This window comes from Companilactobacillus formosensis (assembly GCF_005405305.1).
Classification (GTDB): Bacteria; Bacillota; Bacilli; order Lactobacillales; family Lactobacillaceae; genus Companilactobacillus; species Companilactobacillus formosensis.
In genome coordinates this window covers 57,672-288,357 of record NZ_BJDU01000002.1, presented here as the reverse complement: position 1 = coordinate 288,357, position 230,686 = coordinate 57,672, and the positions used below count along the sequence as shown (strand labels likewise).

The window sequence follows — 230,686 nt, the reverse complement described above, 5'->3', positions numbered from 1 at the left end:
GGTTATTCAATTTCCCCAATTCTTTGGGCAAAAGTTAAAAAAGGTCTTAGTGCCGGACGTGTACAGTCAATCGCTTTGAAATTAGTGATTGAGCGTGAGAATGAAATTAAGAAATTCGTTCCTCAAGAATACTGGACGATCGAATCGATTTTTAAGCATGATAAAGATAAATTCAAAGCTAACTTTTATGGGCTTGACGGTAAAAAGGCTGAGTTAAAGAACAATGATGAAGTTAAAAATGTGCTTGGTCGTGTTGATAAGAAAAAGGATTTCTCAATCGACAAAGTTACTAAAAAAGAGCGCAAACGTATGCCTGCTGCACCATTTACAACTAGTTCTTTGCAACAAGAAGCTAATAAGCGTTTGAATTTCAAGACAAGAAAAACCATGATGATTGCTCAACAATTGTATGAAGGAATCAATTTGGGACGTAAGGAAGGTACAGTTGGTTTAATTACTTACATGCGTACTGATTCCAAACGTATCTCTAAAGTCGCTGAAGCAGAAGCTTCAAAATTCATTCATGAAGAATATGGCGAACCCTTTGCAATCATTAAAGAACGTAAAGATAAAAATCAAGAAGGTGCTCAAGATGCCCACGAAGCTATTCGTCCATCATCAGTCTTTAGAACACCTGCTTCCCTAAAAGATATTTTGAGTCGTGACCAATTCCGCTTATACAGTTTGATCTGGTCAAGATTTGTTGCTAGTCAAATGACACCAGCTGTTTTTGATACGATGACAGTTGATTTATCACAAAATGGCGTTATGTTTAGGGCTAATGGTTCAAAGATCAAGTTTGAAGGTTACCGCAAGGTTTACCAAAGTGCTGCTGACAAGGCTCGTAAGGACAATATCTTACCTGATCTAAAAGAAGGCGACACTGCTAAACTTCAATCAAATGACCCTGCTCAACACTTTACACAACCACCTGCAAGATTTACTGAAGCTTCCTTAGTTAAAGCTCTAGAAGAAAATGGTGTTGGTCGTCCATCAACGTATGCACCAACAATCGATACGATTCAACGTCGTTATTACGTTAAATTGAATGGAAAGAGTTTTGAACCAACTGAATTAGGCGAGATCGTCGATAACTTGATTCAAGCTTACTTCCCCGATATCGTTAATATCGACTTCACAGCTAACTTAGAAGACGAACTGGATCATATTGAAGAAGGCAAGGAAGATTGGGTCAAAGTTGTTGACCGCTATTACAAGCCTTTTGCTAAAGAATTAGAGTCGGCTGAAGATAAGATTGAAAAAGTACAAATCAAAGATGAGCCAGCGGGTATGGATTGTGATATCTGTGGTGCACCAATGGTTATCAAGATGGGACGTTATGGTAAGTTTTATGCTTGTTCTCGTTTCCCAGCTTGTCGTAATACAAAACCAATCGTTAAAGAGATCGGCGTGATTTGTCCTAAGTGTAAGAAGGGACAAGTTATTGAACGTAAATCTAAGAAGAATCGTATTTTCTACGGTTGTTCAAGATACCCTGACTGTGACTTCGTTTCATGGGACAAGCCAATTAATCGTGATTGTCCAAAAGATGGTCATTATTTAGTTGAAAAGAAAGTTAAGGGTGGTCGTCAAGTAATCTGTCCAAATGGAGATTATGAAGAGGATATTCAAAAATAAATGATAGAAAAAGAGTTAATCGATAAATTTGTTGATAATTTAATGGTTAACCATCACTACTCGGAAGAAACAAAAAAATCTTATTTAGAAGATATAGATAATTTTGTTTCTTTTTTAGACCAAAATGGTGGTTTTAAAGGATTCACCAAGGTTAATCGAATTGATGTGGAAACATTTTTGACGTATATGGATGAGAAAAATTATGCTGACGAGACAGTAGCACGAAGAATTTCAGCTTTACGTTCGTTTTATAATTTTTTGGTTCGCAATGAATTCGTCCAGACTAATCCATTTGATTTAGTTCAACTACGTCATAAGGGAAGAAAGCTGCCCCGATTTTTTTATGAAAAAGAAATGCAACAATTATTCGATGCAGTCCGCGGGGATGACCCACTTTCGCAAAGAAATTCAGCCTTACTAGAATTGCTCTATGCCACTGGCATGCGGGTTAGTGAGTGTGCTAATCTATTACTAGACCAACTGGACTTCTCGAATGGAATCGTTTTGATCCATGGAAAAGGTGACAAGGATCGTTACGTACCTTTTGGAAGTTTTGCTCAGAAGGCATTGGAGAAGTACTTTAAGTCTGGTCGTAAAATCTTGATGGAAAAAGGTCATCAGGATCATCAATTTGTCTTTGTGAATAGTCGTGGTGGCAATTTGACGAGTCGCGGGATCTCGTATATTTTGGATCAAATTATTAAGAAAACTAGTTTGACTTCCGATATTCATCCCCATATGATTCGTCATACTTTTGCAACGCATATGTTAGAGCATGGTGCGGATTTAAGAACTGTGCAAGAGTTGCTGGGACATTCTAGTCTATCAACGACTCAAATTTATACGCATGTGACTATGGAGCATTTACAAAAAGATTATAAAAAATATTTCCCAAGATAGAGAGGGTTTCAAATGACTACAATCGTTGCTGTTAAACACAATGACCGCACAGCTATTGCTGGTGATGGTCAAGTTACAATGGGTGAAAAGTATATTATGAAGGGAACTGCTCACAAGGTAAGACGTATTTATGATGATAAAGTTATCATTGGTTTTGCTGGTGGAGTGGCTGATGCTATTACATTACAAGATTGGCTTGAAAAGAAGTTAAAAGCTTACTCAGGCAATTTAAAACGTGCTGCTGTGGAATTGGCACAGGATTGGCGTAAAGACCCTACATTGCAAAAATTAGAGGCTTTGTTGATTGCTATGGATAAAGATAACTTGCTATTGATCTCTGGTAGTGGAGAAGTTATCGAACCTGATGAAGATGTTGTTGCAATCGGTTCTGGTGGTAATTTTGCTCAAGCAGCCGCAATTGCTATGCAACGTCATGCTAAAGACATGGATGCACAACAAATTGCCGTTGAAGCTATTAAGATCGCATCAAGCATCGATATTTTTACTAACGAAAATATTATTTCAGATAAATTTTAAATTGAGGAGTTAGTCAATGGACACATTAACACCAAAACAAATTGTCGCTAAATTGGACAATTATATTATTGGACAAACAGATGCTAAAAAGGCAGTGGCGATTGCACTTTATAACCGTTATCGCCGTATGCAAGTACCAAAGAAATTGCAACAAGAAATCACACCTAAGAACTTAATGATGATTGGACCTACTGGTGTTGGTAAGACTGAAATTGCCCGCCGTTTAGCCAAAATCGTCAATGCACCATTCGTTAAAGTCGAAGCTACTAAGTTTACTGAAGTAGGTTACGTTGGTCGTGATGTTGAATCAATGGTTCGTGACTTAGTTAGCATGGCAGTTTCAATGGTCGAAAAAGAAAAATTTGATGAAATTAGACCAGAAGTTCGTCGTGATGTCGATAAGAAATTGGTTAAATTATTAGCTCCTGGTGTTAAAAAAGAACAAAAGCAAAATCCCAATGATTTCATGAGTATGCTCAATAGCATGCAAAATGGTAGTCAAAGTCTAGGCAATATTTTTGGCAACAATGAAGATACTATCGATGAAGATCCAGATAAAAACGCTGAAGTAACTGATGATATTAGAAATCAACGTCTATCTGTTAAAGAACAACTTGATAAGGGACTTTTAGAAGATGAAGAAGTAACTATCAAAGTTGAAGAGTCTAAAAAAGTTGGTCCAATGGACGATCAAATGGGTCAAATGGGTATCGATATGTCCGGAATGATGGATTCTTTGGTGCCTAAGAAGACTATTACTCGTACACTTCCAGTTAAAGAAGCTCGTGAATTGTTGATTCAACAAGAATCACAAAAACGTGTTGATCATGATGAAATTTATCAAAAAGCTATCGAAAGAACTCAAAATAAGGGAATCATCTTCATTGATGAATTCGATAAGATTGCTGCTGGAGACAAGAAGACTTCTGGTGAAGTTTCTCGTGAAGGTGTGCAACGTGATATTTTGCCTATCGTTGAAGGTTCAAGAATCAATACTAAGTATGGTCCAGTCGATACAGACCACATTTTGTTCATTGCTTCCGGTGCTTTTGCCGAAAGTAAGCCTAGTGATTTGATTGCCGAACTTCAAGGTCGTTTTCCAATTCGTGTTGAATTGAACGACTTAACTGAAGACGATTTCATTCAAATTTTGACAAAACCAGATAATGCTTTGACAAAACAATATGTAGCGCTTACAAGAGCTGATGGAATTCATTTAACTTTTACTAAAGAATCTGTCGAAGAGATTGCAAAAATTGCTTTTGAATTGAATAATAGTAATCAGAACATCGGTGCAAGACGTCTTTCTACTGTCTTGGAAAAGATCTTGGCTGATATTCTATATGAAGGTCCTGATATGCAAATGGGTGATATTACTATTACACGTGAATACGTTCGTGAACAAGTCGGTAAGATTGCCGAAAATCAAGACCTTTCACGTTATATTCTTTAGGGGGAAATTATGACAGTTTATCAATTGAAGAACGATTACTTAACATTAAAGGTTAATTCATTAGGTGCTGAAATGAACAGCATCACTAATAACGAAGATTCAGAGTTTATCTGGCAAGCAGACAAGAACGTTTGGGGCCGTCACGCTCCAGTATTGTTCCCAATCGTTGGTCGTTTAAAGGATGATCACTATTTCGTTGATGGTAAAGAATTCAATATGACTCAACACGGATTTGCACGTGATCAAGAATTCAGTCTTGATTCACAAACAGATTCAAAATTAGTTTTGAGCTTGACTACTAGTGAAGCTAGTCTTGAAAAGTATCCATATCACTTCAAGTTGAGAATCATTTATCAACTAGTTAAAGATACTGTCCAAATTTCATATTTAGTTGATTCCTTGGAAGAAACTGATGACATGTACTTCTCAATCGGAGCACACCCAGGCTTTTGCGTTCCATTTGACAAGGGCTTGAAGTTTGAAGATTACAAAGTTTCAATCGATCCAGCAGAAACTAGAACTCACATTCCAATCGACAATCACTTGATCGACTTAAATGGCGAGAAGAAAGTTGAAAACCAAAACTTTGATATGACACGTGATTACTTCGTTGATGACGCTGTTGTTTATCGTTTAAATGATCCAGCAGAAGTTACTATTTATAGTGACAAGTCAGATCACAAGTTGACACTTGATACAGGTAACGCCAAATTCTTCGGTATGTGGTCAACATATCCTGATGATAATGGTAAATTCATGTGTATCGAACCATGGTGGGGACTTGCTGACAAGACTGACAGCGATAATAACTTTAAGAATAAGTATGCTATTAACAAATTAGCTCCTAAGGAACAATTTGAAGCATATTTCTCAATTAGCGTAAAATAATAATTGATTAAAAATAAACAGAGTTTCATGATTTTTTAAATTCATGGGACTCTGTTTTTGTATCCAAAGATATTCGTTCAGGAGTTTAAAAAAGGCGATCAAAGACATTTTTAGTAAGCGATTACATATAAGGGTATACTGAGAATAAAGACGAGGGGGGAGCTTAAAAGATGAAATTTAAATCATTATTTGAAGTAATTCCAGAAACTTGGGAGATCGAGTTTAAGGATCGTAATACAGCACACAAAATTTATGATGAAGTGAGAAGCAAATACAATGACGATTTGGGACCGATTACTGTTAACAATGATACTTGGTATATTGGGACTAAATTATCAGATGAGGAATTCAAAAAAGATATCGTTGAATTTTTAAATCAATTTGAGATAGTTGAATCCCAATATTCTGTCGATAAAACTGAAGTTGGCAAATTTTGGAGTCCACTTTAAAGACAAACAAAAACCTCATTGGGCAAGATATGCCTAGTGAGGTTTTTAATATGAGATTATTCCATCCCTGATTGGCTCTTACCACTCACTGAACCATCCGTGAAGGTAACAACAAAATTTGCTCCCGTATCACCAGAAACATTAGATGAATAAGTATAATTGATGACTGATTTGCCATTAGCAAGCGATTCACTATAACTATTAGGTTTTCCTAAATTAGTATGAATAGCATCAATGGACTGCCCATTTTGGACTGAACTGTAAGCGTCTAAGCCCAACTTTTCTGAGCGTTTAACTTTTAAACCATTCAAAGCCTTATTGATAGCATGTCCGTTAGCAAAACTAACCTTGAGGGTGGAACCTAATTGACCATTTTGAACGTCATTCCAAGTATCTAATTCAGTTTTTACGCCCTGATTTTCAGTGATAGAAGTCGAAGAAGGTTTGCCTAAAATATTGTGAACGGTTTCAATTGGCGTTCCACTAGTTTCGTTTAAGTAAATCCCATTGTATTGATAAAAGGTTACGCCAGTTTGTTTTTTAACTTTCTTTTTGGTAGTGTGCTTTTTTTCGACTTTAGTGGTGGTTTCTTTGAAAGGACCAGTAGCAGTAATCTTCATTCCGACAGTGGCACCACTGGCTACAACGATGATAATAATAATTAACCAGAACCACCAACGGCTGTAGAAATGCTTGTGGCGTTTTTGTGAGCGATATTGAGCTCTAGTTGGTAAATTGTTTGAATCCATCTATCTAATCCCTCCCCGAAATGATAACGCTTTAAATTCATTTTATCAGTAACAATCGATAAAAGTGATTTTATTTAGGAAAAATTTTATATTTTAAAAATATTTTTTATATTTGTAATGTATCTTTCTTGATAAAAATATTATTTCAGTGTACTATTTCTACTAACGTTTTCATTCAGTTTAGGTTTCATCGGAGGGTCCAAAAAATTGTACCAGACAAGATGCTAAGTAGTTTTTCTACTGAGTGTCTTTTTTTTTACTGGATGAATGAAAGAGGGAGGTTATTTATGAAGGTATTGATTCCATATGTTAAGCGCTATCGAAAAGACGCTTATATTGCGGTCATTTCAGTTATTGCTTTAGTTTTTGCGACACTTTGGCAGCCAAGATTGTTACAAGTCGTTATGAATGCAATTTTAAAAGGTGACAAAGCAACTATTTTTCAACAAGGAATCCTTTTGATAGGTCTAGCAATTATCGGTATTATTGCTGGGGTTATCAATACGATTTATTCAGCACACGTTGCTTTGGGCGTAGCCACTGATTTGCGTGCTGATTTATACAACAAAGTGCAGTCTTTTGCATATGCGGATGTTGAAAAGTTTTCAGCATCCAATTTAGTCGTGCGTATGACTAATGATATTAATCAAGTCCAACAGATCGTCATGGCTGGGTTCCAACAGATCAGTCGAATTCCATTGCTATTTCTTGGAGCATTTATTTTAGCGATGGTAACAATGCCACAGCAGTGGTGGGTTTTGATTGGTATGATGATTATCGTTTTAGGTGTCAGCTTTTACTCATACAAGAAGATGAGCGATTACTTTGGTCAAACTCAACAAAATATCGAAGATGTCAATACTGTAGCTCGTGAGAATTTAATGGGAATTCGAGTTGTTAAATCTTTCGTCCAAGAGCCTAATGAAATTGCAAAATTTTCAAAGGTATCAGATAAATTAACGAAAGTTACAGCTAAGATTGGTTATAATTTTGCTATTTTAATGCCAGCGTTCTTTTTAACTGCAAATATTGCTGTTGCTATAGCAATTTACATTGTTGGACAAAATGTGACGACACATCCAACGTATTTAGCAGCTATTACTAGTTTTATTTCTTATTTGATGCAGATTTTATTTGCGGTCATCAACGGTGGTTTCTTAATGATTGCAGCTTCTAGAGCTAATATCTCACTAGGACGAATTGGAGAGGTTATGGCTACTGATCCAAGTATGAATTATGTTCAAGGTGATGATAAACCAGTCGCTGGTGACATCGAATTTGACCATGTTAGTTTCACTTATCCAGGCGATGATGAACCAACTTTAAAAGATGTTTCTTTCACGATTAAAGCTGGTGAAATGATAGGTATCGTTGGTGCTACTGGATCAGGTAAAACGACTTTGGCACAATTGATTGCGCGGTTGTATGACCCAGATTCTGGAGTTATTAAAATTGGCGGAGTTGATATCAAACAATTGCCAGAAAAATCTCTTCGTGAGACGGTTGCCTATGTTTTGCAGCGTTCAACGATGTTTTCCGGAACGATTTCAGCTAACTTGCGTCAAGTAAAAGAAGATGCAACCGTTACACAAATGCAATGGGCTGCTAATATCGCTCAAGCATCTGAATTTATTGAACGTTTACCACAAACTTATGATGCGCCCGTTGAAGAGCGTTCATCTAACTTCTCTGGTGGTCAAAAACAACGTCTTTCTATCACTCGAGGGGTTATCGCTAATCCAAAGATTTTGATCCTTGACGATGCGACCTCAGCTCTTGATGCTAAATCAGAAAAATTAGTTCAAGAAGCATTGGATAAAGATTTGCAACACACTACAACAGTCGTAATAGCTGAAAAGATTTCTTCAATTATTCGTGCCGATAAAATTTTAGTCATGGATGATGGACAAATAGTTGGTAACGGCAATCATCATCAGTTAGTGGCTGATAATGCTGTTTATCAAGAAATTTACAAGACACAAAAGGCTAGAGAGGGGGCAAAATAATGAGTGATTTGAAAAATGCTGGGAAATACTATTGGCATTATTTGAAAAAATACTGGTTTGGGTTCTTAATGACATCTATCTTGATTGGTATTTCAACTGCCTGTATCGTTATTGCCCCAACTTATTTAGGAAAAGCAGTTTCAGAGTTAACGACTTACTTACAACAGTGGACTGATGCAGCCACTCGTGAAAATGCCAGTTTAGGAAATTTCCATAAAACATTGTGGATCTATTTGAGTTTGTATATTGGGGATGCATCAACGCTTTTGATTGCCAGTTGGATCTTGGCTAGAATTACAGCCTTCTCTACCGGTACTATGCGTGTGGGAATGTTTAGAAAAATGCAACGGATGCAAGTTAAATACTTTGATTCTCACAGTGATGGCGATATTTTAGCTCGTTATACGTCTGATTTAGATAATATCTTCAATGCGATGAATCAAGCTCTGATTGAAATTTTCTTGTCAGTGGCACAGTTTATCGGTTTGTTGATTGTTATGTTCAACCAAAACGTCACTATGGCTTGGGTAACGATGGCTTCAACGCCAGTAGCCTTGATCGTAGCGGGATTTGTGATGAAAAAAGCTGGTGTAGCAGTTAATCGTCAACAAGATGATATCGGTAAATTGAACGGTTATATCAATGAACAAGTCACTGCCCAAAAAGTCATTATTACTAACGGCTTACAAAAGGACTCGATTAAAGGTTTCTTGAAACACAACCAAACAGTTCGTAAATCGGCTATGTCTGGTCAAATTTGGTCTGGGGTTTTGAATCCTTTGATGCAAGGGATGTCACTGTTGAACACAGCAATCGTTATTTTCTTTGGTTCATGGTTTGCTTTAAACGGTACGATGTCGACTGGAGCAGCTTTGGCCTTAGTCGTAGTCTTCGTAAACTACGCACAGCAATACTATCAACCAATCATGTCTTTAACTAGTTTGTACGGGATGATTCAACTAGCTATCACTGGAGCTCGTCGGGTTGATGAAGTGAGAAGCCAACCTGATGAAATTGCACCAAAAGATGGCAAGTCGCTGGACGGCATCAAAAAAGAACTACAAATTGATAATGTGCATTTCAGCTACTTACCGGGCAAAGAAATCTTGCATGGCGTATCTATTTCAGTCCACAAGGGCGAAATGGTTGCATTAGTGGGTCCAACTGGTTCAGGTAAGACTACGGTCATGAATTTGTTGAATCGCTTCTATGACGTCGACAGTGGTGCTATTACCATCGATGGTGTGGACATTCGTCAATTTGACTTACAGAAGTTGCGTAAGAACGTAGGGATCGTTTTGCAAGATCCTCAATTGTTCTCAGGGACGATTGCTGATAACATTCGTTACGGTGATCCCAGTGCTTCAATGGATCGAGTGATTGATGCCGCTAAGCAAGCCAATATTCATGAATTTATTATGAGTTTGCCTGATGGCTATGATACAAAAGTTTCAGATGAACAGAGTATTTTCTCTGCCGGTCAAAAGCAACTGATGTCGATTGCAAGAACGATTTTGACTAATCCACAGTTGTTGATTCTGGATGAGGCAACTTCTAACGTTGATACAGTTACTGAAGCAAATATTCAAGCAGCGATGGATCGGGTGATTCAAGGACGGACGAGTTTTGTTATTGCTCACCGTTTGAAGACGATTTTAAACGCTGACAAAATCGTAGTCTTAAAAGACGGAAATATTATTGAACAAGGTAATCATCAAACCCTTTTGGCAGAAGATGGTTTTTATGCCGGTCTTTATAAAGATCAAATGGTCACAAATTAGTCAAAAAAAGCAGGTTGAGAAGTTAATTTCTCGACCTGCTTTTTTGTAGAATTATTTTTGATTTTTCTTAGCTTGTTGCTTTTTGTACTGTAGACCGATTGGAACGAGGTTTTCTTTGCCTTTGAGTAATCGCTTGATATTAGGAATGTGACGAACATAAATAATAACGGTAACAATAGCAGCGACGGTAGTTAAGATCCAGTCGTGCAAAAATAACGAAGCGACAGTAAAGAAGAGTACGGTTGTTAAACTAGCCACGCTGACCATACTAGTAACATAAACGATTGTTGCTAAGACGATAAAACAAATCGTAAATAGTAAAGGATTGTAAGCTAGTAAAATACCGGCACTAGTAGCGACAGCCTTGCCACCTCTGAATTTCAAGAAGATAGAGAAGCAGTGGCCAATAACAGCACAGATTCCGACGAAAAGAACCCAATGATGATCGAGTCCAAAGAAGACCGGCATCAACGCTCCTAAGGTTCCTTTTAAGATATCAATTATCAAAACAACAGTTCCGGCGTATTTACCGAAGACCCGGTAAGCATTTGTGGTTCCAACGTTACCACTACCGTAATCGAAAATATTTTTGTGGAAAAAAATCTTTCCGACTAGATAAGCAGTTGGAAATGAGCCGATTAAATAGGCTAAAATGGCACAAATGAGAAGTTTCATTAAAAAATCACTCTCTCAGCTTTATTTTTTGGTATATTGTAATTCTATGGTGTTTTACAAGAATTATAAATACCAACCTAGACATTATCCACTATTTTAGCTAAAAATAAAAGATTTCTCTTGAATACGAACGTATATTCGTATAGTGTGGATAGTGTTATAATACTAAAATAACTGCAGTAGTAAATGAAAAAGGAATGATATAAATGCCAAAATCATCTTATGATGATTCGTCAATTCAAATCCTTGAAGGATTAGAAGCTGTACGAAAAAGACCTGGTATGTACATTGGTTCCACAGATTCACGTGGATTACATCACTTGGTCTATGAAATTGTCGATAACGCAGTCGATGAAGCTCTATCAGGATTTGGTAAGGAGATCAATGTCACTATCAACAAAGATAGTAGCATTACTGTCGTTGATCACGGTCGAGGAATGCCAACGGGAATGCATTCATCTGGTCGTCCAACGATTGAAGTTATCTTAACGGTTCTACATGCCGGAGGTAAATTCTCCGAAAATAGTTACAAAACGTCTGGTGGTCTACACGGTGTAGGTTCATCAGTTGTAAATGCCTTGTCCGAATGGATGACAGTTCGAGTCGTTCGTGATCACAAAGTTTACGAAGAACGTTTTGAAAATGGTGGTCATCCCGTTGGAACCTTGAAGAAGACGGGTTCAACTAAAGAAGGCAGTGGAACAACAATCAGTTTCAAACCTGACAAGACGATCTTTCAAACAACCAAATTTAATTTCGATACTTTAGCTGAAAGACTTCGTGAGTCAGCTTTCTTGCTCAAAGGTGTTAAATTTACCATCACCGACAAACGTGGCGAAGAAGACAAAGAAGAAGTATTCCACTATGAAGACGGTATTCAATCATTTGTTAAATACCTCAACGAAGGAAAAGATGCTTTAGGTGGAATTTTCTACGTAGAAGGTACTAATTCAGATATTGAGATCGAATTTTCTGGTCAATACAATGACGGTTATTCTGAAAATATTATCTCGTTTGTTAATAATGTTCGGACTGCTGATGGTGGGACGCACGAAGCCGGAATGAAGTCTGGTTTAACTAAAGCGTTCAATGACTATGCTAGAAAGGTCGGACTATTAAAAGAAAATAGCAAGAACCTTGAAGGTAGTGATGTTCGTGAAGGTTTATCAGCAATTATTTCCGTTCGTATCCCCGAAGAAATTTTGCAATTTGAAGGTCAAACTAAAGGAAAACTTGGTACTCCTCAAGCAAGATCAGCTGTTGATCAACTAGTTTATGAACAAATGAGTTTCTACTTGATGGAAAATGGTGAGCAGGCACAAATGCTCGTCAAAAAAGCTCTCAAAGCCCGTGAAGCTAGGGATGCTGCCAGAAAAGCTCGTGAAAGTACTCGTAGCGGTAAGAAAAACAAGAAAACTGACGGGTTGTTGTCTGGTAAATTGACACCTGCTCAATCAAAGAATCCTGATAAGAATGAGCTATTCTTAGTCGAGGGTGATTCTGCCGGTGGCTCTGCTAAACAAGGTCGAGACAGAAAATTCCAAGCCATCTTGCCATTGCGTGGTAAGGTTTTGAATACTCAAAAGGCTAAACTAGAAGACATCTACAAAAACGAAGAAATCAATACGATGATCTATACTATCGGTGCTGGTGTCGGAGCTGACTTCAAACTTGAAGACAGAAATTATGACAAGATCATTATTATGACCGATGCCGATGATGATGGTTCTCACATTCAAATTTTGTTATTGACGTTCTTCTATCGCTACATGCGCCCATTAGTTGAATCAGGCCACGTATACATTGCCTTGTCACCACTTTATCGTTTGCAAAAAGGTAAAGGTGCTAAGACAAAGACTAAATACGCTTGGACGCCAGATGAATTGAAAGCTGGTATCAAAGAAATGGGTAAAGGGTACGACTTGCAACGATTCAAAGGTTTAGGTGAAATGAATGCCGATCAACTTTGGAAGACGACTATGGATCCTGCCAATCGAATTTTGATTCGTGTCAATATCGATGATGCTGCATTAGCAGAACGTCGTGTAACTACCCTGATGGGTGACAAAGTTAAACCACGTCGTGATTGGATCGAAGAAAATGTTCGTTTCAACGGAACTGAAGAAGGGGACAATATCCTTGAAAAAGTTGATGCAACTGATCCAATCGACAGTAAAATCGTTGACGATTTATTGAATAAGGAATAGGTGATAAAAAGTGACTGAAAATTCTCCTAAAATTCAAGATATCTCGCTCGAAAAAATCATGGGAGATCGATTTGCGAGATATTCAAAATCAATTATTCAAGAAAGAGCTTTACCTGACATTCGAGACGGTTTGAAACCAGTTCAACGTAGAATTTTGTACTCAATGTTTTTGGATGGCAATACGTATGACAAAGGATTCCGTAAGTCAGCCAAGGGTGTTGGTAACGTCATGGGTAATTTTCACCCTCACGGAGATTCTTCAATTTATGAAGCTATGGTACGACTTTCCCAAGATTGGAAATTACGTGAACCTCTAATTGAAATGCACGGTAATAACGGTTCAATGGATGGTGATCCACCAGCCGCTATGCGTTATACTGAAGCTCGCTTGAGCAAGATATCGACAGAAATGTTACGTGATATCAATAAAGGTACCGTCGATGAAGAGTGGAATTTCGATGATACCGAAAAAGAACCAAAAGTTTTGCCAGCTAGATTTCCTAATCTTTTAGTTAATGGTGCAACTGGTATTTCTGCTGGTTATGCAACAGAGATTCCGCCACACAACTTAGGTGAAGTTATCGATGCTACAGTTAAAATGATCGACAATCCAGACATTACTTTGGATGAGTTGATGAAGATCGTTAAAGGACCAGATTTTCCAACTGGCGGTATTTTACAAGGAAAAGATGGCATCAAGGAAGCTTATCAAACTGGACGTGGCAAAGTCTTTCTTCGTTCTAAGACGACTATCCAAGAGATTCGTGGTCATAAATCACAAATCGTGATTACAGAGATTCCTTACGAAGTTAATAAAGCTCAATTAGTTAAAAAGATGGATGAAATCAGAGTTCTCAAAAAGGTCGAAGGTATCGCTGAAGTCCGTGATGAATCTGACCGTCAAGGTCTTTCAATCGTTGTTGAATTAAAGCGGGATGTCGATGCTAATGGAATTTTGAATTATTTGTTTAAAAACACTGATTTACAAGTTTCTTATAACTTCAATATGGTGGCTATCGCTGATATGTCGCCACAACAGGTCGGTTTGATTCAGATTCTGAAGGAATATATCAAACATCAAGAAGATGTTGTTTTACGTCGTAGTCAATTTGACCTAGCAAAAGCTAAGAAACGTTTGCATATTGTCGAAGGTTTGATCAAGGCCTTGTCGATTCTTGACAAAGTAATTAAAACTATTCGTGGCAGTAAGAATAAATCCGATGCCAAGAATAATTTGATCAAGTCATATAAATTTACTGATGAACAAGCGGAAGCTATCGTTTCCTTGCAACTTTATCGTCTGACGAACACTGATGTAACTGAGCTTGAAAAAGAAGATCAAGAATTGAATGACCAAATTGCATCTTTGAACAAGATCATTGACGATCACCAAACTCTGATGAACGTAATCAAAAAAGAATTATTAACGGTTCGTGATACATACGCTGACAAACGTCGGACTAAGATTGAAGCTAAAGTTGAAGAAATCGAAGTTGATACTTCAGTTATGGTTGCTAGTGAAGACGTTCGTCTATTAGTTAGTCATGATGGCTACGTTAAACGTAGTAGTTTACGTTCTTATCAAGCATCTAGTCCAGAAGACAATGGTCTAAAGGATGAAGATTATCCAATCATCGATCAAAACGTCAATACGCTTGATCACGTCTTTATTTTCACTGATAAGGGTAATTTGATCTATCGTCAGATTTTTGAAATTGAAGATAGTCGTTGGAAAGATACCGGTTCTCACTTGTCTCAGCAAGTCGGGTTGGACACTGATGAATCAATTCTCAAAGCTTTCGTCTTCAAGGACTTGAAGGGAACAGGCAATTTCTTGATTGCTACGAATGAGAATTACATCAAACAAGTTGCGTTCAGTGACTTGTTGCCGGGACGTACTTATAAGTCTCGTGCTTCGAAATATTGCAAGATCAAGTCAGCTGATGCTAGAGTTATGAACGTTTACTACTTAGCTAGCGATTCTTCTGATTTAGTTTATGTCTTTACAAAACATTCTTATGCTTCAGCCTTTCCAGTCTCTGAAGTGCCAGTAGTTAGTGGTAAAGCTATTGGTGTTAAATTTGTCAGTCTAAAGGCTGACGACCAATTGGCTGGATATTTCTTATCAACTGATGAAAATGAAAAAATTGCTTTATTGACGCAACGTGGTTCATACAAACAAATGAAATTATCAGAGATTCCCGTAACTAGCCGTGCTCGTCGAGGTGTCTTAACGTTGCGTGAATTGAAACGTAATCCACATCGAGTGCAATTAGTAACTAATATTTCAAATGATGAGTCGATTGCAATTATCACTGACACTAATAAAGAAATTGAAATCGATCGTGCTGGTCATCAAAGTACCGACCGCTATTCTAATGGTTCGTTTATCATGGATCCGGAAACTGATGGGATTCCAGTTAGATTTGTCAAAAAAATTGAAGAAAAATAGGATATAAAGAGCATAGTTTTACGTTATATAGTATTATTATCTTATTGAATATATTAATTTTTACTATGACAAATAATTAGGAGGATTCTTTATTGCTGGACGAAAAATCAAGAAGAGTCTTTAGTTCCAAAGCTTTGAATTACTTTGACGAGTTGACTAAAAACATGAGTTATACTAAAACTGCTCAAATGTTAGGTATTACGCAGCCAGCTTTGACTCAGCAGATCAAAAAAATTGAACGCGTGGTGGGAGCTCCATTGTTTTATAGTGTTGGTAAGAAGATTTACTTAACTGACGCGGGAACATCCCTCCTAAAGGCTACACATCAAATGTTTGACTTGATCAACAATGTGACTGATCAAATTCAACAAGCATCATCAGAAAAAAGCGGTACGATCAGCATTGGTCTATTATCAACAGCTGAATCAGTTGTGATCGAAGACTTTATTGTCGAATACAATCGCATCAATCCAAACGTTGTGATTGATTTGAATTTGTTAACTCGAAAAGAACTTTGGGATAGTATTCAAAATAACCGCATCGATTTGGCAATCATGTATTTACCAGATAGAAATATTAAGAGTTGGAAGATTTACAAGTCTAAAAAGATTATTAGTGATAATATAATGTTGATTCACAATAATGAGAAATTTAGCAAGAAAAAATCAGTCTGTTACAAGGATGCAACACAAAAACCTTGGGCAACTTATTTGAAGAGTTATTATTTCTCAGAGTTATTGCAAGAACGTTATCGGGATGCTTTAGTAGACTTGCCAAAAGTAATTGCGAGATTTTCATCTCCTTATCAACTTTTGAAGTTTACACAAGAATCCGACGACGTTTATACGGTTTTACCATTGAGTTTTTGTATTGCACACGAATCAATGTTTAAACTTTATCAAACACCACTTGAACCAGCTATATCAAGTGATTTATCATTTGTATATCGAGAAGATAAAGAAAAGATTCCACGGATTCAAGAATTCTTGAATGAATGGGATAATTTCTTAGATAAAATGAGTTATATAGATCGTTTGAAATCTTCAAGATAAATTATTTTATAAAAGGGGTATAAAACAACATGCCAGAAAAAGAATTAGTATTTGGACACAAGAATCCTGATACAGATGCTGTCTCAGCAGCAATTGCTTATTCATACTTACAAAACAAATTGGGTTACAATACTGAAGCTGTAGCTTTGGGCGAACCTAACCTAGAAACAAAATTTGTTTATGATCACTTCGATGTGAAATTCCCACGTGTAATTTCTGCTATTGATGGGGAAGTTAAGAAAGTTATGCTTGTGGATCACAACGAAAGACAACAAAGTGTCAGTGACATCGATACTGTTGAAGTTACTCACGTAGTTGATCACCACCGTATCGCTAACTTTGAAACTGATTTGCCATTGTACTACCGTGCAGAACCACTAGGTTGTGTAAGTACAATCGTTTGGAAGATGTACAACGAATCAGAAGTAGAAATTCCTGAAAAGATTGCTGCTATCATGGCTTCATCAATTATTTCTGATACATTGCTATTGAAGTCACCTACAACAACTGACGAAGACCGCGATGCTCTTAAAGATTTGAGCAAGATTGCTGGAATCGACTACGAAACTTATGGTCTTGAAATGTTGAAGGCTGGTACAAACTTAGACAGCAAGTCAACTCAAGAATTGATCGACATGGATGCTAAGAGTTTTGACATGAATGGTACAAGTGTACGTGTAGCTCAAGTTAATACTGTTGATGTTGATAATACTTTGAAGCGTGAAGCTGATTTTGTTAAAGATATCAAGGCAGAAAATGCTGATCAAGGATATAACTTGTTTGTCCTATTGATTACTAATATCTTGACTAGTGATACTACTGGTGTTGTTATCGGTGACGATGATGCTATCAGCAAGTTTGAAACAGCTTTGAATACTAAAGTTGAAGATAACAAGGCTGCTTTACCTGGCGTTGTTTCACGTAAGAAGCAAGTTGTTCCTCCATTGAATGAACAATTTTAATTAGATGAATAAATTTAGCCCTTTCAGGATGGTATTTTTATAGCCTGAGAGGGCTTTTTTTGTAGGCGAGATCATTCTTAGTTAATTAAGTTAAATATGTTCGAACGTAAAATATTATTTATGATAACGATTTACGAAAAGAGTTATTTAGTTTTCAGAATAAAAATAATTTAAACATAATTAAATAATTGTAAACGGTTCCCATACTATTGCGATGCAAAGTTATCAAAAAAATAAAATATTTATCATGATATTTTTAATGAAAACGAACTTTTTTCTTGAAAACGCATTCTCGTTTTTGATATAATATCCACATTGCTGAAAAATTGCTTTGTTATTTTGAACTAAAGGGAGTTTGTAAAAAATGAGTATGGTAAATATTTTAATTGGACTAATGCCGATGATCGGTTGGGGCTTGTACCCAATCTTAACTGGTAAATTTGGAGGAAAGCCAGTTAACCAAATTATTGGTTCAACATACGGTACATTTTTGTCCGCTATTGTAGTAGCACTTGTTACTCAAACACCACTTCTAAGTGGTAAGGCATTGCTATTCACTTTCTTGTCCGGTGTTTGTTGGTCAGCTGCTCAATCATTAGTTTTCTACGCCTTTGCTGAGATGGGTGTTTCGAAAACTATGCCAGTATCAACTGGTTTCCAATTGATCGGTACATCGCTTTGGGGTGTGATCGTTTTAGGTGAATGGCCTGGTATTACGGCTAAACTATTTGGTGGTTTTGCTATTCTTTTGATCATTATTGGGGTCTACTTGACTACTTACAGTGAAAAGAAAGTTTCTGAGAGTGAATCAGGCGTTGTTAAAGGTATTACATTAGTATTGATTGCTACAATTGGTTATGTTGGTTATTCAGCCTTTCCACAAGCAGTAACAATCAATGGATTTGAAGCCTTCTTGCCACAAGCCTTTGGTATGGCAGTTGCCGCAACTGTTTTTGGTTTTCTTACTAAGAGCAATCGTGAAGCTAAGCCTTACAAGTCAAAGAGTACTTATCTAAACATCATCAGTGGTATCTTCTTCGCTTTTGCTGCTGCAACATACTTGATTTCATCTCGTAAAGATGTTAATGGATTAGCTACTGGATTTACACTTTCACAGATGAACGTTATCATTGCTACATTAGGTAGTATTTACTTCCTTCATGAAAGTAAGACACGTAAAGAAATGGTCATGGTTATTTCTGGATTAGTACTAGTAGTTATTGCTGGTGTTATCACAGCTTTCTTATAAGATACAAATAAAAAACACGCTGGAAAATTAATTCCAACGTGTTTTTGTTATATATCAGAGAGTTTATAAGTTTATTGGTCTATATCTTTTTCAATTTATACAAAATTGGGAGGATATTTATTTGTATATAGTATTAATGAGAAAACCATATTTTGTAATGTATATCTAAGGAGTATATTCGTCAGATATCATTTCCTATCTGACAACTAAAATATAACTCCTTTTTGTTTAGTAGTTAAATAAAACGCTCATCTTAATTTTTATATTTACGTAATGCTGGTGGGTTATATGAGTCTATAAAATCTTTTATCTCAGTTAGTGAATCACTGAAGAGTAAAGTCTTTCGTGTAGCGGGTTCCATGAAACCTTGTTGTGCCATCGAATCGAAGAATTTTTCCAGTGGATCGTAGTAGTGATTGATATTGTAAAAGATACAAGGATTCTTGCTGTCGCCTAAAATTGTCCATGAGAAGGCTTCGGTGATTTCTTCAAGAGTCCCAGGTCCACCTGGTAAGGCAATGTTAGCAACGGAATCACTGAGCATGGTTTGTTTTCTAACTGAGATATCAGAGACGATGTCCAATTTGGAAATCTCTTCAAATGCTAATTTGCGGTCGAAAAGTTCTTGAGTAATGATTCCGTGAACGAAACCGCCGTTTTCTAAGACGCTGTTAGCAATGACACCCATTAAACCAAATTTACCACCGCCATAAGTTAGACCGTAATTATTTTCAACGATCCACTGACCGAGCTTTTTAGCTCCTAATTTGTAAACTTCATCATTTCCTGTAGCAGCGCCACAGTATACAGCAATATTTTTCATTTTTCACACTTTCTAAATATCAAAATTTGTCTCGCGCTTTAAACGACGATAATACATGAAAGAAGGAGTATCCAAAGCGTCCAAAGCTCGTTGCTGGTCAGCACTCAGTTCTTTTGTGCTTAAAGCCAGTAGGATAAAAGTCGTATAGAGTTTTTTAGGCGAGAGGTCTAATTTAGTAGCCTCACTGTCACGTTTTAGATCACGATGAATTGCTGGAACAGTCAAGAGGGGACTGTTAGCACCACGGTTGCGACTCAAGAAGAGATTGTCGTTGTTCCAGTAGGTCTTGTAAGGTTCAATGTAATTGCGATATACAGTTAAGAATCTAGTCTCATCTTCATCAAAATCTAGTTGATTGAATTTTTGATAAAAGCCTGCTTGCATAGCTTCCTTATAGTTAAAACCTTTTGCCACGATCAGAATTAAAAGTCTCGTATAAACACTTAAGTCAGCTTGCAAGTAATATGGAAGCTTTAAGAAGACTTCTACGGGAAAATCACTCTGCTTGGGTACAGTGACACTATTTATGTTTAAAGTTGGAATCTCGGGCGTTTTTTTAGCACTGAAGAGGTATTTAAAGTAGACATTCAGATTACTAATAACTTTATTGATCGTACTAGCACTGAGCTGCAATTCTTCCAACATAAAGTTCTTAAACAGTCTGACATCCATTTCATGGACATCTTTGATATCTTCAGTGATTTTATAGTCAGGATTGTGTTGAATTGTATAATTAAAAAAATCAGTCAGCGAATTCATATATTCGGTATGAGCTTTATCAGAAATTTTTCTGGTTTTTAGATAAGCTTCAAAACCAGTCAAATAAGGAATTTTAACCATTAGAAAACCTCCTTTTTTATATTATACAGTTAAGTTAATCTTTGGAACAAAAAAGCCAGGCTTTTAACCTGACTTTTGTATTTAATTGACGGTAATTTCTAACGCTTTATCACCAGCAGAAACTGATTTATCTTCAAAATCCCCCATATCTTTAACAGCATCTGAATTAGTGATGATAGTCATGATCGGTGTATCTTTACCACTGTCTTGAACTTTTTGTAAGTCCATAGTAGCCAGCTTTTGACCGGCCTTAACAGTGTCGTTTTCTTGAACGAACATTTCAAAAGGTTGTCCATTCAACTCAACTGTATCGATGCCTAAGTGTAGCATAATTTCTAGCCCATTTTTAGAAGTGATCATTAAGGCGTGTTTAGTAGGGAATACTGTTCCGATAACACCGCCAATGGGAGCGACGATTTCGTTATCGCTTGGTTTAACCGCAAAGCCATCGCCCATTAATTTTTGTGAAAAGACTGGATCGTTGACTTTATCCAAGTGGATCAATTCACCATTAGCTGGCGAAACGAATTCATCGATCTTTTTTCTAGAAAATAACCCCATGTTTAATCTTCCTCCTTGAAATTCTTAGCAATAAATTTTTGTGAAGAGATGATTTCTTTGACGTGTTTAGAAAAGTCTAACTTGAAGTAACTGTAATACAACAAATCAATTGCATAGAATTGGGCAATCAAAGAGGTGGTTGCGGCACTTCGCAAAGAACTGTTTTCGGTACTGTCATCGTGAATCAAAACTACATCTGACATTTTTGCTAAAACGCTTTCATTTTTATGCGTTAATACAATTATAGGGATTTTATTTTGTTTTGCAAGACGTGCTAAATTGATTGCTTCCTTAGTTTCACCAGAGTTAGAGACGATCAAAACAGCTGCTTGTTCTTTTTTGGCCAGTAAAATCGTTGCTATAACATGAATATCGTTATTAGTAATGACTGTTTTACCGATCCGGAAAAATTTTTGTTGGAAATCTTCAGCTACCAAGTGGGAGGCACCGATTCCAAAACTCACGATAGTCTCTTTTTGGCTTAGGATTTTTATCGCTTGAGCTAGAGAAGCATCGTCCAAAATGCTATTAGTTCTGATTAAAGTTTGATTGATTCGAAAAGATAACTTGTCTTTTAAATCATCGATAGAGTCCTTAGGGTCTAGTTCATCGTAGATTTTTTGGTTCAATTCACTTTCAGCTGACAATTTCAGTTTGAAATCAGCAAAACCATTGGGACAAAATATTTTAGCAAATCTAACAATTGAAGCGGAACTCGTTGGTATGGCACTGACTAGTTCTTGAACACTCATCGAAATTACTTTCGCCGGGTTATCAATCACGTAGTGAGCAATTTTTTGTTCCGTCTTCGTTAATTCGGGTAATTTTTGTTTGATTGAAAAGATTAGACTTTCCATAGATTAGTCCAATTCAGTAGCCTTTTTAGCATCTTTAGGAACACCGAAGAAGTAAGTAGCAATGAAGCCTCCAACGTAGGCAGCTAGTAATCCTAAGATGTAGCCTAAGACGTGTCCGTTAGTAATCAATGGGATCAAAGCAACACCAGAAGGTCCAATAGCGATAGCACCGACGTTACCGAAAGCACCAACAACGGCACCACCAATACCACCACCGATACAAGCAGTAATAAATGGACGACCAAGTGGCAAAGTAACACCGTAGATCAATGGTTCACCGATTCCTAAGAAACCAACTGGTAGAGCACCTTTGATCATATTAGTTAATTTCTTGTTTTTCTTGCAACGAATCCAAAGAGCTAAAGCAGCACCAACTTGTCCAGCACCAGCCATGGCAAGGATAGGTAATAGCAAAGTAGAACCAGTTTTGTCGATCATTTCAATGTGGATAGGAGTTAAGATTTGGTGTAATCCAAGCATAACCATAGGTAGGAAGAATAGTCCTAAGATAAATCCAGAGAAAGCACCACCGACTTTTAGAACCCACATTATGGAACCAACTAATGAGTCAGAGATAACACCAGCAATAGGCATGACGATAAAGATCGTGAAGACACCGACAGCAAGAAGTGTCAATGTAGGTGTGACGATGATATCGATCGAATCAGGGATGATTTTGTGCAATTGTTTTTCGATGATTGAAAGAATCCAAACAGCAAAAATAACTCCGATGATACCACCTTGTCCAGCTGAAAGAGCTGAACCATTAAAAATGTTTTGGAGTGGAACCTTAGGATCAACTCCAGAAAGTAAGGTTACGGCACCAATGACACCACCAAGACCGGGAGTTGCTCCGAATTCTTGAGCGGAGTTGATACCAACATAAATAGCTAAATAAGCAAAAACACCATTTTTAATAACGTTTAAAACAGTAATAAATTCAGTCCAACTCTTACTGATATCGCCAGCGACTAACATGTTGGAAAGAACGGCGGCGATACCACCAATTAAACCAGCACCGACGAAAACCGGAATCAAAGGTACGAAAATATTAGAGATGGATTTCAAGACGGCTTTAGTTTTAGAAGGTTTGATCTTCTTCTTTTGTTCAGCCTTAAATTCAGCCGCTCTTTGAGTAACTTCGGCTTTAGCTTTTTGGTGTTCAGATAATTGTGGTTGATCATCATCTGCTAAATCTTTAGGGAAGGGTTCACCTAATTTGACGCCAACTTGGTCGATCATTACTTTGGCTACTTTATTTACTAGGCCAGGTCCAACGACAACTTGTAAGGTGTCTTCTTGAACGACACCTAAAACACCATCGATTGCCTTTAGTTTTTCCATATCGACCTTATCGTAATCACGGATCGTCATTCTGACCCGAGTCATACAATGAATCAATTTTTCCACATTGCTAGGTCCCCCGACAGCACTGTATATTTCACGAGCTAAGCGTTCTTCTTTTTTCTCAGCCATGGTTTTTAATCCTCCTTCATAGCTTTTCTGACAAAACCATCGTTTTGCTTGAGATTTTTGACGGCTTCGTCTTTATCGCTACCAGTTAAAATCATAATAATTGCGACTTTGACATCTTGATTGGCGGATATTAATGTATCTGCTGCTGTTTGATAATCGCAGTCGGTTGCTTGCATGATAATTCTCTTGGCACGTTCAACTAATTTATCGTTAGTAGGCTTAACGTCGATCATTAAGTTTTGATAAGCTTTGCCAAGTTTGATCATTGAAGTAGTGGAGATCATATTTAAGACTAGTTTTTGAGCTGTGCCGGCTTTGAGACGAGTTGATCCGGTCAAAACTTCTGGACCAGTGACTACTTCGATTGGATATTTAGCAAATTTTGAAATTTCAGCATTTTCGTTACAAGCGATACTGATCGTTGCTGCTTGAACTGTTTGAGCGTACTTTAAGGCCCCGATAACGTAAGGCGTGCGACCACTAGCGGCTAAGCCAACGACGGCATCATCTTCATTTAAATCGAGTTTTTTCAAATCTTCTTGTGCTAAACTAAGTGAATCTTCGGCACCTTCAACGGCAACTGTCATAGCGCTTTGACCACCAGCAATCAGTCCTTGAACTAGCGTTGGGTCGGTTCCAAAAGTAGGCACACATTCAGCAGCATCTAAAACTCCTAAACGACCACTGGTACCAGCACCTAAATAAATCAAACGGCCACCTTTTTTGAATTGTTGGATAATAGTTTCTACGGCATTTTCTATTTGGGGCAATTGTTTTTGAATAGCGAGTGGAACGGTTTGATCTTCTGAATTCATTAGTTGCAAGATCTCAGAAACTGACATGGTGTCTAATTCCATACTCTTTGGATTGCGTGTTTCAGTACTTAATTTTGTTAAATCCATAATTTCACTCCTTGTAATTTATCCTAAAGGCGGTATTGGCACTAAAGTAAGGTAGTAGTTGAATCGAAGCTTGGTCTAAATGTCCGCAGACGTTGACTTTTTCATCCATTGGTAAATCAGTTTTGATGATTTGAACTTCACCCATGTAGCGCCCATATTTTTTATTGTCGATCGTAATTGAACCAGTATTTCGAGGGATGGTATCGAGTGGCTCAACTATTTTTTTATTTAAAACGTTTATCCCACGGCTCTCGACGACTCTGACTACTTGAGCAGCCGGATCAGGTCGGTTGTGTAGGACTTTGTTGACTAAATATGGTGGAAAGTGTGGACTAGCTTTTAAACATAGATCTAAAACACCATCATTAAAGTAGTCTTTAAATTTAGTTTGATAAGTCAAATCCAATCGAGGATCACCGATAAAAATTTTGTCGACACCGTATTTTTCTAGTTCTAATGCTGATGCTAATAAATCTTGTTGGCGCTGGTGTTCTAGAGTTGGTAATCCAGAATAAATTGGTCCACGCAAAGTCTCATTACCAGGAATAAATGCCTGTGTAGTTAAACCTAAGCTCTTTAACCAGCGATTCTTTTGAATGAACCAGTCTTTATCTAAACCAGTTTCAGGACGAGGATAAAAATTGTGCCAAGCTTCTAGATTTTTGAAATTAGCCTTGAAGTCCCTTAATTCGGTAATATCTTGTTTACTTAAAGTACTAGCGTTTAAAGCCACCGGACCATCAAGGGATAACTGAGCAATCTCTTGATTAGTGAAGCCGTCATCGAGTCGCAATGAAAAGCCTGTTAAATTGTGGGGCAGATTTTTAAGTGAATGCTTGTCGATATCTACAAATACGTGTAGTGATAAGTCATTGGTAAATTCAAGTAGTTCTTGAAGACGAGTGGCATACTGCGATGGTTCATCTTCAGGGATGTGAAGCGAAGTAAATATTTCATTAAAATGATGTTGCTGCATACTTTGAAAATATTTTCTATCATACTCATTCAAAGCATGATCGAGGTAATACGAAAACCCGAGCAATTGTTGACCCTCCTTTTAATTTGTAAGCGCTTTACAAGAAATATCATATAACCTATGTAACAAAATTACAATATAAATCTTAAAATATCTTATAAAATGTAATAAAAATACAAAATACGTAATGATTGTTACTTATCTTTTTCGTAGTAAAATATTAATAAAGGAAGGTGTTGCACATGAAAACTCTTTATTATCACCAATTTATGATCTTAGGACATACGTACTTGTTAGCCACCACTGCAAAAGGGTTAGCATTTGTCGGTTCAGCAGATGGCGACTTAGAAGAACTGTCAGATTTTTATCCAAATGTTCAATTAATCGATGATGAATCGAAGTTATCAAAAGCTGCTACTGAATTAGAAGCATACTTATCTGGCGAAACTAAGACATTTGACTTAAAGTTGGATATTTCAGGAACTGCCTTTCAAGAAAGTGTCTGGAAAGCTTTGAAACAAATCCCATATGGACAGACTAAGAGTTACACGCAAATTGCTGAAGAGATCAATAATCCTAAAGCCGTTCGAGCAGTGGGTAGTGCCGTAGGCAAAAATCCTGTCTTAATGGTTATTCCGTGTCATCGAGTAGTGACTAAAACAGGAACCGTCAGCCAGTATCGTGGTGGAGTAACGATGAAAGAGAATTTATTAAGTTTAGAAGGTCATCTCAAATAGGGATGGCTTTTTATTTTGGCTAGTACTATACTGTGGGGAAAAGCATAGTGAGTAATCACTCACTCACTAAATATTTACTAGTTTAGGGGGACATAATATGTTCAATAGCGTTGTTTCAATGCGAGGAATCGTCAAAAAATTTGGTCAGCAAACGGTTTTAAATCAAGTTGATTTTCAAATACCAAGAGGACGCATTATTGGATTGATTGGGCCATCTGGGGCTGGGAAGTCGACGATCATTAAGATAATCCTAGGTATGGAAGTGCCAGATAAAGGGTCAACAACAGTTTTTAATCAGAAAATGCCTAATCGCAAGTTATTGGGAAAAATTGGTTACATGGCACAATCCGATGCTTTATACGAGCAATTGACTGGTCAAGAGAACTTGCAATTTTATGCGGATATGAAAGCTTTGAATAATTCAAAGCAATTTATTGAACACGTTTCTTCAGTCGTTGAACTGACAAAAGATTTGGACAAACGAGTCAGTGGCTATTCTGGAGGGATGAAGCGCCGGCTTTCATTAGCGATTGCAATGTTAGGAAATAATGATATTTTGATTTTAGATGAGCCAACGGTTGGAGTCGATCCAGCTTTGAGAAAGAAAATCTGGTGGGAGTTACAAAATTTGCGTAATCAAGGTAAAACTATTTTAGTAACGACTCACGTAATGGATGAAGCCCAACTGTGCGATGATGTAGCGTTGTTACTCGACGGACGAATCATTGCTTATAATGACCCATTGAGTTTGGAACAAATTTATCAAGTTAATTCGATCGAAGAAGTATTTTTGAAGGCGGAGGGTTTGAATAATGAGAACAATAGCTATCGCTAGACGAGTTACGAAAGAATTGTTACGGGATAAAAGAACTTTGATGTTGATGTTTTTAGCACCGATCTTTATTTTATTTTTGATGAAACTAGTCTTTTCGGTTAACTCTACGACGGATGTAAAAATTGCTACAGTAAATGTCAATGAGAGCTTAGTTACACAATTAGATAAGGCTAGTCATCTAAGTACGGTAAAATATGACAGTAAAAAAGATGCTCAAAAGGCGTTGTCAGATCAAAAGATCGATGCCATCGTCCAAGCCAAGAATAGTGATTTTCAAATAACTTATGCCAATATCGATGCTAGTAAAACTAAAGCTATTAAGTCTGCTTTTAGAATGTCTCTGTTAGCTAATTCTATGCAGGAGATGAAGAGAATTTTAAAACCTCTAGGAGAAAAAGCTTCACAGCCTAAAATTCAGCAAAAATACGAGTACGGTAATGCTGATACTAACTTCTTTGACAAAATAGTACCGATTTTAATGGGATTTTTCGTCTTCTTCTTTGTTTTCTTGATCTCAGGGATGGCTTTGTTGAATGAACGGACTTCCGGCACCTTGAACCGACTCTTGGCAACACCGGTAAAACGCTCAGAGATAGTTTTTGGTTATATGCTCAGTTACGGGGCCTTAGCAATTTTACAGACGCTATTGGTCGTTTTATTTACTGTTTGGATGTTAAAAGTTGAAGTAGTTGGCAGTATTTTTTACGTAATTTTAATTAACTTTGTTTTAGCATTAGTCGCCTTAGCGTTTGGAATTTTAATGTCGACCTTTGCTAAGTCAGAATTTCAAATGATGCAATTTATTCCTTTGATCATCGTGCCACAAATATTCTTTTCTGGGATTATTCCTTTAGATACGATGGCTAAAGGCGTGCAAGCAATTTCTTACATCTTGCCTTTAAAATATGCAGGAGATGCGTTGAGTGGCGTAGTCATGTCAGGAGACAGCTTTGTCAAAATATTGCCTGAGATTGGAATTTTATTGTTATTCTTAGTAGTATTGACGATTTTAAACATTCAAGGATTGAAAAAATATAGAAAGGTGTAACAAGATGGAACAAGCATTTGAAGATTTAAACGATTGGTTAATGACTAGCGATATGCCATTTGGCAAAAAGCAAGTTTTAAAAGCTGCCCTTAATTTGTTTTCTAAACAAGGTTACGATGGAACGTCTACTGCACAGATTGCTGAGGCTTCAGGGATGAGTCAAGCAACTATTTTTAAGTACTACAAGTCTAAAGAAGATCTCTTGCTAATTATTTTGGAACCATTGATCGATCACTTGTTGCCTACATATGGGAAGAAATTCGCACAGGAATTATCAAAGCAAGAACGGAATTTAGCTAGTATGATTCATTTCATCGTTCAAGATCGATATTATTTTTTGGTTCAGAATAAAGATGCAGCGATGATCTTGATTTCACAATTGTTGATCAACCAACAAATCAAGGCGAAAGTTTTACAAAAAATTGCTGAAGTAAAAGATATTTTTGAACAAAATATTTGGGTGCCGCTTCAAGCAACTAATGAGTTGAGGGATGATCTGGATGAATTAGGCTTTTTGAGACTAGTTGTCAGTCAAATTATCTTCTATTTCATTCAAACTCAACGCATTTCTACTGCAGACGAGACGACAATACAAACAGGTTTGCAACAAATCGAAGCTAGCGTTTTAAGAGCAATTGAAAAATAATTTAACATCTATGCTATGCTTTAACTGTATATTTTTTGATAAGTAGGAGTTTTTTACCTTGAAATTAGAAGCTATCTTAAAGGAAGAATTTGGTTACGATACGTTTCGCCCGGGTCAAAAAGAATTGATTCAAATGGTCTTAGACGGCAAAAAAGCTATGGGTATCATGCCGACCGGTGGCGGTAAGTCAATTTGTTATCAATTGCCAGCAACAATTATGTCGGGACTGACTTTAGTCGTTTCACCACTGATTTCGTTGATGAAAGACCAAGTGGATAGTTTGAATGAAGATGGTATTCCAGCGACTTTCTTGAACAGTACCGTTGAGTGGCACGACCGTGAAGAAAGAATGCGTTACATCGAAAGTGGTGCAGTCAAACTGCTATTCGTTGCTCCAGAAAAAATTGTCGATGAAGAATTTTACAGTTGGTTGTCAAGTTTAGATATCTCATTGATTGCAATTGATGAAGCTCACGTTTTGTCGTCTTGGGGTCATGATTTTCGTAGTAGTTACTTAGAGATGATCCAACCACTAAAAAATTTATCGACCGATTGTGCTTGGTTAGCTTTGACAGCCACAGCCACAGAAGAAGTTCAAGCCGATTTAGCTAGAATTTTGGATGTTCCTGATGAAAACATCATCAAAACCGGTTTTAATCGTGACAATTTAGCTTTAAAAATCGAACGTGGCGTTGATAAAACCGATTACGTTTTAAATTACGTGAAGTCGCATCCGGATGAATCCGGTATTATTTATGCTGGTCGTCGTGAAGATGTTGACAGGATTTATAATTTTTTGAAAGAGAACGATGTTTCAGTTGGACGTTATCATGCCGGTTTAAGCGATTCTGAACGTCATAATCAGCAAGAAGATTTCCTTTTTGATCGGATTAATGTGATCGTAGCAACGAATGCTTTTGGAATGGGTATCAACAAGACTAACGTGCGCTATGTGCTGCATTTTACCGTACCTGGGACAATTGAAAACTATTATCAAGAAGTTGGTCGTGCAGGACGTGACGGATTGCCTGCTGAAGCAATTTTACTGTATACGCCAGCCGATTTACGCTTGCATCAATTTTTCATCAACAAATCTTTGGGCGACGACCAATATAAGTTGAGTTTACGTAAGAAACTGTTTGAAATGAGTCGTTATGCTGAAACGCAGACCTGTCTGATGAAATTCATCTTGGACTACTTTGGAGAAACCAATACACAAGTTTGTGGTCGCTGTTCTAATTGTTTGGATGACCGTGAAGTAGTAGATGTAACCGCTGATGCTCAAAAGGCCTTGAGTTGTGTTGTCAGAATGGGGCAAAATTTTGGTAAGAAGATGATTACTAGAGTTTTAGTTGGCAAAGATGACGTGGCAAACGATTGGCACCATTTTGAAGAACTCTCAACTTTTGGTATCTTTGAAGATAGGACTTTAAAAGAAACGAGCCGTTTTATTGAATTTTTAGCGGCTAATGGCTATTTGACCGGTTCAGGTGGTAAATATCCAACTTTGAAATTATCAAAAAAGGGTGCGGACGTCTTAAAAGGAAAGATTAATGTTGCCAAACGTCAAGATCTTTCGAAATACAAGCCAGAAAACGTTACTAAGAGTAGAACCATTGTTGCTGACGGCAGTTTTGATATGGATCTATTTGAGAAATTGCGTGCTTTGAGGACGAAATGGGCGAGAAAACAAGCTTTGCCACCATTTATGATTTTCTCAGATAAGACTTTGAAAGATATGTGCGTGAAAAATCCTGTTACTGAAGCCGATTTTCTCAACGTCAGTGGAGTAGGTAAAGTAAAACTAGAGCAGTATGGTGAAAGCTTCTTAAACGAAATTAAAGAGTATCAAGCTGAAGCATAGTTAATAGGTCATTTAAAAATGATCTATTTTTTTGTTAATTTAAGGTAGATAATAATAAATGTTTTACGAAAACTTATAAAAAAGAAGCTTAAAAATAAAAATAGGGGTAAAGCCCGGTATAATAGGAAATATAAGAAGAGAGAGCACTAACAAAACTGAAAACTAGGCAAAAATTGGGTTATATGAGGATCAAATAAGGTCTGAGAGACGCATTCTATGAGCTTTTAATGATGAACTGTTCATCTAAAATAGTGAAAGACTCAATAAATCAATCAAAATATAACATCTATTTGAAGTTAAATTATCGTTTAAATAATATGTTTTACGAAAACATAAATTCAAAAATAAAAAAACAAAATATTATGACACAAAATGCGTTAAAATCAAGGAATAGGGACGAAAGAAGGGGGCAAACAATGAAAAAAGTAGCAATCATTTCGGACATTCATGGCAATCTTACCGCCTTTCAGCAAGTCATTAAAGATGCCGAAAAACAAAGGGTAGATGAATATTGGTTTTTAGGCGACCTACTCATGCCTGGACCTGGTGCAGAATCTATTTTAGAACTACTCAATCAAATTAATACTACCCAGTTTATTCGTGGCAATTGGGACGACTTCCTATTTGAGAATATTTTGAGCATCAGCAAAGAATACATCAATGAGCCCCAAACTACCTATATGGTTGAATTGATCAAGTACGTAAAAAGTCACCTTGAATCCAAATATATCCAACAAATTCAGCAATGGCCTATTTCAAAAAATATTCACTTCGAAGGCTTAAATATCCTTTTAACGCACAATCATCCTAAGAAGAATTATGGACATGAATTACTGCCATATGAGAATCAAGCTAACTTTGACAAATTATTGTTTGATAAGCCTTATGACTTAGCAATTTATGCTCACATACATCATCAACTACTAAGAACCAGCAGCAAGGATCAATTAGCCATCAATCCCGGTTCAATTGGTCAACCGTATACAGCTTGGAAAAAATTCCGTGCTGACAGACGCGCTCAGTATGCAGTTTTAAGTTTTGATCAAGGACTTGTCGATGTAAACTTCAGAAAAGTCGCATACTCAATTGACGATGAATTAAAAATTGCTGAAGCAAATGATTTACCATTTCGTGAGTTGTACCAACGACTATTTGCTGAAGGCATAACTTTTACGCACGACGATGACGCTTTGAATGAACAAATTGAGAAACATAATTATAAAGCCGATGCACTCGAATACTTGAAGAAATTGGAATCTTCTAAAGATCTCTAATTAAAGGGTTCTTTTTCTTTAAATATATAACTTCGTATAATATATATTATGTAACCTTAAATACCAAAATCTGATTTAGCTATTGGATTTTGGTATTTTTTGTCTGCTCTACTTTTTTATCCTATATCGTTACTTGGTATATTCAAAATTCAATGTTTGTGGTTCTATTTTAAATAAATTAATTACTGATTCGTATATCTTCAGCAAAACAAAAAGCAAAACCTGTAATGGATCTACAGACTTTGCTACGGTTAAATATCTGACTGTTTATTTAGATTAGATCCACTTAAAGACCAATTATTGAATTGCTACTAAATCTACATAGCTGAACAAGATTTATTCTAAATTAGTTGAATTTTTACTTCTAACCCGAAATTTTTTAAAATATATGTGCACATTCACATATATATATATTAAAATTAAAAATCAGGCTTCTTTTTAAAATATTTAACATAATTAACTAATAAAAATAAAGCTAATATTGGTAAAATTATCAATTGGATAGTAAACAAACTAATTAAAAACTTACGATACGAATCGGCAGTCTTAAAATAGGGTTTAACAAATTCTGTATACAATGGATAATCTTGAAAAGAATTTGCTATAGAAGTATAAAGAAATGCTGTAAAACTACCCTTTTCGACGCTGAAATTTAGGTCATTAACTGCTTTGTGATTATCATAATTTTTTACAAGATGCTCAACTGATATTATTTTTTCCAAATTAACCTCTTCCTTATCTTTTTTAGGATAATGGAGATTGATGGTTATGTTCAATAAGCAATTTTCTTTAAAGTGTTGATATTTGATTCATAAATTATAATTTATGTTAGATAAAACAGTTCGTAAATCAGCTAGCTGTTGTTTAACTTTATTCGGCGTTAAGGGTATTTCATTTGAATTATACTCATCCAATAATTCCAGTAATGTTGCAGATAGTATTTTGGCTGTTGTCTTAGTCATGGTTAATCTTTCTTGAGATAAAATGGTTTTTCTTAAAAAATTAGCCAGCCAAGATTTGATTAAATTATCGACGTTCAATTCGGCTTGGTTAATTCCACGAAAAGGCTTAAGTTCATTGATTAATTGTTGTACTTGTTGAAGATTTTCAACTTTAATTGTTATTTGAGAACTAATATCAAGTTGACTATAATAATCGGCCAATTTACTCGTGACCAGCTCATTTACTAATGCATACTTATCTGGATAATGACGATAAAATGTTGCTTTGCCTATGTCAGCTTGATCAGCAATATCTTTAATAGTAATGGATGCAAAATTTTTATGTTCTAATAAATCTGTAATTGCAGCTTTAATTGCAGTTTCTGTTTTACGAACACGCCGATCATTTGTTTCCATGGTTCCCTCCTGCTAGATACGTTTTAATAATTATAAAGTTAATTTTACACTTCTTGCATAATTGTTTACTAAGATTTAAGGACACAAAAATACGACGTGAATTATTTCATGCCGTATTTTTAATCTCCAAATTTTATTTATTTACATGCAATTGATTTAATGCCATTGCCATATTGTTACCAAATTCTACTGTAAAGTGTTCCCTGTGTCCAATGACTACTTCATCTGGAGTTGCTGAAGGAAAATATGAACCTAACTCAACCCGCATTCCATTTGGTGTAGCGTAAAATTGGTGCATAGCAAACATTGGCATTCTAAAACCATCATCTAATACAAATTGAGCCTTAGGTGCTGCTATACAAGCTGGATCTTTTTGTGGTCCTAAATCATCTGGAGCCATTTCTAATCTAAACCAAGTTGGTTCTTTATAATGTCCAATGGTTTCCATAACTTCTTGGGTATTATTGATTAGTCCAAAAACAAAGTGATCAGGAGATAATCGATAAGCTATTTCAAGGTTTAAATCATTCGCACTAGAGCTACTAATCTTCTTGGCGATTATTTTAGGATCAATGTGATCAACTTCAACAGTAACATGACTTTCTTTGAAAGTTTTGCCATCTGATTCTTCAGCAATTTGATGCCACATTTGACGACTTTGAGAAATCTTATCTGAATATAAATCTAAAATTCCTTGTCTCCCTAATTTTTTCTTACTTTCTATACAAGCTTGTAATATATCTGTATTGGATAATGTGTAAATCTGATTACTGTCAAGTTCTGTATCGTTCAAATATAATGTAGCACCTAATTCGGACATTTCTTGTAGTATGTGAGCCGCTCTTTTTGCAGCAATGTGTTGAACTTCGGTATAAGAAATTTCTTCACCATTATTTATAATTCGTAAATCTTTATATTCTGTCATAATGTTTCCTCGCTTTTGATTTATTGTGATTTTAATATAGCATCAAAAAAGAGAAAGTTGCGGTCCACTATTGGTACCATGGTAACTTATGAAACCAATTGAAATAAATGACTCAAAAGAATTATTCGATATTTGAATTGTGGTCGTATCATTATAAGTATTTTACATAGTTTTGAATTTTATTATTATAAGAATAAAAGGAGAAATTTTAATGGCTAAAAATATTTTATTGTTAGGTGCATCAGGGACAGCTGGCTCCGGTGTTCGAAAAGCACTTTTATCACGGACGGATGCACATTTAACATTAGTTTCACGACATGCTAACCAACTTACACCAAATCCCAAACGGGAAAAACTAGCTCAATTTGACGTACACGATCATGATGCATTGATCAAAGCAATGAAAGGACAAGATATCGTGTTTTCTGCCCTTTCATCTGAGGGTGATCCTGATGAACTTGCTAGATTAGCCCAAGATATTATTAACGCTATGCAGGAATTACATCTTAAACGATTGATTTTTATGGTCGCTATGGGAATTTACAACGAAATTCCTAAATCAGTTGGTGCACAGGATAATGTTGATAACAACCCTGCTCAAATTCATAATCTTCGTGCAGCTAAAGTAATTGAGGAATCTTCATTGGATTATACCCTCCTCCGACCTGGTTTTTTGGTCCCTGGACCTGATTCAGTTGTAATTACACATCGTGGCGAGAATGTTTCGGGAAATACGACAACCATCTCTTCAGTCGGTTCAGTTGCAGTGCGACTTATTACTGGTGATTTACAGGCTTCTCGTGGTAGTCTTGGACTTAATCAACCAACAAAAAGATAAAATCAAAAAACTTCATTAACAAATTCAATTCTTAAAACATTGAAGGTGTTAATGAAGTTTTTCTATCTAAAATTTACAAAATCATTAATTTTATTTTGTCGTTAAAGCAGGTAATTTCTTGATGATTTTAGCGGGAACCCCACCGACAACACAATTATCTGGAACATCTTTAACAACAACCGCTCCAGCTCCGATAATAACATTATTACCAATGTGGACACCGCCAATTATGGTGCAGTTGCCACCTATCCATACATCATTACCAACAGAAATTGATTGAGTATAAGTAATTAAATATTTACTACCGTCATCTCTAGTTCCAAAACGTTTAGTAGCATCTAATGAATGTTCTCCACAATAGAATTTAGTATCGGGCGCTATGATTACACGATCACCAAAAGTTATTTTATTGGAATCTTGGAAGTAACAATTGCCATTGACGAAATCGTCATTACCAAAAGAAATATGTTTTCCATAAATTGCTCCAATGTCACCATTGATTGTTAGATTTGTACCAATGTGTGCAAAGAGTTCATTTGCAATTGCTTGTTTTTTATTTTTCTCTGCCTCGTTATTCAATTTGGAAATTAATTGCCTGGCATCTTGAATCATCCCTTGTAACTCAGGGTCACGATAATCATAATCTTGTCCTGCTAATAATTTTTCGTGTTCTGTCATCAAAATAAATCTCTCCTTTAGTATCTTAAATCACGTAATTTTTTAGCTGGCGAACCCACATAAATACTATTTGGTTCAACGTCCTTAGTCACTAAAGCATTGGCCCCGACGATTGAATTTTCACCAATAGTTACTCCGGGCAAAACAGTCACATTAGCCCCTAACCAAGCATTTCTTTTAATATGGATTGAACCCGTAATTAGGTCATTACGATGATTAGGATCTTCAGCGTGATTGACCGTTATTAGACTAACCCGAGGACCAATTTTGACTTGTTCATCAATCCAAATTCCACCAAGATCCATGAAGAAACAATCTTTATTAATAAAAACGTTGCCTTTGACAAATGTTTGACATCCCACATCAGCGTTATAAGGTGCTTTGATATCAGTCGTTTCGGGAATTTGATATCCATACAACTGACTAAATAGTTCTCGACGTTGTTTTGTATTATGCGAATGCTGATTGATTTGGTCAATTATCAGCGAATTTTTTTCAACGATTTCATCTACTAATCCGAGTTCTTCTTTAGTGAATTTTAAGTTGCCACCTTCGCGTGCCTTCTTCAAAACTTCTTCTTTGTTGATTTTGAACACATTCTTTCCTTGCATTTTACTTTTAGCGTAAAGGATAATTTGAGTTTCGTCTAATACTTATCTTGTATTCAAAGAAATACGCTTATTGCATAACAAATAAATTCCCCCTTTGTGTTACATTTGAAGTATCAAGAGTTAAGGAGTGAATCAATTGACAATTCAAAATGAATTAATGCAAGCTTTGAACGATTGCAAAACAGAAATTATCCAAATTCGACGTTTCTTGCACCAACATCCTGAAACATCTTTCCACGAAAAAAATACTTCAAAATATATCAAGGACTTCTATCATAATTTAGGTATTGAAACTAAAGATTACGGCGACGGCTACGGTTTTGCAGTCGATATTGATTCAGGTCGACCTGGAAAATCAATTGCTTTACGAGCCGACTTTGATGCTTTAGCTATTCAAGAGGAAAATGACCTCTCCTTTAAGTCAGAAAATTCAGGTGTCATGCATGCTTGCGGCCACGACGGACATACAGCTTACATGATGGTTTTAGCTAAGAATTTATATCAAATGAAGAATAAATTAAGCGGCAAAATCAGAATAATTCATCAACCCGCTGAAGAAATCACTCCAGGTGGCGCTAAAAGTATGATCAAAGATGGAGTCCTCGATGGTATTGACGAAGTTGTTGGTGCGCACGTTATGACTTCGATGCCAACTGGCTCTATTGGTTATCACTGGGGTGAAACGCAAACTGGTCGAGCAGATTTTTCAATCAAATTTATCGGTAAAGGCGGACATGCTTCAATGCCCCACTTATCAAAAGACAGTATCGTTGCCGGTAGTTATTTCGTTACGGCCTTACAGACAGTCGTTTCACGTAATATCGACCCCTTTGATACAGCCAGCGTTACGATTGGTTCATTTGACGGCGTAGGTTCAAATAACGCTATTAAAGCTTCCGTTGAATTAAAAGGTGACGTTCGAATCATGAAAGAATCAACTAGATCAACGATTCATCAACGTATTGAAACTATCGCTAAGAGTGTTGCTGCAATGTTCGATATGAAAGTTGAAATTGACTATAATGACAATTATCCTGTTTTAGTCAACGATGAAGATTTAACTAAACAAGTGGTAAGTTCAATTAAAGATGCTGAAATTCCCGAAGTTAAAAAAGTCTTTGATTGCGGTCCCCAAGATCCTTCTGAAGATTTTGCATACTTTGCACAAGAACGTCCTAGTTGTTTCTTCTACGTTGGCTGTGATCCTGATGATGGTATGAATCATCCCCACCACAGTCCAGAGTTTTTAATGGATGAAAAATGTCTACTTGTTGCAGCAAAAGGTATGGGTACGGTTGTTTTGAACTTGTTAAATAATTAAGAATAAACAAAAAGAGTTTCGATGATACTAACCTTAACAGTATCATTGAAACTCTTTTTGTATTAATCGTATTCGACTTCGTTCAATTCCGTATTAACGGTTTTATTTCTGATTAAAATTATGATGAATGTGAAGATTAAAATACTAATTCCACCGATTGGCAACATCATCAAACCATTTGCTAACAACAAACCTCCGATACTAGTTCCTATAGCTGTACCGATATTCCCCATTGAAATGAAGAGACCATTTGCTAAGCTCAAAGCTTCAGGAATAGCAGCAGAAATCAAGTATTGTTGAATATTATTACCTATTCCGTAAATCATCCCCCAAAGAATAACTACTGGGAACATTAATGATGTAGAGTGACCAAACAAAATAATCAAAGCATAGACTGCAATTAATAAGAATGGGTAAATCGTTACTAATTTACGAGGTGCTTTTGACAAAACGTTTCCGGCAATCAAATTACCTAAAATACTCATTAACCCGAAAATGAAAAGTCCGATACTCAATTGATTAGCTGAGAAATGACTAACTTGAGACAATAAATCTGAAACATAACCATAAACGACGAATAATACACTACCTATTAAAATTGTTCCTAATCCGGAAATCCAAAGTGATTTCTTTACTAAAACCTTGTTCAATCCAGAAACTTCTTCTGTACTCTCATTATTAGTATTGGTACTTTCCTTTGGTAGTATAAAGAAATTTAATATTAAAGCGGCCAAACTAACTAATGCAAAGAAGAACATTGCGGCTGAGTAAGAGATATTATTGGCAGTCAAGGTAGTTAACGGCGTACCCAAAACTGTCCCAGCACTAACGCCAATCATAACTCGTGATACTGATTTTGAAGATTGTCCTTTGTCAGCAATTTCTGCAGCAATCGTAAATGCTAAAGAACAGTAAACCGGATGTAAAACTGCTGGCAACAATCTAAAGATCAGCGCAGGTACAAAGCTAGTTACCAAGCCTCCTAATACGTTGGAAACAACGAATAAGGATAATGTCAACAACATGATTTTTCTACGGTCAACGTGTTTTAAGATAATTGGCATTATTGAACCAAAAATAGCAATTATTATTGCAAACAAACTGACGAATAATCCTGACGTAGCTGTTGAGACATTAAAACGGTTAGCAATTATAGGTAAAATTCCCAATATTCCAACTTCTGTGTTTAGAATACTGAAAGTACCCGCTGCTAATGTGAAGATCAATAATTTTTTATTTTTCATTTGAAACCTCAATTCTATTTTTTATATAAATAACTTCTTGCCTTATCAACATCAATTATTGTATAGGGATATTAGTCACTTGAAAATTCAGTCTTTTGAATCCTAGTATAAATTGAATTAATACTTAGCCATAAAAAAACAGAGATCTTAGTTGATTTACTAGTATCTCTGCTTTTTATAATGTTAATCTTTCATCATTTAATCTATTTCTACTTACACCAATGGAATTCAAGTTATCTTCAATTTCAATTATCGCAGTCGCTGGTCCTACAATATAAAATTGTCCTTTTAAAATTTCGCTCTCTGAAAGAAGATTTTTTAATTGTTGTTTCTTAATTCGATGAATTTGCTCATAATACTTGAAATTCGGATATTTAGATTCAAAATTTCTAAATTTATCGGAATAATATAATTTGTCTTGTGATTGAACCGTCCACAATACATGGATAGGTCGCTTTCCTGCATATTCGGCAGCAATACTTAACAAAGGAGCAATCCCCGTCCCTAAGCCATAAAGAATAATTGGTGTCTCAACATTTTCCAGCCTAATTGATTTATCAAACAATCCAAAGGGTCCTTCTAGTTTTACCTTAGTACCTGTAGGAACCTTGGAGATCTCATTAGTAAAGTCTCCAACATTTTGAATAGTAAAAGTAACAGATCGTGGACTATTTGTAGGAGCTGAAGTGACAGAAAATGGATGTGATTCAATACCGAGCTTTTTGAGACCTTTGAAGGATACAAAGTAAAAGTCACCTGGATGATATTTTTTCTGGCTTTTTATCTGAATAACCAGTTCTTGAGTATCCGAATTCAAGGATTCGTTAGAAATTACTGTTCCATTATTCATAGTTAATAATCTTATTTTATTAAAAAAATACAATCCCAGTATCACAGCTGTATAGGTATCAAAAATAACCATGAATTCGGTGATAGATCTAATTCTAACGATTAATTGGACATGGAAGAAAATCAAGGCGATTACCACTAAATTTAAGCGATGGACCCAGATAGAAACTTGATGTTTAAAAATATGATTGAACTTCTTCTTGAGCGTGTCGGCAATTTTAAAGTAATTGATCAACCAGCCTGACATGAAGAAAACGGCGTAGAAAAATCCAAATAAAGCTAAATACCAAGCAATATTACCAGTGTTTTTAACATTTTTATCAAAACTAAAACTTAAAAATTTATGAATAGTAGCAGCAATCAAAGCAATCGTTCCTAAAAGTCCATGAACTAGATACATTGAAGGTAAACCAATTAAACGGTCCAACCAACTTGGTCTTGTTGACAAATAAGTAATTACTAACCACCAAATATAAGCAACAATACCAAAGTCATACACGCTTAAGTCCCTGACTGAAGCCACCAATTGCGTATTTAAAATAACAATTAAAGGCATTGGAATTAAGAAAAGTATAATTAGCCAAAGAATATTTAATACAACCCTTTTTCTTCTCATTTTCCCACCTTATTAATATCCTAATTTTGTTAGCCATTGATTGACATCACCCTTAGCATCTTGAACGTCAGATCCTTGGACTTGGAAACCTTTTAAGATTGTAGCTTTAGGATATTGATCTTGTAGTATTTCTTGAGTACTACTGAATCCAGAACCTCCATCAGTCACAAAGGGAATTATAGTTTTATTATTGAGATCAATTTTGTCAAACAGAGTTCTCATTATCATTGGATACTCACTATACCAAATTGGTGAACCAATAAAAATATTTTTATAATTATCGACGTTTGGTAATGTTCCCTTGATACTAGGTCTAGCGTTATTATCTTTTTCTTCTGTCGCAATGTCTTCGAGTTTTGAGAGACTCTTGTCAGGATAAGCCTTTGCGGGAATTACTCGATAAATATCGGCATTAGTTTTTGACTTGATGTAATTGGCAATTACTTGTGTATTCCCTACTTTTCGATAGCCTTCATAATTAGCACCCGAATGTGAAAAATAAATAATGAGAGTTTTTCCGTTCGACTTTTTAGTGGAGCCTTGGGAAGTCTCTTTGATTGCTTGATTTGAAGTAGATTTGTTGCTTTGTAGATTAGATTTTGAATAGATGATTCCTAAAACGACCCCCAATACAACTAAGACCGTAGTTAGAATACCAATCAATTTGACCCTTTTTGTATGTTTCATAATTGTCCTCACTTTTAATTTTATAAAAAAAGCCAATGAACTTATGGAACCTTTTCATTGACTTTAAAGATATGTATTTATTTCTATCTTGGAATAACTTCAACAGTTGAACTGCGAGGTCCTTTTGCGATCATTGGTGGCAAATATGTGCTGCCCTGATACTTTTCTTCATAACCTCGATCGATTAAATCATTAATTTTGTCATCGTTGAGTTTCTTAAAGACAACTTCATGGTTTGATCCATCGAGAAAGATCCTGCCGGCTTTTTGTTTGATTGCAGAATTATACCAGCGCGAATTTTGTCCATTCCAAGCGCGAATAAATAATCTTCCATCAGCAACTACCGACCAAATCCAAGTAGGTGTTCCGTAAGTTTTCCCATCATCATAAAATGGTGACACTTGAAAATCGTCCGTTTTTGCAAAATTTTTGAGTTGTTCAGTGGTCCATGTTTTTTCAGTCATATTGTTCCTTCCTATTACCAAGGTTGATTTGTTGGTCCAACAGTAAATTCACTAACATTAGTATCTTCTGGTTGATCGATTGCAAATGCTACCACGTTAGCGACTCGTGAAGGACTGATTTGATATTTATCGTAATTTGCTTGCATAGCTTTAGCAGCTTCTGGATCTGTAATTGTATCCAATAATTCGGTATGAATTGCGGCTGGATAAATGGTAGCTGTACGAATATTGCTGTTAGCTTGTGCAGATTCCATTCTCAAAACTTCCATTAAGTCACGAACTGCATGTTTAGTTGCTCCGTAAACACCGACACCAGGATATGGTTTCAAACCGGCGACTGAAGAAGTTGTAATGATATGTCCACCGTTTTGTTCTTTGAAGGTAGGCATAATCGCAGCGATACCGTTTAATACACCTTTAATATTTACATCGACTGTACGGTTCCATTCATCAGTCTTCAACTTATCAATTTCTGAACTAGGCATTAAACCAGCATTTAAGAAAATTACATCAACTTTGCCGAATTCTTGTTTGGCTGCTTCAACTAAGGCCTTATTGTCATCGGGATTTACAACATCAGTAGTTTTGTAAATTGCTTCGCCACCGTTTTCCTTAATTTTATTAACGATTTGTTGGAGTTTATCTTCACGACGAGCACCCAAAACTAATTTGGCTCCTTTACTTGCCAATAACATGGCTGTTGATGCTCCAATACCACTTGATGCCCCAGTAATAATTACTACTTTGTCTTTAATCATATTTTGTTATCTCCTATGTATTATTATTTTGGACCTTGACTAACTGTGTCATGTCCTAATCAATGACATAAGTATAGGGCGCAAATTGGGACTTGAAAATTTACTATTGTGAATGCTAGTATAAACACAATTAATACTGGAGGTGTAGTGATGATTGATTTTTACTTATTGGAGGCTTTAGTAGCATTTGATGAATATGGAACTCTTTCTAAAGCTGCTAATCATTTAGGCGTAACTCAGCCGGCTTTGACCCATTCATTAAAGAATCTTGAAGAAAATTTAGATGTTAAATTGTTTGACCGCAGACCCAATCGGCTCTATTTAACTGATACTGGCAAATATGCCGTTAAGCAAGCAAAAAAAGTCCTTGAAGACAACTACAAATTTACGGACAAAGTTAAACTCTTTGAACAAAATCAATCAATCATTACTATTGGCGCTAATGCCCCAGGACCTTTGATAGTTATTCGCTCCTTACACTTAGATAACCTCGTTGTACAAGATGAACACGTTCAACAGGATTTTGAAACGATACTAAACGAAGAGCAATTGACTTGCCTACTGACTAATGAAGATATAGAAACTGATCATATAACTTCAGCATTTCTTGGCAGTGAAAGTATGGCCATCAACATCCCTTCTGAAAGTCCTTTGTCGAAGGTAGATTCTTTGAAATTTGCTGATTTAGCGGGTAATACATTCCTATGTCCTCAAGAAATAGGATTTTGGCAAGATATTTATGAATCACAAATTCCTAATGGTAAATTTATTTATCAAAATCAATCAACTGAGTATAAAGAATTGCTTAGTTTCTCTAGTCTGCCCTTCTTTACTACTAATTTGACTAAACTAGATCCAAACTGGGGAAAGAATCTTCCTAAGAATCGTGTATTAAAGCCATTAACGGACAAATTGGCAACACAAAATTTTTATATTAGTTTTTTAAAACGCAATCAAAATCGATTGAAATCTTTGATTCAAAAGACACAAGATCAATGGTCAACAGTTGATTTTTAAATTTAAAAAGTAAGATAATATAATTACTGAACATTTAAGGATATGGGGGATCTTGCATGACGATACTTTTAGGTATAGGACTAATAATTTTGGCAATTTTTGCTATCGTTGGGAATATTAGCAATTCAAAACAGTTCGGTAGGAAGATTATGTCGGATAGATTATATTTTTATATTTTTCTACTAGTTGGTGGCTTAGCTTTGATTTTCTTCTAATTTCAAGAAAAGATAATAAAAAGGAGTCTTGATTATGACAACAACTGCAACTACTCTCTCTGAAGCAAGAAAAAATCTAAAAAAAATAACTGATGATGTAGCAGATTTTGATGATCATGTAATTATTACAAAGCCTAAGAATCGTAATGTGGTTATTATCTCAGAAAAAGAATTCCAATCTTGGCAAGAAACCATGTACTTACTTGGTACAGAAGCTAACCGTAAAAATTTAGATGAATCTTTAAATCAATTAAAAAGCCAGTCAACTCACAATATAAAATGAGTTAACTGGCTTTATTTTTATTATTCGTTTCTAATAGATACGACGATACTTACTAAAATCAATCCTAAGCCGACAAAAAATCCAACTTTGATTGATTCATTTAAAAATATCCATCCTAACAATGTCCCAACGATTGGTTGAAACAAAAAGAACAATCCTGATGTTGGACTGTGAAATAAGATTAATCCTTTATTCCAAAGGAAAAATGCAATTGCAGTAGAAACGATTCCTAAGTATAAAAGACTTAACCAAATGTGCACGCTACCCCAGGAGATATTTAATAAGGTTCTCTTTTGTATGAAAATAACAGGTGTTAAACAAACAATAGCAACCAAAGTACCTAAAAAAGTAACTTGGATGATGCTGTATTTCTTATCAACTAATTCAATCAAGACTGACATCAAGGCCCAAGTAAGACCAGCAATCAACAAGAAGATTACTCCTAGTAATAGATTCTTTCCGTTAAAATGGAAACCGACAATTGAGACAACACCTAATATTGCTAGAAATAAACTGATCCACTTACCCTTGGTTGGTCTGATTTTTAATAATGGCCAACTGAAGATGATCATGAATGCTGGTGTTGCTGTTGTCACAACTGAGCCTAATTGAGCTGAAGAAAACATCGTGCCTGTTTCTTGAGCAACAATAGAAATCGTATCACCAATTAATCCGATTAAGAAAATCAATAATAAATTTCTTTTATCCCAGTGCCACTGAATTTTTGCGACTAAGGCGATTACTAATAAGGCAACTGCACCAATCAGATACCGTAACCAAACCAATTGAATTGGGGGAACTTCACTGACGACTGATTTGACGACGACAAACATCCCACCCCAAATACATGCTGCTAATGTTAAATATATGCTACCTATTATTTTGTGCTTGTTCAAAATATGAAACCTCCGCTTTATTTACTTAATTAGTTAAGAAATCAGCGGATTCACACCACTGATTAGTGGTATGAAGGTACATCACATTCAAATAATGGTGAATATAACAAAATGAAAGCCTCCTTTTGAAGGAAATATAACTTTTATTATATGTTTATATTGGGGTAATTACAAATAACCATCTTCCCACAAGTTATCACATTTTGTGATATAACGACTTTGCAAGAAGAGAATTGAACATATTAATACACTTCAAATCCGCACCGGATTGGTTTAAGGCAACTTCTAATATTTTACTATTTTTAACAATGTTTTTGTTGGTTGGATTAAACTATTGGAAAATAAATAAGTGATTAATTATTGACATTTCGATAAATCGCGATATGATGTATTCATGAATGTTAATGCAAAATTATTTATGGCTCTATCCAACCAAACAAGATTAGATATTTTACAATGGTTAAAAGATCCAGAAAAAGAAATCACTTCAGTATCCTGTGAAACAGTTCGCTACATGATGAATGAAAAAGGAGGTATTTGTGTAGCTGATATTGTTAAACGTGCCGGCTTAGCACAGTCAACTGTTTCTAAATATTTGAGTGATCTTCAAAATTGTGGCCTTTTAATCTCTGAACGTCATGGTAAATGGACCTACTATCGTCGGAACGAAGAAAATATTCAAGAACTATCAAAATATATTGCTAATAAACTTTAAGAAGAGGCTCTAATTAGAATTTCTTTTATTTAAGCATTCATATCGACAAAACTAGATTTATAAGATTAAGGAGAGCTTTATGTCTAATAAATTAAGAATAGTTTTACCACAATGGCAAGGTGGAATGAATCCTAACTATCGCTTAGGAGCCAAACTATTAAATGCACTAGTTCCAGAAAGTAATCAAACAGAAACATTGGAAATCCCTATTTCTAAAGAAGAACATCAAACTAACGGAGTTGTAGATGAAGAAAAAATTTTGTTAAATCAAATGAAAACAACTTTTGATACACTCACTATAAAAAATCCAGATAAAGTAATCACTCTTGGCGGAGATTGTTCAATTTCTGAAGCTCCTTTTGATTACCTACATGGTAAGTACCCAGATGATTTTGGAATGATCTGGTTAGATGCTCATCCAGATATTTCTAACCCTACTACTTCCAGTCACATTCACGAAATGGTGGTCGCAAACTTGATTCATAAAGGCGCAAAGAATTTTAATGAACAAGTTAAAAATCCGATTGATCCTAAAAAAGTTTTATTCGCTGGATTAAAATATAATGATTTACGTCCAATGGATAATTTAGTCAAAGATTTAAACATGTCTTATATCACTCCAGAAGAACTTAAAAAAGACAGCTCACCTGTTTTAGATTGGATAAAGAACAATAATATCAAACACATTGCTATCCATCTTGATCTTGACGTTTTAGATCCAGACGATTTTAGAGCGATTCTTCCTGCCAAGATTGGTCTTGATCGTAGTAAATTTGGTGCTGCCATCGGAGAAATGAAACTTGCTGAAATGGTTCGTCTATTAGAAGATGTTGAAAATAATACCGATTTAGTTGGTCTTTCGATAGCCGAACACATGCCTTGGGATGATATTAATTTACACAATGGATTATCAAAATTAGCCATTTTTGATTAATTAGATGCCTCAGGCATTTATTTTTTGACATATATATTCACAATTACCGATATATAAATATAAGGAGATTATTATGAACAACGTTACAAAAACTTTAAGTATCAAATACCCTATTATTCAGGCACCGATGTCATGGATGACTAATGCCAGATTGGTTGCTTCCGTTAGTAATGCTGGTGGTTTAGGAATATTGGGACCTAATGCGGGACAGACTGAGGTCACCTCTGATCCTAAAGAAACTGCTAGCAGAATGAGAGATGAAATACATAAGACTAAGGCATTAACTAATAAACCTTTTGGACTTAATATTTTGACACCTAGACCTAATGAAAGTTTATCCGAATCTACTTTTACTAATGAACTACTCCAAATGGCTTTTGATGAAGGAATACAATACTTTGCAGTAGTCGGAACAGCTCATAAAGAGGTATTTGAACAAATAAAACAACACAATGGTAAAATAATTTTCCGACCATTAACTCCTACCGTAGAACAGATGAAATTGGGTGAATCATATGGCGCGGATATAGCTGTGGCTACTGGTTCTGATGAAGGCGGAATTTTACCAAATCAAGAATTTGGTACTTTTACAATTGTTCCTTCAATGGTTGATGCAGTGAACATCCCTGTTTTGGCAGCTGGAGGAATTAATGACAATCGTAGTGTGAAAGCTGCATTTTCTTTAGGAGCACAAGGAGTATATGTTGGTAGTCGTTTTCTAATGACTGAAGAGTCCCCATTAAATAGTAAAGCTAAAGATTTAATATTAAAGTCTGATTCTCATGATGTAATCCGTGTATCCCCTACACAACGAGCAATTGAACTTGGAAAGGCTTTGGAATATTCATCAGAATTGGCTAAAGATCCTTTCAATAACGAATTGGACAGAGAAATTAGTAAAAATGGTGGTTTAAGACCTGGAATGTTAATGGGCGATTTTAAAAATGGAATCGTCAGTGTTAATACCGGTATCGGATCTATCACTACAATACCTTCAGTTACTAATCTAATTGAGCAATTAATGGCTTAATTACAATAAGAGTAAAAAAATAGATTTCTTCAATGTTGAGGAAATCTATTTTTTTATTTCCTGTTGATCAATAATCTTATTTTTTAGTGAATCTCTAAATTGGTTGTAGAAGAATCCACTTTCCAATTCTGTCAATTGATTTAATGCATAAACAGTAAGTGTATATGCATGTGGCTTATCTGGTGGAACTGGTCCAGCATAATGATTTATCACGTAATCGTCATTTAACGTATAAAACCGAGAATACCAAGTATTCTTCCCCTGTGGACCAGAAAAATTACGACTAAAATCTTCTGGTATATTGTTTTGAACAGGAATATCTGAAACCAACCAATGAATGGAGCTCCTGTCCTTGTAACTGCATCATAATCAATTAAAGTCACAGCCAGACACTTTGCATTATCAGGTATATTTCTCAAATGAATTGAAAAAGAAACAACAGATAAATGGAATCAAAAAATCCTTACAATTTTTCTGCAAGGATTTTTTGATGATTAGAGATCGTGTTCAATCTCTCTAATATGATGAAGCTTATTGTCTGTATCAGGCTTACTGATTCCAAAGCTTTCACGTTGATACTTATTAGGGTCATTGATGATCTTAATAACAAAGTCAGCGATACTACTTCTAGAAATCATAGTTCCTTTAAAGGTTTCACCTTTTTTGGTTAGTTCGTAATCAATTTCGGCATCATCGGTCATATAGGCAGCCCGGATAATGGTATATGATAATTGACTACTTTCAATAATTCTAGCGGCGCGTCTAGTATCTTTTTTTGAAGCATGCCCAACATAATTCTCAACCCATGAGCCAAAGGGATCAGGCACTTCATGATAAAGTCCCGAACCAGTTATCCAGATCAACTGTGCTACTGAATTTTGTTGCATCGAAAAGACTATGTTTTGTGCCCAGCGTTCCATTTGTCCATTGAGATTAGCGTAAACTACATCTTGATTAGCAATTACCTTTGTCAAAAATTCTTTGTCGCTGACATCCCCTTCGATTACAGTCACATTATTGTGATTTTTTTTTTTAAGGAATCTAATCGACTAGCATGTCTTAAAACCAGAGTTAATTGATAATCGGAGTTATCCAGAAGTCTTTTCTCAACGATACGAGCAATCTTTCCGTAGGCTCCTAAGATCAATACTTTTTTCATATGATGTTCTCTCCTATTCTATAGAGAATTCTATATTGGTGTCCCCTAATTGATTAAAAAAGGAGATATCATCTTTAATATGGCCAATCTTCTGTAGATCACCAATTACTTCATCGGTTTGTTTGTAAAAGATAACAAAACTATGACGTGGTGCCCAATAGGCAATATCGCCTACTTCATAACCGCTAGTTTTAGCCTTCTTGGCGGGCAAAGCTTCTTTAAAACGATAAGTCATTTCACGTGAGTAGAGATTCATCATTGATACTTTTAATGGAAATTGAGCCATGATTGCTCTCGATGTATCATTATCGTCAAAGTCTGCAGTTAATTCCTGATCATTAATAGTTAATTTTACTTTTGTCATTTATTTTCTCCTGTATTATTAGCCTTGTTTTGTAGGATAAACAGTAAATTCATTAACGTTAACATCTTCTGGTTGATCGATAGCAAAGTTAACGACACGGGCAATAGCATCTGGTGTGATACCAACTGACTTATACAATTTATCCATTCCTTCTTTAGAGTTTTCGTCGGTGATGTGTTGTAACAATTCAGTATTGATAGCCGCAGGATAGATAGTAGCCGTTCTGATGTTAGTTTGTTCTTTAGCACTTTCCATACGAATGACTTCCATCAAGTTTCTAACTGCAAACTTAGTTGCTCCATAAACACCTGAACCAATAAAACTCTTTAATCCTGCAACTGAAGAAGTTGTAATGATTTGACCATGTTTTTGAGTAGTGAAATCTGGCATAACTGCAGCTACACCGTTCAAAACTCCTTTCAAATTAACATCGATCATCATGTTCCATTCGTCGGTCTTTAAAGCACTAATTGGTGAGGTTGGCATGATTCCGGCATTGTTGTAGATAACGTCGATAGCGCCGAATTCTTTTTTAGCTAAAGTAACTAAAGCCTTTAAATCATCAGGATTAGTAACATCAGTAACTCTATATGCGGCTTGACCACCTGCATCTTTGATATCTTGACTGATTTCTTGTAAACGATTCTCACGTCTAGCTCCTAAAACGACTTTAGCACCATTTTTTGCTAACGACTTAGCTGTTGCTTCTCCAATACCTGATGATGCTCCTGTAATTACAACTACTTTATTTTCAACTGACATATTTAATACTCTCCTATTATTTTATTTAATTAGTAAAACGATGGTTTATCCCATTCTGTATTTGGTTCAACTACACCGATACTTTGTGACTTATATAAATCTGGTTTGGCAACAATATTACTGATCAATTTAGCAACTGCTTGCCGAGTGACCTGAGTTCCCTTCATAGGTTGACCTTGAGGAACGGTGTCATAATTATAATTGCCGTCTTGATTGTATAACCAACTCATTCTTAGGAAGGTATAATCTAGACCACTATTATCAATGACTGCGGCTGCTTTTTTGATATTAGTATAATCACCCATCATTCTGGCGTTCCACTTACCAAATTTACCAGCAACTTCGTCATAGATTCCTAGTCCACCAGCAACGATTAAACGTTTAACGTTTTCTTCTTTCATAACTTTAACAACATTTTGATTAGCTTCAATAAAATGACCCGTTGCCATATAGACGATATCTTGATTACTAATAGCACTTTCTAAATCTGAGACATTATTCCAATCTCCATCGACTAAAGTAATTCTCGAATTTTCTTTATATTCAGATAACCTTTGATTAGCACGTCTAGCAAACAACGTGATTTCGTTATCAGATTTTTTTAGTAACATTGGAATTAAATATTTCGAAATATTACTTGTAGCACCTAATAAAACGATTTTTTTCATGTAATTCTCCTATCTTTTTTTATTCAAAATGTGATGATAATTGACCACATTGATTTTTTTAATATTGTGTTTGTTAAAAACAATTTTTTCTCCATATGGTGAGAGACTGATAGTTCTCTTACCAACGATCTTCCACGTCCCAGAATAAATATTTTTAACACCGTGTTGGTTCTCATTCCATTTATGATTCTTATGGAAAGTTATCTTTTGATGAAGGTTTTTGTTATGATGATTGATCCAAACGCCAACTACATCTTTGTCCCTAATTTGTTTAACCGTTGAAACATGGTTTGTGTTCTTAGCAGCTAAAGAGTCATCACTAGGTCCAAAGCGGAAACTAATAAACATTAAGATTCCAACAAAGATGATTGTTGATAAAATTCCTTTAAACTCTTTGTTCATGTCACACTCCTTTTTCTTAACTCGCTCTTGATTACAAATACTAGTATAATAGCTTTAAAGAATATTTGAAGAATCCAATGATTTAATCAGTATAAACTAAAAGTTAATACTATAAAGGAGGATGAATCATGGATATAACACAGTTGCAAACCTTTGTCCGTGTTAGTCAATACGGTAGCTTCACTAAAGCTGGCGAGCAGAGTTTCATTTCGGGAACGGCAGTTATGAAACAAATCAACAGATTAGAAAGTGAATTAAACCTTAAACTTTTTGTTAGAACAGCTACCGGGACTAAATTAACGGCTGAAGGTGAAAAGTTTCTCCCCTATGTAAATCAAATCTTGAGTTTATTAGATACTGCAATCGAAGAGACTAGAAAAGCTGGTCTTTCAGGAAAAAATATCATTAATATTGGAACTTCTATTTTGCATCCGGCCGATCCGTTCATGGAAATCTGGAAAAAAATAACCACACAAATGCCGGATTATCAGATCCGTATTGTGCAGTTACAAGAAGATTTACGTTCAAAAAATCGTGAATATGCAATGTTAGGAAAAAGTTGTGACATAATAGTAGGAACTTTTGATAATACGACTTTAAAACAATCATTTGATGCAATTACTTTAGGTCAGTACGACTTTGGCGTTGCCGTTAGAAGTGACAATCCCTTGGCCAAACTTAGTCAAATTAGTTTTGAAGATTTAGATAACCAAGAATTATTGAGCGTTCCTATGGAAATCAGTGAGAAAAACGATCAATTAAGAAAAATTATTCATGATAAATACCCCACTATTAAAATAGTAGAAACTACTGGACGTTATGATATGAATACTTTTAATCAAGCAGTTGAAGAGAACATCCCTTTGATTACTTTGACCCCTTGGAAGAGGATTCATCCTAATTTGGTCTCTATACCATTGAAAACTGATATTCATGTATCCTACGGGATTTTGACGACTAAATTTCCCGGTAGTAAGGTTGATAATTTCTTATTAGAGCTATCAAAGGTACTCAAATCATAATATTTCGAGAATCGAGTAGGAGGTGACAATTAGTCACCGACCTCTCACACCACCGTACGTACGGTTCCGTATACGGCGGTTCATTAATTTAAGCATTTTGAATAGACTCGAGTTTCTTGGACATATTTAATAGCCCAAGGGACTCGAGTTTTCTATTCGTTAAAGTGTATAACAAGGTCTTACTATGCGCAGTTCGCCAATACCCCTTGCGGGTGTTAGCGAAGGTGCGAGCCTGATTCTTTGTCATACCAAGTTTTACTAGGTTTCTAATTCTGGTTTTGACTTTCTTCCATGATTTCCAGATATATTGTCTGATTCTTGAACGAAGCCATTCATCTAAATCTTTAATGAATGTTTTCATACTTCCAATTCCATAATAGTTGAGCCAACCTATCATCTTTTGATGTATCTCTTTAAAGAGAACATCGAGGCTCCTGCCTCGATTCCTCTTTGTCATTAACTTGAGTGATTTTTTGACTCTCTTTTTAGCTTGTCCGCTGGGTCTTATATAAACACCCTTGGCAGACATACCGAGAGAAAATCCTAGAAATTTCAATCTTAACGGAGAACCAACTTTGGTTTTCTTTCGATTGATGGTTAATTTCAAGTCTTTCTCAAGAAATTTTGAAATACTTTCAAGAACCCGATATCCAGCTCGTTTACTTTTGACATAAATATTACAGTCATCGGCATAGCGAACAAATTTATGTCCACGGGACACGAGTAATTTATCGAGTTCATTTAAATAGATATTAGCCAATAATGGCGAAAGGTTACCACCTTGTGGCGTTCCTTTTTCGGACTTTTGGAATAATTGTCCATCCATTACACCACTAGTCAAAAATTTACGAATCATTCTCAATAACCATTCATCGTCAATATACTGCTTGATGAATTTCATTAGTAAGTCATGATTGACTGTATCGAAGTACGATTTTAGGTCAAGGTCTATCACAAAGTGATAGCCTTGATTATAAAATTCTGTGACACGTTTTATGGCATCATGGGCACTTCGATTTGGTCTAAATCCAAAACTATTATCAGAAAACACATTCTCAAACACAGGCGTCATTGCTTGTGCAATGGCCTGTTGTACTAAGCGGTCAACGACCGTTGGTACACCTAACTTACGTTTCGACCCATCGGGCTTAGGTATCTCTACTCTTCTGACAGGTTTAGGCTTATAGGTAAGGTTGCTTAGTGATTCTATCAATTGGGTTTTATTCTCTTTGATATAGTCAAACAGCTCATAGACAGTCATTCCATCTATTCCTTGTGCACCTTTATTTCTATACACTCGTTGGTAAGCCAAGTTAAGATTGGTTCTGTTTAAAACTATTTCTTTAAATGAAATGCCATTCTTGTTCGTATTCTCACCAGAGGCGGTACTACGCGCCTCTGATTGCTTTTGATTTTCCAAATCTATCATCCTCAGATGGTCAGCTTTTTGTTCTGTTTTCTGCGATTGTCGCACCGCTTCCACCTCCAATATCGAAAAGAATTATTAATGTTCGGTCCTTCGTCACTAGTGACTACTATGACCTCGGCTGACTTCTGTATCATTCAGCCAAACATCACTGGTTGGTTTGTTTGTAGAATACATTTCGTTTTCTTGCCAAACATATGGTACAGACCTCCCCGGGTAAGAACGCTAACTTTCGTACCATGTAGCTGCCGACTTTACTAGGAATACTTTCGAGTAGTATAGGACTTTTTCTTGGGTCGCAGGTTTATCCAGTATTTCTAGCCTTATAGTCGATTTTTGTTCATCAGCTCAGTATTTTGCTTTAGGCTTCCTTCAGATTTCACCTCACGGTGGACACCCTTGCCCTCGGCTAGTGATTCCGACTACTACGGCTCACAGTGGACTTTCGCCACCAAGTTAGCGCCCATGCCGGGCGCACTACAAAAAGGACTTTTCCAATGTTAGGAAAGGTCCTTTGTTTTGTCATAAATTTTTTAGCTATTCCAAGAATTTTTTAGATCCTCATTAACCAATAGATCAATAAATCTTTGAATAATGTCTGAAACTTTACGCTGTTTACTCCAAATCACTTGTTGTTCAATTAAACTTACATCTTTCAACGGTAAAAATTTCAGATCATTAGTATCGCCAATAAAAGCACCTTTAGCACATAAAGGATAAGCAGTCTGATTCTTGGCTAAATACAAAGAATTGGAAACAAGATTTTGTTTACCGATGATATGCAATTCTGATAACGGAATTCCCAACAAAGTAGTCATTTCAGCCTGAATTAAATTGTTACGAGTTATAAAGATAGGAACATTTCGTAATTCGGCTTTTGAAATATCTTCTTTTTTTAAGAATGCTGATTTTGAAACCACCAATCCCCAAGAATCTTTTAGTTGTAAATCATTCACATAATATTTAGCAGTTTCACTCGGCTTTAATACAATTCCTAAATCCAACAAGCCTTGATCCAAACGTTCTTGAATATCGGTACTATCTAAGTCGTACAATTCGATTTTTACACCAGGAAATTGTTTATGGTAGCGCTTAATAGTTTGTGCCAGTAGATTGGCAGCGTTAGATTCAATACACCCAATGGCAATTGTTCCTACTATTTTATTATCAGTTTCTTGTACACGCGTTTTGGCTTGAGTAAGCATCGATAAAATTTGTTTAGCATCCGTTTGTAATTGAACTCCAGCATTGGTCAAAACCATCTGGCGTTGTTTTCGGATAAACAGTTCCGTTCCCAATTCATCTTCGAGTGTCTTTAACTGTCTACTCAAGGTTGGTTGCGTAACGTGTAGTTCTCGTGAAGCCTGAGAAATAGTACCTGTTTGGGCAATTGTTAAAAAGTATTTTAATAATCTAGTTTCCATATTTCCCCCTATTCAATAAATGGATAGTTTATCTTTTAATATAGGTATTTTACATACTTACAATACTCTCTTATGATGAATTTAGCTAATAAATGAGGAGTGAAAATATGCGAAACGTAATTTTAAATAACAAATTATCTATGCCACAATTGGGTTTAGGTACAATGAATGTCAAAAATTTACCCCAAGTATTACCACAAGCTATCGACTTGGGATATCGATTAATTGATACAGCAGCGAACTACGACAACGAAATTGAAGTTGGTCAAGGAATCAAAAATAGTAATATTGATCGAAAAGATTTATTCGTAACTTCTAAATTAAAAATCCAGTCAGATGGCTACAATGGAACAATTAAAGCATTCAATGAATCCTTAGAAAAACTAGGTCTAGATTATTTAGATCTTTACTTGATTCATCAACCTTACGGAGATATTCTCGGTGAATGGCGTGCAATGGAGAAACTTTATCAAGACGGTAAAATCAAAGCCATCGGTGTATCTAATTTTGCTCCATTCCAATTAATCGATTTGACAATGCACAGTGATATCAAACCAATGGTCAATCAAATTGAAATGCATCCTTTCTTCCAGGAAACTTCAGAAGCCAACTATGCTTTGCAAAATGATATTCAACCAGAATCTTGGGCACCATTCGGCGAAACTATCAAAGTTTTAAGTAAGCTACCTACTTTGAAAGCAATTGCCGATAATCATCATAAAACAGTTGCTCAAGTTATTTTACGTTGGTTGATGCAAAGAAATGTCGTTGCAATTCCTAGTTCCAGCAGCATCGATCATTTAAAGGAAAATATTGATATTTTTGATTTCGATTTAACTAGTCAAGAAATGGATAATATCAAACAACTTGATACAAAAGAATCAACTTTTATCGATCATTTGACCGCTGAAGGTGCTGAATTTCTTTCAAAGGTTAACTAATATGAAAATTTATGATATGAATTCTCAAGAATATCTTGAAGGCGTGAAAGAAAGTCAACGCAGTAAATCACTTTGTTTCAAAATTAATAATATCGATCCCAATGATCCCGAACTTAGAAAGTATTTAGATCAATTATTTGAAAACCGATTGCCTGAAAATAGCACTATTTGGACGCCTACACAAATTGATCGTGCTAATAAAATTAAAATTGGTAACAATGTCTTTATCAATCATAGTTTAACTACGGTAGCATTAGGTGGTATTACAATTGAAGATAATGTTCAGATTGCTCCAGGAGTAACGATGCTGACGGCTAATCATGATATCGAGCACATGAATATCTTAAAAACAGCGCCAATCCATATTAAAGAAGGTGCTTGGATTGGCGCTCGGGCAGTTCTTTTACCAGGTGTAACAATTGGTGAACACGCTATCGTTGGCGCTGGTGCTGTCGTGACGAAGGATGTTGAACCATATACTGTCGTTGGTGGTAATCCAGCTAAATTGATTAAAAATCTTAAATAAAAAGCCAAGTCTTCAAAATGGACTTGACTTTTTTTGCAAGCTTACAGAACCTATTTACGTCAAATAGTCTGATACGAAACAAATTGATTCAATCGGTCCCATATCTTACAAACAGTATTTTTTTGATTCTAGGAATTAGTCTATTTTCCCCGTATGATAAAACCATCAATTAAGAAGTCGAGGCAAACAAATGACTAATCAAAAAATCAAAATTCACATTCTACACACTGGCTTGGTAAAAGTAGATAGAGCACTACCCTTCCATGGCGAATATCGTAATCCCTTAGCATTTACTGATCTATTTCGTTCAGAAAAAAATCAAGTGATTTTACCTGTTTCCAGTTATTTAATTGAACATCCCCATGGGTTAATTTTAATCGATACTAGCTGGAATAAATTAGTAAGACAAAGCAATTGGAAAGAACTCGGTCCACAAATTCAAATCAATACTGGATATTTACCAATGGGTTGGTCAGTTGATGAAAGATTAGCTACTTTAGGTTACAAACCTTCAGATATCGATTACTTATTATTGAGTCATTTACACTGCGATCACGTCAGCGGTTTAAAACAAGTTAAAGATGCCAAAAATATTCTCGTATCCGAACCAGAATTACGTCAAACAACAAACGCTTTTACCATAATTTCTTTTTGAGTTACAATTTTTATATCAACAATTAATGAAAGGAAATTAACCTTGGCATTCAAAACACCTTTAGCTGACCAAATGCGTCCTACTAAGTTGGAACAAATGGTCGGTCAACAAGATCTCTTAAAAACTGGTCAACCACTTCGCCAGATAATCGATAAAACTGTTAACATCCCTTTGATCCTCTGGGGACCTCCTGGGACAGGGAAAACTAGTTTGGCAAGAATTATCGCCAAAAAATACAAATATCCCTTCGTTTCATTCAACGCCTCAACTGACAATAAAGCCCAACTAACGCAATCAATCGACACCTACCCTTATCAGTCTTTTGTTCTATTGATTGATGAAATTCATCGCATGAACAAAACACTGCAAGATTTTCTGTTGCCATATTTAGAAAATGGTCACATCATGTTGATTGGCTCAACGACTGAGAACCCTATCATGTCAATCGTTCCCGCCATTCGTTCAAGATGTCAGATTTTTGAATTTAAACCGCTAGATACTGAAGATATTACCAAAACTTTGAAGCGAGCTACTGATGAAATTTTTGAATTAAAAGAAGATCAAATTGAAGCTGATTCTTTAAAGTTAATTGCTATTTCTTCTGGTGGAGATTTAAGAATTGCCTTGAACATTTTAGAAACGATTCACGCCATCAATCCTGACCAAATAACTGTCAAAGATGTCAAACGTTTTGCCAAACAGCAACACTTTAGCTATGACAAAAAAGCTACTAAACATTATGATTATTTGTCAGCTTATTCTGACTCGATGGCCGGTTCCGAGACTGACGCTGCTTTGTACTATTTGACTGTCCTTCTCAAAAACAACGATTTACCTTCTGTCGTTAGAAGATTACGGGAAATTCCTTATACTTACATCGGTTTGGCTAACCCACAACAAGCTACCCAAATAGTGATTGCAGCCAATCAAGCTGAAAAAATTGGCATGCCTAAGGCTAAGTACCCTCTGATGTTTGCGACGATGTTGATGTGTTTATCACCAAAGTCCGGTTCTTTTGATGAAACTTGGGAATTATTAGACAAAGACACTGAACATCCTAACTTACATCCAATGCCAAAAGGTTTGCGGGATGCTCACTACAAGCATTCAGAAGAGGTCACTGGTGGAGGTCTGTTCAAAAGTCCCTTCGCTCAGCCGTTTCAAATTGCTTCTCAAAACTACATGCCAGAAGGTTTTACTGGTAAGCGTTATTATTATCCTAAAAATAATGAGAGTGAGAAAAAGTTTGGCGAGCAATACTTAAAACTACATAAATTCATTTACCATGAAGATTATAAAAAATAAAACAACTTGCAAATATTTGTACGCCAAGCGTAGTAAATTATTGCGAGTTGTTTTTTAATCTTTAACGTATAATAAATGAACTCCGCCATCACCTAATGGTTTAGTCGTTTTAATCGTAAACTTATCATCTACAAATGTTCCTAAAGTGTCAAAAGCCGATTTTATATTTTGATCACCACTGACATATGGAGATACGACCAATGATATTTCATCAACTAAATGGGCTTTTAAGAAGGCTCCATTGATTATCGCGCCACCGGCTAAAGAAATAGCTGTAATACCAAAGTGTTTCTTCAATTTTGTTAGAGCTTGATTCAAGTCTAAATCTTCAGTACCACAAATGATATATGGTATTTCCATTGATTGCAAGAAAGCCAAATAAGATTTTGAAGCTTGTTCCGTCAAAACTTCGATTGCCCGATTCTTATGGCCACCATATTCAAAATAGTTGGTTTCCCATCCCATTCTTCCTTTACGATCAAAACTAATATCCCATGTTTCTGATTGAATATCTGGAATCCAATCTTGATAATCAATACCCGTTGTTTTGAACTTTGATAAATCAGGATTACCTTTGGCAGCATACATGGCAACTGTAGTTGAACCATTAGCATTGGCATTACTTAGTCTAAATAATTCTTCCGAATAAAAAGCTCCTGAAATTTTGTCTCCTGCTTGTTTACCATAAGCACCATCAATTTTACTATCAATCGATGTATGCATATGAACGATAACTTTTGCCCTATCCATAATTACATTCCTTTATTTTAACTCTTTTAAAGCTTCATTTATTGATATAGTTCCATCACCAATATCGAAAGCTTGTTTAATTGTTTGATTATTTTCCAGTGAAGCAACTACTACATTTGCTACATCAGCACGTGTGATATTATTATGTGGCAAGTTATGACCAATACTGATTTGCCCCTTAGCTGGTTCATTTGTTAATTGTTCCGGATGGATGATTGTATAATCCAAATTAGAATTCAAAACAAACATATCTCCATAATACATGGCTGCACTGTATTCTTCGTATTGATTCATCCATTCTAGTCGATTTTCATCATGAAAATGTTCGATGCCACCTGCGCTGACTAAAACGAATCGCTTAACACCTGCTTTTTCTGCTGCTTGAGCAGCCTTAACTTTGCCGTCCAGATCAATCATCATTCCACCACCAGCTGTAAAGACAATTGCATCTATTTCCTTTAGTTGAGTGGCAATATCACTGACTCTTTTTCTAACATCAACTAGCCGTGCCTCTACGCCATGTCTTTGAAATTCTTCAATTTGTTCAGCGCGCCTAACCCCAGCTACTGGAATCATCTCTGATTGTTCTAAACTCTTAATCACTTGTTGACCAGTTTGTCCATGAGCACCAATTACTAAGATTTTTTTCATTTATTTAACCTCAATTTGCTATTTGTTTTGATGTCCTTATTAATTAGTACCTAAACGTTCACCATTAACGATCTTTTCAATGCTCACTGGATCACGACGGTCGAAGAATTGACTTTCATTTTTATCTAATTGAGTGATTGTTTTCATATCATCAGTTGATAATTCAAAATCAAAAACATCAAAATTTTCTTTCATACGTTCTAAATGAGAACTCTTAGGAATGACTGTAATACCCCTTTGAATTAACCATCTTAAAATTATTTGGCCATTAGATTTATTGTATTTTGAACCAATATCTTTAATGATTTGATTAGTAAAAATATGATGCTTTCCTTCAGCAAATGGAGCCCAAGCTTCAACGTGGATATCTTCATTTTGATTGAAATCTACTTCAGAAAGCTGTTGATTCCAAGGATTGACTTCTAATTGATTTACAGCAGGTTTAACCTTATTGAATAATTCTAAATTCTTCACCTGATCACTATAAAAATTAGAAACTCCAATGGCCTTTATTTTTCCAGCTTGATAAGCTTCTTCCATTGCTTTCCAAGCACCAAAGAGATCACCATATGGTTGATGAATTAAGTACAAGTCTAAATAGTCCATATCTAATTTTTGTAAAGAAACATCAATAGCTTTCTTTGCGGCTTCATAACTAGCATCTTTTATCCAAAGTTTTGACGTTACAAAAAATTGATCACGGTCGATGCCACTTTTCTTAATTGCACGACCCACAGCTTCTTCATTACCGTAAATAGCTGCTGTATCAAATAATCGATAACCTACACTAATTGCATCACTAACAATTCGTTCACATTCAGTTGAATCATCAATTTGGAAAACGCCGAATCCTAATTTTGGCATTTGAAGGCTGTTATTTAATTGAGAATATTCCATATAATAAAACTCCTTATAGATTTTTTTTATAGATTTTCTTTAAAGAAACTGTCGAACTTATCAAATGGAATCAAATCGATTTGGTCATATAAATCAGTATGAGTAGCTCCAGGAACGATAACTAATTCCTTAGGATCATTCAAGCGTTCGTATGATTCTTCAGCCATATAACGTGAATGAGCTTTTTCACCAGTAACAATTAGAGTTGGGCGTGGTGAAATAGTTTCGATATGTGATTGAAGATGGAAATTGTAGTAACTCCATGGAGTTGTTGCAGTCCAGGCACTAGCAGAGTTTACTGAACGAGGATGGAAAGCGCGACCACGATAGTAATTGAAGAATTCTTTTGTGACTGAATCAGCATCTTCGGGTAGATCTTCTGGGAATAGTACGCTTGATTGCATAGGCTTATCATTTTCATCAAATGGTAATTCATGTAATCCTCTAGCAGGAGTACCATTTTCAGCATCTTCCCAACGTTGTTGTGCCAAAGTTTGTTTTTCGATTTCACGTTGCTTCTCAGTCTTAGAATTATTCATGCCCATCCACATTGAATCGGACATATCATACATAACTGATGTAGCAACTGCTTTAATACGTACATCGATTGAAGCGGCAGTTAAAACGTGACTACCCAAACCACAAATACCGATAGCACCAATTCTTTCACGGTCAACGAATTTTTGTAAACCGATGAAGTCAACGGCGGCTGAGAAATCTTCAACAAAAATATCTGGTGAAGCGACATCTCTAACACTACCAGAACTTTCGCCAGTTGTTGATTGATCAAAAGCGACTGTCACAAAGCCATTTTCTGCCATAGTTTGTGCATATAGACCACTAGATTGTTCCTTTACGGCACCGAATGGTCCAGAAATTACAATGGCTGGATATTTCTTAGAACTATCGAAGTTCAAAGGTAAATACATGTGGCCGGCTAAAATAAAGCCAAAACGGTTTTTGAAACGGACATTTTGAACGTCGATTTCAGGATTGATTTTAAATACTCTTGTATCATTTGCTAATTTACTCATAAATATTTTCCTCTTTTTTCTTTATTAAACGTCTTGTTTGATTGGACGAATGATCATTTCATTCAAGTCCATATTTTCTGGTGCATTGATAGCGAAAACTACTGATTTAGCAATGTTTTCGGCAGATAGACCAATTTGCTTTTCAACTTCGATTTCAGCTTTTTGATTATCAGCATTGCCAATTGATTTATACAATTCGGTTGCTACTGAACCTGGTGAAACGATAGTTGTTCTAATATTGTTGTTGTGTTGTTCTTGGCGAAGTCCTTCCATGATGGCACGAACAGCAAATTTAGAACCATTGTAAACTGCCAAATTTGGGACAACTACGTGACCGGCAACTGAATCGGTGGCAATAATGTGACCAGATTTTTGCTCAATCATCGTTGGCAACACTGCAGCGATACCGTTCAAAACTCCCATGACGTTAACATCTAAAATTCTTTGCCATTCATCACGAGCACGATTTGCCAAAGCATTAACTGGCATGACACCGGCGTTATTGTATAGAACATCTACTCGACCGAATTCTTTTTTAGCAGTGTCGATCAAGGCTTGTACTTCATCAAAATTAGTTACATCGACTTTTTGAGCAATGATATCCTCATCTGGAAATTCTGCTTTTAGTTCATTTAGACGATCTAATCTTCTGGCACCAATGACCAATTTTGCATGTTGTCTGGCTAATTCTCTAGTAGTAGCAGCTCCAATTCCGCTGGAAGCACCAGTAATGACGACGACTTTTTCTTTATTCATTAAAAAACCTCTCCTTTTTTGATTTCTTGGGCCGGATTCCCCATGACGACTGTGTTTGCTAAAACATTCTTCGTTACTACAGAACCTGCCAAAACAACTGCTCCTTTGCCAACTGTGACGCCTGGCATGATCGTAACGTTTGCTCCCACATTAGCTTTTTGCTTGATAGTGATTGGAGCCTTATTTTTAGTTTGATAATTAGTCGTTAAAAGCGTTGTGTTCGGTCCAATAATTACGTTATCTTCAATTACTATCTTGCCTATATCGACCATCGTGACATTACAATTAATAAAAATGTTTTTACCAAATTTGATGTTACGACCATAGTCGGTATGAAACGGTAATCTAATCTCGTCAGTTGAATCCAATTGATAACCAAGTATTTCACTCAATAGTTGATTGCTTTCTTGGGAACAAACTCGACTAGTATTTAAATGTTGTAGCAAGCGTTGATTCTGTTCAACTAAACGTTCGTCAACATTAAACAGTTCTGATTGACAAGTCATTTGATTGCTCCTTTCAACTGAATGACCATAGTATAAAATCATTTGCCAAATATGTGAAATACTTCTAAAATATGCATAAGCATAATTATAAGTTATGGAAGGAATCGATTATGGAATTACGAGTTTTGCGTTATTTTCTAGCTGTCGTTCAAGAAAAAAATATCACGAAAGCCTCCGAAAAACTGTTGATCTCACAGCCTGCTCTATCTAAACAATTGTCAGATTTAGAAGACGAGCTAGGGACAAAATTGTTTATTCGTGGACATCGGCAAATAACTTTAACTTCTGAGGGCCAATACCTCAATGCCAAGGCTAAAGAAATGGTTGAACTGGCTGATAAGATCAGTGCTAATATCCAAAGCAATCAAATTATCAGTGGTGACTTAACGATTGGTGCCGGTGAAAGTATCGGAATGAAACGCATTCTTGATGTCTTGGGTAATATTAGTCAAGACTATTCTGATGTCAAAACTCACTTGATCAGTGGGGATGCCAATGAGATGGAACGAAGTCTTAATAACGGGATTTTGGATTTTGCTGTCTTTATGGGTGAAAGAAATTTGAATGACTTTAATTATTTACAGATGCCTGAAACTGACCATTGGGGTGTCATCATGCGAGAAGATGCATTGTTAGCTGACAAAGAATTCATCGAACCTAAAGATCTCCTAAATCTACCATTATTAATATCATCCCAAGGACTAGCCAGTCATCATTTTGACAATTGGTGGGGCAATCTTGGTCCAGAGATGAACATTACTGGGACTTTCACCCTCTCTTATAATGCCGAATTGCTAGTACAGAGTAGTCATTCTTATATGCTGACGTTCGATCATTTGTTGAATCAAAATAATATTCAACATTTAGTCTTTCGTCCTTTATCTCCACAAATAATCGAACCAATTACTGTAGTTTGGAAAAAGAATACTGTTCTATCTAAAGTTTCACAATTATTTATCAAACGTTTAAAAGCTTCATTACAAGAATAGTCAAAAAAAATACCCCCAAATCATGGAGGTATCTTTTTTGACTATTTATTTTATTCCCAATCGTAGTCGGTTGGATCATTTAATCCACGTCCTGTTGCCTTGTCAAGCATAATTCTTTGTTCAAAGTGAGCAACATTACGTTTTGTAGCTTTGACCATGTCAGGGTTAACTGATACATAATCAATACCACATTGAATCAAGAAGTTAGTAAAGTCTGGGTATTCTGATGGAGCTTGTCCACAGATTGAAACTGTCTTGCCATCTTTATGAGCTGTCTTGATTAGGTGATTAATAGCACGTTTTACAGCTAAGTTACGTTCGTCAAACAATCTTGAAACAGTATCGTTGTTTCTATCGCAGCCTAGAATCAACATTGCTAAGTCATTTGATCCGATTGAGTAACCATCAACGTACTTATTAAATTGATCGGCCAAAATGATATTTGAAGGAATTTCAGCCATCATGTAGATCTTGAAGTCATCGCCACGAACTAAGCCTTCATCTCTGATAATATCGGTAACTTTTCTAGCTTCGTCAACAGTTCTGACAAATGGAATCATGATATTCAAGTTCTTCAAACCGAATTCGTTACGAACTTTCTTAACAGCACCAAGTTCTAGTTTGAAGGCTTCAATGTACTTAGGATCGTAGTAACGAGAAGCACCACGCCAACCTAACAAATCAGCTGGTTCATGTGGCTCATACTTGTCTCCACCCTTGAGGTTACGATATTCACTAGACTTGAAGTCTGATAGACGTAAGACAACTGGTCTTGGAGCCATAGCACGGGCAACTTTAGAAATACCATCAGCCAACATGTTGATGACTTTTTCTGGATGACCTTGTTCGATCAAATATAGTGGGTGCTCATGAATAAATGTAGTCCATAAGAACTCTTCTCTCATTAGACCAATACCATCAGCGGGTAATGTTGAGTACTTTTCAGCTAAATCTGGATCACCCAAATTCATCATGACACCAGTTGCTGTTGGAGCAAATGTTTCAGCAGCTACTACTTGGCCAGCAGGTGCATTGCTTTCAGCTTTCTTAGCGATTCCTTCCACTTTACCGGCATAAACAATACCGTTTGTAGCATCAACTGTGATAACATCGCCAGTCTTAAATGATTCTGTAGCGGCTTGACCTTTACTCTTAGTACCAACGATACAAGGAATTTGCATTTCTCTAGAAACGATAGCAGCGTGACAAGTCATACCACCATTATTAGTTACGATAGCAGCAGCTTTCTTCATAGCTGGAACCCAATCAGGAGATGTCATCAAAGTAACTAAGACTTCACCCTTCTTGAATTTATCAATGTCGTCAGGAGAATCAATTACGTGAACGACACCACTAGCAACACCAGGACTAGCAGGCAAACCACGAACTACTACTTTAGCGTCTGATTCAGATACAGCATTTTCATCATCAGTCTTAGCTTTCTTCTTCTTTTGTGACCAAACTGTTTCTGGACGAGCTTGAACGATCCAAAGACGATTTGTGTTCTTATCCAAAGCAAATTCCATATCCATGTAACAGCCATAGTGACGTTCAATTTCCTTAGCATATCCAGCTAATTCAATAACTTGTTCGTCAGTAAGAACTTGTTTTTCTTGTAGCTCTTCAGGAACTGCTTTTTCAACAGTACCTTCATCAGGATTTCTTTCCAATTGGATTGTTTGTTTAACAACGTTCTTCTCATCGATTTTCATTGATTGTTTATCGACAACGAAGTGGTTTGGTGTAACTTTACCTAAAACAATATATTCACCTAAACCATAAATTGAATCGATAACGATCTTAGATGCATCCCCGTTAGCAACGTTAACTGAGAACATAATACCTGAAGCCTTTGAGAAGACCATCATTTGAACTGCAGCTGACAAAGCAACTTTTTCATGTGGGAAGTGTTGCTTGTGTCTGTAATATGTTGCACGATCTGTAAATAGTGAAGAATAACATTGTTGTACACGGTTAACTACATCGGCAGCTCCCTTAATATTCAAATAAGATTCTTGTTGACCAGCAAATGATGCATTTGGCAAATCCTCAGCTGTAGCAGAAGATCTGATAGCAACAAATGGATTGTCCTGTCCAACTTTTTCAGATAAATCAGCATATGCTTTTTCGATATCATTAGCTAAATCATCAGGCATCTTTGCACCAACGATCAAATTTCTGATCTTTTCACATGTTGCATGTAGCTCATCTGAATTTTCGTAGTCCTTGATACCCTCTAGCAATGCGTTAACCTTATCGTTTAAACCTGTTTGAGCCATAAAGTGTTGATATGCACGTGCGGTTGTCGCAAAGCCATAAGGCACAGGTACATCCATCGAAGAAGTCATTTCTCCCAGTGAAGAAGACTTTCCTCCTACTAAATTAACATCCTCACGATGTAACTCATCAAACCATAAAACATTAGCAGTATCACGACTACTCATAAATATTACCTCCTTTTGATTTTTACCTTGAATCTTTCCGAGAGTTGAAATGTAACCGCTTTCAACCACAAGTTCATTATAGTTCACTTTGTAACAAAATGTTACCCTATTTTATGTTTTTTCATCAAAATTTTTTTGACTCTTTTTGAACGTTGTAATTGGTATAACCATCTTGAAACCACTATATTTAAGTAATTTATCGATGATTGAAAATGATTGGTATTGATTGAGACAAAAAATATATTTTGTTTCTTGCAAATTAATTGTTTCACAATATGGAGCTTTTTAAACTCATTTTTATCAATTTTTTCTTTTAAAAGGCGAAATATTAACAGTGGATCTAATAATGAACGCACAGAAAAAATCATCTTCATTAATATTGTACAAATTGCTGTTCCCTAATATAAAAGCAACAATTTGTGAACAATTTTTCTCAAATCTTATGTTCCAAAAGAGAAAAATCCCCTATGTCTGAGAGACGAATTCTATGAACCATATGTGTACGAGTGGTGGTCTAAAAAGCGAACTGAGCCGTAGAATCAACATTCTTAAAAATAGCCTTTTTTTGTCAAAAACGGGGGTTATTTGTAAATAATAGCCCCTGTAAAATGTTGACGTATCAGCACTTAAAAACTACAATAAAATGATAGGGGTTATTTATTAATATAACTAAATAATAGTCCCCACAATGGAGGAGCTATGAAACAGCTAGTTTTACCTATAAAAGATACAAATATCCTAAATGAAGTTAAAAATACACTTTTAAGGAATTTCAAATATGGTCGTCGTAACTACACAATTTTTCAAACTGGCAAAGCGACCCTACTTCGAGTTTCCGATGTCATGTCTTTAAAATACAGTGACGTTTTTGACGAGTATGATGAACTACGAAAGAACGCTTATATTCACGATAAAAAAACTGGTAAACCGAATACTTTGTATTTGCGACCAATTAAACGTGACTTATTGATTTATCAAAAATGGCTTTTGGAAAATCACATTAATTCCGAATGGCTTTTCCCTTCAATGCAACGTCCTAATCGACATATTTCGGAAAAGCAATTTTATAAGATTATGGCAAAGACTGGAGATTTATTGGGAATCAATTATTTGGGTACGCATACGATGAGAAAAACTGGAGCTTATCGTGTCTATATCCAATCTAATTACAATATCGCTTTAGTCATGAGACTTCTCAATCACAGTAGTCAACAGATGACTTTGGCTTATTTAGGACTAGATCAAGAATCCCGTGAACAAATGCTTGATCAAGTTGACTTCGGTTAATTAAACGCAAAAAGACAGACCCAACAGTAATTTGTTAGGTCTGTCTTTTTAACTAACTATATATTATATTTGCTACTCTAAACCGAATTTTTGAAAATGTTCTTTTAAATAATCTAGGGTTAAACTTGATGCATGCTTGACCAATTCACTTGGATCACCGGCTGCCATTAATTTACCACCAGCAGCACCACCCTTTGGACCTAAATCAATTAAGTAATCAGCGTTAGTCATCAAATCCAAATCGTGAGTAATAATAATAATCGTTGCTCCTTTTGATTTTAATTTATTCATAACACCGAGCAGGGTTTGAACATCGATTGGATGCAACCCGACAGATGGTTCATCGAAAACAAACATCGTTTTATCTTGTTTGCCTGTCAAATGATTAACTAGTTTCAAACGTTGAGCTTCCCCGCCTGACAACTCTGGTGTACTTTCGCCGAGATGAAGATAGTTTAAGCCAATTTCGTCCAATAGTTTTAATTGCTTTTCAATTTTGGGAACTGATTCAAAAACCTTCAACGCATCTTTAACTGATAAATTAAGCAAATCAACGATCGAATAACCATGCCAACGGATTTGTTGAATTTCATCCTTGAAACGATTCCCATGACAGTATGGACAAACTTCTACCATATCCGGAAGATATTGAATATCTAAGGAAATTTTCCCGATACCACCACAGTGTTCACAAGCACCTTGCTTATTATTGTAGGAAAAATTCGAAATAGTATATTTTCTAGCTTTAGATTCGGGTAAATCAGCAAACATATGCCTCAAATTATCCATGATCGTCGTATAAGTTGCTAAACTCGATCGCGTATTTTTACCAACTGGTTTAGCATCGATGCTGACAACATTAGTTAATTTGGTATCTAGTTTTGTGACTTGTTTTGGCAATGCTTGCTTGTTCTTTTTACTCTCGATAGCTGGTACTAGACTGTCTAAAATCAAACTAGTCTTGCCGGCTCCTGAAAAACCAGTAATAGCAGTTATTTTATTTCCGGGTATCGAAGCTGATATATCATGTAAATTGAAATAATCTTTAACTTCGAAATTTGTTGATAAATCTGTGGCATTTTTCTTAGATGGTACCTTTTCATGCATAATATTGGCTTTTCCAGAAATAAACGGACCGATTAATGAATTCTTATCATGAACTAATTCTTGTGGCGTACCTTGAGCGATAACATTGCCTCCAGCATCACCAGAACCAGGACCAATTTCAATTACCCAGTCAGCAGCACTGATAATATCAACTTCGTGATCAACAACTACTAGAGAATTTCCTTGATCAATCAATTTATGAAAAATATTGATCAAGCCTTTAACATTATCAGGATGAAGACCAATTGAAGGTTCATCCAAAACGTAAAGTACGCCAGTTGTTTCAGTTCTTAAGGTCTTTGCCAATTGGATTCGTTGTAGTTCTCCAGTCGACAAAGTATTGCCATTTCTAGATAAGGTCAAATAATCTAACCCTAAATCAAGCAGTGGCTGTAAAGTATCATGTAAATTCTTGAAAAGTACTCTAGCCATGGCCTGTAATTCTTGTGGAAGTTCTTCTTTAGTTATCTTTTCCCAATCAGCAAGTTTACCCAAAGTTAGGTCGGAAACCTCAGCGATATTCTTTTGACCCACGATTTGTGTTAATAATTCAGGATTCAAGCGTGTGCCATGACAAGTTGGACATACTGAAAAATGAAAGAATTGATTGATCTTATTGATGGAGCGTTCACTTTTGACAGTCTTTAAAGAATCATAAACCGCTTCATAAGCATTCTCATACAATGTTTTATCAGTGTGAAAAACACGACCAGTTGAGGTTCTGAAATCGACTGAATATTGTTTCTTTTCACCATGTAAAACGATATTCTTTTCTTTGTCAGTCAAATCTTTATAAGGAACATCAGTCCGAACTCCTAGAGTTGCTGCAACTGTTGGCATGAAATTTCTTCCAGGAAGATGCCATGAAGCGACCACTCCTTGATCAAGGGTTAATGACTCATCGCCAATTAATTTACTTTCATCTAATTCACGGATTTTACCTGTACCATGACATTGAACACAGGCACCACCAGAATTAAAGGCGAAATCTTCGGCTGACTTGGCCATGAATTGAACACCACAGACGGGACAAGTAATTACTCCCATACGATCTCCTGGTAAATCCATCGCTTGGGCTATTTTAAGACTAGGCTCTATTCGGTGACCATTTGGACAGACGGTTGAGCCTAAGCGAGAAAAAATCAATCGAACGACATTAAAAATTTCACTCATTGAGCCAACGGTCGATCTTTCTGAAGGAACTCCAGGACGCTGACGAAGAGCAATTGCTGAAGGAATATGTTTAACTTCTTGGACGTCTGAACGCTTACTTTGACTAATTCGTCTTCTCGTGTATGTCGATAAAGCTTCTAGGTATCTTCTTGAACCCTCAGCATACAAGATACCCATAGCTAACGAACTTTTCCCAGATCCGGATGGTCCAGAGATAGCCACAAATTTATTCAAAGGGATATCAACATCGATATTCTTTAAGTTGTTGACTTTCCCTCCTCGGACCTCAATTTTTTTATCCATATAACCACAGTACTTCCTTTTTATGAATATTAATTTAGCAATAATTATAATAACATTGTAAACTGTATAGTTACAGTTATGTTACCGCCAAAATGATTCTCAAATTAGTCAAAAAAATAAGGAAACCGATTAAGGCTTCCTTATTTTTTATAATTGTTGTAATTGATTTTGTTGAATCCAAGCATTAGTACCAATACGATACATCTTAACATTAGTCAATGGGTTAACTGCACGACGATCAACAATCCATTCCGTACCATTGCCCACGGTATTACCAGTATAATTACCGGCATTATCATAAACTTTGGCATTGGCAGTTGTTCTAACAGTTGAACCAGCTAAGAATGTAGCCCATGGCAAAGCATCATCAGCTGCCACAAAGCCATTAGTAGAAACATGGTAATAGAAGTTTCCATCAATAATTGCAATCATATCAGAAATCCATTCACTGTTTGGAGCAAGAGCTAAATCAGTTCTTTGATTTCCATAACGGTCATATAGATGTGTTACTTGATTCTTAGTTGTTACACCACCACGCAAATCAGCAGTTTTATAATTATCTCTGTTTTGATAGTCAGCATTAGTCTTTTTAGCATCAGCAATGTCGTACTGAGAAACATTAGCGTAGTCGTTATCGTTAGTTAAATAATAAGCATATACATCACTAGCGTCATATTTGCTGTAAGTTTCTTGATTATTTCCCATTTCTTGTGAGAAGTAAATCATTCCGTTATTAGCAACACTTACCCCAATACCAACAAAGTTCACGTAAGGATTTAGCATATTCTTTCTGTGACCATAATTTGGTTCGGGATCATACATTTCACTATAAAATTCATTGGTGATTTTTTGAGCAATAACAGTTGGATCAGTAGTGCCCAGCATTGAATATGGCATTTGAGCAATATTCTCTTCAGCCGTTAAATTGTATGGATACATATTAGCTGAATTCCAGCCCGCATGATTATCAACGCCACCAGAACCAAGGAAACTGTCAGTTCTACTTTGAGCGTAACTGTTTAAAGTATTTACTGAAGTTAATGGTTGTAGATTGTTTTGAGCACGTAAACGATTCAATTCTGAAAGCATGGCTACTCGAACGGCAGCTGTATCGATCTTTTGATATCCTGCTTGAGTAGTGGCAGTATTATTACTTGTAGTGTCAGAACTATCTGTTGAAGTCGTTTGATTATCTTTAGCAGTACTATTTTGGACAACGTTCTCTTGGTCATTGTCGTTTGTGGCAGTGGCTACACTGGAATTATCGCTATTCTTGGTAGTATTTGATACTGTGGGATTTGTCGTAGCGGTGGTATCTGCATAAGCAAGATTCCCTCCTAAACTTGTTGCAAGAAGTGCGCTGGCGGCTAGTAGAATAGCCGTTTTCTTTGTTTTCGAAAACATGATACTCCCCTTTTCACTGTGTAGATAATGGTTACATTCATTTTAACTCATTAAAGTTATTAATAAAGCATTACTTATAATAAATATTTTATATTATTTCGACAAAATAAAAAAGCCTTTCGGCCTCAAATTATGATTTATCGAAATCCTTAATCCAAGCTATTGCAAGCGCTCCCTTACCGAGATGTGCTCCGATAACAGGTCCAAAGTATGACCGTTCCAAAGTATTATCAGGATATTTCTCCCTTAACTCTTTTGCCCAACGGTCACCAGCTTCTTTATCATCAGCATCGATAACTAATAATCTCAACGGATAATCAGCTTCTTGCATAGCATTAGCCAGTTTTTCTTCAGCTTTTAATTTAGCTTTTTTCATGGATCGAACCTTATCATAAGCCACAATTGCATGAGTTTGGTTGTCAAATTCCAATAAAGGTTTAATATTTAAGACAGTACCAATTACCGCAGAAGCATTGGAAAGTCTGCCACCTTTAACTAAGTTTTTTAAATCATCTACAACAAATGACTCGCCAATTGATGCTCTCAATGAGTCTAAACGAGCAATGATCTCATCCAATGGTTTGTCTTCTTGAGCCATTCTGGCAGCTTCTTGGGCCAAATAACCCATTAAACGAACGGTGATATGTGAATCGTAAACTACGACATTAATGTTGTCGATAGTTTGAGCAGCACTTTTTAGATTATTAACAAATCCGGAAATAGTACTTGCTAAATGAATCGAAATTACGGTATCATAGCCTTCTTTAGCCAATTTATCGTATACGTTCATCATTTCACCAAGAGAAGGTTGAGCCGTTGAAGGTAATTCTGGTGATTCTTGTAATAAATCATAAAATTCAGATGTAGTAATATCGATGTCTTCTCGATACGTTTTAGTATTAAATACTACCTCAATCGGTACAACTGTTATATGATATTTATCGACTATTTCTTGTGGTAAATAAGATGTACTATCAGTTACAATGGCTATTTTCATAAATTTATCAATTCCTTGTTTGGTTACGTATAATGATTGTATAACCATTAGATTATATCATACTCATTCACTTTTATATTTGTTACAACATAAAAGTTTCAGAAATTCTCAAGTATTTTTAGAAAGGAAATTATATATATGTCTTTTGACGGAATGTTTACCCATGCGATGGTAAACGAATTAAATCAGAATCTTCGCGGTGGTCGTATCAGTAAAATCCAACAACCATTCGCTAACGAATTGATTCTAACAGTACGTAGCAATCGGAAAAATCGTCAGCTTTTGTTATCAGCACACCCTAGTTATGCTCGAGTTCAAATTACTGATCAACCTTTTGCTAATCCAGCTAAACCCTCCACTTTTGTAATGTCTTTACGTAAGTATATTACGAGTGCAATTGTACAAGATTTTCATCAATTAAATAATGACCGTGTAGTCATGATCGATCTATCAGCCAAAAATGAACTAGGCGATATCCATGATTATACTTTGATCACTGAAATTATGGCTCGTCACAGTAATATCTTCTTGGTCAGCAAAGAAACTGGTAAAATCGTTGATTTGATCAAACGTGTTTCACCTGAAAACAACAGCTATCGAGGTCTATTGCCAGGAGACGATTATAAATTACCACCCGCTCAAAATAAGGTCAATCCATTTGCTACTAGTGAAACTGGTACTGGATTATCTGCCAGTGATTTACGAGCAAAATTTGAAGGGATTGGTTTGGATACTTCAAAAGAATTAGCTGAATTTCTTGCAGCAGGTCATAATTTAGCTGATTTTACAGACCTTTATCAAAATCAAATCCACCCAAATACCGCAAAGTCTAACGATAAAAATAAGTTAGGTTTCTTCCCTATTAGTTTTACAAATACTACTACTGAGGTGACGACATACTCTAGCCTAAGTGAATTACTAGATAATTTTTACTTGGACAAGGCTCGATTGGATCGAATCGAACAGCAAACTAAGAGTATCACTCATCGTTTAGATATTATTTTGAAAAAGGATAAATCCAAGATCAAAAAGCTCAATCAACAATTGAAAAAAACCGATGTTATGAGCAAATACAATCTTTACGGTGAATTGTTAACGACTTATATGTCAAAAATCAAGCACGGTAGTAGTTCAATAACTTTAACTAATTATTACAATAACGAGGATGTCACGATTAAGCTTAATCCTGAGTATTCTCCTTCAATGAATGCTCAAAGTTATTATAAGAAATATCGTAAGCTACAAAATTCTATTCCTCATATCAATGAACAATTAGAAATTACTACTAATGAAGTTAATTACCTAGAATCTGTGTTGGCTTCCCTCGAATACGTTGATATTGAGGATGTTGACGGCATTGTTGAAGAATTGATTTCTTCTGGTTATATTAAGAAAAAGCGCAAGAACGCTCGAAAAAAACGTAAGAAAAAGATTGGTGAAAATTTCCAAACTACTAACGGCATTGAAATTACTGTCGGTAAAAACAATTTGGAAAATGACCAATTAACGATGAAACTGGCACAAAAGAATCATTATTGGTTCCACGTTAAGAACATCCCTGGTTCTCACGTTATTTTAAAGACCAGCACCCCTGATGAAGATTCTATTACTCAGGCTGCCGTTATCGCCGCATACTATTCAAAGGCTCGTGAATCTAGCAAAGTTCCAGTAGACTATGTTCAAATTAAACATATCAGAAAGCCTAATGGCGCTAAACCTGGATTTGTAATTTTTGAAGGTCAAAAAACTATTTTAGTAGACCCTGATCGTAAGTTAGTTGAATCATTAAAAGAAAACTAAAAAAGACAATGATTTCATTTTAAAAATAGAAATCATTGTCTTTTTATTTTTCATTTTTTCTTAATTTAGATAATTCAGCTTTTGTTTCTTCTTCATCTAATAATTGATAACGCTTTGAATCAATCGTCAACAAATATTTATCGTCGAAATTGTCAAAAATCTCCTCTAAGGTCAAATCATTGCCAATTTTATTTCCTAGCAACAACTTAACTAAAGTATCAATCACATGGACAGAACTAGCCAATTCGTGGCGAATAATATCGTTAGTCATACCACGATATTTTTTCGTCATCAACCAGTGATCGTTGCTCTTTACTAATTCAAAGTTATAAATATCAACTTTCTGATCATCTTCTAATTCATGCTTGATGAGTCGTGAAATATTAGCTCTATCTTCAATCGTCATGAAATTATTGACGGAACTTATCTCATACAAATGGCCATCACGTTTTGCCTGATAAATCACTGATGGAGCCAAATAATTTTCACCATCGCTGACTACCATTACACGAACCGAAGTATTTGCTTTTAATTTCCAATTCTTTAATTCCTGAGCACTGAATTGAAAGACTCTTTTATCATCTGTCTCAATTAAATTTTTTGAAAGGTCAATAATATTTAACACGCTGTCATTTGAAATCAAGCCAAGATTCTTCATTTCCATATGTGGATCATCGATCTCTACTACTTTTCGCCGCATCGATAATGGAGCATTCCAGGGTTCACGACCAATAATAATTGGCTCTAATCCATTTTGATCGATTGACTTAGCTAATTGGAATAAAACAAACTGGCGAATCATAATATCAGTTTTTGAAGTAATAATAGGCGTTCTAACAATTATCTTCATTCGATCACTCAATTGTAATTCATTACTGATACCACTCGTCACAAAGTAATTATGATTGATAAAATCATTATTGGCTACAGAAACTGCTTGCTTATTTTTGACTACAGTTTTTGTAACAATATCTGAACTATCAAGCAATAACTTCGAATGGCCCACACCTTTAACACCCATATTGACCATATGCTCGACATTCTTGCCATCGATTTCACCTTCACGGATGATCAAACTGTTATCAATGATATTTTGTAAAGCAGTCAAATAAGGCATATTGATACCGGTAATCTCTGACAAGACAGGCTTTTCAAATTTTCTTCTCAAAGCTTCTGATAGGACGTCTAGCATCCAATTAGTAGGGTGAATGATCTTTTCAAATAACTCATCATCGTCCAATTTTCGTAATTCATTGTAACGATTGAAATTATTATTTAATTTATCATTCAATGCACCTTTGTTCAAAACTTCTTCTAAGCTAAATCCATTAACGACTATACTTGAATTAGAAGTTTTGCTAGGTCCCAAATATCGTTGGTCATTAGTCGACCATTGTGGAAAGCGTGATGTAATGTGATCCACAAAGGGTTCAGTAGCGCCGTTAAAGTAGTTTCCAGCATCCAATTGCAATTTATCAAGATGATATCCTAAACACAATTGAGCCACCGCCGTAGCCACTGGATAACTTGTCGCATATTCCAAAAACTTAGTTTCCTCACTTAAACGAGGGATAAATTCTGTAATATAAGATTCGTTAGTCGCATGATTATAAGCAAAGTGAACCGTACAAACACCAATGACATTAAAGGTTCTTGCTAATTTAATTGAAAAGTTTCTTAAACGTTGCAATTTAGAATCATTTAAAGAAATTGCTGGTGAAATCAAGTTAGAATCCAAATGATGAATACCGATCGGTTCAATATCTTCAATCGTTCCAACTAGTGAAGAATTGTCATAACGATCACGCAAAATCGTAAAAGAATATTCACTGAATCCACGAATACTACGTTCAATTTCAATTTTGGTGTCTGAAATATCTTCCATTGCCATAAAATTATCTAATTCAAACAAATTGTTAATATTAGTCCAGCCACTTGAATGCCGGTTAGAATAACGTCTTCTAGCAATGATAGGAAAACCGATTGAACGGATAAAACTGTATATCTCTTTTTCATCATCAGAAGATACAAATTTAATGACTGGTAAATTCGCATGCGTTAATTTTTTAATAAATAATTCTCGTTTAAATGTAGCCAAAGAAGCCGCAAAACTTGGGCCTAAAATTTTCGTCTCACCAATCTTGCCGTTCAAACTAGATACAATTCCTAAAGCATTTCTATCTCCGACAATTGGCAAAATTGAATCAGGATGATATTTTTGAACGTACTTTAAAACATTATCGCCAGTAACCTTTTCCACTACAGTCTTATCGTAAAAAACACCGGACGATAACAACGATGTTGGATTTTCAACAATAATAGAAAGTTTGTAACCGAGTTGATGCAAGATGTCAACGGTATCATAAAGAGCAGTCGACAAATCAACGTTTTTATCACTGCTCGTAGGTCCGATAATTAAGATTGTATGTACATCGTCTAATTCCATTGACTTCTAATTCCCTCCTGTTGCTTGACTGATTCGATCAAATCGATAAATTCATCAAATACGTAATAGCCATCAGTTGGTCCGGGAGCAGCCTCTGGTTCAAATAAAACTCCCATGATTGGCAAATACTCATGACGAATTCCTTCGATAGTACCGTCCGCAACACAAATATTAGTCACAATAAAATCAGAACTACCAATATACTTCTGATCTAACGTATAAGAATGATTATGATTAACAAAATCAATTTTGCCACTGGCCACTTCTTTCACTGCCAATGAAGATTCATGATGTGGCTGTGGTAAATGAGTTATTTGACAATCGTTAGCTAAGGCTATCAATAAACTACCTAAACCGATTCCTAAAATTGGATAATCCTTTTGCAGAATTTGAATCCGTTCGATTGTTTTGGGCAAATCTTTGGGGTCCCCAGGACCGTTGGAAAAAATAATTCCGTCTGGGTGTAGATTTTCGATTTCTTCAATCGTTGCATTATAATTTACAATAATCGAATTACAATCTCGATAAGATAACTGTCTCAAAATTGAATATTTTAAACCAAGATCGATAATAACGATTTTTAGCCCCATATTGGGATTAGGATATGATTGCCGAGTTGAGACTCTTTTGACCAAATCTGGTGGTAACACTAAGGCTTTGATTTGATCGATTGCGTGTTCATCATGCGTATCCATGATACTGGCTTTCATTTCGCCATGTTCAGCAATATGCTTTGACAAAGCTCGCACGTCAACGTTCTTAATACCAGGTATTTTCAAACTAGTAATCCACTCTTCAAATGAAATAGAGTTATTGACCGTCGACAAACTAGAGGAGCCAATTACGACTCCCTTACATTGTGAATTGATTGATTCATAAAAATCACGATTAATTCCTGAGTTACCCACAGAAGGAATTGTAAAAGCAATGATTTGACCCTCGGTATTAGGATCAGTTACGGACTGCTCAATTCCTGTACGATTATTTGATATCACTAATTGACCAGTAGTAATAATAGAAGAACCGAAACCATCTCCAGGAAAAACTGTTCCATCTTCTAAAATTAAATAACGTTTCATTCAAAGCAACTCCTCAAATGTTTATTCGATTTCGATCTTATCTTCTCCATCGATTTCCTTCATTGAAACTTTGATTTTTTCTTTTTGAGATGTTGGTATGTTCTTACCTACAAAATCAGCGCGGATTGGTAATTCGCGGTGTCCACGATCAACCAAAACGGCTAAGGAAATTTTCTTTGGACGTCCAGCACTCATCAATGCGTCCATTGCTGCACGGATAGTTCTTCCAGTGTATAGAACATCATCAGTTAAGATCACGTGCTTGTTGTTAATATCAATCCCTAAAGGTTTCGCATCTACTTTAGAAATATCCTTTTCTTCGTGAGTTTGGTCGTCACGATAAGGCGTAATATCCAGTTCAGCGACTGGAATTGAAATATTCTCTAGTTGCTTTAATCTAGATTCAATTCTATGAGCTACAAAAATTCCACGTGTTTTAATACCTACAAGAACTAAATCTTCTATTCCTTTATTTCTTTCAATAATTTCATAAGTAATACGTGTCAATGCACGGGTCATTGTTTGACCATCAATAATTTCTTTTGCCATTAATTTTCCCTACTTTCAAAAAAAAGCACCCACAAAGTGAGTGCTTTAATTTATTTATAATCGCACACAATTCTATTTTTACATTATAGCACGACGCTTTCACTGTCAATGACGTAATTGCATTAAAGTGTCCAAGAAAATCTTTGGGGGCTCAACTGAAAATTCCATCCATTTTTTAGTTCTTGGATGAACGAAGCCTAAAGTCTTGGCATGTAAAAATTGACCATTACCTTTTAGAGTATTTTTTGGACCATACAAAGGATCTCCAGCAACGGGATGGCCGATGTATTGCATATGTACTCTGATCTGGTGCGTACGACCAGTTTCTAATTTTAATTTGAGAAGCGAATAATTTTCAAATTGTTCCAAAACAGTAAAATGAGTTACAGCATTTCGACCATTTTCGACTACCGCCTGCTTCTTGCGATCAGTCTTTGAACGGCCTAATGGAGCATTGATCTTACCTGTTTTTTCTTTAAAATTACCATGAACGATAGCTACATATTCACGAAGATTACTCTTTTCCTTGAGCTGTTTCATCAATGATTGCTTAGCTAAATTATTTTTCGCTATCATCAATAAACCTGAAGTATCTTTATCGATTCGATGAACGATACCTGGTCTGATCATATCATCATCGTTGATTTGACAATGATACAAAATTGCATTGACCAAAGTTTTATCGGGATGTCCAGCAGCGGGATGTACGACCATTCCTTGGGGTTTATTGACTACTAAAACATCATCATCCTCGTAAACGACATCGATAGGAATATTTTCTGGAATCGCTTCGATTGGTTCTTCTTCTGGAACATTGACCAAAATTTTATCACCATTTGTCAATTTAAAGCCGTTTTTTGATACTGCTTGTCCATTGACGGTAATATTTTGGTCTTTGATAAATTTTTGAATTTGCGAGCGCGTTAATTCAGAAATTTCATCATTAATAAAGGCATCTAAACGGCCCTTTTTTGTTTCATTGTATTCTAAGTTAAAAGACTTACTTATTATTTTTCTCACCTGCTAGTTGAATAATCAAGGAACCAATAATTAAAATCACTCCAATAGTGATATAAGTATCGGCTAGATTAAAGATTGGAAAGTTGATAAAGTCCAAGTTAAACATATCGACAACAAAGTGTCTGGTAAAACGATCAATAGCATTACCAACTGTGCCCGCTAATAAGAATATCAGAGAAAAGCGATAAAGATAATCTTTTTTATCAGCTTTAATAAATAAATATGCTAAAACGACTACAGCAATGATAGTTACCAAGTAAAAGAACATCATTTTACCTTCTAACATACTCCACGCAGCCCCAGTGTTAGTAATATGAGTAATTGATAGTAACCCGGGAATGAAGTCATGTACACTCATAGGAGCAATGTTTAGCGTTACATAGGATTTAAGAGCTTGATCACCAACCACTAATACTGCAAACAGTAGCCAATAAACTAACTGCACTAGAACAAGCCCCCGATGGTACCTTCATTATCAACATCCATGTTCAAAGCCGCTGGTTTCTTAGGAAGTCCTGGCATGGTCATTACGTTACCAGTCAAAACAACCACGAATCCGGCACCTAATTTTGGAATAATGTCAGTTACATGAAGCGTAAAGTCTCTTGGTGAGCCGAGTCTCTTAGGATCATCACTGAGTGAATATTGAGTTTTAGCGATACATACTGGAAGATCATCCCAAGCATTATCTTTTAGTACTTGTAGTTGGTTACGAGCTTTTTTGGTGTATTCAACATTGTTAGCACCGTAAACTTCTGAAGCAATCGTTGCAATTTTAGCTTCTGTTGTTTCTTCATCTTCATACAAACGAGTATAATTGGCAGCTTTTTCAGTAGCTTTAACGACTGCTTTTGCTAAGGCTTGACCACCTTTACTACCGTTATGATGAATTTCAGCCAATTGCACGTCGACGCCTACTTCGTCACACAAACTAGTCAAAAGCTTGATCTCGTTGTCAGTGTCAGTCGCAAACTTATTGATAGCAACAACCACTGGAATATGATAATAACGCATATTATGAATATGACGTTTCAAGTTCTTGAAGCCAAGATTTAAAGCATTCAAGTCTTCGTTTTGAATATCAGCTAATTTTTGACCACCGTTGTACTTCAAAGCACGAACTGTAGCCACGATGACGATAGCATTTGGTGCGTGATTCAATCTTGGTGTTACAATATCCAAGAATTTCTCACCACCAAGATCAGCTCCAAATCCAGCTTCGGTAACAGCGTAGTCACCGAGTTTCATAGCTAATTTTGTAGCAAGGATACTATTGCATCCGTGAGCAATATTAGCAAAAGGTCCACCATGAATAATAGCTGGTGTATTTTCCAATGTTTGAACTAGATTTGGTTTCAAAGCATCTTTTAGAAGAACTGTGATTGCTCCTTCAACGTGCAAATCTCGGACGAAAACTGGTTTCTTATCGTAAGTATAAGCGATTAAAATACTCGAAATACGTTCTTTTAAATCATCGATATCTTGTGCCAAACACAATACTGCCATTAGTTCACTGGCAACGGTGATTTCAAAATGTTCCTCACGTGGAACTGAATTGAATGGACCACCAAGACCAACAACGATATTTCTAAGCGCACGATCATTGATGTCTAAAGCTCGCTTCCAGACGATTCTTCTAGGATCAATATTCAAGGTGTTACCTTGGTGAATATGATTATCAATCAAAGCAGCTAAAGTATTGACCGCACTAGTTAAGGCATGCATGTCGCCTGTAAAATGAAGATTAATATCTTCCATTGGCACTACTTGAGCATATCCACCACCAGTAGCTCCACCTTTCATTCCCATAACAGGACCCAAAGATGGTTCACGAAGTGCTAAAACAGTTTTCTTGCCTAGTGATTGTAAAGAATCAGCCAAACCAATAGCTACGGTCGACTTACCTTCTCCAGCTGGAGTAGGATTAATGGAAGTTACTAAAATCAGCTTGCCATCATCTTTTCCTTCCATAGTTTTTTTAATACTACGACCAGAAAATTTAGCCTTATAGTGACCGTATGGTTCAATATCATCTGGTGTTAAACCGACTTTTTTAGCAATTTCGTTAATATTTTTCATATTGTCATGCTCATTAATTTGAGCAATTTCGATATCACTTGGAAATGACATTGCTTTCACCTGCTTCTTTTTTGATTATATTTAAAATTCCCTTTGTAGAAATAATCTTGAATGGAAAGAAATCCCGATTACTAAAATGGAATTCCATTGTCCAATTATTGTCCGCCCTTATGTTAACATCTTCATGCTTAAATACACGTGCCTTATAGTATGGTTCTTTAATAATGACCTCGTTTTTCGAGATTCTTATCCAAGAATTGGCAATAATATAAAAAATATAAATACCATCTATGATCCAAACTATAAATGGAATAAAACTAAACGCCATGATCTCTAGTTGTAAAATAATACCTAAACAAGCTAGACTTAATGCAATGGACCACATAATCACGCCCCATGCGCCAGTTGGTTGAACAAAATGTTTCTTTGACATAATTTCTCCTGAAAGGTTCTAAATAATATGATTAAATTGTACACCGATGCCGGATTAAATACTAATTTAAATCTTGGTGTCGTTGCGTATGTAATAAAGCAAAATAACAAATTTTATAGTGAGGCGTTTGAACAAGATTTTAACGACAATCATTATCTGGAATTTTTAGCATTAAAAGTTGCTTTGAAAAAAATTATAGAAAATAATTGGAATACTGATCCTATTCAAATTCACTCAGACAGTCAAATTGTGATTGATAGTCTGAACAAAAAATACTCAAAACACTATCAACCGATATTAAATGAAATCTTAATCGAGCTGGAATCGTTTCCATTTTACTTTGCTAAACACGTCTCAGATAAGGAAAACAGTGCTGCTCACGCACAAGTTCATCAAAAAATGTTAAACATTCGTAAACATAGGTCCAAATAGTTTTTAGAAAATGGAAACTATGCTACGATTAAACCGTTTTCAATTAATATTGAGGGGGATTTCCTTATGTACTACGTTGTTATGAAAGATCGTGACATCCGCGATAATCTTGCTACTGAGCAATATTTAATGAATAACGTAAAATTTGATGAACCATTAGTCCTATTTTACATTGAAAAACCTTGTATCATTGTTGGTCGTAATCAAAACACGCTTGAAGAGATCAACAGCGATTACATCAAAGACAATAACATCACGGTTACTCGTCGTATTTCTGGTGGTGGTGCTGTCTACCAAGATTTAGGCAACCTATGCTTTAGTTTCGTTGTAGATTCCAATGACAAGAATTTTGGTGATTTCAAGTCGTTCACCCAACCAATCATTGACGCTTTACATCAAATGGGCGCTACTACCGCTGAGGTTTCTGGTCGCAACGATTTGTTAGTCGATGGCAAAAAATTCTCTGGAAATGCCATGTATTCTAGAAACGGCAAAACTTTTTCACACGGTACTTTGTCTTTGGACGTTGATTTAGATGTTTTGACTAAAGCTTTGCATGTTCAAAAAGATAAAATCGCTTCTAAAGGAATTAAATCGATCAGAAGTCGAGTAACTAACCTTCGTCCTTATTTAGCTCCTGAGTATCAAAATTTAACTACGGAACAATTCCGTGATCGCTTGCTATTAGAATTATTCCACGCTAATAGTCTTGATGAGATTAAAGATCGAGAATATATCGTAACTCCTGAAGATCAACAAGCTATTGATAAAATCAAAGAACAATACTACTACAACTGGGATTGGGTTTACGGAAAATCCCCTGCTTTCAGCGTTAAACAAAGAAAACATTTCGATATGGGAACAGTTGATATTCGCTATAATGTCGAAAACGGTGTCGTTGAAAACGTGGAAATCTACGGTGATTTCTTTGGTATGAAAGATGTTAATGATATTAAACAAAAATTATTAAATGTTAAATTTGATCGTGATGAAATTTTAAAAGTTCTCAATCAATTTAATTTGGATGATTATTTTAAGGGAATTCCTGAACAAGAATTAGGAAAGCTCTTTACTCCATAACAAAAATTGGCCTTCTCTATAACCCAAAACGAGTCGGGAAAAATAATTCTCGACTCGTTTTTTATTTTTGTTATGATTATCTTTAATAAGGGGTTAAAAGATGATTAATGAAATTGTTTTAAATGATTCAGTAAAGTTAATTGACGTTCATTCTACAAATAATTTAAACGATACCGACCGTATGAAATTGATTGAAGAATATCGACTGACTAATGAAGTTTTAGATTATGCAGATGACGAAAATGAGCGTGCCCGTTTTGAATATGACGAATTGAGTGAGACTTACTTAATTGTTTACAATATTCAAAATGAAAACGATCAAACCGATGATTTATCGCAGCGTGTCTTACCATTTTCGTTTGCTATCAAAAATCAACAACTATTTCTTTTTACGAATGATGCTACCCACTACATCAAGGACTATATAATCAATGTTAAAAACCATTTAAATCAAAAGTATCAAAAACAAATTTGGGAATTCATTTTTAATACTTTTGATCAAATTTCTAGTGATTATAGTGATCAAATTAGTGAAATAGACTTACAAAGAAATAAAATCCAATCTTTAATTCGTCGCCATCATTCATCAGAAAACCAAATTCTTGAATTATCTGATTTAGAGGATTTAACGACTTATTTAAATACAGCCATCAATGACAACTATTCTGTCGTAAAACAGCTCCAGATGGTTTCTAGTGGCAATTCGCAAGTGATTCATCTAAATAAGGTCAGCAAAGAACATTTACACGACTCTTTAGTTGAAATTGAACAAATCAAAAATCAGGTTGACCTAAGTTCTGACATCATCGATCGAATTTCTAACACTTATAATAATATTCTCAATAATAGAACAAATACGACCATGAAGATACTAACGGTTTACACCATTATTCTCAGTATCCCCACGATCGTATCGGGTTTTTACGGTATGAATATGAAATTACCTATTGCTGACCAAAAATGGTCTTGGGTATTTTCATTGATCATTACCGTAGCTATTATTCTAATTATTCTTTGGGATTTACATCGCAGAAATAGTCTTTAATGTTTAGCCCAGTATTGATAAAAATCAGTTCTAATTGAACCATTATACAATTTACGTTTTTTGGTTGCTTGTTGACCGTAATATTTTTCAAATTCAGTATCACTAGTTAAAATATATTTATTCCAAGTGGGGGCGGTCGCAAAGACTTCTCCCATTTCTTTATATAGTTTACGGACGTTTTCCATATCACTCATACGTTGACCATAAGGAGGATTAGTGATGATCGTACCGTATTCCCCTTCAATCTTTAAATCTTTAACAGCGATTTGCTTGAATTGAATATCATGCAAAACACCAGCATCATGAGCATTTAATTTTGCAATATCAATCATTGAACCATCTATATCACTAGCGAAGATATTTAAATCAACCTTTTTTTCGCCAGCTTTAGCCTCTTCTTTCAAATTGGCCAAAATTTTGGGATCAAACCAATCGAAATCTTCAAATAAGAAATGACGTTGAATACCAGGAGCAATGTTTCTTGCTAAACGAGCTGCTTCAATTGCAATAGTACCAGAACCAGTTGTTGGATCGATAAAAGGATCTTCTTCGGGATGCCAAACTGTTAGAAGAATCATCGCTGCAGCAAAGTTTTCCTTCAACGGAGCAGCACCATGTTCAACACGATAACCACGTTTATACAATGAGTCACCAGTCGTATCAAGCGTTACTTCAACCATATCTTTGTGGATCCGAGTTTCGATTTGAAATTTTGCACCAGTCTCTGGCAATCTACCACGACGCATGAAAACATCAGCCATTTTATTAACGATGGCTTTTTTAGTAATCGCTTGAATATCTCTTTCAGAATGCAATTGAGATTTAACAGTTCTCGCTTTGATTGGGAATGCTGCATTCAAAGGTAACCAGTTATCCCAGTCAATTGCGTAAACCTTGTCAAATAGCTCTTCAAATGTTACTGCTTTAAAACTATCGATCAAGATCTTGATTCTATCGGCACTGCGTAACCAAAGATTAGCTCTGGCGATATCCTCATATTCACCATCAAAATAGACTTTACCATTCTCAGTCTTTGTATCGTATCCCAAATTTTGTAATTCCTTTGCGGTTACAGATTCAAAGCCGCTTGACATAGTCGCAATTAATTTCATATTGCCCCTCTTGTTTTTTATTATTTAATTTTTTGTATAAAAAAAGGACGAACAAGTCGTCCCTCTGCCTCGATAAACTCCTATAGGCCACGTTCTGTTCATGTATTAGGTTGGCAAACCTAATACAGTTAGTAATCATCTATCTACAATTAAGCCTTCACAGTAGATTCATTTCTCGTTATGAAGCGCCCCTACCAAAGTTTGGGTTGCCCGCTTGCGGGGTTTACCTCGTTCCACCACTGCAATTTCTCACAGTAATACGTCTCTGTGGCACTTTCAAGCTATTAACACATAGTCTCACTGACCTTAGTGCTTTCGCTGCCGTTACCCGAAGGTACCTTGGCTTATTGGGCCAAGCACAAACACTGCAAACATCTCAGTTCGCGCGGGCGTGGACCTTCCTCAGCCTAGATAACTAGACCGCGATTACTCGTAATTTACCGACTTGAACAGTATACACTAAATTCAATTAAATTCAAACCCGATATTACTGATTAGTCATAAAATAATTTATCAATGCTTAAAATTGATTGAAGTTATTGTTATTATTCATATTTCCATTAAAATTGTTTTGTCCAGGATTTGGATTGTTCATTGGACGATTAGCTTGGAAATTGTTATTAGCATTAGGGTTAGGATTGTTAAAGTTATTATTCATGGGACGGTTCATTCTAGGGTTAATTTCCTGATGACCGCTCTCAACGCCGTTGTGACTCATATTATTAGGAACAACAGCCGATGCAAATTGTTTTGTATCGTTATTTTCATCTGGTAAACCATTGCTGAAGTCATGGCCGAAGACACGCTTTTCAAGATTAGAGAGACGTCTCAAAATATCATAGTTAGTTGAAGCTTCAGCAGTAGAACTCTTTGGTTGAGGTCTCATTCGATTATTTTGTGGACGTTGTTGAAAATTTGGATTAGGATTATTATTTCCAGAACCAGCATTACGTGCTTGCATTAAACGGTCGTTTTCACTCTTAAGTTGATCGATCTCATTAGCAAATGTCTCGTAATCTTTAATGATGCCATCCAAAAATTGATCAACCTCGGTTGGATCATAACCACGCATTTTAGTTTTGAATTCTTTTTGAAGAATGTCATTTGGTTGATAATTTAATGAAAGATCATTGTTGTTTGTTTGTGGATTCATTCCATTCATATTATTCATTATAAAACACCCCAGTGTTAATTATTGTCAATTTATCTTGTACTTTTAACTATCATATAACATATTAGCAAAGTCCTGCATAGAATCAAAATCAATTAATTCCAACTGATAGTCGATTCCTCGATCCTGATAAGCTTTGATGGCTTCATAATCATATTTAGGTTTGCCACCACTATCTGGATCATAAAAAATCAAAGCACCATCAGTATGCTTGAGCATGAACTCTTGCCATACTCTCAATTGTCTAGGATTATGATAACTCATATCGGAAACTTTGTTGACATAGTCAGCATTTCTTAAAAAAACATTTAACAATAGCTGATTTTTTTCATTCCATTGATTGCCAAATTCTGAAAACGGTAGCATTACTGCATGTCTAATATTATAGCCCTTTTTCTTCACTTCTTGAACGGCTTTTCCAACTATTTGTTCCGTACCTAACTGAGCTCCGGTAATGACCCATTCCATCCCATCTTCAGCATAATCGGTAATTCTTTGACTAAAAAAGTCTTGAATTACTTTGGCTTTTGGGTCATCATCTTTAAAAATACCTAACTCGTAAGAACGATAACCGGTGATCCATAAATTTTTAATCATAAAGAATCCCTCCAATAATTATTATTTTTACCATCATGGTATAATTTGCAGAGTAGGAGTTGATATTTTGAAAATAAACTACCCCGATGGGCGTGTTTTCCATAATAATCGTCCATCAAAACCTTCTTTAAATACTAGCGCCAAGAAGAAACTTATTTTTGGTGATCGTGGTATGACACTTGAAGAAGAAATTAATGAAAGCAACAAGTATTATCGTAGTCACGATATTGCTGTGATTTACAAAAAACCTACGCCAATACAAATTGTCAAGGTCGACTACCCTAAAAGAAGTAAGGCTGTCATTAGAGAAGCTTATTTCCGTCAGGCATCTACGACTGATTACAATGGCGTATACAATGGCTACTATGTTGATTTCGAAGCTAAGGAAACTAAAAATAAAAACACTTTTCCTTTAAAGAACTTTCATCAACATCAAATTGATCATCTTAGGATGTGTCAAAAACAAGGAGGTATCTGTTTTGTTATTATAAAATACGTAACTTTAAAACGCTATTTTATAATGCCAGCAGATGATCTCTTCGTTCATTGGGATGCCCAAAAGCATGATGGTGCAAAATCCATACAGCTTAAGGATATCGTTGATTGTTCAATTGAGATCAAAGCTAATTATGATCCTACTTTACCTTATATTGATGCTATACAACAATTGATAGAAAGTGGGAAGGAGAAAGAATGAAAAAGAATACCAGTATATTGACCTTCAAAAATATTCTTAAATGGTTTTTAGCCATCGTAGCCGTTTTGGCCGGAATATTTTTGTTCATCTTTGTTTACTACGCTTTTAGTGCACCGTCTATTAGTCAGGAAAATCTACAAAGTGGTGGATCTTCAACGATTGTTGATTCAACCGGTAAACAAATTGCTTCACTTGGGGATAATAAAAGAAATTATGTAACCATCGATAAAGTACCGCAGCAAATGGAAGATGCCGTAATTTCAATTGAGGATAAGAATTTTTATAACGAACCACTCGGAATTGATCCCGTAAGAATCGCTAAATCAGCTTTTAACAATGTTACTAAAGGGACACTTCAAGGTGGAAGTACGTTAACGCAACAATTAGTTAAATTGACGGTCTTCTCTACCGATACTAAAGATCAAACTTTTAAACGTAAGATGCAGGAAGCTTGGTTGGCAATGCGAGTCAGTCAAAAGTTCTCGAAACAACAAATTTTGGAATTTTACGTTAATAAAGTTTACTTGAATAATGGTATCTACGGAATTGAGACCGGGGCAAAATATTACTACGGCAAGTCATTGAAGAAACTAAGCTTGGCTCAAATGGCCATGTTGGCTGGTTTACCTAATGCTCCAAGTAATTATGATCCATATACCCACCCTACTCAGTCTAAACAACGTCGTGATTTAGTCATCCGTGCTATGTACGATAATAACAAGATCACTAAGGCACAGGCGCAAGAAGCTATCAATACACCAATTAGTGATGGTCTCTTACCTTACAAGAAAGTTTCAAATAGTAGTAATACTAAGCGAATAATTGCTGATCCATACATTAAGGAAGCAATTACAGAAGTTAAGAAAAAAGGCTTTGATCCATACCGTGATAATCTAAAAATCACTGTCAATATGGATTATGGTGCTCAAAAACGTCTTTACAATATCGTTAACTCATCTAGTTATGTTCAATTCCCTGACTCTAAGATGCAAGTCGGAGCTTCGATTGTTAACCCTAATAATGGTAAAGTCGTAGCGATGATAGGTGGTAGAAATCTAGGTAACGTTCAATTTGGACTTAATCGAGCCGTACAAACATCTCGTAGTAATGGGTCAACGATGAAACCAATCTTAGATTATGCGCCAGCTATCGAAAATCTCAATTGGTCAACTTATCATCAATTGGAAGATACTGAATATACTTACCCAGGAACTAATATTCAACTAAAAGACTGGGACGAAGAATATCAAGGCCAGATGAGTTTGAGAAAAGCTTTGGTCAATTCTAGAAACGTCCCTGCCATTAGAACTCTTTCTGCTGTAGGACTATCTAATGCAATTGATTTCGCCAAAGGTTTAGGAATCAATTCGATTAAAGAAAGCGACGGTTTGTCCGTTGGTATTGGTGGTTCAGTATCGTCACTTCAAGGAGCTTCTGCTTATGCAGCTTTCTCAAATGGTGGAACTTATTACAAACCTTACTATGTTTCAAAGATTGAAACTGCCGATGGTATGGTCCACAACTACAGCAAGTCTGGTAAACGTGCAATGAAGGCATCTACAGCATATATGATCACTGATGTTCTAAAAGGTGTTCCTTCAAGCTATGCTACTTATGCTAATATTTCCGGATTGCATCAAGCTGGTAAGACGGGTACTACTAACTACTCTTCCGATGCTATTGCCGCAAACTCATTGTTAAATGGAAAAGCCAAAGATTCCTGGTACAACGGCTATACTAAGAATTACTCAATGAGTGTTTGGACAGGTTATGATTCTGAAAATCAAAACGGGATTTCTTCAACTTATCAAAGCGTTGCAGGTAAGATTTACAAGGCCGAAATGAGTTATTTAGCTAAACAAGCTGATAGTAATCCAAACTGGAAGAAACCTAGTTCTGTTGTTTCTATGATGATTAAGAATAACGGTTCTACTACACCAACAGTTGCTTCACCTAGTTCAAGTTCATCTACTTATACTAAAGAATTATTCGTTAAAGGACATGCACCTTCTAATCCTTATAAAGATTCCGATTACACTTCAAGCAGTGCCTCAAGCTCAAGTAGTAATCAGGTAACTTCGAATAATCATTCAAGTAGTTCTTCTGAGTCTGGCGATGAAGAAAATGATACAGATACTGATGGTCGAGTAGAAATTACTGGTTCAGATGCGGATAGTAATAACAGCAGTGAATCAAACAGCAATTCAAACACAACTGATAGCACAAACAATAATACCAATAGCAATGGCAACACTACTGAAAATAATAATTCTTCAAATACTGGTAACTCCAACAATTCTAATGGTGGAACTACCGGTGGTACAACTGGTAATACTGGTGGATCTACTGATTCCAATGGTGGAACTACTGGCGGTTCAACTGGTAATACCGGTGGTACAACTAATAGTGGTGCTACGACTAACAATGGTGCAACAACTAATAGTTCTGCAGATAATAATGCACAATAAAAAAAATGGTTCAAGACAGATAACTTCTGTTTTGAACCATTTTTTATTTTTGAGGTAATCCTTCGTTTTCCTCATTTAATTTATCACAAGCAATAATTAATTGATTAGTTTCTTTATCAGGATCTAGTTTCATCGAATATTTGCGTCCATATTCAATCATTGTATGGTGTGCACGGTGAAGTTCTTCAGGTTTCAAGACGCTGACAATTTTCTTTTCAACTTGCAAAGGATTAGCTTTTTGATCCACAAAATGCAGTCGTTTAGAAATAGCTGACACATGCGTATCAACTGCGAAGGTTGGTTGATTGAAAACATCACTCAAAACTACGTTGGCTGTTTTCCTACCAGCACCAGGAAGTGCCATAATTCCCTTTCTAGTTTTAGGAACAATATCATTTAGTTCTTCATGGACGATACGAGCCGTTTTAATGATGTTTTTAGCTTTATTGTGAAATAGTCCCACACTCTTAATAATTTGCTCTACATCTTCAATATTTGCGTTCATGAGGTCTTTAGGTTCTGGATACTTGGCAAACAATATTGGTGTAACTTTATTGACTGAAACGTCAGTTGCCTGTGCGCTCAAAATAACCGACACTAAATATTGAAATGGTGTTCTTGAATCTAATGAAGGACCAACTGGCCCAATATTTTCTTCCATCTGGTGAATAGCCCAGACAATTTGTTTATCTTTTAACATTAATATCCCAGCTTCTTTCGGCGATCTTGGAGTTGTTCCGCTGTCTTAATATTACTCTTTTCCCAACTAATTAAAATCCGATCCATATATTTTAATGAATAAGCTTGATTCAAAACAGCTTCTCTCAATGCCAAATCGATCAATTCGATACTATAATGATCATCATCGATCCATTGGTGAATTTGTTCTTGTTCAATTGGTGATATAGGTCGACCAAATTCTACTTCAATTTTTTTGAATAATTCTTCAGTATCTGACATTAATTTATCTTGTTTGTTAGCCATTTTTTCTTGTTGTAAGAGATTCTTCAGCCGATGAAAAATTGGTGTCAAAGAGTAGATATCACGTTGTTGATGATGGTCAACTACTGTTTTTAATTCAATAATACCTAATTTTATCAATCCTTGAATAATCGTATAAATTGAAGCTTCATCCATTCCAGTATCGTTGGCTAAATCTTGTGCCATTGGGAAAGTATTTCCCTTTTGGGCATACATTGATAGCGCTAAATAAACGACTAGATCACGCTCAGTCATACCTAATTTATGAAAATTTTTAATAATTAAATTATTAATAGTTGTACTGCCGCTATCGACAAATGAATTGAATAAATCATCGTTCATATAAATTACTCCAATACATAAAAAAAGCCCGAGAAGACAATCTCGACTTTTTTGTTTTTTAAATATTATTAATTATCTGGATACTTTTACCAGTTTTAAAATCAACTAAATTATAGCCAATTTTACCATTACTCTTTTGGAAAGTTACTTCCCAAGTAGGTTTCTTCTTATAAATTCCTAAATTTATATGCAAAATCTTCTTAGCACCATATCGTTGAGCCACTCCATCAATAATAGTTTGACGAACCGGCGCATTATTTTTATTAAAAGTATCGGTCTTACCACTCTTAGCATCAATAATGATATAACGATATTTGTCACCTTTAGTTAAACCACCAACCGCATAATATTGCTTCTTGCGGGTATAGTTACCAAAATAATCAGGTTGAACGATACCAGCTTTTTCCTTAGCGATTTCATTAGCTTGTGATTTAGCACTTGAATTTGGTGCCGTTGAAAGATTTAAATACGTCAATGCAGAAACTATTGCTAAAGCAATTAAAGAAATGGTCAATAAGATTTTTGTACTTTTATTCATAATTCTTCCTTTTTTTAACTAACAAAAATAGTATAGCAATAATTTACTTAATTCAAAAAGTCATTTATATCTTTTTTAATAGAATCCATATCTTCGTTGATTACTGGCAAACCCTTAGGCAATGAGTCCAAAATAGTTTTACCATAATTTTTCGTTAAAATACGATTGTCTAATAGCAAAATTACGCCTCGATCATTAGGAGTTCTAATCAATCGGCCTAAGCCTTGTCGTAATTGTAAGATAGCATTCGGCAAAGAATCAACTTTAAAGACATTTAAATCTTGTTGCTTCAAAATATCTTGTTTGATTTTAACATCCGGTTGTTCAGGAGATTCAAATGGAATTCGAGTTACAATCAAAATTTCTAGAACCTTTTTAGGAAAGTCAACTCCTTCCCAAAATGAGTTAGCTCCTAATAAGACGGAACGACGCCCAATAGCAAAGCGCTTTTTAATCTTTTCATTGGAACCTGTTACACCTTGAGCTAAAATCTCCCACTTCTCTTTGACATCGGTTTCCATCAAGCGTTCATAAACTTTAGCTAAAGTATTTAACGAATTGAATAAGATCATTGTTTGATGATCGAGATTATCTAGGACATCAACAATATAACCTGTGACCATGTCAAAATATTCTTCACTATTGAGTGACTGAATATCCGGTAAATTAGCCGGCAAATAAATTTTACTGTTCTTAGAAATACTATTCATATCCGGTAAGATAACCATTTGATTGATCTGATTTTGGTTTAGTTGCGTGTCCAAAATGAAGTGTGAAAAATCTTTTTGAATCGTGATTGCAGCTCCAATGGCAAAAATCTGACTAAATCTATCAGTTGTATCAGCAATCAAGTCACGAATATCATATTGACGCCAGCTGATTTTCAGGGTCTTAGGATCATAGTAATCACGCATCTCTAGCTGCAAGCCAAATTTGTTATCTGGACTTTGCAAGGCTTGTAATAGTTCATCGAGATTTTTCAAAACAGTTCGCAATTTAGCATTTTCAATCGTTAAATTGGAGATTACCTTTGACAATTCAACTGAAATAAAGTTCTTTTGGAAATTGTACTGATCAAATAAGGTCTCAACTCGATTAGAAATCAATGACAATTCAACAATTAAATCCGACAATAGTTCGCTCAATTGGTCATTGTCTTTACCAAATTCATTGCTGCTATCTAAGATAGAAACAAATTCTTGGCGATCTTTGAAACGAACTTTGTTACGAATATAGTTACCAAAAATATTGTATTCGATTCGTTCCATCAGTTCATCAACAGCCTGGAAGTGGGTTTCCATCGTCTGTAAATCTTGATAATTCCATAATTGCGTTGTTACTTCGGTAAAAGCATAACGTAGTGTCACCCGGTTTTGATAAAGGATATCGCTGATTTTTTTGACATACTCATTCAACTTCAAAAAGTCAATCGTAGGTGAACTAGCATCCCGCAAACTGCCAGCAAAATGATTTGCTTCATCAATTACTAAATAGGAATTGCCACCCCAAAACTGGCTATCTAGATGTCTTGCTAAAAATGACTGATTAGTAACTAAAATTTTAGATTCCAAATAACGATTTTGTTGGTATAGCCAAAAGTCGTCGTTGCTATAAATTGAATTTTCTTTTGGTTCACCACGATGTCTGATAATACTGAACAGAGGGCTACTGTAATTTGTCAGATGCAATTCGCTCAAGTCACCAGTTGTGGTCATCGTCAACCAAACAATGATCTTCATCTTTAAAATAGCCGTGTGACTGTGCAAACGATAATTATCTAAAGCTTCTGAAAAGCGGTCTAAGTCGATAAAATTATAACTACTTTTGACAATTTCAGCATGATAATTATTACCCGTTACTTGGTTCAATAACGGAATCGACTGTTCAACGATTTGTTGTTGCAAAACTTTGGTTGTCGTTGCTATGACCAATTTTTGATTACTATTGATCAGGTAAGATAATGGCAACAAATAGCCTAGAGTCTTACCTGCTCCAGTCGGTGCTTCTATTAAATTCCATTTTTTATATTTATCACGGTGTTGACTAGCCTTGTAAATATTATCCATCAAATTAGATTGGTTCACTCGATAATCAAGGATTCCATCAAGCAATGCCTTCTTAGCTTCCTTAGACCGTGGATATTTAGTCGAATGATCAATTTGTTCACTAACATGGAAGTCCTTTTTTCGTAAAATAAGACCGCCACGTTCATACAAATAAGCTGGTAAAACTTCCGTTCGAGCATTCTTTTCCCGCTCTTCTAAAACAGTTTTAAAAACTAAATCTGTTTCCCTCAAAGTATTTTTACCAAATTTAGCCAATAATCTCAAAGTATCTAATGGCAATTGTTGAACTCGTTTCAAAATAACTAAAAAGAGTTCCGCAGTAACGTGTGCATCGCTATTAGCACTATGTGGATTCTTATGGACAATGCTCAAATAACGTGTTAAATCTTGTAATTTATAACTACTGATAGTTGGAAAGAGAATTTGCGATAATTCAACAGTATCGATTGCTTTGACATTTAGTTGATTCATTCCGATACGTTTAAATTCACGATTTAAAAAGGTCAAATCAAAATTCACATTATGTGCAATAAAAACTCGATTTTTTAAAAGTTTAAAGATATCAGGTGCAACTTCTTCAAATGTAGGTGAATCTTTGACATCTTCATCACTCAAACCAGTTAAGGCCGTAATCCGATTAGGAATTGGTACCTTAGGATTGATTTTTTGATCATAAATATGTGTAATTTCACCATTTTCGATAAGGGCACAGCCGAATTGAATTATACGCCCGTTGTCATGCCAATTAGAATTGGTTGTTTCCAAATCAACAACAGCGTAAGTGTTTTTCAAATCATTCACCTCTCATCTTTTTTCTTAAAGTCTAACCGCTCGGTCTTTCTTTAAGAAATAAAGATATTTGCCCAAGACGGGCTTTTTCTTGATTGCTTCAATCGCTTTTGCGTATAAATTAACTTGTCCTGAATATTTCTTAACAAGTTCATCCTCATTTTGACTAGTAACATGATCAGTTTTGTAGTCAAAAATAATTACGCCTTCATTTAATTCAATCACTCCATCAATAATACCATGAACTAAGATTTTATCGTTAATAGAATAGTCTTTTGCAGTATCTTTAAACAATCTTTGAGCTGGCATCAGAATTGAACAAGGAAATTCTCGACTGACATTTTGATGATTATCAACAATTTTTTTGCCCAAATCACTTTGATAAAACTTAGCCAAGCTGGAACAATCGATTTTTTCAGCTAATTCTGGCGTCAACAACTTTTCATTCGTCATTTGCGTTACTAATTCTTTAAAATCATCGACTCCCGGTGTTTTTTCAATATTGATTTTTTGAAGAACTAAATGAGTAGCACTTCCGACTTCAGCATTCGTGACCTTTTTTGTCTTAGTCAAGAAATCAGGCTGTGCAAAAGAGCCCAAATTATAGCGGGACTTTTCTGGTAACATGTCAGTCATGTTTTCATCATCAGGATCTTCAAACAAACCTTTGATTTCAGAGACTGATTGATAAGCTGTTGTCTCTACCGATTCTTGATATTGGTAATCTAAATCTAAAATATCTGCCACAGCATCCTTAAATAATTGACTAGGTTCTTTAGGTAAAAGTTTAATTTTTTGATTTTTGGTAGTTTGTACATCTTCAGCTTTAGCTTCTATCAACTTAAATTGTAAATGACTATCTTCATCATAGTAGTCCGGTGCTTTAGCATCTTGCAAAGTACTGATACCAACCAAATTCTGGAAATTATTAGCTTTCATTCTAGTTGATTCGTTAACTAAATTATTAGTCATTGCAACATTGTTCCAAGTTTTTAATAATTTATCTGAATCTTTAGTAAAGCCTAACATAATTAACTTTTGCTTAGCTCTAGTCAAAGCTACATACAATAATCGCATCTCTTCAGAAACAGTCGCAATTTTCTTTTGATAGCTGATAATTCCTCGTGGAATAGTCCGATACTTGATTCTTGTTTCATTGTCAGCGACTGTTATCCCGATACCCTTTTGTGCATCAAAGACTGTGTCAGAATTGACATCCATCATATTGAATTTCTTATCCATATCCAAATAAATCACGATTGGGAATTCCAATCCTTTAGAACCATGAACAGTCATAACTTTGACAGTATCATCGTTGGCTTCAATACTATTTGGTTGTGAAAGATCTTTATCCAACTTCTGCATTCTTTGAATAAAATTAATAAATTGATGTAAACCTTTATAATTGTTTTCTTCATATGCATTAGCACGTTGATAAAGAGCATGAAGATTGGCAGCACGTTGCTTACCACCGGGCATCCCTGAAACGTACTCCAAAATACCTGTTTCTTGATAAATCTTCCAAATCAAGCGAGCAATGCTATTTTTATTAGCAAAATCACGATAATTATCTAATTGGACTAGAAATGAACTGAGTTTATTTTTAAGACGTTCTTCACTGTCTTCAGAGGTTGCATATTCAGTTACAGCAGTGAAATAGCTATTACGTTTGTCAATTAGACGAATCTTAGCTAATTCCTCCTCATTCAAACCAACGATTGGTGAACGTAATACTGCCACTAGAGGGATATCTTCGTAAGGATTATCAACTAGTTTCAACATCGACATCATAATTTGTAATTCTGTCGTCTGAAAATAGTTCTGAGCATCCTTGACCATAACTGGAATGTTTACTTTGGAAAAATAAGAAATGATATCCGTATTGTTATCGCGAACTCGTGACAAAATAGCGATATCTGAATATCTTAATGGACGGATCTTCTCAGCTTCGGTATCGGCCTTCATTTTGCTGTCATATATTTCAAAGCCTTGATCCATCAAAGCCTGAATCTTCTTAGCAGCAGCACTAATCAAGGTTTGACGTTTAGTAACTTCTTCGTCTTCATCGCCGACATAAACATCAAATTCATTAGTTGTATCAACCGAGTCAGGAAAATTAGTTCCAGTGATCAATTTTGATTTTTCATCATAATCGATGTCACCAATTTTTTTGTCAAAGATTTTTGTGAAGATGTTATTGACGAAGTCGTCGACCGCTTTTGAAGAACGGAAATTCATTGATAATTGAATCAATTCATCATCATTATCATCTTTTTGGAAAGCTTCATATTTTTCGGTAAATAATCTGGGAGCTGCCTGTCTGAAACCATAAATTGACTGCTTGATATCCCCAACCATGAAACGATGATTGTTCTCGCATGACAACAAATCGATAATTTTATCCTGCATGGCGTTAACGTCTTGATACTCATCAATCATCAACTCATGGAACTTGTTTTGATAATACTCTTGAGCAATCTTGCGACCGTCAACTTCGCCCTCCAAAATATCGACTGCTCGATGTTCTAGATCATTGAAATCTAAAACGTGACTGTTTGTCTTAAGCTTTTGAAATTCATTAATGAAACTATATTCAACTTCAACCAATTTTTGAACTAAACTTTGAGCAACTTTTAAAGCCTCGTTGACGCCAATTTCTGACTTTAAGAAATAATCAGTGACAAGATTCTTCAATTGGTCATCAAAAGTTTTCTTAACCTCTCCAGCCTCATTCATGAGCGAGAGATCTTTTCCTTCTTTGTCGGCCTTGGTAACTCGTTGCTTTTTATTCTTAAATTTAAAGTTATAAAAGAAATCACGCAATTGGTCGTAATTAAATTGCGATAATTCTGAATAGACTTTTTGTAATCTTTCCTCAGCTTCTTTGAACACATCTAAATACGTTCCCGCTAACTCATCTACAGCGGCTAAATCCAAACCTTGTTTAACAGTCAACAGAATTTCATCCAGACGTAATTTTATTTGAGGCAAAAATTCTTTTTGATAAAATTCGCTCTGGCTGAACGAATCAACAAATTGATACGTCTTACTCAAATCATCTAAATAAGCTTTAGTATCACTAGTTGTGATTGCAAAATCATATAATTTAAAAACAATATCTTTCAAACCATCATCGGTTTTGTCGTTAGTAAAATTATTCGTTAGCTTAATGAAATCCGGATCATCCTTGCCATAATATTTATTACGTACATTATCGTAAGCCTGTTCTTGGATAATTGATTTTTCAGTATCATCACTTAATAAACGAAAATTAGGATCTAAATCGATCACATAATAGAACTTTTTGATTACACTCAAACAAAAAGCGTGCAAGGTACTGATATTGGCCATCGGAATACGAAAAATTTGTTTTTGGAGACGTCTTTTTTCATCGGCATTATCAGTTTGATTGACAGCCTCTTTTAATGCCTTTAATAGTCGATCTTTCATCTCTTGTGCTGCTGCTTCAGTAAAAGTAGCTACTAACAAATTATCAACATCTTCATCGCTTTTCAATTCACGCAAGATTCGTTCGATTAAAATAGTCGTCTTCCCCGAACCAGCCGCAGCTGAAACCAAGATATCATGTCCACGATGTTCAATTGCTTTTTCTTGATCTTTTGTCCACTTAGGCATTGTCTTCCTCCAAAATTTCTCCGATTTTTTCTAGAACGTCTTTTTTATTGTAATTGATAATATCGTGATACTCATTTTCCGGTAGCATAGCATCAAATTCAAAAATTGGACGAAAATCACTGTATTGTAAATCGGTAATCTTTTTATAGCGGTAAGGATTTAGATTCAATTTTCCTGAATAAATCTTCTCACCAGCATTTTTGATTAAACGACGGTTGTAATTAAGAATCTTAAAAAGATCATCATCAGAGATCACGTTATCTTTGCCAAAACTGACTACTGGAGACCTAGATGATCTTATGTTTTTGGAAGTTCTAGCTTCAGTATCAAAATTATCTAGCAGATCCTCATCATTTAGTAAAATCCCCTGCAATTTGAATTGAGCTAATATTTGTTCAGCGAGCGGCACTTGTTTCTTACTCAATGGAATAAAGGGATTGCTGATGTGCTCATATAAGGCTCCACCAACTTTTACATCAGAATCGTCTATCTTAAATAGTTCCAAATTGTTATTCAAACTTTGAATGTAAGTTGGCATTTGCATAGTGATTCCATTTAAAAATTGTGGGAAATTAAAGTCTTTGCCACTTGACTTGTAATCAATAATCGTCAAATAAGCTAACGCCTGTTCTGGCAAAAGCATTTCATCAATTCGATCGATTTTTCCACGAACATTGATTTTATGATTACCAGACAGTTCATAGGATAAACCTGGTAGGTCTTGTTGATTGTTGATTCGTCCAAAAGTAACTTCTGAACGTTTGGGATTAAAACCATTGCGTTGATACTGTTGGCGCATGTTTTTAACTAATTGAACTAGTGTGCTTTGCAATTTGTCAGAAATATAAAGCATTCGAGCGGATGATTTGAAGATTTTATTTTCCGGCGAACTAGCTTGTTCTTCAAATAAATCAGAAATTAACTCAGTTATTTCTTGATCATTAAAATCTACCAATCTTTGATTATGCTGGTTGAGATATTTGACTAAACTATCTAACACTGCGTGAAATACTGAACCTGTTTGAGCCGGTGTTATTTCAAATAATTGTCGAGGATATAGACGCAAACCATATCTCAAGAAGTACTCGTATTCATTTTTGTAGAAAGTCTCTAATTGAGAAATTGAAACATTGATATTTTTACCATACAAAGCATTGACCGTCTCAGGAGATAGATCAACCGGCTTATTTTGATAATTCAAAGAGCTCAAAGCAAATTCAGAGTTTTCTTTATCACGACCTAGCAATTGCTGACGAACGTATTGCCAAGCATCTGGTAAACTAGCATTTTTATCCAAAGCACTGCGCGAAATTCTGATCAAATAATTCAAAGTTGAAGCCTTCGAACCAATGTATTGCAAAATATGATTATCTTCTAAATCATCGGTTGCCGGGTTAAGCAATTTGTCTTCAATTTCCAAATTAAAATGATCTTTAATTCGTTTGACATAGCTCGATAATTCTTGTTTCTTATTGTCTTCAGTCAAATTAGGATAAGTAAAAATCAAACGTTGAGAACTAGCTGTAAATGAAATGTCATGCAAATATGGTTCCGCATTGTTGACCACTTCATCTGATTCTTTCAAATACTTACCATCTGACAAATTATTATTCAAAAAGCCACGTTCATCATCAGTTACCAGATTATTAGAAACTGTTGCTCCCGGCATATTGGCAGTGGTTGAACCCAAAATAAACGTTATTTTACGATTATTGGGTTGAATCATTCCTATTTCAGAAATACTTACAGCATCAAGGGTTGAAGGAATTTGTGAATAAGTGGCATTTTCAAAGGCAGCATCCAAAATACTGATAAAATCGTCTGATTCAAATTCTTTTTCACCAAAAACAGTCACGTATTCATCTAAGATTTGGTTAAATAAATTAACAATTTGTTCTGGTTGATTAGCTAACGTTAGATTTTGTTCTTCAGTCGCCTGCTTCTGCCATGTCAACAAGACATCAAAAACGTGATTCCGAGTTAAGAAAGCGTACAAAGCTGTAGCACTTTCAAGCGAGGACAATTTTTGATCCAAAAACTTGTCTAATTGCTGGTAAATTGATTTTATAAAACTTTTAATGACATTTATTAATTGATACTCATGGATTTTTTCAGCATCGACTTTTTCATCTAATTGAACATCGGGCTTAAAAGCAGCGCCCAACCAATTTTTCTTAGTTATACCATTAGCTAAAGCATAGTTTTCTGTCAAATCTAGAGCTTGTCTAAAAGCCGATAAATCATCGTTAAATTCATCAGGAATCAATAGCTCCGTTCTTAACAAACTAATAACATCGTCTTCTTGCATCCCCTTATTGTGAACAGCAAATAACAGATCAATCAAGCGTTTAAAAGGATGATTAGCCATTTTCTTTTGTAAATCAATAAAGTAAGGTACTTCGTTATTTTCCATGAACGATTCAATAAAGGAACTATATTCTGATAAATTACGTGCTAAAATCAAAAAGTCATTGTAACGATAACCTTGACGAGCCACCATTTGTCGGATGTATGAACTAACTGCAGAAATTTCAGTTTGTTTATCGGTACATCTCCACACTTGAACTGAGCGTTTGTCATCAAAAATCGAAGTTTTGATATTTCCTACGCCACTAGATTGAATCCAGTAGTCTTCCAATTTGGCTAAATCAGGACTAATCCTTAGTTCTTGGGCAAAGTACTCTTTAATAGCGACTTGCTGCTGTTTGGCAAAGTCAGTCAATTGTTGGTAAGTCGACTCAGCACGGTAATAAAAATCGGTTGGATCATTCGTGTTTGATTTTTCTAAAACTAATGAAACATCAAGATTGCCACTATTGATCATCAATGATTTTACTAAGTTTAATTCTGTCGCCGTGAATGATGAAAATCCTTCGATATAAAAGTGGTAATGATTAGTCTTAATCTTGGTATTCAAGAAATCAGCCAAAGCATTCAATTGAAAATCGTTAGTATTATAATTTTGAATTTGTTCCAAGTAGGCCGTATAAATCAAATTTAATTCTTGAATTTTATCGGCAAAAACATCTTGTCCGTTATCATTCAAGACTAATTCAATATCTTCTGGTTGAACCTGTCCGTTCATAAACTCATTGAATTGTGAAATCATTTGCTCTAGAAAGCCCGGTTTATCAATCATTCCTGAAAAAATTTTCAAATCTTTCTTGTGTGTTTGAACGATTTCTTTTAACAACATTGCTGCTTTAGTTTGCGTTAAGCTTTCTAAGTTATACTCACCACTGTCACGCAAAAAATACCAAGCTAAACGTGAGAACGAAAAAGTTTGGACATTATTTGTAGCAATCAATTCATCGTCATCATTACCAAATGATTTGAGAATGTTGACTTCAGATTCGAATTTTATGTGATTGGGAACTAGAAAAAAGAATTGTCCCTCTGGATCTTTTTGAAAATCTTCATTAAATAATTCCATCATTTTTTGATGATGGTCAAATTGGTTCTTACCTAATACAAAATTTAATGTCATATTTATTCACCCGCAAAAATTTTATCATAGTTAACTGCCATAAAGTGGAAATCATCACAATAGATGTATAAAATAAATACTTAGAGAAACTGAGGTGAGCATGTGCTTAAAGGAATAGGAAAAAGTCACGGAAAAACAATAATTATGGGAGAACATGCGGTAGTTTATGGTTACCCCGCATTTGCCATTCCATTATTGAGTACACCGGTGATTGTAAAAATAAAACAAAGTGAGAACAATTCTTTGATCTCCAAGTACTATGCTGGAAAAATCGACCAAATTCCAGACTCTTTAGCTGGAGTTAAATTTTTAATTGGTCTATTAGATGACAAAATGAACACTGATCACATTAATTACACGATCAGTATCGACAGTGGATTGCCCATTGAACGTGGAATGGGTTCATCGGCTGCCATTGCTTGTGCTATTACGAGAGCCTTTTTTGACTTTTTTGATCAAGAACTTGATCACCAGACATTATTAAACTACGTTAACAAGTCAGAAACTGTCACTCATGGTAAAGCTAGCGGTTTAGATGCTTTAACGGTTAGTTCAGAATATCCAATTAAGTTCAGTAAAGACGAAGCTCCAAAGGCTTTTACATTTAATTCAGAAGGTTTCATCGTGATTGCCGATTCAGGTGTCAAAGGCAAAACCAAAGAAACTGTCGCTGACGTCAAAAAAATGTACGATGAAAATACTAAAGTCGTTGGTGCATACTTAAAGCAATTGGGTGACTATGCAGCCGATGCAAATCGATATTTAAATCAAGGCAATTTGAAGCAATTAGGTTTGGTATTTTCTTTAGCCAATGAAATATTAACTAAATTGGATTTGGCAATTCCCAAAACTGACAAATTAATCGATGCAGCAAATCATGCTGGTTCATTAGGCAGTAAAATCACTGGTGGTGGTCGTGGTGGCTGCATTATATGCTTAGCCCGTAATTTAACTAATGCCCAAATGATTCAAAAAGCTCTCGTTAAAAATGGAGCGGAACAAACTTGGATTCAACCACTATCAATTTATGCGGAGGATTCAGAAATTGACTAGAACGGCGCGTGCTTATACAAACATTGCTTTAATTAAATATTGGGGTAAAAAAAACAAACAGCTCAAACTTCCCTGCACAAATAGTTTGTCATTAACTTTAGATAAATTTTATACCGATACGCTTGCTACAACTATCGATAATGATAAAGACATTATTACCTTAAATGACCAATTATTAAATGATTCCGAAAGTAAAAGAATTCGTAATTATTTGGATAATGTCAGACAAATGTACTCGTTTGATGATCATTTTCAAATCAATACCACCAATCATGTGCCGACTTCCGCTGGTTTCGCTTCATCTGCCTCTGGATTTGCTGCTTTAGCCGGTGCTATCAATGAAACTAAACAATTAAATCTTGATAAAAAACAACTTTCAATTTTAGCTAGAAATGGCTCAGGTTCTGCCAGTCGGTCAATTTACGGTGGTTTTGTTGAATGGATCGCTGGTTTTGATAATGAGTCTTCTTTTGCTGTGCCCATTGACGAAACCCCAGACATTGACTTAACCTTACTATCGGTTGTAATTAATCAACACAGTAAAAAAGTTTCTTCGACTGTCGGCATGGAAAATAGTGTAAAAACCTCCCCTTTTTACTCAAATTGGGTTACACTTGTGTCTTCAGAGATAAAAGAAATTAAGCAAGCAATTGCTCAAAAAGATTTACAAAAAATCGGAGAGATTTCCGAACACAATGCAATGAGTATGCATGCTTTGACCTTGTCTGCTAATCCTTCGTTCACTTATTTTGCACCAGACACAATTCGGATATTTCAATTAATTAAGGAAATTCGTCAAAAAGGGATTTTCGCGTATGCTACAATTGATGCTGGTCCAAATGTTAAAATAATATGTACGAAAGAATCAATTCAAAGGGTTCAAACATACATCGAACAACAACTATCAAATGTAACGACTGTCGTTGCCAACATTGGTCACGGAATTGAATACATCTGATATAAATTGAAAGGTATGATATTTTTGTCTACAGGAAAAGCACCTGGAAAACTATATTTAGCTGGGGAGTATGCGGTCGTTGAAACAGGATTTCCCGCAGTTTTGACTTCTGTCAATAAATATGTGACTGTCACCATTAATAAAGCTAAAAATGGTGGAACAATCCAATCAAAAAATCTCAATAAAGAATTGATTCACTGGAATCGTCAAGGAACGGAATTGGTTTTCGATGACTCTGAAAGCCAATTGCAATATATCTTGGCTGCAATCAAATTCGTTGAAAGATATGCTTTAGAGTGCGGAACTAAGTTGAGTTATTATGACTTATTAGTAACTAGTGAGTTAGATTCCGCTGATGGTAAGAAATTCGGCTTAGGATCGTCTGCCGCAGTTACCGTTGCTGTTGTGAAGACTTTAGGTGATTTTTATCACTTGGGCTTATCAGCAATGGATATTTACAAAATCTCTGCTATCTCTCACCTATCGGTTCAGGGAAATGGTAGCTTAGGTGATATTGCTGCTAGTGCTTTTGGTGGCATTGTGGCTTACTATTCACCTGATCGTAACTGGATTTTTAATATGGTAAGAAATCACAGTATCACTGAAATCTTGTCGCTAGATTGGCCCGAATTAAAAATTCAAAGCTTAAATCTTCCAGACAATCTGGAACTAACAGTTGGCTGGACAGGTTCACCTGCTTCAACATCTATTCTAGTTGATCGAATTGCTTTGACTAAAGCTCAAAAAGTTGAGAAATATCAAAATTTCCTTCATGCTAGTCGTCAAAACGTTGAAAAATTGATTGACGGATTTAAGACTAATAATTCTAGTCTTATCAAGGAAACTTTTAGCAAGTATCGCAATTTATTAGCTGATTTAGCTGAATTCAGCGATGTTCACATTGAAACAGAACTCTTAACTAAACTTTGTGATATTGCCGAAAAATTAGGAGGTTCTGCCAAAACTTCCGGTGCCGGTGGTGGCGATTGCGGAATCGTTTTAAGCGACATGAATCTTGATGTAAATGAATTAAAGAAAGAATGGCAACAAGTTGGGATTACCCCACTGACTTTAAAAATTGGAGACACAATTGCTCATGCCTAAACAAGATGCACAAATGCAACGTAAAGTTGAACATCTTTTCTTAGCTGAAAAATTTTTTACAGACGAATCCTTCGCCGACTTCGACAGGGTTCGCCTTCTTCATAATGCCCTACCGGAATTAAAGGTAAACAACATCGACCTAACGACTGACTTCTTAGGTAGGAAAATGTCCTTACCAATTTACTTTAATGCTATCACTGGTGGCTCTAGACCATCCCATAAATTCAATACTGAATTGTCACAATTAGCAGCCAAATTAAACATTCCTGTTTCTAGTGGCTCAATGGGTGTCTACTTGCGTTTGCCAGAAGAAACTAAGGCATCATTTACTACCTTGCGAGAACACAATCCAAATGGCTTTGTGATTGCTAACGTTTCAGCCAAAGTCAATGCCCAACAGGCACAAACTGCAATCGACCTTCTAAAAGCCGATGCATTACAAATTCATCTTAACGCTTTACAAGAGTTAGCCATGCCAGAAGGAGACCAAGAATTTTTCTGGATGGATCACATTAAAGAAATCGTCGATAGCGTAACTGTTCCTGTTATTGTTAAGGAAGTTGGTTTTGGAATATCTCAAGAGAATCTTTCGCAATTATTCAATATCGGCGTTAAAAATGTTGATATTTCAGGTTTTGGTGGCACTGATTTTGCTCAAATTGAAAGTGAACGAAATCATGAATTAGATTTAACTTATTTAGATCGATTCTCGCTTTCAACAGTTGAGTCACTTTTAGAATCAAGAAGCTATCAAAATAATCTGACCATTTTTGCTTCTGGTGGTATCAGAACACCGATGGATGTTATCAAAGCTATCCGTATGGGCGCTAGTAGCGTTGGTATGTCAGGTTTAGTTTTGCATCATCTACAGAAGTATTCTTTGGGCGAAACAGAAATTTTCTTCACTGAATTTGTCAAACAACTCAAATTGATAATGGCCGCTATCGGTGCTAAATCAATTGAGGATATCAAAAAAGCCCCCATCATTTTTGACGGGAACTTAATTAATTATATGAAACAACGTCATATTAACTTTTAACGTCTTAATCCTTTTGGATAGACGTTTTTTATTTGCTGATTACTATAACGTCCCCAACTAAATAGTTTACCTTCGAAAGAAAGACCAATCCATTTGTTGTCAAATTCTGGACGTTGACTCAAAATCACCGATTCACCATGCAAATATTTCTCATATTGTTCTTGATTCAATTCAAAAACCGTTTTTAATTCACTAGGTTTGAGTGCTAACATCCAAGCGATGTCGGGCTCAAATCTATTTTTTTTGAATTCACCAAGTTTTAAACCATTACGTAAAATATGCAATCCTTTGAAACGGTTATCTAGACTAGCTGCTTGATACAAGAAATCATTGATTTTTAACCAGTTATTTTCAGATAAAGTAGTCAAATTAGTTTCAGCAAATTTATTTACGAATTTAAGATCATCTTTTTTCAAACCCGTGTTGATTTGACGTTCTTTTGGCTCTGACTTTTCGCCGTCTTTAACCATCTTGCACATGAAATGACCTTCACCGTTGAATTGGTCAGGAAACATTCGTAAGGCCTTTGTTAATTCAGGATTATTATTACCCCACTCTGGGCGACCATCTTCCATGCCAGTATATTTTTTAACTTCAACTAAATGCATATCAGGATACTTCTTCAAGAACCAATCGATGTTTTGTTCATTTTCTTCTGGAGAAAAAGTACAAGTCGAGTAAACCAATGTACCACCATTGTCCAACAATTTATACGTCGAATCTAAAATATGCTGCTGACGATTGGCACATTGTTCAACATAGTCTAGTGACCAGTATTGAGTAGATTCAGGATCTTTTCTAAACATCCCTTCGCCAGAACATGGAGCATCGACCAAAATTTTATCAAAGAAGTTATTGAATTTCTTTTCAAAATCTTTAGGAGAATTATTAGTTACAACGGTATTAGTAATTCCCATTCTTTCAATGTTAGAGGATAATACCTTAGCTCGCTTAGAATTAATCTCATTGCTGACCAAAAGTCCCTGAGAGGCCATTTTTGAGGCTATATAGGTTGTTTTACTACCAGGAGCCGCACATAAATCTAAAACCTTATCGTCTTTAGTAGGATCAAGAATTTCTGTTACATACATGGCACTAGGTTCTTGACTGTAAACATATCCCGATATATGGTCGATCGAATTACCATTGATATCGCCATAATAACCAATTGAACTGTATTCAATCGGTTTATCCAAGGAGTAGACAACATTTCGATAATTAGCTTTCAATGGATTCAAACGAAAGGCATCTTGACTGTCCTCTTGAATAGCAGAAAATAATTTTTCGGCTCTATCCCCCATTAAATTACGATATTTTTCTTTAAAGTCATTACTTAAATCGACTTTCATTATTACTGATCACTCCGTTTAGTAAAGAATATTTGTGACAAACCTATCAAAATTGTAATCAAGACTGAAACTGTCATGAACAAATTGAATGTATTGTGACTGATGATAACGATTTTCCAATGAACTGCTGTAAATCCAAGAGCATATGGAATCAATGTATAAATCAAATATCTAATCATCAAACCATTTCGATAATTATTTTTTAAATCACCTGTCAAATGAGATCTAGATAGATCAAATTTCAATGGCACTAAAATGTAAAAATCAACTGCCACGATCAAAAAGAATAGTAAGACGATTCCAACCATGTATAATTCACCATTATTTGTAGCATCCACATTAGTAAAATCATCAGTTTGTGGAACATATTTGTGAGTCGATTTAACGTGTAGGGTCTTTTTGATTTTTGCCAAACTCTCCTTGTTGGATAAAGCATTACCGTCAATAACTGTGGTAACTTGATTCAAATGATACTTAGATTTGGGTTGATTAGGAGATAACGAAATCAACGTTTGGGAATTTAGAATATTTGCCCCATCGAAACCAGTATTACCAATTACTGAGATATAGTGATTATCAACTTTGATGTAGGCTTGACTTTGCGGCTTATAAGTCTCAATTTCTGAAGTTTTACCTTGAACTGCAAAGGGAATTTGAGAAGTAAAATCTTCTTTCGAAAAATAACGACCGCTTGTTAAAGGAAGCTTATTAAATTTATTATGACCATAAATATAACCAACATCACTATTGCTTTTTTCAAAGAAAATCATTTGATAACTCGAAGTCTTTTTCTTAGATAACTCAGAAACCGCGGTTATTAAGTTTTTCTTTGATTTAGTTTTCAAGACTAAGGCATCATCGCTCATCCCTAGTCGGTTCATCGTATTGTTGTATTTTATAGAATCGCTCTTAGAAATGGCAACTCCAGTTAAAAGTATTATCAAAAAGATAACAATACTAGAAATTATTTTTTTCATTTGAAACCACCTAAATAATTAATCTTACTGGTATCTTATTTTACACTAAAGAACCAAACAAGGCTGGAACAATTTTGCTCCAACCTTTTATAAGGATTATTTAACTAAATAAACTTGATCATGTACTAAATCATATCTGGAATAGTATTTGTTCAATTCATCAATTCGTGGATCTTCAACCAACTCAGCATTGTCCCAAAACTCTTTACTATTAGTAGCTCCATATTTTTCACCAATGACAAGGAAATTAACATTTAATTCCCGAACCTTTTGTAAAACACGATAATCAATATCTTCTCGATCAGGGCTCCAGGCAAGAAGAACTGTATCAATATTCGTACCATATTTTTCTAAAGCCGCTAAGGCATCCAATGATTCGACTTCAGTGACTTTTTGATTGCCAGTCTGATCATGTTTTGTCCAACTCAAATCATCGGTACAATAAGATTTCATTCCTAGATCACGCAATCCCTTAGAAAGATAACCATTACCAGCCATTAGTTCTAAAAAGACTTGATTAGGAAATAATTCAGGAAATTGTTCTACAAAGTCCTGAGTAATAGTGGCCCAATAGCCAAAACGTGTCTGTAAGTAAGTCCTAAACTCTCCTAAATCGTGGTCGAATTCTTCTAAATGTGCTGACATAGCTTGGTACTCAATTTCGTCTAATTGAATATTATTTTCCATATAAGCCTTGATCTCATCTTCAGATAACTGCAACTGCGGAAAATGATAGCGTGGCAATTTCTTATTTAACAACGCTTGACAGATACGTTCCATAAATTTGATGCGAGCATTAAAAACCATGCCATTTGGTAATTGAGCAGTATCTTGTCTTAGTCCATCTATGTAATTCATATTTTGCCCCCAGAATAATTTGCTACTTAATTGTGACTATATTACTAAAAAATGCGGTAAACTTAAAGTAATTGAGCTGTACTGCCCTTACACTTTATTGCAGATTAAATTAAATTTTATTGACAAAAGCAAGACAATTATTTCCAATAATTTGGAAAAAGTGTAATATCTTAAGTAGTACATGTACGAGGTGAAATATGGCAGAAAATAATAAAAGACGGCAGCCCAAAAAAGATGAAGAGAGCGGTTGGAAATTTTGGTTGCAAACCATCGCATTGACGATTGCTATCTATGCTGTCTTCTTCTTAGGTTTTAAGTTTATCCTCTCAAATGATAGGGTTTCCGGTCCTTCCATGCAGCCGACTTTTGAAAATGGAGATAAAGTAATTGCTACTAGACATTCAAAACTTTCACGTGGAGATGTGATTGTTCTGAAGGCTCCTGATGAAGCTAATACTTTTTATATTAAGAGAATCATTGGTTTACCTGGAGATACAGTCGTTTCTAAGAATAATAAAATTTATATTAATGGTAAACTATATAAAGAGGACTTCCTCGATGCTGGTAAGAAGGTCAAAGAACCAGATACTAGTCTTTATGCAGGCAAGCCTTATAGTTATACCTATAATTTCACATTAAGTTCCTTAGCTAAGAACTCCCCTGAATGGCAACAACGATACAGTAGTTCTTATCTAAATAAAATTAAGAAGACTAATAAAGTTCCAGCGGGCACCTATTTTGTAATGGGAGATCATCGAACTGTTTCTAAGGATAGTCGTATTATCGGATTCATCAATAAAAAGAGCGTTATTGGTGAAGTCAAATGGCGTTATTGGCCCTTAACTAGATGGACAGTCTTTTAAATCAAAATTATATATTATTGGAGGTATTTTTATGGATAAACCAAACATTTCTGAAATGATTATTCAGTACGAAAAAGATAAAGATATGACTGATACACAATTTGCTTTTGAAAGTCATCTATCAGTTGAACGTGTTCACAACTTAAAATCTGGTGAGTATGAGCCTACTACAGACGAACTAAAAACTGTTAAGGAATATATTAAATTACACCAATAAACAATGTTAATATTTATTAATTTGAGCGATTGTCGTATGATGGTCGCTTTTTTGTTTTGTTTTTTTGATGTATGTTTTCGTAAAACATTTATTATTACTGATGAATTATAAAAAAAGCCAATAATTTACTATTGGTTTTTTAAAGTTTCAAAAATTTCAGAATCGTGAAAATAAACAAAACAGCCTTTTATGCCCCGTTTTAACAAAATATTGATAGAATTAAGTATCAATTCACGTTTAATTTGATCAATATTTTTTAAATCACTATCATGTCGATTTTTAAATGCTTCACGATCCTCGTATTTTTTCGCATCTACCTTAATTTTTTTATTGCCAGCATAAGTTACCGTTGGTCCTATAATAACGGCCACATACTGCAAGTCAAAGCCTTGTACGGTATACATTGAACCGATCTCATTGATTGTTTCTGGCTTTTGAGCCCAAGTCGTTTGATCGTAGTTATATTGATCCCAGGGCAAGTGGAACTTCCCTTCGTTGACAAAATGCTTTTTACCATCCAAAGTCGATGGATAGTCAGCCGTAGCAACGATCCGGCACTCTCCTAACTCATTATTTTTCTTCTTTAGTTCTTGATACATTTTTTGAGCATCATCATAAACACGAAAATCATACTCAGTATTCATAGTCAAATAATCATCGTGATTTTTCAGAGGTAATAATTTATTATTGATTGTTAAATTATCGATCCAATTGACTACCCTTTCCGGTGCTTGCATTCGCATTTGTGTTTTCAAAGTAGCGCTCGCAAATTGTACTTTTTGTTCAGATACAATGCGATCTAATAATGACTGCGACCAATAACTCTTTAATTTCAAAACTTGCCGTTGGTCGTAAACTAAGATTACGATCTTACTTAATTTGATGATTTCTTCCAATTGATTTTTTTGGTGGAAATTATTGTAGTTATCACTTTCACTCAATAACAAATGTGCTTCGTCAATTATGACTATATCAGCTGTTTGCTGCTTTTTATGCATCGTATTGATAAAACTGGTTGGTCGCAAAAAACGATTCTTTCGCAATTCTTTAAACTGCCCAGCGTTTGCCTGATAGACCTTTAATAATTCAGGATGATTTACCAAAAAGTAATTATTAGTTTGATGTCTTTTTTCCATCTCTAAAAATAATTTCGTTAAAATAACACTCTTGCCAGTACCAGCATCTCCATTTAACTGAAATACACCCTTTTTACCGCTTTGTAAGTTATTTTGACTGAATTCCATAATTTGATTGAAAACAGCCTGTTGTTCTTGAGTTAATTCTTTGTTGGGAAAAACAGATTCTAACATGATTCACCTTCCATTAATGACTCATTCATTGTCAACTAGTCAAAAAAGCGTGTCAAGGTTACATAAGATAAATTAAAATAAGTTGTGTGCAATACGTTATTAACTAAAAAATAACATCTATTCAGATTGCGATAATCTAAATAGATGCTATTAGTTTGTTGATATTAAAAATAGAATCACTATCTAGTCCGGAATAGCGAAGAAAATTGGCTTAGCTGTAAAATTTCTCTTAGCAATAAATTGAGAGTATCAAGCTTATTTTTCGTCGCTCTTCAAAACACCACCAACTGCGTAATGTTCTTTTTCCATTTCATTCAAGACAACATGAACGTGTTCAGCTGGAGCACCTGTGTTCTTAACAATAGCAGCTGTAACATCTTTAACCATTCCTCTTAATTGTTCTTCTGAACGGCCTGCAATCAAATCAATATGTACTAATGGCATAGTTATTTTCTCCCTTATTAAAAAGTAGTTAAATTATCTCACAATCAAAAACATTTGAAAATACTGATTATTAGATTAATCAAATTGACTATTATACATTTGCGCATAAAATCCTTGTTTGGCTAATAATTCTTGATGCGTACCTCTTTCAATTATTTGACCATGATCAATTACCAAAATTTTATCTGCATTTTTAATCGTTGACAGACGATGGGCAATCACAAAACTAGTTTTATCTTTCATCAAAGTAGTCATAGCATTTTGAACATCTACTTCGGTTTGACTATCAATCGAGGCCGTTGCTTCATCCAAAACTAAGACCGGAGACTTGGCAATAAAGGCTCTAGCAATACTCAGAAGTTGACGCTGGCCTTGTGATAATTGACTAGCATTTTCACTCAAAATTGTTTCATATCCATTAGGCAGTTGTTCAATAAATTTGTCAGCGTTAGCAGCCTTTGCCGCACTTATGACCTCTTCATCACTAGCATTTGGTCTACCTAAACGGATGTTTTCACGAATGCTTAAATTGAATAGAAATGATTCTTGTTGAACGACTGTTACTAAATGACGCAGATCATGTCGTCTAATCTTGGTCACATCATGCCCATCCAAAAGAATTCGTCCTTTTTGTAAAGGGTACAGATTGGTCAATAAGTTCATTATAGTCGTTTTCCCGGCTCCCGTTGGTCCAACTAAAGCAATCACTTTTCCAGGATCGGCAACTATATTAATATCTTTCAAAATCAATTTTTTATCATAGGCAAAATAAACGTCCTCAAATTCTACATGTCCTATAGCGCTAGGCAAACCGATAGAATCTTGACTATCTTTTTCTGGCTCTTCATCAATCAACTGAAAAACACGTTGCGCACTTGCTAAAGAAAGCTGTAATGTATTGATCAAATTTAAAACATTATTTATAGGACCAGTAAAGTTACGTAAATAAATTAGGAAGGTAAAGATAATTCCTACGGTAATATTACCAAAACCACCAATAATTGAAATTGCACCAACGGCTGTAATCAATAGATAGGCAATGTTATTAGTCATGTTATTAAATGGACCAATAATTGAAGATAATGCTTGAGCCTTAAATGCTGCTCTAGTATATTGAGAATTTACTTGATCAAACTCATTCAAAGTAATGCTTGTATGATTAAACAGCTGAACTAATTGCTTACCGGAAACAGTTTCTTCAATTTGAGTATTTAACTTTCCCAATGACTCTTGCTGAGTTAAAAAAGCTTTCTGAGTTAGTTTCGCAATACCTTTAGAAAACAAATACGTCGCAACTGTACTAAGAATAGCAATCAACGTAAGTATCGGTGACAAAATCAACATTGCTAATCCCATGCCGATTACACTGATTATCCCCGTAAATAATTGGACAAAGCTTTGCATCAAAGCAGTATTGATATTATCTACATCATTAGTCAAGCGACTCATAATATCTCCATTATCGTGAGTATCAAAATATTTCATAGGCAGCCGTTGTAAATTGCCAAAAACATCTTGTCTTATTTGATTACTCGTTGCTTGAGCCACTTTTATAATGATTGAATTTTGAAAATACGTAAAAATACTAGAAACAAAGTAAATAATCGCTAGGAAAATACATACTGTAATCAGTGCTCGTAAACGATTTTTATCAATATATTGGTCAACGATAATCCCATTCATTCGATTACCAACAATCGTAACTGATGTTGTTATTATTGTTAATCCAAATACTAGTAATAGCTTCCAACGATAATTCGACAAGTAATTCCACATTCTTTTAATAGTTGCTTGCCAATTGTCTAAGTTAACCTTTTGTGGATGAATATTTCTCGGAGCCCTTTTATGCATGTCCAAAATCAACATCTCCCATCTGTGTTTGAACTAATTGACGATAAAATTGGGATTGCTGCAGCAACTGTTGATGCGTTCCCAGAGCTGTTATTTGTCCATCTTGTAAAACTAAGATTTTATCACAATCCATAATATTAGTTACTCGTTGAGAAACTATTAATGTAGTTTTATTTTGGCGTAATTTCTCTAATCTTTGCTTGATTAAAGCATTCGTTGTTTGATCGACTGCACTAGTAGCATCATCCAATACTAAAATGTCAGATTGCATTACCAAAGCACGAGCGATGTTCAATCTTTGGCGTTGACCACCCGAGAAATTTTTTCCAGCTTGTTCAACTGAAGCTTGATATTTGTCGGGTAATTGTTCAATAAACTCACTACTCATTGATGTTTGGCTAGCTTGTTTTAAGGCAGCTTTAGAAGCATCGGACTTTCCATAAGTTAAATTACCTAAAATATTTCCCGAAAAAAGCAAGGAATCTTGAAGAGCTACGGCAATTTTTCGATGCAAATCATTTAGTGACAATTTTTTAATATCTACTCCACCAACCTTAATTTGACCTCGATAATCATCGTATTTTCGAGTCAAAAGATTAATTAGTGAACTCTTTCCAGAACCAGTTTCTCCAATAATCCCTAACCATTGTCCATCTCCGATTTTAAAATTAATTTCATTCAAAATTGGTTTACTATTATTAAAACCAAAACTCACATTCTTAAATTCAATATCACTATTCGAAGGCATTTTTTCTGCATGCATAACTACTCGTTCATTAGTTTCAAGATTCAAAATATCTTGAACTCTACTCGAACTAGTGATTGCTCGTGAAAAGGCTGTAATAATATTAACTGTTTGAATCATAGCTGTTGTGATTTGAATCATGTAGTTTACAAAAGCAATAATCTGACCGTCACTGATCGTATTACTGATTGCTAAACTACCACCGTAGCCAATAGCGACAATAACACCAATATTTAGCATCAATTGAATGACCGGCGATAATATAACAGTGGCTAATGAAGCTAATTGACTATTTTGCTGCAATTTTTTATTCTGTTCAGTAAATTGTTGTAACTGATGATTTTCTAAAACATAGGCTTTGATTGTCTTAGCACCTTGAAGATTTTCTCGCATCACTCGATTGACAGCATCAACTGATTGCTGCATCCGGGTATATTTGGGAATACTTCTACGAACAACAATTATTAAAAAAATAATCAAAAAAGGCATTATTATTCCCAGTATTGGAGCCAAATCAGGACAAATGATGATTGACATAACAATTCCGCCAAACAGTAACATAGGAGAACGTACCAACCCTCTTGTTACCATCATGACTAAATTTTGCATTTGCGTAACATCATTAGTAATTCTAGTTATCAAAGTAGCTGGTGATAAACTCTTTGGTTGAAGGTCGTTTAACGCTACGTCTAAAAGATGGCTTCTTAACGACTCTCCCATCTTTAAAGAAGCAAAACTTCCTAAAGCACCACAACTGCCACCAAAAATTAATCCTAGGACTGCAAACATAGTCATTAATAATGCATTATGGATTACATATCCCAAATCACCTTTAGCTAAACCTTGGTCAATAATTTTAGACATCAAGGTCGGCTGCTGTAAATCACAAAAAACCTCTCCTAACATGATCAAGGGAGCAAAAAAGAAACTTAACCTTGCCTTACCTTGAATATGTTGCATTACAATTCGAAACAAATTTTCACTTCCCATAAAAAAAGCGTCACGAACTCCTATGACCTAGTGAGGACTAAGGAATCCGTGACGCTATAAAAATGTCTGCTTTAATCTTATTACAGTCTGCTTTTGTAATCAAGAATTGAGATTATGTTTTCGTAAAACATTTATTATCATTGATTTTGAATGTACAAAAATAGCATCTATTCAGAGTCTCCGTTTCGGAAAACTTCTATATAGATGCTATTATTTACTTTTTTATAAAATTATTTAGTTTGTTCATTATTTAATTTGATAATTTCGAGAATTACATCGCAAGCTTTTTCCATGGACTCTTCAGCCACATATTCAAAACGTCCGTGCATATTCTCTCCACCAGCAAAGAGATTAGGAGTTGGCAATCCCATAAATGAAATGGTTGAACCATCTGTACCACCACGTACTGGAGCTTCATCAGGTTCGATACCAAGATTCTTCATAGCTTGCTCAGCAATGTGAACAACCTCCATATGATCCTTCATAACTTCATACATGTTGTAGTATTGATCGACCATATCGATTTTTACCGTATCAGCACCGTATTTATCATTTAATTCTTTAACGATTTCGGTAACTTTGTTCTTACGGCTCTCCAAACCATCACGTTCAAAGTCACGAATGATATAAGACATATCGGTGTGATCAATCGTCCCTTGTTCATCACAGAGCAAGTAGAATCCTTCACGACCTTCTGTCTTTTCTGGAACTTCATCAGCTGGCAACATGCTTTGGAATTCACTAGCAATCAACATTGAGTTGACCATGATTCCCTTGGCACCAGATGGGTGAACATCTTTACCAGTGATGTGAACTTTTAGACTAGCAGCTGAGAATGTTTCAAATTCAAGTTGTCCAACTGGACCACCATCAACTGTGTAAGCAAAGTCAGCTCCAAAATCTTTGACATCGAACTTCTTAGCACCAGTACCGATTTCTTCATCAGGTCCTAGTCCAATCTTGATCTTACCATGCTTAATTTCTGGATGATTAATCAAATATTCCATTGTTGTGATGATTTCAGCAACACCAGATTTATCATCTGAACCCAATAAAGTGTCACCACTAGTAGTAATCAATGTTTGACCATTGTATTTCTTCAATGATGGAAAAACTGCAGGATCAAGCGTGTATTTGCCAGCCTCATCTAGCTTAATAACACTTCCATCATAATTTTCGACGATTTTTGGTTTGATATTTTCTGAATTAAAGTCAGCAGTATCAACGTGAGAAATCAATCCCAAAACTGGAACATCTTTATCAAGATTTGAAGGCAATTCCGCTGTCAAATATGAGTCAACTTTTCGAATTTTAACATCCTTCATTCCGATTTCCATTAATTCTTCAGCTAATTTCTTCAAGAATTCTGTTTGTCTTTCAGTTGAAGGAACAGTGTCTGAATATTCGTCAGAACGAGTATTTTGCTTTACATATTCCAAAAAACGAGGAATCAATTTTTCATACTTTATTGCCATTTTTATACGCTCCCTATAAAAAATTATATGGTTCTGTATCTACATTTGATTGTACTATATCCAAATCAATTTTATTAGACCTTTTCCAATCATTTAAAATATTAGCCATTTTTTTTATAAAGATTGCTTCAATATGATGTCCTGGATCAATTACATTCAAGCCATTAGCCATCATATCGTGGGCTGTATGATAATAAACATCCCCAGTAATAAAGGTATCAGCACCGGCTTTTAAAACCTCTGGATAGAATTTTCCAGCATCGCCACCGATAACAGCAACTTTTTGAACCGGTTGTCCTAAATCTGATTTCACATAACGTAAATTTGAAACATTGAAATCATCACGAACTTTCTTAGCAAAATCAATTAAAGCCATAGGCTCTTTTAATTCTCCCATACGACCGATCGAATAATCATCATCTTCATCTAGAAAACGAACATTTTCTAAGCCTAACTCTTCCATTAGCCAATCATTCATACCATTATGTGCTTTATCCAAGTTAGTATGACTAGCATAGACCGAAATGTTATTAGCTAATAAATCACGATACATTTTATTTTGTGGTGAAGCCAAGTCTAAATTATGAGCAGCGTGGAACATTACCGGGTGGTGAGCCACAATCAAATCAATCTTTTTATCGATTGCTTCTTGAACTACATTAGGGCGAACATCCAAAGTTGTCATAACTCGGTGAATCTCTTGATTCCTGTCACCTAGTTGAAAACCAGTAGGATCACCCTCCATCTTAATTGATAATGGAGCAATTTCTTCAATTTTTTCGATAACATCTTGAACTTTAACCATTATAGTATCTCCTCAATATATTTAATATCTTGGTTCATTGCCGCAATCTTTTCTTGATCGATGACTTTGGCATTGTGCATATTGGCTACTGCTTTTTTAAAATTGTTCAATTTATGTTCCCATTTAGCAATAAACGTTGGGGTTTTCTTTTGCATTAATATCGGCCCCATTAAATATTGGGCTTGGGTTAAACTAACCGGTTCATTCACTTTCTGAGCTTTAATAATTTCGTAAACATGATGTTCTTCAGCAATGATGCTTTCATCAACGATTTTGAAATTATTATCAACCAACCAGTGACGTACGAGTGGTTCACCAATATTGGGTTGCAAAACTAGGGTTTTTACATTGGATAATTGTTCTTGTGTGGCACGAGTTAAAATATCTTTGATCAAAATTCCGCCCATACCAGCAATTACTACGGTATCAATTTTGTCATTTTCGTTAATGACAGCTAACCCGTCACCCAAACGAACATCGATTTTTTCACTCAAGCCAAATTTGTCAACATCTTCTTTAGAACGAGACATTGGTCCTTTGGCAACTTCACCAGCAATCGCAAAACTAGCAATGTTAGTTTCAATCAATTCAACTGGTAAATATGCGTGATCAGAGCCGATATCGGCTACTCTAGTATTTTTATCAACCATTTGGTAAACGGCTTGTAATCTCTTTGAAAGTAAAGTCACTTTAACCTCTATTCTGCAGTCTTTTTATCTAAGTCTGTCATGTATTCACGTGTCATTGGCATAGCAGTTCCACTTGGACCATTTGTCAACAAGTATTGGATAACATCAATATTACCACTTTCAAATGAAGCGGCACAGGCTTGAAGATACAAGTCCCACATACGAACGAATCTTTCACCGTACATTTCGTTAACTTGATCTTTGACCTTATTAAAATTACGATCCCAAATTTCAACTGTCTTTTGATAGTGTCGACGTAACGGCTCTAAGTCATCGATTTGAAGTCCAGCATCCAAAATGTGACCAACATTTTCCTTAACATCAGGAATGTAGCCACCTGGGAAGATATATTTAACTAACCAAGCATCGACACCAACACCATAATGTTGACCAGTAATACCGTGAATCAAGGCATTCCCATTTGGTTTTAAGTTCTTCTTAACAGTTTCAAAATAACCAGGTAGATTATCCTTACCAACGTGTTCGAACATACCAACGGAAACCACATGATCAAATTTTTCAGTAACTTCACGATAGTCTTCTAACATTACTTCCATTTGATCAGAAAGATTTTCATCTTGAATCTTTTGGTTCACGTAATCATATTGTTCCTGACTAAGAGTAACACCTTTAGCCTTCAACCCATATTCTTTAGCAGCGGTAAACATCATTGTTCCCCAACCGCAACCAATATCAAGAATCGTTTCACCAGGCTTAGTGTTTAGCTTATTCAAGATGTGATGAACTTTATTCATTTGAGCTTGTTCCAAAGTATCTTCTGGTGTTCTGAAATAAGCAGCAGAATAAGTCATAGTCTTATCCAACCATAACTTGTAAAAATCATTACCAATATCGTAATGTTCTTGGATCTCTTTTTTATTTCCTTCTTCAGAGTGATTGAACTTAGGAATATATTTCTTTAATTTCAAACTAGACATAAAACTATCTGATTGAGTATAAGCAGAAGTGATCAATTTTTGAATTGAACCTTCGATCTCAATCTTCTTATCCATGTAGGCTTCACCAAGAGTCAAAGTAGCATGTTTGACAACCTCAGAAATTGGAACCTTGTCATTAAACTTAACCGTTATATCAGACTTGCCCTCTGGTCCATAATTCTTTTCTTTTCCGTCCCAGTAAATCACCTTAATGGGAATAGTAAATGAACGGGAAAATATCTCATCGTAAATCTTTTTATCTAACATAACTTCCTCCAAAACAATAGATAATATAATTGTAAATCAAATCATGAAAAAATATAAAGGAAAAGTACTGATTTTCAGAAACATAATTATAAAAACGTCTTTTTTTATCTAGCATGATATTGAAAAAGACAAGTGAAACATAAAAAAGACCACCATAAGGTGATCCAATTTAATTATTCTAGAAAATCCTTCAATTGTTTTGATCTTGATGGGTGACGTAATTTTCTCAAAGCTTTGGCTTCAATTTGACGAATTCTTTCACGAGTAACGCCAAATACCTTACCTACTTCTTCAAGTGTTCTTGTACGTCCATCGTCCAATCCGAAACGCAAACGTAAAACATTTTCTTCACGATCTGTCAAAGTATCCAAAACATTTTCTAGTTGTTCCTTCAACAATTCGTATGAAGCATGATCTTCTGGACTAGTTGCATCAGAATCTTCGATGAAGTCACCAAGATGTGAGTCATCCTCTTCACCAATAGGTGTTTCCAAAGAAACTGGTTCTTGAGCAATTTTTAGAATATCACGAACTTTACCAGTTGGCATGTCCATTTCAGCACCAATTTCTTCAGGAAGTGGTTCACGACCTAGGTCTTGAAGCAATTGACGTTGAATTCTGATCAATTTGTTGATAGTTTCAACCATGTGAACTGGAATACGAATAGTTCTAGCTTGGTCAGCGATAGCACGCGTAATAGCCTGTCTGATCCACCAAGTTGCATAAGTCGAGAACTTGAATCCTAGACGATAATCAAACTTCTCAACGGCCTTCATTAGACCCATGTTACCTTCTTGAATCAAGTCAAGGAATTGCATTCCACGTCCAACGTATCTCTTGGCAATAGAAACAACCAAACGCAAGTTAGCTTCAGCTAGTTTTTGCTTAGCCACTTCATCACCTTGTTCAATCTTCAAAGCAAGATCTACTTCTTGTTGAGCATTAAGCAATGGAACACGACCGATTTCCTTTAAGTACATACGAACAGGGTCGTTTACTTTGATATCAGTTGGTGCGGTAGTATCGTTTTTCTTAGTCTTTTTCTCTTCTTTCTTTTCTTTTAGAAGAGCTAATTTACTAGGATTACCTTTATCATCAACAACACCGATACCGACATCTTCAAGTTCACTAACGAAGTTAGTCAAAGCATCACCCTTTAATTTGTAAGGTTTGATGATTTTTTCTTGAAGGTCATCTTCAGTGATCTTACCAGTCTTCTTAAGATCCTTGATAAGTTTCTTAGTTGCTGCTTTTAATTCTTTTGATACTGCTGGTTTCTTAGTTGCCATATATTATTCCTCCAGTATGCTTAATTGCTAAGGATTCTTCTTACTTTAATCAATTGCTGCGTTAACTCTAACTGCAATTGATTGTCACCGACCATCGCCGCCTTTTTGAGTTGCTGATTGATGTCACTTAATTGCGACTCCAATCCAGAATTCTTGATATTGTTCATATAATCATCAATTTCTTGATCATTATATTCAACTGGCATATTCATCATTTCAAGTTCTGCTAACAAATTTTTATCGTCATTATCTAAAACATTCATAAAATCAGAGATATTGATCTCTTCTGCTGCATCATTTTGTTCAGCATACGACAACAATGAGTCAAAAATTCGTTGGTAATTTTGGTGAACAAACTTGAAACCATCACCCTTTAAATTAATTCTGATCTCGGGGAAATTGATTGCCCAATACAACAAATACCGCTCAGATTTCTCTAGACGATCATATTTGGGTCTAACACTCGAGGTGACTTTTTCCAAAGCATGTTGTTGAACGTCTTTATAATTATTGGCTGGTTTTTGAATTGAAATTTGACGCCGTAATGTATCTAATTCCTTATTGATAGCGTCTTTTGAGACATTCATCTCATCAGCAACCCTGCCAACATACATATCAACTTCAACAGGCGATTGTAATTTTACGATCTCTTTTAACGACTGATTCAAAAATTCCAACTGATCATGTTCGTTATTGAGATTATAGTTACGTTTGAAGTAATTCAAAATGAAGGAAATTGGCGTTTGAACACTATTAGCTAAATTTTGAAACTTCTCAGAACCCTCACTCTTAATGAACTCATCAGGATCCTTTTTATCCGGAATGCTGATAACTCCATAAGTGAAACGTTCATCAGTCAGTTGAGTCAAAGCCCGATAAGTAGCTTCAACTCCAGGATCATCGCCATCGTAACAAATATTGATTTGATTAGTCAGACGACTTAAAACGTATAACTGTTGATCTGTCAAACTAGTACCCATCGAAGCCACACCATTAGTGACACCGGCTTTGTACGCACTAATAACATCCATAAAACCTTCAAACAGAATCACATTGCCTTTTTCACGGATTTCTTTTTTGGCATTGTTCAAATTGAACAGAGTCTTACCTTTGTTAAAAATCTCCGTTTCAGGACTATTAAGATACTTAGCTGTTGAAGCTTCCTTATCTAAAATACGTCCTGAGAAAGCAATGATATTGCCAGACTCGTCAGTAATTGGAATCATTACTCGATCCCGAAAACGGTCAAACAACTCCCCTTCTTGATTTTGTGCAAACAATCCCGATTTCCTCAAAATATCTTCACTGATATCTCGATCTTTGAAAAACTGTAACAAAAGATTGTTATTATTTGGTGCGTAGCCGATACCAAAAGTTTGAATTAAGTCATCATCCAGTTGACGATTTCTTAAATACTTCAAAGAATTGGTGCCATTCTCTGTTTTCAATAAAATGTGACTATATAGCTTAGCTGCATCAGCATACATTTTCAAAAGAGTTTGGCTATCAGAATTTTGGTATTGATTGTTCTTAGCTTCGTATTGGTCAGGGACAGGAATATTACCCATTTGGGCAACTTCAATTACGGCTTCTGGAAAAGATTTGTTTTCCATCTCCATAATGAATTTGAAAACATTACCCCCACGACCACAACTAAAGCAGTGAAAAATTTGCTTGTCCTCTGCAACTGAAAACGAAGGAGTTCGTTCTTCATGAAACGGGCAAAGTCCAAACAAATTCTTACCTGACTTTTTTAATTGTACGTACTTACTAATAACATCGACGATATTAGTTTTCGAGGTAACTTCATCAATGAATTCCTGAGGAATCCGTGTTGCCATGGCCGTCACCTCCTGCTTAATAGATGTTAAAATCGTTCACGATCTTAACCACCAGCGACTAGTAAATAAAAAAGTGCTCCCACAAAAAGTGCAAACTGGGACCACTAGTCACTTGTCAACTATTCATTATACACGGTCCTATATAAAAGTCACGTAATTAACTTGCTTTTTGACGAATTTTTTGAAAATAAAAAAACTGCCCAAAAGGCAGCTTCTTCAAAACGCTTATTTAGTAACGATCTTAGATAAATCACCCAAGTTAGCAATCAAGTGATTGGCAATAACTAATTGAGTCAAACGATTATTCTTAACTTTTTCATCTTTAGCCATGATCATATTTTCATCAAAATATGAGTCAATTACAGGACGTAAAGCAGCTAATTGTTTGAATAAATCTTCAGCGTTGTCATTCTTGATAGCAGCGACTTGTTGATTCAACTGTGATTCAGATGGATTTTCAAATAGTGAATCATCAACGGCCAAATCATCAGAATAACCGAACTTAGCTTTCTTAGACAAGTTCACGATTCTGCCAAGAGCTTCCATAACTACCTTGAAGTCATCATCGTTAACGTGGTTTTGAAGCACTTGAGCAACGTTGATCATTTCGATAGCGTCAATATTTGAACCACCAGCAACAGCATCAATGATGTCAGTTCTGATCTTGTTTTGCTTCAACAATTGACGAACACGATCGATCATGAAGTCGATTACATCTTGTTTATGAGCATTCAAGTCTAATTTTTCAGGAACTGTTACATTGTCCTTCAAGTAATCTTGTAAGTCATTTAAGTTCATTGACCATTGATATTGATCAAGAATTCTAACGATACCATAAGCTTGACGACGCAAAGCATAAGGATCATTTGAACCACTAGGAATCAAATCAACAGCAAAGAACGTTTCAATTGAATCTAATTTGTCAGCAATAGCTAAGGCTGCACCAACTTTAGTTTCTGGCAAAGCGCCTTCTGAAGAAATTGGCATGTAGTGTTCTCTAATTGCTTGAGCAACGGCTTTTGTTTCACCCATGATCTCAGCGTACTTCTCACCCATGACACCTTGTAATTCAGAGAATTCATCAACCATGTTAGTTACAAGATCAAACTTGTAAATGTCACTAGCACGGAGCAAATCTTTTCTTTCTGTGTCTGAGAATTGGAAAATATCAGCTAAATGGTCAGCAATTTGGTGTACACGAGCCATTTTTTCATACATTGTACCGATTTTAACGTGGAAGTTAACTGATTTAAGTTTTTCAACGTAATCAGCAATGGTCTTCTTTTGATCTTCCTTAAAGAAGAAGTCAGCATCTTCTAGACGAGCTACTAGAACTTTTTCATTACCACGAATAACGTTTTCAATGTGTTCTGAGTTACCATTTCTAACCCCGATAAAGTAAGGAGCTAAGTTTCCTTCTTGGTCACGAACGTAGAAATATCTTTGGTTATCTTTCATTGAAGTAATCAAAACTTCATCAGGAATTTCCAAATATTTCTTGTCGAATGAACCATAGAAAGTAGTTGGATATTCAACTAAGTTGTTAACTTCTTCCAACAAGTCAGCATCTACATCGATATCCCAGTTGTTATCTTGAGCAATTTTTGCGATTTGGTCAGAAATAATTTGTTTACGAACTTTAGCATCAACGATAACAAATTGTGACTTTAATTTTTCAACATAATTTTTAGCGTCGTCGATTTCAACATCTTGACCTAAGAATCTGTGACCGCGACTGATACGGCCAGAAACAACGTCCAAAATCTTTACTGGTACTTCTTCAGTATCCAATAGTGATACCAACCAGTGAATTGGTCTGATGTATTCAAAGTCATATGAACCCCAACGCATTCTTGTAGGGAATGTGATGGCTTTGATAACTTCGTCCATATGGCTCAAAACATCTTCAACTTTTTGACCATCTTCATGCTTTTGGATGTAAGCATATTCTGTACCTTTAAGATCTTCAAAGAAAATATCGTCGGCAGTCATCCCTTGTCCACGAGCAAATCCTTGAGCAGCTTTAGTCCAGTTGCCGTCAGCATCTTGGGCAATCTTTTTAGAAGGTCCCTTTGCTTTAACATCAATATCAGTTTGCTTTTCAGCGATACCTTTAACCAAAATAGTCAAACGTCTAGGAGTTGAATACTTTTCGATTGAATCAAAAGAAATACGATTTTCTTTCAAGAATTTTTCAGCTCTTTGGGCAAATTGGTTCACACTCTTAGTTACAACGTGAGCTGGCATTTCTTCCAAACCAATTTCTAATAAGTAATTTTTAGTCATTTGCTTTCTCCTTTGCATCACTATTTGCTAAAAGTGGGAAGCCACGTTTCTTTCTTTCTTCAACGAAGGCCTTAGCAACCTTGTGAGCCATCTTTCTAATACGTGACAAGAAGGCAGCACGTTCAGTAACTGAAACAGCACCTCTGGCATCTAGCAAGTTAAATGTATGTGAACATTTCAAAATGTAATCATAAGCTGGGTGAACCAAACTTAGATCCATCAAACGGTTAGCTTCTTTTTCATATTCATCGAAGAATTTGAAAAGCATATCTTGATTGCTTTCTTCAAATGAGTATTTTGAGTGTTCGTATTCAGGTTCTTTGAAGATATCACCGTACAATACGCCATCACCCCATTCAAGATCATAAACTGAGTTAACATCTTGGATGTATGATGCTAAACGTTCTACACCATATGTGATTTCACTAGTTGTTGGGTGACATTGAAGTCCACCGACTTGTTGGAAGTATGTAAATTGGGAAACTTCCATACCGTCAAGCCAAACTTCCCAACCAACACCGGCACAACCCATTGATGGGTTTTCCCAGTTATCTTCAACGAAACGAATATCATGTTCCAAAGGTTCAATTCCTAAAGCACGAAGTGAATCTAAGTAATATTCTTGGATATCTTCTGGAGCTGGTTTCATAACTACTTGGAATTGGTGGTGTTGGTATAAACGGTTAGGGTTTTCACCATAACGACCATCAGCGGGACGTCTTGAAGGTTCAACGTAGGCAGCATTCCAAGGTTCAGGTCCAATGGCACGAAGGAACGTATAAGGACTCATTGTTCCGGCACCTTTTTCTGTATCATAAGCTTGCATCAACATGCAGCCCTTACTACCCCAAAACTTTTGGAGCGTAAGAATCATATCTTGTATATTTAATTTTTTGACCATGTTTTCTCCCTTCGGATGGATACAAAAAAATCCCTTGCAGGTACACTGAGGTACTTCTGCAAGGGACGAGTATTCGCGGTTCCACCCTAATTCAGGACTAAGTCCTGCTCTTTTATATTCAAATTAAATCGTACGCCATAATTCAATCGAAGCTTTCACTATTCTTCGTCGCTGTTTCAACATTTATCAATATAACCATTTTTGTAAAAATTGTCAATCCACTAAAAACGAACTCGCTTCATTTTGTCAATAAAAGTTTTGCTTTTAGGATAGTAGCCAACTGTTCCTAAATAAATTGCATCAATGGCATGCTGAATCAAATCTTTATTATTCTCTTTGATTTCGATTCGCCCTACTTGTGAAAGATCGATTTTACTAAATAGCCTCAAGAAATAAATGATTCGTTTCGGAATATGCAAGCGATGGATATCTTCGTCAAAATGCTTTGAACAAATAATCCCACCTAATAAGACTGAAAAATCAAAGACACCTTCAGTTTCACCACCAACGACACAGCTATCCATATTGGGGGCCACTCCAAAAGCACTTAACAGTTTCATCTGCATAATATTGACAATAATTTGGGCATCATAGCCATTTTCAATGTACAACAAAGCTTTAAACAACATTCGATACCATGAGTCTGGCACTGGGTCGTCGACAAAAGCTTCATGATACAGATCAAATAAAAAGGTCGCATAGGCATTCAATTCGATATCTTGGACGATTTCATCAAATTGCTTGATATTACTAGCTGAATTCAAATAAGATAAGCCATCATTTTTGACGACTCCCAAATAATCGCCATAAGAAAAAGTAATCACTGCTCCAGAAATTTTTGACTTAGCGGTCTGGGTCCCTCGGACTAAAAAAGTCTTAAATCCATACTCCTTAGTCAAAATAGTAACTAGTGCATCCCTTTCCTTGTAACGTTGCCTACGAACGACGATACCAAAAAAATTAGTTGGAACTTGAGCCATTAATTATTCAAGTCCTTCAATGAATAGCCAGCACTTGCTAAGAAGGCTGGATCATCACGCCAGTTCTTTTTAACACGAACCCAAAGTTTCAAATTGACTTTTTCACCTAATAAATGTTCGATCTTAATTCTTGAACCGATACCAATATTCTTAAGCATTGAACCACCTTTACCGATAACGATTGGCTTTTGACTATCACGTTCAACATAGATATAAGCTTCAATTTGAAGTTTACCAGCTTCTGAACGTTGATTCATCGATTCAACTACTACGGCAATTGAGTGAGGAATTTCATCACGAGTATCTTCCAAAATCTTTTCACGAATCAATTCTCCAACAATGAAGTATTCAGGGTGGTCAGTAATTTGATCATCAGCGTAATATTGAGGACCAACTGGCAAGGCTTTTGTCAAAGAGTCAATCAAATCATCGACATTATTACCATTTGTAGCTGAAATTGGAATAATTTCAGCAAAATCCATCAAGTCTTTGTATTCATCAATTTGTGGTGCCATTTCATCGGGGTTGATCAAATCAATCTTATTTAAAATCAAGAAAACTGGAGCCTTAACTTTCTTCAATTCTTCAATGATAAATTTATCTCCAGGTCCTGCTTGTTCACCGGCTTCAGTCATGAAAAGTACCGCATCGACTTCTTTTAGAGCCGAAATAGCAGCTTTATCCATGTATTGATCCAAATCATTATGAGGTTTATGAATACCTGGTGTATCCAAAAAGATGATTTGACGCTCGTCGTCAGTATAAATACCTTGGATCTTGTTACGAGTTGTTTGAGCCTTTGGTGAAGTGATGGCAATTTGTTCTTTAATGATACGATTCATAAAAGTTGATTTACCAACATTAGGACGTCCGATAATTGCAACGAATCCTGATTTAAAGTTATTTTCCATAATTATTCCATATCCTTATCACTGATTATTCAGTTGTTTTGTAATTCCCAATTACTAATTATAATACAAGAGATTGATTAATCCTCAAAGTAAAACATAACAAAAAAGAATACAAAGCTAAGCCTTATATTCTTTTTAAAATTATTTTTCTAAGCCATAGGCACTAAGAATTTTTTCTTGAAGACCAATCATAACTTTTTCGTCTTCTTTTTTAATATGATCATAGCCATTTAAGTGCAAGATACCATGAACGATCGTATAACCTAATTCACGGTCAAATGAATGTTCATATTCCTTGGCATGTTCATCAACAATTTCAACACTGATAAATAAATCGCCTAAATCGACTGGCAAATCAGGAATTTGTGCTTCTAAGTAATCCAAAGAATCTTCACCATCATTGATAGCAAAACTGATAACATCAGTCGCACGATCAGTATCACGATATTCTTTGTTGATCTCATGTATCTTATCTTTAGTAACAAAATGAATCGACAATTGAGTACTATCTTTTAGTTCCAATTTGTTAAAAGTGAATTGAACGATATCTTTGACCCAATTTTCTCTTGCTTGGTCAATCAAATTATCATCATTGTAAATTTCTAAGTCCATAATAATAATCCCCAATAGTTATTTTTTAGTTTTATCTGAATCCTCATAAGCATCGATAATTTCAGCAACAACTGGGTGTCTAACAACATCCGCTGAACTGAAGTTTACAAATCCAATATGTGGTAAATCTTTTAAAATTGCTTGTGCTTGAATCAAACCACTTCTTTGATGACCGGGCAAATCAATTTGTGAGATATCACCATTAACAATCATCTTAGAATCAAAGCCTAAACGTGTCAAAAACATCTTCATTTGCTCTCTAGTAGTGTTTTGAGCCTCATCTAGGATAACGAAGGCCTCATCCAACGTACGCCCTCTCATGTAAGCTAAGGGGGCCACTTCGATTACGCCACGTTCAAGAAGTCGACTAGTATGGTCAGCTCCATAAATTGCATATAAAGCATCGTAGATTGGTCTCATATATGGATCAACCTTTTCTTTCAAATCACCAGGCAAGAATCCCAGACTTTCTCCAGCTTCAACAGCAGGACGAGTTAAGATGATTCTTTTAACACGACCTTGTTTCAAAGCTGCAATAGCCATAACAACAGCTAAGTAAGTTTTACCAGTACCAGCTGGTCCGACTCCAAAGGTAATATCGTTATGATTTATAGCATTAACATATTGCTTTTGACCAAAGTTTCTAACACGAACTGGCTTGCCACTAAAATCTTTCAGCAATTCATCTTTATACAAATCGCCAAAGTATTCTAATGTGCCCCGTTCAACCATTTTCATTCCACTGACGATATCGGCTGAACCTAAACTGATACCTGTTTGAGCTAATTCAATCAATTTCTTTAATAATGCTAAGGCTTGATGAACATTCCCATCAACGCCTGTCACATCTAAGCGATCACCAAATGCATGAATCTGGACATCGAGTCCTTCCTCAATCAAATGCAAATTACTATCGTTAACTCCGAAAAGGTTAATTGCGTTTTGAGGATTTTTGATTTGAATGCTTTCTTTTATTTGTTCAACTTTTTCTGCCAATAAACACCCAACCTTCCTATTAATTTGAATGATAGCACAATGAGCGATTTTTTTGACAAAAAAAAGGTTAAAACAATAAATTGTTTTAACCTTTCGAAACTATCTATTAACGACGTTTCTTGTTGCGCTTACGAGCAGCCTCAGATTTTAACTTTCTCTTGACACTTGGCTTTTCGTAAAACTCACGTTTTCTATATTCTTGAAGAGTACCACTCTTTGAAACGGAACGTTTGAATCGACGAAGAGCATCATCAAGCGACTCGTTTTCACGAACGACGGTTTTTGCCATATGATAATCCCTCCTTCCGATTTCTAACGTAACTGTCTATTGCTCTTGCAGTTCATATGTTATTATAACAAAAAGAAGATAATGTTCAAATAATTTTTTACATTTTTTTGGAGGAATTTATTATGAAACAAGAATTAGACGTTTTTGTATTGTCCGATGGAGTCGGCGAAACCGCTCTAAGAGTTGCTAAAGCAGCTTTCATCCAATTTCCAGAAATGGATACCACTTACACTAAGTATCCTTTTATAAAAAAAGATGAACAACTAAATAACATCTTAAAGATGGCCAAAGAGAAGAAAGCGGTCGTTTTGCACACAATTGTTTCAAAAGAAACTTGTAAAGTTATTAATGAATTTTGCCAAGATAATGGCATCGTCTATTACGATATTTTAAATCCTATCATTGGAACTTTCTCACAAATGACTAAACAAGTTCCAATTCGTAAAAAAGGGTTGATTCACGAACTTGATAAAGATTACTTCGATATGATCTCCGCCATGGAATTTACTGTTAGCAATGATGATGGCCAGAATCCTAAAGGATTTTTAGAAGCTGACCTTGTCCTTTTGGGCATCTCTAGAACCTCCAAAACGCCGCTCTCACTTTATCTAGCCAATAAAAACATCAAAGTAGCCAATCTTCCATTAAGCCCTGTGACAGGCATTCCTGACGAATTGTGGGACGTTGATCCTAAGAAAATCGTTGGTTTGACAAATGATATTAACGTTTTAAGTAAAATCCGTAGTCAGAGAATGATTGCTTACGGTCTAAGTGCCAACACTACTTATTCCGAAGAGGACGAAATTCAAAAAGAACTCGATTACTCCAATAAATTATATAAGAAATTAGGATGTCCCGTTATTAATGTTGCCGACAGATCAATTGAAGAGACTGCCGCAATTATCATGGAAATTTTACATTTTGATGGTTATAAAAAAGGATAATCAAAAAACACGCATTAAATTAAATAGACCAGAATCATCGTATATTGATTATTCTGGTCTATTTTTTAACAAAAAATTATATTTAGTTTTAATCAGTATCAATTTCAAATTGCATCAATTTTGATTTAATAAATTTTCACATTAACTCTTTATCCATAGAACACACTGCCTAGTTATTGTTAATTAGCTTTTCCTTCATTTCAGGATCAAATTTATTAGCTAGAAGCATTTCAATTTCTGGTTTAAATGGAGCAATTCCCTTTTTGTCATTTTCATTGCGTTTGACATAAGGAGTTTCCATAATCTTAGGAACGTTTTCCAACTGTGGATGATGAGCTACATAACTCAAAGCATCAAAGCCTATCGTACCAAAGCCGATATCTTCATGGCGATCTTTATGGGAGCCACGTTCATTCTTAGAATCATTCAAATGAATGACTGATAGATTCTCCAAACCAATAATGTGATCAAATTCATTCAAGACACCATCAAAATCATTCTTGACGTCATAACCAGCATCACTCATGTGACAAGTATCCATTGTGACGGACAACTTATCATTTTGAGCACAATTATCAAAAATTTGTGCAATTTGTTCGAAACTTGTTCCTACTTCAGTTCCCTTACCAGCCATCGTCTCAATTGCAATCGAAACTTTTTGGTTAGGATCAATTATTTCGTTCAAGGCTTGACCGATTTGCTTCAGAGCAACATCTGGACCTTGTTTTAAATGAGCTCCGGGGTGAAAACTAAGTGCTTGAATCCCTAAAGCATCGCAACGTTTGATTTCACCACGCATAAAGTCGATACCAAATTCTAATTTATCGGGTTTTAGAGTATTTCCTAAATTAATAATGTAAGGTGCATGACCAATAATATTTTTGATGCCATACATCTTTAATAGACGTTGCCCTTCAGGTATGTTCATCTCTGAAACGTCTTTTCGACGAGTATTTTGAGGAGCACCAGTAAAGATCATCATCGCATTAGCACCATAACTATGAGCTTCCTTAGCCGAACCCGCGAGCATTTTAGGGGCTTTCATTGCCACATGTGAACCAATTATCATCCGTATCCCTCCATAATTTAAAAATCAAATAAAGTATAGCATACAAAAAAGCGAAGCCTTTTGACCTCGCTTTAGTAAATGTGAGCTTGATAAAACCTACCCATGACTTTGACCGTATCCGTAACACTAACGAAAGCATGCGGATCAGACAACGACATTGCCGTACTTAAATCATGCAATTCTGAACGTGAAATAACTGTGAAAAGAATCGTCTTCTCTTCATGTTTATAAGCACCTTCAGCATCGTGAACGATAGTAATACCACGTCTCATTTCATTTTGAATCTGTGTAATAACGTTTTTAGGTTTAGAAGTAACAATCATAACTTGAAGTTTTTGATCCTTGTTATAAATCATATCAATAACTTGTCCGTTGATGAAGATACTGACCGCACTGTATAAAGCGTGGACCCAACCGAATAAGAATCCCGCGCAAGCAACGATAAACACATTGAACATGATGTTGATCGTACCAACACTCTTACCAGTCTTTTTACGCAAAATAATCCCTAAAATATCAATTCCACCAGTAGAAATACCGTTTCTCAAAGCCATTCCGGTACCAAAACCGTTAGCTACCGCACCAAATATGGCACAGACTAAAGGATCAGCTGTAATCTTGACTGGTGGTAACAAGTGCATCATCGTACTGGCTAAAGCAACCGCAATAACCGTAAAAATGGTAAACTTGTGATCAATTTTTCGCCAAGAAAGTACGAATAACGGTGCATTCAATGCGAAGTACATAATCGCAGTTGAAATGTCGAATGGAAACCACCGATGTGAAATTGTTGAAATTAATTGCGCAGCACCAGTTACTCCTGAACCATAAATTCCACCTGGCGTCCAAAACATGTTAACCGCTACGGATACCGCGATGGAATATAGAAATGCTACTGAAATTTTGGATAAGTACTGATGCCGTTCGATCAGCTTATCTAATTCACCCATACTAAAATTTCTCCTAATTGTCTTAAGTTACTTACAACATATTAGCACAAATCCTAGTATTTTCAGACTTTTTCGAGCTATTTACGATGATTTTTGATATATTCTGCACGACCGCCGCTCTCTTCCATCTCAAAGCGTAGAGGGTTCTTTTTGTAGAAGTCTTGGTGGTAGTCTTCAGCAGGCCAAAACTTAGTAGCAGGCTGAATTTTAGTTACAATGGGATCACTAAATTCTCCTGACTCAGCTAGTTTCTTTTTGGATGCTTCAGCAACTTCTTTTTGAGTTTCATTTTGATAGAAAATTACTGGACGATAACTATCGCCACGATCTTGGAATTGACCCATAGCGTCAGTTGGATCAGCTATTTGCCAATAAATTTCAACTAGATCTTGATAAGAAATCACATCATTATCAAAAGTAATTTCTACTGATTCAGCATGACCAGTAGTCTCGGTACAAACTTGTTCGTAAGTTGGATTGTCAACGTGGCCGCCACAATATCCAGATACGACTGAAATAATCCCTGGTTGTTCGTCGAATGGCTTAACCATGCACCAGAAACAACCTCCAGCAAAAATAGCAGTTTCTTTAGCCACTAGTCAGCATCTCCTTCGTCAACGTACTTTTTGTAATCTGAGTAGCCTTTTTCATCCATTTCATCATAAGGAATGAATTTTAAAGCAGCTGAGTTGATACAATATCTCAAGCCACCCAATTCTTCAGGTCCATCAGTAAAGACGTGGCCCAAATGAGAGTCAGCTGATTCACTTCTAACTTCAGTTCTTTCACGACTTAATCTGGTATCGCGCTTTTGCTTTAGTTTAGCAATTGGTTCACTAAATGATGGCCAGCCACAGCCAGCATCATACTTCTTAGCTGAAGAAAATAATGGTTCACCACTAGTAATATCAACGTAGATACCCTTTTTGTAGAAATCATCGTACTTTCCACTAAAAGGACGTTCTGTGGCAGCATGTTGAGTTACTTGGTACTCCTCATCAGTTAAGTCAGTTAGATCCTTCTTGTATTCATTTGACATAAAATCACTCCTTCTCAATTTCTATTAACTAGTATAAACTTTTCGAATATTAATTCCACCACTCTGCTCATAAACTTACAGTCTCAAGTGATAGCCATGCTCAATTGTGCACAATTTAAATCGTTTTCTAATTTTAATTTAATTTAAATTCCATAAAAAAACAGTTCTATCAGAAATGAAATACATCCCTGATAAAACTGTTTTTAAATATCATCTAATTAATTAGTCTTTCTTGCTAACTTCAATTCCAAGATCGTCTAATTGTTGTTTTGAAACTTCAAGTGGAGCGTGTGTCATTGGTTCTGTGGCGTTTGAATTCTTAGGGAATGCAATCACGTCACGGATATTGTCTTTGCCTGATAGTAACATAGCAAATCTATCCAAACCGATAGCCAAACCACCATGTGGAGGACAACCGTATTGTAAAGCATCCAATAGGAAGCCAAATTGTTCATAAGCTTTTTCTTTAGTGAAGTTCAAAGCTTTAAGCATCTTTTCTTGGATCTTGTAGTCATGGATACGGATTGATCCACCACCAAGTTCGTAACCGTTTAGAACGATATCATAACTTTGTGCGTAAGCTTTGTGAGGATCTTCACCATCATCTAAGTAGTGAACATCTTCTTCATTTGGCATTGTGAATGGATGGTGAGCAGCAGTCCATCTTTGGATTCCTTCGTCGTATTCGAACAATGGCCAGTTTACGACCCAGATAAAGGCAAATTCTTTAGGATCATACAAGTTTTGTTCCTTAGCGATAGCTTTTCTCAAGTAACCTAATGAATCAGCAACAACTTTCTTGTTGTCAGCAACGAATAGTAATAAGTCGTTGTTTTCAAGACCAAGTGTTGAAACTAATTGTGCTTCTTGAGCCTTGATGAACTTAGATACACCACCTGTTAATTCGTTGTCGTTGAACTTAGCCCAAGCAAGTCCTTTAGCACCGAAACGTTTGATGTATTCTTGATAGCTTTCGATATTCTTTCTTGAGTACTTGTCAGCACCATCTTTAACGACGATAGCTTTAACTTGACCACCGTTGTCGATAGTTCCCTTGAAGACTTTGAATTCTGTGTCTTTGAAGACGTCATTCAAGTTTTGTAATTCCATACCGAAACGGACATCGGGTTTATCAGAACCAAAGCGGTCCATAGCGTCATCCCAGTTGATTCTTGGGAATGGAGTCTTAACTTCGATACCCTTTTCGTCTTTCATAACACGAGCGATAAGGCCTTCAGTAACAGTTTGAATTTCTTTTTGGTTCATGAAACTAGTTTCAAGATCGATTTGAGTAAATTCTGGTTGACGGTCACCACGAAGATCTTCATCACGGAAACAGTGGGCCAATTGGAAATAACGGTCAAATCCACCAACCATCAATAGTTGCTTGAACAATTGTGGTGATTGTGGAAGTGCGAAGAAACGTCCAGGATAAACACGTGAAGGTACCAAGTAATCACGAGCACCTTCTGGTGTTGATGGTGTTAGGTTTGGTGTTTCAATATCAATAAAGCCATTTTCGTACAAGTATTCGTTAACTGAATGCTTGATTTGAGCACGTGTTCTGATAGCCTTTTGCATTTCAGGTCTACGTAAATCAAGGTAACGATACTTTAATTTTGTTTCTTCTGAAGAGTCGATACCATCTTTGATTTCAAATGGTGGTGTCAATGACTTGTTAAGGATTTCAACCTTTTCAACGACAACTTCAACTTTACCAGTCGTCATATCATCGTTAGTAGCACCTTCACCACGAAGTCTAACAGTACCCAAAACATTGATAACATATTCTGAACGCAATGTTTCGGCAATATCTAAGACATCTTGATGATCGGTATTGAAAACCAATTGTACGATACCCTTGTAATCTCTAAGGTCGACGAAGACCAAGCCACCTAAATCACGACGGCGTTGAACCCAACCATCTAAAGATACTTTTTGACCAACATATTTTTCAGTAATGTTGCCACAATAATCTGTTCTTTCTTCCATGTTTATCCCTCGATTTTTTTCAATTCTTCGGCTAAGTTGTCCAATGAAACACTAACTTGTTCAGTTGTTTCCATATTCTTAACATTAGCTGTCTTGTTTTCTAATTCACTGTCACCGATAGTTACAGTATACTTAGCGTTCAAATTATTAGCAGTCTTGAATTGAGCTTTAATTTTTCTTTGAAGATAATCTTTGTCAGCACTAAATCCAGCACGGCGTAAATCAGATAGGATCTTTACTGAAGCACGTTCAGCTTTTTCACCGATAGTTACTAAGTAAACATCCAAACCATTTTGAACTGGTAAATCTTCATCTTTAAGAAGGAGCATTAAACGTTCAACACCTAGTCCAAAACCAATACCAGGAGTCTGTGGTCCACCTAATTCTTCAACTAGACCATTATATCTACCACCCGCCAAGACAGTAATTTCTTTATTATCAAAAGCTGGATCAGTTACCATGAATTCAAAAATTGTATGGTTGTAATAATCAAGACCACGTACCATTGTTGAATCAACTTCATAATTGATATCTAAGTCATCCAAAAGACCCTTTAGATATTCAAAACGTTGTTCTGAAGCTTCATTCAAGTAATCTAAGATTGATGGAGCATTGGCAACGATTTTCTTATCACCAGCATCTTTGCTATCCAAAATTCGCAAAGGATTCTTTTCCAAACGAACTTTTGAATCATCACTCAATTGATCTTTAAATGGTGTAAAATAATCAACCAAAGCCTTGTGATAAGCAGCACGTGATTCTGGGTCACCTAAAGTATTCAAAGCAACCTTCAAATTCTTAATTCCTAAACGATTCAAGAATTCCAAACCAACTGAAATAATTTCAGCATCTAATTCTGGTGAATCAGAACCGAAAGCTTCAACCCCGATTTGGTGGAATTGACGTTGACGACCTGATTGAGGACGTTCATATCTAAACATTGGTCCTTTATACCAAACTTTGTAAGGCTTGATTTGTTCTGGACCATAAAGCTTATTCTCAACAAAAGCTCTAACGACTCCGGCTGTACCTTCTGGTCTCAAAGCAATGTGTCGGTCACCTTTGTCGTGAAAATCATACATTTCTTTAGAAACAATATCAGATGTATCACCTGATGATCTCTCAAAGACATCATATGATTCAAAGATTGGTGTTCTAATTTCTGAAAAACGATACTTATTAAATGTATCAGCTGCGATAGATTCCACGTATTGCCATTTGCTTGATTCGCCAGGCAAAATATCCATGGTCCCCTTTGGTTTTTGATAACGCATAAAATCCTCCTTAAAATAAAAAACACCCTTGTCCAAATAAGACAAGGGTGCATTTTTGCACGGTACCACCTAGTTTTGTTGCTGCAGTTAACGCCTGCCAAACGATTTAGTAACGTCACACAAATAATTGTCATCTGTTCTCAGCAGCCAGACTCTCTGTAAAACAATCTCATTTGATTTGCAATATACATATAAACTACCAAAAACATGAGAAATGTCAAGTTTTGGGAATAAAATATCATTATATTCTTTCAAGTTGAACTATTATTCAGTAAAATAAAGATATACAACCGTCAGTAATTAGACAGCAAAGGAATCAGTCAAATGAAAAAAATAAAAACTTTTTTTATGAAGAACCGGATTCTTCTTGCCATTTTGTTATTACTCGCCTTGTCTAGTTGGTCGACAGTGGCTTTAGCAAGTGCCAATGCTGTTGTCGTTCAGTCTGACTCCGTTAATGTTCGTGTTGGTCCTGGTCTTTCCTACGCTAACATGGGCCAAGTTAAAAAAGGTGACAAATTAGCCATCTTAGACGAAAAAAATAAATGGTATCAAGTAAGATTATCTGGAGATAAAATTGGCTGGGTCGCCAGCTGGTTGATCGACAATACTGAAGTAAGTTCGGCAACCAATAAAGTTGGAATCGTCAAGGTTCCCAATACGACTGTCTTCAAGAGTGCCGATGCCAATAGTGACGTCTTAGGTACAATTGAGCAATCGCAAAAGGTCACGATCATGTATCAAGAACAAGATTGGACACAGATTTTGTATAGTGGTACTGCTGGTTGGGTCAAATCAAGCTTTATCCAAGGTACTGATAAAACTTCGGGTTCAACTAACGCTTCTAGTTCTGCTAATTCATCCGACAATGATATTAAGAAAGTTACCGTTACCCAACCTAATACCAAGTTAAGAATCGAACCTAATCAAAATGGTCGTGTTGTAAAAACTGCTAAAGTCGGTAAACAATTTGATTATCTTGGTAAAGACGGCAAGTGGTATAAAGTTCGTGACTCCGATGGTTCAGTTGGATACGTAGCTAGCTGGGTTGTAACTATTTCTGGTACTAAGAGTGCCGTCAAATCTGCTGCCACAAATATTTCTGAAGCCACGATCGTAATTGATCCTGGACACGGTGGCGATGATTCTGGTGCTGAATCTAAGAAGAACACTTACGAAAAGAACTTTACCCTCGCCTATGCTAAAGCTATCAAGCAACAACTCGAAAAAACTGGTGCTCGAGTAGTCTTAACTAGATCAGGCGATGATAGTAAGTCACTTGGTCAAAGAGCTCGTTTGTCAAGTAAGATTCAAGCTGATGCATTTATCAGTTTACACTTCGATTCCAGTGCCCAAGCAAATGCCGGTTCTGGTTTGACAACCTACTACTACAACAAAAATAAAGATGGCGAATTGGCCGATGACTTAAATAGTCAATTAAAGAGCCTGGCTATTGGCAACCGTGGTACTGCTCAAAAAGACCTTTACGTCTTGCATTACAACAGTCAACCATCTGTCTTGATCGAATTAGGTTATATCAATTCTAAATCTGATTATAAGTACATCAGTTCAGCTAAATACAAACAACAAGTTGCAACTGACGTAACCAATGGTTTAAAAGAATATTTCAAATAAAAAAGAAGTTCTGAGTAAGATTTTATTTCTTACTTAGAACTTCTTTTTTATCTATTCTATGAATTGAATAAACTAAAACAATTGCTAAAATCAACAAACCTAGGGCTGTCAAATAAGCAAAATGCATCCCATTTAAAAACCAACTCGGATGATTCGTTGGATAATACGCAATCTGTTTGCCAGCTTTAAAACTCATTCCTGAATACAAACTAGTCGTTGCTATACTGACACCGATACCCATCCCAAGATTTCTAAACAAGGCAGCTAAACTACCGGCAATTCCTTGATATTCCTGAGGTGCATAACCCATGATCATTGGATTATTTTGGAAGCCACCATTTCCTACTCCTAAGAACAATAACATGAACGTAAAGATTACTAAACTCTCTTTGCCAGATATCAAAGTCAAGAAAACGATTGGTATCGCATAGACGAACAAGTTAAAGATTGAAACGCTGGCCGCATTGTATTTATCCGTAAAATAACCAGCAATTGGAGCAGCAATCACATTAGCAAATGGAATTGCCATCATGATCAAGCCTGTCAATGAAGTACTCAATGACCGGAAATTAGTCAAATAAAACGGCATAATCACGTTAGCGTAATAACCAATTGAAAAGACGATCAGAGCACTTACCAAGCTCAAAGTTAAACGAGATATCTTGAATATTTTCAAGTTAATCAAAGGTTCCTCTTTATGCTTTTCAACATAGAAGAAGATTGCCCAAAAGATTAAACTGACTACCAAAATCAACCAAACATTCTTATTGCCAAAACCAATATCTTGTCCCATAAAGATACTGATAAAGAACGTGGCAATTGCTATCGAATACGTAACTAAGCCGGTCCAATCGTAAGCAATCGCCTTAGAACGACGTGCTTCTTTTGGAAACATGAATCGTCCATAAATATAAACAATAATTCCAATTGGAATATTAATAATAAAAATCCAATGCCACGATAAAACTCCTAAAATCAAGCCCCCCAAGCCTGGCCCAGAAATATTACCTAATTGAGCAATAATACTGTTGATTCCATAAGCACGCCCACGTTGATGCATTGGAAAAATCATTGCAATGATTCCAATATTTGTAGCCATACTCATACTAGCTCCTAAACCTTGTACGACTCGTCCTATTAACAATAAATACAAACTAGGACTCAAAGCACAGATCAACGATCCCAAGGTAAAGAAAATCGTTCCTGTCTGAAAAATTTTAATATATCCGATTTGATCTGCCATTCTTCCCCAAAATAATAGCAGCATACAAATCATAATCAAATAGACTGACACAATCCATTCGGCTCGGTTCATTGGTACATGTAAGTCTTTTGTTAAACTAGGTATCGCCACATTGACGATCGAAGCATCCAATAATTGCATGAACGACATGAAACTGGTCGCAAAGAGTGTCAAAATATTATGTTTGCTTTTCATAAAAATTTGCCTCTCTCTTAAAAAATACATTTTCAATACTAAACTTTTCTAGATACTTTAAGCAAATTTAATCCGAAAAAAAAGCGCTGAAATTAATCAGCACTTACTGGATGGATACAAGTGGACAAAACGCCACGAATATTTTGTAAATCGTCCTTTTCCAATTTGTCGGAGTCTCTAATTGTCTTGATCAAGCCATGTAAAGTTGTTTTGTCGACATCTTTAGTCATATCAAGTCCATAACCATTCTGGTGCAAGAAATAATCCAATACAGCAACAGTAGTTACTTCGTTATCTGTTTCAAAGATATCATCAACAATCATCGTACAGACCAAATGTGTGGCATACCATTGCAAATCTTCAAATTGATTCAAAAAGTTTAGATTACTTTGCAGACGTTTCTCGCTTAAAGTAATTTCTTCACTTTCATTAATTGCTAAATGTATCGCTACAATTTGATCATAAGTTAGTTTTACTAGTTTATTATCCATTTATTTTCCTCAATTATTCTTATAAGGTCATAATCATATCACATTTAGATAATTTGTTCGATCTCAGTAATATCGCTAACCTTATGTTCATATTCAAAATCAACCTTTTCAGAATTAAAAAGAATTGTATGTGCACCAACGCTTTGACCAAAATCGACATCAATTTTTCGATCACCTATGACCCACAAGTCGTCTTTATTTAAACCGTACTTCTCAATTAAATAATTCAGCATCTCTGGATCTGGTTTTCTCTTATGACCATCTTCGACACTGATAATTTCCTTAAAAAAGTGTTCAATGCCAAGTGTTTTAGCTAAGTCATAAATCGATTGGTCACGATGCGTAATAATAAATTGCATGTAATGCTTATTGTCACAGTACTTTAATTCTTTTAAAACGTGCGGTATCAAAGTTATTTTGTCATGATATTCTTTTTCATAACGATAATAAGAAGCATAAAAAACTTTGACTGCCTGCTCAACGTCATCTTGATCCCCTAATAACTCTGTTACAAATTTACGAACAGAAGTCTTTTTAGATTCTTTAAAAATTGTATCCTTTGATAAACTAATGCCAAAATTTTCTCGAAGGGATTTTTGTGTCGCCGAGACGATCCCTGGATAACTGTTGGCAATCGTATCATCAAAGTCCCAAACAATACTTTTCATCTTATCTCTCCATTAAAATAGTTACTGGTCCGTCATTGGTTAATGATACTTGCATATCAGCCCCAAATTCGCCAGTTTCAACAGTTAAATCGTATCCCCTTAGCAATTCATTAAAATGATCATATTTTCGACTAGAAGCTTCAAAATTACCTGCTCCTGTGAAACTAGGACGGTTCCCATGCTTTGTATCAGCATACAAAGTAAATTGCGAAATAGATAGAATTTTTCCATTGACATCTTTAATTGATAAATTCATTTTATCATCGGCATCGGAAAAAATGCGCATGTTGGCAATCTTACGTGCCATATACTCGAGTGTTTCTTCAGTATCCTCATCGGCAAAAGCTACTAACAAACAAAGACCTTGATCAATTTGACCAAGTGCCTTTTCGTCAACAGAAACTTTAGCTTCTGATACTCGTTGTATTACTACTTTCATTAAGCGACCGTCCTCTTTATTTCATATACATTAGGAATATTTTTCAATTTGGAAATAATACTATCCAAATGTTCCTTATTATTAACACCAATACTTACGTGAATGATAGCCATCTTTTCTTTATCCAAACGACCGATAACATTGTTTAACGTATTTGTATTCGAATTAATTACTTGCAAAACTTCATTGATCAAACCATTACGATTGAATGCATAAACGTCCAATTCTGCAGTATAACGCTTTTCTTTAGTAACATTGTCCCAGCTGACATCGATAAAACGACGCTTAGCTTCTTCACTTTGAACATTAGGACAATCAGCTCGATGAATAGTCAAACCGCGACCTTTAGTAATATAGCCGACAATCTTATCTCCAGGAATTGGATTGCAACATTTTGCCAAGCGAATTAATAAATTATCGATTCCTTGAACAGAAATACTGTTGTTGCCGTTATTACGTTCCTTCTTTAACTTAGGACTATCAACTTTCGTTTGTGGTGTTTCTTCTGTGTCAGTAATTACTTGTTCTTCAAGCTCTTTTTTCTCAGCTTCTTTTTTACGATCAGGATCTTCACTGACCAGTTTGTGGACCACGTTGATTGGTGAAAGTTCTCCGTAACCGACTGCATTGAACAATTCATCTGTATCCGTAAAGTTAAAAATCTTCATAGCAATTTCTAGATGCTTTTTATCAAGATATTTTTTACTTGATAATGAACGATTCTTAAATTCATTTTCAACTGCTTCACGACCTAAAACAATGTTTTCTTCACGGTCTTTAGTTCTGAAATAACGCTTAATCTTATTTCTAGCTCTAGATGTGAAGACAACGTTGACCCAGTCACGGCTTGGTTGAGAATTAGAATTCGTCAACATTTCGACGATATCGCCATTTTTTAATTGATAATTCAAAGGTACCATTCTGCCATTGATTTTGGCACCAATTGAATGGTTACCAACTTCAGTGTGGACTTGGTAGGCAAAATCCAGTGTCACAGCACCCTTTGGCAATTCGATAACTTCGCCTTGGGGAGTAAAGACGTAAACACGATCATTGAAGATTTCACCTTTGACCGATTTCATGAAATCAGAAGCATTGTCAGAATTCTCCTGTAATTCCAAGATTTCACGGAAGACGTCAATTTTTTGCTCGTTGTCATCTAAATGGACTCCTTCAAAATTACCTTCCTTATAAGCCCAGTGAGCGGCAACACCATATTCAGCAACTCGATGCATCTCAAAAGTTCTAATCTGAACTTCTAGTGGTTGACCACCAGGTCCGATGATGGTCGTATGCAATGATTGATAGCCATTGGCCTTTGGTACAGCAATGTAATCTTTGAAACGACCAGGGATTGGCTTCCACTTGGAGTGAATTGAACCAAGAACGGCATAGCAATCTTTGACAGAATCGACCACGATCCGAATAGCTAACAAATCATACAATTCGGAAAATTGCTTATGCTTGTCACGCATCTTCTTATAAATTGAATAAATATGCTTAGGACGACCATAAATATCATATTTGATTCCTAAAGCATCAACATTTTTCTTAATATAATCGATGGCTTCAGCAATGTAAGCCTCACGTTGATCACGTTTGCTATTCATCAAATGAACAATGCGGTAATACTGTTGTGGATTGATGTAATGCAGTGATAGATCCTCTAATTCCCATTTGATCTTACTGATACCTAAACGATCAGCCAATGGTGCATAGATTTCCAAAGTTTCATTAGCAATCCGACGTTGCTTATCTGGTCTTAAAGCTTTCAAAGTCCGCATATTGTGCAATCTATCAGCTAATTTGACCATGATGACACGTAGGTCTTTCGCTGTAGCTAACAACATTTTACGATGATTTTCAGCTAATAACTCCTGATGTGAATGGTATTTATACTTGCTAATCTTTGTGACACCGTCAACGATCGTTGCCACTTGATCACCAAATAATTCTTTGACGTCTCCCAAAGTAACATTGGTATCTTCAACCACATCGTGTAAATAACCGGCAGCAACAGTGTATGGGTCCATATGTAACGAGGCCAAAATTTGAGCTACTTGTGTAGGATGAATTATGTATGGTTCACCCGTAGCGCGTTTTTGTTCTTTATGTACGTAAGCTGCAAAATTATAAGCTTTATTCACAAACTCAACGTGTTCATCATTCATATAACCACGACAAATATCTAATACTTGTTCTGGTGTATAGTCCATATTATTTTTTTTCATAGAAATACTCACCCCGTTACAATAAAAAGCACTCAATGAGTGCTTCTCTTTACTTACTATTATGCTTACTTTAGCAAAATTTTACCATTTATTTTTCTTTTTCAAATAAGAAATAAATTAAAATACTTAAAACTAAATAAATTCCTGCCAAAAAGTAACCATATCGTCCATATTTAACAAAGACACTGATCACGAAGATAACCGGAAAAATGACTAAATTATAAAAAGATAATTCATATTTTCTCGAGAACCAACCGATGAAGCCAGCAAATAAGATATTAATGACGAAGAATAACCAGACTATGCGGTTAGTTCTTCCTAAATGGAAAAGATTAAATAGTATTGGCATAATGAATACCAATATGATTGAGATTAATGCAATATAAGTTGTTTTTGATTTTTCAACTTTGTTCCAAATATTTTTCACGATTCGTTCCTCATTTTACCGTTAATTCATACTTATATGATAGCACTGATAAGAAGTACATGGGGGCTGTTTCAGCTCGCATGATTCTTGGTCCTAAACCAACCGACAAAAAGTCATTTTGATTCAAATAATCAATTTCATCTGGTGCAAAGCCACCTTCGGGTCCAAATGCACATAAAGTCGACTTAGGATTTTGGGCTAAGGTCTGAGCCAAAAGACTGATTTCACCTTGTTTAGCAGATTCTTCATAAGCCACTAAATTAGTTTCCTTTTTATAATCAACTAAATCCTTTAAAGAATTTAAATAGATGACTTCTGGAATTACTCGGCGTTTTGATTGTTGGGCCGCATTTTTAGCAATTTCTTGCAAACGAGCAACTTTCTTTTCAATGACATTCTTCTTCCAATTCATAATTGAATACTTAGATGAGAAGAAAATAATCGTTTTAGCACCTAATTCAGTTGATTTTTGTGTGATCCATTCAATTTTATCTTTCTTAGATAATGAACAAGCAATCGTTACGTCAATTGGCAATTCTGTACTTGCCCAATCCAATAGTTTCAAGTCAACTTGAAATTGTTTTTCTTCAGCGTCAACCTTTGTAATCGTTGCTTCAAACAATTTTTCACTCGGATCGACCAAATAAATCACATCACCCGTATTGTGACGTAAAACTTTGATGGCATGACGAAATATTTCTTGGTCATCAATTATTAAATTATTAGTAGTAATTTCTTGTTTAACGAAGTATTGCTCCATCTTCTGCCTCGAACTCTTCTTTTCTTCTACAAATTAAGGTTGACCAGCCTTTCAAATGGAAGGCTTCTAGGACAACAAAGCCGATTTTTTCCATCTGTTCGGTGATCAATGCTTCCTTTTCATTAATAATACCAGATAAGACAACAAAACCGTTTTTATTTAAATGACGATCGATATCTGGGATAAATTGTTGAATCACATCGGCCAAAATATTTGCGACGATGACGTCAACTTTACCATCGACTCCATCCAAAAGTGAATTTTCAAATACTTCAATATCTTCACAACCAGGATTCAATTTAATATTCTCTTTAGCAGCTGAAACTGCTTCTGGATCAAGGTCAAAAGCTTTTATATCTTTAACACCTAATTGACGAGCTTGGATAGAAAGAATTCCGGAACCAGTACCAACGTCATACAAAGAATCTGCATCACCTAGAATCAATTCCAAAGCTTGCATACAAGAATAGGTCGTAGGATGAGTCCCAGTACCAAATGATTTACCTGGATCCATCACGATAATGTGTTCATCAGGGTAACTAGGTTGATAGTCGACCCAATTAGGAACAACTGTCAAATAACGGCTGATTTTAACTGGGTGATAATATTGTTTCCATTCATTTTCCCAACTACTGTCATCGAGTTCACTAACTGAAACTTCCACACCAGTAATATCAAACCCAAATTCAGGTAATTTTTTCAATTGAGTTTTCAAATTATTTAAAATTGCTTCATTATAATTGTTTTCATCAAAATAAGAATTGATCTTTGTTTTGATTGATTGATCTTCGTCATCGACCATTTCAGTACCATTGGCACCGACGCGCATAAAGACATCCGAAATAATTTCAGGATCGAAATCATTAGGAATAGCAACGGTTATTTTTTTCCAAATCATAGACGTTCCTCCATTATTAATAAGATTACTAAAATTATGGCATAAAAAAAAGACGTTACCGCCTTTATTTGATGAAAAAGTTAATCGAATTGATAAATTCTGTTTGACGTTCCTTAATTCGAGATTGAGCTAACTCTAAACTGCCGTGATCGACCGTCTCACTTTCCGGATCCATACAACTGATTGCCCCAATCAAATCCAAAAAGTAATCGTTAAGTTTTTCAGCCACTAAACTATTTTCTAATTTGTACTTAGCTAAATACGAATTACACAACTGAATAAATTGTTTGATATTTCGAATATAATTATCAATCAAACGTCCATAAGTTTCATAACGAAGTGCCTCACCACGCTCAATAATTTTGATTGTCTTCAAATATTCTGAAAAAACCTCATTGTAAGTTACGAATCTTTCTAACAAAACGTTAGTCTCCAAAATACGATATTTACTTGTCATTGCAGTCATAATGCAACACCCCATTTCTTTTTTTAATACTATATCATACGTTTTAAGTTATGAATAGCATTAGTTTAAAATAATGTTAAAAACAATAAAAAAAGAACAATCTATTTATCTTTAGATTGTTCCTTAGTATCAACGACCTTTTTTCGTAAAGATTCATTATTTTTAAATAATTTCTGAGCCTCAGACAATTTTTTAGGACTATTCTTAATTTCTTGAGAAATTTTACTAAAATCATTCTCGGCAGGATCTTCTTGACGTTTCTTAAAAAGACTCATGTTAATCGCTCCTTATCCTGTTGTAACGCTCATTATTATATAACAACCGTGCTTAAGATACTTAAAAATAAATTATTTTTTAATGCCAAAGAGTAATTTACTTTTAAAAAGTGGTAGCTTTGTTATTATATATTAAGTATTAGGTCTTTTTATATTCTGATTGGTGTAATATGTCGTCCTCCATAACAAAAAAATTTGGCTGGAACAATTTGGAATAAACAATAAGAAACGTTATCTAATTGGCAGTGAACATTGGGACGAAGGACGGAAATTTAGCACTAACAAAAATTAGAAAGACCAGTTTTAGGGATTGGTGACATAAAAATGAGCAAGAAAAAGAAGATTCAAAAAACGTTAGTCGAAAAGATTCTCGACAAAGAGAAAGTAACTTATAAACCTATGACTTTTGAAACAGAAGCCGATGGCGATACCCAAGAATTAGTTACTGATAAAAATTCCCGCGATGGCTACAAGATTTATAAGACGCTTGTATTGACTGGTAATAAGACTGGTCCTTTAGTTGGTATGTTGCCTTTAGACAAACATTTGAGCTACAAGAAACTAGCCAAAATATCTGGCAATAAAAAGGTCGGCATGGTTCCATTAAAAGATCTAGTCAAAACTAGTGGTTTTGAGCACGGTGCAAATAGTCCAGTTGGAATCCACTCACTACACAACTATCCAATTTACTTCTCAAAAGAAGCTGATGAGGCTGAAAAAATTATCGTTTCAGCGGGTAAAATTGGACAATCTTTATTGATTGAACCACATGAATTGGCTAAAGTTGTTAATGCATCATTTGGTGACTTTGCAGTTGACAATCCAGAATAAAAAAAGAATCCCAATGAATTTAATCATTGAGATTCCTATTTCTTTTATTATGCAGCTTTATTCTTTAAATTATTGATAGCTTGTTCAATGGTTGTACCGTTACCAAAGTTATTACTGTCTTTAATATCAACTGCTGTGAATAATTGATTTTTAAGATCTAACATAATTCTATACTTCATAATTATTCACACCTCCTTTATGTTCCGTGTATCTAAGAGGTAGCGATTAGATATATACTATTAGATATATCACCTAAAGTCAATGAAAATGTATTTAGCTTGACAATGGCACAGTTATGAATAAAAATTAAATCACAAATAAAAAAGGAGAATTCGATGAACAACATTTGGAAATACGTTTTGGGCTTTTTTATTGCCCTTCTATTATTCTCAATCTTTATCCATGTCATACTTCCTTTGGTCGTGATCTTAGCAATCATCGGTGGTATCTACTATCTATACAAGAGACACCAAAAGAACAAGTACACTCCTGAGGGTCGTAAAAAAGTAAATTAAATGACAAAACCACTGACAATATCCGTCAGTGGTTTTTATTTGCTTGGCTTATCGATATCGGCCGTCGCAGAAATCAATAAGAGGACTCCCCCAGCTACAGCCGCAGAAATTAAATTACTTTTGCTGAACCAATTAAATATGAATCCTAAAACTGCCACAACCAACAATAAAACCCCAAGCCAGCGGTCAATCTTCATCAATAAATTCATCTCATACAACCTTTCATTATTAATTTCACCCAAAAAATATTAGAATAGGGAGTAAAGCTTTTTTAATTATTATACATTATCTCGGAGGGTAAAAATGGACAAAGCACAAAGACTCAGTATTTTAGATGATTTAATCAAATTGCAAACTGTAAATGGTGATGAGGAAAAAGTAGCCAATTATCTAAAGGATCTTTTAGATAAACATGGTATTGAAACTGAATTGAACAAATATGACGACAATCGTTTCAATTTGATTGCTAACATCAAAAAAGGCGACGGTCCAATCTTAGGTTTAACTGGTCACGCTGATGTTGTTTCAACTGTAAACGATGATGAATGGAATTATGGTCCATTTAATCCCAAACACATCGACGGAAAAATCTTCGGTCGTGGTTCATCTGATATGAAAGGTGGACTAGCTGGTATGGCCATCGCTATGATTGAATTAAACGAAGATCCTGACTTTACTGGCAATCTACGTTTCCTAGTTACTGTTGGTGAAGAGATCGGTGAACTAGGTGCTGCTAAATTAGCTAAAGAAGGTTACGTTGATGACGTCAAAGCCATCGTTGTCGGTGAACCAAGTAACTCAACTTCTCGTTTAGCTATGGAACAATTAGTTCACGCTGGCTTAATTGAACTTAACGGTCAAAAGCCAGAAACACGTATGGCAGCTTTTTGTGCCCACAAAGGTTCAGTAACTTACAAAGTAATTTCTCGTGGTCGTGCAGCTCACAGCTCAATGCCAGAAATGGGAATCAACGCTTTGGACAACTTAGTTACTTACTTCAATAAGCAAAAAGAATACTTCACAGATTTAGTTAAACTGGAAGACGACGTTTTAGGTTCGACAAAACCTTCAGTTACAGTTATGAACGGTGGTAATCAAGAAAATACCATCCCTGATTACGCTGAATTGACTGCTAAGATTAGAACAATTCCTGAATGCACAAATGACAAAGTAATTGCTGATCTCCAAGACTTGATCGACAAATTAAATCAAGCTGATCCTAGAATGAAATTGGAACTCAAAGTTTTGAGCAGCAATTTACCTGTTAAGACTGAACTTGACTCTGACTTTATTAAATTAGTTAAAGCTAGTTACAAAGATGTGCTCGATGTAAACATCGCAGCTGTCGGTGCTCCCGGTGGTACTGATGCTTCACAATTTGTCCAAGCTAACCCTGATTTGGATGTTGTAGTCGCAGGCCCTGGTAATGAAAGTGCTCATCAAGTTAACGAGTTTGTTTTCGAAGACGACTACTTGAAGTACATTGATATTTATAAGACTATGGCTCGTCGCTTTTTTGCTTAGATTTTAATGATAAGTAAAATAATTAGAATAAGTAAAAAAAAACAATATGAAATTTACTTTAAAAATTAGTAGATAAATCAAAATTAAGAGCATCAATCAGTAAATTATTTAGGATTGCTGATTGATGCTCTTTGATTTAACTAAAGTATATATTTCGTCTACTCTGACCAAAAACTTGAATAAGAACTAGTTATTATTTTTTTTGAATTCAGTAAAATATCCGCATAATAAGTAAAACTATACCTGAAAGAATCAGCGTAATTATTATTGACCCAAATACCAATAACAATTCCATTTTCCAATAACCCTGACGATTTTTCTCTTTAAAATCAGAACTAAGTTCATGTCCTTCATCAAAAGCTAGAATTTCTTGATAAGTTTTCAAATCATTATCTTTCTTAATACTATCTACTTTGAAAGCCGCAACGATGCTAATTATTAATAGCGTCGCTGCCACCATCAGTCCACCATATGAAAAAATATATGCGGCTGGTATTCCGACAACAATCCCTAAAAATAAGAATAATAACATTACCCTCGTCCATAAATTCATATCATGTTTACTTAATTCTCGTTTCATAATATCAATATCTCCCTTTACTAAGGTATCCAAAGAAATATCAAATAATGCACTTAAAATAAGCAAACTTTCCAACGTTGGATAACTACGATCATTCTCCCAATTAGAAATCGTTTGTCTGGATACATAAACTTTCTCAGCTAACTCCTCTTGGGAAAAATTCTTCTGTTTTCGATATTTTTTAATCTGCATACAAAGTTTCACTATTCTCATCTCCTCAACATCAATATTAATTTATGTCCTCAAAAATAAGTATCAAATGTATTTTACATGAATTGAATTAGTTAAACTATAACGGCGTTACAATTTTTACCAAACTTATACCCTATTGTTTCTCCAGTCTCAGTCAGAATATTTAATTCATCAAGAGCTGCAGAAAAAATCTCATTGTCCATAATATTGGATTTCCTATATTTCTATATGTACTTTATTTTTTTATAACAATATGGAACTCACTATTAAATAACTAACTTATCATGTTTTATAATACAGAAAAAGCTGACGAATGAAATATAAGATTTCATTTGTCAGCTTTTATTCCACATATTAACATGAAACATCTCTATTAGAAAATATCAATTTTTAATAGGGATGTTTTTTGAGAACCACATTTTTATTAAATCATATAGTTTAATGAAGGTGGTAAGTCGAACGATTGCTCCTCTATCCTCTCTTGCTTATTCTTTTTGCACGTTTGTAATGTTACAAACTAAAATAAGTCACTATGAGTACCAATAGCAACTAGGTACACAACCTCTTTTAAATCACAGTAGACTAGCAAGTGATCGCCATTGTGACCGTCAAAGTGCAATTCTAGGACCTTGATACTTTTTTCCGGCACATCTGCTCTGCTTTTTAGTGATTTCATTTGGTCTTTCGACAAGTTGATTGGATGAGCATAATAATACTTTGGAATTTGTATTTCATTTAGTAAACAACCAACTATATACTCAAAAGGAGAACGTTCTGGATCGGCCATAGTTCCTTTAGAAAATATCAATTTCCATTTTGGATTATGGCGTATTTTCTTATATTGTTTTTTAAATTTTGTTGTTCTTTTGATCTCTTTAGTCATTGTCCAGATCATCCATTAACGATTCGACACTAGTAAAGCCTTTCATCTTTGCTTTGCCATTTTGATCGTCTGCGACTTCGTATAACGAGCACATTACTTCTGCGTTAGGCACTCCAAAATCCTTTGGTAAGCCTTGAGTAGCAACTGTTGTTATTGTTGCTCTAACATATTCAGAAATAGTCATTCCATGTTTTGATAATTCATCTTGTGCTTTTGATTTGATTTTAGGATCAATACGAGCTTCGATTCTTGCATTAGATATTGCCTTTGTCATAATATCACCTCACAGCTATTGTACGCTCATTGACGTACATTCTCAATTATCACTTCTTTTTTTAATACATTTTCATCCAATTCAGATCTAATTATTAAATATTATTAGGTGCATTCGTATACTAATCTTTTTTTCTCTTGTTGACTTCGATACGGGATTGTGACATAAGTCCTCGAAAATAAATAATTATAGCGAAAGGGTTTTTAATGCTAAAGCTATTTTCACTTCCACACGTAAAAGTGTGGCTTTATTCAACATATTAAAAAATACCGCTAAAATAACTAAGGAAGCAGTTCTTAAAGATTATTTTTGGAGATTAAAATCTTGATTGTGTGCTCAGAAGGCTTTAATAGCAAGGGCCTATAAGATTCTAAAAATAATTTATTTCTTGATTAAAAGTAGAAAGAACTGTCAAGAACACAAAAAGGGCCAACACAAGACAATTATGCCAGTCCAAATATCAAGAATACAGCTGACAAGTACAGCATACAAAATTTTTTCTATATTTACGAGTAGCTTATTTAGCGGTACTAAAAAAATTTATCCTTACCCAATTCAAAAATATTTGTGGCTGTTTCTAATACTGAAGTACTCGGCTACATTCAAATGAGTGATTACGAGAACACATATCATGAAAGCCTTAAGAACATTATCACCCTTGCAGTTGATGGAAATCACCAAGATGAAGGCGTTGGTTCAAAATTGATTGAACATGCCGAAAAGTGGGCCAAAGAAGATGGTAGTATAGGAATCAGATTGGTTTCTGGATTTGAACGAGATTCGGGTCATAAATTTTATAAAAAACATGGTTATGAAATCAGAAAAAAAGAAATTAACTATATTAAATGGTGGAATAAGTAAAAATAAGAGCAACTTACCCTTTTTAAAAATTGGATAAATTCCTCTTATTTTTTTGCTTTTGTATGATGTGTCGACCTAATAAAATCAACAAAATTGTAATTATCAAATACTGCATCCCAAAATGAAATGCAATTGGAATCGATATTATCACTAAGCACGAAATGAAGAAAAATAAAGTTATCTGAACCACTTTTTTCTTCATAAAAATATCTCTCCCTCATTTCTAAATATAATTATAACTTTTCAAAACATTAAAAGAATTCTGATCAGCTGGTTTAAAACCTTGCTTAATCATGTCATTGACGTAAAGGCGGTTATAAAAGAAGGCAAATACAAAAGTTACTAAAAAGGCTCCACCACCCCAAGTGAATGATCCAAAAATTATTTCTGCCAAAACTACGACACTGGCCCACTTGAAATCGCCACGAAACACTGGTGTCCAAAAGCCAAAAAGCATCTCTGTCCAAGAATAACCAACCTTTACAGTCTTATAGGCTTTTCTTTCTTCATTAACTAAATTGGCAAACATTTTTCTCTCCTTGATATTAATATTATATATCGTTAACAATATATTTAATTGGTTGGTCGTTAGCTGCAGCTATTACATTTTCTGCAACAATTACTGCCATCGCATCACGAGCTTCAATAGTAGCATTTCCTAAATGAGGCGTCAGTAAAACATTTTTCATTTGCTTTAATTCTTTTGACACTTCAGGTTCATGTTCGTAAACGTCTAAAGCTGCTCCAGCAATAATGTGCTGTTTTAAAGCTTCAGTCAAAGCTGATTCATCAATAATTGGTCCACGAGCAGCATTGATCAGAACTGCAGTCGATTTCATTTGTTTAAATTCAGCTGCGCCCAATAAATGTTTCGTGTGTTCATTTAAAGGCAAATGTAAAGTTACAACATCAGAATTAGCAAGAAGTTCAGTTTGAGAAACAAATTTTGCGCCAAGTTCCACTTCACGACTAATTGGTAAACGATGACGTTGCGTATAGAGAATCGGCATATCGAAAGCGTGCATTCTTTTAGCAACAGCTTGCCCGATTTGACCTAAACCAATAATTCCCAAAGTTTTACCTTGCAATTCATGTCCTAGGAAAAACAACGGTGCCCAACCATTAAAACCAGTTGTTCTCATCAAATGATCACCTTCGGCAATTCGATGCATCAATCCGATAATTAGTCCGACTGTCGATTCTGCCGTTGAAACAGTTGATACGATTGGTGTATTTGTCACTGGTATTCCAAACTTTTTGGCATAATTGGTATCAATATTATTAGTCCCTGCACCAAAATTCGCAATTAATTTCAGTTTAGGTGCATGATCTAGTATGTCACGATTAACTTGCGTTGAAAGTGGCGTAATTAGGAAATCACTGTCAATTATGCTTTCTTTTAAGGTTTCTGCACTAATTAATTTATCATCAGTATACATATCAACCGTTAAGTTAGCAGCTTTCAGTAAAGCTACTGCTTTCTTTGGAATTTTTCCCGCAATAAATACTTTTGACATCATTTATTCCTCCACTTTATGAAATGCTTTATTTAAGTATGAGCTTTGATATTTTTTCTGACAAGTTTTTAATTCCTAATTTATATTTAGATTTAAGAATTTACTTATTTTTTAATACATTTTGTATATTTATCGTAATAATTCATTATTAGATTATAATAATTGGTTTTTTTGATTTTTCCATATTGTTTACCAACTATTCCTTTTTAACAGACCTATAATTGAATTGTTGAAAAGTTTGAAAATTAAACGAATAATTTATATTTTTCATTAATTGTAAAAAGCTGGTGAAAAAATGAAGAAAAATCAATTACAATCATCATATGCAAATGAACCTTTGGATAAATTATTACAAGACTTAAAAACTTCTAAAACTGGACTTAGTCAGATAGAAGCAAATAATCGGAAAAATAAGTATGGTCCTAATACGATTCACAGAAACCAACAAAAATCACAACTAAAGGCTTTTCTCAAAAACTTTGCTAGTCTTATGGCGATGTTACTTTGGATCAGCGGACTAATTGCTATTTTGACTGGATCTATTGAGTTAGGAATTGCCATTTGGCTAGTCAACATCATTAATGGTCTCTTTAGTTTTTGGCAAGAACATAAAGCTCAAAAAGCTACTGACTCCTTAATGGCAATGCTGCCTACTTATACCAGAGTTTTTCGTAACGGCAAAATTGAGCAGCTAGATTCTAAAGAAATTGTTCCTGGCGACGTATTCCAATTACAGGCTGGTAATTCAGTTCCTGCTGATGCTAGATTACTTGAGGCAACCTCGATTCAGGTCGACCAATCTGCCCTGACCGGTGAAACTGTTCCCGAATCTAAAACTGTTAAATTTAAAATTGGCGAAGGAAAATTTTCAGAATCTAATATCGTTTATGCCGGAACGACAGTTGGTTCTGGAGATGGCAAAGCAGTGGTTTTAGCAACTGGTATGAATACCGAATTTGGTAAAATTGCTTCATTAACTCAAAAGCAAAATACAACTACTAGTCCTTTACAACAAGAGTTAAATCGTCTAACTAAACAAATTTCATTGATTGCGATTGCCGTTGGCCTAGTTTTCTTCGTTGCTGCAATACTTTTTGTTCACCATCCCATTGCTCAATCATTTGTGTTTGCACTGGGCATGATAGTAGCCTTTATTCCTGAGGGCTTGTTGCCAACTGTAACTTTGTCTTTAGCACAAGCAGTACAAAGGATGGCTAAAAAGCATGCTCTAGTAAAAGATTTGAATAGTGTCGAAACTCTGGGTGAAACTAGCGTTATTTGTTCGGATAAAACTGGTACTTTGACTCAAAATCAAATGACCGTTAATCACATCTGGCTCATGGGTAATGTTTACACTGTTACCGGACAAGGATACATAAATAATGGTCATCTCAAACAAGGAAATAAAGTCATAAATTATCACGATGATCCTGCTCTGATCCAATTATTAAGAGTTGCTACTTTCAACAACGATACAACGGTTGAATTATCCTCTGAAAAAAAGCCAAAAATCCTTGGAACTCCAACTGAAGCAGCTTTAGTCATCATGGCTCAAAAAACTGGATTTGATGCAACTAAAGAATTAAAGCAAATGCCTAGAGTAAAGGAATTGCCCTTCGACTCTGATCGTAAAAGAATGACGACTATTCACCAAACAAAAAATAAATTATTCGTTGCTGTAAAAGGTTCACTCGATGGACTATTGCAACAATGCACCAAAATTCAAGTCAATGGTGAAATCAGATCAATTACTGCCAATGATATTAAGAAAATCAATCAAGCTAATAAAAATTACGCTATAAAAGGATTGCGCTCGTTAGCTATTACTTATAAAACAATTGATTATAAGGATGAAAAACAAATTGATAATCTAAACGATACCAATACGGAAAACGACTTGATCTTTCTCGGTTTAACAGTAATGGCTGACCCACCCCGTCCAGAAATTTATGATGCCGTCAAAAAATGCCACAATGCTAGCATTAAAATCATCATGGTAACTGGCGACAGTGAAATTACTGCCAAATCCGTTGCCGAAAAAATTGGTATTACTAGCGACAAAGCTCGTGTTGTTACAGGAACAGAACTAGATCAAATGAATTCAAAAGATTTAAAACAAGCATTACAAGGTGAAGTAATTTTTGCCAGAGTTGCTCCTGAACAAAAGTATAAAATCGTTTCTACTTTGCAAAATATGGGTCAAATTGTTGCTTCAACTGGTGATGGTGTCAACGATGCTCCTGCTTTGAAGAAGGCTAATATTGGAGTCGCAATGGGTGTTACTGGAACTGACGTCGCAAAAGATGCTGCCAATATGATTTTGACCGATGATAATTTTGCTTCAATCGTTGCTGCCATTGAAGAAGGACGTACCGTTTACAGTAATATTCAAAAATTCTTGTTGTACATTTTCAATTCAAATGTCCCTGAAGCTGTTCCTTCAGCACTCTTCTTACTCAGTCGTGGACTAATTCCTTTGCCATTGACCGTTTTACAAATTTTAGCGGTTGATTTGGGTACTGATATGTTACCAGCTCTAGGATTAGGATCTGAACAACCAGAACCCGGCATTATGAATCAAAAACCAAGAGCCCATAACTCACACTTGCTTAATAAACATTTGATTTTGACCGCTTTTGCTTGGTATGGTGCCATTGCCTCATTGGTTTCTACTATCGCTTACTTTTTCGTCAATTACCAAAATGGCTGGCCAATGAAGAATCTTATGAGTTCAGGAATCGTCTATAATCGTGCAACTACAATGACTTTAGCCGCCATCATCTTCTGTCAAATCGCGGCAGCATTAAATTGTCAAACCAAATATACTTCTGTCTTTAAATTAGGAATCTTCAATAATCATCGTGTTTGGGCCGGAATTGTTTTCGAAGTAATCCTATTAGCAATTCTTGTCTATACACCCGGAATTCAAGAAGTCTTCAATACAGCTCCCTTACAAGTAAATGACTGGGTTTTTCTAGTGATCATTCCGATTCCAATCTTTTTGATTGAAGAATTGAGAAAACTTATTGTTAGAAGAAAATATAATCGATAATAAATAACCTAAAATTAGCAACTGGTAGACTATTTCTGCTCTACTCAAAGCCAATTTTAGGTTATTTTTCTTAAAACTATTTAAAAATTAAATAATCATCTTGACATAAAAAGACTTCTTTTCTTACTATGAAATCGTGTACATTATTTTAATGGAGGCTTTTATGAAAAAAATAGTAGTAAATGGAATAGACGGAAATTTTGGTTCACTAGTAGCAAATTACGTACAAAAATTGATTCCAAAAGAATATTTAGTATTTACAGCTCCCCGAAAGGACAAATTAAAGAAGTATTCTGATCAAGGAATCAAAACTGCTGTGGCTGATTTTAATAATCCTGATACTTTAGTATCGGCTTATAAAAATGCTGATAAAGTATTATTAATTTCAATGCCTTTTGTTGGTAAAAAACGTCGCCAAGCACATAAAAATTTTGTTGACGCCTGTGTCAAAGCACACGTTGATCAAGTAATTTATACTTCGGTACTATCTGCTGGCAATCCCTTTAATCCAAGCGTAGAAAATGCAGATCATGGTTATACTGAATCTATTATTCAAAATACAGATTTGGACTACATTTTCTTACGTAACTCTTTGTTTGCTGAAGCATTCATATCAGATTATATGCGTGCCGTCAATAGTAATGAAGACAGTATCGAAAAGAACATGGGCAATGGTAAAGTTTGGTTTATATCAAGACGAGACGCTGCTTTAAGCGCTGCTTGTGCTTTAAATAACGATTTATTACACCGTGCTATTTTAAATATTAACGGTATTGAGCCATTTACTTATGATAAATTTTTAAAGATTGGTAATGAAACTACTGGCAACAATATTAAATACGTTAGAAAAACTGATCAGGAATTATACGATTATTTTGATAGTATCGGTGTCCCCCGTGATACTAATGGCGACTTTTCAAAGAGTCCTATTCAAGCAACTTCTGAAGGAATGGTAACATTCGGTACCACTGTTAGAGAAGGATACTTAGATGTTCCTGTTAGTGACTTTAGTAAACTAACTGGACATAATCCAATCACTATTAAACATATGTTTGAAAATAAAGATGATTTTCTATTGGGAGAGCGTCATTCTACAGAAAAGTAATATAAAAAGTTCATTGACTTATTATATTGAGAAAATAGGTCAATGAACTTTTTTAGTAATTCTCTAATTTCCACATATACCTTCTTTTACTAAGTGGATGCTTTCTTGCTCTAGAAAGCTCTTCTGCATAAACTCTCATAACCCCTGTTAATACCAACGGATCAAAATAATCGACTACTTCCGAACTCATTTTACTATCTAACCAGAAATCCTTAGCATCAATCACGGTATATTTAGCATTGTATTTTTGAAAAAATTCTAGTGCCCTGGCATCCAAATGACGAGTTTTACCATCAGACATGAATAACAGATATGGTGCATCTTTTACTGTTAATTCGAATGGTCCGTGGAAGTACTCCCCACTGTCTAAAATCGGACTAGAAATCCATTGCATTTCCATAAAAATAAAGTTAGCTGTAGAATATCCAACTCCATAATTTGCTCCGCTTGCTAATGTATATATCGTGGATTCATCTTTATATTTTGTTCCAAATTCAATGGCTTCTTTTTTTACACTATCCGCTGCAAAATTAATAATATTATCAACTACATCGACACCTTGTTTCATTTCCTTGTATAAATCAAAGCCCTCTACCTGTTGTAAGAGTTCAACAGCAAGTCCCAAGGCATCTTTCTGTTTAGCAGCTTTTGATGCGTAGTCTTCAAAGAAAGAATGAACTACTGTATAATCAGCATTTTTGGTAAGGTTTGATTCTGGTACATGTGTTAAGGCAATAGTATGACACCCTAAGGATTTTGCGTTTTTAACAGCATGAACTGATTCTTTGGTCTCTCCACTAAGTGAAGCAACGATAACTACAGCAGTCTTATCAGCCAGTTTAGGATGTGAATAATTGAACTCATTTGCTTGAATCCATTCAACATGGAGCTTAAGAGCATTTTGTCTTAAGAAATATGCCGCTCCGTACAATTCTGATAAAGAAGCCCCACATCCAATAAAGAAGACACTCTTTAGATTAGATTGCTTTCTTAAGATATCGGTAACAATTTCCTTTAAATCATTTTGTGTTGTGTATTTAATCATAATTAATTTGCCTCCATTTTATATTATGTTATATAACGTTATACTTACTTGGAATTTTTTCTGGATTATTAAAGGAACCATGTCTTTGTACTTGTTGAGATGCGTATTCAGCAGCAAATTTTAACGATTCTTCAATACTACTTGTTTCCTTATACTTTATTACAAAACTCGTGATGAATGCATCACCAGCTCCCATCGTATCTACTACAGTGACCTTTACAGACTTTTGAATATATCTTTTAGAGTTATGAAAAAAGTATGCGCCATATGATCCACGCGTGATTAAAATATCCGTAATACCAAAAGAATTAATTTTTTTGACCATCTTAGTAATATTTTGATCAGACATTGAGCCAACCGAAAAACAAGCAATATCTATATATTTAGCAATTCTCTTAATATCATTGATTTCATATAAATCGGAAAAATCATAAATGAGGGTCGGTCCTTTAATATTCGTCAAATATTGATCAGCATTACCGTTAATATTGAAATGAACAATATCAAATTGGTTGACATAATCAATATCCTGTGGGGTCATGTTCAGACCTTGTCTCAATACCCCACCTTTATTGCTATCAATGAAAACCCTATCATGTTTTCTCAACGTCACCCTTGATCGCCCATTTTCTCCGTCTAACGTATGGCTATGTGAGATGTCTATATTCAATTTATTTAATGCTCTTTTTGCATATTTGGCGATTTCATCAGTACCAAAGTTACCAATAAAAGAAGATTTTACTCCTAATTCTCGTGCAAAATTTGAAAAATTTAATGCATTTCCTCCGAGATACATTTTTCCTTGATCTAAATACATATCGACAACATTGTCTCCAATACCAATAACTTTCATTAAGTACATCCCTCCCCTATTTTGAATCAACTATAAAACTTACCTTATTAGGGTCATAATACATAACAGCAAAATAGATTGGTTGATTTTCAATATCATATACTGTTCTTTCTAGTTGAAATAATGGAGACCCTAAAACCACATTTAATTTTTTCGCCATATCACTAGTTGCAAATGTAAGGCTTATTTGTTGATGACTGCGACCTTGACTAATATGATATGTATCCTTTAACAAATTACTGATTGAAACATCACTAGTTATTTTTTTATCCAAATCAGGAAACATCTCCGTTGGATAAAATCCTATCTCAAGTCCATCATTGTTTTTTTCAAAGTGCATTATTCTCTGAACTTTTAAAATTTTAGACTCTTCACTAGTACGTAAGTTACTTCTTACTTTAAGAGTCGCATTTTCATAGCTAACTTCAATTACTTTGCGAGAAGGTTTTGAATTATTTTCTAACATAAAATTAGTATAACTATTCAAATTTAATAAGTTTCTTTGCACTTTGTGTGCATTAATAAAAGTTCCTTTTCCTTGTTTTTTAGTTAAATAATTGTCCTTAGCTAACTCATCAATTGCTCTGCGAATAGTAATTCTACTAGTATTAAATTCATCCTCTAATTCATGTTCTGAAGGAAGTTTACTACCAGGCTCGTAAGTTCCTTCTGAAATCTGTTTAATAATTTCATTTTTTATTTGTTCATATAACGGAATAACACTTTCTTTTTTTATCATTATATTCACCGTAAGATATCCTTTAATAATATTTCTAATTAAGTATACAAAATTTTAGAAATAAAATCCTGAGTTCTAGGATTGTTAGGCGCATTAAAGATTTTTTCCGGAGTATCGTCTTCTAAAATCTGACCATTATCAACAAAAACAACTCTACTTCCTACTTGTTTTGCAAATCCCATCTCATGAGTTACAACAACCATTGTCATTCCAGTTTTAGCGAGCTTTTTCATTACCTCCAAAACCTCTTCAACCATCTCTGGATCAAGTGCTGAAGTTGGTTCATCAAATAAAAGAGTATTAGGGTTCATTGCCAAAGCACGTGCAATAGCGATTCGCTGTTCTTGCCCTCCTGAAAGAGAAGATGGAAAAGCATTTATCTTGTTTTCCAATGAAACTTCTTTTAGTAGCTGTTTGGCATGTTTGATAGCCTCATCTTTATTCTGCTTCTTCACAATCATTGGCGCATGAATAATATTATTCAAGACAGTATAGTGAGGGAAAAGATTGAAGTGTTGAAAGACCATACCCACGTTTTGTCTAGTTTCTCTGATTAATTCCGGTTTAACCTTACCAGAAACTTTTTGACCATTAATCTTTACTTCACCACTTGTGGGTTGTTCTAGTAGATTCATACAGCGTAATAAAGTACTTTTCCCGGAACCGGATGGTCCAATAATTACAACAACCTCGCCATCATCAATCTTTAAATTAATATGTTTTAAAACATTATTGTTGCCATATGATTTATTTAAATTTTTAAGTTCTATCACTGACCTTCAACCTCTTTTCTACATTTGCTAGAAGTCTGTTCAGACTCCAGGTTAAGATTAAATATAATAATGAAGCAACAATCATTGGTTCTAATCCTAAAGCAGTTGACCCTCTTACTGTTTGTGCTTGAAACATTAAATCCGCAATACCTAAAACTGAAACCAATGAAGAATCTTTAACATTACCAATAAATTGATTTCCCAAAGCTGGCAAAATGTTCTTAATTGCTTGAGGTAAAATAATGTCTTTCATTACTTGCCATTTTGACATTCCCAGACTTAAAGCTGCCTCTGATTGTCCAATGGGCAAAGATTCAATACCTGATCTAATGATTTCTGCAATATACGCAGCAGAATATAGTGTCAAACATACAACGCCAGTAGCAAAGTCTGGAATCTGAAGCCCTGTAATTATTGGTAGTCCAATATAAACAATATATATTTGAATCAATAATGGTGTATCTCTAATAAATCCGATATACGCTTTAGCCAATAAAGAAACAATAAAAATACTTGAACGTTTCATCACGGCTAAAATTATTCCTAATATCAAACCCATAATTATCGAAATAATCGCTAGTTCGACGGTTACCACTACTCCTTTAATAAATAATTGCCAATAATTGGTAAGAAACGAATAATCACCCATCTTTGTCACCTCATTAATCTTTAATCAGTTGGAACTTGCTCCGCAGAATCTTGAACCCATTTTTCATAATTAGTTTTGTTAGATTTTACAATTTTATTAACTTTATTTACTAAATCCTTGGAAGTATCTTTTGGCATTGCCACAGCGGCTCCAAGGCTGGAATCCTTATGACGCCACTTTGTCATCATTAAATCAGGATTTTGTCGAAGCAAAATTGTAGCCGTTGGTACATCGATTGAAAAAGCATCTACTTTATTATTATTTAAAGCCAGTGCTAAATCAGTGACTTTAGATAGTTTCGTTAATGATACATTTGGGAAACTCTTTTCAATCATAGGTTGTTGAGTAGAATTATTTACCACTGCAATCTTTTTATTATCAAGCTGATCAATATCGTTATAATATTTTGACTTATCTTCTTTTCTTATAACTAAAGTATTTGTACTTCTAAAGTAGACTTTGGAAAAGGTTGCACCCTTTTTTCTCTCCGGAGTTGGGCTTAAAGAAGTGACCAACATATCAACTTTTCCGGATTGTAAAGCTGGCAATAGCCCATCCAAATCCATAGTTTTTATCTTATATTTAACTCCAAGTTTAGAAGCAATTTTTTTAATCAGTTTTACGTCTGAACCCTTCATACTCTGCTTGCTATCTTTATTGACTTGATATTCATATGGTGGATTAGAGTTAATCATGCCTACTGTGAGAACTCCTTTGTTTAGAATCTTATCCAATGAGGACGCATTATTACTTTTATTTCCGCATCCTACTAAGATCAAAGTTAACGAAAAAACCAGCATCATTAAATAGATAAATCTTTTTCTCATAAAATCACCCCTTCTTAATTTATAACGTTATATAACGTTATTTATGAACTGAATTATATTATTAGATTTTTTTAATGTCAATGCTTATTTCAAAAATGCCCAAATTCCTTACGTGCCAGTAGTTTAGCACTCATAATATAGACCGAGTTCAAATAGAGCCCATTTAAAATTAAATTTTTTCTAATTTCAAATACACTAAAAATAATAACAAAAAAATAGGTCTCATCCTTTCGGATGAGACCTATTTCTCAAGCCCTCATTCGAACGGAAAAAAGGGCTTGACATTTTATAGTCTAAGTCCTTTTTCAAATCAAAATGACGGCCAAGATTGCCAATGTACTGTTTACAACAATAACTTTATCCATAGCATCGACAACCTCCTTTATTTATTGTGAATATCCTAGCACTTCATTTTAATAATTTCAACATTTAATTAATTGAAATCTAATAAAAAAGCCTAAGAAAATTTTCAATTAGAAAATAATTCTCAAACTTTTTTTTGAATACAACCATATAATTACGATTTTACTTTCTTAAACACAATGCCTAATTCCAACATAATTACACCAGCAACTGTCATCAAAATACCACTAGTAGCACCAGCTTGTGGCAATCTACTTAATCCACTTGCTGAACTTGTATCAGTTGATTGTGCAGCATTAGTCAATGGAACCAATCCACTACCCTCATTTATTGAAGACAATGTTTTTTCTTCACTACTACCAGGGTTTTGAACATTAACTTCTTTACCAGTTAAATCTAAATTACCACTACCATCTAAATCGCCTTCTGAACCACCGTTGATAATGATTTCTTGATCATCATCTTCGTCATCCTTTCCATCTACATTTTCGTCAGGATTTGGAGTTGGTTCTGGATTTGTTGGCGTTGGATCAATTGTAAAGCCAGGGTCTACTAATTCTTTACCTTCATTGTTTTCATCTGGTTCGCCTGGTTCTTCTGGAACAGTCACAATATTGTTGTTGTCTTGCAAATCCCATCTGTGAGTTTCGCCACCAACGACATTCACTTGTTCAGCTACGATATTACCGTCTAGATTATGATGAATATTGATTGTTGCATCTGGAGCCAAGACACTACCTTGAAAAGTATTATTCATTTCAATAATACCGTCGAATTGCTTATTAGCTGCTGTACTATCATAAAAGTTCCAAAGTAAATGGTTGTCATCGAAGTATTCTGTTTCCTGATTTGGTCGTTCGATAGAATTTTCTTCGCCATTATTGAATCTCAACTTAATTTGAGAGTTCATTGCATAAGGATTTTGTCCCTTTGTGTCAACATTGATGATAATTGAAGTACCACCTTTGTCAGCTGACAACCCGGAAATTGTTAAAGGTGTACTAGCATTCAAAACTTCTGGATCCAAATTGATTACGATTTGATTGTTAGCATCAGCTTCAAAATCACTGAGGTCAATTACTCGTTGGTTTTGATCTGGAAAATCAGCATTAGTAATTGTCTTAGAATTTGTTGAAACTAAGCCTGCTGATTTGTTCTCTAATTTAGCAAACTCTTGGTCAAAATCAAGATACTCATTAGAGTCTTTGTCTTGGAAAATTTCATTATTAAGTAAGTGATTGATTGGTGTTTCATTAACTAAAGGAGAAGTATTGTCTTTACCCAATTCAATGTCGTTTACTTCACCAAAAACCACTTTATTTGTACGGTGATCATTAGCACTAACGAATGAACTCTCTGACATGTTTTTTACTTCTTGAACATAAGAAATATCTTTATCTAATAATTTTTCATCCGTAATGTTTGTCCCAAAGTTAACATTTCCGAATAAAGATCCAACCGCAAGGTTTCCATTTGTATGTGCATTTAAAGTTGCTTCTTTAGCAAAGATGTGAAATTTAGAAGCGTATCCCAAATTATTTTTTGATACATCTTGGAAGTCATCACTAACTTTTCCACCATTTTGAACTTCTGGATTTAGTGACTTCTCTGCTACCTTTTCAATTGATACTGCTGTATTATCACTAGCTTTCACGTTTGTGATTCCCATCCCTGATAATACAATTGCACTAATTGCAACACATGATAAAATATTCGCCTTCTTCATTTTCATTAATAGTTTATTACTCCCTTATCGATTTCTTGATATTAATATTATCTTATGGAAATCATAAGGTCAAACCAATTTTTGAAAAATATTTTTATTAATTTTGGATAAAAATACCATTTGGCACAAAAAAAGAGCTGGATTTTAAAAATCCAACTCTAATTTACTAATTATTTTAAGAAAGTAGTTCGATAACAGCTTCCCCAACTCCACGAGCCGATTGAGGATTTTGACCAGTTACTAAACGTCCATCGGTAACAACGTTTTCCGTATAGGCTGCTGTTTTAGTGTGATTGGCACCAGCATTCTTCAAAGCTTCCTCAGTTAAGAATGGAACAGCATCAGTTAATTTATTGATTTCCTCTTCTTCATTAGTAAAACCAGTTATGTTCTTACCATTGATCCAAGACTTGCTTTCTTCGTCTTTCATTGAAAGTAAACCAACTACTCCGTGACAGACAGCCGAAACGATACCACCACGGTTGTAAATAGTTTTAGCAATTTCACCTAAGGCCTTGTTTTCTGGGAAGTCCCACATAACACCATGACCACCTGCAAAGTAAATAATGTCATAATTTTTAGGATCAACTTGCTTTACTGAAAGTGATTGGCCTAAGACCTGATCACGATATTTCTCCTCATTATAGAAACTCCAGTTAGTCTCATCCATTGAATCAGGTGCTAAACTACCAGGATCGATTGGAACGTATCCACCATTAGGACTAACGTAATCGACGTCGATATTATTATCCTTCATTACCTTGTTGAAATGAGTTGCTTCACTCAACCATAAGCCTGTTGCTCGATTAATAGTTGGAAATTTTGCAGTATTAGTTACTACGATCAATGCTTTTGTCATTAAATGCCTCCGTATTACACTTGTAAGTGATGTTGATAACTATATTGGAGATAAAAAATTAAAGCAAACATTTTAACTTATAACCAATTAAATGGATCGAGTACCTTAACAAAACTATCAAAGAAATATTCCCAGAAATTACTTTTATGCATATATAAAAAAATCCAATAATGAGTTTCACTTCTTTACTGGATTGTAACAAAAGAGACTATCTACTCAAAAGAAGTCCGAGGTCTGATAGTCTTCTTAATGGTTTATTTCTTTACTGGCTTTTTCATCGTTAACTGAATTCGATTACGGTTCTCGTCTACGCTCAAAACCCAAACCGTCACAATATCACCAATCGTCACAACGGTACTAGGATCACTGACAAAATGGTCGGACAATTGAGAAATGTGCACCAAACCATCTTGTTTCACACCAATATCAACGAATGCTCCAAAGTCAATTACATTACGAACTGTACCTTGAAGTTCCATCCCTGGTTTCAAGTCAGCCATCGTTAAAACATCTTGACGAAGCAGTGGTGCTGGCATACTGTCACGCAAGTCTCGTCCTGGCTTACTCAAACCAGCGATAATATCAGTCAAAGTAGCTACCCCGATATTTAGCTGTTGAGCTGATTTTTCTTGATTCAACTTACTTAATTGTTGTTGTAATTTCGGAGTTCCCACTGCTTGTGGTGTTTCATCAATACTCTTCAACAATTCTCTAGTAGCAGAATAACTTTCCGGGTGGATATCAGTATTGTCCAACGGATCACTTCCACCGATAATTCTTAAGAAACCGACTGCTTGTTGATAGGCTTTAGGACCTAAACGTGGAACTGACTTCAATGATTGTCTGTCGGTAAATGAACCATTTTCATTTCTGAATTTGACAATGTTTTTGGCTGTTGTCGCTGTCAAACCGGAAATATGCGTCAATAATTCTGGGCTGGCCGTATTAACGTTAACCCCAACTTGATTGACCGCTGTTTCAACGACTCGATCTAATTGTTCATCTAAAGCTTTCTCCGGAACATCGTGTTGATATTGTCCGACACCAATTGCTTTAGGATCAACTTTGATCAATTCAGCCAATGGATCTTGCAACCGACGACCAATACTAATAGCTGAACGTTCTTCAACGTGCAAATCAGCAAATTCAGCTCTGGCATTGGCACTGGCGGAATAAACCGAGGCTCCTGCTTCATTGACGATAACATAATAAATTGGCTGCTTGATAGTCTTTAAAATACCACTGACAAATTCTTCTGATTCACGACTGGCCGTTCCATTTCCAATAGCAATCATTTGAACATGATACTTCTCTAATAGTTTTTTAAATTCAGGTGCTGCCGCTGCCCGTTGTTTTTCACTAGCTGGCTTGTGAGGATAAATCACTTGCTTAGTTAGAAAACGACCATTGGCATCGATAATGGCTAATTTACAACCTGTTCGATAAGCTGGGTCAAAGCCCATCACAACTTTACCTTTCAAAGGTGCTTGCATCAAAAGGTGGTACAAATTATTACCAAAGACTTGAATAGCATGATTATCAGCCTTCTCTGATAATTGGTGGCGTAATTCACGTTCGATAGCTGGTCCTAAGAAACGCTTGTAAGAATCTTCAAAAGCTGTATCAATTTTTTCAACTGCTAAGCCACGGTTACGACCGACTAATTTAGAATGTCCATGACGTAAGATCTGTGTTGCATCGATAGCAATTCCTACGGTCAAAATCTTTTCCTTTTCACCACGATTGATGGCAAGAATTCGATAAGGTGGAACTTGTTTTAATTTTTGTTGGAAGTCGTAATAAGTTTCATAAACTGCTTGTTCGTCCTTTTCCTTAGCACCACGCTTTAACTTACTAGTCAGTTCACCATTTTGCCAAGTATATTGTCTAATCCATTCTCTGAAATCAGCTCGCTCACTGAAGTTTTCGGCTAATATTTCGTGTACTCCAGCCCAAACTGCTGCTAAATCAGGCAAATCCTTTTTAGCATCGATAAAATCTCGAGCTTTTTTATCTAAGTTTCCATTTGGAAAAGTTAATAACCACTTAGCTAAAGGCTCTAAGCCAGCTTCTTTAGCAATCGTAGCTTTAGTCCGACGTTTTTGCTTGTAAGGAAGATAGAGATCTTCGACTTGTTGCAATACTGTTGCCTGCTCTAATTTTTGTTTGAGTTCAGGAGTTAACTTACCTTGTTCTTGAATCAACTTTAAAACGTCTTGACGTCTTTGGTTGATTTTCATCAAACGATGTGTCTCATCTTCAATTTCTCGAATCGCCACTTCGTCCAAAGTTCCCGTACGTTCTTTTCGATAACGAGCGATAAAAGGAACCGTGTTTCCTTCATCTAATAAACTCAACACCGATTGAATCTGTTGAACGCGATATTGATTTAATTGTTGATGAACTGGTTTTGCCAAATCCACCATTTTGTTTTCTGCTTCTTTAGTTGCCATTTTAGTGCAATCCCTCCATCGTCGATTATCAAATACTTTTTAATTATACTCTATTGTTCTTTTGATATCTTTTTTCAGCTAATTTTGGACTAGACTTAACATCTAAAAATGAGTAGACTTAAAGAGTTATATATCAAATAGCTCAAAATACTGTATAGCTAACCGTTACTGGTTAGTTTTTTTATGTGGGTAATTTTAGTTAAATAGATGGAGTTAATAATGGATATCAAAGAATTAAACTTTACCAATCAAGATTTAGAGAGTTTTGCCGGATTAAGTCATATTGGTAATGGTAAAAATCAAGACATCGAAAAATATTATCAATCGTTTCGTACTTGGCTTGATTGGAATAACGTTCTCGACGTGGTAAATAATTATAAGAACATTCATATGGATCTTCATTATGTAACTTCGCATGACTTTTTAGTCTGGTTACTTCACTACGGAGATGTTTATGATAATCTATTGCGACACTGTTTGAATCAGAATCCTGCAATGGATTACAAAACTGCCGCAAGAGACCTTTACAAATTACGACAATCTCATCCCAAATTTTCCTTTACGGTTGCATTAGCAGCACATCTGAAAGCTCACGATTTTTTGTCAGATAATGATTTAGATCAATTTATTCCTGTTTTAGGTAATATTCCAAATAATAGTGGCAAGAAAAAACACGAAATTATCACCTCGGAATTAGGCGAAAAACTTTATGAAGCAATCTACAGCCTATCTAATTTTGCAGTTGAACGAGTTTCACAAGAATGCTTTTAAAGATAAAATTAGCTAACAAGCCAATTAAGGTTTGTTAGCTATTTTTGATTAGTTTTGATAGTCCCCCATTTGCTCTCCAAAGCGCAAACTACGTTGTTAGCATAAACAAAATCATTTAGTTCCTGCGGTTTATACAGTGGTTTTGCAGCTAAATATAGTCTTTCCCAAATGTCCATAAAAACTCCCCCCTCAGATACTTTATGAATATAAATATAACATTTATTAAAAATGTTCTTGAGATAACTTGACGGATTGATTAATTTATTTAAGAGTTAAATTATTAAATATTAAAGGATTGATAATGTTGTTCAAGGTAATCATTTCGGACTCAATCAAAAATTCATTTTCAAAGCAAAATTGCGCTAAAGACATTAATATCATCGAAACTAAATTAACTAATAATCTAAATAATGATTTTTATAGAATCAAACCAGTTCGAACGGATAAGAACCACCAAACTTACGAAATGAGGGTTCATCTCGATTCAAAAAATTATCGAATAGCTTTTAGTTTAAAAAATCATCTCGCTTCTGTCTTTTATTTGAGCACCAGTCTGCAAAAGAAAAATTTCGACAAGGAGGTTCAAAAAAAATTACGAAAAGGATAAAAATCACTCAACTAAAAAGTACCATTAAAACCCAGTTTAAAAACAATGATGATTTAACTTTAAAAATATTAACTTTCAAAAAAGATCGTAGCTTGACCTTAATTTGTCATAATGATCAATATTCGATTGAAGAAAGAGGTTTTTATCAAAAAGATTTTTCCTTGGATTCAAAGAAAGCTTTAATTAAACAAGCAATGAAACTGACAAAAGTTGAATTTTATCGAAGTAAAACACTTTATTTAGAGTGACCTGCAAATAAAGTTTACAAACTGATATTCTATTAATATAAATCCCTGAGAAAGTTGGTAAAAAATGACATTAACTATCATCGACTATTTAATAATCGCTATAATTGGCTATCTGTTAATCACCTATGCTCTTCCACCCGCCCTTGTGAAAGCAAATATTAAGCATGACGAAATAGCTTTAAAAATACAATTTGATGAACTATATGAAAAAATCGTTGATTTGACGACTGACAATTCCATCCTCAAAGCCTTGCCTAAGGATGAACAAAAGACTGGAAAAGCTCAACTGAAAGATTTTTCTGATAAATGTTTTGAAATCTATTCTAATGAAGATGATGACATAAAAAATCGTTATCACAAACTCTTAGATTATAAAAATCAAATTGAAAAATTTAGATCTTCTATTCAAAAAGAGACCGCCTAAACAATTCAGCGGTCTCTTTTTTAAACTGTTAATTCAATTTGGTTTCCTTCGGGATCCAATACCACGCTTTCGTAATAACCATCATTTGTTACTCTTGGTCCACTCAAATGAGTATAGCCATCCGCTTCAATTTGTGCAGAAACTTGGTCAACAGCTTCTTTTGATCCCAAAGACATGGCAAGATGCACATAACCTAAGGGATACCCAGTAAGTTTTTCTATGTTCAAATCTTCACGAGTTCATACTTCCAAGCGTGCTCCGTCACTGAAAGTCAAAAAGCGAGACGAGAATGTTGTCTTAGGATTGTGGTATTTTTCTGAAGCCGTAGCACCAAAATATTTTTTATAATTTGAACAATATTTTTATTTATGTCCATCTCGAATTTCATACAATTGTTCTGTCAAACTCTTGTCATTATCCTTCAATAATTCACAAATATTTTGCTTATCGACAAATTTGACATTCTTGCGCTTCAAAAATTCCAAGATAGTTGGCAACATTTGCCGTTCTTTAGATTTCTTCAGATAATACGGTTTCAAAGTCAAATAGACGATATTTTCATCTTTTGTAGTTATCTTCAAAGTAAAACTCTCATTCATCAACTGAGACGTCCCTGGCGAATAAGTAGTATGTCGCGGATTATATCCCAACAACTGCAAATGGATCTCAATTTCTTTCATTTGTTGATACGGGATAAACTTAGTCTTTCTCATCTTTAATAGTGCTTTGATCGGCATGACCAAATTATCCCAAGAACTGTAAACTTCTTGATTATCAGAAATGTAACGAATTCCTTTTTTCTCCAAGCTCCAATAATTGTAATAACGCTTGTAATCGAATGGATAAAACCAGACAACTATCATATACAAAATTAGTCCAATCAATAGAGACATCCAAATATTACCTATGAATCCCATCAATATAGGAATCAAAACAATAATAATTAAAATCACAGCCGCCGACTTACTTTTTGGTCGCCCAAAATCAAATGGAAAATGCAAGTAAGGCTCTCCCGTAATCAACTCATCTAAAGAAATATCCAATAAACCACTTAATGAAATTAAATTATCAATACTAGGTAAATTTTCCCCTAATTCCCATCTAGAAATAGATTGTCGTGAGATCATCAGTGATTCAGCTAGCTGTTCTTGTGTCATTCCATTTTTCTTACGGTACTTGATAATATTATCTGCTAATGCCATTTTTCTCCCCCATGTAACCACTTACTTAAATAATAAACTTTTTTTAATAAAATCAGCGTTATAACGGTATTTTTATAAATGCAACTACGATGTGCGTGCTTTAACATCAAGCTTTTGCCATAATTAAGGTGTAAACAAAGTTAATTAACTAATCGATGCGCATCTCATTTAATTGGGAGGAATTCATTATGATTACATTTGGTAAGAAACTTTCATACAGACCTTTACTAGTTAGTCTATTTGCAGGTTTGGTAGGTTTTACTATCTTTAGAATTTTTAATAATTGGAGTAGTTACGCCGTAGCACTAGGACTTTTTTTCTTTTTCTTCTTCATTTATTATTGCAACAGCTCGACTGTACTTTTCCAATATTGGGAAGCCGATAAAAACAGTTTTCGTTACAGTGATTTGACTAATTTGAAGCATCGTATTTTTCTAATGTTTTTCCCATTCAAAAATAAGCTGACTGTCATTAATAAGCAAGACATTGTTTCAATTAAAATAATCGGACATCTTAATGATGACGATATCCCTCTTGCTGTCCCATATAGTGCAGCCTTAGGTGTTTTGACTCCAGCACTCTTAATGGCAAAGAGTCCCCTTGCACTTGAAGTAACCACCATTTCTGGTCAAGTCTATACTTTAGATTTCTCTAGAGACTATGCCTATGACAAAAAATTAACTATTCAAAAATTGGATCAAGTTCTTAAAAACTTTGATGACGGTAAAATCACAATAGAAAATAAATCGAATTTGAATTTACGCTAAAAAAGCCTTGAGTTTTCTCAAGACTTTTTCTATAGAATGAACTTATTAATTACTTCAGCTAAAGCATCATGGTTATTATCAGCTTCAGTGATATACTTGGCATTTTCCTTAACGACATCAAGTCCGTTAGCCACACTGACTGGTAAACCAACTGCCTTTAACATTGGCAAATCATTACTGTTATCACCAGCCGCAATGATTTCTTCTGGTTTAATACCTAAAATCTCACCCAATTGAACGGCGGCACTACCTTTATCAACGCCAGCTGGATTAAATTCAACGTATCGACCAGATGAAAAAGAAACTGTCAGCTTGGAAGGATCAACTTGTGATTCTACTGCTGCCTTCATTGCTTTACGCTCCTCAATTGTGGACATAGCCATAATAACTTTCATGACGTTTTGATCTTTGAATTTATCAAAATCATCATCTTTCATAATTGAAAAATCTACACCACGATTAGTTAAATAATCCGTATCAGTTTTCATAGGATTATAAATATAAAGTTTGTCTTGAGTGTAAACATGTGTCGAAGCATTTTTATCCTTAGCACCAACATTAAAGACCGCTTTAGCTACTTCAAATGGCATCGCATTAACAGCAATAGAGCGATTATTCTTATTTTCCAAAATCAATCCTCCATTATATGAAATGGAATATTGATTGGGTTTATTTCGTAAATTCATTTTTTCAAGATCATTTTGAAAGGAAGTATAACTTCGACCAGAATTAACTACGAAGTAAACTCCTTTTTCAGTTGCAGCATGAATGGCCTCAGCGTTCTTGTCAGACAAAGAACCATCATCATTCATTAAAGTTTCATCAAGATCACAGACAATCATTTTATACATAAGTAAATTCCTCTCACGTTAAGGTTACTTTTCCACCTTATCGAAAATGGCTTATAATTGCAACCGATTCCAAAAATTGATCATATACTAAAAAAAGATAACCCATCATCCGGATTACCTTTTCATTAAGAAGCTAATTGTTCAAGGACATTCAAGACGCCCTCATCATTATTAGAATCAGTCACATGTGCAACTTGATCCTTAATTTTTTGTTCAGCATTTTGCATAGCATAACTATGTGGAGTTATTTTTAGCATTGGCAAGTCATTTTCATTATCACCAAAAGTCATGATTTCATCATCAGCCACATTATATTTCTTTTGAAGTTCACGAAGACCGGCAGCTTTATTTACGGTATCCTCACTGATCAATTCAGTATTGTAGCCAGAAGTTTGACTGGATAAACCTAGTGGCAACATCTCACGTAAGCTCTTCATCTTAGTATTAAAATCAACTTTAGAATCAAAAGTTACTCCGATACTAGTAATTTGGTCCTCTAAACGTTGAGGTGTAGCTGTGGCCAAATCTGGTACACGTAATAAGTGATTATAGTAACGATATGTCATATCGAATGAAGCTTGAGAAATATTTTCATCAACATAAGCTGATTTATAGCCAACAACTAGGTGTTCAGCAATATCACTAGGCGCAAATTGGTGATTGATTACGTCCAAAGTTTTTTTGACCGCATCTGCTGGAATTTCTTGAACTAGTAATGGTTGTCCAGCACTATGAACGACCGCACCATTTTGTGAAACGAAGTCCATCTCCTGATTGAATTCATCAAATTGATTGAGTAAACGCTGATATTGAGAGCCCGATGCAGCTGCTACGTGAATATCTTTTGCACGTAATTTTTGTAGGATTTCTCCAAAGCGTTGGTGGTTATAAGTATTTTGATCATTGAGGAATGTTCCATCCATGTCAAAAGCTACTAACTTGATAGTCATAAATTACCTCCTTAAAAACATCTTTATATCATATCACAAATAGATAACTATTCACTAAAAATAAAACTAGGAGTATTTTTTATTATATAATTATATATAATTTATTAAATGGGAGGTTAAAATGACACCACATACTAAAAATATTCTTGTAGCTATTGACGGTTCTCTCAATGCCAATCGTGCCTTCAATCAGGCTGTCCAATTAGCTCAAAAATTTAAAGCTAACCTCTATTTGACCCGTGTCGTTGAAGATTATTATTTAAATGAAGATGATGGGATTTTACAAATGGTCAATTACGAAGATAATCCCGATGTGATAGAAGCTCGGGATGATTTAAACCAAAAATTCATGATGACAGTTTATCCTATTAAAGACACTTTCTTAAGAATCGGTGATCCTAAAAAAATAATTTCTAATTATTTGGTTCGAGGGCTGAAAATTGATTTACTAGTTATTGGTAAAAATGGTAAAAGCAATAATCAACAAGCAAGTTTAGGTAAAATAGCTGGCTTTTTGAAAGCAAATGCTTCGTGCCAAGTACTAATTGTGGAATAACACAAATTGATTTTTTTAGAAAGTGTTTTATTCAATTAAAGAAAATTAAATTACCAATTTTTTGTATCTCAGTATTAATTTACCAACTATAATTGCTAAATAAAATATAGTTAGGAGTTTCGATATGACATACAAACTAATTGCCATCGATATTGATGATACTTTATTAACTAGTGCCAAAACTATTTCCGGTCAAACTAAGGCACAAATTCAACTGGCATTGGAAAGAAATATTAAGGTTGTCCTATGTTCAGGTCGTCCACACAAAGCAATGTACAAATATGCTCAACAATTAGGCATCTATGGAACAAATCAATATATGATCACTAACGGTGGTGCCATCATCGAAAATCTCAATAGCGATATTATTTTTCAAAATACTCTACCAAATATTTTTTATCATTATTTTGTTGATTTTGTCGATAAAAATTCCCTATCTTATTGTGTCTTTGATGTGAATGGCAACGTCTATACTAGCAATCATTCTGATATCGATCCTTTTACCATCGCAATGGCTTTTGAAAATGGCGACGGCTTACACATCAGAAATCCTGAAGAAATGCCAAGTGATTTTGAAATAACTAAAGCGGTCATCAATGGCAACGAAGAAAAAATCAATCGTATCACTAATTTTATCAAAGCTGAATTTAGTGATTATTTTGTTGTCAGAACTGGTATTGGTTATTTAGAAATTTTCCCCAATAACGTTAACAAAGGAATTGCCTTAAAACATTTAGCTAATCATCTTAATATTGAACTCAGTGAAATCATTGCCTTTGGTGACCGTGACAATGACATCCCTTTACTAGAGACTGCCGGTCTAGGAATTGCAATGAAGAATGCTACTGTTGGCACAAAAGCCGTCTGTGATTACATTACTACCGACAACAATCACGATGGTGTTGGTAAAGCTTTGGCAAAATTTGTCTAAAAAAAAGAGAATTGAAGTTAACTGCTTCAATTCTCTTTTTGATTAATAATTCAAATGTTTGTCTTGATCTAAAGCACTAATGGCTTTAATTTCATCTTCATCCAAGTTAAAGTCGAAAATATCAAAGTTTTCTTTAACACGTGCAACCTTAGATGATTTTGGAAAGACTACAAAACCAGTGTCGATATGCCAACGCAAAACTACTTGAGCAGCAGTCTTATGATGCTTTTCAGCAATTTTATTGATAGTTTCATCTTCTAGAATCAAGTGACCATGTCCAATTGGTGAATATCCTTCGTTAACAATACCGTTATCTTCGTCAAATTTGCCTAATTCTGCTTGAACTTTGTATGGATGACGTTCGATTTGGTTGACCATAGGTTTAACCTTGCACATTGCAAAGACTTTCTTCAATTGATCCTCTGAGAAGTTCGATACACCGATGGCCTTAACTTTACCTTGTTCATAAAGTGTTTCCATAGCTTTCCAAGTATCGAGCGTCAAGTCAAAGTTGTCTTCATTTGGCCAATGAATCAAATATAGATCCAAATAATCCATTTGAAGATCAGTTAAAGTCTGTTCAAAAGCCTTTAAAGTTTTGTCATAACCTTGATCAGCATTCCAAACCTTTGAAGTGATAAATAAATCTTCTCTTTTAACATCTGCATTCTTAAAAGCTTCACCGATAGCTGCTTCATTACCATAAATGTGAGCACAATCAAAATGACGATAACCGGCATCTAAAGCACCCTGAATAGCGGCCGGAACATCAGCGTTATCAATCTCGTAAGTTCCAAAACCCAACATTGGAATTGATACACCATTACTAAATTTTTTATATTGCATACAAATTTCTCCATTCTCTTGAGTCATTCCACAATGATTTTAATTAAATAGAACGCGTTTACATTATATCATTTTACAAACTAATTGAGGTAACTCTTAAGAAAAGCCATCTCATCATCATTAGCTTTTTTAGCCAATTCATCTTTTTGATTAATCAAGAAAACATGTCCGCGCGGATTCTTCTCATCGCCATACATTTTACAAATATGAGGAATATTTTTAGCTATTAAAAAGCCATCCATTTTAAAAGCACTATTGCGTAAGAAATCTTGATTAGCCGTGGAGATATATGCTGGCAAGAAATCCTTAGTAATATATTTTTCGACGTTTAGTTGTTCAGAATATTTTTGAACCGATTCCGGAGTAAAGTAGCCGGCCACCGCTCCACTGATAGCCGTAGGTTCAGCCATAAAATTAGCGGCACTATTTAAAATAACTGCTTTAAATTTTAAATCCGTCAGTTCATAGTCAAATAATTGTCGATATTCTGGATTAGTCAAAATAGTGACATATTGTTCAGCCATTTGACCACCAGCACTGTCTCCCATCAAAAAGACATTATTTTTATCTAAATTATATTCATCCGCATGATTAGATACAAAGTGAATATAACTATCTACATCATTCAATTCTTTTGGAAAATCCACATCTGGTGCCAAACGATAATTGGCATTTACAAAGGCAAAACCTCGTTTAGCCCAATTTAAGCCGAAAAATTGATAAGTTTCCTTAGTACCATAACACCAACCACCACCGTGGATATTAATAATAGTAGGAATTGGTCCTGTGGCATTTTTAGGTAAATAAATATCTAACAAATTCCACTTAGGATCTGGCCCATATGCTAAATCATTGATCCGTGTCACTTCGGGGATTTCTGTTGGCAATCCAGCATCACGCTTATCATCTTGCGTTTTAAATTGTTTTCTCATTTGTAAAATTGCTTCTGTAATATTTTCTTTCATAGAAAGCGCCTCCAATTACATAGTAATTCTACCATAGACTAAATATGACTCTGTTTGGATGTAGATTTTGCAGTAATTTTTTCATAAATAATCAATAAAATTGCTCCAACAACAATTCCCAATGCATTAGCAATCACATCATTAATGTCACTTGTACGATTGATCAAGAAAATGTGAGATAAGAAAAATTGGGTTGTCTCGATTAAACCACCAATTAAAAAACCAGCAAGTGCCACAGATATTATTGAAATTTTTGGAAGATAATATTTGATTAAAAAGCCTAGTGGTACAGTCAAAATAATATTTTCAGCAAAACCTAATTCTAATATATTTAGCTTATGCAGGTTTACCTGTCCAATACCGGCTGGCATAACATAAACAGATGAACCGTCAAATGAAATTGGCGTAAATAAAATAGTCGCTAGAAATGTTAAGTAAACCAAACTAATCAAATTAAACCGACGTTTTTCAAAATCTTTAACTAAATTGAAGATAATTAATCCTAAGCAAAAAGCTATTGTCAGAATAAATAATAACGGTATATATCGCATATCTTTTCTCCTTTCGTCTTTTTTCTTAATTGTTAGTTATTACTTTACTTGAGAAGTATTTAAACTAGCTTAAGAAATGATGACGAAAGTTTGAAGTTAGTGTGGATTATTCTTAAATGCATGAAAAAAGACCGGAGAAAACTCCAGTCTTAGCTGAATATTATTATAATGTCTGTCTATACTGATTTAGAATATCAGGCCAATCCGTTTGAATAGCATTAATCCCCGTTTTTAGAATCGATTCCCAACTAAATTGAGGACCTTCTAGCAAAGCCACGTTATCATCTAGACCACTAAATAGTTTAGTTCGATCATTTAGCTTAATACTATTAGATAAAAGCATTAAATCTTTACAACGATATGCGTCAATTTTTGGAGAATCAATCAATCTAAATTTACCTTCTAATGGCTCAATAATTTCTAAGCCAACTAAATTCAAATCTGGAAATTCTTCTAATATTTCAAGTTGTTTTAAATCGGTAATTATTGGAAAGTATAAATATTTAATATGATGATTGCTAAGCTGTCTTAAATATTCTCTTTTTGGAGGTGACTTAAGAACAAAATATTCATGCATTTCAGAATAATTATCTAAAAATGGTAAGAATGTCTCCCAATATTCCCATGACCGATCAATATTAATTAACGTATTGTGATTCACATGATTATAAAAATAATCGAAACTTTCAATCTTTTTATCAATCGGTTCATCCAAACTATTATGCAGTAATTTAGATTCTATTTCTTGAGAAGTCAATTTTTTTATATTTCTTAATTCATGTAACAGACGTTTTTCTCCCCCATCATGGAAAATATAAAAATTACCATCCGAAGATTTAGAAATATCAATTTCTACCATATCAGCATGTTGTAACAAAGCTACTTTTACAGCATCACTAGTATTTTCAATAATATTTCCGCCATGAGATCCTCTATGAACCAAAATTAAAAATGCTTTCTCACGAAGTTTTTGCTCAATTTGTCGATTATTGATTTTCATTTATCATTGTCTTTCTTTTTTTAGTAAATTTTTAATTTTATTTTTCCCATCAGCATAGACGAAGAAAAAGATCAGAGCGTTGATTGTCATTAAGATCACTGAATAAACAAAATTCAAAGCAATACCTTCAATACCGGCATCGGTCGATGAATTATTTTTTATAACAACTCCAATTGGTTTAGCAATAGGATTATACAAAAAGACTGACAAATCATACTCACTCAATTTTCCATTAAAATTAATTGCTAGCATCGCTAAAACAGTTGGTAAAACAATCGGTAGAACAATTTTAATAAAAGTATATGTTGATTTAGCACCTAAGTTTTTCGCAGCATCTTCTAAAGAAGAATCTACCGCAAAAAATGAAGCCTTCAAAAATCGAAATGTATTGGGCATCATGACAATAATATAAGCAATCAGCATAATAACTAAGCTACCCGTTAATATATTATTCATCACAATCATATGTGGTCGAGAATAGGTTATGACAAGTCCCAAAGCAAACATTAGTCCTGGGAAAACCCAAGGAGTATATATGATCATTTCTAAGATTGTCGTAAACTTATTTCTCTTCTTATAAACAAAATGAGATACTATCAACATTAATACCACCACTGCGATAGATGATATTGTTGCATAAAAAACACTTGTTAAAAAAGGACGATACGCTGATTCACTTGTTAATATCATTTTATAATTTTCTAAACTAAAACTATTCAAATGTAATTTTCGACTAGCAATAGCTTTAATATTAGTAAATGAAAACAATATCACGATCATAAACGGAACTAAATTGATTAAAGCAAAAGAATATGCCAGAGTATGAGCAATGAAATTAAAGAGCGGGTTATGAATTCTAGTGCGCTTAATTTTTGTGGAAACCTTCGAAATTGATAAGAAATTTCCTTTACGTTCATTACGTTGTATTACGTACAATAAAAACAATTGAATAACACCCAAAAATAATGAAAGAATTGCAGCTAATGTTCTAGAGCTAGGTCTTTGAGTAAAAGTTAGAATCAATGGACTGATAGTTTCGAATCCTCTACCCCCAACCATAAGTGGAGCCGACATTGCCATCAATCCTGTTTGAAATAATAAAATTGTACAAGTTAGAATTATAGGTTTTAATGTCGGTAAAATAATTTGAAAGATAATTTTAAAATTAGATGCTCCTAATCCTCTAGCTGCTTCAACGGTTTGATAATCAATTCCTTTGAATGAATTACGGAAAAAAATCATATACGTTGAGGTACATGCAAATGTCATCAAAAAAATTACAGCATGATAACCTGAGAACCATGATGGATTCAATTTAGGAAATATCTTTAGTAAAAACGTTGTTATAAAACCTTTAGATCCATAAGTAAAAATATAACCATTGGCAACCATAACTCCTCCAAAAATCAAAGGAATCATATAGGCCAAATTGATAACCTTCCGGAATCTAATTTCAAAATATTCTAGAAATAATACTTCCAGAATACCAACTATTGTTGTAGTTATGCTGAGAGTAACTGCCAACATAAAAGAATTCTTAATACCTTGCATTGCACGTTCAGAACTTAAAATTGCTCGAATGGATTCGACAGCTGATGTTTGTTGATCAAAAAAGATGGCTTTCATTATCTGAACATTTGGAAAAATCATAAAAGAAACAATAAACCAAAGGAAAAGAATCAAAAACAAAATCATACTAGGGTTTAATCTTTTAATTTTCACCATGATTAACGCCCTCCCTCTTTGTACGGGAGAATATCGGATTTATTCAAAATAACTGCAACTTTATCATTGATTTCAAATTGTTCAAGATTACTTTCACTTTGAAAGGAAATCATTTCTACACCATTAACTACAATTTTATAATAGGTATACATTCCATAAAATTCCTTGGAAATAACTTGCCCTATTAATTGATTATTATTTTCTCTAGATAAAAGTAATTTTTCCGGTCTAATATAAAATTTATCGTAAGATTCCAATTCAACAGTATTTAGATGCATTTTTGTTAAATCATCTAAAGTGTAGGCATTTGCATCACCGATAAAATTACAAACAAATTCTGTTTCAGAATGATTATAAATTTCATCAGGACTTCCAATCTGTTCTAAATTTCCTTTATTAAAAACAGCAATTCGATCTGATAACATCAACGCTTCTTCTTGATCATGAGTAACATAAATCATAGTTATACCATACTTTTGTTGAAAGTCCTTGATTTCTTTACGTAATGTTTTACGTAACTTCGCGTCCAAATTTGACAATGGTTCATCCATTACTAAAATCTTTGGCTTTTTTGCGATTGCCCTAGCAATTGCAACTCGTTGTTGCTGCCCGCCCGATAAATTAGACACATTTTTATCCAATTGATCATTAGTTAAATCGACCATTTTGGCGATTTCTTGAACTCTTTGATCAATATATTTTTTATCTCTTTTTTCAACTTTTAATCCAAAGCCAATATTTTCTCTAGTGGTCATTGTCGGAAATAGAGCATAACTCTGAAAGACCATCCCCACCCCTCTTTCATTGATAGGAGAATGAGTAATATCTTGACCATCAATTTCAATTTGTCCATTACTAGTTTCTAAAAATCCTGCTAAAGCTCTTAAAGTAGTAGTTTTACCACATCCAGAGGGACCCAATAAGGTAAAAAATTCACCTTCTTTAACTTCAAAACTTAAATCTGGCACAGCTAAAAAATCATCGTATTTAATCTGCACATTCTTAAAAGTTATCATTTATCGAATTCCTCTACTTCAATATATTTAATTCGACATGTTCAACCCATTTAGATAAATGATTGTTAACAAAGTCGTAATCTACTTTTTGAGGTGTAGTTTCTTTCATAATTTGTTTTACTCTAGGATCCATTGAAGATTCTGCATCCTTATTTACAGGAGCTGTTCCAAATTTTTTGGCCCACTTACCCTGCAAGTCAGCACTACCTAGCCAGTCAACAAATTTCTTCGTACTATTTTTAGGATTCTTCTTCTTTAAAATACCAACTTGCTCGATTGTTTGTGGAACTCCGTATGATGGATTAACAACACCCAAATGAACATTTAACTTCTTTTCAACTACGGGAACATTACTCAAGAATGTATACGCGTACTTAGCATCACCATTCATTAAAGCACCAACTTCCGTTTGACCTTCAGATAAAGTCTTACCATTCTTAAAGTAGCTACTTAATTCTTTCCACCCAGCATCAGAAACACCAAGTTTTTTATTTTTTTCAAGGTTATTCATCAATTGTGTGTAAACGACTGCATTAGTAGTTGCACCGCCAAGATTAGTTGGCACAATGTATTTACCTTTATTTTGAGGATCAGAATACATATCTTTCCAGTCTTTGGCAGCTTCACTCTTTTTAATCTTATCAGCGTTATAAATCATAAATACTCGTTGTTCAGTTAGTGGAGCAAAGTAATTATCTTTATCTCCAAGATTTTTGTTGACCTTACTTAACCAATTTGGAGTATATTTTTCCAAAATTCCTTTATTCTTTAAAGATGAAAAATTCATTTGATTCATTCCAAAGGCTACATCGGCCACTGGTGCATCTTTTTCAGCTACCAAACGGTTATAAATGTCGTTCCCGCCTAAATCAACTAATTCTAATTTGAAACCTTTTTTTGCAGCTTCCTCTTTCAAGAAATCTCCACGACCATTACTAATTGAATTAGAGTAAACTACGATTTTTTCCTTTGCTGCACTACTTCCCTTTTTATTCGCACCACATCCTGCTAAAACTGAAAAAAATAAAGATGTAATAAGTATTAATTTAAAATATTTCTTCACGCTACTATCTCCCTTATAATGTTTCAATTATTTTCACCTCTTAATTGAAACGTTTCAATTAAGACGATATAATTATTATATGAGATTTATGTATATGAAAAATCGCTTTTATGTAAATTTTTTGTAAATTCAATTAATACCTTACTGTAACAACATTTAAAGGAGATATATATGAGCAAAGTAACAATTACGGATATTGCTAAAGAAGCCAAAGTTAGTTTAGGAACAGTATCAAATGTTCTCAACCATCGAGGGAATGTAAAAGCTGATACCATTCGTAAAGTCGAACAAGCTGCCATGAAATTAAACTATGTTCGAGACATTTCTGCGTTATCAATTAGACAAAAAAAATCCACTCAAATTGCATTGCTGATTCCGCAATTGAATGAATATACGAATGATTTTTATACTAATTTATATCATGAATTAAAAAGCATTGGATTGACTATCAAATTATTTGAAACAAATAATGATTTAGAACTTGAGAAAAAATGTCTTGTACAAATTAAACGGGAAAATTTCTATGGAATTCTCATTATTAACCATCTGGAACCAGTGACTGATATAAGTAAACTCCTTGATAACCCTAAAAATCTTATTTTCATTGGTAATTATAAAAATAAAAACATTAGACAAGTATCAATTGATTTAAAAATACTAAAAAATAAATTTGTCGAACCGACATTCATTATAAAAGATGAACTTGGTATGGGATTTTATAAGCAATTCGAAAACTCTAATATTATCAATGATAATATGACAGAAATTTACAAAAAAATCATTGATTATCCTCAAGGAAATTTTGTCACGTTCGATAGCAAATTGGCCAATCGTCTTCAAAATATTTCTAGAACTTTAGATAACAAAATCAAAATTATTTTAATCAGCTCAAAAAATATCGTTTCCTTTGAATCCAACACACAAAAAAACGTTTTCCACTACTCCGCCAACAAGATTGCTCTTTCTTTAATTAAAATGTTGGAATTTCAAGAAAAAAAATTAACTATCAATATCTATAATACTGACTATCAACAATTCCCATATAATAAAAAGCCAGTTTCACTAAATCTATTATTATTAGAATCACCTTTTTCAAGAATTATTAAATTTCTACTTCCTGATTTGACCCAAAAATATAACATTAAAATCAATTTAACTACTAAGAAATTTCCTCAAATGCGTGCAATTTTAAACAGTAATGAATGGCAAAAATACGATTTAATTCGGCTAGATATTAGTGATTTTAATTGGTTTGGTAAGAAGATTTTCCGTCCACTGAATCAAATACCAGAGTTAACAACTGAATTGGTTCGTTTGAATAATTGGAATCAGTATATTTATCAAGGTAAAATTCCTTATGCTCTTCCATTGGATCCAAGTATTCAAATTATGCTTTACAAAAATAAAATATTTAATAATGAAATTATAAAAAAACAGTATTCAGACAAATATAACCAAAACTTGATTCCCCCAATAAATTATCAATCACTTGTCAACTTGGCAAAGTTCTTTAACGATTCAAACGAACCAGAATTAAAGGGTGTAAAATCGCTATCGTTAATGGGAAACGCAGACACATTAATTGCTTCAGAATTCTTACCATATTATTATTCGCTAAACGGCACCATAAATAATTCAGAAAATGGATTACGATTTGATACAGATATTTTTATTAAAACTTATAATTTATACAGAAAGCTTAGGGAAGTAAGTAATATCGAAATAAAAAGCTGGTGGGACTCGGAGGTTAAGGATTTCAATGATGATAAAACTGCTATTTTGATCGGTTTTTCTAACCATCTAAACAATTTAAATCCGGCAAAATATGGGATTGCTCCTATACCTGGAAATAAACCAGCTCTAGGTGGCGGATTAATCGGTATTAACAAATACTCCAATAAAAATGAGGCTTGCGTTGTCTTTTTCAAATGGCTTTTCCAATATCAAATCCAACATGAAATTGCCCTAATGGGCGGTGATATTCCAGCTAAAGATTTATTCTTTGAACGTGAAATTTATGAAAAATTTCCATTCTTATCATATTCAACTGATTTTTATCACAATGGAATTCGTAAAACTAAACTATCAAATAACGTTGATTTATATACACTTCTATTTGAAAAAATAATTGGCAAAGAAATAAAAAATGGTCTCGATAAAAATTTGGATGCTGCTTCTGTTTTAATCAACATTAATACCACTTTATTTTTGAATCGTGAGAATTTAATTTCTAAAAGTAGCCATTAAATCAGAAAAGGAACATCCCACTTAAAATGTGTAAGATGTTCCTTTTTTATTTATTTCCTCAAAATCAAAACTTGAGTATTACCATCGTGACCGTTTTCTTTTAATGAAATATTCCAATATCCGTCAACTAATTGTGCTTGAATACCTTGACTTTTATCCATGACCTTTAACCCAGTATCTTTTAACTTAAAGAAAGACTTATTTTTGGAATTTTGACTTGGATCAGATAATCCAAAAATTATTTGATTACCATTATTAATTCTTGTTAAAGATAATGGAGTTGAAAAGCTCATATCTTCAACTGTTTCATTGGTATCGTTAAATACATTTACGCCGATATTATTGCCAAACTTCAATGCTTGCATATTATCATTATTCTCTATAATTATAGGCGTATTTATCTTATTAAAATCAGTTAAATCAATATTAGGATATGTAACATAATTATATTTATTATTTTTAGAAGTATGTTCAACATATATTTCTAAATATTTCCTCAAATATTCATTTCTACTCTGAGCTTTATTGATTTCTGACCAAGAACCTTTACGTTCAACCAATCCTAAGTTTAAATCTTGTGGAGTTATGAATTTATATCCTATGGATTCACCTTGAACATTAGATTCTAAGTAAATAGAATAAACATTCTTTAATTCATTTATCTTATTTAATGGTGTTTGAATAAGACCGCCATTAACATAAAGTTTATAATTCGAAGAATCGTTTAGCTTTCTATTGTCAATGTAAGTAAAAGCTTTATATGATGAGGTATTCTGAATATTACTTCCCAAGGCTGCAATGCCATTCTTCATTAAAAACCAGGATTTGTGAGCAGTTAAATTGTTATCGTTATTTACAAAATCCATTGCAATCGATCCTACATTACCTATAGCGCCTATATTTCCAAATGTTGAAGCCCCAACAAATGACTTAGATGAAGTTGTTGTACCACTACCAATTTTTTGTGGTGCGTTTGTTTCAGTTGTACCAGGTAATTTTTGGGGATCAACAGTTGCCCAGTAATTGTCATTAAATTGGTTGGCATCGTCGTTATAAACAAAAACCATACCATCACCTGTATACCAACCATGAGTATTTTCGTTATTCAAAGATTCGTAACGTTTGATTCTATTTGAAGACATCGTAATACCAACAGCGTAGTTGTGTTGTTTATTCTTTAGTAAGATTTTATCCATATTCTTAAAATTGTATAGTTCGTTATCCTGATAATCTTTGGCTTCAATGGAGGGATCATTCATAATATTCTCAATTAGTGCAACATCACGATAATTTGTCATCTGCTTTAAATAGTTTTGATAATTATCCCCAAAGCTCAACCAATACTTAATAAGACTTTGAAATTTTGCTTTTTCTGGATTTTGATAAGTATCAACGACTCTAGTAAGTGATCTAATTAAGTCTACAGCAGCTACATTAGACTGAAATGTTCCCCTAGAAATTGCTCTACCTCTAACCATATCCATTAAATTTCCTTTATAAATAAATGGTGAAAATCCTTTTTCTACCCAGAAATCAACGGAAGCCATGGAATCAGAACTCAAATTATATGGCGTATTAGAAAGTATCCCTAGTAATTGTGATACCCCATCTATAAGAACATTTCCGTAAGAGCCATTGTAACCAACGTTCTCATGTTGAATAAATGATCCATCTGGATAAAATCCTTCTCCGGATGTAACTATTGGAAAAACCTTCTCCATAGCATTAATTGCTTTTTTTAAACCAACTTCATCTTTTTCAATCAAAGCTTGAATAATCTTAACTTTACTAATATCTACCTGATTAGCACCGGTAGCTTCTGCCTTCCATTGAGGATATATACTACCTCTGAAATAATCAGGATCCGGTACGAAGAAATTAATTGCATCCATGGAATTTTGGATTTGCTTTTCAGTTAGATATGGCTTCATCACAGTAACAATATTATTAATAAATAAAGGAGTACCAATCTCCCAATCCCACCAATTTCCATAAGCTTTAATATTTTGGTTATATTTGTTAATATTCAACCACTCAAAACCATTTACTACATCCGCAATTAGTTCAGGATTGTTATAATATTGTGATCCTGGATTGGATGTTGCAATGGCAAGTGCTTCTAGATTTCTATAATCAGTTGTAATATGTGCTGATGTAGTTAATTCTTCCGCTCCATTCCAAAGATTTTCTCTATCGGAACTCTTATCCATGCTAGTCCAGAGATTTTTAATATTCTTATCCTGTTGTGCAGCGATTTGATTCATTTCATTGTTATTAGACTTATAGTACCGGTCTCCAACGGTTACATCTTTCCATGATTGTAGCATTTGATCGAAATATTGGTTGTTAGTATCATTTTGAGATTTTGAATAACTAACTATTTTATCCGAATTATCGTTCGAATTATTAGTGACATTAGATAAACTATTATTATTAGATACTTTGTTGGAAGAGACTAAGCTATGTATATCCGTTTGTCGGTTGTTATCCGTCCGACCCTGTTGAGTATAAATAATCGCTCTATTATTAGCATCAATAGAATTTCGAGCACTATTTTTGTTATTCAAATTGTTATTTTGAATGTTCTCATTTTGTGCTGAAGAATCTTCAAAAAGATTTTTTTCACCATTAACATCAGTTTTAGAATTATTTTTCTGACTTTGAATAACAGAAGTTGATTCTGATGCTTGTGCTAATTGATTTCCATTCTCCTTGGTTTCATCAGCAGAAACTGTAGTGGATTGTATTGATAACGCTGATAAAATAGTACCTATATAAACCATGTATCTAGTTTTCATGATTAAGAATTCCCCTCTTAATATTAAATATATATTTAAATAATCAAGCCCTCTAATTTATGATTATCAAATATGTACATAATGTATTACCAATATCATTTGTATGCAAACGTTAACATAATTTAATTTTAGATATTAAAAATTACTTAATTTATTTATGCTTATTTGTTGTTATTTAATTTTTAATTTATTTATTTTATAAAATATATCTAAAAAGCCAAACTTATAAAACACATATTTATACTATAATCGTGGTATTAGCTCTGTCTAAGGAGGAAAAAATTGACAAATATATTTGATGTTGCAAAAAAAGCAAATGTTTCCAAGTCAACCGTTTCTCGAGTCTTTAGTGGATCACGCCACGTATCTGAAAAAAGTAGGCAAAAAATTATCGCTGCTGCTGACGAACTAGGCTATGTACCTAATATATTAGCCAGACAAATGCGACAACAAAAGACTAATATCATTGGTTTTGTTGCCACTAGTTATTATCCTGCCGTTGGGTCTTTATTGAGTTATATAACACACATTGCTGAGGAAAAAGGATACAGTGTAAACGTTTATTTCACTAAGGATAAAGAACAAGAACTCAGCGTTTTAAATTATTTAAAGCTGCACGTTTTAGATGGATTGTTTTTAGTTTCCACAAGAAATGGATGGAACACCATCAAAGAGTTTGCTAAATACGGGCCTATTTCTACTTGGAGAAGAATTGATAGCTGTTCAATTTATTCTTCATACATAGATCATTACCCACTATACAAACAGATATTGTTATATATAGAGAATACTTATGAAGTTGATAGCATTGGACATATTTTAAATGATCGTAAAAAAAGTAATACTAAAGCCAGAATAAAAGCCATTAATGAATTTGAACATGACTACCCTTGCACTGATAATAATTGGCAACTATACTTCCCTGAACAAGGCGGTGCCGGAAGACAGGCAGCTTTGACATATTTAAAGACCATCAATCCACCAAAAGTTGTTTTAGCATATTCAGACTATGTAGCAGCGGACTTTATCTCTACTCTCAGAGAATATCAGGTTGATGTTCCAAGGGATGTTAAAGTATTCGGATTTGATAATAGTGATTTTGGTAAATACATGAATATCTCAACAGTTGATACTTATTTAGAGATTCAGGCCATTAATTGTATTAATAATATAATTTCACGCTTGGAAAATAAAAAATTTGAAGAAATAAAAATTACTCCAAAGCTAATCATACGAACCACTTGCTAAGAAAGGATTATAACTTTTTATAATTCTTTTTTATTTTGCTCTTGACGTGGGAATATTCCCACGATGTACTATATTGTCGTTGGATGGAACCGGTTCCATACGAAGATAACAAAAACGCATTGGAGGGAATTAATATGTCATACCACGATCTCGCAAAGCAGATCCTAACGTTAATGGGCGGACCGAAGAATATTAAAAAAGTCTGGCATTGCGCTACTAGATTAAGATTCAATGTTAATGATCCAGACAAAGTTCAACAAAAGAAAATTGAAGTATTAGATGGTGTTATTCAAGTTGTTTATAGCCGTGAACAGTTTCAAATAGTTATCGGAACTCAAGTCGCAGATTTATATAACGAATTTATAAAATTAGATGGAGTTCCCGCTGATGCAAGTTCATTAACCGAGACTTCAGAAGATGAGCCAAAGAAAAAAGGTATTTTAGGATTATTGAATAGATTTATTTCATTCATTTCCAGTTTATTCATGCCATTCTTAGGTGCCATCTGTGGTGCCGGAGTTTTGAAAGGTGCTTTAGCATTATTTTCTACTGTAGGTTGGTTAAGTGCAAAAAGTGGAACATACATTATTTTAAACGCTGCTAGTGATTCATTGTTCTACTTCTTACCCATGTTCATCGCCTTTACAGCTGCTAAACAATTACACGTTGACAGATTTGTCAGTGTTGCGATTGCCGGAGCACTTGTTTATCCAAATATCGTTGCTTTAGCAACTAACAACACAACGCTACATTTCTTAGGGATTCCTGTAATTCCAATGAGTTACACTTCATCAGTTATTCCTATCATGCTATCAATTTGGATTTTGAGCTACTTAGAGCCATTGCTTAATAAGATTATTCCAAATAGTTTGAAATATGTTTTCGTTGCTCTACTGGAATTAGTTATTATGGTTCCACTTACTTTGATAGTAGTTGGCCCTATTGGAGCAACAATCAGTAATGCTTTAGCTGGTTCAATCATGGGAATCTATAATCACGCCGCTATCCTTGCCGGAATCATTATTGGTGGTTTATGGCAAGTCATCGTAATGTTTGGTTTCCATTGGATGATCTTACCTTTGATTATGAGTAATATTTCTAATCAAGGTGTTGATCCTATCTTCCCTATTGCTTGTGCTGCTGTATTTTCACAAGCAGGTGCGGCATTAGGTGTATTCTTGAAAACCAAGAATAAGAAAATGAAACAAGTATCTGGTTCTGCATTTATCGCAGCCATCTTTGGTATTACTGAACCAACTCTTTATGGTGTTACTTTGAAATATAAGAAACCATTCTACATTGCTATTGCAAGCAGTGCCATTGGTGGAATCATCATTGGACTTGCTGGAACACAAGCTCATGCCTTTGCTTTTCCAAGTTTACTTTCCATCCCTACATACTTAGGTCATGGTTTTGTTGGAGAAATGATTGGTTTAGCTGTTAGTTTCATTGGTGCAGCTGTCTTAACATATTTATTCGGATTAAAAGGTGTCGAAGCTGAACAATCAAATGATAATAATACAGAAACTATTCAAACATCTGATCATGATGAATTGATCATGCCTGTTAGTGGTACTAAGACCTCCCTATCTAATGTCAACGATGAAGTATTCTCCTCAGAAAAGATGGGAAAAGGAATTGCAATTGTACCAACATCCAATAAAGTGATTGCTCCTGTTTCGGGAAAAATTACAGCTACGTTCCCTACTAACCACGCAATTGGAATTACTGATAGTTTTGGTACCCAAGTACTTATCCACTTAGGAATCGACACTGTTAATTTGAAAGGTAAATACTTTAAGAGCCTGGTCAAAGATGGTGACACTGTCAGTCAAGGTCAAGAGCTAATTGATTTTGATTATGAAAAAATTGCCGAAGCTGGCTTTGACAACACTGTTATGATGATTGTTCTAAATAGTAAGGACTACAAAGTTGAACCAGAATTAGATACAAATAGTGATTTAGCAATTAATTTAACATTAAATTAGAAGGAGATATTAATTATGAGTAACTTTCCAAAGAATTTCTTATGGGGTGGCGCTACAGCCGCAAATCAATATGAAGGTGGATTTGACGAAGATGGTAAAACATTGTCAGTAATGGATATTTTACCTGATGAAGCACATGGCAGAAAACAAGCTATGAAACATCCCCTAGAAACAATGAAAAAGAAGTATGACTTTTATCCAAATAGAGTAAGTATTGACGGATATCATCACTGGGAAGAGGATCTGGAATTGCTTGCCGGTATGGGCTTTAACATCTATCGTATGTCTGTTTCTTGGCCTAGAATCTTCCCTAAAGCTAATATGGATAAACCTAATGAAGACGGTTTGAAATTCTATGATAAAGTCATCAAAAAGGCCAACGAATTAGGTATGCAAGTTCTAATTACTATTGACCACTTCGATACACCAATGTGGGCTGTTGAAGAGTTCAATGGTTGGGCTGATCGTCGTATGATTGATGAATATTTGAAATTGGCTAAGCTATTATTTACACGTTACAAGGATCAAGTTAAGTATTGGATTACATTCAATGAAATCAATATGTTATTACACTATCCACTATTTGGTGCTGGACTAGATTTAACTGGTGATCCAAATCCTAAACAAACACAATATCAAGCTGCTCATTATCAACTAGTTGCTTCAGCTAAAGCCGTAACAATGGGACATAAAATCAATCCGAATTTCATGATTGGTAGTATGATTGCTGGAATTTGTAATTATGCTTATACTCCATACCCTCAAGATGTTTTACAAAAACAAAAGGTCATGCGTGAATCATACTTCTTCCCTGATGTTCAAGCACGTGGATATTACCCTCGTTATGCTAAGAAGTTCTTTGAAGATAACAATATCAAATTGGATATCACTGATGATGATTTGGAAGCATTGAAAGATACTGTTGATTACGTTTCGTTTAGTTACTACTCATCAGGTGTTATTACGACTGACAAGCGTTTATTAGGAAACACAGCTTCAAGTAACTTTGCAAGTACATTCTCTGACTCAGTTATCAATCCTTACTTGAAAGCCAGTGACTGGGGTTGGATTATTGATCCGGTTGGCCTAAGAATTACTATGAATGACATGTATGACCGTTATCAAAAACCTCTTATGGTCGTTGAAAATGGGCTTGGAGCAATCGACCATGTAACTGACGATGACAAGATTCACGATGATTATCGTATCAAGTATCACAAAGAACACTTGGAACAAATGGGCTTAGCTATTAGAGATGGCGTTGAATGCTTAGGTTACACTATGTGGGGCCCAATCGATTTAGTTTCAGTATCTACTGGCGAAATGTCAAAACGTTACGGATTTATTTACGTTGACCGTGATAATGATGGTAATGGTACTAATAAGAGATTAAAGAAGGACTCTTACTACTGGTACAAGAAGGCTGTTGAAAGTAATGGTGAAGATTTAGATTAAAATTTATGATGAATAAAAAGGAGACAACCACATTCACAATAGATATGTGAATGTGGTTATCTCCTTATTTCATTAGATATGATAAATATTTTTTGAGTTCTTTACCAGTATGTTTTCTTTATCTGTAGATGTTAAATCCAAATTTTGAACAACCGATGGACCATCGACTAACCATGATTTTTTAACAGGATATGATGATCCATAAATAATATTCTTTGAACCAAGAACTTTTGAAGCAATCTCTAAATTGTCTTCACCCCAAGGTTGAGCATGGGAAATTTCATAATAAATATTATTTTCCATTCTCTGTTGAATATCAGAAATATCGGTATCAAATCTCCCATTTCCCGAATCATGTGGCAATAGCATAGTTTTATATGTAAAGAATCCCCCACCAAGCATTGAATGAATTAACTTCAAGTTAGGAATGTCTTCAAATAAATCACTAAATACTTCTCTACCAATAGCAATTATTTGATCTTCACAACGACCGTATGATCTTCTTAGATTTTCAAAGTCTTTAATTGAATCATATTCAATAGGAACTGGTGTATGATGCACATACACTGGGATATTCATTTCGGCCACTTTTTTTAAAAACGAACGATACATTTTATTATCTAAATATCCATCGTTATAGTGTGTGGATAATTGAACGCCTTTTAAGCCCAATGAATTTATTGCAAAATCTAATTCACTTAAATTTTCATCTGTACCATACGGAGGAACTACAGCTAAACCATACATTCTTCCACTACTTTCCTCAACATGTTTTGCTAAATCACGATTGAAAATCTTGCATAAGTCCAAATCTAGCCATTCTTGGCAACCTGGTAATTTTAAAAGTCCAATATCAATATTACCCTCGTCCATATCAGAAATTTGTTTATCCATTAAATAATCATTTTGAAAATAATCTAAGCTAGGTTGTCCGATAGGTTTTTCGATAGTAATTTTTTTTGAACCATCATCTAAAATTGTACTATAAGCTTTAGTATCATTATGACTATTAATGACTTTTAAAAAATGATTAAGAATACCATCATTTGTAAATAATTCATCAGGAAGCCAGTACATATTTGCATCAATAATCAAATAAATCACTCCAATCTTTTAATTCAAATTAACATTTAGAACTTTATCCCCATTTGAAACGGGACCAGTTTCAAAAGGTACTACAGACTTTAATTTTTCATTTTTCGTAACAATAACCATAACCGTTGGATCATATCCTTCGGCCTTGATTTTATTTAAATCGAAATCTACTAATAAATCACCCTTTTTGACTTTCATGCCTTGCACTATATGACTTGTAAAATATTTACCTTGTAAGTTAACGGTATCAATTCCGATATGAATCAATAATTCTTCCCCATCATTAGCAGCTATACCTACAGCATGTCCAGTTGGGTAAGCAACTCTAATGATTCCATCTACAGGAGAATAGACTTTGCCTTCACTCGGAATGATTGCAATTCCATCTCCTAAAGTTAATTGTGAGAACACATCGTCATTTACTGAAGTTAAATCGATTGCCTGGCCTTTGACTGGTGAAGAAATAATAGATTTTTTAGCTTTTTTCTTTGCACCTTTTTTTGAAAGAGCCCCAGATTCTTCTTTCTTATCGCCAATCATTAAAGCTGAAACCAAAGCAAAACCAAATGCAACAATACCACCAATACACAATCCAATGAAACCGAAATCAATTCCCTTAGGATTAATAAAACATGGAAGGCCTAAAATACCATTAGCACCAAATTCATATAATTTAGAACCCGATAGACCAGCGATTGCACCGCCAAGTCCGGCACCGGTAAATGAGGTGATTAAAATCCACTTTCTTGGAATTAAGACACCGTATAATGCTGGTTCACTTACGCCAAAAAATGAGGAAATAGCAGCAGCCACGGACATTGATCTAGTATCTTCATTCTTAGTACGGATGGCGACACCTAGTGCAGAACCCAAAACTGCCAATGCTCCAGAAAAAATAAGAGGGTTGATAATGTCGTAGCCGTAGTGAGCAACATCAATTGCAAAGAATGGAATAACAGCCCAGTGTAAACCAAACATAACTAAGATACTCCATAATGATCCAAGGAAGAATCCGGCGATACCTTTGTTCAGACCAACTAACCAAAGAACAGTATCACTTAAAATATTTTGTAGAATCATTGCAATTGGTCCAATAACAATCAAACTTAGTGATCCGACAATTAACAACGTAAAGAATGGAACAAAGACCATTTTTAAAACATCTGGCATTTTTTTATCAAGAAATTTTTCTATATAACTTGCAAACCAAACAATAATAATTATTGGAATAACAGTACTTGAATAACTTTGTAAAGCTACGGGAATACCCAAAAACGTTTCCTTATATTTTAAAGCAAAAATTGTACCTTTAAATATTGTAGTAACCGCCTTACTACTTGCTGCAGAAACAATTGTTGGGTACAAAAGAAAGGCGCCTAAAGTAATACCATATATTTCTTTCAATCCGAATTTTCTAGCAGCACTCCATCCAATTACTACTGGGAAAAAGTAGAATAATACATCTCCTAGAGCATTCAATATAAGATAAGTTCCACTATTCTCAGACAACCATCCTGTGATTGTACATACAGATAAAACAGCTTTGATCATACCTGCACCAGATAGAAGGCCTAAAATAGGAACAAATATTGAACTGATTAATCCGAGTGCTTTTGATAATAATCCTTTATCGTCTTCTTTATTAGCAGACATGTGAGAATCATTAGTATTTTCTGCCATATCTGTTGAGAATTTCCCAATTTTTATAATTTCATCATATACTTTAGCAACACTTGGACCAATTACTACTTGATATTGGCCGCCTTGCTTTACTACATTTAAAACTCCATTTGTATTTTTTATAACGTCATCGTTTGCTTTTGACTCATCATTTAAAACAAAACGAAGTCTAGTTGCACAATGGATAACACTTTTAACATTGGATTTTCCACCAACATTAGTTAGTATTTCCTTTCCCAATTTGTTGTAGTCCATGAAAAACAACTCCTTTTGATTATTTAAAAAATAATCGACTTAAAAAGGAAGCCCCGATTACGGCTCAAAAATAGTTAATTCTTCTCGTAAACATCAAGCATTCGACTGCCAAGAACAAATTTAGAAATGATTTCCTCAAAGGTTCCAGCTGGAACTGGATTACCGATTGTTTCAAATGATAGTCCGTAATCTTTTGCTTGTAAAAAATAGTAATGAAACCCATTGGAATAGCCTGCAATAAGAACAGTTTTATCAGTGGAAGCACGTAACATTTTTGCTCCTGCGGAAGCTAATTCTCCTGGGAAAACAAAAATTCTCAAATCTCCAATATCTAAAATTTCCATCGAAATAACATCATGAAATTGTGGCTCCGATAATTGGTTTTCACATTTATTTATTATTTCTTTGGGTGTTTGAGAGCCAACGATTTTCTTTGTTCCATTTTCTAGTTCTTGAATTGTTTCTTTTAAATCACGATCATAACTTTGCTTATCACTAATTACTTCTTGTGATTGAGTAATTACATGGATATTGTCTGAGACCATGTTAATGGTTTTAGAAGTATCGATTGTTGAAATGGACTTTGACAATCCTATAACGACCCTTTGAAGTTCATCAAAATCTTTACCTTGCCTATCATAGTGGTTACTAGAATCGGCAGCACAACCTACAAGCATCAAAGGATAAAATCCCCAAGAATTATAAAGCTCTTTTGAAAGATTTCCGGATAAATCTCCCGTTAAATACATATTATTGGCACTCAACACTGTCGAATGAACTGCTAAATTTACAATCCCAGCAATTGCTTTGCCCTCATGGATAAATTTAGTTACAGAGACAATATTATCTGATTGTTGACCTTTATGATTTCTATTACTGTAATAACCTAATACCAATTTTTGACCATATTGAACTGTTACATTTATCAATGACTTTTTACATTGGTCAAATAATTTAACGAAGGAATCGACGAAGAAGTCATAATATTTCTGATTGTATTTGCCAAATTCCCAAGTCCGATGATAATCACGAACAGAATGATGATCGTGAGTTACCCCAATTACAATATTTTCCATTGCAATATTGAATTTAGAACTGATTTTCTGACGAATATCTGCTGCAACAATGTCTTCTAGTTCCAAAAGATCCCCTGTTGCTAGAAAACACTCTTCACCTTTTGAGTTATGGAATAATAGACCATTAATAAAAATGTGATCATGTACACCCTTAGCTGGATCATTTCTCATAGGATTCTTATATCCAAGTAAGTAAAATGTTCCACTTGGTGTTATATCGATTCTTCCATGTCCAATTAACAAGATTTTCCCTCCTTTAATTTAATATTGATTTCTTCTGATACTCTTAAGAATTCTTCATCTGCATTTTGGCCAAGACTAGTATTCATTGCTTCATAAGTAATTCTTTCAAAATCCTTTTTTTCTGGTAAATATTTAAGACCACCATTAACCAATGTTGACATAATTACTTTTGAACAATTAATTCTTTTAATAAATTTGTTGGCAAATGAACTGTTCAGCTCGGGTTGAGTTCCTAAAACGAGAATATCATTTAATTGTAGAGCAAATATATTTGCTTTAATTGGTGTTTCAGATTTCAAGAATTTGTAATCATGCGTAGGACTCAAATCAAAAGTCCCATGTTGTTGAATTTGACCAGATAAAATTAGATTAACCTCAAATATATCAAATCTATCCAATTCAGTTGTTTTATTGCTATTAACCGATTGCAATATTGCATCTTTCAATAAGCTGGATTGTTCAAATAATAGCTGTCTGTTAACTGCATATGAATGACTATTATCTGCAACAATAAGTGGCCTTTGATCACCTGCTGCACCTATTAGTGGGAAAACAATGTTGGAATAACGATTTTCTACATGAGTAGCAGCAATACCAAAAATATCGCTAGCAATGACTCTCTGGTTATTGTCATTTGAAATATGATCAAACACACTCGGTTGCATATCAAAATTAAATATTAGATTCTTTGTCCCATTAGCTTTCTCAAATACAATGGTTTTTAACATATGATTGCTAAAAGCTTTAAAATTGCGACCTAGCCACCATCCTTGTGCAGTTTCTATATTTCGATTAATATTTAACGGACAATAAATTGAGTTGTATGAAATTTTAACGAATTGTAAATCCAAAAACGCTTCATTACACGATTCCTTTAAACTGGTTTCAATCTTTTCTATCCAAAATTTATAAACTTTTTTATCGTCTGTATTAGAAATATCATGTTTTAAATGTGGAGCTGAAAAAGTATGCGTTACGGTAATCCAAATGTTTTTTGAATCGGTATTATACTTATTACAAATTAATTCTTTAAATTTATTAATATCTCTCTGCGTTAAGGATGTCATTTCAATGGATACTAATATTTTTAGTTTTGACGAATCATTTTTTAGGAAAATCACTCTTGTATATAAATCTGTTAATTTACTAGCGAACTCCCGTATGGGAAGGTCTTCATCATTAATTTTGATTATACTTTTCCCAAATCCTACTTTTACTCTTTCCTTCATTTTTCTCTCCCTTCCAAAAGTATTCCACTTATCTAAGTAAGCGTTTTCTTTACGCTTCTATTATTACTTGAATTACTTTGACTCTCAATTCAAAGTAGGAATATACTGTATTCTTAATAGGAATGATAGAGGGTATAGATATGAATTTAAGATATTTGGATAGTTTTTTAGCTTTGGCAGAATATAATAACTTTTCTGATGCGGCCGCTTCGTTGTACGTTACGCAATCTAGTTTATCTAAAAATATAATGAAATTAGAATCCAACATGGGTACTAAATTATTCCTAAGAACACCGACAGGTACTTCATTAACCAAATATGGAAAAATTTATTATGATTATGCAAAGCAAATAAGTATTTTGCAAGATGAATGTGATAGCGCCATAAGGAAATCTTTATCAGAAGAAGTTTCTTTGAGGATTGGTGGCATACCATCCGTAGCCGATTATGGAATATTGGATTTAATAATGGATTTTATGAATGATACAGGTGTTCATTGTAAAATATCTACTAACCAAAGTAGTACTCTGGAAAAAGAATTATTAAATAATGAATTAGATGTTGCATTTATAAAAAACATTGAAAGTAAAAAGCTTAAAAATATTTTTTATAAACGTGATCAACTAGTAGCTGTTTTGCCGATAACGCATCCACTAGCAAAATCTAAAGTAATAACTATCTCAGATTTAAAGGACGAAGATTTTATATTTGAACCGGTAAATTCTCGTCCTTATAAACTATGCGTTGAATTGTGCAAGAGTCAGGGGTTCACACCAAATATTGTATATGCAGATAGGTTTATAGAAAATATTGTAGAATTTGTAAAGAATGGATTTGGAATTTCTTTATTGATGAGTAATTTAGTTCCAGAAGATAATGAGATTGTAAAAATACCAGTTGTTCCAAATACTATTGCAAAAATAAGCTTATGCTATCTTGATAATAATCAAAATCAGAAATTAAAGGAAAAATTTATTGATTATTCACTTGCAAAGAATCATTAAAATACAAAAACATCCCTAAATTGTGCGAGAGGGATGTTTTTTGATTTTTATAAATAATGTAATAACGTATTGATTCAAAAATCATTTTCATTTTTCTTTTATATTAAACGTAGAAGCATTTCTTCTATATTCAAAATTCTCAGAATTCTTAACCTTATATTCGTAATTATGTATAAAATTTCTAGCAAAACAAGAGGCATATATTAAATTAAAAATATGAATAATCGATTCTTCAGTCGTAAAATTACCGATTTTGCTATACAGCTTTTCTCTGGAAGAAATGGTCAAACAGCAATCGACATTTTTTCTAAGGTAATTATCCTCAGAACTTGTAATGGCGATTAAATTAACATGATTCTTTTTCAAAATATCAACAAATCTCATGGGCTCTCTAGATGAATTATTTCCAGAATAAGATACAAGTATTGCACAATCTCCTTTATCCATAGCTGCAGCCAATGATCCACCTTCATCTGTATTGGCAATAGCTACAATAATTCCAATACTTTCTAATTTTCTTCTTAATAGTTCTCCCATCAAATTATTAGGACTTATTCCAAATAAAATAATATGCTTATTAGCATTTAGAATTCTATCTACTGCCATATTAAGGATAGAAACATCTACCAAATCAGTAGTGTTCCTGAGACTCTCTATTTGTATCTCAGTCAATTTTTCAATAATTGAATCTGTTGATTCTCCCGCTAAAAAAGGTAAATTAGGGTCAATATCTGAATAGTGCTTATTTACATAGGTAATTTCTTCTAAAAAGTTTGCATAAATTCTTTCCATCCTGAGTAATTAAGACTTTGAGCAAATCGAAAGAGTGTCGATTTCGATGTAAACGTCTGATCAGCAATTTGTTGCATAGAATAATTACCAATGTGTTCTTTCTCTTTAAGTAAAAATTCAGCAATATACTTCTTTGCGTTAGTTTCTGTAACAGATATTTCTTCCAATTCTTCAATCAAAGCCATCTATATACCCCCCATAAAAGTTAATTTAATACCCTTTCATTAAGTATACTTGAACCATTTGAACTAATTACATCTTTATACCAATAAAATGAATCTTTCTTATATCTATTATATGTTCCAGAACCATCATCATTTAAGTCAACATATATGAAACCATAACGTTTGGACATTTGAATAGTTGAATTTGACAAAAGATCGATTGGACCCCAGGGAGTATACCCCATTAAATCAACCCCATCTTCATGAATAGCATCATACATTGCCTTAATATGAGCTTCGAGATATTTAATACGGTAATCATCATGGATAGTAGAATCTGGTTCTAATGTATCTTTTGCACCTAGACCATTTTCAACAATCATTAAAGGAATTCTATAACGATCATATAAATCAATCAAAGATATTCTTAATCCAGTAGGATCAATTTGCCATCCCCATTCACTGGATGGAAGATAAGGATTTTTTACACCAATCGTAGTGTTACCACTAGTTAATTCAAGATTTGACTCATCAGATGCAACACAGGAAGTCTGATAATAACTAAATGAAACAAAATCGACTGTATTCTCCTTTAAAATATTTAAATCGTCTTTTGTCATCTTTATATTAATATTTTCATTTTTAAATTTAGAAAGTAAGTACGAAGGATATTCCCCAAAAACTTGGATATCTGCAAAAGCGTATACTTGTCTCATTTTTTCTTTTGTGGCGAGAACGTCACTTGGTTTGATTGAATAAGGATAATAAGTCAATTTGGTAGTCATGCAGCCGACTTTACTATTAGAATTCATCTCATGTATATATTTCGTTGCTAATGAACTGGCTACTAACTGATGATGCATAGCTTGATAAAGAACAGTCTGAAATTTATCTTTCGGAAATCGACTTTCAATAAGTCCTCCAGTCATAAATGGATGTCTCAAAATACTATCTATTTCATTAAAAGTAAGCCAATAACGAACCTTGTCTCCCAATTCATCAATTACTGCTTTTACATAATTCATAAAGAATCCAATTGTACGTCTATCATACCAACCATTATATTTAGTACATAAATTCAAAGGTATTTCATAGTGAGAGAGAGTAATGATTGGCTCGATATTATATTTCAAACATTCATTTACAACATCGCTATAGAATTCTAACCCTTTTTTATTTGCATGCTGATCATCACCATTTGGAAAAATTCTGCTCCAAGCAATTGAGAAACGATATGCTTTAAAACCCATTTCGGCAAATAATTCAATATCTTCTTTATAATGATGATAAAAATCAATTCCATGCCGCTTTGGATAATTATACTCACTATTACTTTTTAATGCTGTATCAATCATGTCATCAGTAATATCTGTATTGCCTTTTACATTATTCAGTTCCGCAACTGTTTGAGGATTTCTAAACAATTGAACATCAGCTACCGACGGACCTTTACCATTAATATTCCAAGCTCCTTCTATTTGATTTGCTGAGGTAGAACCGCCCCATAAGAAATTTTTTGGAAATGTTTTAACTGTCATTTTTAAACACCTTTCATGTTCTTTTAATTTTAGTTTAACAGGCTAGATAGCACTAAAAATCCCAGGTTGTTTCGTAATTATACGATTTTCGACACTAATTAAGGAACGCCGTTCCTATTTGTATGAAAGCGCTTGTATAACTATTAAAAATGACGTAAATTACTTCACGTACACCGGTGAAACAAATACATGAGGTGATTTTATGAGTTCAAATTATCGTCAACTCGCAAAGATGATTGTTGATAATGTAGGTGGAATTGAAAACATTGATTCATTACACCATTGTTAAACAAGACTTAGATTCAAGCTTAAAGATACGCAAAAAGCTAACAAAGATGCTATATCTAAAAATAAAGACGTTCTAAAAGTCGTAATAAGTGGTGGCCAGTTCCAAGTTGTTATAGGTATGCAAGTCGCCGATGTTTATGATGCGGTAGAAGATTATATAAAAAGTAAAGATGGATCGACAATTCAAAAAAATGAATCTAAAGACCCTATTGAAGAAAAAAAGAAGAGCAAGTTAGATTTAGTCGCAGATTTTATTTCTAGTATCTTCTCTCCTATTATTCCCGCATTAGCTGGTGCAGGTATGGTTAAAGCTTTACTAGCCTTATTGGTAACATTTAATCTTATTTCCCAGACTAGTCAAAGTTATACTATTTTGAATATGATTGGCGATGGAACATTTGCCTTTCTACCAATGCTATTAGCATTTACAACCGCTCAAAAATTAAAGACGAATCCATTCTTAGCAGTCGCAGTGGCGGCCATTATGGTCCATCCTACTTGGGCAACTTTAGTAGATTCCGGCAAGGCAATACATTTATTTAATGTAATCCCATTGTATGCCGTTAAATATACCGGAACCGTTATTCCCGTTATTTTAGTAATCCTATTACAAGCTCCTATTGAAAGATTCTTAAACAAGGTTATCCCAAATGCAGTAAGAATCGTATTTGCCCCAATGCTATTATTCTTAATTATGGGAATTCTCGCATTAACAATTGTCGGACCACTTGGCGATTTCGTTGGGTCAGGACTAACTGTTATCTTCACATGGTTGAGCAAGAATGCTAGCTGGGCACCACCATTCTTACTAGGTAGCTTTTATTCAATTTTAGTTGTGTTCGGTCTTCACCACAGTTTAGCTCCAATTGGTTTTATTCAATTATCTCAAATGGGATATGATTCTGTTTTTGGTCCTGGTGTTTTATTGGCAAATATTGGACAAGGTATTGCCGCTATAATGGTTGGTACGCTTTCAAAAGACAGTAAAACCAAACAAATTGGTGCTTCTACAGGTGTTACAGCTTTAATGGGTGTTTCTGAACCTGCAATGTATGGATTAAATTTCCCCAAAAAATATCCTCTTGTCGCTGGTGCCATTGGTGGTGCTTGTGGTGGTATCTTTGCCGGAATTACTGCTACTAGAAGATTTGCCACAGGTTCGTCTGGACTTCCTGCTGTGATGATGTACATTGGTGATAATACGATGAATTATTTCTATAGTATTTTGATTTCACTTGCCATTACGATGATAGTTTCTGCTATAGCAACGGTTGTTTTATTCAAAAAATTTGAAAAGAACACTGTTGATGAAGATAAGAAGAAAGACATTTTCGATTCTAAAGGACTATCTGATGAAGTAGACGCTCCAGTTGCTGGAAAAGTCATCCCTCTTTCATCTGTAAATGATGATGTATTTTCTCAAAAACTTTTAGGTGACGGTGTTGCTATAAAGCCAACTGATAACCATATTTATGCTCCTTTTGATGGAGAAATCACTGCACTATTTCCTACCAATCATGCCATTGGATTAAAATCAAAGAATGGAACAGAAGTTTTGATTCATATTGGTCTTAATACCGTTGAACTGAAAGGAAAATTCTTTGAACCAAGTATCAAATTAGGAGATCAAGTTCATAAAGGACAATTAATGATGACTGTTAATTTTGACGAAATTCAAAAACACGGTTTCGATATTATCACTCCAATCGTCATTACAGACACTGAAAAAAAGGTTGAAGAATATGGCATTAATACAGTTGAAAATGGCGATATGATATTGACTATTTAAATTACTGTATAAATCTCTAATACAAATTAAAATTAAATATCCATTAAAATAGCCCTCAGCATGAAGTGCAATAAAAAAGTTAGACATTTTTATAAGTTTTAGGAAATCATGGATTGTTCCCTGTATTCAACAGGAGACAATCCTTTTCTTTTTAAAGAAATTCGATCATTGTTATACCAATTAATATATTCATCAACTAATTGCTTTAACTGATCTAAATCAAGAATGTTATTCCTGTAAAGACACTCTCTTTTAAGCAGATTGAAAAAGCTCTCGATAGGGGCATTATCGTGACAATTACCTTTACGAGACATGCTTTGCTTAATATTCATTTCTTTTAATATGTCTCTATAGTACTTTAATTGATAATGCCATCCTTGATCTGAATGAAGGATTGGATTTAATGATGGATCTATATTTTGTTTCAATTTATCAAGTGTATCTTTGATCATTAACTCGTTTGGACTTGAACTTCCTGAATAAGATAATGTTTCTCCGCTGGCTTGGTCCAAGACAGCGGGAATATATCCCCATTTTCCTTTTTGTAAACGTATTTGAGTCACATCTGTATGTAATACTTTTAATGGTTCTGTTTCCTTAAACTCTTGTTTTAAGATATTGGAAGCTTTCTACCTTTAAAGGAACTATAACCAGATGTATGACGTGAATAAATAGTTACTTTTATATTTAATTCATCCATTAATCGACGTACGGTTTCTGGAGAATTTTTAAATCCGGCCTTGATAGATTTTTTACAGATTCTACGATAACCGTAGGTTGAGTTTGAATCATAATAAGTCTGTGTGATGAATTTCTTTAATTGGGCATACTTATCTGGCTTTTTGACTTTATTGAGACGTTCATAGTATGTAGATCTTGGTAAATTTATTTTGTTTAATAGTTCAGTAAGTTTGTATTTATCAGTTAACGATTCAACTATTTTTGCTTTCTCAAGCTGTGATTGTTTTCTCTCAAGGCCTTTAGTGCTTTTAAAATATCACGGTCCATTTCTGTATCATGTAATTTTGACTTTAAATCGAGTATTTCTTGTTTATATTTCTCTTCTTTTGAAGAACTTAAATGAGTTTTTTTCTTTCTTTTCGCCATTAATGGGCGTCTCCCTCTGGGACGCCGCCATAATCCCGCAACACCATAATGATTATATATATAAATCCAAGAACTAACTTGACCGGGCGATATTTTAAAATGAATTGCGGTATCAAGGCGACTGATCTCGTGAAATTTATAACATTCTATCACGTATAACTTAAAGTCTTGAGAATATTCTTTATGAGATCTTTTATTCTTTAAAGAGTTCAGCCCATTAGCCTCGGCTTCGTGTACCCAATTATAAATGGGAGATTTACTTGGTATCCCATATTTTTTAGCTAAACCAAGTATCGTTATTTGTCCTTCTAAATATTCATTTACCAATTTTATTTTAAATTCTAAAGAGTATTTGGTCATAAAAAAAGCGCTCCTACAGTTGTTAGATTATGTCTAACAATTTTAGAGCACTTCAAACTCCAGTCTTAGCTGAATATTATTATAATGTCTTATAACCATAAAGAAACTATCCCAAACATTCCACAACTATTCATACTGATTAAAAAATAAATACAAATTTTTAAGCAACATTATCCGTTTGTCCAATTTTTTCAATTTTCTTACCAAATCTACTGATAATCAAAATTGCAAAGACAACGGTTGCTAAAATTGCACCAGCAACAAATGATTGTTCACCAGCAGAAATATTTAACATTGAAATGATCATTGGTGCGAACATTCCGGCAACTGATGAAATAAAAGTATTCATCGCGATAGCAACTGTAAATTCTTTCTCATTTGTAAGAACCGATAATTCATAAGGAATTGTAGCATTGACTAAAACGATACCAACACCAGAAAACATATTACCTAAAATATGAAATACGATATTATTTGTGAATAAAACTATAACAAATGATAAGACGAAAGCGACGAATCCCCAAGCAATTGTATTAGTTTTAGTGATTTTACGGATGTATTTAATCAATACCGCAGCAATGATTCCACCAATATTACCAATGGCCGTAACCATGGCAACATATGCAGTACCATTCCCTTTACCTGCGAGAACAATGGATTGATTAGTCATAAATATCATCATACATAAAGATAAAACAAAACTGATAATTAAAATTAAATAAACGTGCTTATCTAATGAACCAATAATATCCTTAAAATTAGTCTTTTCGGATTTATCATTATCCTGTTCAGCAAGTTTAACATCTTGTGGAACTAGGAAAAATACCATTAAGAAAATTACAATTGTTAAAGCATAAATCCAAAAAAGATTGTGCCAATCGGTTGCACCCAAAGCGCCTCCTAAAGCTGTAAAGACCATCATACCAATGTTATTGGCACCAACAGACCACCCCATAGCTGTGGCACGTTCTTCACCATCAAAATTAATTTGTAACAAAACCGGAGCAACATTACTAATAAGGCCAGTACCAAAACCAACAAAAATCATGCAGGCCAAAATTAGATTTAAGCTACTTGAATAGAAGACTGGTAACAAACCAGCCACACCTACTATTGCAACAGCTAGCAGGCCAAGATTTTTTCTTGTCAATTTAAATGCTAAGTAACTAAAAATGATTGTCGCAATCAATTGACCAAATTGTGGTATTGAACCAATCATTTGAACTTTTGAAATAGGTTCTTTAGGGAATGATTTTGCAATAGCTGCAATAGCAGCACTTACTGCTGATGTTGACATCAACAATAAATTCATACTTAAAATACCAAGAACTAGTGGAATTTTCTTTTTATCCATGTTATAACCTCCAAAATATGTTTACGCTTTCATTTACAAATTAATCATATTCTGAAGATCAATTTTGGACTATATGCAAAGACAAGCTAATTTATGTTCATTTCACAGATTACCCTGCCCTTTTATTTCTTATAAATAAAATAGCTTATATCATCTATTCATTGTTAAGTTGGGCTTTTTGGCGGTATAAATCAGGTGAGATACCTAATACCTTTTTAAAAATCTTATAGAAATATGACGGATTCTCATATCCAACTTTATAAGAAATTCTTTCTATTGAAGCACTCGTATAGTTTAAATATTCTGCTGCAGCATTGACTCTTTGCAAGTGAACTAACTTAATAAAGGTCATTCCGGTAGATTTTTTTAAGAATGAAGATAAGTAATTGGAATTGTAACCAAAATGCTTAGCCATATCATCTAGTGTGATATTGGAATAATTGTTTTCAATGTAGAGCAACAAAGATAGGATATTGGTTCTTTTTTTATCACTGGCTTTCCAATTAACATTATTAGTCTTGACTGTTTCACGAATTAGTCTTGAGAATAAAACCATAATTTCTAAACGGATAATCTTGTCTGATTCTTTGTCTGGGTGATAGTATTCATCAATAATATCCCAGACATTCCGGCTAATTTTAGAATTATTATTTGTTTTAAATAAACTATACTGTCCCTCTCCATAATTTCTATCTGATAAAAGTGAAAAAAGCATTCCCGAAATATTAGTTTGGCGGTTATCGTGTAGTAAAGAATTTAATTCATTCAACGAAAAAGCCGTATTTCTTAAAGCAATATCAATTACAATGTCATTCGTTCCGATAGGTTCTACTGTATGTATAGTATGATTTCCAACAAATAAGAGATCCCCCTGCTGCATTTCAATTTCTTTTTCATTGATTACAGCAGTACAGTTACCAATGAGAGGTGCCACGATGTCAACAAAATTATGATAATGATAAGGGACGTCTGATTCGATTGGTTGAACTGAAATTGAAATCGGATTGGTATTTAGCACTAGATTATCATTATATGTATTAAAAAAACGATAAACCGGTTCTCCATTAATCGTCTTAGTTGGTGCTATACTAGCTTCATTTTTCTCAACTTTCTCCAAAACATTAGAGAATTCTCTTGGAGAATTATTTGAACGTAAAATTTCCATAATACTTTTAGTCATCTTTTATTTACCTCACTAATTGTCATTATAGCGTATATCAAAAATATGTGAAATGAACATAGTACGAATATCATTTGACAATAGTTGGAAAAATATTAAGGGCTTACAATTTAGTTAAATCAATAATGTGTGGAGGAATTTCATGTTAGATTTAACAAAAGTACCATATAATCTTTCAACAGAACAAATAAAATATATCGATAAACAAATCAGTAAAATGACACTTGCTGAGAAAATTGGTCAACTATTTTTTGTAATTGGACAAGACGAAGATACCGTCAATATTAAGGATTTCGTCAACAAGTACCATCCTGGCGGCGTTATGTATCGTCCTGACAGTGCCAAAAAAATTAAGCATGAGATAGCTACGATTCAAAAAGAATCAAAAATCCCAACATTTATCGCTGCTAATCTTGAAGCTGGTGGTAATGGTTTAGTTAACGAAGGTACTTGGTTCGGTCGTCCAATGTCAGTCGCTGCAACAGATGATTCTAAACAAGCTTTCAATTTAGGTGATATTTCTGGTTATGAAGCTGCTCAAGTTGGCGATAACATGGCATTTTCACCTATTGTTGATATAGACAATAATTTTCGTAATCCCATTATGAATGTAAGAACTTTTGGTAGTGATAAGAATCGTGTCATGAAGATGGTTGATGCTGAAATTAAGGGATTAAAAAATAATAACGTAATTCCTGTTGCTAAGCATTTCCCTGGCGATGGCGTCGATGAACGTGATCAACATTTAGTCAGTTCAGTTAATTCTTTGGGTACCGATGAGTGGATGAACTCTTATGGTCAAATCTATCGTCATTTGATTAAGCAAGGTCTTCCAGCCGTAATGATCGCACACATCATGCAACCAGCTTGGGAACGTAAGCTAGACCCTGGTATTGAAGATAAAGATTTACGTCCTGCTTCAACCTCAAAACTTCTGATTGATGGTCTGCTTCACAAAGAATTACAATTCAATGGAATGACTATTACCGATGCCACACCAATGCTTGGTTATACATCAATTCTTCCGCGTGAAAAAGCTATTCCCGCAACGATTAATGCTGGTATTGATATGATCTTATTCAATAAAAATATCGATGAAGATTACAAGTTCCTTACTGATGCCGTTAAAGATGGCACTGTTTCAATGGACCGTGTTGATGAGGCCATTCGTCGAATTCTTGGTACTAAATTAACCCAAGGTATTATGAATATTGATAATCAACTGACTCAAGAAGTTCCCGAAAAATTAGACTTGAAGCTTAAGGATCACCAAGCAAAAACTGCCGATTTAGCAAAGCATGCCGTTACTTTAGTTAAAGATAGAAATAAAATTTTACCTGTAACTAGCAAAAAGTATCCTCGCGTTCGCTTAGTAGTTTTGGGTGATAGTGACGATGGTGGTTTCAAAGAAGGCGGCCACGTTACTGCACTATTCAAGAAAGATTTAGAAGCACAAGGATTTAAAGTTTCACTCTTTGATCGTAAACATCTTGATTTCCACGAAGTCTTTGAAGAAGGCGTTCAGGATATGAAAGATAAATTTGATTTGGCAATTTACGTTGCTAACATTGAAACTGCAAGTAACCAAACCACAACTCGAATCGATTGGATACATTTGATGGCCGCTGATGCTCCTTGGTACATGCGCTCCATCCCTACACTGTTCATTTCAATGTGCAATCCATATCATTTATTCGATATTCCAACTATTTCTACTATGATCAATGCTTATACTGGTAACCCTGAATCAATCGAAGCCGTTGTTAAGAAAATCACGGGTCAGGAAGAATTCTTAGGTAAAAGTCCGGTAGATCCATTTTGTGGAAAATTAGATACGAGACTGTAAGGAGAAAAAATAATGAAAATTGAAAACATTCAAATAAATCATATGACAGAACCACTCGGATTCGATTTAAGCAACCTAAAAATTGAATTTGCACTTAATACTGATACGAATTTAGCTGTTCAAAAAAAACTAGAGATTAAAAATGATGGACAAATTGTTTATCAAACTGATTGGGAAGCATACGATAACAATTATTTCCAACCAAATTTGAAATTAACCCCCAGAACTAAGTATGACCTAACCATTAGCATAAAAGATAATTCTGAAGAAGTATCTGCCACTTCGACTTTTGAAACAGGCAAAATGTCTGAACCTTTCTCGGGAAAATGGATTGGTAACCTAAACAAGAATATATCAAACACGCTTTTAAAACGTGACTTAAATTTGACCAAAGAAGTCAAAAAAGCCCGCATCTATATGACAGGCTTGGGCGTTTATGAATTAAATATCAATGATAGAAAAGTCGGCGACGAATTACTTGCTCCAGGATCTACTAATTACGACTATTTGATTCAAGTACAAACTTATGACGTTACAAAGGATTTTGTTCAAGGTGACAATTCGATTGAAATCTCCCTTGGAGATGGTTGGTACAAAGGAAATCTTGGCTTTGATGGCGGTAAGGATAAAATTTACGGTGATCAACAACGATCTATCTTTGAACTACATCTAGAATATACTGACGGTTCAACCGAAGTCGTAAACTCAGACAACAAATGGTTAACAACTGCAGGTAAAGTTACTAAATCGGCCATCTACTATGGTGAAGATTTTGATGATACGATTGTACCAGAAAACTGGTCCCCAGTTTCTGTCCTTGACTACCCTACTGACATTTTGGCTGATCGATTAAGCTTGCCATTGAAGGTTCAAGAATACTTACCTGCTAAAGAACTGATTAAGACGCCAAAGAATGAACAAGTTATCGACTTTGGACAAAATCAAGCCGGTCTAATTGAATTTTACAATCGTGAACCAAAGGGTACTAAGATCACTATCCAAGTCGGTGAAATTCTCCAACAAGGCAATTTCTACCGTGATAATTTGCGTGAAGCTAGGGCCGCCTTTACTTATATCTCAGATGGCAACGAAAAATGGATTCGTCCACATTTCACTTACTTTGGTTACCGTTATATCAAGGTATCTGGCAATACTGAACCTTTACAAAAAGAAGACTTCCGGGCTGCTGTTGTCTATTCTGACATGAAGATGACTGGTGCTTTAAAGACTGACAAACCATTGGTAAATCGTTTATTTGAAAATATTCAATGGAGTCAAAAAAGCAACTTCTTCGATGTTCCGACTGACTGTCCTCAACGTGATGAACGTCTTGGTTGGACTGGAGATGCTGATATTTTCTCCAATACTTCAACTTATAATATGAACGTCTACGCTTTCTTCAAGAAATACGCTAAAGATATGAAAATTGAACAAGATCACCACGATGGAATGTTAACGATGTATGCTCCATCTCTACACGTTGATGAAGGTGGAGCTGCTATCTGGGGCGATGCTTCTACAATTATTCCTTGGAATATGTATGAAAAATACGGTGACACAGCTATCTTGAAGCAAAATTACTCAAGCATGAAAGGTTGGGTCGACTGGATCAGCAAAAACGTTGCAAAAGCTGGTACTGGTCTTTGGACAGGTTCTTTCCAATTCGGCGACTGGTTATCACTCGATAGTGAAAATCCTGCCGTTCCTAATGGTAAAACTGATGAAGGCTTCATCGCTTCAGTTTATTACTACTATTCATCAAATATTGTGGCTCAAACAGCAAAAATTCTGGGCAATGATAAAGATTACCAAACTTATAAGAGCTTGTGCGATGATATTAAGAAGAATATCTTAAAGGAATACATTACCGAAACTGGTCGAGTTGCCATCGATACGCAAACTGCTTACGCTTTAACTTTGTACTTCAACCTAGTTCCTGAAAACTTAAAGCCACGTGTTGTTAAAGATTTAGTTGCCCGTCTCAAGAAAGATAATGATCACCTACAAACTGGATTCGTCGGTACCCCATTTTTGTGCCAAGTTTTGTCTGAAAATGGTCAACACGCCCTAGCTACAAAGATTTTCCTAAACGAAGATTATCCAAGCTGGTTGTACGCCGTCAAACTCGGTGCCACAACCATTTGGGAACGTTGGAACTCAGTTATGTCTGATGGTTCAATGAATCCTGAAGGAATGAACTCACTTAATCACTACTCAATCGGTGCCATTATGGAATGGGCTTATAAGTTTGTTCTTGGTCTACGCAAACAAGATAACGGCTATCAAACTGTTTATGTGGAACCAGAATTTGACTACCGTTTGAAACATATTTCTGGTCATTATGCCAGTTCATATGGTGATTTGAAAGTTAAATATGACCTTGAAACGGATGACAAACACACAATCTCCGCTATAATCGACGTTCCATTTGGACAAACTGTGAAATTAACTTTGCCTAGAGTTGGCAAAGAGATCGTTATCGATGGTCAAACTGTTAGTGACAAAACAATCACTTTAACAGTTGGTCACCACGAAATTTCATACGCTCCAACTCATGACTATATTGGACGTTACTCAACACAAACTAAATTGTTGAATATCACTGCTGATAAAGAATTATTTGACAAGATCAAAAAAATCACTCATGAATTAGATATGTTCAATGATCCAGTGAATGTTGAACGTCTAGGTCAAATGTCAATTCCAGAAGCTAATAAGTTGTTCCCATTTATTAATATTCCTGAAAATGAGCTGAAACAAATCACTGATACATTAGTTGCCACACCAGTTCTAAGTGAAAGAGAGGGATAGTTGATGAAAAGTTATACTAATCCAATTTTACGGGGGATGCGCCCTGACCCAAGCATAGTTCGTGTCGGAAACTACTATTATATTGTCAACAGTACTTTCGAATACTATCCAGGAATTACTTTGGCCAGAAGTTCTGATCTTATGAATTGGAAAACGCTCCCTAGCATTGCAACCGACCACACCCAAGCTGATTTAACGAAATCAAAATCCAACGAAGGAATCTTTGCTGTCTGCATTCGTTACCATGAAGGAAGATTCTACGTCATCACAACTAACTTTGCCGAATTTAAGACTTTCATCATTACTGGAAAACTAGTTAACGATAAAATTATTTGGGACAAGCAACGTATCAATATCGACGTAAATGGTATTGATCCCGACATTTTCTTTGAAGATGGACACACCTTTGTTCAATACACCGGTTACTTAGAATCCAGTCAAAAAGCCCTGCAACAAGTCGAAATCAACCTCACTTCTGGAAAAATTCTACAAGGTCCAAAGATTTTAACTTATGGAACTGGTGGGCGTGACGTTGAAGGTCCACACATCATCAAAAACAAAGGTTACTACTACCTACTTGCTGCTGAAGGTGGCACTGGTCTAGGACACATGATTACAATTTTTAGAAGTAAAAATATTTGGGGATCATTTGAAAGTTGCCCTAATAATCCAATTTTTACCAATCGTGACCGAGCTGATGAACCACTACAAAACATTGGTCATGGAGACTTATTCCAAGACAGCCATGGTAATTGGTGGCTCACTTGTTTAGGAACTAGACCCGCTAATATCAATTTCAAGACCTTTACCAATACCGGTCGTGAAACGATGCTCTATCCTGTCGACTGGAGTAGTGATTGGCCCGTAATTAACGATGACCTACCTTCTCAAGAAGTTAACTTGACTAAGTATCCAGAACACGCCAAAACACTATCAGAACAAAAGCTACCTTTATTTGAAGATAGTTTTACAAATGACTGCATTAGTCCAGAATGGATTTCATTACGAAATTCACTTAAAGATAGATTATCAGTTAAAAGTAACAATTTAACTTTAACTGGATCCGATTTGACACTTTCTGATCTTGGTACCCCATCATTTTTGGGTATCAGACAAACAGAACAAGATGAAACTTTTGAAGTTGAATTGAATCCTGAACAAAGTTCATTAAAAGATGGTCAGTTAGGAATTGCTGTGACAATCGACAGTGATCACTTCGCTAGCTTAACAATTCAAAGAAATAATCATGGCACTTTTGATTTAATTAAAACAGTTCACGTTTTGGATTTAGTAGTCAAAGATAAAATTGCTGAAATAAATACCTTACCAAGTAAATTCAGTCTAATTAATCATCCTGCTACTAAAGAATTCATAGCTGAAATTAACAATCAAAAATTATCCTTCAAAGTGGCTGCTATGCACTTCTCCAATGAAGCAATCAGTGCCTTGAATACTGGCGATATGCAAGGAATTTACGTTGTAGGCCAAGATACAAAGATGTCAGTTAAAAATGTAAAAAGAGTTAAAATTGATAAATAATAATTGAAATTAATAGTTCACATAAAAATCCGGCGTGAAAATTCACACCGGATTTTTATGTTACATTTTTTAGAATTCGTAATCGCCACTACTTAAAAATTTAGTTTCATGGTTGATGAACAACTGTGCTTTAGTGTTAAATGGCACATGCAGTTGGACTTTTAAATGCGAATCAGTGTATTTCCAATTGACTTTAATCAAACCATTTGTGGAATTATATTCCAATTTTAAACTAGTAAAATTTGACTTTCTTGGAATTACAACTTTGAATATTTTATAACCTGGTTCTATTGGGGTTAATCCTCCAATATTTTCAACAATCCAATTTTCAATACAACCAAAGGCATAGTGATTGAATGAGAAAGTTCCAACCGTTCCATCTGGAGCAATACCGGCCCATGATTCCCAGATTGTAGTTGCTCCATGATCAACTTCATAAAGCCACGAAGGCATTTTTTCTTGTAATAGTATTTTCTCAGCCAATTCACTTTGTCTATTCTTAGCTAGTACATCCATCAAATATGGCATACTTAGAAATCCTGTATCTAAACAATTATTATTAACATGAATCATATCTACCAAACGACTGACTGCTAATTTCTTTGTTGGTGCATCTAAGAGATCAAAAGCAATCGCTAAAACATAACAACCTTGAAAATCTGCAGTAAGTTGACTATTCCTCCAAAAATATTTTTGAAAGGCTGAAGCAACTCTTTTGGCGTAATTTTGATACCGAGTACTATTTTCTGTATCGTTCAAAATCGTAGCAATCCGGCTTAATAGTTTACTACTATAAGCTAGAAAAGCTGTTCCAACTAAATTCTTAGTTGCCTGAGCAGTTCCCATTGGTCCTTTAGCATTTTTACCGAACATGTAACTTGGAAACATCCAATCGCCATAGTGAAACTTTGTATCCCAAATATATCGACTAGAATTGTCCAATTTGTTTTTAGCAGCGCTTTTTACGGCATAATTATGCCATTTTTGCATTGTCGAATAATTTTCCTTTAGTATTGAAATATCGCCGTTGTTTTGATAAATCGTCCAGGGAACCATGATGATAGCATCCCCCAACCAGCAGACGAATACGTCCCAGTAAATTGCGGACTGGATGTATAGAATTCCTTTGGTGCGGGAGCATAATCTTGAATTTGACCATCGGCCCTTTGTTCAGCACGGACGCTTTCTAACCAACGTTCAAACAATGCGGTTGAATCCATATTGAACATTGCAGTAGGTGCAAATACTTGTGTGTCCCCTGTCCAACCAGCACGTTCTCTTTGCGGACAGTCAGTTGGAATGGAAATCATATTACCACGTTGACTCCATTTGATATTTTGTAATAACTGATTAATTTTTTTATTTGAAGTCTCAATTGAACCTAATTCTTCCATATTAGTCATTAGAGGAATGGCAATTACATCACTTGTAGAAATTGTGTTATGCAGACCAGTAATGCGAATATAACGGAATCCATGGAAAGTAAAATCTGGCTCTAAGATTTCAAAAGTTCCTTTGCCGATAAAGAAGTCGGTTTGATCTTTATTTCGCCCCGTAATATTGTTAAAGAAGTGACCATCTTCATTGAGAACTTCTGAATGTTCAATTTTTATCATTTGATTCTGACTTAGAAATGTCGATAAACGGACCTTTCCAGCTATAACTTGACCAAAATCGATCAGCAATTCATCACCATCAACCCAGATTTTTTTAGCCGAAATTGGTGCTAATTCATGAACATATTGAGCGTTTTGTGGTTCTAAATTATCGAGATTATAGTTTACTTCATCGACATTAGTTGCATTACACCAATTTGGAAAATTATTTAAATTCTGTTTTTCCCCAATAAATAAATCACTATAATTATATTTACCAGTCGTTGAAACAAAACTCTGATCCGTTCCAATAATTTTTTGAGTTTCATCCTCAAAAGTAACAATTAATTCACCTAAAATACCATTTTTATCACCAAACTGTGCCCCATTTCCCGTCGTACTAATTCGACCGGAATACCATCCATCGGCTAAAACGGTTGTCCAGTTATTTTCAGAAGCTAATAAATCAGTAACGTCAAAATATTGATATTGAAGAATATTCTTGTATGAAGTAAAATCGGGCATAAATTGAGCTTGTGTCACTCTTTGACCATTAATCATTGGATAATAAATTCCATGAGCGGTCATAAATAGTTGAGCTTTTTTTATCGGTTTAGTAAGTTCAAAACTTTTTTGTAAATATTGAACTGGCCGTAAACGTTCATCAGGTGAATCTTGTTTTGGTATTGGCTTACCACCAAACATAGCTGCCAAATTAAGCTCTGCCTCTTTTGTAACGTGATTTTGTTTGGGTTCAATCCATTTAGCATTCCAAGTTTTCAATTCCGTCGTAAAATACATTCTTTTTGACCAAGGACTAGCCTTTTGATTCTTATCAAATACTTTAACTTGCCATGAATATGTCGAATGTTGTGACAAACTTGATAAATCAACATGATAACTAGTTTCATTTGATTCAACAAATCCTGAATCCAGAATTATTTTCCCTTCTTCGTTTTGAATAATCAAATTAAAACCAAGTTGGTAATTATTTTGTTCATCATCTTCAGTTATCCAGCTGAACGATGTGTTCCTCATTGGGATAATAATTTGATCATTAGAAGCTGCTAAATTGTTTATTTTCGTTTTAAGTGTTTTCATATAAAAAACTCCTTACATTCACTTATATCAATAATATACTAATAATACGAAAAGCAAGACTATATACTATAGACAAAATTTTAATCAATTTAATTTCATAAATTTCACAAAAAATATTAGTTAACAGTAGAATAATTGAAGATTTCATTCATAAAAAAACAGATGTCGCTTAATAAATGACATCTGTTTTTAATAACTATCTTTATTTTTTAACTGTCAATTCACTATTCTTAGAAACAATTACTAAAGCCAAACCATTGAATAAATTAATATTATCAAAACTCATGTTATGATCGATAGGATTGCCATTGCCACCAGCAATAAGCTTGCCATTTGTTACATGCAATTTGATTTGATTTCCAGCATTTTCAACTAAATTACCTTGTTCATCGATAGCCATCAACTTGTAAAGTGTCGTTGTCTGGCCTTCATAGACTTTATACTGCTTAATCCGGACAGTATTACCGTTGGTGAATCTTATATCAGAAGCTACTATCGAACTATTTTCATAAGCAAGAACTTTAATTGCTCCCGCCTCAAATGGAATTTTCCAAGTGGCTGAGCAATCTCTCACTACTTGTTTGCCAAAACTCTTATCATTGACGAACAATTCGACCTCTTGCACATTGCTGAAAGCTTTAACAGTAGTTCTTCCGTCTTTATCAAAATTCAACTGTTCTTTATTCCAACTGGGCATCAAATGAACCATTTTCTTTGCCGTCCAGTGAGCTTGATAATAATAGTAATAATCTTTTGGAAAACCACACAGATCGGCAATTCCAAACTGAGAACTAATAGCTGGCCAACTAAATGGTGAGGGCTCGCCATAATAATCAAAACCAGTCCATAAGAAGACACCACCCATATAAGGATTTTCATGCAAGTATTGCATAACTGTTTCAGGATGTGCTGTCCCACCTAAACCTGGATCACCTGGTTTTCTGATTCCGGGTAAAACCATTGAAAAATATGAACCAAAATTATTACATTGATCCAAATCACCACTATCTTTATAAGCCCCTCTAGTTGAGAAATAAGACGCATTCTCAGTACTCATCATCGGTAGATCAGTATATTTTTGATGAATTAATCTAGCTCCTGAACCCATAACTCCGGCTTCGGGATAATTGACACCTAACACATCCAAATTTCTGACGTAATCCTCATCAATGATTCCTTCAGGAGTTAATAGTTCCGCACCAATAATTAAATGTTCGTAGTCGAATTTTTTAATTGTTCTAACAATTTTTTTAGCAATTCGACTTCCCAATGGTGTATTTCCAACCAACTCCTCATTAGAAATTGACCAAAAAGCAATTGAAGCGTGCATACGATCTTTTTGTACCATTTGTTTTAAATCATTAATTCTCCATGGAGAACTCTCCAATAAACGATTTTCATCGATAACAATGATTCCATAACGGTCACAAGCATCCAATAATTCTTCAGAAGCAAAATGATGGGTACTTCGCCAAGCATTAACACCCATTTTTTTCATTACTGAGACTTTGTAGTCTACGATGTCTTGATTCAAAGCGGTACCTACTCCAACAAAATCCTGATGTTCACAAATACCATGTAATTGATAACTCTTTCCATTCAAAAAGAAGCCTGAAGTTGTATAGTCAAACGTATGAATACCCAGATTTTTTACTACTTTATCATTAGCTACAATAAATTCAGCTTTATAACAATAAGGATTTTCCGGTGTCCAAAGCTTAGGATCAGTTACCTTAACCATAGTTTTGAATTGTTTATTCTGATAGCTACCTATTTCAACTTCATCAAATTGCACCACAACTTGCTCATCCAATAAAACTTGCGGCGAAATGACTTGTTGAGTGGCAGTATTGTTTTCAACTGTCAATTCAACACCCAATTGAGCACCGTTATCATCTAAAGATTTCGTATAAACATAACAAGAATCTTCCCTTAAGGAGACCAATGGCTTGTGTTCTAACCAAACAGAGCGATAAATCCCAGCACCTTCATACCACCAACCTTCTGCACCGGTTGTAGTATCAGCTCGAACTAACACAACATTGACTCCTTCTTTACCGTAACGTGCCATCTCGGTAATGTCGAAACTAAAGGAGTTGTATCCGCTGTTATTATGTCCTAAATATGTTCCATTCAGCCAGACATCAGCCATGCGCATGACTCCATCAAAACGCAGAATTGTCCTTGAATTATTTAAATCGTCAATATTTAATGTGAAAGTTTTACGATAATAACCGCAAGTTTCAGGTTTAGACCCACTCATCAATTTCTCAGGTTGATTAATATAAGGTAATTGTCGTTTCCAATCATGAGGTAAATCCACTTTTTTCCAATCTTTTGATAATTCGGAAGTTAAATCAGTATCAGCTAGATTCAATAGTCCTTGTTGCTCATCACCTTGGGCAATCAACTTCAAAAAGTGACTGCCACCGGCACTAACTGGCAAACGTTTGCCCTTTTCTCCTTTAATAGGTGCGGTAATTCCACCCAGAGACACGGCTTTTTTAGTAGTTTTATAAGGAACGCGTTTCACTTCACCATAATGAAACATCCAATTGTTATTTAAAGATTCTTTGGTAGTCATAATATCAATCCTTTCATCATACTTAATTCTATCCAAAATATCGCTATGCTATAATGTTTATATGCGATTTTGAGCAAACGCTTACTGCAATTTTCCAACTTGGAGGTATTGGGATGAAAGAAGACTTTTACAATTTAGATACTTCGACAAACAATGGTCCTGAAATCTCTACAAATGTGCCCTTATCGATGTTTTACAAACGCAAAACTGGTCAAAAAGTCCTTTATACGATGCTGCAAAATGATAAGTTCCATTCTTTTGAGGCCCCCGACTATCAAAAAATGCATCGTGATCGGGACTTTGAATTAATGTACGTTTTAGACGGCCAATTGACCAATTATATAGAAAATCAAGTCTTTACTTTTCAAGCTGGTGAAGGTTGTCTTTTGAATCCACAAGTTAAACACACTGAAAGACTTCAAACGGATTGCTTAGTAGTCTTTTTGAATCTATCCGAAAGTTTATTACATCAACTTTTAATTGACATCAAATCTCAAGCAGCAGTGTTTTCATTCTTAAAACACAATCTCGATGACAAAAACGGTTGGCAACGTAATTATTTAAAATTCCACCGTCTTGCCAGTGATTCTGATAGGGATTTAAAAATCATTTTGGATTCACTACAACAAGAAACTACCACTGTCAAAGTTGGAGCTAAATTTTTTCAAAGTGGCTTAGTCTTAAGACTATTGTCTGAATTGGAAGACAGTCATCATTTTCAAATTATCACTAACTTACTGGACAACTCCAAAAAAGATTTTTTAGTCAATCAAGTTATCGAATTGATTGATAAAAGTAATGGCAATATCTCTCGAAAAAATTTGGAAGAACAATTACACTACAACGCTGAATATTTAAATCGACTATTAAAAGAAAAAACTAAGCGTACACTAATTGCCTATTCACAAGAAGTTAGAATTCATCGAGCACAGGAATTATTAACAGCAACAGATATGACTGTTCAAAATATTGCAAAGAAATTAGGCTTTGATAATGAAACTTATTTCTATCATTTTTTTAAGAAACGGGTTCAATTGTCACCGAATATATATCGGCAAAGATTTACAGAGAATATTAAAAATGATTTAGGATTTAAAAAATAATCTAATTCTAAATCTCCTACTTATATGATATTTTTAAATTATGATCTTAAAAAATTTTTGATCATAAAGTATGAATTATAGTTACAAAATATATAAAAAGTCGGATAATCAAATTGATTACCCGACTTTTTGAATTTCAATAAAATGATTAAATAGATATCTGCGTTACAATTGTAATTCACTTATCAAATTCCTTCAAATCCGGAATAGTAGTAAGTGTTACATCATAAACATCATATTTTTGATAAAGTTCGTCTTTGATTTTCTTATTCAACTGATAAATCGACACTGCTGTCTCATCAGCATCAACTTTTACAAATATATCGACAACTAACATATTCCCGTTATATCTACTAGTCAAATCAACCACACTATGGATTTCCTCAATTTTATTAAGATCATCACGCATATTTTTTTCTAGAACAGGATCAACATAATCTATCAAATTCAAGGCTGCTTCTTGGAAAATTACAACACCCTGCCACAAAATAAAAATGCCAATCACTATACTTACCACACTATCAAGAAAAGCCACCTTCAGAGCAATTGAAATCAAAACTGTAATCATGGTACTAAAACTAGTTACAACATCCCCTAAACTATCCTTTGCGGCGGCTTGTAAGGAAGCATTTTTTAACTTCTTTCCATTATGATAATTAATATACCAAACTACTAACATCAAAATGGTTGCGATACTTGCTCCTAAAGCTGAAATCGGGTTCGGACTCTCAATATTGCCTAAGTTCAGCAAGCCCTTTATTCCACTATAAATAATCTGAATAGCAATCAAAATAATAATAAAACTAGTTACTAAAGTAAAAACTGTTTCCAACCTAAATCGCGAGAGTTGCAACGAATTTTTACTACGAATATTCTCCTTGGGCAAATCTCGTCCTAAAATATCATCGTCATCAACATTAGTTGCTTCTTTAATACCCAAAATTAATACGCCCGTCGATATAACGCCTGAAAGATTATTTAAAGCGTCGGCTCGCAGTGCCTGAGAATTACCAATTTTAGCTAACCAGTATTCAATAATGGTAATCAGAATGTAGATGAATATATTAATGTATAAAAATCTTATTGAATAATTTAACTGATTTATTTCTTTTTCACGAAGTGATTTTTGCAAATGAGATTCTTTAGAAAAATAATCATTAATTTTTTTCATAATCTGCCTCGGCCTAAGTAAATAACAAAGTTAAAAGAATGTAAAGAAAACACCTTATAGCAAAAAAGATGTTGTCTGTAATCCCCGTCTTGTGTCTTTTATTTTGTTAAGTATAACTTATTGCACAGCAAAGAAGCAGAATAAGAATAAAATCTTATTCTGCTTCTTTTTTATTAATAACTATATGGTTTTTATTTCTAATTTGTGATTGGTTCCATAGATAAGAATTTAGGATTTGGTGTGACTCCAAATGATTTAGCAAGATCTCTCAAGTCGTCATCTGTAATACTTTGCAGAATATTTCCACCTTGACTTTGAATTGCAGTGTAGATCATACATGCCTTTTCAACTGTTTCAATCAATCCATAAACTTCATCCATACTGTCACCACTTGCAAAGACACCATGATGTGGCCACATAACTACTCGAAATTCACTCATCTTATCGGCAGTTGCTTGTCCAATTTCATTTGTACCAGGTGTCATATAAGGGATGATACCTACTCCTTCTGGGAATACAACCAATGACTCTGCCTGCATTTTCCAAAGCAAACGACTAACACTTGCTTCATCTAATTCATGTGTAAATGATAGAGCAACCAAATTTGTTGGGTGACAATGCATTACGACACGTTGATTAGAATCAATTTTTTGACGTTCAATATGTGTCATCAAATGTGATGGGAACTCACTTGTTGGTTGCCCTCCATCATTGAAGCCCCATAACAAATCTACAGAGTTTCCTTCATCGGTAATTCGAACAAGACCTGTATCGCGTTCTGGATAATTATGAACATTCTTAAAGTAACGTCCCGTACCTGTTACTAAGTAGTATTGTCCTGCCAATTGAGATGCATCGAACTTAATTGGAATATTTCTTATGACTTTACCTAAATCATCAAATTGATCAATTTCATCTTGGGTCAAACGGAGACTTACATTACCACCATTTCTTTCATCCCAACCATGTTTGTATAATTCGTTGGTAATTTCGTCCATTTTATTTACATATTTAGAATCAATAAATTTCATAATCACTAAACTCCTCTTAACCAGATATTATTCTGTAACTAGATTTGAATCACGTTTGAATTGAACATCTTTTTCATATTGATGAATATTTTCAAGCCAATCAGTACCTACAGGAACGTTATTTTGTAGACAGAATTCATCCCAAACAGCACCAAATGGATATGATTTCAATTCTTCCGTTTCTGCTAATCTTGTTGTGAAGTCAAAATTAAGTTCTGACTTCTTCAATTGATCGATTGGTTCCAACATAGCTTGCAAGAATGCTTTTTGAGTAGCACGTGCACCAATTACCCAAGCTGCAACACGGTTAATAGTTGCATCAAAGAAGTCTAGTCCAACATTTGTCTTACTCAATTCATTATCACGAACTAATGAGCGAGCGATACGGATCAATGCATCATCAAAGATAACAACGTGGTCACTATCCCAACGAACAGGGCGTGATACGTGAAGCATTAGTCCCTTACCAAATGGAAGGAAGGCTGAGAATTTATCTGAGACATCTTCTGTTGGGTGCCAGTGTCCAGCATCGATAGTCCATAGCTTGTTTCTAGTCAAAGCATAATTGTTGTAGAAGAGGTGTGAACCAACAGTATATGACTCAATACCTGTACCAAATAGTTTTCCTTCAAAGGCTTCAATAGTATTATTTTCATCATACTTATCCTTGATGATTTCATCTAATGACTTGATCAAGCGACGACGAGGAGTTTCCTTATCAATAGGATTATCTTTAAAGCCATCTGGAATCCAGAAGTTATTGATTGATTGTTGACCTAATTCTTTACCAAAATAGTTAGAAATTTCACGACTGATCTTACCATGTTCGATCCAGAAATCACGGACATCTTTGTCTGGACTAGCTAATGTAAAGTTATTCTTTACCATTGGATGTGAGAAGAATGTACCATTCATATCAAGTCCAACTTTTTCTTTTTTGGCCCAATCAACCCAATAGCTGAAATCTTCTGGTCCAATATCGTTGATACCTTTCTTTTTGCCGTTAGTAACCGCATAGATAGCATGTAATTGAACTTTATGACTGCCAGGAATAAGTGAGAGTGCTTCACTTAAATCGCTTGTAAGTTCATCTGGTGTTCTTGCAATACCAGGATAATTACCACTTACACCAATACCCCCAGTCAATTCTTGACTAGGATTCAAAAATCCATGAATATCGTCGCCTTGCCAACAATGAACTGATAATTTAACTTGTTTTAAATCTTTCAATACTTTATCTGTATCAACGCCAATTTCAGCGTAGCGTTCTTTAGCCTCTTTATATGCTTTTTCTACAGTTTCTGTACTTGTTTGTGTCATTTTGTTATTCCTCCAATTAATCTAAGTGAAATACTTCATCCAAATCCACAGTTACCGGACTCTTATCCGGATTAGTGTCCATTAATGGCTCCATATAAGCCCACCACTTTTTAGCTGCATCTGTTTTCGCAATGTCGTTATATTTTTTTATGTCATCTACTTCCAGGTAGGCGAATAATTCTCCATTATCTTTATTAAGATATATTGAATAGTTATGTGCACCTGCCTCCTTTAATGCTTTACGCATCTCTGGAAAAAGATTGTTATGTCTTTTGGCGTATTCGGCATAAGAATCCTTATGTAAGTACATGATCTGAGCTAATCTTTTCACTGAACAGTCGCCTTCTCTCCGTGTTCCAAAAATTCTTGATAATCCTTTAAAACATCTCCAAATTTGTCGGTTTCAGGTCTAAATTTTTTGATTTCAAATGAGTTACGAATCATATTTCGACCTTCGGAAATATTAGTTACATCATTTTTAGTAATCATTTGTACCATTAAATTACCAATTGCTGTTGCTTCTCCTGGGCCCGCATAAACATCAATATTTGATAAGGTACTAGTTAACTGATTTAACAATGTAACATTAGATCCACCGCCAACAATATTGAGTGATTCCAACTTATAACCTAAAATTTTATCCAATTTTTGAATTTCATTTGCATAATATAAAGCTAGATTAGAATATATAGCCATTGAAATTTCTCCAGGAGTTTCAGGTACTTTCTGATCAGTCTCTCTACAGTACGACTGAATTGCATTGATCATACTGTCCGGATTTGTAAATCTTTCATCATTAATATTTATGTATTGTTCAAACGGTTTTACTTCACTAGCCATCTCTGCTAATTCTGAGAACGAATATTTATTATCTAATTCTTTCTTTACACATTGAATCATCCAAAGACCCATGATGTTCTTCAAGAACCTATAAGTACCATAGGCTCCCCATTCATTTGTATAGTTCTCTTTAAACGCCATTTCTCCATTCTCAGGGACATTTAATTCAGTACCCAATAATGACCATGTTCCTGAACTTAGATAAGCCCATCTATCATTTTCTCCTGGCGCTCCTAATACGGCAGATGCTGTATCATGAGTCGCAACAGTTACGACTTCAGTTTCAGGAAGATCATATTTCATATGCCATTTATGGCGAATATTTCCTAATATAGTCCCTGACTCTACCAACCGTGGGAATTGATCTTGAGAAACATTAACTTTATTGAGTAAGTTCTTATCGAAAAGACCTTCTCTCAAATTCAACATCTGCGTCGTTGAAGCATTTGTTACTTCAGTAACTGCATTTCCTGTTAATACATAGCCAATATAATCCGGAATCATCATGATCTTATCGGTCTTCTCTAGATCGTCTTTACTCTCTTCATATAATTGATACAACGTATTAAAGTTTAAGAATTGAATCCCAGTTTTTTTATAAATGTAGCTCTTTGGCAAATCGGATGTTAATTCATTCATCGCATTTTTTGTTCTTGCATCCCTATAACTAATAGGATCTTGAATTTTTTCTCCATCCATACCAACAAGAACATAATCTACTGCCCATGTATCAATTCCTAATTCAATATCATCGAATCCAGCGGCTTTCACTTCTTCCAAACCTTTAAATATTTCGTTGATTATTGAATCAATATTCCATCGGTCGTGGCCGTTTTTCATAGTGAAACCATTTTTAAATCGATACATTTCTTTTAGTTGTAATTTCTTGTGCTTGATAGTCCCAAGCATCAATCGACCACTAGAAGCTCCAATGTCAACTGCAACATAAGTTTTAGTCATCTTTATGCCTCTTTTCCACTACTTGTATTTTCTTTAATATTTTGAATCCCTGAATTTCTACCAACGTGATAACGTTCATTAGTTATTTCATCCAATGATTTACCACGAGTTTGAGGTGTCCAAACTGTTCCGATGACCCATGAAACAATCAATAAGCCAATCATAAACATACCGGCGGCCTTGAATCCCATCGTTGATAGAATTGTTGGAAAGACAATCAACCAAATACCGGCTGAAGCACGTACAACAAAAAAAATAACACCTTGTGATCCAGCACGATATTTTGTTGGGAATAGTTCCGTTGACCACAATGAGTACCATGCTTGAGCACCAATTCCGGCGGAAACACCCCAAAGGATCACGAACAACCAAAGGCTTGTCCAACTCATACCCATAAACGTTAATACAATCCATGATGCTGCACTCATTGCTGCACCAACAAAGAAGAAAATTCTGTGATTTACTTTATCGCCATATTTTGCAAATCCAAAATACGTTGCTAGTGAAGTAAATATCCATAAAATAGCTTGTAATAGGTTAGCTTGCATGTTCGTAAGCCCACCTGCTGTTTCATAAACATATGGCATGAAGAATCCCATTGCTCCTGCAACTAGATTCCAGAACATATAAACTCCAATTAAGAACAACAAAGTCTTAATATTTACTACATTCGAGAACAAATCTTTATAAGGATGTGGCTTAACACCAGTCATCTTTTCTCGAGCTTTTTGCTTTTCCCAATCTTCAGATTCATGAAGATTCTTTTGTAAGTTCCATGCAATAAATGAAACAATAAATAAAATTCCAAATAAGATTCTATTTCCTAATAACTTTAGCGGTGACACAATAACGGCTAGAATGAATATCAATGCTGGCCCTAAAGACCAAGCAAATTGTGAAATACCAATATTCTTTGCTCTAGCATTATCACTAGATGTTTCTGAAATATAAGTCCATGATGCTGGAACACCTGCACCAACCGCAATTCCTGTAATAGTAAATCCTATTAACAGCATTGGGAAATTAGCGGCTAATGCTACGATCAAAGTCCCCAACATATAGACCAACATATCGTATGTATAAATAATTTTACGGCCATATTTATCTGATAAATGACCTCCAAACAAAGCACCAATAGCGGCACCAAAAGCATTTGCACTTAAGGCTCCAAGTAATCCAACTTGAAAACTATTAAGTCCAAAATGACTTGTCCATAGAGTCAAACCACTTGCTCCGGCAACAATACTTCCTGAATCAAGAAAGTTTGTTAATGAAACAGCAAATGTTGATTTCAATGAACCATTTTTTGAACTACTACTCATAAGTACACCTCACATTCCTTTTTAGAAAGCGCTAACATTGATTACAAGTGCTATATTAACCGCTTACATAAAGTGCTACAATATCAATTGTTCAGTTATTTTGTAACAAAAATACAGGAGGGTATCCCAATGAATCCACGCATATTAATACGTTTGAAGCAACACGAGTTAATAGAAAAAGAACAATTAAAGACTGGAAAACACATTGTTGATATACCAAGTGAGGCGCTTTATAAAGATTCTGTGGCTCCAGAACAAAAGGTTCTTAATAATTATTTCTTTAGAAACAGGGATGTTTATATTAGTAAGCACCCTAGATTTGCCCCCTACCCTACACATTCACATCAATTTCTTGAAATTAACTATATGCTAAATGGAACATGCGAACAGATTGTTGATGGTGTTCCCGTTCATCTTAATCAAGGAGATCTTTTACTTATTGATGTTGGTTGTTCACATTCTGTAGGAAAATTAAACGAAAATGATATCTTAATAAACCTATTATTCAGGGATAAATCCATTGATATTAATTTTCTCGACAATATGAGAAGAAGTAATTCGGTGCTATATGACTTTCTTTTAAATCAAAAATCTAACGATCATGACTCTACGGACTACATTATTTTTAAAAATAATATTGATAACGATATTCGATACACGATGGAAGATATAATCACCGAATATTATTCAAAAAAAGAATTCTCAAATTCTATAATTACAAACTATTTACAAATCCTATTAACCAAACTGGTTCGCCATTATCATGTCCCTATGAAAAAAAATAATCATACACAACTCTTAGTAATTAAAATTCTAAAAGAGATAGACAGTAACTACGCCACCATCACACTCAGCAAAATTGCAAAACAGCTAGGCTATAATAGAAATTATTTAAGTAACTTCATAAAGAAGGAAACAGGTAAAACATTCGGTACCTTGGTAGTCGATAAACGCTTAATTCAAGCACACAATCTAATATCATCTACGACTATGCCAATATCTGAAATAATTGAAAATGTTGGTATGAAGAACAGAACAAGTTTTTATAAAAAATATAAGGAATATTATCATTCTCTTCCTGGAGATGAACGAAATGACTAAAAAAAGATTCCAAAATTGCTAAAAATCAAATTGGCAATTTGGAATCTTTTTCTTTTTACTCGTTAAAGATTATATTTTTTTATCAAATAAACGGGGGTGCACGACCAAGCATGACAATAGCTATTTACTAATGGACTTCCGTAAGGGGAATAACTAGGATCATCAGGCTTATAGGCTTCCCAGAATGTATCTGCTCCTTTTTCTATCATGGAACCCCAGTAATCCTTAATTAGTGATATTGCTTCCTCTTTCATACCTACACTTAATAATGCTTCAACAACAAAGTGATACATATATGGAGTTGAAATATTCTTTATTGGAAACATACTTTTATAAGTTTGCTTCATTACGTCAAAATTTTCATTAGACGGCAATATATCGGCTAATACCATCCATACTTGACTATATATATTTATTTCAGATTGAGATCCAGAAATAAATGTTTCTTGGTCCTTTTTATACAAACACTCTTTTGAATAAGAAATCATCTTATCTAATAGCTCAACATATTTTTCTTCAGTTTCAATTTTTAACATTCTATCTAATTCCTTAAAATCTTTTAGAACCCTAATAAATATACCTTGAGCAGCAGTACTTCTGTCTAATTCATTACCCCAATCTACAAATACAGGCCAATCCTCTGGCAATGATAGTTTCCCATTTTTTGAAACGTAATTAGCTGCTAGCTCAATTTGTTTTTTAGCAATCGGATATAAGTCTCTTACTGTTTCTATATCTTTAGAATTGACAAAGTAGTCCCTAAGAGAACTTACAAAAAATAGACTGTAATCAAACAAGAAAGTATCATCTGCATTTAATTGATTATGCGTAAATATGTTAGCACTCAGTTTACCATCACTTGACGTCATTCCAGCAAATAAATATAAGCATCGTTTGACCAAATCATAATTTTTAAAAGTCTCATAGTTGACTAACGCTTGTAAATGTAAATCTCCAAGCCATAACCTTTGATCTCTTTTTGGGCCATCCTCAAATACGTCCTGCATACACTCAGCTAACGTTTTTACACTTATATCACTTATTTTTTTTAATTCTTTATCATCTGTATTTACAGATGGCATGTTGTTTTCATCCACTGCACTTTCAGAAACCACTCTTGGATTTTTAAAATAGACTTTCCACTTTGGGGATGTATCTACTATGGTCACTTTCACATATCTAAAGCTATATCTTCTGGGTAACTTTAATTCATATGGCAATTCGTCTATATGAATTTTTTCTTCAGGAATCCATGAGCTAGACAACCATCCGTTGTATTTCGATGAATCATGGTTTAATTCTTCTACCATTTCTGCAAATTGTATTTTTAAAGTTAGAGGAGCATCCATCATTGACCCAATACGATTAATATCAATTGAAAAATGTCCCACAAAATGATTCTCAAAATCTAAAATGAAGTAACCGTCTTTTCCAAATTCTTTAGACTCTAATTCATCATATTTAACAAGTTTTCCCGTTTTCTTATCAAACTTTTTAAATCCCTTTGAAAAATATTGCCGATAGTATAGTTCAGGTTTACATTCTCTAGCAATTGATAAGAATTTATTGTTTCGTTTAAAAGTAACATTATCATTAATTTGAAATTTAAAAGACACCATTATGCCTCCTGTTGTGTAGTTTTACTTCTGTAGAAAAGTCCTCCGACTAGCATTACCGCAGCCATAGCAATTAAAATAACAGCACAGACTTTTAGCATAGTGTCTGATTCACTATTTCCCATAAATGAACCAATCATACTCATGAAGTAAGGAGCAACAAAAATACCAATATTCGTAACAATTAATTCAATAGACGATGCTGCGTTATTTAGTTCTTTTGGTGTAATTTCAGATACTCTTAAAAAGATTGATGTAGAACAACATGTAAATGAAATGGCAGCTAATACAACTCCTGCTCCAGCCATAAATAAGCTGTTAGCATAGGATGTTAAGGCAAAAGCAATTGCCAAAACAATCATAGCAATAGGTAATAATGAATTTTTCAACCATTTATGTAATAGTCCAAATGCTACACCCACAATCATTCCAATTGGTGCGGTTAAACTCAAAATATATGTTGCTTGTGAGGCATTACCAAATTGTTTACCTGTTACTAATAATCCAAATTTTTGATTAAATGTCATCCAAACCATAAATAAGAAGAACATTACAACAGCCAAATAATATACTCTATGATCCATTTGTAAAAAGTTTGCTTTACTACTACTTGTCTTTTCTGTTTTGATATCCATTTCAGGAAGTACAAAGTAA

Annotated in this window: 210 protein-coding genes, 1 other RNA gene and 3 pseudogenes (2 of these 214 only partly in view); 70 read left to right on the top strand and 144 right to left on the bottom strand. The window is 34.7% G+C overall.

Features of this window, described 5'->3' with window-relative positions; genetic code table 11:
* From topA to FFM65_RS03665, 6 genes are all read left to right on the top strand, one after another.
* Nucleotides 1–1,638, top strand: the 3' portion of a protein-coding gene (topA, locus tag FFM65_RS03690; protein ID WP_119317525.1) for a type I DNA topoisomerase. 450 nt of this gene lie to the left of the window's left edge; 1,638 of the gene's 2,088 nt are visible here — the last part of the coding sequence; its start codon lies off the left edge, out of view; it ends in the stop codon at nucleotides 1,636–1,638.
* Complete coding sequence (gene xerC, locus FFM65_RS03685; RefSeq protein ID WP_119317526.1) at nucleotides 1,639–2,538, top strand: tyrosine recombinase XerC; 900 nt, start codon at nucleotides 1,639–1,641, stop codon at nucleotides 2,536–2,538.
* A 12-nt stretch (nucleotides 2,539–2,550) separates the two neighbouring features.
* The gene (gene hslV, locus FFM65_RS03680; RefSeq protein ID WP_010019868.1) at nucleotides 2,551–3,075 is read left to right on the top strand and encodes an HslVU peptidase proteolytic subunit; all 525 of its coding nucleotides are present in this window, start codon (nucleotides 2,551–2,553) and stop codon (nucleotides 3,073–3,075) included.
* A 16-nt stretch (nucleotides 3,076–3,091) separates the two neighbouring features.
* Nucleotides 3,092–4,528, top strand: a complete 1,437-nt coding sequence (gene hslU / locus FFM65_RS03675; RefSeq protein WP_119317527.1) for an ATP-dependent protease ATPase subunit HslU — start codon at nucleotides 3,092–3,094, stop codon at nucleotides 4,526–4,528.
* Nucleotides 4,529–4,537: 9 nt separating this feature from the next.
* Nucleotides 4,538–5,416: an aldose 1-epimerase family protein gene (locus FFM65_RS03670; RefSeq protein WP_119317528.1), complete on the top strand. Its 879-nt coding sequence runs from the start codon at nucleotides 4,538–4,540 to the stop codon at nucleotides 5,414–5,416.
* 170 nt (nucleotides 5,417–5,586) lie between these two features.
* A complete protein-coding gene (locus FFM65_RS03665) occupies nucleotides 5,587–5,865 on the top strand; it encodes a hypothetical protein (protein WP_119317529.1) in 279 nt (92 codons plus the stop codon).
* Between the two features lie 56 nt (nucleotides 5,866–5,921).
* Here FFM65_RS03665 and FFM65_RS03660 read toward each other — a convergent pair whose 3' ends face one another.
* Complete coding sequence (locus tag FFM65_RS03660) at nucleotides 5,922–6,614, bottom strand: DUF3862 domain-containing protein (RefSeq protein WP_119317530.1); 693 nt, start codon at nucleotides 6,612–6,614, stop codon at nucleotides 5,922–5,924.
* A gap of 287 nt (nucleotides 6,615–6,901) precedes the next feature.
* Between FFM65_RS03660 and FFM65_RS03655 the strand changes: the two genes are divergently transcribed.
* Together FFM65_RS03655 and FFM65_RS03650 are read left to right on the top strand one after the other, a co-directional pair.
* On the top strand, nucleotides 6,902–8,620 hold the full coding sequence (locus FFM65_RS03655; protein WP_119317531.1) for an ABC transporter ATP-binding protein: 1,719 nt from the start codon (nucleotides 6,902–6,904) through the stop codon (nucleotides 8,618–8,620).
* The gene (locus tag FFM65_RS03650; protein ID WP_119317532.1) at nucleotides 8,620–10,401 is read left to right on the top strand and encodes an ABC transporter ATP-binding protein; all 1,782 of its coding nucleotides are present in this window, start codon (nucleotides 8,620–8,622) and stop codon (nucleotides 10,399–10,401) included. Before FFM65_RS03655 ends, FFM65_RS03650 begins: the two co-directional genes overlap by 1 nt.
* A gap of 51 nt (nucleotides 10,402–10,452) precedes the next feature.
* Here the strand turns inward: FFM65_RS03650 and plsY are convergent, their stop codons facing one another.
* Nucleotides 10,453–11,076: a glycerol-3-phosphate 1-O-acyltransferase PlsY gene (gene plsY, locus FFM65_RS03645; RefSeq protein WP_119317533.1), complete on the bottom strand. Its 624-nt coding sequence runs from the start codon at nucleotides 11,074–11,076 to the stop codon at nucleotides 10,453–10,455.
* Between the two features lie 206 nt (nucleotides 11,077–11,282).
* Here plsY and parE point away from each other — a divergent pair, with 206 nt between their 5' ends.
* The 5 genes from parE (at nucleotide 11,283) to rbsU (ending at nucleotide 18,998) form a co-directional block, all read left to right on the top strand.
* Complete coding sequence (gene parE, locus FFM65_RS03640) at nucleotides 11,283–13,283, top strand: DNA topoisomerase IV subunit B (protein WP_119317534.1); 2,001 nt, start codon at nucleotides 11,283–11,285, stop codon at nucleotides 13,281–13,283.
* Between the two features lie 10 nt (nucleotides 13,284–13,293).
* Nucleotides 13,294–15,735: a DNA topoisomerase IV subunit A gene (gene parC, locus FFM65_RS03635; protein ID WP_119317535.1), complete on the top strand. Its 2,442-nt coding sequence runs from the start codon at nucleotides 13,294–13,296 to the stop codon at nucleotides 15,733–15,735.
* Between the two features lie 95 nt (nucleotides 15,736–15,830).
* Entirely contained in the window at nucleotides 15,831–16,787 is a 957-nt protein-coding gene (locus FFM65_RS03630; protein WP_371851273.1) for a LysR family transcriptional regulator, read from the top strand.
* A 29-nt stretch (nucleotides 16,788–16,816) separates the two neighbouring features.
* Nucleotides 16,817–17,749, top strand: a complete 933-nt coding sequence (locus FFM65_RS03625; RefSeq protein WP_119317537.1) for a manganese-dependent inorganic pyrophosphatase — start codon at nucleotides 16,817–16,819, stop codon at nucleotides 17,747–17,749.
* Between the two features lie 364 nt (nucleotides 17,750–18,113).
* The gene (gene rbsU, locus FFM65_RS03620; protein ID WP_119317538.1) at nucleotides 18,114–18,998 is read left to right on the top strand and encodes a ribose/proton symporter RbsU; all 885 of its coding nucleotides are present in this window, start codon (nucleotides 18,114–18,116) and stop codon (nucleotides 18,996–18,998) included.
* Between the two features lie 253 nt (nucleotides 18,999–19,251).
* Here the strand turns inward: rbsU and FFM65_RS03615 are convergent, their stop codons facing one another.
* From FFM65_RS03615 to FFM65_RS03585, 7 genes are all read right to left on the bottom strand, one after another.
* On the bottom strand, nucleotides 19,252–19,821 hold the full coding sequence (locus FFM65_RS03615) for an LOG family protein (protein ID WP_119317539.1): 570 nt from the start codon (nucleotides 19,819–19,821) through the stop codon (nucleotides 19,252–19,254).
* 12 nt (nucleotides 19,822–19,833) lie between these two features.
* Nucleotides 19,834–20,661 carry a site-specific integrase gene (locus FFM65_RS03610; RefSeq protein WP_119317540.1) on the bottom strand — a complete coding sequence of 276 codons (828 nt, stop codon included), beginning with the start codon at nucleotides 20,659–20,661 and terminating at the stop codon, nucleotides 19,834–19,836.
* Nucleotides 20,662–20,742: 81 nt separating this feature from the next.
* A complete protein-coding gene (locus tag FFM65_RS03605) occupies nucleotides 20,743–21,222 on the bottom strand; it encodes a PTS sugar transporter subunit IIA (RefSeq protein WP_119317541.1) in 480 nt (159 codons plus the stop codon).
* Between the two features lie 2 nt (nucleotides 21,223–21,224).
* On the bottom strand, nucleotides 21,225–22,079 hold the full coding sequence (locus FFM65_RS03600) for a MurR/RpiR family transcriptional regulator (protein ID WP_119317542.1): 855 nt from the start codon (nucleotides 22,077–22,079) through the stop codon (nucleotides 21,225–21,227).
* A gap of 3 nt (nucleotides 22,080–22,082) precedes the next feature.
* The gene (locus tag FFM65_RS03595) at nucleotides 22,083–23,555 is read right to left on the bottom strand and encodes a PTS transporter subunit EIIC (RefSeq protein ID WP_119317543.1); all 1,473 of its coding nucleotides are present in this window, start codon (nucleotides 23,553–23,555) and stop codon (nucleotides 22,083–22,085) included.
* Nucleotides 23,556–23,560: 5 nt separating this feature from the next.
* Nucleotides 23,561–24,457, bottom strand: coding sequence for an N-acetylmuramic acid 6-phosphate etherase (murQ, locus tag FFM65_RS03590; RefSeq protein ID WP_119317544.1), 897 nt, complete (start codon nucleotides 24,455–24,457; stop codon nucleotides 23,561–23,563).
* A gap of 4 nt (nucleotides 24,458–24,461) precedes the next feature.
* A complete protein-coding gene (locus tag FFM65_RS03585) occupies nucleotides 24,462–25,499 on the bottom strand; it encodes a MupG family TIM beta-alpha barrel fold protein (protein ID WP_119317545.1) in 1,038 nt (345 codons plus the stop codon).
* A gap of 176 nt (nucleotides 25,500–25,675) precedes the next feature.
* Here FFM65_RS03585 and FFM65_RS03580 point away from each other — a divergent pair, with 176 nt between their 5' ends.
* The 6 genes from FFM65_RS03580 to FFM65_RS03555 all read left to right on the top strand — a co-directional run bounded on the left by FFM65_RS03580 (nucleotide 25,676) and on the right by FFM65_RS03555 (nucleotide 31,837).
* Nucleotides 25,676–26,170, top strand: a complete 495-nt coding sequence (locus tag FFM65_RS03580) for a methylated-DNA--[protein]-cysteine S-methyltransferase (RefSeq protein ID WP_119317546.1) — start codon at nucleotides 25,676–25,678, stop codon at nucleotides 26,168–26,170.
* Between the two features lie 97 nt (nucleotides 26,171–26,267).
* Complete coding sequence (locus tag FFM65_RS03575) at nucleotides 26,268–27,005, top strand: ABC transporter ATP-binding protein (protein WP_119317547.1); 738 nt, start codon at nucleotides 26,268–26,270, stop codon at nucleotides 27,003–27,005.
* Nucleotides 26,983–28,053 carry an ABC transporter permease gene (locus FFM65_RS03570; protein ID WP_119317548.1) on the top strand — a complete coding sequence of 357 codons (1,071 nt, stop codon included), beginning with the start codon at nucleotides 26,983–26,985 and terminating at the stop codon, nucleotides 28,051–28,053. The genes FFM65_RS03575 and FFM65_RS03570 overlap by 23 nt, the downstream gene beginning before the upstream one ends.
* Before the next feature lie 4 nt (nucleotides 28,054–28,057).
* A complete protein-coding gene (locus FFM65_RS03565) occupies nucleotides 28,058–28,699 on the top strand; it encodes a TetR/AcrR family transcriptional regulator (protein ID WP_119317549.1) in 642 nt (213 codons plus the stop codon).
* Between the two features lie 58 nt (nucleotides 28,700–28,757).
* Nucleotides 28,758–30,563 carry a DNA helicase RecQ gene (gene recQ / locus FFM65_RS03560; protein WP_119317550.1) on the top strand — a complete coding sequence of 602 codons (1,806 nt, stop codon included), beginning with the start codon at nucleotides 28,758–28,760 and terminating at the stop codon, nucleotides 30,561–30,563.
* A 416-nt stretch (nucleotides 30,564–30,979) separates the two neighbouring features.
* The gene (locus FFM65_RS03555) at nucleotides 30,980–31,837 is read left to right on the top strand and encodes a metallophosphoesterase family protein (RefSeq protein ID WP_162897897.1); all 858 of its coding nucleotides are present in this window, start codon (nucleotides 30,980–30,982) and stop codon (nucleotides 31,835–31,837) included.
* A 419-nt stretch (nucleotides 31,838–32,256) separates the two neighbouring features.
* Here FFM65_RS03555 and FFM65_RS03550 read toward each other — a convergent pair whose 3' ends face one another.
* The 3 genes from FFM65_RS03550 to FFM65_RS03540 form a co-directional block, all read right to left on the bottom strand.
* Nucleotides 32,257–32,559, bottom strand: coding sequence for a hypothetical protein (locus FFM65_RS03550; protein WP_119317552.1), 303 nt, complete (start codon nucleotides 32,557–32,559; stop codon nucleotides 32,257–32,259).
* An 87-nt stretch (nucleotides 32,560–32,646) separates the two neighbouring features.
* On the bottom strand, nucleotides 32,647–33,195 hold the full coding sequence (locus FFM65_RS03545; protein ID WP_119317553.1) for a TetR/AcrR family transcriptional regulator: 549 nt from the start codon (nucleotides 33,193–33,195) through the stop codon (nucleotides 32,647–32,649).
* Between the two features lie 133 nt (nucleotides 33,196–33,328).
* Entirely contained in the window at nucleotides 33,329–34,120 is a 792-nt protein-coding gene (locus FFM65_RS03540; protein WP_119317554.1) for a hypothetical protein, read from the bottom strand.
* Between the two features lie 211 nt (nucleotides 34,121–34,331).
* Between FFM65_RS03540 and FFM65_RS03535 the strand changes: the two genes are divergently transcribed.
* Nucleotides 34,332–34,958, top strand: a complete 627-nt coding sequence (locus FFM65_RS03535) for an NAD(P)H-binding protein (protein ID WP_119317555.1) — start codon at nucleotides 34,332–34,334, stop codon at nucleotides 34,956–34,958.
* Nucleotides 34,959–35,048: 90 nt separating this feature from the next.
* On the opposite strand, the gene FFM65_RS03530 is transcribed toward FFM65_RS03535, so the two are convergent.
* Nucleotides 35,049–35,636 (bottom strand): sugar O-acetyltransferase, encoded by a 588-nt coding sequence (locus tag FFM65_RS03530; protein ID WP_119317556.1) that lies wholly within the window; start codon nucleotides 35,634–35,636, stop codon nucleotides 35,049–35,051.
* 17 nt (nucleotides 35,637–35,653) lie between these two features.
* Entirely contained in the window at nucleotides 35,654–36,247 is a 594-nt protein-coding gene (locus tag FFM65_RS03525) for a DapH/DapD/GlmU-related protein (protein WP_119317557.1), read from the bottom strand.
* 136 nt (nucleotides 36,248–36,383) lie between these two features.
* Between FFM65_RS03525 and FFM65_RS03520 the strand changes: the two genes are divergently transcribed.
* Complete coding sequence (locus FFM65_RS03520) at nucleotides 36,384–37,568, top strand: amidohydrolase (RefSeq protein WP_119317558.1); 1,185 nt, start codon at nucleotides 36,384–36,386, stop codon at nucleotides 37,566–37,568.
* Nucleotides 37,569–37,630: 62 nt separating this feature from the next.
* Here FFM65_RS03520 and FFM65_RS03515 read toward each other — a convergent pair whose 3' ends face one another.
* The 5 genes from FFM65_RS03515 to FFM65_RS03495 form a co-directional block, all read right to left on the bottom strand.
* The gene (locus FFM65_RS03515; RefSeq protein ID WP_119317559.1) at nucleotides 37,631–38,812 is read right to left on the bottom strand and encodes an MFS transporter; all 1,182 of its coding nucleotides are present in this window, start codon (nucleotides 38,810–38,812) and stop codon (nucleotides 37,631–37,633) included.
* Nucleotides 38,813–38,987: 175 nt separating this feature from the next.
* Nucleotides 38,988–40,277: a ferric reductase-like transmembrane domain-containing protein gene (locus FFM65_RS03510; protein ID WP_119317560.1), complete on the bottom strand. Its 1,290-nt coding sequence runs from the start codon at nucleotides 40,275–40,277 to the stop codon at nucleotides 38,988–38,990.
* 12 nt (nucleotides 40,278–40,289) lie between these two features.
* Nucleotides 40,290–40,964 carry a flavodoxin gene (locus FFM65_RS03505; RefSeq protein WP_119317561.1) on the bottom strand — a complete coding sequence of 225 codons (675 nt, stop codon included), beginning with the start codon at nucleotides 40,962–40,964 and terminating at the stop codon, nucleotides 40,290–40,292.
* Nucleotides 40,965–41,047: 83 nt separating this feature from the next.
* Complete coding sequence (locus FFM65_RS03500; protein ID WP_119317562.1) at nucleotides 41,048–41,428, bottom strand: DUF2255 family protein; 381 nt, start codon at nucleotides 41,426–41,428, stop codon at nucleotides 41,048–41,050.
* Between the two features lie 14 nt (nucleotides 41,429–41,442).
* Nucleotides 41,443–42,186, bottom strand: coding sequence for an SDR family oxidoreductase (locus tag FFM65_RS03495; RefSeq protein ID WP_119317563.1), 744 nt, complete (start codon nucleotides 42,184–42,186; stop codon nucleotides 41,443–41,445).
* Nucleotides 42,187–42,336: 150 nt separating this feature from the next.
* Between FFM65_RS03495 and FFM65_RS03490 the strand changes: the two genes are divergently transcribed.
* From FFM65_RS03490 to FFM65_RS03485, 3 genes are read left to right on the top strand one after another with little or no spacing between them, the layout of a single operon-like run.
* A complete protein-coding gene (locus FFM65_RS03490; protein ID WP_119317564.1) occupies nucleotides 42,337–43,203 on the top strand; it encodes a LysR family transcriptional regulator in 867 nt (288 codons plus the stop codon).
* 56 nt (nucleotides 43,204–43,259) lie between these two features.
* On the top strand, nucleotides 43,260–43,418 hold the full coding sequence (locus tag FFM65_RS12080; RefSeq protein ID WP_157060457.1) for a hypothetical protein: 159 nt from the start codon (nucleotides 43,260–43,262) through the stop codon (nucleotides 43,416–43,418).
* 34 nt (nucleotides 43,419–43,452) lie between these two features.
* Nucleotides 43,453–43,701, top strand: a complete 249-nt coding sequence (locus FFM65_RS03485) for a type II toxin-antitoxin system Phd/YefM family antitoxin (protein ID WP_119317565.1) — start codon at nucleotides 43,453–43,455, stop codon at nucleotides 43,699–43,701.
* Nucleotides 43,702–43,721: 20 nt separating this feature from the next.
* Here FFM65_RS03485 and FFM65_RS03480 read toward each other — a convergent pair whose 3' ends face one another.
* On the bottom strand, nucleotides 43,722–44,597 hold the full coding sequence (locus tag FFM65_RS03480; RefSeq protein ID WP_119317566.1) for a DMT family transporter: 876 nt from the start codon (nucleotides 44,595–44,597) through the stop codon (nucleotides 43,722–43,724).
* Nucleotides 44,598–44,991: 394 nt separating this feature from the next.
* Here FFM65_RS03480 and FFM65_RS03475 point away from each other — a divergent pair, with 394 nt between their 5' ends.
* The 3 genes from FFM65_RS03475 (at nucleotide 44,992) to FFM65_RS03465 (ending at nucleotide 47,276) form a co-directional block, all read left to right on the top strand.
* Nucleotides 44,992–45,312: an ArsR/SmtB family transcription factor gene (locus FFM65_RS03475; protein WP_119317567.1), complete on the top strand. Its 321-nt coding sequence runs from the start codon at nucleotides 44,992–44,994 to the stop codon at nucleotides 45,310–45,312.
* 79 nt (nucleotides 45,313–45,391) lie between these two features.
* Nucleotides 45,392–46,246 (top strand): arginase family protein, encoded by an 855-nt coding sequence (locus tag FFM65_RS03470; protein WP_119317568.1) that lies wholly within the window; start codon nucleotides 45,392–45,394, stop codon nucleotides 46,244–46,246.
* A gap of 73 nt (nucleotides 46,247–46,319) precedes the next feature.
* Nucleotides 46,320–47,276: an NAD(P)H-dependent flavin oxidoreductase gene (locus FFM65_RS03465; RefSeq protein WP_119317569.1), complete on the top strand. Its 957-nt coding sequence runs from the start codon at nucleotides 46,320–46,322 to the stop codon at nucleotides 47,274–47,276.
* A gap of 45 nt (nucleotides 47,277–47,321) precedes the next feature.
* Here the strand turns inward: FFM65_RS03465 and FFM65_RS03460 are convergent, their stop codons facing one another.
* From FFM65_RS03460 to FFM65_RS03435, 7 genes are all read right to left on the bottom strand, one after another.
* Entirely contained in the window at nucleotides 47,322–47,615 is a 294-nt protein-coding gene (locus FFM65_RS03460; protein ID WP_119317570.1) for a YbhB/YbcL family Raf kinase inhibitor-like protein, read from the bottom strand.
* A gap of 155 nt (nucleotides 47,616–47,770) precedes the next feature.
* Nucleotides 47,771–48,289 (bottom strand): NAD(P)H-binding protein, encoded by a 519-nt coding sequence (locus FFM65_RS03455; protein WP_119317767.1) that lies wholly within the window; start codon nucleotides 48,287–48,289, stop codon nucleotides 47,771–47,773.
* Nucleotides 48,286–48,435: an NAD(P)H-binding protein gene (locus FFM65_RS12265; protein ID WP_255311477.1), complete on the bottom strand. Its 150-nt coding sequence runs from the start codon at nucleotides 48,433–48,435 to the stop codon at nucleotides 48,286–48,288. The genes FFM65_RS03455 and FFM65_RS12265 overlap by 4 nt, the downstream gene beginning before the upstream one ends.
* A gap of 13 nt (nucleotides 48,436–48,448) precedes the next feature.
* Nucleotides 48,449–48,799 carry a cyclophilin-like fold protein gene (locus FFM65_RS03450; protein WP_119317571.1) on the bottom strand — a complete coding sequence of 117 codons (351 nt, stop codon included), beginning with the start codon at nucleotides 48,797–48,799 and terminating at the stop codon, nucleotides 48,449–48,451.
* Between the two features lie 18 nt (nucleotides 48,800–48,817).
* Nucleotides 48,818–49,561 (bottom strand): SDR family oxidoreductase, encoded by a 744-nt coding sequence (locus FFM65_RS03445; protein WP_119317572.1) that lies wholly within the window; start codon nucleotides 49,559–49,561, stop codon nucleotides 48,818–48,820.
* A gap of 29 nt (nucleotides 49,562–49,590) precedes the next feature.
* Nucleotides 49,591–50,229: an NAD(P)H-binding protein gene (locus FFM65_RS03440; RefSeq protein WP_119317573.1), complete on the bottom strand. Its 639-nt coding sequence runs from the start codon at nucleotides 50,227–50,229 to the stop codon at nucleotides 49,591–49,593.
* A 9-nt stretch (nucleotides 50,230–50,238) separates the two neighbouring features.
* Complete coding sequence (locus FFM65_RS03435) at nucleotides 50,239–50,631, bottom strand: hypothetical protein (protein ID WP_119317574.1); 393 nt, start codon at nucleotides 50,629–50,631, stop codon at nucleotides 50,239–50,241.
* Between the two features lie 128 nt (nucleotides 50,632–50,759).
* Between FFM65_RS03435 and FFM65_RS03430 the strand changes: the two genes are divergently transcribed.
* Nucleotides 50,760–51,653, top strand: a complete 894-nt coding sequence (locus tag FFM65_RS03430; protein ID WP_119317575.1) for a LysR family transcriptional regulator — start codon at nucleotides 50,760–50,762, stop codon at nucleotides 51,651–51,653.
* A gap of 88 nt (nucleotides 51,654–51,741) precedes the next feature.
* Here FFM65_RS03430 and ltrA read toward each other — a convergent pair whose 3' ends face one another.
* Both ltrA and FFM65_RS03420 read right to left on the bottom strand, forming a co-directional pair.
* A complete protein-coding gene (gene ltrA, locus FFM65_RS03425) occupies nucleotides 51,742–53,127 on the bottom strand; it encodes a group II intron reverse transcriptase/maturase (protein WP_119317576.1) in 1,386 nt (461 codons plus the stop codon).
* A gap of 485 nt (nucleotides 53,128–53,612) precedes the next feature.
* Nucleotides 53,613–54,503: a LysR family transcriptional regulator gene (locus FFM65_RS03420; protein ID WP_119317577.1), complete on the bottom strand. Its 891-nt coding sequence runs from the start codon at nucleotides 54,501–54,503 to the stop codon at nucleotides 53,613–53,615.
* 107 nt (nucleotides 54,504–54,610) lie between these two features.
* Here FFM65_RS03420 and FFM65_RS03415 point away from each other — a divergent pair, with 107 nt between their 5' ends.
* From FFM65_RS03415 to FFM65_RS03400, 4 genes are all read left to right on the top strand, one after another.
* Nucleotides 54,611–55,444 (top strand): aldo/keto reductase, encoded by an 834-nt coding sequence (locus FFM65_RS03415; RefSeq protein ID WP_119317578.1) that lies wholly within the window; start codon nucleotides 54,611–54,613, stop codon nucleotides 55,442–55,444.
* Between the two features lies 1 nt (nucleotide 55,445).
* Nucleotides 55,446–55,970: a DapH/DapD/GlmU-related protein gene (locus tag FFM65_RS03410; RefSeq protein WP_119317579.1), complete on the top strand. Its 525-nt coding sequence runs from the start codon at nucleotides 55,446–55,448 to the stop codon at nucleotides 55,968–55,970.
* A gap of 190 nt (nucleotides 55,971–56,160) precedes the next feature.
* Nucleotides 56,161–56,625 carry an MBL fold metallo-hydrolase gene (locus tag FFM65_RS03405; RefSeq protein WP_245954218.1) on the top strand — a complete coding sequence of 155 codons (465 nt, stop codon included), beginning with the start codon at nucleotides 56,161–56,163 and terminating at the stop codon, nucleotides 56,623–56,625.
* Nucleotides 56,626–56,667: 42 nt separating this feature from the next.
* Complete coding sequence (locus FFM65_RS03400; protein WP_119317580.1) at nucleotides 56,668–57,930, top strand: replication-associated recombination protein A; 1,263 nt, start codon at nucleotides 56,668–56,670, stop codon at nucleotides 57,928–57,930.
* A gap of 54 nt (nucleotides 57,931–57,984) precedes the next feature.
* On the opposite strand, the gene FFM65_RS03395 is transcribed toward FFM65_RS03400, so the two are convergent.
* From FFM65_RS03395 to FFM65_RS03370, 6 genes are read right to left on the bottom strand one after another with little or no spacing between them, the layout of a single operon-like run.
* Nucleotides 57,985–58,680 (bottom strand): dihydrofolate reductase family protein, encoded by a 696-nt coding sequence (locus FFM65_RS03395; RefSeq protein WP_119317581.1) that lies wholly within the window; start codon nucleotides 58,678–58,680, stop codon nucleotides 57,985–57,987.
* 12 nt (nucleotides 58,681–58,692) lie between these two features.
* A complete protein-coding gene (locus FFM65_RS03390) occupies nucleotides 58,693–59,331 on the bottom strand; it encodes an SDR family oxidoreductase (RefSeq protein WP_119317582.1) in 639 nt (212 codons plus the stop codon).
* A 39-nt stretch (nucleotides 59,332–59,370) separates the two neighbouring features.
* Nucleotides 59,371–60,228, bottom strand: a complete 858-nt coding sequence (locus FFM65_RS03385) for an aldo/keto reductase (protein ID WP_119317583.1) — start codon at nucleotides 60,226–60,228, stop codon at nucleotides 59,371–59,373.
* Nucleotides 60,229–60,254: 26 nt separating this feature from the next.
* Nucleotides 60,255–61,262 (bottom strand): alpha/beta hydrolase, encoded by a 1,008-nt coding sequence (locus FFM65_RS03380; protein ID WP_119317584.1) that lies wholly within the window; start codon nucleotides 61,260–61,262, stop codon nucleotides 60,255–60,257.
* 24 nt (nucleotides 61,263–61,286) lie between these two features.
* On the bottom strand, nucleotides 61,287–62,018 hold the full coding sequence (locus FFM65_RS03375; RefSeq protein WP_119317585.1) for an SDR family oxidoreductase: 732 nt from the start codon (nucleotides 62,016–62,018) through the stop codon (nucleotides 61,287–61,289).
* Nucleotides 62,018–62,524, bottom strand: a complete 507-nt coding sequence (locus tag FFM65_RS03370; protein ID WP_119317586.1) for a DapH/DapD/GlmU-related protein — start codon at nucleotides 62,522–62,524, stop codon at nucleotides 62,018–62,020. The genes FFM65_RS03375 and FFM65_RS03370 overlap by 1 nt, the downstream gene beginning before the upstream one ends.
* Nucleotides 62,525–62,634: 110 nt before the next feature.
* On the opposite strand from FFM65_RS03370, the gene FFM65_RS03365 reads away from it, so the two are divergent.
* Complete coding sequence (locus FFM65_RS03365; RefSeq protein WP_119317587.1) at nucleotides 62,635–63,513, top strand: LysR family transcriptional regulator; 879 nt, start codon at nucleotides 62,635–62,637, stop codon at nucleotides 63,511–63,513.
* 50 nt (nucleotides 63,514–63,563) lie between these two features.
* Here FFM65_RS03365 and ppsA read toward each other — a convergent pair whose 3' ends face one another.
* Complete coding sequence (gene ppsA / locus FFM65_RS03360) at nucleotides 63,564–65,957, bottom strand: phosphoenolpyruvate synthase (RefSeq protein WP_119317588.1); 2,394 nt, start codon at nucleotides 65,955–65,957, stop codon at nucleotides 63,564–63,566.
* A gap of 699 nt (nucleotides 65,958–66,656) precedes the next feature.
* Here ppsA and FFM65_RS03355 point away from each other — a divergent pair.
* Nucleotides 66,657–67,244 (top strand): site-specific integrase, encoded by a 588-nt coding sequence (locus tag FFM65_RS03355; protein WP_119317589.1) that lies wholly within the window; start codon nucleotides 66,657–66,659, stop codon nucleotides 67,242–67,244.
* Nucleotides 67,245–67,316: 72 nt separating this feature from the next.
* On the opposite strand, the gene FFM65_RS03350 is transcribed toward FFM65_RS03355, so the two are convergent.
* The 3 genes from FFM65_RS03350 to FFM65_RS03340 form a co-directional block, all read right to left on the bottom strand.
* Nucleotides 67,317–69,827, bottom strand: coding sequence for an excinuclease ABC subunit UvrA (locus FFM65_RS03350; protein WP_119317590.1), 2,511 nt, complete (start codon nucleotides 69,825–69,827; stop codon nucleotides 67,317–67,319).
* A 147-nt stretch (nucleotides 69,828–69,974) separates the two neighbouring features.
* Nucleotides 69,975–71,231 carry a CAP domain-containing protein gene (locus FFM65_RS03345; RefSeq protein WP_119317591.1) on the bottom strand — a complete coding sequence of 419 codons (1,257 nt, stop codon included), beginning with the start codon at nucleotides 71,229–71,231 and terminating at the stop codon, nucleotides 69,975–69,977.
* Nucleotides 71,232–71,361: 130 nt separating this feature from the next.
* The gene (locus FFM65_RS03340) at nucleotides 71,362–72,228 is read right to left on the bottom strand and encodes a DegV family protein (RefSeq protein ID WP_119317768.1); all 867 of its coding nucleotides are present in this window, start codon (nucleotides 72,226–72,228) and stop codon (nucleotides 71,362–71,364) included.
* Nucleotides 72,229–72,366: 138 nt separating this feature from the next.
* Here FFM65_RS03340 and FFM65_RS03335 point away from each other — a divergent pair, with 138 nt between their 5' ends.
* Nucleotides 72,367–74,028, top strand: a complete 1,662-nt coding sequence (locus FFM65_RS03335; protein ID WP_119317592.1) for an Rqc2 family fibronectin-binding protein — start codon at nucleotides 72,367–72,369, stop codon at nucleotides 74,026–74,028.
* A 43-nt stretch (nucleotides 74,029–74,071) separates the two neighbouring features.
* Here the strand turns inward: FFM65_RS03335 and FFM65_RS03330 are convergent, their stop codons facing one another.
* The 7 genes from FFM65_RS03330 to FFM65_RS03300 all read right to left on the bottom strand — a co-directional run bounded on the left by FFM65_RS03330 (nucleotide 74,072) and on the right by FFM65_RS03300 (nucleotide 81,634).
* Nucleotides 74,072–76,474, bottom strand: a complete 2,403-nt coding sequence (locus FFM65_RS03330; RefSeq protein ID WP_119317593.1) for an ATP-binding protein — start codon at nucleotides 76,472–76,474, stop codon at nucleotides 74,072–74,074.
* Nucleotides 76,465–77,553: a carbamoyl phosphate synthase small subunit gene (locus FFM65_RS03325; RefSeq protein ID WP_119317594.1), complete on the bottom strand. Its 1,089-nt coding sequence runs from the start codon at nucleotides 77,551–77,553 to the stop codon at nucleotides 76,465–76,467. Before FFM65_RS03325 ends, FFM65_RS03330 begins: the two co-directional genes overlap by 10 nt.
* A gap of 21 nt (nucleotides 77,554–77,574) precedes the next feature.
* The gene (pyrR, locus tag FFM65_RS03320) at nucleotides 77,575–78,102 is read right to left on the bottom strand and encodes a bifunctional pyr operon transcriptional regulator/uracil phosphoribosyltransferase PyrR (protein WP_119317595.1); all 528 of its coding nucleotides are present in this window, start codon (nucleotides 78,100–78,102) and stop codon (nucleotides 77,575–77,577) included.
* A 105-nt stretch (nucleotides 78,103–78,207) separates the two neighbouring features.
* A complete protein-coding gene (locus tag FFM65_RS03315) occupies nucleotides 78,208–79,110 on the bottom strand; it encodes an RluA family pseudouridine synthase (protein ID WP_162897909.1) in 903 nt (300 codons plus the stop codon).
* On the bottom strand, nucleotides 79,103–79,567 hold the full coding sequence (lspA, locus tag FFM65_RS03310; RefSeq protein WP_119317597.1) for a signal peptidase II: 465 nt from the start codon (nucleotides 79,565–79,567) through the stop codon (nucleotides 79,103–79,105). Before lspA ends, FFM65_RS03315 begins: the two co-directional genes overlap by 8 nt.
* Nucleotides 79,567–81,252: a formate--tetrahydrofolate ligase gene (locus FFM65_RS03305; RefSeq protein WP_119317598.1), complete on the bottom strand. Its 1,686-nt coding sequence runs from the start codon at nucleotides 81,250–81,252 to the stop codon at nucleotides 79,567–79,569. Before FFM65_RS03305 ends, lspA begins: the two co-directional genes overlap by 1 nt.
* The gene (locus tag FFM65_RS03300) at nucleotides 81,236–81,634 is read right to left on the bottom strand and encodes an EbsA family protein (RefSeq protein ID WP_119317599.1); all 399 of its coding nucleotides are present in this window, start codon (nucleotides 81,632–81,634) and stop codon (nucleotides 81,236–81,238) included. The genes FFM65_RS03305 and FFM65_RS03300 overlap by 17 nt, the downstream gene beginning before the upstream one ends.
* A 27-nt stretch (nucleotides 81,635–81,661) precedes the next feature.
* Here FFM65_RS03300 and FFM65_RS03295 point away from each other — a divergent pair, with 27 nt between their 5' ends.
* The 3 genes from FFM65_RS03295 (at nucleotide 81,662) to FFM65_RS03285 (ending at nucleotide 84,191) form a co-directional block, all read left to right on the top strand.
* A complete protein-coding gene (locus FFM65_RS03295) occupies nucleotides 81,662–82,066 on the top strand; it encodes a reverse transcriptase-like protein (protein WP_119317600.1) in 405 nt (134 codons plus the stop codon).
* A gap of 66 nt (nucleotides 82,067–82,132) precedes the next feature.
* Nucleotides 82,133–83,146 (top strand): lipoate--protein ligase, encoded by a 1,014-nt coding sequence (gene lplA / locus FFM65_RS03290; protein WP_119317601.1) that lies wholly within the window; start codon nucleotides 82,133–82,135, stop codon nucleotides 83,144–83,146.
* Nucleotides 83,147–83,246: 100 nt separating this feature from the next.
* A complete protein-coding gene (locus FFM65_RS03285; protein WP_119317602.1) occupies nucleotides 83,247–84,191 on the top strand; it encodes a magnesium transporter CorA family protein in 945 nt (314 codons plus the stop codon).
* Here FFM65_RS03285 and FFM65_RS03280 read toward each other — a convergent pair.
* From FFM65_RS03280 to FFM65_RS03265, 4 genes and pseudogenes are all read right to left on the bottom strand, one after another.
* Nucleotides 84,188–85,303: a THUMP domain-containing class I SAM-dependent RNA methyltransferase gene (locus FFM65_RS03280; protein ID WP_119317603.1), complete on the bottom strand. Its 1,116-nt coding sequence runs from the start codon at nucleotides 85,301–85,303 to the stop codon at nucleotides 84,188–84,190. The two genes, FFM65_RS03285 and FFM65_RS03280, sit on opposite strands and share 4 nt — an antisense overlap.
* 78 nt (nucleotides 85,304–85,381) lie before the next feature.
* Nucleotides 85,382–85,741: RNase P RNA component class B (gene rnpB / locus FFM65_RS03275), an RNA gene on the bottom strand.
* A 316-nt stretch (nucleotides 85,742–86,057) separates the two neighbouring features.
* A pseudogene (gene gpsB / locus FFM65_RS12445) lies at nucleotides 86,058–86,456 on the bottom strand (cell division regulator GpsB); the annotation flags it as partial.
* A 63-nt stretch (nucleotides 86,457–86,519) separates the two neighbouring features.
* Nucleotides 86,520–87,071: an SLOG family protein gene (locus tag FFM65_RS03265; protein ID WP_119317604.1), complete on the bottom strand. Its 552-nt coding sequence runs from the start codon at nucleotides 87,069–87,071 to the stop codon at nucleotides 86,520–86,522.
* A 67-nt stretch (nucleotides 87,072–87,138) separates the two neighbouring features.
* Between FFM65_RS03265 and recU the strand changes: the two genes are divergently transcribed.
* Both recU and FFM65_RS03255 read left to right on the top strand, forming a co-directional pair.
* On the top strand, nucleotides 87,139–87,768 hold the full coding sequence (recU, locus tag FFM65_RS03260) for a Holliday junction resolvase RecU (protein ID WP_119317605.1): 630 nt from the start codon (nucleotides 87,139–87,141) through the stop codon (nucleotides 87,766–87,768).
* Entirely contained in the window at nucleotides 87,765–90,236 is a 2,472-nt protein-coding gene (locus tag FFM65_RS03255) for a transglycosylase domain-containing protein (RefSeq protein ID WP_119317606.1), read from the top strand. Before recU ends, FFM65_RS03255 begins: the two co-directional genes overlap by 4 nt.
* Nucleotides 90,237–90,279: 43 nt before the next feature.
* On the opposite strand, the gene FFM65_RS03250 is transcribed toward FFM65_RS03255, so the two are convergent.
* Genes FFM65_RS03250 through FFM65_RS03225 form a run of 6 tightly spaced genes read right to left on the bottom strand, consistent with a single transcriptional unit; the run spans nucleotide 90,280 to nucleotide 102,075 of the window.
* Entirely contained in the window at nucleotides 90,280–90,936 is a 657-nt protein-coding gene (locus FFM65_RS03250) for an endonuclease III domain-containing protein (RefSeq protein WP_119317607.1), read from the bottom strand.
* Complete coding sequence (locus tag FFM65_RS03245; protein ID WP_119317608.1) at nucleotides 90,936–91,559, bottom strand: DnaD domain protein; 624 nt, start codon at nucleotides 91,557–91,559, stop codon at nucleotides 90,936–90,938. Before FFM65_RS03245 ends, FFM65_RS03250 begins: the two co-directional genes overlap by 1 nt.
* Before the next feature lie 58 nt (nucleotides 91,560–91,617).
* The gene (locus FFM65_RS03240; protein WP_119317609.1) at nucleotides 91,618–92,097 is read right to left on the bottom strand and encodes a DUF5590 domain-containing protein; all 480 of its coding nucleotides are present in this window, start codon (nucleotides 92,095–92,097) and stop codon (nucleotides 91,618–91,620) included.
* Nucleotides 92,098–92,144: 47 nt separating this feature from the next.
* Nucleotides 92,145–94,964 (bottom strand): helicase C-terminal domain-containing protein, encoded by a 2,820-nt coding sequence (locus tag FFM65_RS03235; RefSeq protein ID WP_255311476.1) that lies wholly within the window; start codon nucleotides 94,962–94,964, stop codon nucleotides 92,145–92,147.
* Nucleotides 94,965–94,979: 15 nt separating this feature from the next.
* Nucleotides 94,980–98,588 (bottom strand): helicase-exonuclease AddAB subunit AddA, encoded by a 3,609-nt coding sequence (gene addA, locus FFM65_RS03230; RefSeq protein WP_119317611.1) that lies wholly within the window; start codon nucleotides 98,586–98,588, stop codon nucleotides 94,980–94,982.
* A complete protein-coding gene (locus tag FFM65_RS03225) occupies nucleotides 98,581–102,075 on the bottom strand; it encodes a PD-(D/E)XK nuclease family protein (RefSeq protein ID WP_119317612.1) in 3,495 nt (1,164 codons plus the stop codon). Before FFM65_RS03225 ends, addA begins: the two co-directional genes overlap by 8 nt.
* Before the next feature lie 102 nt (nucleotides 102,076–102,177).
* Here FFM65_RS03225 and mvk point away from each other — a divergent pair, with 102 nt between their 5' ends.
* From mvk to fni, 4 genes are read left to right on the top strand one after another with little or no spacing between them, the layout of a single operon-like run.
* Complete coding sequence (gene mvk, locus FFM65_RS03220; protein WP_119317613.1) at nucleotides 102,178–103,128, top strand: mevalonate kinase; 951 nt, start codon at nucleotides 102,178–102,180, stop codon at nucleotides 103,126–103,128.
* Complete coding sequence (gene mvaD / locus FFM65_RS03215) at nucleotides 103,121–104,086, top strand: diphosphomevalonate decarboxylase (RefSeq protein WP_119317614.1); 966 nt, start codon at nucleotides 103,121–103,123, stop codon at nucleotides 104,084–104,086. Before mvk ends, mvaD begins: the two co-directional genes overlap by 8 nt.
* A gap of 24 nt (nucleotides 104,087–104,110) precedes the next feature.
* The gene (locus FFM65_RS03210; protein WP_162897899.1) at nucleotides 104,111–105,190 is read left to right on the top strand and encodes a phosphomevalonate kinase; all 1,080 of its coding nucleotides are present in this window, start codon (nucleotides 104,111–104,113) and stop codon (nucleotides 105,188–105,190) included.
* Nucleotides 105,183–106,229 carry a type 2 isopentenyl-diphosphate Delta-isomerase gene (fni, locus tag FFM65_RS03205; RefSeq protein WP_119317616.1) on the top strand — a complete coding sequence of 349 codons (1,047 nt, stop codon included), beginning with the start codon at nucleotides 105,183–105,185 and terminating at the stop codon, nucleotides 106,227–106,229. Before FFM65_RS03210 ends, fni begins: the two co-directional genes overlap by 8 nt.
* Here fni and FFM65_RS03200 read toward each other — a convergent pair.
* The 3 genes from FFM65_RS03200 to FFM65_RS03190 all read right to left on the bottom strand — a co-directional run bounded on the left by FFM65_RS03200 (nucleotide 106,226) and on the right by FFM65_RS03190 (nucleotide 109,413).
* Nucleotides 106,226–107,578, bottom strand: coding sequence for an RsmF rRNA methyltransferase first C-terminal domain-containing protein (locus FFM65_RS03200; RefSeq protein ID WP_119317617.1), 1,353 nt, complete (start codon nucleotides 107,576–107,578; stop codon nucleotides 106,226–106,228). The genes fni and FFM65_RS03200 overlap by 4 nt on opposite strands.
* A 2-nt stretch (nucleotides 107,579–107,580) precedes the next feature.
* A complete protein-coding gene (locus FFM65_RS03195; protein ID WP_119317618.1) occupies nucleotides 107,581–108,555 on the bottom strand; it encodes a hypothetical protein in 975 nt (324 codons plus the stop codon).
* A 96-nt stretch (nucleotides 108,556–108,651) separates the two neighbouring features.
* Nucleotides 108,652–109,413: a hypothetical protein gene (locus FFM65_RS03190; RefSeq protein WP_119317619.1), complete on the bottom strand. Its 762-nt coding sequence runs from the start codon at nucleotides 109,411–109,413 to the stop codon at nucleotides 108,652–108,654.
* A 197-nt stretch (nucleotides 109,414–109,610) separates the two neighbouring features.
* On the opposite strand from FFM65_RS03190, the gene lepB reads away from it, so the two are divergent.
* Together lepB and FFM65_RS03180 are read left to right on the top strand one after the other, a co-directional pair.
* Nucleotides 109,611–110,276 (top strand): signal peptidase I, encoded by a 666-nt coding sequence (gene lepB / locus FFM65_RS03185; protein ID WP_059074712.1) that lies wholly within the window; start codon nucleotides 109,611–109,613, stop codon nucleotides 110,274–110,276.
* A gap of 31 nt (nucleotides 110,277–110,307) precedes the next feature.
* Nucleotides 110,308–110,493 (top strand): LBP_cg2779 family protein, encoded by a 186-nt coding sequence (locus FFM65_RS03180; protein ID WP_119317620.1) that lies wholly within the window; start codon nucleotides 110,308–110,310, stop codon nucleotides 110,491–110,493.
* Between the two features lie 128 nt (nucleotides 110,494–110,621).
* On the opposite strand, the gene FFM65_RS03175 is transcribed toward FFM65_RS03180, so the two are convergent.
* The 17 genes from FFM65_RS03175 to rpsU form a co-directional block, all read right to left on the bottom strand.
* The gene (locus FFM65_RS03175) at nucleotides 110,622–111,803 is read right to left on the bottom strand and encodes a DUF2075 domain-containing protein (RefSeq protein ID WP_119317621.1); all 1,182 of its coding nucleotides are present in this window, start codon (nucleotides 111,801–111,803) and stop codon (nucleotides 110,622–110,624) included.
* Between the two features lie 255 nt (nucleotides 111,804–112,058).
* Nucleotides 112,059–112,253 (bottom strand): 2-hydroxymuconate tautomerase, encoded by a 195-nt coding sequence (thmT, locus tag FFM65_RS03170; RefSeq protein ID WP_255311479.1) that lies wholly within the window; start codon nucleotides 112,251–112,253, stop codon nucleotides 112,059–112,061.
* A 69-nt stretch (nucleotides 112,254–112,322) separates the two neighbouring features.
* The gene (locus tag FFM65_RS03165; protein WP_371851271.1) at nucleotides 112,323–114,098 is read right to left on the bottom strand and encodes an ABC transporter ATP-binding protein; all 1,776 of its coding nucleotides are present in this window, start codon (nucleotides 114,096–114,098) and stop codon (nucleotides 112,323–112,325) included.
* The gene (locus tag FFM65_RS03160; protein WP_119317770.1) at nucleotides 114,091–115,818 is read right to left on the bottom strand and encodes an ABC transporter ATP-binding protein; all 1,728 of its coding nucleotides are present in this window, start codon (nucleotides 115,816–115,818) and stop codon (nucleotides 114,091–114,093) included. Before FFM65_RS03160 ends, FFM65_RS03165 begins: the two co-directional genes overlap by 8 nt.
* Before the next feature lie 245 nt (nucleotides 115,819–116,063).
* Nucleotides 116,064–117,308 (bottom strand): peptidase T, encoded by a 1,245-nt coding sequence (gene pepT / locus FFM65_RS03155; RefSeq protein WP_119317623.1) that lies wholly within the window; start codon nucleotides 117,306–117,308, stop codon nucleotides 116,064–116,066.
* A gap of 13 nt (nucleotides 117,309–117,321) precedes the next feature.
* Entirely contained in the window at nucleotides 117,322–118,113 is a 792-nt protein-coding gene (locus FFM65_RS03150; RefSeq protein ID WP_119317624.1) for a Nif3-like dinuclear metal center hexameric protein, read from the bottom strand.
* Nucleotides 118,113–118,802 (bottom strand): tRNA (adenine(22)-N(1))-methyltransferase, encoded by a 690-nt coding sequence (locus tag FFM65_RS03145; protein WP_119317625.1) that lies wholly within the window; start codon nucleotides 118,800–118,802, stop codon nucleotides 118,113–118,115. Before FFM65_RS03145 ends, FFM65_RS03150 begins: the two co-directional genes overlap by 1 nt.
* A gap of 8 nt (nucleotides 118,803–118,810) precedes the next feature.
* Nucleotides 118,811–120,007, bottom strand: coding sequence for an SAM-dependent methyltransferase (locus FFM65_RS03140; protein WP_119317626.1), 1,197 nt, complete (start codon nucleotides 120,005–120,007; stop codon nucleotides 118,811–118,813).
* A 173-nt stretch (nucleotides 120,008–120,180) separates the two neighbouring features.
* A complete protein-coding gene (rpoD, locus tag FFM65_RS03135) occupies nucleotides 120,181–121,296 on the bottom strand; it encodes an RNA polymerase sigma factor RpoD (protein WP_010019753.1) in 1,116 nt (371 codons plus the stop codon).
* A gap of 20 nt (nucleotides 121,297–121,316) precedes the next feature.
* Nucleotides 121,317–123,137, bottom strand: coding sequence for a DNA primase (gene dnaG / locus FFM65_RS03130; RefSeq protein ID WP_119317627.1), 1,821 nt, complete (start codon nucleotides 123,135–123,137; stop codon nucleotides 121,317–121,319).
* A gap of 225 nt (nucleotides 123,138–123,362) precedes the next feature.
* Nucleotides 123,363–125,423, bottom strand: a complete 2,061-nt coding sequence (gene glyS, locus FFM65_RS03125) for a glycine--tRNA ligase subunit beta (RefSeq protein WP_119317628.1) — start codon at nucleotides 125,421–125,423, stop codon at nucleotides 123,363–123,365.
* Complete coding sequence (glyQ, locus tag FFM65_RS03120; RefSeq protein WP_119317629.1) at nucleotides 125,416–126,324, bottom strand: glycine--tRNA ligase subunit alpha; 909 nt, start codon at nucleotides 126,322–126,324, stop codon at nucleotides 125,416–125,418. Before glyQ ends, glyS begins: the two co-directional genes overlap by 8 nt.
* A 221-nt stretch (nucleotides 126,325–126,545) precedes the next feature.
* The gene (gene recO / locus FFM65_RS03115; protein ID WP_010019748.1) at nucleotides 126,546–127,304 is read right to left on the bottom strand and encodes a DNA repair protein RecO; all 759 of its coding nucleotides are present in this window, start codon (nucleotides 127,302–127,304) and stop codon (nucleotides 126,546–126,548) included.
* On the bottom strand, nucleotides 127,304–128,215 hold the full coding sequence (gene era / locus FFM65_RS03110; protein WP_010019747.1) for a GTPase Era: 912 nt from the start codon (nucleotides 128,213–128,215) through the stop codon (nucleotides 127,304–127,306). The genes recO and era overlap by 1 nt, the downstream gene beginning before the upstream one ends.
* Nucleotides 128,216–128,356: 141 nt before the next feature.
* Complete coding sequence (gene ybeY, locus FFM65_RS03105) at nucleotides 128,357–128,827, bottom strand: rRNA maturation RNase YbeY (RefSeq protein ID WP_010019746.1); 471 nt, start codon at nucleotides 128,825–128,827, stop codon at nucleotides 128,357–128,359.
* A gap of 18 nt (nucleotides 128,828–128,845) precedes the next feature.
* The gene (locus FFM65_RS03100; RefSeq protein WP_119317630.1) at nucleotides 128,846–129,823 is read right to left on the bottom strand and encodes a PhoH family protein; all 978 of its coding nucleotides are present in this window, start codon (nucleotides 129,821–129,823) and stop codon (nucleotides 128,846–128,848) included.
* Between the two features lie 106 nt (nucleotides 129,824–129,929).
* Nucleotides 129,930–130,112, bottom strand: a complete 183-nt coding sequence (gene rpsU / locus FFM65_RS03095; protein WP_010019742.1) for a 30S ribosomal protein S21 — start codon at nucleotides 130,110–130,112, stop codon at nucleotides 129,930–129,932.
* A 122-nt stretch (nucleotides 130,113–130,234) separates the two neighbouring features.
* Here rpsU and FFM65_RS03090 point away from each other — a divergent pair, with 122 nt between their 5' ends.
* Nucleotides 130,235–131,056 carry a pyruvate, water dikinase regulatory protein gene (locus FFM65_RS03090; RefSeq protein ID WP_119317631.1) on the top strand — a complete coding sequence of 274 codons (822 nt, stop codon included), beginning with the start codon at nucleotides 130,235–130,237 and terminating at the stop codon, nucleotides 131,054–131,056.
* A gap of 169 nt (nucleotides 131,057–131,225) precedes the next feature.
* Here the strand turns inward: FFM65_RS03090 and FFM65_RS03085 are convergent, their stop codons facing one another.
* From FFM65_RS03085 to hisS, 6 genes are all read right to left on the bottom strand, one after another.
* Nucleotides 131,226–132,125 carry a deoxyribonuclease IV gene (locus FFM65_RS03085; RefSeq protein ID WP_119317632.1) on the bottom strand — a complete coding sequence of 300 codons (900 nt, stop codon included), beginning with the start codon at nucleotides 132,123–132,125 and terminating at the stop codon, nucleotides 131,226–131,228.
* A gap of 71 nt (nucleotides 132,126–132,196) precedes the next feature.
* Entirely contained in the window at nucleotides 132,197–133,075 is an 879-nt protein-coding gene (locus FFM65_RS03080) for a YitT family protein (RefSeq protein ID WP_059075111.1), read from the bottom strand.
* A gap of 77 nt (nucleotides 133,076–133,152) precedes the next feature.
* Nucleotides 133,153–133,671 (bottom strand): peptide-methionine (S)-S-oxide reductase MsrA, encoded by a 519-nt coding sequence (gene msrA / locus FFM65_RS03075; protein WP_119317633.1) that lies wholly within the window; start codon nucleotides 133,669–133,671, stop codon nucleotides 133,153–133,155.
* On the bottom strand, nucleotides 133,671–134,114 hold the full coding sequence (msrB, locus tag FFM65_RS03070; RefSeq protein WP_119317634.1) for a peptide-methionine (R)-S-oxide reductase MsrB: 444 nt from the start codon (nucleotides 134,112–134,114) through the stop codon (nucleotides 133,671–133,673). Before msrB ends, msrA begins: the two co-directional genes overlap by 1 nt.
* Before the next feature lie 222 nt (nucleotides 134,115–134,336).
* Nucleotides 134,337–136,106: an aspartate--tRNA ligase gene (gene aspS, locus FFM65_RS03065; protein WP_119317635.1), complete on the bottom strand. Its 1,770-nt coding sequence runs from the start codon at nucleotides 136,104–136,106 to the stop codon at nucleotides 134,337–134,339.
* Between the two features lie 2 nt (nucleotides 136,107–136,108).
* Complete coding sequence (gene hisS, locus FFM65_RS03060) at nucleotides 136,109–137,380, bottom strand: histidine--tRNA ligase (RefSeq protein WP_119317636.1); 1,272 nt, start codon at nucleotides 137,378–137,380, stop codon at nucleotides 136,109–136,111.
* A gap of 348 nt (nucleotides 137,381–137,728) precedes the next feature.
* Here hisS and FFM65_RS03055 point away from each other — a divergent pair, with 348 nt between their 5' ends.
* Nucleotides 137,729–139,015: an N-acetylmuramoyl-L-alanine amidase family protein gene (locus tag FFM65_RS03055; RefSeq protein WP_245954222.1), complete on the top strand. Its 1,287-nt coding sequence runs from the start codon at nucleotides 137,729–137,731 to the stop codon at nucleotides 139,013–139,015.
* Between the two features lie 22 nt (nucleotides 139,016–139,037).
* Here the strand turns inward: FFM65_RS03055 and FFM65_RS03050 are convergent, their stop codons facing one another.
* The 10 genes from FFM65_RS03050 to FFM65_RS12075 all read right to left on the bottom strand — a co-directional run bounded on the left by FFM65_RS03050 (nucleotide 139,038) and on the right by FFM65_RS12075 (nucleotide 147,108).
* Entirely contained in the window at nucleotides 139,038–140,453 is a 1,416-nt protein-coding gene (locus FFM65_RS03050) for an MFS transporter (RefSeq protein ID WP_119317638.1), read from the bottom strand.
* A 92-nt stretch (nucleotides 140,454–140,545) separates the two neighbouring features.
* Entirely contained in the window at nucleotides 140,546–140,944 is a 399-nt protein-coding gene (locus FFM65_RS03045; RefSeq protein WP_119317639.1) for a hypothetical protein, read from the bottom strand.
* A 44-nt stretch (nucleotides 140,945–140,988) separates the two neighbouring features.
* Nucleotides 140,989–141,612: an HAD-IA family hydrolase gene (locus tag FFM65_RS03040; RefSeq protein ID WP_119317640.1), complete on the bottom strand. Its 624-nt coding sequence runs from the start codon at nucleotides 141,610–141,612 to the stop codon at nucleotides 140,989–140,991.
* Between the two features lies 1 nt (nucleotide 141,613).
* A complete protein-coding gene (gene dtd / locus FFM65_RS03035) occupies nucleotides 141,614–142,051 on the bottom strand; it encodes a D-aminoacyl-tRNA deacylase (RefSeq protein WP_119317641.1) in 438 nt (145 codons plus the stop codon).
* A complete protein-coding gene (locus FFM65_RS03030) occupies nucleotides 142,051–144,282 on the bottom strand; it encodes a RelA/SpoT family protein (protein WP_119317642.1) in 2,232 nt (743 codons plus the stop codon). The genes dtd and FFM65_RS03030 overlap by 1 nt, the downstream gene beginning before the upstream one ends.
* A gap of 88 nt (nucleotides 144,283–144,370) precedes the next feature.
* Nucleotides 144,371–144,709, bottom strand: a complete 339-nt coding sequence (locus FFM65_RS03025) for a hypothetical protein (protein ID WP_059075121.1) — start codon at nucleotides 144,707–144,709, stop codon at nucleotides 144,371–144,373.
* 10 nt (nucleotides 144,710–144,719) lie between these two features.
* Nucleotides 144,720–145,469, bottom strand: coding sequence for an RsmE family RNA methyltransferase (locus tag FFM65_RS03020; protein WP_119317643.1), 750 nt, complete (start codon nucleotides 145,467–145,469; stop codon nucleotides 144,720–144,722).
* Nucleotides 145,450–146,367, bottom strand: a complete 918-nt coding sequence (gene prmA / locus FFM65_RS03015; protein ID WP_119317644.1) for a 50S ribosomal protein L11 methyltransferase — start codon at nucleotides 146,365–146,367, stop codon at nucleotides 145,450–145,452. The genes FFM65_RS03020 and prmA overlap by 20 nt, the downstream gene beginning before the upstream one ends.
* 64 nt (nucleotides 146,368–146,431) lie before the next feature.
* The gene (locus FFM65_RS03010) at nucleotides 146,432–146,833 is read right to left on the bottom strand and encodes a hypothetical protein (RefSeq protein WP_119317645.1); all 402 of its coding nucleotides are present in this window, start codon (nucleotides 146,831–146,833) and stop codon (nucleotides 146,432–146,434) included.
* 101 nt (nucleotides 146,834–146,934) lie between these two features.
* Nucleotides 146,935–147,108 (bottom strand): hypothetical protein, encoded by a 174-nt coding sequence (locus tag FFM65_RS12075; protein ID WP_010019713.1) that lies wholly within the window; start codon nucleotides 147,106–147,108, stop codon nucleotides 146,935–146,937.
* A 324-nt stretch (nucleotides 147,109–147,432) separates the two neighbouring features.
* Here FFM65_RS12075 and FFM65_RS03005 point away from each other — a divergent pair, with 324 nt between their 5' ends.
* Nucleotides 147,433–147,939: an aminoacyl-tRNA deacylase gene (locus FFM65_RS03005; RefSeq protein ID WP_119317646.1), complete on the top strand. Its 507-nt coding sequence runs from the start codon at nucleotides 147,433–147,435 to the stop codon at nucleotides 147,937–147,939.
* Nucleotides 147,940–147,986: 47 nt separating this feature from the next.
* Here FFM65_RS03005 and FFM65_RS12255 read toward each other — a convergent pair whose 3' ends face one another.
* Nucleotides 147,987–148,118: a hypothetical protein gene (locus FFM65_RS12255; RefSeq protein ID WP_255311475.1), complete on the bottom strand. Its 132-nt coding sequence runs from the start codon at nucleotides 148,116–148,118 to the stop codon at nucleotides 147,987–147,989.
* Between the two features lie 156 nt (nucleotides 148,119–148,274).
* Here FFM65_RS12255 and FFM65_RS03000 point away from each other — a divergent pair, with 156 nt between their 5' ends.
* Nucleotides 148,275–148,454, top strand: a complete 180-nt coding sequence (locus tag FFM65_RS03000; protein ID WP_057816109.1) for a hypothetical protein — start codon at nucleotides 148,275–148,277, stop codon at nucleotides 148,452–148,454.
* 35 nt (nucleotides 148,455–148,489) lie between these two features.
* On the opposite strand, the gene FFM65_RS12070 is transcribed toward FFM65_RS03000, so the two are convergent.
* The gene (locus FFM65_RS12070) at nucleotides 148,490–148,663 is read right to left on the bottom strand and encodes a hypothetical protein (protein WP_157060474.1); all 174 of its coding nucleotides are present in this window, start codon (nucleotides 148,661–148,663) and stop codon (nucleotides 148,490–148,492) included.
* 94 nt (nucleotides 148,664–148,757) lie between these two features.
* Between FFM65_RS12070 and FFM65_RS02995 the strand changes: the two genes are divergently transcribed.
* Nucleotides 148,758–149,978: a M20/M25/M40 family metallo-hydrolase gene (locus FFM65_RS02995; RefSeq protein ID WP_119317647.1), complete on the top strand. Its 1,221-nt coding sequence runs from the start codon at nucleotides 148,758–148,760 to the stop codon at nucleotides 149,976–149,978.
* A 208-nt stretch (nucleotides 149,979–150,186) separates the two neighbouring features.
* On the opposite strand, the gene FFM65_RS02990 is transcribed toward FFM65_RS02995, so the two are convergent.
* The 3 genes from FFM65_RS02990 to FFM65_RS02980 all read right to left on the bottom strand — a co-directional run bounded on the left by FFM65_RS02990 (nucleotide 150,187) and on the right by FFM65_RS02980 (nucleotide 151,907).
* Nucleotides 150,187–150,750 carry a helix-turn-helix transcriptional regulator gene (locus FFM65_RS02990; protein ID WP_162897900.1) on the bottom strand — a complete coding sequence of 188 codons (564 nt, stop codon included), beginning with the start codon at nucleotides 150,748–150,750 and terminating at the stop codon, nucleotides 150,187–150,189.
* Nucleotides 150,751–151,267: 517 nt separating this feature from the next.
* Nucleotides 151,268–151,633 (bottom strand): type II toxin-antitoxin system RelE/ParE family toxin, encoded by a 366-nt coding sequence (locus FFM65_RS02985; RefSeq protein ID WP_119317649.1) that lies wholly within the window; start codon nucleotides 151,631–151,633, stop codon nucleotides 151,268–151,270.
* Nucleotides 151,626–151,907, bottom strand: coding sequence for a type II toxin-antitoxin system RelB/DinJ family antitoxin (locus tag FFM65_RS02980; protein ID WP_119317650.1), 282 nt, complete (start codon nucleotides 151,905–151,907; stop codon nucleotides 151,626–151,628). The genes FFM65_RS02985 and FFM65_RS02980 overlap by 8 nt, the downstream gene beginning before the upstream one ends.
* A 558-nt stretch (nucleotides 151,908–152,465) precedes the next feature.
* Between FFM65_RS02980 and FFM65_RS02975 the strand changes: the two are divergent.
* Nucleotides 152,466–152,768, top strand: a pseudogene (locus FFM65_RS02975) (GNAT family N-acetyltransferase); the annotation flags it as partial.
* Between the two features lie 223 nt (nucleotides 152,769–152,991).
* Here the strand turns inward: FFM65_RS02975 and FFM65_RS02970 are convergent.
* Both FFM65_RS02970 and FFM65_RS02965 read right to left on the bottom strand, forming a co-directional pair.
* Nucleotides 152,992–153,297 carry a DUF2628 domain-containing protein gene (locus FFM65_RS02970; RefSeq protein WP_119317652.1) on the bottom strand — a complete coding sequence of 102 codons (306 nt, stop codon included), beginning with the start codon at nucleotides 153,295–153,297 and terminating at the stop codon, nucleotides 152,992–152,994.
* Between the two features lie 22 nt (nucleotides 153,298–153,319).
* Nucleotides 153,320–154,285, bottom strand: coding sequence for a 2-hydroxyacid dehydrogenase family protein (locus FFM65_RS02965; RefSeq protein WP_119317653.1), 966 nt, complete (start codon nucleotides 154,283–154,285; stop codon nucleotides 153,320–153,322).
* A gap of 295 nt (nucleotides 154,286–154,580) precedes the next feature.
* On the opposite strand from FFM65_RS02965, the gene FFM65_RS02960 reads away from it, so the two are divergent.
* Nucleotides 154,581–157,337, top strand: coding sequence for a cation-translocating P-type ATPase (locus tag FFM65_RS02960; RefSeq protein WP_119317654.1), 2,757 nt, complete (start codon nucleotides 154,581–154,583; stop codon nucleotides 157,335–157,337).
* A 163-nt stretch (nucleotides 157,338–157,500) separates the two neighbouring features.
* Nucleotides 157,501–158,442 carry an NAD(P)H-binding protein gene (locus FFM65_RS02955; RefSeq protein WP_119317655.1) on the top strand — a complete coding sequence of 314 codons (942 nt, stop codon included), beginning with the start codon at nucleotides 157,501–157,503 and terminating at the stop codon, nucleotides 158,440–158,442.
* A gap of 52 nt (nucleotides 158,443–158,494) precedes the next feature.
* Here the strand turns inward: FFM65_RS02955 and FFM65_RS02950 are convergent, their stop codons facing one another.
* The 9 genes from FFM65_RS02950 to FFM65_RS02910 form a co-directional block, all read right to left on the bottom strand.
* Entirely contained in the window at nucleotides 158,495–159,487 is a 993-nt protein-coding gene (locus FFM65_RS02950) for an SIS domain-containing protein (RefSeq protein ID WP_119317656.1), read from the bottom strand.
* A gap of 28 nt (nucleotides 159,488–159,515) precedes the next feature.
* Nucleotides 159,516–160,340: a PfkB family carbohydrate kinase gene (locus FFM65_RS02945; RefSeq protein WP_119317657.1), complete on the bottom strand. Its 825-nt coding sequence runs from the start codon at nucleotides 160,338–160,340 to the stop codon at nucleotides 159,516–159,518.
* Nucleotides 160,341–160,356: 16 nt separating this feature from the next.
* Nucleotides 160,357–161,079: a GntR family transcriptional regulator gene (locus tag FFM65_RS02940; protein ID WP_119317658.1), complete on the bottom strand. Its 723-nt coding sequence runs from the start codon at nucleotides 161,077–161,079 to the stop codon at nucleotides 160,357–160,359.
* Between the two features lie 38 nt (nucleotides 161,080–161,117).
* A complete protein-coding gene (locus FFM65_RS02935; protein ID WP_119317659.1) occupies nucleotides 161,118–161,852 on the bottom strand; it encodes an amino acid ABC transporter ATP-binding protein in 735 nt (244 codons plus the stop codon).
* Nucleotides 161,839–162,501, bottom strand: a complete 663-nt coding sequence (locus FFM65_RS02930; RefSeq protein WP_119317660.1) for an amino acid ABC transporter permease — start codon at nucleotides 162,499–162,501, stop codon at nucleotides 161,839–161,841. The genes FFM65_RS02935 and FFM65_RS02930 overlap by 14 nt, the downstream gene beginning before the upstream one ends.
* A 20-nt stretch (nucleotides 162,502–162,521) precedes the next feature.
* Entirely contained in the window at nucleotides 162,522–163,328 is an 807-nt protein-coding gene (locus FFM65_RS02925) for a transporter substrate-binding domain-containing protein (protein ID WP_119317661.1), read from the bottom strand.
* A 517-nt stretch (nucleotides 163,329–163,845) separates the two neighbouring features.
* On the bottom strand, nucleotides 163,846–165,417 hold the full coding sequence (locus FFM65_RS02920) for a collagen-binding domain-containing protein (RefSeq protein WP_137610094.1): 1,572 nt from the start codon (nucleotides 165,415–165,417) through the stop codon (nucleotides 163,846–163,848).
* Between the two features lie 175 nt (nucleotides 165,418–165,592).
* Nucleotides 165,593–166,276, bottom strand: a complete 684-nt coding sequence (locus FFM65_RS02915; protein ID WP_119317663.1) for a type 1 glutamine amidotransferase domain-containing protein — start codon at nucleotides 166,274–166,276, stop codon at nucleotides 165,593–165,595.
* 254 nt (nucleotides 166,277–166,530) lie between these two features.
* Complete coding sequence (locus FFM65_RS02910; protein WP_119317664.1) at nucleotides 166,531–168,729, bottom strand: Tex family protein; 2,199 nt, start codon at nucleotides 168,727–168,729, stop codon at nucleotides 166,531–166,533.
* A 219-nt stretch (nucleotides 168,730–168,948) separates the two neighbouring features.
* Between FFM65_RS02910 and FFM65_RS02905 the strand changes: the two genes are divergently transcribed.
* Nucleotides 168,949–169,500, top strand: coding sequence for a hypothetical protein (locus tag FFM65_RS02905; RefSeq protein ID WP_119317665.1), 552 nt, complete (start codon nucleotides 168,949–168,951; stop codon nucleotides 169,498–169,500).
* A gap of 38 nt (nucleotides 169,501–169,538) precedes the next feature.
* On the opposite strand, the gene FFM65_RS02900 is transcribed toward FFM65_RS02905, so the two are convergent.
* On the bottom strand, nucleotides 169,539–169,676 hold the full coding sequence (locus FFM65_RS02900; RefSeq protein WP_119317666.1) for a cytidine deaminase: 138 nt from the start codon (nucleotides 169,674–169,676) through the stop codon (nucleotides 169,539–169,541).
* Nucleotides 169,677–170,419: 743 nt separating this feature from the next.
* Between FFM65_RS02900 and FFM65_RS02895 the strand changes: the two genes are divergently transcribed.
* A complete protein-coding gene (locus FFM65_RS02895; protein WP_119317668.1) occupies nucleotides 170,420–170,779 on the top strand; it encodes a hypothetical protein in 360 nt (119 codons plus the stop codon).
* 20 nt (nucleotides 170,780–170,799) lie between these two features.
* Here the strand turns inward: FFM65_RS02895 and FFM65_RS02890 are convergent.
* Nucleotides 170,800–171,126: pseudogene (locus tag FFM65_RS02890) on the bottom strand (VOC family protein); the annotation flags it as partial.
* 15 nt (nucleotides 171,127–171,141) lie between these two features.
* Nucleotides 171,142–171,981 (bottom strand): helix-turn-helix domain-containing protein, encoded by an 840-nt coding sequence (locus FFM65_RS02885; RefSeq protein ID WP_119317669.1) that lies wholly within the window; start codon nucleotides 171,979–171,981, stop codon nucleotides 171,142–171,144.
* Nucleotides 171,982–172,169: 188 nt separating this feature from the next.
* Between FFM65_RS02885 and FFM65_RS02880 the strand changes: the two genes are divergently transcribed.
* On the top strand, nucleotides 172,170–172,748 hold the full coding sequence (locus FFM65_RS02880; protein WP_119317670.1) for a hypothetical protein: 579 nt from the start codon (nucleotides 172,170–172,172) through the stop codon (nucleotides 172,746–172,748).
* Between the two features lie 29 nt (nucleotides 172,749–172,777).
* On the opposite strand, the gene FFM65_RS02875 is transcribed toward FFM65_RS02880, so the two are convergent.
* Both FFM65_RS02875 and FFM65_RS02870 read right to left on the bottom strand, forming a co-directional pair.
* Complete coding sequence (locus tag FFM65_RS02875; RefSeq protein ID WP_119317671.1) at nucleotides 172,778–173,599, bottom strand: Cof-type HAD-IIB family hydrolase; 822 nt, start codon at nucleotides 173,597–173,599, stop codon at nucleotides 172,778–172,780.
* Nucleotides 173,600–173,724: 125 nt separating this feature from the next.
* Entirely contained in the window at nucleotides 173,725–174,549 is an 825-nt protein-coding gene (locus FFM65_RS02870; protein ID WP_119317672.1) for a Cof-type HAD-IIB family hydrolase, read from the bottom strand.
* A gap of 121 nt (nucleotides 174,550–174,670) precedes the next feature.
* Here FFM65_RS02870 and FFM65_RS02865 point away from each other — a divergent pair, with 121 nt between their 5' ends.
* Complete coding sequence (locus FFM65_RS02865; RefSeq protein WP_119317673.1) at nucleotides 174,671–175,105, top strand: universal stress protein; 435 nt, start codon at nucleotides 174,671–174,673, stop codon at nucleotides 175,103–175,105.
* A gap of 124 nt (nucleotides 175,106–175,229) precedes the next feature.
* On the top strand, nucleotides 175,230–176,036 hold the full coding sequence (locus FFM65_RS02860) for a Cof-type HAD-IIB family hydrolase (protein ID WP_119317674.1): 807 nt from the start codon (nucleotides 175,230–175,232) through the stop codon (nucleotides 176,034–176,036).
* 42 nt (nucleotides 176,037–176,078) lie between these two features.
* Here FFM65_RS02860 and FFM65_RS02855 read toward each other — a convergent pair whose 3' ends face one another.
* From FFM65_RS02855 to FFM65_RS02825, 7 genes are all read right to left on the bottom strand, one after another.
* Nucleotides 176,079–176,882 carry an aldo/keto reductase gene (locus tag FFM65_RS02855; protein ID WP_119317675.1) on the bottom strand — a complete coding sequence of 268 codons (804 nt, stop codon included), beginning with the start codon at nucleotides 176,880–176,882 and terminating at the stop codon, nucleotides 176,079–176,081.
* Between the two features lie 80 nt (nucleotides 176,883–176,962).
* Nucleotides 176,963–177,847 carry an alpha/beta hydrolase gene (locus FFM65_RS02850; RefSeq protein ID WP_119317676.1) on the bottom strand — a complete coding sequence of 295 codons (885 nt, stop codon included), beginning with the start codon at nucleotides 177,845–177,847 and terminating at the stop codon, nucleotides 176,963–176,965.
* A 38-nt stretch (nucleotides 177,848–177,885) separates the two neighbouring features.
* A complete protein-coding gene (locus FFM65_RS02845) occupies nucleotides 177,886–178,398 on the bottom strand; it encodes a VanZ family protein (RefSeq protein ID WP_119317677.1) in 513 nt (170 codons plus the stop codon).
* A 163-nt stretch (nucleotides 178,399–178,561) separates the two neighbouring features.
* Nucleotides 178,562–179,398 carry a glycerophosphodiester phosphodiesterase family protein gene (locus tag FFM65_RS02840; protein ID WP_119317678.1) on the bottom strand — a complete coding sequence of 279 codons (837 nt, stop codon included), beginning with the start codon at nucleotides 179,396–179,398 and terminating at the stop codon, nucleotides 178,562–178,564.
* A 3-nt stretch (nucleotides 179,399–179,401) separates the two neighbouring features.
* A complete protein-coding gene (locus FFM65_RS02835; protein ID WP_119317679.1) occupies nucleotides 179,402–181,123 on the bottom strand; it encodes an ABC transporter permease in 1,722 nt (573 codons plus the stop codon).
* A 2-nt stretch (nucleotides 181,124–181,125) separates the two neighbouring features.
* Nucleotides 181,126–182,139, bottom strand: a complete 1,014-nt coding sequence (locus FFM65_RS02830; RefSeq protein WP_119317680.1) for an ABC transporter ATP-binding protein — start codon at nucleotides 182,137–182,139, stop codon at nucleotides 181,126–181,128.
* Nucleotides 182,140–182,152: 13 nt separating this feature from the next.
* Complete coding sequence (locus FFM65_RS02825) at nucleotides 182,153–183,202, bottom strand: extracellular solute-binding protein (protein ID WP_162897902.1); 1,050 nt, start codon at nucleotides 183,200–183,202, stop codon at nucleotides 182,153–182,155.
* A 171-nt stretch (nucleotides 183,203–183,373) separates the two neighbouring features.
* On the opposite strand from FFM65_RS02825, the gene FFM65_RS02820 reads away from it, so the two are divergent.
* A complete protein-coding gene (locus FFM65_RS02820; RefSeq protein WP_119317682.1) occupies nucleotides 183,374–185,449 on the top strand; it encodes an extracellular solute-binding protein in 2,076 nt (691 codons plus the stop codon).
* 50 nt (nucleotides 185,450–185,499) lie between these two features.
* On the opposite strand, the gene FFM65_RS02815 is transcribed toward FFM65_RS02820, so the two are convergent.
* Nucleotides 185,500–188,247: a polysaccharide lyase 8 family protein gene (locus FFM65_RS02815; RefSeq protein WP_119317683.1), complete on the bottom strand. Its 2,748-nt coding sequence runs from the start codon at nucleotides 188,245–188,247 to the stop codon at nucleotides 185,500–185,502.
* A gap of 282 nt (nucleotides 188,248–188,529) precedes the next feature.
* On the opposite strand from FFM65_RS02815, the gene FFM65_RS02810 reads away from it, so the two are divergent.
* The 3 genes from FFM65_RS02810 (at nucleotide 188,530) to FFM65_RS02800 (ending at nucleotide 192,938) form a co-directional block, all read left to right on the top strand.
* Nucleotides 188,530–189,495 (top strand): LacI family DNA-binding transcriptional regulator, encoded by a 966-nt coding sequence (locus FFM65_RS02810; RefSeq protein WP_119317684.1) that lies wholly within the window; start codon nucleotides 188,530–188,532, stop codon nucleotides 189,493–189,495.
* A gap of 134 nt (nucleotides 189,496–189,629) precedes the next feature.
* A complete protein-coding gene (locus FFM65_RS02805; protein ID WP_119317685.1) occupies nucleotides 189,630–191,483 on the top strand; it encodes a beta-glucoside-specific PTS transporter subunit IIABC in 1,854 nt (617 codons plus the stop codon).
* A 15-nt stretch (nucleotides 191,484–191,498) separates the two neighbouring features.
* Nucleotides 191,499–192,938, top strand: coding sequence for a family 1 glycosylhydrolase (locus tag FFM65_RS02800; protein ID WP_057816058.1), 1,440 nt, complete (start codon nucleotides 191,499–191,501; stop codon nucleotides 192,936–192,938).
* Between the two features lie 72 nt (nucleotides 192,939–193,010).
* Here the strand turns inward: FFM65_RS02800 and FFM65_RS02795 are convergent, their stop codons facing one another.
* The 4 genes from FFM65_RS02795 to FFM65_RS02780 form a co-directional block, all read right to left on the bottom strand.
* A complete protein-coding gene (locus FFM65_RS02795) occupies nucleotides 193,011–194,042 on the bottom strand; it encodes an amidohydrolase family protein (RefSeq protein ID WP_245954223.1) in 1,032 nt (343 codons plus the stop codon).
* A gap of 9 nt (nucleotides 194,043–194,051) precedes the next feature.
* Nucleotides 194,052–195,968, bottom strand: coding sequence for a beta-glucoside-specific PTS transporter subunit IIABC (locus FFM65_RS02790; protein ID WP_119317687.1), 1,917 nt, complete (start codon nucleotides 195,966–195,968; stop codon nucleotides 194,052–194,054).
* Nucleotides 195,969–196,042: 74 nt separating this feature from the next.
* Nucleotides 196,043–197,287 (bottom strand): neutral/alkaline non-lysosomal ceramidase N-terminal domain-containing protein, encoded by a 1,245-nt coding sequence (locus tag FFM65_RS02785; protein ID WP_119317688.1) that lies wholly within the window; start codon nucleotides 197,285–197,287, stop codon nucleotides 196,043–196,045.
* Nucleotides 197,281–198,516: a hypothetical protein gene (locus FFM65_RS02780; RefSeq protein WP_119317689.1), complete on the bottom strand. Its 1,236-nt coding sequence runs from the start codon at nucleotides 198,514–198,516 to the stop codon at nucleotides 197,281–197,283. Before FFM65_RS02780 ends, FFM65_RS02785 begins: the two co-directional genes overlap by 7 nt.
* Before the next feature lie 140 nt (nucleotides 198,517–198,656).
* On the opposite strand from FFM65_RS02780, the gene FFM65_RS02775 reads away from it, so the two are divergent.
* Nucleotides 198,657–199,520 carry a LysR substrate-binding domain-containing protein gene (locus FFM65_RS02775; protein WP_162897903.1) on the top strand — a complete coding sequence of 288 codons (864 nt, stop codon included), beginning with the start codon at nucleotides 198,657–198,659 and terminating at the stop codon, nucleotides 199,518–199,520.
* Nucleotides 199,521–199,607: 87 nt separating this feature from the next.
* On the opposite strand, the gene FFM65_RS02770 is transcribed toward FFM65_RS02775, so the two are convergent.
* Genes FFM65_RS02770 through FFM65_RS02760 form a run of 3 tightly spaced genes read right to left on the bottom strand, consistent with a single transcriptional unit; the run spans nucleotide 199,608 to nucleotide 202,014 of the window.
* Complete coding sequence (locus tag FFM65_RS02770) at nucleotides 199,608–200,312, bottom strand: MurR/RpiR family transcriptional regulator (RefSeq protein WP_119317691.1); 705 nt, start codon at nucleotides 200,310–200,312, stop codon at nucleotides 199,608–199,610.
* Entirely contained in the window at nucleotides 200,285–200,497 is a 213-nt protein-coding gene (locus FFM65_RS02765) for a MurR/RpiR family transcriptional regulator (protein ID WP_119317692.1), read from the bottom strand. The genes FFM65_RS02770 and FFM65_RS02765 overlap by 28 nt, the downstream gene beginning before the upstream one ends.
* 20 nt (nucleotides 200,498–200,517) lie before the next feature.
* Nucleotides 200,518–202,014, bottom strand: a complete 1,497-nt coding sequence (locus FFM65_RS02760) for a glycoside hydrolase family 1 protein (protein ID WP_119317693.1) — start codon at nucleotides 202,012–202,014, stop codon at nucleotides 200,518–200,520.
* Nucleotides 202,015–202,420: 406 nt separating this feature from the next.
* Between FFM65_RS02760 and FFM65_RS02750 the strand changes: the two genes are divergently transcribed.
* Nucleotides 202,421–204,091 carry a glucose PTS transporter subunit IIA gene (locus FFM65_RS02750; protein ID WP_119317695.1) on the top strand — a complete coding sequence of 557 codons (1,671 nt, stop codon included), beginning with the start codon at nucleotides 202,421–202,423 and terminating at the stop codon, nucleotides 204,089–204,091.
* Nucleotides 204,092–204,189: 98 nt separating this feature from the next.
* Here FFM65_RS02750 and FFM65_RS02745 read toward each other — a convergent pair whose 3' ends face one another.
* From FFM65_RS02745 to FFM65_RS02725, 5 genes are all read right to left on the bottom strand, one after another.
* The gene (locus tag FFM65_RS02745) at nucleotides 204,190–204,708 is read right to left on the bottom strand and encodes an IS3 family transposase (RefSeq protein ID WP_119317696.1); all 519 of its coding nucleotides are present in this window, start codon (nucleotides 204,706–204,708) and stop codon (nucleotides 204,190–204,192) included.
* A complete protein-coding gene (locus FFM65_RS12440; protein WP_371851272.1) occupies nucleotides 204,702–204,980 on the bottom strand; it encodes an IS3 family transposase in 279 nt (92 codons plus the stop codon). Before FFM65_RS12440 ends, FFM65_RS02745 begins: the two co-directional genes overlap by 7 nt.
* A 47-nt stretch (nucleotides 204,981–205,027) precedes the next feature.
* On the bottom strand, nucleotides 205,028–205,558 hold the full coding sequence (locus FFM65_RS02735) for a helix-turn-helix domain-containing protein (RefSeq protein ID WP_119317698.1): 531 nt from the start codon (nucleotides 205,556–205,558) through the stop codon (nucleotides 205,028–205,030).
* A gap of 160 nt (nucleotides 205,559–205,718) precedes the next feature.
* Nucleotides 205,719–206,912, bottom strand: coding sequence for an MFS transporter (locus FFM65_RS02730; protein WP_119317699.1), 1,194 nt, complete (start codon nucleotides 206,910–206,912; stop codon nucleotides 205,719–205,721).
* A 154-nt stretch (nucleotides 206,913–207,066) separates the two neighbouring features.
* Nucleotides 207,067–208,092, bottom strand: coding sequence for an AraC family transcriptional regulator (locus FFM65_RS02725; protein WP_119317700.1), 1,026 nt, complete (start codon nucleotides 208,090–208,092; stop codon nucleotides 207,067–207,069).
* A gap of 142 nt (nucleotides 208,093–208,234) precedes the next feature.
* Between FFM65_RS02725 and FFM65_RS02720 the strand changes: the two genes are divergently transcribed.
* Genes FFM65_RS02720 through FFM65_RS02710 form a run of 3 tightly spaced genes read left to right on the top strand, consistent with a single transcriptional unit; the run spans nucleotide 208,235 to nucleotide 214,288 of the window.
* The gene (locus FFM65_RS02720) at nucleotides 208,235–209,938 is read left to right on the top strand and encodes a glycoside hydrolase family 3 protein (protein ID WP_119317701.1); all 1,704 of its coding nucleotides are present in this window, start codon (nucleotides 208,235–208,237) and stop codon (nucleotides 209,936–209,938) included.
* Between the two features lie 12 nt (nucleotides 209,939–209,950).
* Nucleotides 209,951–212,749: an alpha-L-rhamnosidase gene (locus FFM65_RS02715; RefSeq protein ID WP_119317702.1), complete on the top strand. Its 2,799-nt coding sequence runs from the start codon at nucleotides 209,951–209,953 to the stop codon at nucleotides 212,747–212,749.
* Nucleotides 212,750–212,752: 3 nt separating this feature from the next.
* The gene (locus FFM65_RS02710) at nucleotides 212,753–214,288 is read left to right on the top strand and encodes a glycoside hydrolase family 43 protein (protein WP_119317703.1); all 1,536 of its coding nucleotides are present in this window, start codon (nucleotides 212,753–212,755) and stop codon (nucleotides 214,286–214,288) included.
* Between the two features lie 69 nt (nucleotides 214,289–214,357).
* Here FFM65_RS02710 and FFM65_RS02705 read toward each other — a convergent pair whose 3' ends face one another.
* From FFM65_RS02705 to FFM65_RS02695, 3 genes are all read right to left on the bottom strand, one after another.
* Entirely contained in the window at nucleotides 214,358–215,344 is a 987-nt protein-coding gene (locus FFM65_RS02705) for an alpha-L-rhamnosidase-related protein (protein ID WP_119317704.1), read from the bottom strand.
* On the bottom strand, nucleotides 215,296–216,984 hold the full coding sequence (locus FFM65_RS02700; protein ID WP_119317705.1) for a family 78 glycoside hydrolase catalytic domain: 1,689 nt from the start codon (nucleotides 216,982–216,984) through the stop codon (nucleotides 215,296–215,298). Before FFM65_RS02700 ends, FFM65_RS02705 begins: the two co-directional genes overlap by 49 nt.
* Before the next feature lie 202 nt (nucleotides 216,985–217,186).
* On the bottom strand, nucleotides 217,187–219,568 hold the full coding sequence (locus FFM65_RS02695; RefSeq protein ID WP_119317706.1) for a glycoside hydrolase family 2 TIM barrel-domain containing protein: 2,382 nt from the start codon (nucleotides 219,566–219,568) through the stop codon (nucleotides 217,187–217,189).
* 113 nt (nucleotides 219,569–219,681) lie between these two features.
* Between FFM65_RS02695 and FFM65_RS02690 the strand changes: the two genes are divergently transcribed.
* Nucleotides 219,682–220,671, top strand: coding sequence for an AraC family transcriptional regulator (locus tag FFM65_RS02690; RefSeq protein ID WP_119317707.1), 990 nt, complete (start codon nucleotides 219,682–219,684; stop codon nucleotides 220,669–220,671).
* A 178-nt stretch (nucleotides 220,672–220,849) separates the two neighbouring features.
* Here the strand turns inward: FFM65_RS02690 and FFM65_RS02685 are convergent, their stop codons facing one another.
* The 6 genes from FFM65_RS02685 to FFM65_RS02660 form a co-directional block, all read right to left on the bottom strand.
* Entirely contained in the window at nucleotides 220,850–221,842 is a 993-nt protein-coding gene (locus tag FFM65_RS02685) for a cation diffusion facilitator family transporter (RefSeq protein WP_119317708.1), read from the bottom strand.
* Nucleotides 221,843–222,039: 197 nt separating this feature from the next.
* Nucleotides 222,040–222,873, bottom strand: coding sequence for a rhamnulose-1-phosphate aldolase (gene rhaD / locus FFM65_RS02680; protein ID WP_119317709.1), 834 nt, complete (start codon nucleotides 222,871–222,873; stop codon nucleotides 222,040–222,042).
* Nucleotides 222,874–222,900: 27 nt separating this feature from the next.
* On the bottom strand, nucleotides 222,901–224,193 hold the full coding sequence (locus tag FFM65_RS02675) for an L-rhamnose isomerase (protein ID WP_119317710.1): 1,293 nt from the start codon (nucleotides 224,191–224,193) through the stop codon (nucleotides 222,901–222,903).
* A 16-nt stretch (nucleotides 224,194–224,209) separates the two neighbouring features.
* Nucleotides 224,210–224,524, bottom strand: a complete 315-nt coding sequence (rhaM, locus tag FFM65_RS02670) for an L-rhamnose mutarotase (protein WP_119317711.1) — start codon at nucleotides 224,522–224,524, stop codon at nucleotides 224,210–224,212.
* Nucleotides 224,521–225,993: a rhamnulokinase gene (gene rhaB, locus FFM65_RS02665; protein WP_119317712.1), complete on the bottom strand. Its 1,473-nt coding sequence runs from the start codon at nucleotides 225,991–225,993 to the stop codon at nucleotides 224,521–224,523. Before rhaB ends, rhaM begins: the two co-directional genes overlap by 4 nt.
* A 2-nt stretch (nucleotides 225,994–225,995) precedes the next feature.
* Nucleotides 225,996–227,315 (bottom strand): MFS transporter, encoded by a 1,320-nt coding sequence (locus FFM65_RS02660; protein WP_119317713.1) that lies wholly within the window; start codon nucleotides 227,313–227,315, stop codon nucleotides 225,996–225,998.
* 129 nt (nucleotides 227,316–227,444) lie between these two features.
* Between FFM65_RS02660 and FFM65_RS02655 the strand changes: the two genes are divergently transcribed.
* A complete protein-coding gene (locus tag FFM65_RS02655) occupies nucleotides 227,445–228,416 on the top strand; it encodes an AraC family transcriptional regulator (protein WP_119317714.1) in 972 nt (323 codons plus the stop codon).
* Between the two features lie 62 nt (nucleotides 228,417–228,478).
* Here FFM65_RS02655 and FFM65_RS02650 read toward each other — a convergent pair whose 3' ends face one another.
* Nucleotides 228,479–230,032, bottom strand: coding sequence for an alpha-L-rhamnosidase-related protein (locus tag FFM65_RS02650; RefSeq protein ID WP_119317771.1), 1,554 nt, complete (start codon nucleotides 230,030–230,032; stop codon nucleotides 228,479–228,481).
* Nucleotides 230,033–230,034: 2 nt separating this feature from the next.
* On the bottom strand, nucleotides 230,035–230,686 hold the 3' portion of the coding sequence (locus FFM65_RS02645) for an MFS transporter (RefSeq protein ID WP_119317715.1). Its footprint extends 539 nt past the window's final position; only the last 652 of its 1,191 coding nucleotides appear in the window; the start codon falls outside the window, past its right edge — the gene reads right to left on this strand; its stop codon occupies nucleotides 230,035–230,037.

What these genes read in the sequence shown, in the direction of transcription:
- xerC (WP_119317526.1), top strand. Translation starts at nt 1,639, where the DNA reads ATGATAGAAAAAGAGTTAATCGATAAATTTGTTGATAATTTAATGGTT.
- hslV (WP_010019868.1), top strand. Translation starts at nt 2,551, where the DNA reads ATGACTACAATCGTTGCTGTTAAACACAATGACCGCACAGCTATTGCT.
- hslU (WP_119317527.1), top strand. Translation starts at nt 3,092, where the DNA reads ATGGACACATTAACACCAAAACAAATTGTCGCTAAATTGGACAATTAT.
- FFM65_RS03670 (WP_119317528.1), top strand. Translation starts at nt 4,538, where the DNA reads ATGACAGTTTATCAATTGAAGAACGATTACTTAACATTAAAGGTTAAT.
- FFM65_RS03665 (WP_119317529.1), top strand. Translation starts at nt 5,587, where the DNA reads ATGAAATTTAAATCATTATTTGAAGTAATTCCAGAAACTTGGGAGATC.
- FFM65_RS03660 (WP_119317530.1), bottom strand. Translation starts at nt 6,614, where the DNA reads ATGGATTCAAACAATTTACCAACTAGAGCTCAATATCGCTCACAAAAA.
- FFM65_RS03655 (WP_119317531.1), top strand. Translation starts at nt 6,902, where the DNA reads ATGAAGGTATTGATTCCATATGTTAAGCGCTATCGAAAAGACGCTTAT.
- FFM65_RS03650 (WP_119317532.1), top strand. Translation starts at nt 8,620, where the DNA reads ATGAGTGATTTGAAAAATGCTGGGAAATACTATTGGCATTATTTGAAA.
- plsY (WP_119317533.1), bottom strand. Translation starts at nt 11,076, where the DNA reads ATGAAACTTCTCATTTGTGCCATTTTAGCCTATTTAATCGGCTCATTT.
- parE (WP_119317534.1), top strand. Translation starts at nt 11,283, where the DNA reads ATGCCAAAATCATCTTATGATGATTCGTCAATTCAAATCCTTGAAGGA.
- FFM65_RS03625 (WP_119317537.1), top strand. Translation starts at nt 16,817, where the DNA reads ATGCCAGAAAAAGAATTAGTATTTGGACACAAGAATCCTGATACAGAT.
- rbsU (WP_119317538.1), top strand. Translation starts at nt 18,114, where the DNA reads ATGAGTATGGTAAATATTTTAATTGGACTAATGCCGATGATCGGTTGG.
- FFM65_RS03615 (WP_119317539.1), bottom strand. Translation starts at nt 19,821, where the DNA reads ATGAAAAATATTGCTGTATACTGTGGCGCTGCTACAGGAAATGATGAA.
- FFM65_RS03610 (WP_119317540.1), bottom strand. Translation starts at nt 20,661, where the DNA reads ATGGTTAAAATTCCTTATTTGACTGGTTTTGAAGCTTATCTAAAAACC.
- FFM65_RS03605 (WP_119317541.1), bottom strand. Translation starts at nt 21,222, where the DNA reads ATGGGGTTATTTTCTAGAAAAAAGATCGATGAATTCGTTTCGCCAGCT.
- FFM65_RS03600 (WP_119317542.1), bottom strand. Translation starts at nt 22,079, where the DNA reads ATGGAAAGTCTAATCTTTTCAATCAAACAAAAATTACCCGAATTAACG.
- FFM65_RS03595 (WP_119317543.1), bottom strand. Translation starts at nt 23,555, where the DNA reads ATGGCTGAGAAAAAAGAAGAACGCTTAGCTCGTGAAATATACAGTGCT.
- murQ (WP_119317544.1), bottom strand. Translation starts at nt 24,457, where the DNA reads ATGGATTTAACAAAATTAAGTACTGAAACACGCAATCCAAAGAGTATG.
- FFM65_RS03580 (WP_119317546.1), top strand. Translation starts at nt 25,676, where the DNA reads ATGAAAACTCTTTATTATCACCAATTTATGATCTTAGGACATACGTAC.
- FFM65_RS03575 (WP_119317547.1), top strand. Translation starts at nt 26,268, where the DNA reads ATGTTCAATAGCGTTGTTTCAATGCGAGGAATCGTCAAAAAATTTGGT.
- FFM65_RS03570 (WP_119317548.1), top strand. Translation starts at nt 26,983, where the DNA reads ATGAGAACAATAGCTATCGCTAGACGAGTTACGAAAGAATTGTTACGG.
- FFM65_RS03565 (WP_119317549.1), top strand. Translation starts at nt 28,058, where the DNA reads ATGGAACAAGCATTTGAAGATTTAAACGATTGGTTAATGACTAGCGAT.
- FFM65_RS03555 (WP_162897897.1), top strand. Translation starts at nt 30,980, where the DNA reads ATGAAAAAAGTAGCAATCATTTCGGACATTCATGGCAATCTTACCGCC.
- FFM65_RS03545 (WP_119317553.1), bottom strand. Translation starts at nt 33,195, where the DNA reads ATGGAAACAAATGATCGGCGTGTTCGTAAAACAGAAACTGCAATTAAA.
- FFM65_RS03540 (WP_119317554.1), bottom strand. Translation starts at nt 34,120, where the DNA reads ATGACAGAATATAAAGATTTACGAATTATAAATAATGGTGAAGAAATT.
- FFM65_RS03535 (WP_119317555.1), top strand. Translation starts at nt 34,332, where the DNA reads ATGGCTAAAAATATTTTATTGTTAGGTGCATCAGGGACAGCTGGCTCC.
- FFM65_RS03530 (WP_119317556.1), bottom strand. Translation starts at nt 35,636, where the DNA reads ATGACAGAACACGAAAAATTATTAGCAGGACAAGATTATGATTATCGT.
- FFM65_RS03525 (WP_119317557.1), bottom strand. Translation starts at nt 36,247, where the DNA reads ATGCAAGGAAAGAATGTGTTCAAAATCAACAAAGAAGAAGTTTTGAAG.
- FFM65_RS03515 (WP_119317559.1), bottom strand. Translation starts at nt 38,812, where the DNA reads ATGAAAAATAAAAAATTATTGATCTTCACATTAGCAGCGGGTACTTTC.
- FFM65_RS03510 (WP_119317560.1), bottom strand. Translation starts at nt 40,277, where the DNA reads ATGAGAAGAAAAAGGGTTGTATTAAATATTCTTTGGCTAATTATACTT.
- FFM65_RS03505 (WP_119317561.1), bottom strand. Translation starts at nt 40,964, where the DNA reads ATGAAACATACAAAAAGGGTCAAATTGATTGGTATTCTAACTACGGTC.
- FFM65_RS03500 (WP_119317562.1), bottom strand. Translation starts at nt 41,428, where the DNA reads ATGACTGAAAAAACATGGACCACTGAACAACTCAAAAATTTTGCAAAA.
- FFM65_RS03495 (WP_119317563.1), bottom strand. Translation starts at nt 42,186, where the DNA reads ATGATTAAAGACAAAGTAGTAATTATTACTGGGGCATCAAGTGGTATT.
- FFM65_RS03490 (WP_119317564.1), top strand. Translation starts at nt 42,337, where the DNA reads ATGATTGATTTTTACTTATTGGAGGCTTTAGTAGCATTTGATGAATAT.
- FFM65_RS12080 (WP_157060457.1), top strand. Translation starts at nt 43,260, where the DNA reads ATGACGATACTTTTAGGTATAGGACTAATAATTTTGGCAATTTTTGCT.
- FFM65_RS03485 (WP_119317565.1), top strand. Translation starts at nt 43,453, where the DNA reads ATGACAACAACTGCAACTACTCTCTCTGAAGCAAGAAAAAATCTAAAA.
- FFM65_RS03475 (WP_119317567.1), top strand. Translation starts at nt 44,992, where the DNA reads ATGAATGTTAATGCAAAATTATTTATGGCTCTATCCAACCAAACAAGA.
- FFM65_RS03470 (WP_119317568.1), top strand. Translation starts at nt 45,392, where the DNA reads ATGTCTAATAAATTAAGAATAGTTTTACCACAATGGCAAGGTGGAATG.
- FFM65_RS03465 (WP_119317569.1), top strand. Translation starts at nt 46,320, where the DNA reads ATGAACAACGTTACAAAAACTTTAAGTATCAAATACCCTATTATTCAG.
- FFM65_RS12265 (WP_255311477.1), bottom strand. Translation starts at nt 48,435, where the DNA reads ATGAAAAAAGTATTGATCTTAGGAGCCTACGGAAAGATTGCTCGTATC.
- FFM65_RS03450 (WP_119317571.1), bottom strand. Translation starts at nt 48,799, where the DNA reads ATGACAAAAGTAAAATTAACTATTAATGATCAGGAATTAACTGCAGAC.
- FFM65_RS03445 (WP_119317572.1), bottom strand. Translation starts at nt 49,561, where the DNA reads ATGTCAGTTGAAAATAAAGTAGTTGTAATTACAGGAGCATCATCAGGT.
- FFM65_RS03440 (WP_119317573.1), bottom strand. Translation starts at nt 50,229, where the DNA reads ATGAAAAAAATCGTTTTATTAGGTGCTACAAGTAATATTTCGAAATAT.
- FFM65_RS03435 (WP_119317574.1), bottom strand. Translation starts at nt 50,631, where the DNA reads ATGAACAAAGAGTTTAAAGGAATTTTATCAACAATCATCTTTGTTGGA.
- FFM65_RS03430 (WP_119317575.1), top strand. Translation starts at nt 50,760, where the DNA reads ATGGATATAACACAGTTGCAAACCTTTGTCCGTGTTAGTCAATACGGT.
- FFM65_RS03420 (WP_119317577.1), bottom strand. Translation starts at nt 54,503, where the DNA reads ATGGAAACTAGATTATTAAAATACTTTTTAACAATTGCCCAAACAGGT.
- FFM65_RS03415 (WP_119317578.1), top strand. Translation starts at nt 54,611, where the DNA reads ATGCGAAACGTAATTTTAAATAACAAATTATCTATGCCACAATTGGGT.
- FFM65_RS03410 (WP_119317579.1), top strand. Translation starts at nt 55,446, where the DNA reads ATGAAAATTTATGATATGAATTCTCAAGAATATCTTGAAGGCGTGAAA.
- FFM65_RS03405 (WP_245954218.1), top strand. Translation starts at nt 56,161, where the DNA reads ATGACTAATCAAAAAATCAAAATTCACATTCTACACACTGGCTTGGTA.
- FFM65_RS03395 (WP_119317581.1), bottom strand. Translation starts at nt 58,680, where the DNA reads ATGGATAGGGCAAAAGTTATCGTTCATATGCATACATCGATTGATAGT.
- FFM65_RS03390 (WP_119317582.1), bottom strand. Translation starts at nt 59,331, where the DNA reads ATGAAAAAAATCTTAGTAATTGGTGCTCATGGACAAACTGGTCAACAA.
- FFM65_RS03385 (WP_119317583.1), bottom strand. Translation starts at nt 60,228, where the DNA reads ATGGAATATTCTCAATTAAATAACAGCCTTCAAATGCCAAAATTAGGA.
- FFM65_RS03380 (WP_119317584.1), bottom strand. Translation starts at nt 61,262, where the DNA reads ATGAGTAAATTAGCAAATGATACAAGAGTATTTAAAATCAATCCTGAA.
- FFM65_RS03375 (WP_119317585.1), bottom strand. Translation starts at nt 62,018, where the DNA reads ATGAATAAAGAAAAAGTCGTCGTCATTACTGGTGCTTCCAGCGGAATT.
- FFM65_RS03370 (WP_119317586.1), bottom strand. Translation starts at nt 62,524, where the DNA reads ATGACTTGTCAATCAGAACTGTTTAATGTTGACGAACGTTTAGTTGAA.
- FFM65_RS03365 (WP_119317587.1), top strand. Translation starts at nt 62,635, where the DNA reads ATGGAATTACGAGTTTTGCGTTATTTTCTAGCTGTCGTTCAAGAAAAA.
- ppsA (WP_119317588.1), bottom strand. Translation starts at nt 65,957, where the DNA reads ATGAGTAGTCGTGATACTGCTAATGTTTTATGGTTTGATGAGTTACAT.
- FFM65_RS03355 (WP_119317589.1), top strand. Translation starts at nt 66,657, where the DNA reads ATGAAACAGCTAGTTTTACCTATAAAAGATACAAATATCCTAAATGAA.
- FFM65_RS03350 (WP_119317590.1), bottom strand. Translation starts at nt 69,827, where the DNA reads ATGGATAAAAAAATTGAGGTCCGAGGAGGGAAAGTCAACAACTTAAAG.
- FFM65_RS03345 (WP_119317591.1), bottom strand. Translation starts at nt 71,231, where the DNA reads ATGTTTTCGAAAACAAAGAAAACGGCTATTCTACTAGCCGCCAGCGCA.
- FFM65_RS03340 (WP_119317768.1), bottom strand. Translation starts at nt 72,228, where the DNA reads ATGAAAATAGCCATTGTAACTGATAGTACATCTTATTTACCACAAGAA.
- FFM65_RS03335 (WP_119317592.1), top strand. Translation starts at nt 72,367, where the DNA reads ATGTCTTTTGACGGAATGTTTACCCATGCGATGGTAAACGAATTAAAT.
- FFM65_RS03330 (WP_119317593.1), bottom strand. Translation starts at nt 76,474, where the DNA reads ATGGAATTAGACGATGTACATACAATCTTAATTATCGGACCTACGAGC.
- FFM65_RS03325 (WP_119317594.1), bottom strand. Translation starts at nt 77,553, where the DNA reads ATGAAACGTTATTTAATTTTAGAAGATGGAACAGTTTTTCCTGGAGAT.
- pyrR (WP_119317595.1), bottom strand. Translation starts at nt 78,102, where the DNA reads ATGGCAAAAGAAATTATTGATGGTCAAACAATGACCCGTGCATTGACA.
- FFM65_RS03305 (WP_119317598.1), bottom strand. Translation starts at nt 81,252, where the DNA reads ATGTCATTTCCAAGTGATATCGAAATTGCTCAAATTAATGAGCATGAC.
- FFM65_RS03300 (WP_119317599.1), bottom strand. Translation starts at nt 81,634, where the DNA reads ATGTCAAAGAAACATTTTGTTCAACCAACTGGCGCATGGGGCGTGATT.
- FFM65_RS03295 (WP_119317600.1), top strand. Translation starts at nt 81,662, where the DNA reads ATGATTAAATTGTACACCGATGCCGGATTAAATACTAATTTAAATCTT.
- lplA (WP_119317601.1), top strand. Translation starts at nt 82,133, where the DNA reads ATGTACTACGTTGTTATGAAAGATCGTGACATCCGCGATAATCTTGCT.
- FFM65_RS03285 (WP_119317602.1), top strand. Translation starts at nt 83,247, where the DNA reads ATGATTAATGAAATTGTTTTAAATGATTCAGTAAAGTTAATTGACGTT.
- FFM65_RS03280 (WP_119317603.1), bottom strand. Translation starts at nt 85,303, where the DNA reads ATGAAATTAATTGCGACTATGTCAAGCGGCTTTGAATCTGTAACCGCA.
- FFM65_RS03265 (WP_119317604.1), bottom strand. Translation starts at nt 87,071, where the DNA reads ATGATTAAAAATTTATGGATCACCGGTTATCGTTCTTACGAGTTAGGT.
- FFM65_RS03255 (WP_119317606.1), top strand. Translation starts at nt 87,765, where the DNA reads ATGAAAAAGAATACCAGTATATTGACCTTCAAAAATATTCTTAAATGG.
- FFM65_RS03250 (WP_119317607.1), bottom strand. Translation starts at nt 90,936, where the DNA reads ATGTTAAAAGATAAACAAATTGTCTGGGCTATTCACCAGATGGAAGAA.
- FFM65_RS03245 (WP_119317608.1), bottom strand. Translation starts at nt 91,559, where the DNA reads ATGAACGATGATTTATTCAATTCATTTGTCGATAGCGGCAGTACAACT.
- FFM65_RS03240 (WP_119317609.1), bottom strand. Translation starts at nt 92,097, where the DNA reads ATGAATAAAAGTACAAAAATCTTATTGACCATTTCTTTAATTGCTTTA.
- addA (WP_119317611.1), bottom strand. Translation starts at nt 98,588, where the DNA reads ATGCCTAAGTGGACAAAAGATCAAGAAAAAGCAATTGAACATCGTGGA.
- FFM65_RS03225 (WP_119317612.1), bottom strand. Translation starts at nt 102,075, where the DNA reads ATGACATTAAATTTTGTATTAGGTAAGAACCAATTTGACCATCATCAA.
- fni (WP_119317616.1), top strand. Translation starts at nt 105,183, where the DNA reads ATGCCTAAACAAGATGCACAAATGCAACGTAAAGTTGAACATCTTTTC.
- FFM65_RS03200 (WP_119317617.1), bottom strand. Translation starts at nt 107,578, where the DNA reads ATGAAAGTCGATTTAAGTAATGACTTTAAAGAAAAATATCGTAATTTA.
- FFM65_RS03195 (WP_119317618.1), bottom strand. Translation starts at nt 108,555, where the DNA reads ATGAAAAAAATAATTTCTAGTATTGTTATCTTTTTGATAATACTTTTA.
- FFM65_RS03190 (WP_119317619.1), bottom strand. Translation starts at nt 109,413, where the DNA reads ATGAATTACATAGATGGACTAAGACAAGATACTGCTCAATTACCAAAT.
- lepB (WP_059074712.1), top strand. Translation starts at nt 109,611, where the DNA reads ATGGCAGAAAATAATAAAAGACGGCAGCCCAAAAAAGATGAAGAGAGC.
- FFM65_RS03180 (WP_119317620.1), top strand. Translation starts at nt 110,308, where the DNA reads ATGGATAAACCAAACATTTCTGAAATGATTATTCAGTACGAAAAAGAT.
- FFM65_RS03175 (WP_119317621.1), bottom strand. Translation starts at nt 111,803, where the DNA reads ATGTTAGAATCTGTTTTTCCCAACAAAGAATTAACTCAAGAACAACAG.
- FFM65_RS03165 (WP_371851271.1), bottom strand. Translation starts at nt 114,098, where the DNA reads ATGCATAAAAGGGCTCCGAGAAATATTCATCCACAAAAGGTTAACTTA.
- pepT (WP_119317623.1), bottom strand. Translation starts at nt 117,308, where the DNA reads ATGGCAATAAAGTATGAAAAATTGATTCCTCGTTTTTTGGAATATGTA.
- FFM65_RS03150 (WP_119317624.1), bottom strand. Translation starts at nt 118,113, where the DNA reads ATGGTTAAAGTTCAAGATGTTATCGAAAAAATTGAAGAAATTGCTCCA.
- FFM65_RS03140 (WP_119317626.1), bottom strand. Translation starts at nt 120,007, where the DNA reads ATGTTAGATAAAAAGATTTACGATGAGATATTTTCCCGTTCATTTACT.
- rpoD (WP_010019753.1), bottom strand. Translation starts at nt 121,296, where the DNA reads ATGGCAACTAAGAAACCAGCAGTATCAAAAGAATTAAAAGCAGCAACT.
- dnaG (WP_119317627.1), bottom strand. Translation starts at nt 123,137, where the DNA reads ATGGCAACACGGATTCCTCAGGAATTCATTGATGAAGTTACCTCGAAA.
- glyS (WP_119317628.1), bottom strand. Translation starts at nt 125,423, where the DNA reads ATGACTAAAAATTACTTATTAGAAATTGGTTTGGAAGAAATGCCAGCT.
- glyQ (WP_119317629.1), bottom strand. Translation starts at nt 126,324, where the DNA reads ATGGTCAAAAAATTAAATATACAAGATATGATTCTTACGCTCCAAAAG.
- recO (WP_010019748.1), bottom strand. Translation starts at nt 127,304, where the DNA reads ATGGCTCAAGTTCCAACTAATTTTTTTGGTATCGTCGTTCGTAGGCAA.
- era (WP_010019747.1), bottom strand. Translation starts at nt 128,215, where the DNA reads ATGGAAAATAACTTTAAATCAGGATTCGTTGCAATTATCGGACGTCCT.
- ybeY (WP_010019746.1), bottom strand. Translation starts at nt 128,827, where the DNA reads ATGGACTTAGAAATTTACAATGATGATAATTTGATTGACCAAGCAAGA.
- rpsU (WP_010019742.1), bottom strand. Translation starts at nt 130,112, where the DNA reads ATGGCAAAAACCGTCGTTCGTGAAAACGAGTCGCTTGATGATGCTCTT.
- FFM65_RS03090 (WP_119317631.1), top strand. Translation starts at nt 130,235, where the DNA reads ATGAAACAAGAATTAGACGTTTTTGTATTGTCCGATGGAGTCGGCGAA.
- FFM65_RS03085 (WP_119317632.1), bottom strand. Translation starts at nt 132,125, where the DNA reads ATGATAATTGGTTCACATGTGGCAATGAAAGCCCCTAAAATGCTCGCG.
- FFM65_RS03080 (WP_059075111.1), bottom strand. Translation starts at nt 133,075, where the DNA reads ATGGGTGAATTAGATAAGCTGATCGAACGGCATCAGTACTTATCCAAA.
- msrB (WP_119317634.1), bottom strand. Translation starts at nt 134,114, where the DNA reads ATGTCAAATGAATACAAGAAGGATCTAACTGACTTAACTGATGAGGAG.
- aspS (WP_119317635.1), bottom strand. Translation starts at nt 136,106, where the DNA reads ATGGAAGAAAGAACAGATTATTGTGGCAACATTACTGAAAAATATGTT.
- hisS (WP_119317636.1), bottom strand. Translation starts at nt 137,380, where the DNA reads ATGCGTTATCAAAAACCAAAGGGGACCATGGATATTTTGCCTGGCGAA.
- FFM65_RS03055 (WP_245954222.1), top strand. Translation starts at nt 137,729, where the DNA reads ATGAAGAACCGGATTCTTCTTGCCATTTTGTTATTACTCGCCTTGTCT.
- FFM65_RS03050 (WP_119317638.1), bottom strand. Translation starts at nt 140,453, where the DNA reads ATGAAAAGCAAACATAATATTTTGACACTCTTTGCGACCAGTTTCATG.
- FFM65_RS03045 (WP_119317639.1), bottom strand. Translation starts at nt 140,944, where the DNA reads ATGGATAATAAACTAGTAAAACTAACTTATGATCAAATTGTAGCGATA.
- FFM65_RS03040 (WP_119317640.1), bottom strand. Translation starts at nt 141,612, where the DNA reads ATGAAAAGTATTGTTTGGGACTTTGATGATACGATTGCCAACAGTTAT.
- dtd (WP_119317641.1), bottom strand. Translation starts at nt 142,051, where the DNA reads ATGAAAGTAGTAATACAACGAGTATCAGAAGCTAAAGTTTCTGTTGAC.
- FFM65_RS03030 (WP_119317642.1), bottom strand. Translation starts at nt 144,282, where the DNA reads ATGAAAAAAAATAATATGGACTATACACCAGAACAAGTATTAGATATT.
- FFM65_RS03020 (WP_119317643.1), bottom strand. Translation starts at nt 145,469, where the DNA reads ATGGAGCAATACTTCGTTAAACAAGAAATTACTACTAATAATTTAATA.
- prmA (WP_119317644.1), bottom strand. Translation starts at nt 146,367, where the DNA reads ATGATTTGGAAAAAAATAACCGTTGCTATTCCTAATGATTTCGATCCT.
- FFM65_RS03010 (WP_119317645.1), bottom strand. Translation starts at nt 146,833, where the DNA reads ATGACTGCAATGACAAGTAAATATCGTATTTTGGAGACTAACGTTTTG.
- FFM65_RS12075 (WP_010019713.1), bottom strand. Translation starts at nt 147,108, where the DNA reads ATGAGTCTTTTTAAGAAACGTCAAGAAGATCCTGCCGAGAATGATTTT.
- FFM65_RS03005 (WP_119317646.1), top strand. Translation starts at nt 147,433, where the DNA reads ATGAGCAAGAAAAAGAAGATTCAAAAAACGTTAGTCGAAAAGATTCTC.
- FFM65_RS12255 (WP_255311475.1), bottom strand. Translation starts at nt 148,118, where the DNA reads ATGAAGTATAGAATTATGTTAGATCTTAAAAATCAATTATTCACAGCA.
- FFM65_RS03000 (WP_057816109.1), top strand. Translation starts at nt 148,275, where the DNA reads ATGAACAACATTTGGAAATACGTTTTGGGCTTTTTTATTGCCCTTCTA.
- FFM65_RS12070 (WP_157060474.1), bottom strand. Translation starts at nt 148,663, where the DNA reads ATGAATTTATTGATGAAGATTGACCGCTGGCTTGGGGTTTTATTGTTG.
- FFM65_RS02995 (WP_119317647.1), top strand. Translation starts at nt 148,758, where the DNA reads ATGGACAAAGCACAAAGACTCAGTATTTTAGATGATTTAATCAAATTG.
- FFM65_RS02990 (WP_162897900.1), bottom strand. Translation starts at nt 150,750, where the DNA reads ATGCAGATTAAAAAATATCGAAAACAGAAGAATTTTTCCCAAGAGGAG.
- FFM65_RS02985 (WP_119317649.1), bottom strand. Translation starts at nt 151,633, where the DNA reads ATGACTAAAGAGATCAAAAGAACAACAAAATTTAAAAAACAATATAAG.
- FFM65_RS02980 (WP_119317650.1), bottom strand. Translation starts at nt 151,907, where the DNA reads ATGACAAAGGCAATATCTAATGCAAGAATCGAAGCTCGTATTGATCCT.
- FFM65_RS02970 (WP_119317652.1), bottom strand. Translation starts at nt 153,297, where the DNA reads ATGTTTGCCAATTTAGTTAATGAAGAAAGAAAAGCCTATAAGACTGTA.
- FFM65_RS02965 (WP_119317653.1), bottom strand. Translation starts at nt 154,285, where the DNA reads ATGTCAAAAGTATTTATTGCGGGAAAAATTCCAAAGAAAGCAGTAGCT.
- FFM65_RS02960 (WP_119317654.1), top strand. Translation starts at nt 154,581, where the DNA reads ATGAAGAAAAATCAATTACAATCATCATATGCAAATGAACCTTTGGAT.
- FFM65_RS02955 (WP_119317655.1), top strand. Translation starts at nt 157,501, where the DNA reads ATGAAAAAAATAGTAGTAAATGGAATAGACGGAAATTTTGGTTCACTA.
- FFM65_RS02950 (WP_119317656.1), bottom strand. Translation starts at nt 159,487, where the DNA reads ATGATTAAATACACAACACAAAATGATTTAAAGGAAATTGTTACCGAT.
- FFM65_RS02945 (WP_119317657.1), bottom strand. Translation starts at nt 160,340, where the DNA reads ATGAAAGTTATTGGTATTGGAGACAATGTTGTCGATATGTATTTAGAT.
- FFM65_RS02940 (WP_119317658.1), bottom strand. Translation starts at nt 161,079, where the DNA reads ATGATAAAAAAAGAAAGTGTTATTCCGTTATATGAACAAATAAAAAAT.
- FFM65_RS02930 (WP_119317660.1), bottom strand. Translation starts at nt 162,501, where the DNA reads ATGGGTGATTATTCGTTTCTTACCAATTATTGGCAATTATTTATTAAA.
- FFM65_RS02925 (WP_119317661.1), bottom strand. Translation starts at nt 163,328, where the DNA reads ATGAGAAAAAGATTTATCTATTTAATGATGCTGGTTTTTTCGTTAACT.
- FFM65_RS02920 (WP_137610094.1), bottom strand. Translation starts at nt 165,417, where the DNA reads ATGAAGAAGGCGAATATTTTATCATGTGTTGCAATTAGTGCAATTGTA.
- FFM65_RS02915 (WP_119317663.1), bottom strand. Translation starts at nt 166,276, where the DNA reads ATGACAAAAGCATTGATCGTAGTAACTAATACTGCAAAATTTCCAACT.
- FFM65_RS02910 (WP_119317664.1), bottom strand. Translation starts at nt 168,729, where the DNA reads ATGGCAACTAAAGAAGCAGAAAACAAAATGGTGGATTTGGCAAAACCA.
- FFM65_RS02905 (WP_119317665.1), top strand. Translation starts at nt 168,949, where the DNA reads ATGGATATCAAAGAATTAAACTTTACCAATCAAGATTTAGAGAGTTTT.
- FFM65_RS02900 (WP_119317666.1), bottom strand. Translation starts at nt 169,676, where the DNA reads ATGGACATTTGGGAAAGACTATATTTAGCTGCAAAACCACTGTATAAA.
- FFM65_RS02895 (WP_119317668.1), top strand. Translation starts at nt 170,420, where the DNA reads ATGACATTAACTATCATCGACTATTTAATAATCGCTATAATTGGCTAT.
- FFM65_RS02885 (WP_119317669.1), bottom strand. Translation starts at nt 171,981, where the DNA reads ATGGCATTAGCAGATAATATTATCAAGTACCGTAAGAAAAATGGAATG.
- FFM65_RS02880 (WP_119317670.1), top strand. Translation starts at nt 172,170, where the DNA reads ATGATTACATTTGGTAAGAAACTTTCATACAGACCTTTACTAGTTAGT.
- FFM65_RS02875 (WP_119317671.1), bottom strand. Translation starts at nt 173,599, where the DNA reads ATGTATAAAATGATTGTCTGTGATCTTGATGAAACTTTAATGAATGAT.
- FFM65_RS02870 (WP_119317672.1), bottom strand. Translation starts at nt 174,549, where the DNA reads ATGACTATCAAGTTAGTAGCTTTTGACATGGATGGAACATTCCTCAAT.
- FFM65_RS02865 (WP_119317673.1), top strand. Translation starts at nt 174,671, where the DNA reads ATGACACCACATACTAAAAATATTCTTGTAGCTATTGACGGTTCTCTC.
- FFM65_RS02860 (WP_119317674.1), top strand. Translation starts at nt 175,230, where the DNA reads ATGACATACAAACTAATTGCCATCGATATTGATGATACTTTATTAACT.
- FFM65_RS02855 (WP_119317675.1), bottom strand. Translation starts at nt 176,882, where the DNA reads ATGCAATATAAAAAATTTAGTAATGGTGTATCAATTCCAATGTTGGGT.
- FFM65_RS02850 (WP_119317676.1), bottom strand. Translation starts at nt 177,847, where the DNA reads ATGAAAGAAAATATTACAGAAGCAATTTTACAAATGAGAAAACAATTT.
- FFM65_RS02845 (WP_119317677.1), bottom strand. Translation starts at nt 178,398, where the DNA reads ATGCGATATATACCGTTATTATTTATTCTGACAATAGCTTTTTGCTTA.
- FFM65_RS02840 (WP_119317678.1), bottom strand. Translation starts at nt 179,398, where the DNA reads ATGAAAATCAATAATCGACAAATTGAGCAAAAACTTCGTGAGAAAGCA.
- FFM65_RS02835 (WP_119317679.1), bottom strand. Translation starts at nt 181,123, where the DNA reads ATGGTGAAAATTAAAAGATTAAACCCTAGTATGATTTTGTTTTTGATT.
- FFM65_RS02830 (WP_119317680.1), bottom strand. Translation starts at nt 182,139, where the DNA reads ATGATAACTTTTAAGAATGTGCAGATTAAATACGATGATTTTTTAGCT.
- FFM65_RS02820 (WP_119317682.1), top strand. Translation starts at nt 183,374, where the DNA reads ATGAGCAAAGTAACAATTACGGATATTGCTAAAGAAGCCAAAGTTAGT.
- FFM65_RS02815 (WP_119317683.1), bottom strand. Translation starts at nt 188,247, where the DNA reads ATGAAAACTAGATACATGGTTTATATAGGTACTATTTTATCAGCGTTA.
- FFM65_RS02805 (WP_119317685.1), top strand. Translation starts at nt 189,630, where the DNA reads ATGTCATACCACGATCTCGCAAAGCAGATCCTAACGTTAATGGGCGGA.
- FFM65_RS02800 (WP_057816058.1), top strand. Translation starts at nt 191,499, where the DNA reads ATGAGTAACTTTCCAAAGAATTTCTTATGGGGTGGCGCTACAGCCGCA.
- FFM65_RS02790 (WP_119317687.1), bottom strand. Translation starts at nt 195,968, where the DNA reads ATGGACTACAACAAATTGGGAAAGGAAATACTAACTAATGTTGGTGGA.
- FFM65_RS02780 (WP_119317689.1), bottom strand. Translation starts at nt 198,516, where the DNA reads ATGAAGGAAAGAGTAAAAGTAGGATTTGGGAAAAGTATAATCAAAATT.
- FFM65_RS02775 (WP_162897903.1), top strand. Translation starts at nt 198,657, where the DNA reads ATGAATTTAAGATATTTGGATAGTTTTTTAGCTTTGGCAGAATATAAT.
- FFM65_RS02770 (WP_119317691.1), bottom strand. Translation starts at nt 200,312, where the DNA reads ATGGAAAGAATTTATGCAAACTTTTTAGAAGAAATTACCTATGTAAAT.
- FFM65_RS02765 (WP_119317692.1), bottom strand. Translation starts at nt 200,497, where the DNA reads ATGGCTTTGATTGAAGAATTGGAAGAAATATCTGTTACAGAAACTAAC.
- FFM65_RS02760 (WP_119317693.1), bottom strand. Translation starts at nt 202,014, where the DNA reads ATGACAGTTAAAACATTTCCAAAAAATTTCTTATGGGGCGGTTCTACC.
- FFM65_RS02750 (WP_119317695.1), top strand. Translation starts at nt 202,421, where the DNA reads ATGCAAGTCGCCGATGTTTATGATGCGGTAGAAGATTATATAAAAAGT.
- FFM65_RS02735 (WP_119317698.1), bottom strand. Translation starts at nt 205,558, where the DNA reads ATGACCAAATACTCTTTAGAATTTAAAATAAAATTGGTAAATGAATAT.
- FFM65_RS02730 (WP_119317699.1), bottom strand. Translation starts at nt 206,912, where the DNA reads ATGGATAAAAAGAAAATTCCACTAGTTCTTGGTATTTTAAGTATGAAT.
- FFM65_RS02725 (WP_119317700.1), bottom strand. Translation starts at nt 208,092, where the DNA reads ATGACTAAAAGTATTATGGAAATTTTACGTTCAAATAATTCTCCAAGA.
- FFM65_RS02720 (WP_119317701.1), top strand. Translation starts at nt 208,235, where the DNA reads ATGTTAGATTTAACAAAAGTACCATATAATCTTTCAACAGAACAAATA.
- FFM65_RS02715 (WP_119317702.1), top strand. Translation starts at nt 209,951, where the DNA reads ATGAAAATTGAAAACATTCAAATAAATCATATGACAGAACCACTCGGA.
- FFM65_RS02710 (WP_119317703.1), top strand. Translation starts at nt 212,753, where the DNA reads ATGAAAAGTTATACTAATCCAATTTTACGGGGGATGCGCCCTGACCCA.
- FFM65_RS02705 (WP_119317704.1), bottom strand. Translation starts at nt 215,344, where the DNA reads ATGGTTCCCTGGACGATTTATCAAAACAACGGCGATATTTCAATACTA.
- FFM65_RS02700 (WP_119317705.1), bottom strand. Translation starts at nt 216,984, where the DNA reads ATGAAAACACTTAAAACGAAAATAAACAATTTAGCAGCTTCTAATGAT.
- FFM65_RS02695 (WP_119317706.1), bottom strand. Translation starts at nt 219,568, where the DNA reads ATGACTACCAAAGAATCTTTAAATAACAATTGGATGTTTCATTATGGT.
- FFM65_RS02690 (WP_119317707.1), top strand. Translation starts at nt 219,682, where the DNA reads ATGAAAGAAGACTTTTACAATTTAGATACTTCGACAAACAATGGTCCT.
- FFM65_RS02685 (WP_119317708.1), bottom strand. Translation starts at nt 221,842, where the DNA reads ATGAAAAAAATTAATGATTATTTTTCTAAAGAATCTCATTTGCAAAAA.
- rhaD (WP_119317709.1), bottom strand. Translation starts at nt 222,873, where the DNA reads ATGAAATTTATTGATTCTAAATATGTAAATAAAATGGACGAAATTACC.
- FFM65_RS02675 (WP_119317710.1), bottom strand. Translation starts at nt 224,193, where the DNA reads ATGACACAAACAAGTACAGAAACTGTAGAAAAAGCATATAAAGAGGCT.
- rhaB (WP_119317712.1), bottom strand. Translation starts at nt 225,993, where the DNA reads ATGACTAAAACTTATGTTGCAGTTGACATTGGAGCTTCTAGTGGTCGA.
- FFM65_RS02660 (WP_119317713.1), bottom strand. Translation starts at nt 227,315, where the DNA reads ATGAGTAGTAGTTCAAAAAATGGTTCATTGAAATCAACATTTGCTGTT.
- FFM65_RS02655 (WP_119317714.1), top strand. Translation starts at nt 227,445, where the DNA reads ATGAATCCACGCATATTAATACGTTTGAAGCAACACGAGTTAATAGAA.